Source organism: Snodgrassella sp. W8158, from assembly GCF_016100435.1.
Taxonomy (GTDB): Bacteria; Pseudomonadota; Gammaproteobacteria; order Burkholderiales; family Neisseriaceae; genus Snodgrassella; species Snodgrassella alvi.
The window spans coordinates 691,686-922,371 of the sequence record NZ_JACFSM010000001.1 but is presented as its reverse complement, the minus strand read 5'-3'; the positions used below and the strand labels follow the sequence as shown (position 1 = coordinate 922,371).

Annotated in this window: 213 protein-coding genes, 1 tRNA gene and 1 other RNA gene (2 of these 215 only partly in view); 132 read left to right on the top strand and 83 right to left on the bottom strand. The window is 42.2% G+C overall.

Features of this window, described 5'->3' with window-relative positions; translation table 11 throughout:
• The 8 genes from H3V11_RS04095 to H3V11_RS04060 all read right to left on the bottom strand — a co-directional run.
• Nucleotides 1-603, bottom strand: the 5' portion of a protein-coding gene (locus H3V11_RS04095; RefSeq protein ID WP_084548580.1) for a glycosyltransferase. It extends 219 nt beyond the left edge of the window; 603 of the gene's 822 nt are visible here — the first part of the coding sequence; the start codon lies at nucleotides 601-603; its stop codon lies off the left edge, out of view.
• A gap of 150 nt (nucleotides 604-753) precedes the next feature.
• Nucleotides 754-1,839 (bottom strand): stealth family protein, encoded by a 1,086-nt coding sequence (locus H3V11_RS04090; protein ID WP_198223641.1) that lies wholly within the window; start codon nucleotides 1,837-1,839, stop codon nucleotides 754-756.
• Nucleotides 1,836-2,591 carry a glycosyltransferase family 32 protein gene (locus H3V11_RS04085; RefSeq protein ID WP_198223640.1) on the bottom strand — a complete coding sequence of 252 codons (756 nt, stop codon included), beginning with the start codon at nucleotides 2,589-2,591 and terminating at the stop codon, nucleotides 1,836-1,838. Before H3V11_RS04085 ends, H3V11_RS04090 begins: the two co-directional genes overlap by 4 nt.
• On the bottom strand, nucleotides 2,588-4,063 hold the full coding sequence (locus H3V11_RS04080; protein ID WP_198223639.1) for a lipopolysaccharide biosynthesis protein: 1,476 nt from the start codon (nucleotides 4,061-4,063) through the stop codon (nucleotides 2,588-2,590). The genes H3V11_RS04085 and H3V11_RS04080 overlap by 4 nt, the downstream gene beginning before the upstream one ends.
• 26 nt (nucleotides 4,064-4,089) lie before the next feature.
• Nucleotides 4,090-4,899 carry a hypothetical protein gene (locus H3V11_RS04075; protein WP_198211330.1) on the bottom strand — a complete coding sequence of 270 codons (810 nt, stop codon included), beginning with the start codon at nucleotides 4,897-4,899 and terminating at the stop codon, nucleotides 4,090-4,092.
• The gene (locus tag H3V11_RS04070) at nucleotides 4,896-6,623 is read right to left on the bottom strand and encodes a biotin--[acetyl-CoA-carboxylase] ligase (RefSeq protein ID WP_198223638.1); all 1,728 of its coding nucleotides are present in this window, start codon (nucleotides 6,621-6,623) and stop codon (nucleotides 4,896-4,898) included. Before H3V11_RS04070 ends, H3V11_RS04075 begins: the two co-directional genes overlap by 4 nt.
• 162 nt (nucleotides 6,624-6,785) lie before the next feature.
• Nucleotides 6,786-7,865, bottom strand: a complete 1,080-nt coding sequence (gene apbC / locus H3V11_RS04065) for an iron-sulfur cluster carrier protein ApbC (protein ID WP_198223637.1) — start codon at nucleotides 7,863-7,865, stop codon at nucleotides 6,786-6,788.
• 87 nt (nucleotides 7,866-7,952) lie between these two features.
• Nucleotides 7,953-8,477, bottom strand: a complete 525-nt coding sequence (locus H3V11_RS04060) for a hypothetical protein (RefSeq protein WP_174830767.1) — start codon at nucleotides 8,475-8,477, stop codon at nucleotides 7,953-7,955.
• Between the two features lie 670 nt (nucleotides 8,478-9,147).
• Here H3V11_RS04060 and H3V11_RS04055 point away from each other — a divergent pair.
• The 4 genes from H3V11_RS04055 to bfr (H3V11_RS04040) all read left to right on the top strand — a co-directional run bounded on the left by H3V11_RS04055 (nucleotide 9,148) and on the right by bfr (H3V11_RS04040) (nucleotide 13,593).
• Nucleotides 9,148-10,548: an OmpP1/FadL family transporter gene (locus H3V11_RS04055; protein WP_174830766.1), complete on the top strand. Its 1,401-nt coding sequence runs from the start codon at nucleotides 9,148-9,150 to the stop codon at nucleotides 10,546-10,548.
• A 187-nt stretch (nucleotides 10,549-10,735) separates the two neighbouring features.
• Nucleotides 10,736-11,629 (top strand): SDR family oxidoreductase, encoded by an 894-nt coding sequence (locus H3V11_RS04050; RefSeq protein WP_084551662.1) that lies wholly within the window; start codon nucleotides 10,736-10,738, stop codon nucleotides 11,627-11,629.
• Nucleotides 11,630-12,644: 1,015 nt separating this feature from the next.
• On the top strand, nucleotides 12,645-13,109 hold the full coding sequence (gene bfr / locus H3V11_RS04045) for a bacterioferritin (protein WP_025331758.1): 465 nt from the start codon (nucleotides 12,645-12,647) through the stop codon (nucleotides 13,107-13,109).
• A gap of 10 nt (nucleotides 13,110-13,119) precedes the next feature.
• Entirely contained in the window at nucleotides 13,120-13,593 is a 474-nt protein-coding gene (gene bfr, locus H3V11_RS04040; protein ID WP_041880283.1) for a bacterioferritin, read from the top strand.
• 70 nt (nucleotides 13,594-13,663) lie between these two features.
• On the opposite strand, the gene cysG is transcribed toward bfr (H3V11_RS04040), so the two are convergent.
• Nucleotides 13,664-15,076 (bottom strand): siroheme synthase CysG, encoded by a 1,413-nt coding sequence (gene cysG, locus H3V11_RS04035; protein WP_198223695.1) that lies wholly within the window; start codon nucleotides 15,074-15,076, stop codon nucleotides 13,664-13,666.
• A 253-nt stretch (nucleotides 15,077-15,329) separates the two neighbouring features.
• Here cysG and H3V11_RS04030 point away from each other — a divergent pair, with 253 nt between their 5' ends.
• From H3V11_RS04030 to H3V11_RS04010, 5 genes are all read left to right on the top strand, one after another.
• Complete coding sequence (locus H3V11_RS04030) at nucleotides 15,330-16,058, top strand: phosphoadenylyl-sulfate reductase (protein ID WP_025331755.1); 729 nt, start codon at nucleotides 15,330-15,332, stop codon at nucleotides 16,056-16,058.
• Nucleotides 16,059-16,114: 56 nt separating this feature from the next.
• On the top strand, nucleotides 16,115-17,029 hold the full coding sequence (gene cysD, locus H3V11_RS04025) for a sulfate adenylyltransferase subunit CysD (protein WP_078475255.1): 915 nt from the start codon (nucleotides 16,115-16,117) through the stop codon (nucleotides 17,027-17,029).
• Nucleotides 17,029-17,631 (top strand): alpha/beta hydrolase, encoded by a 603-nt coding sequence (locus H3V11_RS04020; protein ID WP_078475207.1) that lies wholly within the window; start codon nucleotides 17,029-17,031, stop codon nucleotides 17,629-17,631. Before cysD ends, H3V11_RS04020 begins: the two co-directional genes overlap by 1 nt.
• A 7-nt stretch (nucleotides 17,632-17,638) precedes the next feature.
• Nucleotides 17,639-18,934, top strand: coding sequence for a sulfate adenylyltransferase subunit 1 (locus tag H3V11_RS04015; RefSeq protein ID WP_078475206.1), 1,296 nt, complete (start codon nucleotides 17,639-17,641; stop codon nucleotides 18,932-18,934).
• A gap of 511 nt (nucleotides 18,935-19,445) precedes the next feature.
• Nucleotides 19,446-20,108: an XRE family transcriptional regulator gene (locus H3V11_RS04010; protein ID WP_078475205.1), complete on the top strand. Its 663-nt coding sequence runs from the start codon at nucleotides 19,446-19,448 to the stop codon at nucleotides 20,106-20,108.
• A gap of 227 nt (nucleotides 20,109-20,335) precedes the next feature.
• Here H3V11_RS04010 and tehB read toward each other — a convergent pair whose 3' ends face one another.
• A complete protein-coding gene (tehB, locus tag H3V11_RS04005) occupies nucleotides 20,336-21,196 on the bottom strand; it encodes an SAM-dependent methyltransferase TehB (RefSeq protein ID WP_078475254.1) in 861 nt (286 codons plus the stop codon).
• Between the two features lie 682 nt (nucleotides 21,197-21,878).
• On the opposite strand from tehB, the gene H3V11_RS04000 reads away from it, so the two are divergent.
• From H3V11_RS04000 to H3V11_RS03985, 4 genes are all read left to right on the top strand, one after another.
• A complete protein-coding gene (locus tag H3V11_RS04000; RefSeq protein WP_025331749.1) occupies nucleotides 21,879-22,856 on the top strand; it encodes an L-lactate dehydrogenase in 978 nt (325 codons plus the stop codon).
• 192 nt (nucleotides 22,857-23,048) lie between these two features.
• On the top strand, nucleotides 23,049-24,833 hold the full coding sequence (locus H3V11_RS03995; RefSeq protein ID WP_198223636.1) for an assimilatory sulfite reductase (NADPH) flavoprotein subunit: 1,785 nt from the start codon (nucleotides 23,049-23,051) through the stop codon (nucleotides 24,831-24,833).
• A 90-nt stretch (nucleotides 24,834-24,923) separates the two neighbouring features.
• Nucleotides 24,924-26,051: an acyltransferase gene (locus H3V11_RS03990; protein ID WP_198223635.1), complete on the top strand. Its 1,128-nt coding sequence runs from the start codon at nucleotides 24,924-24,926 to the stop codon at nucleotides 26,049-26,051.
• A 168-nt stretch (nucleotides 26,052-26,219) separates the two neighbouring features.
• Nucleotides 26,220-27,362, top strand: a complete 1,143-nt coding sequence (locus H3V11_RS03985) for an acyltransferase (RefSeq protein ID WP_198223634.1) — start codon at nucleotides 26,220-26,222, stop codon at nucleotides 27,360-27,362.
• A 173-nt stretch (nucleotides 27,363-27,535) separates the two neighbouring features.
• Here the strand turns inward: H3V11_RS03985 and H3V11_RS03980 are convergent, their stop codons facing one another.
• From H3V11_RS03980 to H3V11_RS03970, 3 genes are all read right to left on the bottom strand, one after another.
• Nucleotides 27,536-28,846 carry an MFS transporter gene (locus tag H3V11_RS03980; RefSeq protein WP_110414730.1) on the bottom strand — a complete coding sequence of 437 codons (1,311 nt, stop codon included), beginning with the start codon at nucleotides 28,844-28,846 and terminating at the stop codon, nucleotides 27,536-27,538.
• Nucleotides 28,847-29,343: 497 nt separating this feature from the next.
• On the bottom strand, nucleotides 29,344-29,604 hold the full coding sequence (locus tag H3V11_RS03975; RefSeq protein WP_174830756.1) for a hypothetical protein: 261 nt from the start codon (nucleotides 29,602-29,604) through the stop codon (nucleotides 29,344-29,346).
• A gap of 709 nt (nucleotides 29,605-30,313) precedes the next feature.
• The gene (locus H3V11_RS03970; RefSeq protein ID WP_198223633.1) at nucleotides 30,314-31,051 is read right to left on the bottom strand and encodes a LysR family transcriptional regulator; all 738 of its coding nucleotides are present in this window, start codon (nucleotides 31,049-31,051) and stop codon (nucleotides 30,314-30,316) included.
• 110 nt (nucleotides 31,052-31,161) lie between these two features.
• On the opposite strand from H3V11_RS03970, the gene H3V11_RS03965 reads away from it, so the two are divergent.
• The gene (locus H3V11_RS03965; RefSeq protein WP_198223632.1) at nucleotides 31,162-31,704 is read left to right on the top strand and encodes a DUF4865 family protein; all 543 of its coding nucleotides are present in this window, start codon (nucleotides 31,162-31,164) and stop codon (nucleotides 31,702-31,704) included.
• 162 nt (nucleotides 31,705-31,866) lie between these two features.
• Here the strand turns inward: H3V11_RS03965 and rnpB are convergent.
• An RNA gene (rnpB, locus tag H3V11_RS03960) (RNase P RNA component class A) lies at nucleotides 31,867-32,227 on the bottom strand.
• A 143-nt stretch (nucleotides 32,228-32,370) separates the two neighbouring features.
• Between rnpB and H3V11_RS03955 the strand changes: the two genes are divergently transcribed.
• From H3V11_RS03955 to H3V11_RS03945, 3 genes are all read left to right on the top strand, one after another.
• Nucleotides 32,371-34,212, top strand: a complete 1,842-nt coding sequence (locus H3V11_RS03955) for an ABC transporter ATP-binding protein (RefSeq protein ID WP_037393778.1) — start codon at nucleotides 32,371-32,373, stop codon at nucleotides 34,210-34,212.
• 103 nt (nucleotides 34,213-34,315) lie between these two features.
• Nucleotides 34,316-36,016, top strand: coding sequence for a D-lactate dehydrogenase (dld, locus tag H3V11_RS03950; RefSeq protein ID WP_100115734.1), 1,701 nt, complete (start codon nucleotides 34,316-34,318; stop codon nucleotides 36,014-36,016).
• Between the two features lie 246 nt (nucleotides 36,017-36,262).
• Nucleotides 36,263-37,252 carry an aldo/keto reductase gene (locus H3V11_RS03945; protein WP_084586768.1) on the top strand — a complete coding sequence of 330 codons (990 nt, stop codon included), beginning with the start codon at nucleotides 36,263-36,265 and terminating at the stop codon, nucleotides 37,250-37,252.
• Between the two features lie 35 nt (nucleotides 37,253-37,287).
• On the opposite strand, the gene H3V11_RS03940 is transcribed toward H3V11_RS03945, so the two are convergent.
• The gene (locus H3V11_RS03940; protein WP_078475196.1) at nucleotides 37,288-38,181 is read right to left on the bottom strand and encodes a LysR family transcriptional regulator; all 894 of its coding nucleotides are present in this window, start codon (nucleotides 38,179-38,181) and stop codon (nucleotides 37,288-37,290) included.
• Nucleotides 38,182-38,526: 345 nt separating this feature from the next.
• On the opposite strand from H3V11_RS03940, the gene mgtE reads away from it, so the two are divergent.
• Together mgtE and prmC are read left to right on the top strand one after the other, a co-directional pair.
• Entirely contained in the window at nucleotides 38,527-39,960 is a 1,434-nt protein-coding gene (mgtE, locus tag H3V11_RS03935) for a magnesium transporter (RefSeq protein ID WP_025331738.1), read from the top strand.
• 39 nt (nucleotides 39,961-39,999) lie between these two features.
• Entirely contained in the window at nucleotides 40,000-40,812 is an 813-nt protein-coding gene (gene prmC / locus H3V11_RS03930; RefSeq protein ID WP_370524665.1) for a peptide chain release factor N(5)-glutamine methyltransferase, read from the top strand.
• 158 nt (nucleotides 40,813-40,970) lie between these two features.
• Here the strand turns inward: prmC and H3V11_RS03925 are convergent, their stop codons facing one another.
• The 3 genes from H3V11_RS03925 to H3V11_RS03915 form a co-directional block, all read right to left on the bottom strand.
• Entirely contained in the window at nucleotides 40,971-41,627 is a 657-nt protein-coding gene (locus tag H3V11_RS03925) for a site-2 protease family protein (RefSeq protein WP_025331736.1), read from the bottom strand.
• 65 nt (nucleotides 41,628-41,692) lie between these two features.
• Complete coding sequence (locus H3V11_RS03920) at nucleotides 41,693-42,313, bottom strand: L-threonylcarbamoyladenylate synthase (RefSeq protein ID WP_025331735.1); 621 nt, start codon at nucleotides 42,311-42,313, stop codon at nucleotides 41,693-41,695.
• Between the two features lie 174 nt (nucleotides 42,314-42,487).
• Nucleotides 42,488-42,634: a hypothetical protein gene (locus H3V11_RS03915; protein WP_198210111.1), complete on the bottom strand. Its 147-nt coding sequence runs from the start codon at nucleotides 42,632-42,634 to the stop codon at nucleotides 42,488-42,490.
• 482 nt (nucleotides 42,635-43,116) lie between these two features.
• On the opposite strand from H3V11_RS03915, the gene H3V11_RS03910 reads away from it, so the two are divergent.
• The 5 genes from H3V11_RS03910 to H3V11_RS03890 all read left to right on the top strand — a co-directional run bounded on the left by H3V11_RS03910 (nucleotide 43,117) and on the right by H3V11_RS03890 (nucleotide 47,534).
• Complete coding sequence (locus tag H3V11_RS03910; RefSeq protein ID WP_025331733.1) at nucleotides 43,117-44,253, top strand: RNA ligase RtcB family protein; 1,137 nt, start codon at nucleotides 43,117-43,119, stop codon at nucleotides 44,251-44,253.
• Nucleotides 44,253-44,861, top strand: coding sequence for a peptide chain release factor H (prfH, locus tag H3V11_RS03905; RefSeq protein ID WP_100126081.1), 609 nt, complete (start codon nucleotides 44,253-44,255; stop codon nucleotides 44,859-44,861). Before H3V11_RS03910 ends, prfH begins: the two co-directional genes overlap by 1 nt.
• 173 nt (nucleotides 44,862-45,034) lie before the next feature.
• Nucleotides 45,035-45,670, top strand: a complete 636-nt coding sequence (locus H3V11_RS03900) for a hypothetical protein (protein ID WP_078475192.1) — start codon at nucleotides 45,035-45,037, stop codon at nucleotides 45,668-45,670.
• 510 nt (nucleotides 45,671-46,180) lie between these two features.
• Complete coding sequence (locus H3V11_RS03895; protein ID WP_025331730.1) at nucleotides 46,181-46,831, top strand: DUF421 domain-containing protein; 651 nt, start codon at nucleotides 46,181-46,183, stop codon at nucleotides 46,829-46,831.
• A 202-nt stretch (nucleotides 46,832-47,033) separates the two neighbouring features.
• Nucleotides 47,034-47,534: a GNAT family N-acetyltransferase gene (locus H3V11_RS03890; RefSeq protein ID WP_144363187.1), complete on the top strand. Its 501-nt coding sequence runs from the start codon at nucleotides 47,034-47,036 to the stop codon at nucleotides 47,532-47,534.
• A 359-nt stretch (nucleotides 47,535-47,893) separates the two neighbouring features.
• Here the strand turns inward: H3V11_RS03890 and H3V11_RS03885 are convergent, their stop codons facing one another.
• The 3 genes from H3V11_RS03885 to mutS form a co-directional block, all read right to left on the bottom strand.
• Nucleotides 47,894-48,586, bottom strand: a complete 693-nt coding sequence (locus tag H3V11_RS03885; RefSeq protein WP_084586028.1) for a DUF2461 domain-containing protein — start codon at nucleotides 48,584-48,586, stop codon at nucleotides 47,894-47,896.
• A gap of 697 nt (nucleotides 48,587-49,283) precedes the next feature.
• A tRNA-Met gene (locus H3V11_RS03880) sits at nucleotides 49,284-49,360 on the bottom strand.
• A gap of 70 nt (nucleotides 49,361-49,430) precedes the next feature.
• The gene (gene mutS, locus H3V11_RS03875) at nucleotides 49,431-52,043 is read right to left on the bottom strand and encodes a DNA mismatch repair protein MutS (protein WP_198223631.1); all 2,613 of its coding nucleotides are present in this window, start codon (nucleotides 52,041-52,043) and stop codon (nucleotides 49,431-49,433) included.
• Nucleotides 52,044-52,237: 194 nt separating this feature from the next.
• On the opposite strand from mutS, the gene H3V11_RS03870 reads away from it, so the two are divergent.
• From H3V11_RS03870 to rpoH, 10 genes are all read left to right on the top strand, one after another.
• Nucleotides 52,238-53,566, top strand: a complete 1,329-nt coding sequence (locus H3V11_RS03870) for a murein transglycosylase A (protein ID WP_198223630.1) — start codon at nucleotides 52,238-52,240, stop codon at nucleotides 53,564-53,566.
• A 140-nt stretch (nucleotides 53,567-53,706) separates the two neighbouring features.
• On the top strand, nucleotides 53,707-55,161 hold the full coding sequence (locus tag H3V11_RS03865) for a hypothetical protein (protein WP_198223629.1): 1,455 nt from the start codon (nucleotides 53,707-53,709) through the stop codon (nucleotides 55,159-55,161).
• Complete coding sequence (locus H3V11_RS03860) at nucleotides 55,158-56,306, top strand: hypothetical protein (RefSeq protein ID WP_198223628.1); 1,149 nt, start codon at nucleotides 55,158-55,160, stop codon at nucleotides 56,304-56,306. The genes H3V11_RS03865 and H3V11_RS03860 overlap by 4 nt, the downstream gene beginning before the upstream one ends.
• Before the next feature lie 20 nt (nucleotides 56,307-56,326).
• Entirely contained in the window at nucleotides 56,327-56,863 is a 537-nt protein-coding gene (locus H3V11_RS03855; protein WP_078475435.1) for an ATP/GTP-binding protein, read from the top strand.
• 5 nt (nucleotides 56,864-56,868) lie between these two features.
• Nucleotides 56,869-57,528: a peptidase M23 gene (locus H3V11_RS03850; RefSeq protein WP_078475436.1), complete on the top strand. Its 660-nt coding sequence runs from the start codon at nucleotides 56,869-56,871 to the stop codon at nucleotides 57,526-57,528.
• Nucleotides 57,529-57,549: 21 nt separating this feature from the next.
• On the top strand, nucleotides 57,550-57,915 hold the full coding sequence (locus H3V11_RS03845) for a roadblock/LC7 domain-containing protein (protein WP_025331721.1): 366 nt from the start codon (nucleotides 57,550-57,552) through the stop codon (nucleotides 57,913-57,915).
• A 587-nt stretch (nucleotides 57,916-58,502) separates the two neighbouring features.
• Nucleotides 58,503-59,018, top strand: a complete 516-nt coding sequence (ybeY, locus tag H3V11_RS03840; RefSeq protein ID WP_084550932.1) for an rRNA maturation RNase YbeY — start codon at nucleotides 58,503-58,505, stop codon at nucleotides 59,016-59,018.
• A gap of 2 nt (nucleotides 59,019-59,020) precedes the next feature.
• Nucleotides 59,021-59,857: an HlyC/CorC family transporter gene (locus H3V11_RS03835; RefSeq protein WP_025331717.1), complete on the top strand. Its 837-nt coding sequence runs from the start codon at nucleotides 59,021-59,023 to the stop codon at nucleotides 59,855-59,857.
• A gap of 273 nt (nucleotides 59,858-60,130) precedes the next feature.
• The gene (lnt, locus tag H3V11_RS03830) at nucleotides 60,131-61,651 is read left to right on the top strand and encodes an apolipoprotein N-acyltransferase (protein WP_198223693.1); all 1,521 of its coding nucleotides are present in this window, start codon (nucleotides 60,131-60,133) and stop codon (nucleotides 61,649-61,651) included.
• A 229-nt stretch (nucleotides 61,652-61,880) separates the two neighbouring features.
• Complete coding sequence (rpoH, locus tag H3V11_RS03825; RefSeq protein ID WP_198223627.1) at nucleotides 61,881-62,726, top strand: RNA polymerase sigma factor RpoH; 846 nt, start codon at nucleotides 61,881-61,883, stop codon at nucleotides 62,724-62,726.
• Nucleotides 62,727-62,891: 165 nt separating this feature from the next.
• Here the strand turns inward: rpoH and H3V11_RS03820 are convergent, their stop codons facing one another.
• Nucleotides 62,892-63,734, bottom strand: a complete 843-nt coding sequence (locus H3V11_RS03820; protein WP_198223626.1) for a DUF3579 domain-containing protein — start codon at nucleotides 63,732-63,734, stop codon at nucleotides 62,892-62,894.
• Nucleotides 63,735-64,270: 536 nt separating this feature from the next.
• On the opposite strand from H3V11_RS03820, the gene H3V11_RS03815 reads away from it, so the two are divergent.
• Nucleotides 64,271-64,609, top strand: coding sequence for a P-II family nitrogen regulator (locus H3V11_RS03815; RefSeq protein WP_198210123.1), 339 nt, complete (start codon nucleotides 64,271-64,273; stop codon nucleotides 64,607-64,609).
• A 30-nt stretch (nucleotides 64,610-64,639) separates the two neighbouring features.
• Nucleotides 64,640-65,965, top strand: a complete 1,326-nt coding sequence (locus tag H3V11_RS03810; RefSeq protein ID WP_370570168.1) for an ammonium transporter — start codon at nucleotides 64,640-64,642, stop codon at nucleotides 65,963-65,965.
• Between the two features lie 105 nt (nucleotides 65,966-66,070).
• Here H3V11_RS03810 and H3V11_RS03805 read toward each other — a convergent pair whose 3' ends face one another.
• From H3V11_RS03805 to orn, 3 genes are read right to left on the bottom strand one after another with little or no spacing between them, the layout of a single operon-like run.
• The gene (locus H3V11_RS03805) at nucleotides 66,071-66,544 is read right to left on the bottom strand and encodes a CinA family protein (RefSeq protein ID WP_025331711.1); all 474 of its coding nucleotides are present in this window, start codon (nucleotides 66,542-66,544) and stop codon (nucleotides 66,071-66,073) included.
• On the bottom strand, nucleotides 66,525-68,186 hold the full coding sequence (gene pgi, locus H3V11_RS03800) for a glucose-6-phosphate isomerase (RefSeq protein WP_198223625.1): 1,662 nt from the start codon (nucleotides 68,184-68,186) through the stop codon (nucleotides 66,525-66,527). Before pgi ends, H3V11_RS03805 begins: the two co-directional genes overlap by 20 nt.
• Nucleotides 68,187-68,231: 45 nt before the next feature.
• On the bottom strand, nucleotides 68,232-68,780 hold the full coding sequence (gene orn, locus H3V11_RS03795) for an oligoribonuclease (RefSeq protein ID WP_078475446.1): 549 nt from the start codon (nucleotides 68,778-68,780) through the stop codon (nucleotides 68,232-68,234).
• A gap of 336 nt (nucleotides 68,781-69,116) precedes the next feature.
• On the opposite strand from orn, the gene H3V11_RS03790 reads away from it, so the two are divergent.
• From H3V11_RS03790 to H3V11_RS03580, 43 genes are all read left to right on the top strand, one after another.
• The gene (locus H3V11_RS03790) at nucleotides 69,117-70,403 is read left to right on the top strand and encodes a M48 family metallopeptidase (protein WP_110414716.1); all 1,287 of its coding nucleotides are present in this window, start codon (nucleotides 69,117-69,119) and stop codon (nucleotides 70,401-70,403) included.
• A 2-nt stretch (nucleotides 70,404-70,405) separates the two neighbouring features.
• Entirely contained in the window at nucleotides 70,406-71,290 is an 885-nt protein-coding gene (gene rsgA / locus H3V11_RS03785) for a ribosome small subunit-dependent GTPase A (RefSeq protein ID WP_198223624.1), read from the top strand.
• 228 nt (nucleotides 71,291-71,518) lie between these two features.
• Nucleotides 71,519-72,163: a 50S ribosomal protein L3 gene (gene rplC / locus H3V11_RS03780; protein WP_037394597.1), complete on the top strand. Its 645-nt coding sequence runs from the start codon at nucleotides 71,519-71,521 to the stop codon at nucleotides 72,161-72,163.
• A complete protein-coding gene (gene rplD, locus H3V11_RS03775; RefSeq protein ID WP_025331819.1) occupies nucleotides 72,163-72,783 on the top strand; it encodes a 50S ribosomal protein L4 in 621 nt (206 codons plus the stop codon). The genes rplC and rplD overlap by 1 nt, the downstream gene beginning before the upstream one ends.
• Nucleotides 72,780-73,094, top strand: a complete 315-nt coding sequence (gene rplW, locus H3V11_RS03770; RefSeq protein WP_025331706.1) for a 50S ribosomal protein L23 — start codon at nucleotides 72,780-72,782, stop codon at nucleotides 73,092-73,094. The genes rplD and rplW overlap by 4 nt, the downstream gene beginning before the upstream one ends.
• A gap of 5 nt (nucleotides 73,095-73,099) precedes the next feature.
• Entirely contained in the window at nucleotides 73,100-73,936 is an 837-nt protein-coding gene (gene rplB / locus H3V11_RS03765; protein ID WP_037394606.1) for a 50S ribosomal protein L2, read from the top strand.
• A gap of 5 nt (nucleotides 73,937-73,941) precedes the next feature.
• The gene (gene rpsS / locus H3V11_RS03760; protein ID WP_025331704.1) at nucleotides 73,942-74,217 is read left to right on the top strand and encodes a 30S ribosomal protein S19; all 276 of its coding nucleotides are present in this window, start codon (nucleotides 73,942-73,944) and stop codon (nucleotides 74,215-74,217) included.
• 10 nt (nucleotides 74,218-74,227) lie between these two features.
• Nucleotides 74,228-74,557, top strand: coding sequence for a 50S ribosomal protein L22 (gene rplV, locus H3V11_RS03755; RefSeq protein WP_037394611.1), 330 nt, complete (start codon nucleotides 74,228-74,230; stop codon nucleotides 74,555-74,557).
• 9 nt (nucleotides 74,558-74,566) lie between these two features.
• On the top strand, nucleotides 74,567-75,271 hold the full coding sequence (gene rpsC, locus H3V11_RS03750; protein WP_037394614.1) for a 30S ribosomal protein S3: 705 nt from the start codon (nucleotides 74,567-74,569) through the stop codon (nucleotides 75,269-75,271).
• On the top strand, nucleotides 75,255-75,671 hold the full coding sequence (gene rplP, locus H3V11_RS03745; RefSeq protein ID WP_037394618.1) for a 50S ribosomal protein L16: 417 nt from the start codon (nucleotides 75,255-75,257) through the stop codon (nucleotides 75,669-75,671). Before rpsC ends, rplP begins: the two co-directional genes overlap by 17 nt.
• A complete protein-coding gene (gene rpmC, locus H3V11_RS03740) occupies nucleotides 75,671-75,862 on the top strand; it encodes a 50S ribosomal protein L29 (RefSeq protein WP_025331702.1) in 192 nt (63 codons plus the stop codon). The genes rplP and rpmC overlap by 1 nt, the downstream gene beginning before the upstream one ends.
• Nucleotides 75,862-76,125 (top strand): 30S ribosomal protein S17, encoded by a 264-nt coding sequence (rpsQ, locus tag H3V11_RS03735; RefSeq protein ID WP_025331701.1) that lies wholly within the window; start codon nucleotides 75,862-75,864, stop codon nucleotides 76,123-76,125. Before rpmC ends, rpsQ begins: the two co-directional genes overlap by 1 nt.
• Before the next feature lie 232 nt (nucleotides 76,126-76,357).
• Nucleotides 76,358-76,726: a 50S ribosomal protein L14 gene (gene rplN / locus H3V11_RS03730; RefSeq protein ID WP_025331700.1), complete on the top strand. Its 369-nt coding sequence runs from the start codon at nucleotides 76,358-76,360 to the stop codon at nucleotides 76,724-76,726.
• Between the two features lie 11 nt (nucleotides 76,727-76,737).
• Nucleotides 76,738-77,061, top strand: a complete 324-nt coding sequence (rplX, locus tag H3V11_RS03725; RefSeq protein WP_025331699.1) for a 50S ribosomal protein L24 — start codon at nucleotides 76,738-76,740, stop codon at nucleotides 77,059-77,061.
• A 10-nt stretch (nucleotides 77,062-77,071) separates the two neighbouring features.
• Nucleotides 77,072-77,611, top strand: a complete 540-nt coding sequence (gene rplE, locus H3V11_RS03720) for a 50S ribosomal protein L5 (protein WP_025331698.1) — start codon at nucleotides 77,072-77,074, stop codon at nucleotides 77,609-77,611.
• 2 nt (nucleotides 77,612-77,613) lie between these two features.
• The gene (gene rpsN / locus H3V11_RS03715; protein WP_025331697.1) at nucleotides 77,614-77,919 is read left to right on the top strand and encodes a 30S ribosomal protein S14; all 306 of its coding nucleotides are present in this window, start codon (nucleotides 77,614-77,616) and stop codon (nucleotides 77,917-77,919) included.
• Between the two features lie 14 nt (nucleotides 77,920-77,933).
• Nucleotides 77,934-78,326, top strand: coding sequence for a 30S ribosomal protein S8 (gene rpsH / locus H3V11_RS03710; RefSeq protein WP_084564662.1), 393 nt, complete (start codon nucleotides 77,934-77,936; stop codon nucleotides 78,324-78,326).
• Nucleotides 78,327-78,335: 9 nt separating this feature from the next.
• On the top strand, nucleotides 78,336-78,869 hold the full coding sequence (gene rplF, locus H3V11_RS03705) for a 50S ribosomal protein L6 (protein WP_025331695.1): 534 nt from the start codon (nucleotides 78,336-78,338) through the stop codon (nucleotides 78,867-78,869).
• Nucleotides 78,870-78,882: 13 nt separating this feature from the next.
• A complete protein-coding gene (rplR, locus tag H3V11_RS03700; RefSeq protein ID WP_025331694.1) occupies nucleotides 78,883-79,236 on the top strand; it encodes a 50S ribosomal protein L18 in 354 nt (117 codons plus the stop codon).
• A gap of 19 nt (nucleotides 79,237-79,255) precedes the next feature.
• Nucleotides 79,256-79,774 (top strand): 30S ribosomal protein S5, encoded by a 519-nt coding sequence (rpsE, locus tag H3V11_RS03695; protein WP_025331693.1) that lies wholly within the window; start codon nucleotides 79,256-79,258, stop codon nucleotides 79,772-79,774.
• Nucleotides 79,767-79,952: a 50S ribosomal protein L30 gene (gene rpmD / locus H3V11_RS03690; protein ID WP_025331692.1), complete on the top strand. Its 186-nt coding sequence runs from the start codon at nucleotides 79,767-79,769 to the stop codon at nucleotides 79,950-79,952. The genes rpsE and rpmD overlap by 8 nt, the downstream gene beginning before the upstream one ends.
• 1 nt (nucleotide 79,953) lies before the next feature.
• The gene (gene rplO / locus H3V11_RS03685; protein ID WP_025331691.1) at nucleotides 79,954-80,388 is read left to right on the top strand and encodes a 50S ribosomal protein L15; all 435 of its coding nucleotides are present in this window, start codon (nucleotides 79,954-79,956) and stop codon (nucleotides 80,386-80,388) included.
• A 13-nt stretch (nucleotides 80,389-80,401) separates the two neighbouring features.
• Nucleotides 80,402-81,718 (top strand): preprotein translocase subunit SecY, encoded by a 1,317-nt coding sequence (gene secY / locus H3V11_RS03680; protein WP_198223623.1) that lies wholly within the window; start codon nucleotides 80,402-80,404, stop codon nucleotides 81,716-81,718.
• A gap of 5 nt (nucleotides 81,719-81,723) precedes the next feature.
• On the top strand, nucleotides 81,724-81,942 hold the full coding sequence (gene infA, locus H3V11_RS03675) for a translation initiation factor IF-1 (protein ID WP_003684714.1): 219 nt from the start codon (nucleotides 81,724-81,726) through the stop codon (nucleotides 81,940-81,942).
• A gap of 18 nt (nucleotides 81,943-81,960) precedes the next feature.
• On the top strand, nucleotides 81,961-82,074 hold the full coding sequence (gene rpmJ / locus H3V11_RS03670; RefSeq protein WP_003697674.1) for a 50S ribosomal protein L36: 114 nt from the start codon (nucleotides 81,961-81,963) through the stop codon (nucleotides 82,072-82,074).
• 56 nt (nucleotides 82,075-82,130) lie between these two features.
• Entirely contained in the window at nucleotides 82,131-82,493 is a 363-nt protein-coding gene (rpsM, locus tag H3V11_RS03665) for a 30S ribosomal protein S13 (protein WP_025331689.1), read from the top strand.
• Nucleotides 82,494-82,509: 16 nt separating this feature from the next.
• The gene (rpsK, locus tag H3V11_RS03660) at nucleotides 82,510-82,902 is read left to right on the top strand and encodes a 30S ribosomal protein S11 (protein ID WP_025331688.1); all 393 of its coding nucleotides are present in this window, start codon (nucleotides 82,510-82,512) and stop codon (nucleotides 82,900-82,902) included.
• A gap of 15 nt (nucleotides 82,903-82,917) precedes the next feature.
• Entirely contained in the window at nucleotides 82,918-83,538 is a 621-nt protein-coding gene (gene rpsD / locus H3V11_RS03655) for a 30S ribosomal protein S4 (protein WP_025331687.1), read from the top strand.
• Between the two features lie 24 nt (nucleotides 83,539-83,562).
• Nucleotides 83,563-84,549 (top strand): DNA-directed RNA polymerase subunit alpha, encoded by a 987-nt coding sequence (gene rpoA / locus H3V11_RS03650; protein WP_025331686.1) that lies wholly within the window; start codon nucleotides 83,563-83,565, stop codon nucleotides 84,547-84,549.
• Nucleotides 84,550-84,567: 18 nt separating this feature from the next.
• Nucleotides 84,568-84,951: a 50S ribosomal protein L17 gene (gene rplQ / locus H3V11_RS03645; protein ID WP_025331685.1), complete on the top strand. Its 384-nt coding sequence runs from the start codon at nucleotides 84,568-84,570 to the stop codon at nucleotides 84,949-84,951.
• A 448-nt stretch (nucleotides 84,952-85,399) separates the two neighbouring features.
• On the top strand, nucleotides 85,400-85,786 hold the full coding sequence (locus tag H3V11_RS03640; protein WP_025331684.1) for a hypothetical protein: 387 nt from the start codon (nucleotides 85,400-85,402) through the stop codon (nucleotides 85,784-85,786).
• 14 nt (nucleotides 85,787-85,800) lie between these two features.
• Entirely contained in the window at nucleotides 85,801-87,129 is a 1,329-nt protein-coding gene (gene miaB / locus H3V11_RS03635; protein WP_198223622.1) for a tRNA (N6-isopentenyl adenosine(37)-C2)-methylthiotransferase MiaB, read from the top strand.
• A 205-nt stretch (nucleotides 87,130-87,334) separates the two neighbouring features.
• On the top strand, nucleotides 87,335-88,648 hold the full coding sequence (locus tag H3V11_RS03630) for an NCS2 family permease (RefSeq protein ID WP_041880047.1): 1,314 nt from the start codon (nucleotides 87,335-87,337) through the stop codon (nucleotides 88,646-88,648).
• A gap of 125 nt (nucleotides 88,649-88,773) precedes the next feature.
• The gene (locus tag H3V11_RS03625) at nucleotides 88,774-89,337 is read left to right on the top strand and encodes a carbonic anhydrase (RefSeq protein WP_025331681.1); all 564 of its coding nucleotides are present in this window, start codon (nucleotides 88,774-88,776) and stop codon (nucleotides 89,335-89,337) included.
• Nucleotides 89,334-89,969 (top strand): nicotinate-nucleotide adenylyltransferase, encoded by a 636-nt coding sequence (gene nadD, locus H3V11_RS03620; protein WP_198223621.1) that lies wholly within the window; start codon nucleotides 89,334-89,336, stop codon nucleotides 89,967-89,969. The genes H3V11_RS03625 and nadD overlap by 4 nt, the downstream gene beginning before the upstream one ends.
• A gap of 62 nt (nucleotides 89,970-90,031) precedes the next feature.
• Complete coding sequence (rsfS, locus tag H3V11_RS03615) at nucleotides 90,032-90,421, top strand: ribosome silencing factor (protein WP_025331679.1); 390 nt, start codon at nucleotides 90,032-90,034, stop codon at nucleotides 90,419-90,421.
• A 32-nt stretch (nucleotides 90,422-90,453) separates the two neighbouring features.
• A complete protein-coding gene (rlmH, locus tag H3V11_RS03610) occupies nucleotides 90,454-90,924 on the top strand; it encodes a 23S rRNA (pseudouridine(1915)-N(3))-methyltransferase RlmH (RefSeq protein ID WP_198223620.1) in 471 nt (156 codons plus the stop codon).
• A 206-nt stretch (nucleotides 90,925-91,130) separates the two neighbouring features.
• Nucleotides 91,131-93,008: a 1-deoxy-D-xylulose-5-phosphate synthase gene (dxs, locus tag H3V11_RS03605; RefSeq protein WP_198223619.1), complete on the top strand. Its 1,878-nt coding sequence runs from the start codon at nucleotides 91,131-91,133 to the stop codon at nucleotides 93,006-93,008.
• Between the two features lie 603 nt (nucleotides 93,009-93,611).
• Nucleotides 93,612-94,616, top strand: a complete 1,005-nt coding sequence (gene dusB / locus H3V11_RS03600; protein WP_084550959.1) for a tRNA dihydrouridine synthase DusB — start codon at nucleotides 93,612-93,614, stop codon at nucleotides 94,614-94,616.
• A gap of 43 nt (nucleotides 94,617-94,659) precedes the next feature.
• The gene (locus tag H3V11_RS03595; protein WP_037394816.1) at nucleotides 94,660-94,896 is read left to right on the top strand and encodes a Fis family transcriptional regulator; all 237 of its coding nucleotides are present in this window, start codon (nucleotides 94,660-94,662) and stop codon (nucleotides 94,894-94,896) included.
• A 32-nt stretch (nucleotides 94,897-94,928) separates the two neighbouring features.
• A complete protein-coding gene (purH, locus tag H3V11_RS03590) occupies nucleotides 94,929-96,503 on the top strand; it encodes a bifunctional phosphoribosylaminoimidazolecarboxamide formyltransferase/IMP cyclohydrolase (RefSeq protein WP_025331675.1) in 1,575 nt (524 codons plus the stop codon).
• Nucleotides 96,504-96,536: 33 nt separating this feature from the next.
• Nucleotides 96,537-97,343 carry a sulfite exporter TauE/SafE family protein gene (locus H3V11_RS03585; protein WP_025331674.1) on the top strand — a complete coding sequence of 269 codons (807 nt, stop codon included), beginning with the start codon at nucleotides 96,537-96,539 and terminating at the stop codon, nucleotides 97,341-97,343.
• 25 nt (nucleotides 97,344-97,368) lie between these two features.
• Nucleotides 97,369-98,004, top strand: a complete 636-nt coding sequence (locus tag H3V11_RS03580) for an MBL fold metallo-hydrolase (RefSeq protein ID WP_096765812.1) — start codon at nucleotides 97,369-97,371, stop codon at nucleotides 98,002-98,004.
• A 195-nt stretch (nucleotides 98,005-98,199) separates the two neighbouring features.
• Here the strand turns inward: H3V11_RS03580 and H3V11_RS03575 are convergent, their stop codons facing one another.
• Both H3V11_RS03575 and rmuC read right to left on the bottom strand, forming a co-directional pair.
• Entirely contained in the window at nucleotides 98,200-99,486 is a 1,287-nt protein-coding gene (locus H3V11_RS03575) for an AmpG family muropeptide MFS transporter (RefSeq protein WP_232335742.1), read from the bottom strand.
• Between the two features lie 198 nt (nucleotides 99,487-99,684).
• The gene (rmuC, locus tag H3V11_RS03570) at nucleotides 99,685-101,265 is read right to left on the bottom strand and encodes a DNA recombination protein RmuC (protein ID WP_370570166.1); all 1,581 of its coding nucleotides are present in this window, start codon (nucleotides 101,263-101,265) and stop codon (nucleotides 99,685-99,687) included.
• A 429-nt stretch (nucleotides 101,266-101,694) separates the two neighbouring features.
• Between rmuC and H3V11_RS12040 the strand changes: the two genes are divergently transcribed.
• The 3 genes from H3V11_RS12040 (at nucleotide 101,695) to H3V11_RS03555 (ending at nucleotide 104,081) form a co-directional block, all read left to right on the top strand.
• Nucleotides 101,695-101,904, top strand: coding sequence for a rhamnan synthesis F family protein (locus tag H3V11_RS12040; RefSeq protein ID WP_143558009.1), 210 nt, complete (start codon nucleotides 101,695-101,697; stop codon nucleotides 101,902-101,904).
• A gap of 90 nt (nucleotides 101,905-101,994) precedes the next feature.
• Nucleotides 101,995-102,405 (top strand): rhamnan synthesis F family protein, encoded by a 411-nt coding sequence (locus H3V11_RS03560; protein ID WP_370570165.1) that lies wholly within the window; start codon nucleotides 101,995-101,997, stop codon nucleotides 102,403-102,405.
• Nucleotides 102,406-102,434: 29 nt separating this feature from the next.
• Nucleotides 102,435-104,081 (top strand): HAD-IA family hydrolase, encoded by a 1,647-nt coding sequence (locus H3V11_RS03555; protein WP_198223616.1) that lies wholly within the window; start codon nucleotides 102,435-102,437, stop codon nucleotides 104,079-104,081.
• A gap of 110 nt (nucleotides 104,082-104,191) precedes the next feature.
• Here the strand turns inward: H3V11_RS03555 and rfbC are convergent, their stop codons facing one another.
• The 3 genes from rfbC to rfbB form a co-directional block, all read right to left on the bottom strand.
• Complete coding sequence (gene rfbC / locus H3V11_RS03550; protein WP_198223615.1) at nucleotides 104,192-104,770, bottom strand: dTDP-4-dehydrorhamnose 3,5-epimerase; 579 nt, start codon at nucleotides 104,768-104,770, stop codon at nucleotides 104,192-104,194.
• A gap of 2 nt (nucleotides 104,771-104,772) precedes the next feature.
• A complete protein-coding gene (gene rfbA / locus H3V11_RS03545) occupies nucleotides 104,773-105,663 on the bottom strand; it encodes a glucose-1-phosphate thymidylyltransferase RfbA (protein ID WP_198223614.1) in 891 nt (296 codons plus the stop codon).
• Nucleotides 105,664-105,729: 66 nt separating this feature from the next.
• Entirely contained in the window at nucleotides 105,730-106,821 is a 1,092-nt protein-coding gene (gene rfbB, locus H3V11_RS03540; protein ID WP_370570171.1) for a dTDP-glucose 4,6-dehydratase, read from the bottom strand.
• A 191-nt stretch (nucleotides 106,822-107,012) separates the two neighbouring features.
• Between rfbB and H3V11_RS03535 the strand changes: the two genes are divergently transcribed.
• Nucleotides 107,013-108,062, top strand: a complete 1,050-nt coding sequence (locus tag H3V11_RS03535; RefSeq protein WP_025331666.1) for a hypothetical protein — start codon at nucleotides 107,013-107,015, stop codon at nucleotides 108,060-108,062.
• A gap of 166 nt (nucleotides 108,063-108,228) precedes the next feature.
• Here the strand turns inward: H3V11_RS03535 and H3V11_RS03530 are convergent, their stop codons facing one another.
• The 4 genes from H3V11_RS03530 to H3V11_RS03515 all read right to left on the bottom strand — a co-directional run bounded on the left by H3V11_RS03530 (nucleotide 108,229) and on the right by H3V11_RS03515 (nucleotide 110,767).
• The gene (locus tag H3V11_RS03530; protein ID WP_025331665.1) at nucleotides 108,229-108,558 is read right to left on the bottom strand and encodes a hypothetical protein; all 330 of its coding nucleotides are present in this window, start codon (nucleotides 108,556-108,558) and stop codon (nucleotides 108,229-108,231) included.
• A gap of 216 nt (nucleotides 108,559-108,774) precedes the next feature.
• On the bottom strand, nucleotides 108,775-109,038 hold the full coding sequence (locus H3V11_RS03525) for a glycosyltransferase (protein ID WP_025331664.1): 264 nt from the start codon (nucleotides 109,036-109,038) through the stop codon (nucleotides 108,775-108,777).
• Between the two features lie 91 nt (nucleotides 109,039-109,129).
• A complete protein-coding gene (locus H3V11_RS03520) occupies nucleotides 109,130-109,342 on the bottom strand; it encodes a hypothetical protein (protein ID WP_025331663.1) in 213 nt (70 codons plus the stop codon).
• A 420-nt stretch (nucleotides 109,343-109,762) separates the two neighbouring features.
• On the bottom strand, nucleotides 109,763-110,767 hold the full coding sequence (locus H3V11_RS03515; protein ID WP_198223612.1) for a hypothetical protein: 1,005 nt from the start codon (nucleotides 110,765-110,767) through the stop codon (nucleotides 109,763-109,765).
• A gap of 492 nt (nucleotides 110,768-111,259) precedes the next feature.
• On the opposite strand from H3V11_RS03515, the gene msbA reads away from it, so the two are divergent.
• Nucleotides 111,260-113,047: a lipid A export permease/ATP-binding protein MsbA gene (gene msbA / locus H3V11_RS03510; RefSeq protein ID WP_037394684.1), complete on the top strand. Its 1,788-nt coding sequence runs from the start codon at nucleotides 111,260-111,262 to the stop codon at nucleotides 113,045-113,047.
• Between the two features lie 397 nt (nucleotides 113,048-113,444).
• Here msbA and H3V11_RS03505 read toward each other — a convergent pair whose 3' ends face one another.
• Nucleotides 113,445-114,281, bottom strand: coding sequence for a hypothetical protein (locus H3V11_RS03505; protein WP_198223611.1), 837 nt, complete (start codon nucleotides 114,279-114,281; stop codon nucleotides 113,445-113,447).
• A 436-nt stretch (nucleotides 114,282-114,717) separates the two neighbouring features.
• Between H3V11_RS03505 and H3V11_RS03500 the strand changes: the two genes are divergently transcribed.
• Genes H3V11_RS03500 through H3V11_RS03485 form a run of 4 tightly spaced genes read left to right on the top strand, consistent with a single transcriptional unit; the run spans nucleotide 114,718 to nucleotide 118,248 of the window.
• On the top strand, nucleotides 114,718-115,569 hold the full coding sequence (locus tag H3V11_RS03500) for a glycosyltransferase family 25 protein (protein WP_198223610.1): 852 nt from the start codon (nucleotides 114,718-114,720) through the stop codon (nucleotides 115,567-115,569).
• Nucleotides 115,570-115,601: 32 nt separating this feature from the next.
• Nucleotides 115,602-116,390 (top strand): putative nucleotide-diphospho-sugar transferase, encoded by a 789-nt coding sequence (locus tag H3V11_RS03495; protein WP_198186540.1) that lies wholly within the window; start codon nucleotides 115,602-115,604, stop codon nucleotides 116,388-116,390.
• Between the two features lie 27 nt (nucleotides 116,391-116,417).
• On the top strand, nucleotides 116,418-117,221 hold the full coding sequence (locus tag H3V11_RS03490) for a glycosyltransferase family 25 protein (RefSeq protein ID WP_198223609.1): 804 nt from the start codon (nucleotides 116,418-116,420) through the stop codon (nucleotides 117,219-117,221).
• Between the two features lie 4 nt (nucleotides 117,222-117,225).
• Nucleotides 117,226-118,248 carry a glycosyltransferase family 2 protein gene (locus H3V11_RS03485; RefSeq protein ID WP_198223608.1) on the top strand — a complete coding sequence of 341 codons (1,023 nt, stop codon included), beginning with the start codon at nucleotides 117,226-117,228 and terminating at the stop codon, nucleotides 118,246-118,248.
• Between the two features lie 11 nt (nucleotides 118,249-118,259).
• On the opposite strand, the gene H3V11_RS03480 is transcribed toward H3V11_RS03485, so the two are convergent.
• Complete coding sequence (locus H3V11_RS03480; RefSeq protein ID WP_025331655.1) at nucleotides 118,260-118,832, bottom strand: hypothetical protein; 573 nt, start codon at nucleotides 118,830-118,832, stop codon at nucleotides 118,260-118,262.
• A gap of 10 nt (nucleotides 118,833-118,842) precedes the next feature.
• Nucleotides 118,843-119,589 carry a hypothetical protein gene (locus H3V11_RS03475; RefSeq protein ID WP_198186543.1) on the bottom strand — a complete coding sequence of 249 codons (747 nt, stop codon included), beginning with the start codon at nucleotides 119,587-119,589 and terminating at the stop codon, nucleotides 118,843-118,845.
• 343 nt (nucleotides 119,590-119,932) lie between these two features.
• On the opposite strand from H3V11_RS03475, the gene sstT reads away from it, so the two are divergent.
• The 3 genes from sstT to H3V11_RS03460 all read left to right on the top strand — a co-directional run bounded on the left by sstT (nucleotide 119,933) and on the right by H3V11_RS03460 (nucleotide 123,383).
• Nucleotides 119,933-121,168: a serine/threonine transporter SstT gene (sstT, locus tag H3V11_RS03470; protein WP_041880555.1), complete on the top strand. Its 1,236-nt coding sequence runs from the start codon at nucleotides 119,933-119,935 to the stop codon at nucleotides 121,166-121,168.
• A 131-nt stretch (nucleotides 121,169-121,299) separates the two neighbouring features.
• On the top strand, nucleotides 121,300-122,295 hold the full coding sequence (locus tag H3V11_RS03465) for an LLM class flavin-dependent oxidoreductase (protein ID WP_232335741.1): 996 nt from the start codon (nucleotides 121,300-121,302) through the stop codon (nucleotides 122,293-122,295).
• Between the two features lie 191 nt (nucleotides 122,296-122,486).
• Complete coding sequence (locus H3V11_RS03460) at nucleotides 122,487-123,383, top strand: glycosyl transferase (RefSeq protein ID WP_084586922.1); 897 nt, start codon at nucleotides 122,487-122,489, stop codon at nucleotides 123,381-123,383.
• Nucleotides 123,384-123,497: 114 nt separating this feature from the next.
• Here H3V11_RS03460 and H3V11_RS03455 read toward each other — a convergent pair whose 3' ends face one another.
• The gene (locus H3V11_RS03455; protein WP_198223690.1) at nucleotides 123,498-125,678 is read right to left on the bottom strand and encodes a primosomal protein N'; all 2,181 of its coding nucleotides are present in this window, start codon (nucleotides 125,676-125,678) and stop codon (nucleotides 123,498-123,500) included.
• A gap of 253 nt (nucleotides 125,679-125,931) precedes the next feature.
• On the opposite strand from H3V11_RS03455, the gene pyrB reads away from it, so the two are divergent.
• Both pyrB and pyrI read left to right on the top strand, forming a co-directional pair.
• Entirely contained in the window at nucleotides 125,932-126,873 is a 942-nt protein-coding gene (gene pyrB / locus H3V11_RS03450) for an aspartate carbamoyltransferase (protein ID WP_084554665.1), read from the top strand.
• Between the two features lie 6 nt (nucleotides 126,874-126,879).
• Nucleotides 126,880-127,338, top strand: coding sequence for an aspartate carbamoyltransferase regulatory subunit (pyrI, locus tag H3V11_RS03445; protein ID WP_041880568.1), 459 nt, complete (start codon nucleotides 126,880-126,882; stop codon nucleotides 127,336-127,338).
• Between the two features lie 24 nt (nucleotides 127,339-127,362).
• Here the strand turns inward: pyrI and fghA are convergent, their stop codons facing one another.
• The 6 genes from fghA to H3V11_RS03415 all read right to left on the bottom strand — a co-directional run bounded on the left by fghA (nucleotide 127,363) and on the right by H3V11_RS03415 (nucleotide 132,888).
• The gene (gene fghA / locus H3V11_RS03440) at nucleotides 127,363-128,196 is read right to left on the bottom strand and encodes an S-formylglutathione hydrolase (RefSeq protein ID WP_198223689.1); all 834 of its coding nucleotides are present in this window, start codon (nucleotides 128,194-128,196) and stop codon (nucleotides 127,363-127,365) included.
• 90 nt (nucleotides 128,197-128,286) lie between these two features.
• On the bottom strand, nucleotides 128,287-129,396 hold the full coding sequence (locus tag H3V11_RS03435) for an S-(hydroxymethyl)glutathione dehydrogenase/class III alcohol dehydrogenase (protein ID WP_198223607.1): 1,110 nt from the start codon (nucleotides 129,394-129,396) through the stop codon (nucleotides 128,287-128,289).
• Between the two features lie 435 nt (nucleotides 129,397-129,831).
• A complete protein-coding gene (locus H3V11_RS03430; RefSeq protein ID WP_198223606.1) occupies nucleotides 129,832-131,079 on the bottom strand; it encodes a condensation domain-containing protein in 1,248 nt (415 codons plus the stop codon).
• Between the two features lie 581 nt (nucleotides 131,080-131,660).
• Nucleotides 131,661-132,497 carry a PHP domain-containing protein gene (locus tag H3V11_RS03425; protein ID WP_078475479.1) on the bottom strand — a complete coding sequence of 279 codons (837 nt, stop codon included), beginning with the start codon at nucleotides 132,495-132,497 and terminating at the stop codon, nucleotides 131,661-131,663.
• Nucleotides 132,494-132,667, bottom strand: a complete 174-nt coding sequence (locus H3V11_RS03420; RefSeq protein ID WP_198223605.1) for an oxidoreductase-like domain-containing protein — start codon at nucleotides 132,665-132,667, stop codon at nucleotides 132,494-132,496. The genes H3V11_RS03425 and H3V11_RS03420 overlap by 4 nt, the downstream gene beginning before the upstream one ends.
• Complete coding sequence (locus tag H3V11_RS03415) at nucleotides 132,664-132,888, bottom strand: RNA-binding S4 domain-containing protein (RefSeq protein WP_037474876.1); 225 nt, start codon at nucleotides 132,886-132,888, stop codon at nucleotides 132,664-132,666. The genes H3V11_RS03420 and H3V11_RS03415 overlap by 4 nt, the downstream gene beginning before the upstream one ends.
• A gap of 129 nt (nucleotides 132,889-133,017) precedes the next feature.
• Between H3V11_RS03415 and argE the strand changes: the two genes are divergently transcribed.
• Both argE and H3V11_RS03405 read left to right on the top strand, forming a co-directional pair.
• A complete protein-coding gene (argE, locus tag H3V11_RS03410; RefSeq protein ID WP_078475482.1) occupies nucleotides 133,018-134,184 on the top strand; it encodes an acetylornithine deacetylase in 1,167 nt (388 codons plus the stop codon).
• 72 nt (nucleotides 134,185-134,256) lie between these two features.
• Nucleotides 134,257-134,655, top strand: coding sequence for a cytochrome b562 (locus H3V11_RS03405; RefSeq protein ID WP_198218720.1), 399 nt, complete (start codon nucleotides 134,257-134,259; stop codon nucleotides 134,653-134,655).
• 301 nt (nucleotides 134,656-134,956) lie between these two features.
• Here H3V11_RS03405 and H3V11_RS03400 read toward each other — a convergent pair whose 3' ends face one another.
• The 5 genes from H3V11_RS03400 to recQ all read right to left on the bottom strand — a co-directional run bounded on the left by H3V11_RS03400 (nucleotide 134,957) and on the right by recQ (nucleotide 142,247).
• Nucleotides 134,957-135,187: a hypothetical protein gene (locus tag H3V11_RS03400; RefSeq protein ID WP_174830725.1), complete on the bottom strand. Its 231-nt coding sequence runs from the start codon at nucleotides 135,185-135,187 to the stop codon at nucleotides 134,957-134,959.
• Nucleotides 135,188-135,970: 783 nt separating this feature from the next.
• Nucleotides 135,971-136,528 carry a hypoxanthine-guanine phosphoribosyltransferase gene (locus tag H3V11_RS03395; RefSeq protein WP_174830780.1) on the bottom strand — a complete coding sequence of 186 codons (558 nt, stop codon included), beginning with the start codon at nucleotides 136,526-136,528 and terminating at the stop codon, nucleotides 135,971-135,973.
• Between the two features lie 381 nt (nucleotides 136,529-136,909).
• On the bottom strand, nucleotides 136,910-137,380 hold the full coding sequence (gene nrdG / locus H3V11_RS03390) for an anaerobic ribonucleoside-triphosphate reductase-activating protein (protein WP_198223604.1): 471 nt from the start codon (nucleotides 137,378-137,380) through the stop codon (nucleotides 136,910-136,912).
• Between the two features lie 2 nt (nucleotides 137,381-137,382).
• Nucleotides 137,383-139,524 (bottom strand): anaerobic ribonucleoside-triphosphate reductase, encoded by a 2,142-nt coding sequence (gene nrdD, locus H3V11_RS03385; RefSeq protein ID WP_198210174.1) that lies wholly within the window; start codon nucleotides 139,522-139,524, stop codon nucleotides 137,383-137,385.
• A 932-nt stretch (nucleotides 139,525-140,456) separates the two neighbouring features.
• Nucleotides 140,457-142,247: a DNA helicase RecQ gene (gene recQ, locus H3V11_RS03380; protein ID WP_198223603.1), complete on the bottom strand. Its 1,791-nt coding sequence runs from the start codon at nucleotides 142,245-142,247 to the stop codon at nucleotides 140,457-140,459.
• 93 nt (nucleotides 142,248-142,340) lie between these two features.
• On the opposite strand from recQ, the gene H3V11_RS03375 reads away from it, so the two are divergent.
• The 15 genes from H3V11_RS03375 (at nucleotide 142,341) to H3V11_RS03305 (ending at nucleotide 154,597) form a co-directional block, all read left to right on the top strand.
• Complete coding sequence (locus H3V11_RS03375; RefSeq protein WP_198223602.1) at nucleotides 142,341-142,778, top strand: surface-adhesin E family protein; 438 nt, start codon at nucleotides 142,341-142,343, stop codon at nucleotides 142,776-142,778.
• 40 nt (nucleotides 142,779-142,818) lie between these two features.
• Complete coding sequence (locus H3V11_RS03370) at nucleotides 142,819-143,142, top strand: hypothetical protein (RefSeq protein WP_084548188.1); 324 nt, start codon at nucleotides 142,819-142,821, stop codon at nucleotides 143,140-143,142.
• A gap of 148 nt (nucleotides 143,143-143,290) precedes the next feature.
• Entirely contained in the window at nucleotides 143,291-145,183 is a 1,893-nt protein-coding gene (gene mnmG / locus H3V11_RS03365) for a tRNA uridine-5-carboxymethylaminomethyl(34) synthesis enzyme MnmG (RefSeq protein ID WP_084586239.1), read from the top strand.
• Complete coding sequence (gene rsmG, locus H3V11_RS03360; protein WP_078475489.1) at nucleotides 145,176-145,811, top strand: 16S rRNA (guanine(527)-N(7))-methyltransferase RsmG; 636 nt, start codon at nucleotides 145,176-145,178, stop codon at nucleotides 145,809-145,811. The genes mnmG and rsmG overlap by 8 nt, the downstream gene beginning before the upstream one ends.
• Entirely contained in the window at nucleotides 145,808-146,578 is a 771-nt protein-coding gene (locus H3V11_RS03355; RefSeq protein ID WP_025331630.1) for a ParA family protein, read from the top strand. Before rsmG ends, H3V11_RS03355 begins: the two co-directional genes overlap by 4 nt.
• 87 nt (nucleotides 146,579-146,665) lie before the next feature.
• Nucleotides 146,666-147,520, top strand: a complete 855-nt coding sequence (locus H3V11_RS03350; protein WP_084586238.1) for a ParB/RepB/Spo0J family partition protein — start codon at nucleotides 146,666-146,668, stop codon at nucleotides 147,518-147,520.
• Nucleotides 147,521-147,726: 206 nt separating this feature from the next.
• Nucleotides 147,727-148,059 (top strand): ATP synthase subunit I, encoded by a 333-nt coding sequence (locus H3V11_RS03345; protein ID WP_171991531.1) that lies wholly within the window; start codon nucleotides 147,727-147,729, stop codon nucleotides 148,057-148,059.
• Nucleotides 148,056-148,916, top strand: a complete 861-nt coding sequence (gene atpB / locus H3V11_RS03340) for a F0F1 ATP synthase subunit A (RefSeq protein WP_084586237.1) — start codon at nucleotides 148,056-148,058, stop codon at nucleotides 148,914-148,916. Before H3V11_RS03345 ends, atpB begins: the two co-directional genes overlap by 4 nt.
• Nucleotides 148,917-148,971: 55 nt before the next feature.
• The gene (gene atpE, locus H3V11_RS03335) at nucleotides 148,972-149,202 is read left to right on the top strand and encodes a F0F1 ATP synthase subunit C (protein WP_078475492.1); all 231 of its coding nucleotides are present in this window, start codon (nucleotides 148,972-148,974) and stop codon (nucleotides 149,200-149,202) included.
• Between the two features lie 64 nt (nucleotides 149,203-149,266).
• A complete protein-coding gene (locus H3V11_RS03330) occupies nucleotides 149,267-149,737 on the top strand; it encodes a F0F1 ATP synthase subunit B (protein ID WP_078475493.1) in 471 nt (156 codons plus the stop codon).
• A 4-nt stretch (nucleotides 149,738-149,741) separates the two neighbouring features.
• Nucleotides 149,742-150,278: a F0F1 ATP synthase subunit delta gene (locus H3V11_RS03325; protein ID WP_078475494.1), complete on the top strand. Its 537-nt coding sequence runs from the start codon at nucleotides 149,742-149,744 to the stop codon at nucleotides 150,276-150,278.
• A gap of 10 nt (nucleotides 150,279-150,288) precedes the next feature.
• Nucleotides 150,289-151,833 (top strand): F0F1 ATP synthase subunit alpha, encoded by a 1,545-nt coding sequence (gene atpA, locus H3V11_RS03320; protein WP_025331624.1) that lies wholly within the window; start codon nucleotides 150,289-150,291, stop codon nucleotides 151,831-151,833.
• Nucleotides 151,834-151,857: 24 nt separating this feature from the next.
• Nucleotides 151,858-152,733, top strand: a complete 876-nt coding sequence (gene atpG, locus H3V11_RS03315; RefSeq protein ID WP_025331623.1) for a F0F1 ATP synthase subunit gamma — start codon at nucleotides 151,858-151,860, stop codon at nucleotides 152,731-152,733.
• Between the two features lie 33 nt (nucleotides 152,734-152,766).
• Complete coding sequence (atpD, locus tag H3V11_RS03310; protein WP_025331622.1) at nucleotides 152,767-154,164, top strand: F0F1 ATP synthase subunit beta; 1,398 nt, start codon at nucleotides 152,767-152,769, stop codon at nucleotides 154,162-154,164.
• Between the two features lie 10 nt (nucleotides 154,165-154,174).
• Nucleotides 154,175-154,597, top strand: a complete 423-nt coding sequence (locus H3V11_RS03305) for a F0F1 ATP synthase subunit epsilon (RefSeq protein WP_041881260.1) — start codon at nucleotides 154,175-154,177, stop codon at nucleotides 154,595-154,597.
• 322 nt (nucleotides 154,598-154,919) lie between these two features.
• Here H3V11_RS03305 and H3V11_RS03300 read toward each other — a convergent pair whose 3' ends face one another.
• The 4 genes from H3V11_RS03300 to H3V11_RS03285 all read right to left on the bottom strand — a co-directional run bounded on the left by H3V11_RS03300 (nucleotide 154,920) and on the right by H3V11_RS03285 (nucleotide 158,729).
• The gene (locus H3V11_RS03300) at nucleotides 154,920-155,663 is read right to left on the bottom strand and encodes an SDR family oxidoreductase (protein ID WP_084565262.1); all 744 of its coding nucleotides are present in this window, start codon (nucleotides 155,661-155,663) and stop codon (nucleotides 154,920-154,922) included.
• Between the two features lie 149 nt (nucleotides 155,664-155,812).
• Nucleotides 155,813-156,139, bottom strand: a complete 327-nt coding sequence (locus tag H3V11_RS03295) for a carboxymuconolactone decarboxylase family protein (protein WP_198223601.1) — start codon at nucleotides 156,137-156,139, stop codon at nucleotides 155,813-155,815.
• 30 nt (nucleotides 156,140-156,169) lie between these two features.
• Nucleotides 156,170-156,568, bottom strand: coding sequence for a cupin domain-containing protein (locus H3V11_RS03290; protein WP_198223600.1), 399 nt, complete (start codon nucleotides 156,566-156,568; stop codon nucleotides 156,170-156,172).
• Between the two features lie 592 nt (nucleotides 156,569-157,160).
• A complete protein-coding gene (locus tag H3V11_RS03285) occupies nucleotides 157,161-158,729 on the bottom strand; it encodes a hypothetical protein (protein ID WP_198223599.1) in 1,569 nt (522 codons plus the stop codon).
• A 363-nt stretch (nucleotides 158,730-159,092) separates the two neighbouring features.
• On the opposite strand from H3V11_RS03285, the gene H3V11_RS03280 reads away from it, so the two are divergent.
• From H3V11_RS03280 to H3V11_RS03270, 3 genes are all read left to right on the top strand, one after another.
• Nucleotides 159,093-159,521, top strand: coding sequence for a MerR family transcriptional regulator (locus H3V11_RS03280; protein WP_198223598.1), 429 nt, complete (start codon nucleotides 159,093-159,095; stop codon nucleotides 159,519-159,521).
• 124 nt (nucleotides 159,522-159,645) lie between these two features.
• Complete coding sequence (locus H3V11_RS03275; RefSeq protein WP_174830779.1) at nucleotides 159,646-160,158, top strand: NAD(P)H-dependent oxidoreductase; 513 nt, start codon at nucleotides 159,646-159,648, stop codon at nucleotides 160,156-160,158.
• A gap of 112 nt (nucleotides 160,159-160,270) precedes the next feature.
• Nucleotides 160,271-160,678: a GNAT family N-acetyltransferase gene (locus H3V11_RS03270; protein ID WP_084551381.1), complete on the top strand. Its 408-nt coding sequence runs from the start codon at nucleotides 160,271-160,273 to the stop codon at nucleotides 160,676-160,678.
• A gap of 269 nt (nucleotides 160,679-160,947) precedes the next feature.
• On the opposite strand, the gene H3V11_RS03265 is transcribed toward H3V11_RS03270, so the two are convergent.
• The 3 genes from H3V11_RS03265 to gyrA all read right to left on the bottom strand — a co-directional run bounded on the left by H3V11_RS03265 (nucleotide 160,948) and on the right by gyrA (nucleotide 164,800).
• Nucleotides 160,948-161,589, bottom strand: a complete 642-nt coding sequence (locus H3V11_RS03265) for a rhodanese-like domain-containing protein (protein ID WP_084551382.1) — start codon at nucleotides 161,587-161,589, stop codon at nucleotides 160,948-160,950.
• A 243-nt stretch (nucleotides 161,590-161,832) separates the two neighbouring features.
• Nucleotides 161,833-162,030 carry a (2Fe-2S)-binding protein gene (locus tag H3V11_RS03260; RefSeq protein ID WP_078475503.1) on the bottom strand — a complete coding sequence of 66 codons (198 nt, stop codon included), beginning with the start codon at nucleotides 162,028-162,030 and terminating at the stop codon, nucleotides 161,833-161,835.
• A 166-nt stretch (nucleotides 162,031-162,196) separates the two neighbouring features.
• Nucleotides 162,197-164,800 (bottom strand): DNA gyrase subunit A, encoded by a 2,604-nt coding sequence (gene gyrA / locus H3V11_RS03255; protein WP_084551383.1) that lies wholly within the window; start codon nucleotides 164,798-164,800, stop codon nucleotides 162,197-162,199.
• A 420-nt stretch (nucleotides 164,801-165,220) separates the two neighbouring features.
• Here gyrA and earP point away from each other — a divergent pair, with 420 nt between their 5' ends.
• The 5 genes from earP (at nucleotide 165,221) to H3V11_RS03230 (ending at nucleotide 170,296) form a co-directional block, all read left to right on the top strand.
• A complete protein-coding gene (earP, locus tag H3V11_RS03250; protein WP_232335739.1) occupies nucleotides 165,221-166,417 on the top strand; it encodes an elongation factor P maturation arginine rhamnosyltransferase EarP in 1,197 nt (398 codons plus the stop codon).
• 43 nt (nucleotides 166,418-166,460) lie between these two features.
• Nucleotides 166,461-167,021, top strand: a complete 561-nt coding sequence (gene efp, locus H3V11_RS03245; protein ID WP_025331610.1) for an elongation factor P — start codon at nucleotides 166,461-166,463, stop codon at nucleotides 167,019-167,021.
• A 139-nt stretch (nucleotides 167,022-167,160) separates the two neighbouring features.
• Nucleotides 167,161-168,546, top strand: a complete 1,386-nt coding sequence (locus tag H3V11_RS03240) for an MATE family efflux transporter (protein ID WP_025331609.1) — start codon at nucleotides 167,161-167,163, stop codon at nucleotides 168,544-168,546.
• On the top strand, nucleotides 168,543-169,592 hold the full coding sequence (murB, locus tag H3V11_RS03235) for a UDP-N-acetylmuramate dehydrogenase (RefSeq protein WP_198223597.1): 1,050 nt from the start codon (nucleotides 168,543-168,545) through the stop codon (nucleotides 169,590-169,592). Before H3V11_RS03240 ends, murB begins: the two co-directional genes overlap by 4 nt.
• A 50-nt stretch (nucleotides 169,593-169,642) precedes the next feature.
• Nucleotides 169,643-170,296, top strand: a complete 654-nt coding sequence (locus H3V11_RS03230; RefSeq protein ID WP_096765862.1) for a TetR/AcrR family transcriptional regulator — start codon at nucleotides 169,643-169,645, stop codon at nucleotides 170,294-170,296.
• Between the two features lie 262 nt (nucleotides 170,297-170,558).
• Here the strand turns inward: H3V11_RS03230 and H3V11_RS03225 are convergent, their stop codons facing one another.
• A complete protein-coding gene (locus tag H3V11_RS03225) occupies nucleotides 170,559-171,575 on the bottom strand; it encodes an MBL fold metallo-hydrolase (protein WP_198223596.1) in 1,017 nt (338 codons plus the stop codon).
• Between the two features lie 258 nt (nucleotides 171,576-171,833).
• On the opposite strand from H3V11_RS03225, the gene H3V11_RS03220 reads away from it, so the two are divergent.
• Entirely contained in the window at nucleotides 171,834-173,249 is a 1,416-nt protein-coding gene (locus tag H3V11_RS03220; protein WP_198223595.1) for a hypothetical protein, read from the top strand.
• Nucleotides 173,250-173,440: 191 nt separating this feature from the next.
• Here the strand turns inward: H3V11_RS03220 and H3V11_RS03215 are convergent, their stop codons facing one another.
• A complete protein-coding gene (locus H3V11_RS03215; RefSeq protein WP_157784930.1) occupies nucleotides 173,441-174,259 on the bottom strand; it encodes a PQQ-binding-like beta-propeller repeat protein in 819 nt (272 codons plus the stop codon).
• 733 nt (nucleotides 174,260-174,992) lie between these two features.
• On the opposite strand from H3V11_RS03215, the gene pta reads away from it, so the two are divergent.
• The gene (pta, locus tag H3V11_RS03210) at nucleotides 174,993-176,690 is read left to right on the top strand and encodes a phosphate acetyltransferase (protein WP_198223594.1); all 1,698 of its coding nucleotides are present in this window, start codon (nucleotides 174,993-174,995) and stop codon (nucleotides 176,688-176,690) included.
• Between the two features lie 812 nt (nucleotides 176,691-177,502).
• Here the strand turns inward: pta and H3V11_RS03205 are convergent.
• Complete coding sequence (locus tag H3V11_RS03205) at nucleotides 177,503-177,775, bottom strand: DUF3079 domain-containing protein (protein ID WP_025331601.1); 273 nt, start codon at nucleotides 177,773-177,775, stop codon at nucleotides 177,503-177,505.
• Between the two features lie 169 nt (nucleotides 177,776-177,944).
• Here H3V11_RS03205 and H3V11_RS03200 point away from each other — a divergent pair, with 169 nt between their 5' ends.
• The 3 genes from H3V11_RS03200 to H3V11_RS03190 all read left to right on the top strand — a co-directional run bounded on the left by H3V11_RS03200 (nucleotide 177,945) and on the right by H3V11_RS03190 (nucleotide 180,147).
• Complete coding sequence (locus H3V11_RS03200; RefSeq protein WP_198223593.1) at nucleotides 177,945-179,060, top strand: FAD-dependent oxidoreductase; 1,116 nt, start codon at nucleotides 177,945-177,947, stop codon at nucleotides 179,058-179,060.
• Nucleotides 179,060-179,254, top strand: a complete 195-nt coding sequence (gene thiS, locus H3V11_RS03195) for a sulfur carrier protein ThiS (protein ID WP_025331599.1) — start codon at nucleotides 179,060-179,062, stop codon at nucleotides 179,252-179,254. The genes H3V11_RS03200 and thiS overlap by 1 nt, the downstream gene beginning before the upstream one ends.
• Before the next feature lie 365 nt (nucleotides 179,255-179,619).
• The gene (locus tag H3V11_RS03190) at nucleotides 179,620-180,147 is read left to right on the top strand and encodes a DUF1440 domain-containing protein (protein ID WP_198223592.1); all 528 of its coding nucleotides are present in this window, start codon (nucleotides 179,620-179,622) and stop codon (nucleotides 180,145-180,147) included.
• Nucleotides 180,148-180,345: 198 nt separating this feature from the next.
• On the opposite strand, the gene H3V11_RS03185 is transcribed toward H3V11_RS03190, so the two are convergent.
• Both H3V11_RS03185 and H3V11_RS03180 read right to left on the bottom strand, forming a co-directional pair.
• Nucleotides 180,346-180,993, bottom strand: a complete 648-nt coding sequence (locus tag H3V11_RS03185; RefSeq protein ID WP_198223591.1) for a peroxiredoxin-like family protein — start codon at nucleotides 180,991-180,993, stop codon at nucleotides 180,346-180,348.
• Nucleotides 180,980-181,486: a MarR family winged helix-turn-helix transcriptional regulator gene (locus H3V11_RS03180; protein ID WP_025331596.1), complete on the bottom strand. Its 507-nt coding sequence runs from the start codon at nucleotides 181,484-181,486 to the stop codon at nucleotides 180,980-180,982. Before H3V11_RS03180 ends, H3V11_RS03185 begins: the two co-directional genes overlap by 14 nt.
• A 536-nt stretch (nucleotides 181,487-182,022) precedes the next feature.
• Here H3V11_RS03180 and H3V11_RS03175 point away from each other — a divergent pair.
• Nucleotides 182,023-182,808 (top strand): thiazole synthase, encoded by a 786-nt coding sequence (locus H3V11_RS03175; RefSeq protein WP_198223590.1) that lies wholly within the window; start codon nucleotides 182,023-182,025, stop codon nucleotides 182,806-182,808.
• 242 nt (nucleotides 182,809-183,050) lie between these two features.
• On the opposite strand, the gene H3V11_RS03170 is transcribed toward H3V11_RS03175, so the two are convergent.
• Nucleotides 183,051-184,451: an amino acid permease gene (locus H3V11_RS03170; RefSeq protein ID WP_198223589.1), complete on the bottom strand. Its 1,401-nt coding sequence runs from the start codon at nucleotides 184,449-184,451 to the stop codon at nucleotides 183,051-183,053.
• 336 nt (nucleotides 184,452-184,787) lie between these two features.
• Between H3V11_RS03170 and H3V11_RS03165 the strand changes: the two genes are divergently transcribed.
• Together H3V11_RS03165 and pepN are read left to right on the top strand one after the other, a co-directional pair.
• Nucleotides 184,788-186,071, top strand: a complete 1,284-nt coding sequence (locus H3V11_RS03165) for an MFS transporter (RefSeq protein WP_174830702.1) — start codon at nucleotides 184,788-184,790, stop codon at nucleotides 186,069-186,071.
• 157 nt (nucleotides 186,072-186,228) lie between these two features.
• Entirely contained in the window at nucleotides 186,229-188,874 is a 2,646-nt protein-coding gene (gene pepN, locus H3V11_RS03160) for an aminopeptidase N (protein WP_198223687.1), read from the top strand.
• A 129-nt stretch (nucleotides 188,875-189,003) separates the two neighbouring features.
• On the opposite strand, the gene efeB is transcribed toward pepN, so the two are convergent.
• The 9 genes from efeB to H3V11_RS03115 form a co-directional block, all read right to left on the bottom strand.
• Entirely contained in the window at nucleotides 189,004-190,293 is a 1,290-nt protein-coding gene (gene efeB / locus H3V11_RS03155) for an iron uptake transporter deferrochelatase/peroxidase subunit (RefSeq protein ID WP_198223588.1), read from the bottom strand.
• A 10-nt stretch (nucleotides 190,294-190,303) separates the two neighbouring features.
• Nucleotides 190,304-191,197 (bottom strand): EfeM/EfeO family lipoprotein, encoded by an 894-nt coding sequence (locus tag H3V11_RS03150; protein ID WP_198223587.1) that lies wholly within the window; start codon nucleotides 191,195-191,197, stop codon nucleotides 190,304-190,306.
• The gene (locus H3V11_RS03145; RefSeq protein ID WP_198223586.1) at nucleotides 191,184-192,002 is read right to left on the bottom strand and encodes an FTR1 family protein; all 819 of its coding nucleotides are present in this window, start codon (nucleotides 192,000-192,002) and stop codon (nucleotides 191,184-191,186) included. The genes H3V11_RS03150 and H3V11_RS03145 overlap by 14 nt, the downstream gene beginning before the upstream one ends.
• A gap of 377 nt (nucleotides 192,003-192,379) precedes the next feature.
• Entirely contained in the window at nucleotides 192,380-193,210 is an 831-nt protein-coding gene (locus H3V11_RS03140; RefSeq protein ID WP_198223585.1) for an FTR1 family protein, read from the bottom strand.
• 14 nt (nucleotides 193,211-193,224) lie between these two features.
• Complete coding sequence (locus tag H3V11_RS03135) at nucleotides 193,225-193,560, bottom strand: cupredoxin domain-containing protein (protein ID WP_198223584.1); 336 nt, start codon at nucleotides 193,558-193,560, stop codon at nucleotides 193,225-193,227.
• A 107-nt stretch (nucleotides 193,561-193,667) separates the two neighbouring features.
• Nucleotides 193,668-194,213, bottom strand: coding sequence for an iron transporter (locus tag H3V11_RS03130; protein ID WP_025331586.1), 546 nt, complete (start codon nucleotides 194,211-194,213; stop codon nucleotides 193,668-193,670).
• Nucleotides 194,214-194,800: 587 nt separating this feature from the next.
• A complete protein-coding gene (locus H3V11_RS03125; RefSeq protein WP_025331585.1) occupies nucleotides 194,801-195,157 on the bottom strand; it encodes a hypothetical protein in 357 nt (118 codons plus the stop codon).
• A gap of 978 nt (nucleotides 195,158-196,135) precedes the next feature.
• Nucleotides 196,136-205,441 (bottom strand): ESPR-type extended signal peptide-containing protein, encoded by a 9,306-nt coding sequence (locus H3V11_RS03120; protein ID WP_198223583.1) that lies wholly within the window; start codon nucleotides 205,439-205,441, stop codon nucleotides 196,136-196,138.
• A gap of 1,521 nt (nucleotides 205,442-206,962) precedes the next feature.
• Nucleotides 206,963-207,880, bottom strand: coding sequence for a DMT family transporter (locus H3V11_RS03115; RefSeq protein ID WP_198223582.1), 918 nt, complete (start codon nucleotides 207,878-207,880; stop codon nucleotides 206,963-206,965).
• A gap of 629 nt (nucleotides 207,881-208,509) precedes the next feature.
• Between H3V11_RS03115 and H3V11_RS03110 the strand changes: the two genes are divergently transcribed.
• The 3 genes from H3V11_RS03110 to H3V11_RS03100 all read left to right on the top strand — a co-directional run bounded on the left by H3V11_RS03110 (nucleotide 208,510) and on the right by H3V11_RS03100 (nucleotide 209,871).
• Nucleotides 208,510-209,058 (top strand): DUF2975 domain-containing protein, encoded by a 549-nt coding sequence (locus H3V11_RS03110; protein ID WP_198223581.1) that lies wholly within the window; start codon nucleotides 208,510-208,512, stop codon nucleotides 209,056-209,058.
• A 12-nt stretch (nucleotides 209,059-209,070) separates the two neighbouring features.
• Entirely contained in the window at nucleotides 209,071-209,298 is a 228-nt protein-coding gene (locus H3V11_RS03105) for a helix-turn-helix domain-containing protein (RefSeq protein WP_370524065.1), read from the top strand.
• A 102-nt stretch (nucleotides 209,299-209,400) separates the two neighbouring features.
• On the top strand, nucleotides 209,401-209,871 hold the full coding sequence (locus tag H3V11_RS03100) for a hypothetical protein (protein WP_198223580.1): 471 nt from the start codon (nucleotides 209,401-209,403) through the stop codon (nucleotides 209,869-209,871).
• A 40-nt stretch (nucleotides 209,872-209,911) separates the two neighbouring features.
• Here H3V11_RS03100 and H3V11_RS03095 read toward each other — a convergent pair whose 3' ends face one another.
• The 7 genes from H3V11_RS03095 to H3V11_RS03065 all read right to left on the bottom strand — a co-directional run bounded on the left by H3V11_RS03095 (nucleotide 209,912) and on the right by H3V11_RS03065 (nucleotide 218,646).
• Nucleotides 209,912-210,679, bottom strand: a complete 768-nt coding sequence (locus H3V11_RS03095) for an SDR family oxidoreductase (RefSeq protein ID WP_198223579.1) — start codon at nucleotides 210,677-210,679, stop codon at nucleotides 209,912-209,914.
• A 20-nt stretch (nucleotides 210,680-210,699) separates the two neighbouring features.
• A complete protein-coding gene (locus H3V11_RS03090; RefSeq protein WP_198223578.1) occupies nucleotides 210,700-211,863 on the bottom strand; it encodes an isochorismate synthase MenF in 1,164 nt (387 codons plus the stop codon).
• A 164-nt stretch (nucleotides 211,864-212,027) separates the two neighbouring features.
• Nucleotides 212,028-212,816, bottom strand: a complete 789-nt coding sequence (locus H3V11_RS03085) for a 4'-phosphopantetheinyl transferase (RefSeq protein ID WP_198223577.1) — start codon at nucleotides 212,814-212,816, stop codon at nucleotides 212,028-212,030.
• Between the two features lie 63 nt (nucleotides 212,817-212,879).
• Complete coding sequence (locus tag H3V11_RS03080; protein ID WP_198223576.1) at nucleotides 212,880-214,472, bottom strand: ABC transporter ATP-binding protein; 1,593 nt, start codon at nucleotides 214,470-214,472, stop codon at nucleotides 212,880-212,882.
• Nucleotides 214,469-216,070 carry an ABC transporter ATP-binding protein gene (locus H3V11_RS03075; RefSeq protein WP_198223575.1) on the bottom strand — a complete coding sequence of 534 codons (1,602 nt, stop codon included), beginning with the start codon at nucleotides 216,068-216,070 and terminating at the stop codon, nucleotides 214,469-214,471. The genes H3V11_RS03080 and H3V11_RS03075 overlap by 4 nt, the downstream gene beginning before the upstream one ends.
• A 54-nt stretch (nucleotides 216,071-216,124) precedes the next feature.
• The gene (locus H3V11_RS03070) at nucleotides 216,125-217,000 is read right to left on the bottom strand and encodes an isochorismatase family protein (protein ID WP_198223574.1); all 876 of its coding nucleotides are present in this window, start codon (nucleotides 216,998-217,000) and stop codon (nucleotides 216,125-216,127) included.
• A gap of 32 nt (nucleotides 217,001-217,032) precedes the next feature.
• The gene (locus H3V11_RS03065; protein ID WP_198223573.1) at nucleotides 217,033-218,646 is read right to left on the bottom strand and encodes a (2,3-dihydroxybenzoyl)adenylate synthase; all 1,614 of its coding nucleotides are present in this window, start codon (nucleotides 218,644-218,646) and stop codon (nucleotides 217,033-217,035) included.
• A 222-nt stretch (nucleotides 218,647-218,868) separates the two neighbouring features.
• Here H3V11_RS03065 and H3V11_RS03060 point away from each other — a divergent pair, with 222 nt between their 5' ends.
• Together H3V11_RS03060 and basC are read left to right on the top strand one after the other, a co-directional pair.
• Nucleotides 218,869-221,733 (top strand): condensation domain-containing protein, encoded by a 2,865-nt coding sequence (locus H3V11_RS03060; RefSeq protein ID WP_198223572.1) that lies wholly within the window; start codon nucleotides 218,869-218,871, stop codon nucleotides 221,731-221,733.
• A 61-nt stretch (nucleotides 221,734-221,794) separates the two neighbouring features.
• On the top strand, nucleotides 221,795-223,111 hold the full coding sequence (basC, locus tag H3V11_RS03055; protein WP_198223571.1) for a putative histamine N-monooxygenase: 1,317 nt from the start codon (nucleotides 221,795-221,797) through the stop codon (nucleotides 223,109-223,111).
• Nucleotides 223,112-223,168: 57 nt separating this feature from the next.
• Here the strand turns inward: basC and H3V11_RS03050 are convergent, their stop codons facing one another.
• The 5 genes from H3V11_RS03050 to H3V11_RS03030 form a co-directional block, all read right to left on the bottom strand.
• Nucleotides 223,169-225,433 carry a TonB-dependent siderophore receptor gene (locus H3V11_RS03050; protein WP_198223570.1) on the bottom strand — a complete coding sequence of 755 codons (2,265 nt, stop codon included), beginning with the start codon at nucleotides 225,431-225,433 and terminating at the stop codon, nucleotides 223,169-223,171.
• Nucleotides 225,434-225,545: 112 nt separating this feature from the next.
• A complete protein-coding gene (locus tag H3V11_RS03045; RefSeq protein WP_110414650.1) occupies nucleotides 225,546-226,532 on the bottom strand; it encodes a siderophore ABC transporter substrate-binding protein in 987 nt (328 codons plus the stop codon).
• Entirely contained in the window at nucleotides 226,529-227,305 is a 777-nt protein-coding gene (locus H3V11_RS03040; RefSeq protein ID WP_198223569.1) for an ABC transporter ATP-binding protein, read from the bottom strand. The genes H3V11_RS03045 and H3V11_RS03040 overlap by 4 nt, the downstream gene beginning before the upstream one ends.
• A complete protein-coding gene (locus tag H3V11_RS03035; protein WP_198223568.1) occupies nucleotides 227,302-228,249 on the bottom strand; it encodes an iron chelate uptake ABC transporter family permease subunit in 948 nt (315 codons plus the stop codon). The genes H3V11_RS03040 and H3V11_RS03035 overlap by 4 nt, the downstream gene beginning before the upstream one ends.
• Nucleotides 228,246-229,187: an ABC transporter permease gene (locus tag H3V11_RS03030; RefSeq protein WP_198207205.1), complete on the bottom strand. Its 942-nt coding sequence runs from the start codon at nucleotides 229,185-229,187 to the stop codon at nucleotides 228,246-228,248. The genes H3V11_RS03035 and H3V11_RS03030 overlap by 4 nt, the downstream gene beginning before the upstream one ends.
• A 430-nt stretch (nucleotides 229,188-229,617) precedes the next feature.
• On the opposite strand from H3V11_RS03030, the gene H3V11_RS03025 reads away from it, so the two are divergent.
• Nucleotides 229,618-230,686, top strand: partial view of a condensation domain-containing protein gene (locus H3V11_RS03025; protein ID WP_198223567.1) — the 5' portion only. Its footprint extends 1,031 nt past the window's final position; 1,069 of the gene's 2,100 nt are visible here — the first part of the coding sequence; the start codon lies at nucleotides 229,618-229,620; its stop codon lies beyond the right edge, outside the window.

Sequence of the window (230,686 nt, the reverse complement as noted above, 5' to 3'; positions counted from 1 at the left end):
CGGCAGGTTTGCTGCCTGATAGCCGGCCGCCAGCAGGCGCAGCCACAGGTTGTAATCTTCCATCCACTGGTGATGCTGATAGCCGCCTACGGCCTGTACTGCACTTTTACGGTAGGCCGCAGCCATGTGATTAATCGGGTTGCGCCACTGAGCATAATGGCGGATAGCACTGTCTGTAAGAGGTACCTGTCTGACTGTGCCGCTTAGTTCCGGGGTTGTGCTGAATTCAGCTATCTGCCCGCTGAACAGGGCGATATCGGGGTTTTCCAGGATATATGCCCACTGGTATTCAAACCGTCCGGGTGCGCAGATGTCGTCAGTATCCATGCGCATGATCCATTCATGCCGGCAATGTTCCAGTCCGGCATTAAGGGCATGTCCGAGACCGACGTGTTGCGGCAGGGGGACGATTTTCAGAGGCAGCCGGGTCTGATAGCTGTTCAGTACGCTATGCAGTTCAGTACCTACGGCACCATCCAGTACCATGATGATTTCGTCGGCCTGTATGCTCTGCGTACACAGGCTTTCCAGACAGGCGCTGAGCCAGTCGGGATGTTCCTGTGCATATAAGGAAAGCAGAACGGAAAAAGGGCGCGTTTTCATGGTTGTGGCAGTGATGGATGCCTATGCTAATAGTTTGTCAAGATTTGTTTATTATATCGCAACAATGCAGGCAGGTGCCTCTCAGATGACGACGGGTGCAGGTTTATGCTGTTACATCAAAGATAGTTGCTGTTTTTTTTACATTTATATCTATTTATACTGTGATGATGGCTGCTGGCTGTTTTGTTCAAATGAGGCCGGATCGGGCAGGTAGTGCTCGTAAAATGCACTTTGAGCAGCGTGCAGTTGTGCCAGTTCGGTACTGTTGTTGCTGGTGCAGGTATCGTTGAGACAGACAAAACGGATTTCCGGGTGGTGATGCAGATAATGGATAGCGTTATTCAGTTCGGTGATGTTGCTGATGTTGCGCACGAAGCCGTCGTTATGTTTTTGGGGTATGAATGCACCACTGGCCAGTTGCCAGTAGCGATTAAGGTAGATGGTGAGGTCGTTACCGGCGCGGAAGCGGTTTGCGGTACTGGCAAGTATTTCCGGTTCGAAGTGCTGATAAACCTGTTGCAGGGTACTGCGGGTGTAAGGCTGGGGCAGATGCCAGTGAGCAAACCAGAAATAATGGCGGTAAAGGTATTTGAGCAGGAAATTGCTGAATTTTTCACGCAAACTGTAGCTATGGGCAAATAATTGCTGTTTATTCAGTGAGGCCGGCTGATACAGGCGGTTAATCAGGGCAATATTGTTATTCAGTGCATCTACCCAGCTGTTGCGGCCGCGCAGACGGCGAAACAGGCTGCCGCGCTTTAGCCAGCCATGACAGAGAAAGTCTACCGGCAGCCCGTGCTGAAACAGCCGCTCACGCGGGACAGGACGCAGAATGACGGTGTCGTCGTTAAGGTAAACAAATTGTTCACTCAGGTCTTTAAGGTTAACCAGATTCATTTCGATAGCTGAGGAATTGAATACTGGCAGATTCTGCGGGCGGATAAACAGTTGCCGGTGGCTGACAATTTCGATTTTCGGATGGCTGGTTTTCAGCCATGACGGTTGCTGATCAGCAGTTATCAGATAAATTTTGTGATACCACGGGCAGTTTTTTTCAATGGAGCGCAGTACATAACGCAGGGTGCCGAAATCCTGATAACGGTTATTACTGGTCGCGTCACTGTGTCCCTGATGCTGTGGCTGATAGTGGTTTTTTGCAGCCAGCCAGTCCGGATCGCTGTTGTCTACCCATGGCAGAACAAAATCAATCGGGGTATTGTCAGTACTGGTGTTCATCGGTTTTTCCGTTTGAGCAGCGCGATCAGTTTCTGGCTGTTACGGGCGCCAAGTGTAGTACGCAGAGTGTTCAGGATTCTGCGTTTGAGCCGGTTGATGCCTTTACTGTCATTAAGCCATGTACCGTCGTAGTGATGAATGCAGACAGTATTAGCAGTACGGTTCAGTTCATGGGTATAGGCATTTTTGGCCATGAAGTAATCACTTGGATAAACGCAGACATAGCCGGGAACTTCCTGTCGCTGATCGTTAAGGATAATTCCGTGCTTTTGGTATATTTGTTTAAATAACTGGTTGATGGTAATAAGCTGCTGCGGATTGAATTCAAGATTCTGATACTGTTGCCAGATATCCTGCATAAGAATGCTGCCGGCTTCACAGCCCATTACGCCGGCCTGAGGGTTACAGGTAAGCTCGCGGGTATAGGGATTCATGCCCTGTTCGAAACCGGTGAAGCAGTGATGGTGCAGAAACGGGTCGAATGAGGCAATCATCTGCACATCGGTATCCAGATAGATGCCGCCATGCTGATAAAGTGCCTGAATACGGCAGACATCGGCTACAAAGGCATATTTTCCGGCAGCATAGGCTGAACGGGTGTAAGCGTTAGCCTGATAGTCAAAATTGTGTTCGTTCCACAGCTGAATTTGGTAATCGGGCAGAAACTGGCGCCAGCTGGCAATATATTGTCGGGTGGCGGCAGGCAGTGGCTGAGGTCCGAACCAGCAATAGTGAATCAGTTTGGGTATCATTGGGCAGGCCGGCGATAAATCAGAATTAACAGGATGCCAAAGGGTATGGCGGTGCTCAGACCGGTAATAAAGCCAAGTTTAATCCAATCGATAAAGGTATGTACACTGATGCTGTTTACCGGATGCCAGCCAATAGTGAGGATAATGGCGATGGTAGCAAAAACTGTCAGCCACAGCAGATAGGCACGGGTGCAGGGCAGGGACAGAATGTGTTTGCTGGTGTAATGTACCATTTCACTGCTGCGGTAAAGAAATGATATCAGTGCTGCAAGCAAAATCCCGGCACTGCCCCATATCTGTATAAAACATACTGAGCAGGTAATGTTCAGAGCAGCTTCGATCAATGCCTGTGGTTTAGTGTCTTTGTAGCGACCGGCTGCCATGATCATGGTCATACTCGGAATACGGCTGTTTTCAATAATGCCTACCAGTAAAAACAGGGCAGCCAGCATGGGCTGATGGTAGTTGGCATCGGTCATATTACGGGTATAAAGCTGAATAAAGGGCGCCAGCAACAGGCCAGTGCATGTATAGACCCAGCCCAGAAAGCACATAAAGAGACGATTATAGCGGCAGAAATTCTGACGGGTGCGCTGGATATCTGTGGTAAGGCTATGACCAAAAATAGCCTGCATGCCTTGTGAGAGTGATTGCAAGGCCATTTTGATGGCGCCGAAAATCAACGCATAAACGGCGTAGATGCTGGCGTCTTTCAGGGACAGGAAAAAAGTAATCAGTACCAGCGGTGAGCTGAATATCAGCAGACCGGTTAGCTGATGGGTTAGGGCATCCCATGTTTGTTGCAGCTTATACGCGTTATGTTTGTCGTAATGCTGGTTCAGATTGTGATAGTGGTGTTTTACATAGTGACGGTACAACAGAAATTTACTTGCCTGTATCAGGGTAGAGATAAACTGAACAGTCAGAATACTATAGCCGTTACGGATCAGCCAGTAGCATACGACGATGTTAACGAAGATGCTGCCTGCCTGAATGGCGGAGATGATATAGGTTTTCTGGTCGGCAGTAAGTAAGGCACGGTAGCTGCCGAAAAAGAAAAAATCCAGAATATTCACGGCACCCATTATCAGTACCATGTAAAAGGTAAGGCTGGCACTGATTTCGGTGTGGGTAAGCCAGGCAAACAGGATAGCCAGTATCAGTAATGCGACGGCAAACAGCCAGCCGGAGATGCGGTAAAAGTGATGGGCGGCTGCGAGAATGCGGTTACGCAGCTGGTTATCCTGTGCAGTCAGCGCCTGATAAAGGGCTACGACGGCAGCTGCACCGATGCCAGCCTCCAGTAAAGTCAGGTAGGCAATAAACTGTTTGATAGAGGCCAGCATACCGTTGGTTGCTGAACCATAGGTTACAACAATTAACGGCGGCAGGATGAATCCGCCCAGTGCAGTTATCAGTTGCAGCAGCAGATTAGCGGATATGTTTTTCAGGATAACTGCACGGGTACTCATGAATATTTAAGCGGATAGGTGCCGGCTTAATGACATTTACCACTACGCTGCATCCGGCCGTAACGACCGGTAATGGCGTTGATGTCCTGCATAGCTGAGTTGTCTACACCACTGAATACAACGCGCATTTTGGCAATGCTGGTAGCGGAACCGCCGGATGACTGGCTGTCACTGTCGCTGCTACCGCCCAATGTGGTGATAAAGGCGTCACTGAATCCCTGCATTTTGGCTCGCGCCATCAGGCCTTCTGCATCTTCACGGCGGTTAAATACGCCAAGGCTGACTTTACCCTGATTAACACCGTAGTCAAATCCCTGTTCCTGCAGACGGGCACGTATACTGCTGTCATTACCGGAAGAGAGGGCAACCATGTAGCGGGTAGGAGCAGCTGTCTGACGGGTTTTGGCCGGAGCGCTGACCTGTTCTATAAAGCGGCTGGTGGTAAACGGCCAGTGAGTAAGCAGGCCTTTGATACGATGAAAATCGTCTTCCGGCAGGGTAACAGTGGCAGTACAGGTATTGGCCGGAGCAGCAGGCTGTTTGTCAGTGTTGTCGGAAGCATTAGTAGTAGCGGCAGTAGTTGTTTTGGGCGCAGCAGTGGTTTCTGTTTTGCTGGCAGCTTTAGCCGCTGTTGTATTGCTGCTGGCAACAGTTTCAGTTTCTGTTGCCTGCCGTACACTGATATCCGGACTGGCTGGTGCAATAGCTTCTGTTTCAGGGCTGGCGGCACTGGCTGCAGCAGGTGCACCAGAATTACTATGTACCAGTTTCCCTGCTATCATGCTGCCAAAAACAATGATATTGAGTGCTACCAAAATTGCAAACAGCCATTTCATGCGTATTCAACCCAGTTTAGTAAACCGTAAATCACTAAATTATCCACAATTTCAATGCGGTTGTCTAAGACAAATGTATTAGGGAGTGCCTGAGCCACTTTATTGGCACCACCGCCGGTAATAATAATGTCGACAGGTTTGCCGGCACCGATTTTCTGTTGCAGGCGCGCATGCATCAGCACAATAGCCCCGCAGACTGCGTCCATAATGCCGCTGGCCATGGCATTCGGAGTGGTGGTGGCAAAAGCGTATGGTTTGCCCAGCGGCCGGTTAAGGTTAGCAGTGCGCCGCGATAATGCCTCTTTCATTAAATAAAAACCCGGCAGGATACTGCCACCAAGATAATGGTTGGTGTCGGTAAGGGCATCTACTGTGACAGCTGTACCACAGCTGACTACAACACAGGCCTGACGGCTGTAGCGCCGGCTGCCGATGAGATTAAACCAGCGGTCGGCACCATGTTCGGCCGGATTGCGGTAATGATTAGAGATGCCGAGTGCTTCCGGCATGGAAGGCAGCCACTGTACTGGCAGTGGCAGAATACCAGCGATTTGCTGCTGGCGGGCTTCTCCACAGACAGCACAGCCGATAATGCGCTGTACGCCGGCCCCTTGTCTGGTCCAGTCCTGTATCAGGGGCTTCAGGTCGTAGTAGGCTGCTTTGCCATAACCCAGTATGCAGCCGTTTTCTACCCATGCCCATTTGAGTTTGCTGTTGCCGGCATCCAGTAACAGATAGCGTTTTCTGTTATTGGCTTGTACCTGATTCTGTGCAGTCCCCGGGCGCAGGCTGATTTCACCGGTGACGAAACTGCGTTCTCCGTCGGCAGTTTGCAGCAATAAAGCCCCCGATGCTGCAATCCCGTTAACGGTACCTTCGGCAATGGTCTTGCCGTTGGCCAAGAGATGGACTATTTGTCCCTGATCCCGATGCAGCTGGTTGTAATCATTAAGAAACGATTCTAGCCCGGTCTGGTCAAACAGAGGCAGATATTGTGCCAGTTTGGCCAGAACACCCTGAAAAATCTGTGTTACCTGTGCATGTGGCAGAAGAGACAGAATAGCTGCGGCTGTGCCTACCTGATCGGGCAGACTGAAATTGATGCCGATACCGATAACAGCAGTGGTCTGATTCTGTTGCGCTATGGTTTCAATCAGGATGCCGCCAAGTTTGTTTTTATCCAGCATCAGATCATTCGGCCATTTAATTTGTGCCGTTACACCGAGTTCGCGTAAAGTTTGTGCGACAGCCAGCGCTACTACCAGCGCCAGACCGCCAAGCTCTGCCTGAGGCCGCTTAAATGACCAGCTCAGGCTGAACATAAGGCAGTCACCGATACGGTTTTGCCATGATTTGCCCTGACGTCCGCGTCCGGCAGTCTGCTCATAAGCCAGACAGATTTGCGGCGCTGTATTTACCGGTGCATAGCGCAATTGCTCCAGCAGGACGCTGTTGGTCGATGTGGTCTGCTCCAGCAGCTGCGGATTAAACCCGTACTGACGGGCACTGGTATTGAAGATGTGTTCCGGTATTAATGCCAGAGTTTTAGTTAGCTGCCAGACACCATTGCGCTGACGCAGCAGATTCTGGATATGGGCAGGCATATCCTGCCATGCTGCATTGAGCTGCGGTATTTTTTTATTCAGAATGCCTGCCAGTGTCTGGACTTCATGTGCCAGACCATCGGCAAGCAAGGCCAGTAACGGCCAAAACGGTGTGTTCATAAAATGGCATCACCAAGGGTGTCATTGGTTACAACAGGTTAAATTCAATTTGCTGTGTCTGACGGCTGCGCCGGATGCAGACAGGCTGTTAAAACGGCCGTGCAGTCACAACCGTTGTTAATATTATCGCATGGTTCGGTAAATGTATTTGGCTGTGCAGGTTTATTCGACCACAATTTTGGGGAAACGCCGGCTATAGTCTTTACCCTGATCTGCCAGTGCCTGCACCAGCTGCCATGCAGCCTGTTCATACAAGCCGGCTATTTGCGGCTGCTGCTCTGCCAGTATGCCGGCGGTACCGTTATCCATGGCCTCACGTACAGCCATTGTTAACGGTAGCTGACCCAGCAGGGGAACACCGAGTTTATCAGCAAGCTGTTTACCGCCATTCTGTCCGAAAATAGATTCGGTATGGCCGCAGTTAGAGCAGATATGCACCGACATGTTTTCAAGTACGCCGAAAATGGGAATATTGACTTTCTGGAACATATTGACTGCTTTGCGCGCATCAATCAGTGCTATATCCTGCGGTGTGGTCACTACAACCGCACCGGTAACCGGAATTTTCTGTGCCAGTGTCAGCTGGATATCGCCTGTACCGGGGGGTAAGTCGATAATCAGATAATCGACATCATCCCACTGGCTCTGAAACAGAAGCTGCTGTAAAGCCTGACTAACCATCGGGCCGCGCCAGATAACTGCCTGATCAGTATCAACCAGAAAACCAACGGACATCACCTGAATTTCACCGGCAGCCATGACCGGAATCAGCTTATCTTGATACTGACGCGGTTCAAGGCCGGCGACACCGAGCATGGTAGGCTGGCTGGGGCCGTAAATATCAGCATCAAGGACGCCGACACGAGCACCCATGCGGCTCAGGGCAATTGCCAGATTAGCACTGGTAGTCGATTTGCCCACACCGCCTTTACCTGAGGCAACCGCAATAATATTTTTGACGCCGGCAATGGTTTGCACACCGGGCTGCACTTTATGTTTGCCTATCGCCAGTTGTACCTGAACAAATAATGGTGTGTCACCGAATTCAGTGGTAATGGCCTGATCAATACGCTGTTGCAGTTCGTCAATCAGATGGGCAACCGGATAGGGAAAAGTAAGATCCAGATGAATGCCGTCACTGGCGACGGTAACATTACTCAGGGCTTTTTCACTGCCCAGTGTACGGTTACTGTCCGGAATAGATATTGTGTTAAGTAAGGCGGTAATGGATTGTGTGTTCATACAAATTAAGTCCGCAACTGTATTTCCGGCGCATATTTTACCCTATTTGGTCTGCAGCCAGTATTTGCTTAAGACGGTAGTGAATAATCAGGTTGGTGGCTGGGTGTTTTCAGATTCAGCAGAGCTGCCGGAGCCAGCTTTGCTGTGCTGCTGCCGGCTGCGGATCCAGAGTAAACGCAGACACAGAGGGGCAGGATAAAGTAACAGTATGGAAACGATGAGGTAATGCAGATTATGCCAGTCTATAACCAGCTGTCCATGTGCAAGTGACCATAATGCCCATGACCATTGCCACCATGCAGGTAAACTAAATGCCAGTACAATCAGCAGCGCAGCTGTTCTGAGCAATGTCAGAGGCCATATCTGCTGTTGCTGTACTGCGCGGTTTAACTGTAGCAGTGTACGAAAAGCCAGGCTGAGAATGAATACCATACCGCCGTTGGCGATTACCTGTAACCAGCTAAAGGCAATGTCTGGTGATACCGGTAAACTGTTGCGTGGTACTGGCGTCTGTTCCATTGAAATACTGGCAACAATATTCAGTATGAAACTGTAAATCAGATCCAGCCATAACAGTAATAGTGGCCAGGTACGTTTCAAACGTTGAAACATTGTTATGCAGCCGTGGAAATCAATAATACGACAGTGTAACCACTGGCACTGGTCACTGTAAATGGCTGGTAGCCGGATATTTTTGCTAATAAATGCTGAAACTGCTATATAAAAAATAATTAATAATTGCAAAATCGGGCAAATATTGATGGCGGAATAATGAAGCGCTAGTGTGAGGCACTGCGAAATGCCCGGTATTCATTTTCAGGTAATCATTAGTTATCTGTTTATCTGTGGTTTGCTTACCAGCCAGAAATAATGGTCAGTCATGTATAAGCAAACTGAACATGATATCGGGCAAATATGTTTCAAATTCATTCTGAATAATACAATTTTGTTGTTATTTAATTTATTATGCATTTAGTTCTCTTGTTTGTCTGACCGGTTTTAATCTGTGCATATCTCTGATATCGGTAATATTATATCTTTGAAAAATAATAATTTTTATTTGCATTTTTTATGCAATTTGAATGAAAATTACTTGTATTCAATTATAAAAAATTTAATCTATTTGAATAATTGTAAAGATTATCTATCAGCATTATTTATCTTTTTAAGTTAGAATAAACACTCAAATTTTGCTAATTTGAAATTTTACTGAATATTTTTATTTATTTTCTGACCTTTAATTAAGGTCTTTTTTTATTTTATGCGTTTGAGAAAAAACACAATGACAAGACATTTGCCAGTTGTGATGAAAATAAGTGCGGTGTTAATCAGTACTGCGGTAGTTGTTTCTCCTGTATATGCTTCAGGATATCATTTGGGATTACAGTCGGTAACAGCTGTTGGAACCGGTAATGCAGCTGCTGCTGAAGCGGCCGATGCGGCAACAATTGTCAATAATCCTGCCGGATTGACGTATCTGGATGGCACCCAGCTTGATACTAATCTGTTTGTGATTAAGCCCGATATTAAATACAGTAATGCCCGTGGGACATTTTCAGACGGTGCGGCTGTACAGGGACCTGAGCATGGCAATATTGCCAATACTGCGCAATTGGTGCCGCAGCTGTATTTTTCCCATCGCCTGAACGACAGATGGGGTATGGGACTTGGGGTATATATTCCGTATGCGGCCAGAACCAATGACAGTTCTGATTCAGTATTGCGCTATAACGTAAATAAAACCAACGTAAAGGCATTGAATATTAATCCGGCTGTTGCCTATAAAATTAATGACAGACATTCACTGGGTGTGGGGCTGATTGCGCAATACCTGCATGCAGAAGTACAGAAATATGCGGATTTTACGCCGGTAGGCAGTGCACAGTCGGGAATACCGCAATCTGTATTACATCAGAAAGCTCCGGGCGCATTTGATGCACGCGCAACAGTCAAGGGTAATGACTGGGGCTATGGTTTTAATGCCGGCTGGTTATGGGACATTAATGATGATGTCCGGGTAGGTGTGAGCTATCGTTCGAAGATTAATCAGCATTTGCACGGTACTGCGCGCTGGAAACCTATGGGCAAATTTGCAGAAAACTATGCCCCGCTGTTTGAGCAGTTTGGCTTTAAGGCTCTGGAAGGTGCACAGGTACAGATTACTACGCCGGAAGTAGTATCTGTACACGGTATGTGGAAGGTCAATCCGCAGTGGAATGTTTTCAGCAATGTGAGCTGGACGCGTTCTTCACGTCTGCATGCTCTGGATATTAAATTTGAGAATGATAAGGCAATTGATCCGGTACATGGTGCTACTTCGAATACCACTCATATTGCCACAAACTGGCGTGATACTTATGCGGTTGGCTTGGGTGCTTCCTATCAGCAGAATCCGCATTTGCAGTGGCGTTTCGGCGTGAATTATGACCAGTCGCCAGTACGCAGTGCTTCTTCGCGTCTGTCTACTATTCCTGATGGTAACCGCTGGCTGTTTGGTGCCGGATTTAAGTATGATGTGGATAAAAAGAATACGGTAGCGGTATCGTATGCTTATCTGCATATTCAGCATACACATATGAATCAGCAGGATGAAGGAACACATGTATCAAGCAATGTGCGCGGTGAAGCTGATTATCGTTCGAATGCGCATATTGCCGGTGTTTCGTATACTTACCGGTTCTGAAATCTGTCCGGATGGCTGCTTGATGTCATTGTTTGATTATTGTTTTTTTAAGCCATTGAGATTAATAAACTTTAACTAGAATATTGACATAAATTACAGATACTTTTCTTTGTTGTGTACTAATCTGTCGTATGATGGTTCAGCTGTTCCATTTTGGATAAAGCATTGTTAAACAAGGAGATGTATTATGAAGCATCAAGAAGGTTTACAAGATCCAAGAACCAAGTACTACCATCAGGATTTTTCTAAACAGCATCAGCCTGCACCAGGCTTGCAGAGCAGAATGGATCCGGTGCCGGATTGCGGTGAAAGAAGCTATGAAGGTCATGGTCGTTTGCACGGCCGTAAAATTCTGGTAACTGGTGCCGATTCAGGTATTGGTCGTGCTGCTGCTATCGCTTATGCACGCGAAGGTGCCGATCTGGCCATTAATTATTTGCCAGCTGAAGAAGAGGATGCCAAACAGGTTGCTGCTCTGGCACAGGAAGCCGGCCGTAAGGTGGTGTGCATACCCGGTGATTTGAGTGACGAGCATTTTTGCAAACAGCTGGTTGAAAAAGCTCATACTGAGCTGGGCGGCCTTGATGGTTTGACTTTAGTGGCTGGTAAACAGACTGCGGTAGAGCGTTTCTGTGATATCAGCACTGAACAGTTGAAAAAGACTTTTGAAGTGAATATTTTTTCCCTGTTCTGGGTGATTCAGGCTGCTATGCCGCACTTGCCAGCCGGTGCCACTATTGTGACGACCAGCTCTGTACAGGCATATCAGCCTAGCCCGAATCTGGTCGACTATGCCACTACTAAAGCCGGAATTGTGGCTTTTACTCAGGCGTTGGCTAAACAGGTTGCCGCCAAAGGTATCCGGGTTAATTCTGTGGCTCCCGGCCCAATCTGGACTGCACTGGAAATTACCGGTGGTCAGCCTCCTGAAGCTATTCCGAAATTCGGTCAGAGTGAATCAGTACTTGGTCGTGCCGGACAGCCTGCCGAACTAGCATCTACCTATGTTTTCTTAATGTCTGAAGAATCCAGCTATGTGACAGCACAGGTATACGGAGTAACTGGTGGTATTGTGCTGTAAGCCAGTACTTTAAACCGTAATCTGTATTAATCCGTACCGAAATTTTTTTCCGCTCTGATTATTTATCAGCCGGAGAGCTTAAATTCCGGTATGGATTTTTTGTTAATTACAGACGGATTTTCTGCTTTCTTCTGACCAGCCAGTATTTATTTGACAGACTATAGTCATCATTTTCAAAAGTCATCCGGTATGATTCTTGTATTCTGGTCAGGAGTATTACCCTGTATCTGTAAATAACTACTAATTGACTGTATTAGCCTTGTATTAAACAAATTGCTTCAATATTGAAGTTTCGGACATTGCCTATCTTTCAGGTAAACTATTTTATTTTCATAAATTTTGATACTAAGCAGTATTTATTTTATTGGTATATTCTGCTCCGATAATAAATGCGAATAGTTATGTTTTACATGGATAACTAACTGATAAAATTATGGGTATGTAGCTGTAAAAATAAAAATAAATAGTGAAAATAAGTTAAATTTTATAAATATTTTATAAATTAAATGGCTATTTCAGGTTGTTTACAACAGCTTAATAGATGGTGATAACTATTATTGTTATAAAGCTATGTTTTTATTTAATATTTTGCTAAATTGAGAATATTTTATCAAATTATTATGAAAATTAGTTTTATTTAGATTAAAAATAGTTATTTAATTTAATGTTATGATAACCCTGAATGGTTGTATTGATGATTGTGCAGAATTTATTGCTTTGTTAATACAACTATTTAGAGGGGAGTCGGGTTGCGGGCTAGTGATAGTCTGCAACCCAAGACTGTAAAGATATTATTTTAGAATATTTTTCCCCGTATAAATGACTGCGCGATGTCAGTGCATCGTCTAATCTGCTGATGATACCGGCAACGATAAATTAATAAATAAAATTCTATGAATGACGTTCAGGCTATGACGGCAAATGAGTCAGGGCGGTTTGTTGACGACTGTTTAGTGATTGAGCATGCCTGTCTGGACGAATTAGCAGAAGAGTTTTGAGTAAAAAGGAAACAGACATGGAAGGCAAAAAAGTTGTACTGGATTGTTTAAACCGGTTACTGGCAGGAGAGCTGGCCGCACGTGACCAGTATTTTGCGCATTCACGCATGTATGAAGATATGGGCTATATGAAGCTTTTTCAGCGTATAGACCATGAGATGCAGGAAGAAACCGATCATGCTCACCAGTTTATTCACCGTATTCTGATGCTCAATGGCAAACCGGAAATGGTACCGGATGCAATTAATGTCGGTACTGATGTGATTAGTATGCTTGAAAATGATCTGGCAACAGAACTTTGTGTACGCCAGAATCTGAAAGATGCAATTAAGCTGTGTGAGCAGGAACAGGACTATGTCACCCGGCAGTTTCTGGTGACACAGCTGAAAGATACTGAAGAAGACCATGCCCACTGGCTGGAGCAACAGTTACGCCAGATTGAAATAATGGGTTTGCCGAATTATCTGCAAAGCCAGCTGTAAGGAGAAAGATATGCAGGGTGATCGTCTGGCCTTACAGGCATTGAATAAAAATCTGGGTCTGCTGCTGGTATCTATCAATCAGTATTTTTTACATGCACGGATATTACGTAACTGGGGTTTTGCCGAACTGGGTGAGGCATTATACAAACATTCGATTCGCGATATGAAAAGTGCGGATGCACTGATTGAACGTATTCTGCTGCTGGAAGGACTGCCAAATTTACAGGAATACGGCAAAATTCTGGTTGGCGAAAATATCATCGAAATTCTGCAATGTGACCAGCAGGCAGAACAGGCAAAACATGTGGCACTGGCTGATGCCATTGCAGTATGTGAAAACCAGCTGGATTTTGTCTCCCGTGATTTGCTTGAACAGCAAAAAGCGGTAAATGAAGAGTATCTGGACTGGCTGGGAACACAGCTAGACCTGATTGAAGAAGTTGGTCTGGCTAATTATGCCCAGACCGCAGCGCAGGCAGACTGATACTTGCCTGAATGAAAAAACAACACGTTTGCGAACGTGTTGTTTTTTCAGCCGGAGAAATGATTAATTTCTATGCAGCAGCTTCACTGGCAACAGATTGGTTATCCATCTGTTTAAACCATGCCAGTTGCTCCCGTAACTGTACTACTTCACCGATAACCATCAGAGCTGGTGTATCAGCCTGTTGAGCCAGATCGGCCAGCTGATGCAGTCTGCCGGTTAAGACACTCTGGCTGGACATTGTACCATGAGAGATAATCGCAACCGGTGTATCGGCAGCACGTCCGTGGTTAATGAGTTGTCTGCTGATTTCAGCCGCTTTCAGCGTACCCATGTAAATAACCAGTGTCTGCCGGTTACGGGCGAGTGTCTGCCAGCCATAAGGCTGGTCGGCCAGCTGCTGATGGCCGGTAATAAATAATACACTCTGAGCATAATCACGATGGGTTAGCGGAATACCGGCATAGGCAGTTGCTCCCAGACCGGCACTGATACCCGGAATAATCCGAAACGGAATCTCAGCAGCCTGCAATATGGCACATTCTTCTCCGCCACGACCGAATATAAACGGATCACCGCCTTTCAGACGCACAACGCGTTTTCCCTGCTGCGCCCACTGTACCAGTAATTCATTGGTTTGCTGTTGCTGTACCTGATGGTGTCCGCAACGTTTGCCTACACTGATTTTTAATGCATCACGCCTGACCAGATCCAGTACTTCTGCTGAAACCAGTGCATCATATAACACCACATCTGCTGTCTGTATCGCCTGTAAAGCATGCAGGGTCAGCAGACCGGCATCGCCCGGGCCGGCTCCGACCAGAGTAACTTCGCCCTGTGGCAAAGGCTGATGCTGTGTCAATTGTTGTTGCAGCAGTGTTTCTGCTGCAAATTCATCACCACGGGCAATATGCTGGTTAAAACGACTGTGTTCAAACAGATATTCCCAGAAACGCCTGCGTTCGCTCATGTTGTGCAGTGTGGCTTTGACTCGTTTGCGCCAGCGTCCGGCCATCGCCGCTGCCCGTCCGATAGAAAAGGGCAGTAATAATTCGATTTGCTGACGAATCAGCCGCGCTAGCACAGGTGCATGACCACTGCTGCTTACCGCTACCTGTATCGGATTGCGGTCAATCAGTGCCGGTACAATAAATGAGCAGCAATCAGGCTGGTCTACGCAGTTGCAGAAAGTGGCTGCTGCTTCGGCTGCCTGAAAAATACGCCGGTTAAGCGCATGATCGCTGGTTGCGGCAATCACCAGAAAAATACCGTTTAATAAATCAGGGCTGAATTCGGTACTTATATGTTCAGCCTGTTGCCGGTCAAACCATTCTTTAAATCTGGCTGTAGTCTGCTGTGCGACGACCAGCAGATGCGCACCTGCCTCTAATAAAGCACCGGCTTTGCGTTCGGCTACGTGGCCGCCACCCACCAGTAATACCTTACGCTGGTGTAGTTGGGTAAAAATCGGGTAGTGATTCATGCTGACTTGTCGTTGTTGTTTATACGCTATCTTATAAGCGCCGGTGCCCGGATGAAAAAGAAGCATTTTTTCTAACCAAAGCGTTGGCAGTTATATCTGTAACAGCAGCATCAGTGACCGGAAGTTTGGTTATAAAGAAAGAAATTTTTATTCTTTCCTCCATGCCGGCTGCACTTGTTACTATTTGTGCTATTCAGACAGTAATCCGGTTAAACAATTACTGTCATTAATAATTTGTGCATTCAGGATAGTGATAACCATGTTGCGTCCCCGTTTGTGGACTCCTCCGCATGATGCGGCTGCCACCGGCCGCCTGCCAGCTCTGACAACCGAGCTGACAACACGCTTGCAGCAGATTGCACAGCAGCATCACCATGTTAAATTTGCTTCCAGTCTGGCGGTTGAAGACATGGTCATTACTGATGTGATTGCCCGCGAACAGCTGCCTATTGAAGTATTTACGCTTAATACTGGTGCATTGAACAGTGAAACACTGAGCTTGCTCGGGGCAGTGCGTCAGCACTGGGGTATTCATATTGCGGAATACCGGCCAGATGAACACGCTGTTAATGCATATATCGCCACTCACGGCAAACTGGCTTTTTATGACAGTGTTGCACTGAGGCGTGAATGCTGTCATATCCGCAAAATCGAACCGCTTGGTCGTGCTCTGAGTCAGGCTGATGCCTGGATAACCGGACAAAGGCGTGAGCAGTCGGCAACACGTACGGCTCTGGCTCTGGCAGAACAGGATCAGGTGCACGGCATGGCTAAATATAATCCTCTGGCTGAATGGCTGGAAACTGAAATATGGGCATATGCCCGGCAGCAGCAGTTACCGGTTAATGCCCTTTATCAGCAAGGTTATCCCAGTATCGGCTGTGAACCCTGTACCCGCCCAGTAAAAGCAGGTGAAGACATTCGTGCCGGACGCTGGTGGTGGGAAAGTCAGGACAGTAAAGAATGTGGTTTACATAAATAAGCTGAAATCAACTCAGGGTTGCAGACAGAATGGTCTGTGCCCGTAACGGGAATATCATGAGTATTCAAGACAAACATCTGGACTGGCTGGAAGCTGAATCTATTTATATTATCCGCGAAGTAGTGGCCGAAGCACGCAATCCGGCATTACTGTTTTCCGGCGGCAAGGATTCAGTGGTGCTGCTGTCTCTGGCTGTAAAGGCTTTTCAGATTCCGGGGCACAGCCTGCAACTGCCATTGACACTGGTGCATATAGATACCGGACACAACTATCCGGAAGTTATTGCTTTCCGTGATGAAGTCGTACGCCGCCTTGGTGCACGTCTGGTTGTCGGCAGCGTAGAAGAGTCGATTCGCCGCGGCAGTGTTACTCTGCGCCGGGCTACTGATTCACGGAATGCCGCACAGGCCGTCACTCTGCTGGAAACAATTGAAGCCAATGGTTTTGATGCATTAATGGGCGGCGCCAGACGGGATGAGGAAAAAGCCCGGGCTAAAGAACGGATTTTTTCTTTTCGGGATGAATTTGGTCAGTGGGATCCGAAAAACCAGCGTCCCGAATTATGGGATTTGTACAATACACGTCTGCATCCGGGTGAAAATATGCGGGTTTTTCCGATTTCCAACTGGACAGAACTGGATATCTGGCAATATATCGCGCGTGAACAGCTTGCTTTGCCGGAGATTTACTATGCACATCAGCGAGAAGTCGTTGAGCGCAACGATATGCTGGTACCGGTAACAGAGCTGACACCGAAAAAAGAAGGTGAAGTCAGTATTGTGCGCAGTGTGCGTTTCCGGACTGTCGGCGATATTTCCTGTACCTGTCCGGTAGCCAGCACAGCCAGTACAGCAGCAGAAATTATTGCTGAAACCGCACAAACCACGATTTCCGAACGTAATGCTACCCGTATGGATGATCAGGTATCGGAAGCAGCGATGGAAGAGCGCAAGAAAGCAGGTTATTTCTGATGACAGAAAAACAAACGGTATTACCGGCCAGAATATTTATTGTGCATGGTTTTCAGAGCAGTCCGCAGGATAACTGGTTCGACTGGCTGGCTGCACAGATCCGGACAACCGGTGCAGAAGTAACCGTACCACTTATGCCTCAGCCGGATTATCCGCAGGCAGCGCAATGGCAGCAGACACTGGATAAGCTTATCGGGCAGCCGGATGAACAGACTTTTCTGATTGGTCATAGTCTTGGCGTTATTACACTGCTGCAATTTCTCAGCCGGCATAAACCTGCACGGCTGGGCGGTCTGATTCTGGTTGCCGGATTTGCCGCACACCTGCCCAGGCTACAAATACTGGATGGTTATATCGATGCCAGTCAGCCGGATTTTGCAGTATTGCAGCAAATCAGTATGCCGGTTCACAGCATTATTTCAACTAACGACCCATATGTTCCCGAAGCAGCCAGTAACGATATTGCCCATGCCTTGCATAGCAGTATTCAGTATATCCCTGATGGCGGCCATCTGATGGCAGAAGACGGCTTCAGAAAACTGGAACCTGCCCGGGACAGCCTGCAACAGATGCTGGCACAGGCGGCAACCTTAAAAAAGTGAGACACCGATGAGTACTGATTCTGTATTGCGTTTTATTACTGCCGGCAGCGTAGATGATGGTAAATCCACGCTGATAGGACGACTGCTGTTTGACAGTCAGTCCTTACTGGCTGATCAGGTTGCTTCGCTGTATCACGGCAAGCACAAACGTACCGCCGACGGCATTCCTGATTTTGCTCAGCTAACTGACGGACTTGCCGCTGAGCGTGAACAGGGTATTACTATAGATGTAGCCTATCGTTATTTTGCCACGCCGGCGCGTAAATTTATTATTGCTGATACGCCGGGACATGAGCAGTACACACGCAATATGGTTACAGGTGCATCTACTGCTGATGCAGCCATTATTCTTATAGATGCCACCCGTCTGGATTACACTGAACATACACCAGCCTTACTGCCGCAAACCCGCCGCCATAGCGCGATTCTGAAACTGCTGGGTACGCCGCATATTATTGTGGCAGTAAACAAACTGGATTTACTGGATTACAGTGAAGATAAATTTAATGCCATTAAGCGTGCTTATGCTGAACTGGCTATTGCTCTGGATTTGCACAATATCAGCTACGTACCCATATCAGCTTTGAATGGTGACAATATAGTGACTGCCAGTGCGCATATGCCATGGTATCAGGGACAGCCTCTGTTGCCTTTGCTGGAAAGCCTGCCCGCTGCCAATCGCAGCAGCCAGTTACTGTCTGCTCCTGCATTATTCCCTGTTCAGCGGGTTGCCCGGCTGGATGGCAGCAGCGCAGATGATTTTCGCGGTTATCAGGGACGTCTGGAACAAGGTACCCTGAAAGTGGGCGACCGTATACGTATTGAACCGGCAGGGCAGACCAGTGCCATAGCGGCCATTTATACGCCTGATGGTCAGGTGGAGCAGGCACAGTCAGGAGCTGTGCTGACTGTGGTACTGGCAGATGATGTTGATGTTTCCCGGGGCGACAGTCTGGTGGCAGCAGATAGTGCATTACAGCCAGTGAAAACCATCAGTGCTTCCGTGTGCTGGTTCGACAGCAAACCCTTAAACTCAGCCCGCCGCTACTGGTTCAAGCATACTACTCAGACGGTATACGCCAAAATCAGACAGGTTGATTATCTGCTGGATGTTCAAAGCCTGAACCATCGCGAAGACAGCGACAGCCTGCAGCTGAACGATATTGGCCGTGTACAGCTTAGTATTCAGAAACCCGTGGTAGCAACGACTTATGAGGATAATCCCGCTGCCGGAGCCTTTATTCTGATTGATGAAGCCACCAACCATACTGTTGCAGCCGGTATGATTGTTTCTGTTGCTTAAAACCGCATTCAATAATAGTTAATCTATTGAAAATAAGCAGACAGAATTAATATTCTGTCTGTCTGTCTGGTACCAGCCTGATACTCAGGCTGGTATTGTTTTGGCATATATTAACTTGTAGATAATATTTATTAAATTTATTCGTCGTTTCAAATTATTTATCCGGCAAAATTCAGATATATTTAATATCTAATAGGTAAATATCTGATGCTTTGAATGCAAACATACAATGTCAGAATAAGATTTATATCAAACTTTTGTGTAAAAAATATGTAAAAATGACGTTAAACTGAAAGTTTAAAAAGTCAAATTGTTAATGTAATATGATATTAATTAAAGTTTATGATGAATTATCATATTAATATTATTGGATAATTTATATAGGGTAAATAATATTAACTTTTTTTGGATAAATTTCCATATTTTATATATTAAAAATGATTATTCGTATAAACAAAACATAACACGATTTACGTTAACATCATTCTGTATTTGAGTCAGGAGATAACTGATGTTAAGCGATCGGATTAAACAGGCGCGTAAGCATGTGGCTCTGTCACAGCAACAGGTGGCTGATAGAATGGGGGTTTCTAAAACTGCCGTATTTAAATGGGAGAATGGTCATTACGAACCGAAAAATCTGGATATACTGGCCAATATACTGGGTGTCAGTTTATCCTGGTTACGTGAAGGCCGTGGTAGCCCTTTTCCGGCAACAACCACAACATTGGCTGCAGAAGTAAATATTATTGCAGAAAATCAGGATCAAACGCTTGTTCCATTTTATTCTTCAATAGAACAGGCCGGCAGTGTGCAGTCAAACCAACTGCATATTCAGCACGGTAAAGGAATCAGTTTAAGAACTGAGCTTCTGGAGCGTAAAAAAATCAATCCGCAAATGGTGGTGTGCTTTTCGGTAAATGATAATAGTATGGAACCTATTATTCCTTACGGTACTATTTTTGCAGTAGATTTAAACCGCACCAATATTATTGATGGTAATTTATATCTGATTAAACAAAATCACCAGTATCGCATCAGGAAACTATATTCAATGCCCTACGAAGAAGTACGTTTGCATGCTTTTAATACAAAGGAATATAGTGATGTCTGTATACCAGCTAATCACATTATTATCATTGGCCGGATATTTTATTACGCTGTAGAGTTGTAATTGGTGTCATTATCATGTTATTTTTTAATTAAGCTGGATACTTTTAATTCAGTAAATTGTTTACTAATGCTCTGCTGGTTTCAAGGGAAACAGATCTGACTGTTTTCAAATAAGTATTACTTAGTCTGAAACTGGCATTATCGCTTTTTAATCTTAATATAGTTATTATTGAATTTTCTATTTAACCATTGCATGTTTTCAATTGTACTAAACTACATCCTGAGATATTACTTTTTTTGTGCCAGTAAAGTGGTAAATCGCAGTTTTATTCGATTACCATCACTATCGGTTTTATGCAGTTCACCAACATCTTCATTGTATTTCAGAATATTCCAGTCCTGATAATAATTACGCAATTCATTCTCTTTAAAAGTAAACGAAAACCCGACTGTACAAGGGAAATCGTCAGTGGACATCGCACTGACAATTAAATTATATCCCCCCGGTTTTGTTATCATTTGCATATTACGAATAATATCGGGAATTCTGTCTGCCTGTAGAAACATCATTACCACTGTTGAAATAATTAAATCGTAATTACCTGTTAAATCAGCCTGATTTATATCATATACAAATGCGTTGATATGAGATAAATGTTCATTAACAATAATGCTTTGTAAATTATTAATGCTCACCTCTGATTTATCAACCGAATCAACATCAAAACCCAGTAGCTGTAAATAGAGTGAGTTACGACCGGAACCACAACCTAAATCCAAAACTTTCCCTGCCGAAATGAACTGACTAACTGCCAGTACTTCAGAGTGCGTTCTGGTCATTTGATATTTTTTCTGAGTGTAATCTTCCGGCAGACAATAAAAAGCCAGCTGGCATTGCAAATCATCCGATACCTGAGCTATCCTGTGCCATTGCTGCGGTAAAATCAAAGGTGGTTGTTGCTGAGTATTGAAAACATGCTCAGAAATGATGTCTCCCTGTTCAGTTAATATATCGAAATTCACATAACCTTTAATAATATTTAATTTTGCCCAGGTACCTGTTTGTGTATTATGCTGTTCACGAAACTGTTTCGGTAAGGTTTGTGCATTCCAGACTGGTAACGTTTTATAGCAAATTAAATTTTTCATCACATCACTATTAATAAAATAACTTATTGATACCATAGTATATGGCTTTTTTTATTAGTTAAAGAGATGACTCAAAATTAATTTAATTGGCTATTGTTACCTTACAGATAACATAGCATCTTTATCTTTAAAATAACCCGTATTTATATTCCGAATATCAAGAATAAATCTTCCTTTGATCATAAAAATAGATATTTATTCAATTTACCTTTAATGCAAAATTTTATGATGCCTCTAGCCTGGTATTCGCAAGGCCATAATTTATTCTATTTTAGAATGGCGATAACATTAAGAGAAAAAGGCAGATTATAAATACAATAAATGAATATTTGACATAGTTCTTACGAGTAGTAATTCGAAACCACTTTTTATAACTAACTATATCAATAATCAATAAAGTCTATAAATAAAGATCAATATTTTGGTTTTTAGTCAGGTATAAAATAGAATTTGCCAGCGTAAAGATATTATTCAAAATTAAATATAATTATGTTAAATTCACGAAAATATCAATATAACTGGCAAAAAATATACATAAAATTATATTTATAGGTCTAATATACCAAAATTTGTAATGAATAATGAATATAAATAAATAAAAAATATGGCATATGGTAATCTGTTACAATTTATGCATAAATTCACATAGTTTTGTATTTATCCATAGAAACGAGGTTGATTTATGTTACAGCCTACTAATGCCAAAAATCACCAGAAAATTGTTCTGGTCGGCGCCGGTGCAGTTGGTTCCACTTTTGCCTATGCTGCTACCCTGCAAGGTATCGGTCAGGAACTGGTTATCGTCGATGTTGCCCGGGATAAGGCGCATGGTGATGCTAAAGATATTGCTGATGCATTACTGTTTACTTATCCGAAAAACATTTATGCCGGTGATTACAGTGATGCTGCTGATGCTGATATCGTAGTCATTACTGCCGGTGCTGCTCAAAAACCCGGTGAATCACGTCTGGATTTGGTTAATCGTAATCTGCATATCATTAAAAGCATTGTCACTCACATAGTAGAGTCTGGCTTTAACGGTATCTTTCTGGTGGCTTCGAATCCGGTTGACATTCTGACTTATGCTACATGGAAAATTTCCGGTTTTCCGGCAGAACGGGTAATCGGTTCCGGTACATCTTTGGATTCCGCCCGTTTGTGTAAATATGTAGGGTATTTACTGAATGTCGATCCGCGCACAGTAAGCGGATATATTCTGGGTGAACACGGAGACACCGAGTTTCCGGCCTGGTCTCACCTGAGTGTAGGCGGGCTGACCATAGAAGAATGGATTAAAGGTGACCCGCGCTTTACCGAAGCAGATCTGGATATTATTGCTGATCGTGTGGTCAATGCCGCTTACGATATTATTCGCCTTAAAGGTGCTACTTACTATGGTGTCGGTGCTGCTCTGGCACGTATCTGCCGCGCATTATTGGATGATGAAAATACCATTTTACCTGTTTCTGCTTATTTGAACGGTCAGTATGGTGTTAATGATATGTATATTGGTACACCGGCAGTGTTAGACCGGCATGGTATACGTCAGGTAATTGAAATTCCGCTGAATGAAAAAGAGCAGGGTTTAATGCGTGCTTCAGCCAGCCATCTGGATGAAGTGATGCGTAAATCTTTTCCGGAAATCGGTATTAAACGCTAATCCGGACAGTCTGGAGGCAAGCCAGACCATCCGATTCAAGGCAATCCGAAGGGTTGCCTTTTTATATATTCTTACTGCTTCTATCTAAATAAGCGTCATTTCTTTCTCAAAAAACTTTGTGCTTGCTAGTATGGCTGACTATCTATTGCAGTCTGAAAATTACATTAATCATAACTTTATCGAGCACAAGCTATGAGCATACCTATTTCCCCTGAATTGCTGCAATCGCTTGCCAGCCTTTCACCAACACAACTTGCCTGGCTGTCCGGCTATGCATGGGCAAACAGTCAGCAGCAAAATACGGTTTTTCCGGCAGCGTTGCCGGTATCCGGTGTTGCAGAACCGGTTGCAGCACGCAAAGTACTGGTTTTATCCGCTTCACAAACTGGTAACGCACGTCGTGTGGCAGAAAGCCTGCAACTGAAACTTGAAGCTGCCGGTATTAATGCAGCTTTAATCGCCAGCGGCGACTATAAAATCAAGCAGCTCTCCAATGAAGATATTCTTTTGCTGGTAACGTCAACACAGGGCGAAGGCGAACCCCCGGAAGAAGCTTTACCACTATATAAATATCTGTTTGGTAAAAAAGCACCGGCTCTTAATCAGCTTCACTTTGCGGTACTCGGACTGGGAGACAGCAGTTATCCGCAATTTTGTCAGTGTGCTAAGGATTTTGATAATCAACTAGCTCATCTGGGTGCGCAGCGCCTGGCTGAACGGACAGACTGTGATGTCGACTATCAGGGCAGTGCCGCAGCATGGCAGGATAAAATTATTGCTCTTATCAGTGAGCTGAATAACACTAATAGCGCAAGTATAAGTAATGAGGTTCAGCAAAGTGTAGTCGCTGCACAAACTGCGGTATTTACCAAAGCAGCACCATTCAGTGCCACCTTAAGTTTGCGCCAGCGGATCACCACACCTGAAGCCAACAAAGATGTCGAACACATCGAAATCGATTTAACCGGTTCCGGTATCCGTTATCAGCCCGGGGATGCTCTGGGCGTGTTTTATCAGAATGCAGCCACACTGGTAGAAGAAATTCTGCAGCATACTCAGGTAGACAGGGATGCACTGGTTCGACTGGCTGACGGACGTGAAATAAGTATCGGAGAAGCTTTACAGAATGAGCTGGATATCACTCAGAATACACCTGCTCTGGTGCAAAACTATGCCCGGCAGATACAAAATGCCGAACTGGATGAAATTGTGGCTGACAATACAGCCCTGAAGCAGTTTATTGCCACTACTGCGCCAGTCAGTGTGCTGGCAGCCTATCCGCATTTAATTGATGCACAGGCATTACATGATTTATTTCGTCCGCTTACACCGCGCCTGTATTCAATTGCTTCAAGTCAGGATGAGGTTGGCGAGGAAGTTCATCTGACCGTGGGTGTGGTGCGTTTTATTCAGCGTGAACGGCAATATACAGGAGGTGCGTCCGGTTTTCTCGGTGAACGTTTGCCGGAAGGGGAAGCAGTACGCGTATTTATTGAAGAAAATCACCGTTTCCGCTTACCTGAAGATGGTAATACCGCCATTATCATGATTGGTGCCGGTACAGGTATTGCACCGTTTCGCGCATTCATGCAACAGCGTGATGCCAATGGTGACGCAGGTGAAAACTGGCTGTTTTTCGGTAATCAGAAATTTACTGATGATTTTCTTTATCAGGCCGAATGGCTGCAATACCGCAAAAGCGGTTTACTGACACGTTACGATTTTGCCTGGAGCCGTCAGGAAAACGAAAAGGTTTATGTACAGCATAAATTGCGGGAGCGTGCACAGGATATCTGGGAATGGTTACAGCGCGGAGCGCATATTTATGTTTGCGGCGATGCCGGCAAAATGGCTCGTGACGTTGAGCAGGCACTGCTGGATATTGTTACTGGGCAGGGTAAACTCAGCTTTGAAGATGCTGATGAATATCTAAGCGAGCTGCGTCAGCAGCAACGCTATCAGCGTGACGTATACTAACAGCAGGCCTGATTCTTAAAACCGGATTCACAGATACCGTAAAAAAACATTAATATCAGGTTGTGTTTACTACTGATTGTTAATATTTTTATGCTTTTTTCATACCAAATGTTTGGCTGGATGCTGGGATTATTAATACTGTGCTGGGCAATATTTCGAACCAAACTGTTTGCATTTATGGATAATCCCGGTAGCCGGCGGATAGAGCGACTGGATGGTCTGCGCTTTATATTAGCTTTCAGTGTAGCCATGCATCATTATGTTTACAGCTATTATTATTTGCACGGCCAGCCATGGACACCGGCCGTATTTGTCCATAATCTGCTCAATCTGCGTCTTGGTGCATTCGCTGTTACATTGTTTTTCATGCTTTCAGGTTATCTGTTTGCGTATTCTGGCCCCGTTTCGTGGATACAGTTTTATCAGAAGCGTCTGCTGCGCATTGCACCGGTATTTTGTTTATCTTCTGCCTGCTGTATATTACTTGCACTGTATTTTCAAAGACATACACTGATTACACGTGATATGCTGCTTAATCTGTATTACTGGTTTGATGCCGGTATTACTGGCATTAAACCAGGATTATTCGGTATGCAGGACGCCCGATTGATTAATGCAGGTGTATATTGGACGCTATACTGGGAATGGGCATTTTATTTTTCCCTGCCACTGATATGTATTCTGCGCCCGAAAACCGGTTTACTGCCTCTGGCAATAATCGTAATATTTATTGCCGTTTATCTGATTGCCCCATTTAATCAGCAAAAAGCTTACTTTATTGCCTGTTTTGCCATAGGCGCACTGGCCAGAATATTGTCAGAAACTGTACAGATATCTAAAAAATTCTGTGATATCGGTATCGTGCTGTTACTGGTACTGATTTTTTGTATTACTAATGGTAACTATAACATTAATTTTTTACCACTGTTTGCAATGCTGTTTGGTCTGATTGCGCTCGGTGGCGATATATTCGGGCTGTTACGGCTAAAAGCTTTTATACGGCTCGGTGATGCCAGCTACAGTATTTATTTATTACATGGTATTGGCTGGTTCTGTATGAATAAAATTATTCAAATAAATGAAATTCATCTGGAGAAAACAGGCTATACCTTGCTTGCTACCGTGGTATTTATTACCTTAATGCTGATATGTACATTAAGCTATCTTTTTATTGAGCAACCCTTTATGCAATTAAGTCAGCAAAAGCGGTATACCTAAAATAAAGTAGTGTTTTGTTTTGAATTTATTTAGTAAAAAAGCATTTATTATTCATATATATAAAGAACATTAGAAATAAAAAGTTTAATTTTGAACAAATTTTATATGTTAAAATTGGTTTATTATAAAAAATATTTAAAAAACAAATTTTAATTTGAAGAATTATAAATGCTAATTCAATATAAATTCATTTTATGGATGTTTGGGCTGATATTGCTTATAGGACTATTATTTGGTTCAAGACTTTTTAGTTTTATGGATGAGAACAGTCAAGTTAACAGAGTAAAGCATTTAGACGGATTAAGATTCTTTTTAGCATTTATAGTTGCACTATTTCACTATCTTCTTTGTTATTTCTATTTTCATGGACAGGCGTGGTCAGATGAAATAAATCGTCCTAACTATCCAATTGTTATGAATATGGGTGGTCTTGGGGTGGCCATATTTTTTATGATTTCCGGTTTTCTGTTTGCCTGTACACAGCCTACTTCATGGATAATGTTTTATCAGAAGCGTTTTTTTCGCATTGCACCTGTTTTTTATCTTTCATCTATATTCTGCATTATTTTTGCTTTTTTTATCCAGAAAAATAATATTAATACTGATCAATTGTTCAATACTTTTTATTATTGGTTTGATGCAGGTATTACCGGTAATAAACCGCCTTTATTTGGTTTGGAAAATTCTAATTTGATCAATGCTGGAGTCACATGGACATTATTCTGGGAGTGGGGATTTTATTTTTCGTTACCCGTTATTTGTATATTACGCAATAAAATAGGTTTATTAAAATTAAGTTTAACAATATTAGTTATCTGTACATATTTTATTTCTCAATATAATCAAAATTATGCAGTATATATTGCATATTTTGCTATTGGAGCTTTGGCAAGAAAATTACCTGAAAAAATTCAAATACCCAAATACATTTGTGATATTGGAATAATATTAACAGTCGTATTTATGCTTGCAGTTGCAGATAGAATTTACAATATTGTTTATTTGCCGGTAATGGCTTTGCTATTTATCTTCATCACTATGGGTGGTGATCTTTTTGGCTTATTAAAACTGAGAGGATTCGTACGTCTGGGAGATGCCAGCTATAGTATTTATCTACTTCATGGTTTAGCCTGGTATGGTATGAATAAATATATTGCCGTACAAAATCTTGTTTTGAATCGCACACAATACACATTAGTATCTACAGCAGTATTGTTGATTTTATTGACTATCTGTACCCTGACTTTTCAGTATATTGAAAAACCATTTATTGCTTTAGGCCGGCGTAAATTTTCATGGCTGAAAGAATAAATGTTCAAACAAATTTTTCTATAGTGCGACAAATGGTTGTATCACTTTCAGAAAACTAATGCTTAGTACAGATACAGATAATTCAGGATTTAATACCACCATAATTCTGCCCGGAACAATTCAGTGATCCGGGCAGTATGGTTTATGCGATACATTGCTTGCTTTGCAAATAGTTATTTATCCGGCTGATCCTGAGTATCAGTATTCTGCAAAGTTTCATGAATATGCTGTTCTGCACTTTGGGCATCATACGGAGTGTCAGTAGCATTATTGTTGCGCGGGTCAAGCTCGGCAGTCATCGGTCCAACATTACCGGATACCGGTACATAAACACTGCGTTCTGAAACAGGGACAGCCGGCTGCATATACGCATATACTGCCAGAATGGTTGCGATAATGGCGTATACACTATAGAAGCCGAAATGATTGAACAGCTGCATAACTGAACCCAGAATCAGTGGTGCCACCAGTGAGCCCAAACCATAAACAAACAGCAGACAGCGATTTACTTCCACTGTATTCATATTGGCAGGTAAAACATCATTGGCGCGTGCCAGTCCCAGTGCATACATCGGAAAGCCGCTACAACCTATAGCCAGTGCAATCACGCACTGAGCCCAGATATTACCCGGCAACACCAATAACAACAGCATGCCACTGATTGCTGCTACCGCAGCCACACAGGCACAGCCGAAAATAGTACGCGGGCGCCCGAATTTATTTGACAGCCAGGCAATAAATAATTGGATGGTAAACCCTCCAATCATTGCAGAACCCAGAAACAGAGATACTTCAGGCAAACTGTAGCCCAGTTTCAGCATAAATACCGAGCCCATGGTGAAAAAGCCATTAATAAAAATCCCTGCCATAAAACAGGCTATCCATGCCAGTGGGACGATAGAAAAGACATGCGGCAGACTGATACGTTCACGTTTAGGAATTTCCGGTTGCTGCATACGGGTCAGCCCTACCGGTAACGTGGCGGCAATCACCAGAATAGCAGCCAGTGTAAAAATGTTATTACTGGTCATATTCAGGCTTAGCAGCAGAACGCTGGTTGCTGACGACATATAATATACTACTTCGTACAGAGCCAGAATCTTGGCGCGGTTCTGAGGAACGCTGCGTGCTGTAAACCAGCTTTCCACTACCATTAATAAACTGTAGTGACAAAAACCCAGTACTGCACGCAAAATCCCCCACATCCACAACTGTTCTACCATCAGATGAGCGAGAGCGGCAATAGCAAACAATGCACCAAATACGCTGAAGCTGCGGATATGTCCTACGCGTGAAATAATCCGGTGAGAAACAATAGCAGAAATCGTACCACCAATAAAAAAGGCAGCATTCAGCACACCGATGGTAATATTGCTGACTCCCATTTGGGTCAGCTTTACTCCGGCTGAATTCAGAAAAAGCCCGTAACCGGAAAATAGAAAAAAAATAGAACCATATAAAGACAAAAACTGGCGCGTGTGCATGCTGATACCGATAATTAAACAATAGCCAAGCCTGACATAAAACTACTGTTAATGTAAAGTCTGTTACTGAACGGACAAATAATTAAATTATATCTACATTGATTATTCAGGTTTTGCAAAATACTCCTTCTGAGTTGATGCAGCCTGAGATATAACAGTATTTAGTAGTGATTATCCGGCATGAAATTTTCTCTGGCGATGTAAAATAAACAACCAAAATTTTCACTTCATCTGAATAAATTTTATTCGGATAAAGAGATTAAACACAATTAGCAGTACAAATTGCAGGTATAAAACTGTCTGTATATTTTAAATCTGTTTATATTTCAGGCTAAGGATTGAGAATATTCAATCTGCCCCATCTGGTATTGTTTATCCCATCATTCCCTTTGGGATTAATTATTAAACGTGATAGTAACTAGCATTAATCCTAAAAGACCAGTTATCCGATCTTATTCATTATAGTTATTCATATTTAAATTATTTAATAATCAGTGCTAAGACAAATCTTCAAGACGCGGAGAAATGATAAGCAGATAAATGATAAAGCGTAAAGATTGGTCGTCCAGATCATGCTCCTGTTTGTACAAAACATCATTGAACACATAGGAACATGATTTTACCTTGCCACTGGATCCAGCTGGCCATGACGTTTTATGTACGGATTCACATACTTTATTACGCTCGAAGTCGCTAAGCACAAAATCAGGATCAAATGCCTGACTAACAAGCTGAATAGATTGCTGACATTTATTCATATCGGCTGATTTATTATTCGAGGATTGGTCACAGTTAAGTTTAAGTTGTGTTATCAACTCATCCCAGCTGTTTCTATGCATTGTGAGGTTGATATGAGGTGCAAGGTCATATTCAGATAGAGACTCCTCGCTTTTTTTAATAGGTTTCAGATTATATCGATATTGTATATTTAAAGTATTGAATTTTTCTATAAAATCAGATGCTTTAATTTTATAGACGGGTGGGTAGTACACAGATAGTGCTAATGCTGAGTAAGAGATTAGCTGACAGATAATGAAAATAGTAGCTATAAAGATTTTTTGCATTTGGCTATCTCTGGTTTGAAAAAGTAAGAATTCAATAGTTATCCGGCATTAGGCGTTACTGGAGAATATAAGAATGTAAATATCTGTTTTATTTTATAGATATTATGTTATTTCTATAAAAAATAGAATGATATAAATCAAAATTTAAGAATTTTGACTGGTGATATTATCAATCCAATCGGGATAAATATCAGGCCATAACCTTGTACCTGTTTAGATAATTTCTGCGCCTATTTAGTGGTAATTTTATCGGTAAGGCACTATTCAGATGTGCGGACATGCAGGCTGTAGTAGTAAAAATCCATACAGACGTATTCAGTTCACAGCAGATGGTTTATTAACAGACTTAACCGGTTAATAATGGTTCGGGTAGTGATAGTAAACTTGATATGATATAAATTTTTTAAACTGATTGATGCTGATAACAAAAATAGTTAATCGGATACTGATGAGTATCAAGTGGTGTAAGTTTATCCTGCGCAAAGAATACGGGTAATAGTGCTATTGCCTGCCCTTTTTCAACAAGATTTAACAGCTGGCTGAGAGAATCAATGGTAATAATATTAGTCAGTTGCGGATATATTGCTAAAGTTTTGGCACGTAAGGGACAATCTGCATCGTTGTTAATCAGGACAGGTAGATGCTGATTAGTAGTAACTTTGGAACTTTTTAAAAAGGCAACAGGTAAATATCCGGTTTCTGTTAAATCATAATCTTTATGCTTAAATTCTTTAAAAGTAATAACCTTATCATAATTGTGCTGATTAATTTCATTTTCTATTTCACAGGTTTTTTTAATAACAATATCTGTTGATTCTATTTGATATTCAGTCTTTTCAATAACAATAAACTGAAACAGAAGTTCTGAAATTAATAATAAAGGTTTAACAGATTTAAATGATAATTTTATTTGTGCAAATTTTTCCAGTGTTGAATTGCTAAAAGCATAAAACTGATGGCCTTGTGCTGTTGGTTTCATTCCATCAAAACTACGGATAAAAAGCGTTGCCCGTAATTCATGTTCCATCTTTTTCAGATGTGCGGTCAGATTAGATTGTGAATAGCCTAAAATTTTTGCTGCTTTATTAAGACTTTTAACGTCATAAACTGTTTTAAAAATCAATAGTCCTTTGAAATCCATATGTTGTATATGCCTATCATTTTTTCTGATAACTCAATCGCAGATTAGAATTATTCAAAATTTAATTAAATTTATAAACTGAATTACATCGTTTAAAGCGGGAATTCAGTATGCAGGCTATGCAATATAAAATTAGTTTACCAGCCGATTATGATATGAATATTATCAAAGATCGTATTCAAGATAATGGTTTTAAAACAGATGGCTTTGAAGATTTATTATTTAAGGCTTATATAATTGCTGATAAAAAGAGTGGCAACACAGGCAATGGATATTGTCCTCTTTATCTTTGGAAACAAACCAAAGGAATGAACAAATTTATTTTCGAGGGCTATTTTGACAATATTATTAATTCTTTTGGCTGGCAAAAAATCAATATTGGTATTACAGCAGAAGTGGAATTGACAAATGATTTCTCACAAAGCCGGTATGTATCAGAAGAAAATTTTTCTATAGCAGAACAAGTACGGTTAAGAGATTTTTCTTTTCAAAGTGCTGAGTATAAAAATAAAACTGGTAAAGTGATTATTTATAATCCTGATAAATGGCGTTATGCCGCATTTACTTTTTTTAAAGACAAACCAGCCATAAATAATCAGAATCTGTATCAGATTCTCCATCTTTCGCTTGATGCAGGGCATGGTCAAAAATAAATTAATCAGATTGTTCAATGAATGATAACAATAGATAACTAACTTGTTTTTACTTTATGTTTTTCTTTGATATCCGGTGCCATAGAAATGCTGAAAAATCAATGAGTACAAGAGAGCCGGAAAAACGGTTACAACTGTGTGAATAACAATTATGCTGAGGGGCACATCAGACAACCGATAAGCCGGGTTCTGTCTTGGACAGTCATTCATCTGGGCGGCACATTACTGTGCCGCTCTAGCAACCTACCCGAATGCTCGGCGAGCAGCGTCAGTGCATTCTGTTTGGTCTTGCTCCGAATGGGGTTTAGCCTGCTACACGTTGTTACCAACGGCACGGTGCGCTCTTACCGCACCATTTCACCCTTACCTGTGCTGTGGTTTCCCACAGCCATCGGCGGTTATGCTTTCTGTTCCACTTTCCGTCGCCTCACGACGCCCGGCTGTTAGCCGGCATTCTGCTCTGTGGAGCCCGGACTTTCCTCCATGCATGTATATTATGCACAGCGACTGTCTGGTATGCTGATGTGCCTGCAGGATTCTAACACAAACCACTGATAGCTGATTTATATTTCAGATTATGTATAATGATTTGTCTTATTATTTTTCTGGCTGCCGTATTTGCTGGTACAGCCGCTATGGCTCACCTATGCAGAAAGCCCGCGCAATATGTTACTGAACCGATTTTTTAGCTGGTTTGAAAACCGCATTGATACTTATCCGGATACGCTTCCGCAACCGCCGAAAAAAGGTGTGTTGCCGTTTATCTGGAGTTGTCTGGAAGGAGCACGCCCCTGGCTGCTGCTGATGGTTATCATGACCATAGGTACCGGTATTCTGGAAGCACTGGTATTTCGTTTCCTTGGTACGGTAATCGACTGGCTTGGTGCTTATTCACCAGACAGGTTATGGCCGGAAAAAGGACATGAACTGCTGCTGATGGCTGCTGTGCTGATATTCAGTATTATTTGGTCATTTCTTTCTTCCAATGTACAGTTTCAGACTCTTCAGGGTGCCTTTCCGATGCGCCTGCGCTGGAATTTCCACCGCCTGATGCTCGGGCAGAGTATGGGTTTTTATCAGGATGAATTTGCTGGCAGGGTTTCTGCCAAGGTAATGCAAACCGCGCTTGCGGTACGTGATACGGTAATGTCTGTGGCCAATATGCTGGTTTATGTGCTGGTTTATTTTGTTACCAGCGGGGTAATACTTGCCGGTATGGACAGCTGGTTATTGCTGCCTTTTATTCTGTGGATAGTGCTGTTTGTCATGGTACTCAGATTTCTGATTCCAAGGCTGTCTAAAACTGCTCAAAGGCAGGCAGATGCCCGCAGTCTGATGACCGGTCGTATTACTGATGCCTACACCAATATTGCTACGGTGAAGCTGTTTTCACACAGTGCGCGTGAAGCCGCCTATGCCAAAGCATCAATGCAGGAATTTCTGGTAACCGTGAATGCGCAGATGCGTCTGGCAACCCTGCTGGATAGTCTGAGTACCATGATTAATACTTTACTGGTAGTCGGTTCTGCCGGCCTGGGTATCTGGCTGTGGATGCAGGGGCAGGTGGGTGTCGGTGCTATTGCCACAGCAACAGCCATGGCCTCACGGATTAATGGTCTTTCACGCTGGGTTATGTGGGAAAGTGCGCGTCTGTTTGAAAATATCGGTACGGTTGAAGATGGTATGAAGATACTATCCCGTCCGCATGCTATTGTTGATAAACCTAAGGCACTGCCGTTAACAGTTAATCAGGGTGCGATTGATTTTGAGCATGTAAACTTTTCTTACAGTGAGGATAAACCGCTGCTGCGCGATTTTAATCTGCATATCCGCGCAGGTGAAAAAGTGGGTCTGGTCGGACGCAGCGGCGCCGGTAAAACTACACTGACCAATCTGCTGCTGCGTTTTTATGATGTACAGGGCGGGCGTATTCTGATTGACGGGCAGGATATCCGCGATGTAACGCAGGACAGTCTGCGTGCAGCACTGGGGCTGGTGACACAGGATACTTCTCTGCTGCACCGTTCGGTACGTGACAATATAGTTTACGGGCGTCCGGATGCCTCTGATGAAGAAATGATACGGGCAGCACAGCAGGCAGCAGCGGATGGTTTCATTCCGTCACTGGAAGACTCTAAAGCAAGACATGGATATGATGCACATGTGGGTGAGCGCGGTGTGAAGCTGTCTGGCGGACAGCGCCAGCGGATTGCCATAGCCCGTGTAATTCTGAAAGATGCGCCGATTCTGCTGCTGGATGAAGCCACCAGTGCTCTGGATTCAGAAGTAGAGGCCGCCATTCAGGAAAATCTTACCCGGTTAATGCAGGGCAAAACGGTTGTGGCAATTGCGCACCGGCTGTCTACGATTGCCGCAATGGATCGACTGATTGTGATGGATAAAGGACAGATAGTTGAGCAGGGCACACACAGTGAGCTGCTGGCGAAAAATGGTGTTTATGCTATGCTGTGGCAACGGCAGAGCGGTGGTTTTTTGCCTGAAGCCTGATATACATCAGATATGTTAAAAATCTTTCCGTTAATATATAACTGTTCTAAAATGGTTTGTATTAATTAGGAATAAGTCACTACATAATAAAGGGAGAAGCAGTATGGGTATTAATACACATACCGACCTCGTTCACACATTACAGGGAATTGTCGGGCATGAATATACTCTGACTGATCCCGCACGTACTCTGCCTTACCGTCAGGGTATTCGTTTCGGAGTTGGTGATGCGCTGGCTGTTGTGATACCGGGTACACTGGTGGAACAGTGGCGGGTGTTAAAAGCCTGTGTTGAAGCGGATGTGATAGTCATCACTCAGTCTGCCAATACCGGTCTGACAGGTGGTTCGACACCGGATGGTAATGATTATGATCGCCCGATTGTCATTGTCAGCACACGCCGGCTGGATGGTATTCAGGTGATTGAAAATGGCGAACAGGTAGTCTGTCTGCCCGGGAGCACACTGTTCCGTCTGGAAAAAGAGCTGAAACAATATCAGCGTGGTCCGCATTCGGTTATCGGTTCATCCTGTATTGGTGCCTCCGTGATGGGCGGAGTATGTAACAATTCAGGCGGTGCGCTGATTCAGCGCGGTCCGGCTTATACTCAGATGGCAGTGTTTGCTCAACTGGATGAAAACGGTCAGTTGCATCTGGTAAATCATCTTGGTATCGAACTGGGCGATGAACCGGAAACTATTTTACAGAATCTGCAAAATCATAAATACAGCGATCAGGATATCAAACATGATGCCGGTATGGGACATGACCACGAATACCGCAACCATGTACGCGAAATAGATGCAGATACGCCGGCACGTTTTAATGCCGATCCGGCACGGCATTATGAAGCTTCCGGCAGCGCCGGACGTCTGATGGTCTTTGCTGTTCGTCTGGATACTTTCCCGCTGGAGAAAAAATCTGCGGTTTTCTATATCGGCAGTAATGATACCCACGAGCTGGATGATATTCGCCGCCATATTCTCAGCAAGTTTAAAAATCTGCCGGTTTCCGGTGAGTACATGCACCGTGAGGCTTTTGATATTGCTGCGGCATATGGTAAAGATACTTTTGTTGCCATTCAGAAATTCGGTACGGATGCCATGCCGCGTCTGTTTGCCTTTAAGAATTTTGTTGATCGTATCATGGCAAAAATTCCGTTTTTTCCGAAGAATTTTTCTGACCATTTTGCGGTATTTATGTGTAAATTTCTGCCGCAGCATTTACCTCAGTCCATTCGTGATTACCGCGACCGTTACGAACACCATCTGATTCTGAAAATGGCTGATGACGGTATTGAGGAAGCAGAAGCATTTCTGAATACTTTTTTCCAGCAGAAAACCGGTAGTTATTTCCGCTGTAATGAAAAAGAGGCCGAAGCGGCAATGCTGCATCGTTTTGCCGCAGCCGGCGCAGCGACTACCTATCGTAATGTGCATAGCGATACGGTAGAAAATATTGTTGCACTGGATGTGGCTTTACGGCGTAATGACAGCGAATGGTTTGAAACCCTGCCTGACAGTATTAATCAGCATTTCATCCATAAAATGTATTATGGCCACTTTTTCTGTCATGTTTTCCATCAGGATTATATTGCCCGTAAAGGTACCGATTGCAACAAAGTTGAAGATGAGATGCTGGTACTGCTTGATCAGCGTGGAGCCCAGTATCCGGCTGAGCACAATGTCGGTCACTTGTATCATGCCAAACCGGCTTTAAAGCAATTCTACCGGCAGCTGGATCCTACCAATAGCTTTAATCCGGGTATTGGTAAAACTTCAAAGAAAAAATACTGGGCTGATTAAGCTGACAAATAAATCAGTATTTTCTGAAAATCATTGCTGATAAAGGTATTTGGAAAAGATAGTATTTACGTCTGAAGTATACCGCTGAGCGCCTGCTGATTTGTCAGGCGTTTTTTTTTGACTGATGAAAAGGCAAGTTGATTATTTATGAATAGTATTAATTAACCTTAGTAATTCAGACCTCTTAATCCTGTTGCCTGCAAAGACTATGCTGTTTCTGCGATTAATCACAAAAGGAATAGTACGATGCAACAACGTTATTTAGGCAGTAGCCGTCTGGCCGTTTCTGCTTTGGGGCTGGGATGTATGGGGCTGAGTTTCGGATATGGTGCGGCAACAGAAACCGGAAAAGCCATTGAGCTGATTCGTTCTGCTGTGGCACAAGGTGTGACTTTTTTTGATACGGCAGAAGTCTATGGTCCTTATCTGAACGAAGAATTAGTCGGTGAGGCTTTGAAACCTTACCGGCAACAGGTAGTGATTGCCACTAAGTTTGGTTTTACGTTTGGTGATGATAATAAACAGCAGAATTTAGACAGCCGTCCGGAGCATATTCGTCAGGCAGTCGAGGGTTCATTGCGGCGGCTGCAAACAGATGTGATTGATTTATTGTATCAGCATCGGGTCGACCCTGATGTACCGATTGAAGATGTTGCCGGTACGGTTAAGGATTTGATTGCTGAGGGAAAGGTAAAACATTTTGGTTTGTCTGAAGCCGGTGCTGCTACCATTCGCCGGGCTCATGCAGTACAGCCTCTGACTGCGTTGCAAAGTGAGTATTCAATGTGGTGGCGCGAGCCGGAAAAAGAAATTTTGCCATTGCTGCAGGAGCTGGGAATAGGTCTGGTACCGTTCAGCCCGCTGGGTAAAGGCTTTTTAACCGGTACCATTAATTCATCTACTGTATTTACCGCCGATGATTTCCGCCGGCGTGTACCGCGCTTTACTCCTGAAGCACTGGCAGCAAATGAAAAACTGAACACTCTGATCAATAAACTGGCTCAGGCTCATCAGGTTACTCCGGCTCAGATTGCGCTGGCATGGCTGCTGGCACAAAAACCATGGATTGTTCCGATTCCGGGCACTACCAGACCAGACAGACTTCAGGAAAATCTGGCTGCGGCCGACATTCAGCTAACTGCCAGTGATGTTGCTGAAATTAATCAGGCTCTGGAGCGTGTTTCTATTGTGGGTGAGCGTTATCCTGCTGACCTGCAGGCACGTGTAGGGCGTTAATCAGGAAAGAATAAGGGAGACTCATATGGTTTCCCTTATTCAACTAGTCGTAAAGCATCAATCATCATAGCAAAGGCACGGGGGTGCTGTTTGCGGCTGGGATAGTAGAGGTAATAGCCCGGAAAAGCAGGACACCATTCTTTCAGTACTTGTACCAGCTGACCGGATGCCACCAGTGCTGTGACCATATCCTCGGGCACGTAGCCAATACCAAAACCAGATAACACGGCGTCTATGCGCTCAGGCAACTGATTGAAAGTGAGTTGTCCGTTTACTTTAATACGCAGTGGTTTGCCGTCTTTTTCAAACTCCCACTGGTAAAGTGCATTGGCACTGGGTAAGCGTACATTGATACACTGATGATGCTGTAAATCATATGGGGTGGCCGGTATAGCGTGAGTCTTGAAATAATCTGCTGATGCCACAACGGCCAGACGTATTTCAGAGCTCAGTTTAATGGCTACCATGTCTTGTTCGAGGCTCTCTCCAAGGCGTACTCCGGCATCAAAACCATCCTGCACGATATCTACAAAATGGTTATCGATAAATAACTCAACATTAATTTTCGGATGTTCTTTCAGAAATGGTTTCAGTTTCGGCCAGAGTACCGTATTTGCCGCATGTTCACTAACAGACAGCCGAATATTGCCGCTGGCTGTACCATTTTGTTCAACCAGATTCTGTAATGTAAATTCAAGCTCATTTAATCGTGGTTCCAGATAAGCAATTATCTGTTCACCTATATCAGTAGGCGCCACACTGCGCGTTGTCCGGGTCAGTAAACGTGTTTGCAGTTTTTGCTCCAGAACTTTAATCGCGTGGCTGAGCGCAGACTGTGTCATTCCCAGTTTACGGGCTGCTCTGGTAAAACTTCGCTCTTTGGCTATTGTCAGTAAATATTGAAATTCATTGAAATTTTCTCTGAGCATGTTGCTATTCCCCCTGCTGAGTTTAATCATAATTTGCAGCAGTAATGTAATTTATACATTAAAACAATGTGGTGTCATCAGCAACCTTATTCTGTGACAGAGAATATATAAACCTTACCGTGAAATACACTGATTATGCAGCTTAGCAATTTAGTTTGTGGTGATAAACGCAAAGAAGGAGAGGCGCGAACAGGTAAAATCCGTGTACAATATTATTAAAGACAGCCTGCTCAAGCAGGCTTTAATTTATCATAACAGGCAAAATGCTGTTTTATCAGGATATACTGCTGGCATTGCAGCGGTAACATTCCGGTTTGGATGTGCAACACACAGGATAACAATACAATGGATAGCCATAGCAATCTCAGCGAACTGGAACGCCTGCATCTGGATACCGATCACATATGTGAGCTGGTTGCTATTCTTTTGCCGGTTGCCGAGCATATCCATTCGCATACTCAGTCATACCTGCAAACACCGGAGCAGGAACAGGCACTGACTGAACTGATTGCTGCTCTGCACGAGCTGCATCCTGCCGATATGGCTACCCTGCTGGAGTCGCTGCCGCTACAGGAACGTATGCTGGTGTGGAAGCTGGCTACACCTACTGAAGATGGTGAGGTATTACTGGAGGTTTCTGATCCAGTACGTGAAACCCTGATTGAAAGCATGGCGCAGCAGGAACTGCTGGCCGCTGTGGATAATCTGGATGCAGACGAACTGGCCGAGCTGGCTCCGGATTTGCCCAAAGAAGTTGTTTATGAAGCCATCAGCAGCCGTGATGAAGAAGAGCGGGCACAAATTACTGCGGCAATGTCATTTGAAGACAATCAGGTTGGCGCACTGATGGATTTTGAGCTGGTAAGTATTCGGGCTGATGTAACCTGTGAGGTGGTATTGCGTTATTTACGCCGTTTTGAACGTTTGCCCGACCATACCGATAAAATCTTTGTAGTCGATAATTACGATGTTCTGCAAGGCGTTTTACCCATACGCAGTCTGCTGGTTGCCGATCCGGATTTACTGGTCTCGACAGTTATGGCCGATGATGTGGTTACCTTCCGTCCTGAAGACGATGCTGAAGAAGCAGCAGCGGCATTTGAGCGCTATGATCTGGTCACTGCACCAGTAGTAGACAGTAACCGCAAACTGATCGGACGTATTACCGTTGATGAAATGGTGGATGTGATTCGTGAAGAATCAGAAACCGATATGCTGAATATGGCCGGTTTACGTGAAGAGGAAGACCTGTTTGCGCCGGTAGTGGATTCAGTAAAAAACCGCTGGATATGGCTGGCTGTCAATTTGTGTACGGCTTTTGTTGCCAGCCGTGTAATTGGTATGTTTGAAAACTCAATTGAAAAAATTGTTGCGCTGGCAACACTGATGCCGATTGTGGCCGGTATTGGCGGTAATTCCGGTAATCAGACCATTACCATGATTGTGCGCGCCATGACCTCCGGACAAATCAGTAACAGTCAGGCATGGCGGTTACTGCGCAAAGAAGAGGGTGTTGCTCTTGTAAATGGTATTATCTGGGGTTCTGTGATGGGGCTTGTTTCCTATTTCCTGTATCACAGCGTAGGTATTGGTCTGGTTATGGTGGCTGCAATGACACTGAATCTGTTACTGGCTGCCACGGTCGGCGTACTGATACCGGTAATTATGCAAAAATCCGGCCGCGATCCGGCACTTGGCAGCAGTGTGCTGATTACTGCTGTTACAGATTCCGGCGGCTTTTTTATTTTTCTCGGTCTGGCTACCCTGTTTTTGTTATAAACCTGTCTTAAAGAATAGATAATGAATACAGATACGCCAATCACTCTTGATAGCTGGTTACACAACTGCGGTTTGCCGCGACTGGAAGCACGAATGCTGCTTCAGCAGGTACTGGATATCAGTCATGGCTATATTATCGCCCATGGTCAGCAGCTAATCAGCAGCAGAGATCAGACCAGACTGAATCAACTGGCACAACGGCGGCTGGCTGGTGAGCCATTGGCCTATCTGCTCGGATGGCGTGAATTTTACAGCAGGCGTTTTCAAGTTACAGAAGCTGTACTGATTCCGCGTCCGGAAACGGAACATCTCGTAGAAGCGGTTTTAGCACATTTACCTGAGCACGGAGTTGTGTGGGATTTAGGTACAGGCAGCGGAGCCATTGCGATTACCGTAGCCTGTGAACGTCCTGATGCACAGGTATGGGCAGCTGATATCAGTGCAGAAGCACTGGCAGTTGCGCGTACCAATGCTGCTGCCCTGCAGGCAGACGTATCTTTCGGACAAGGTTCATGGTATCAGGCGCAGCCGCAGCCTGCAGTTAACAGTGTGGACGTAATTGTATCCAATCCTCCTTATATTGCCGTACATGATCAACACTTGCAGCAGGGGGATTTGCGCTTTGAACCACAGCATGCGCTCACCGATAATTACAACGGTCTGACTGCATTTCAAACCATTATTACCGGCGCTGCACATTTTCTGCGTCCTGATGGCTGGTTATTACTGGAACATGGCTTTGATCAGGGAGAAGCAGTTCGCACAATGTTAGCGCAGAATAATTTCAGTCAGATTTACACACAGCCTGATCTGGCAGGTCTGGAAAGAGTAACACTAGGACAGAGAAAATAATTTCCTGGTAAATCAATGAGCCAATCATTTATTCACCAGAATTAATTTTAAATTGATGTAATCAATATAATTCGGCAAGAATATAAAAATATTCTTGCCGAATTAAATATTTCAATAGAATTTTGAATAATGAAAACTACATCTGATCTCAGAAGAGATTAATCACTGAAGATATCAATTATTGATGACATCAGCGATACAATAATATCGGTAAACGGCCACAAAATAGTCGACATTATGCCACTTACAATCAAAAGCAGAATAATCCATGTTCCATATGGTTCGAGTTTACGGTATTCCATCGAAGCTTTTGGTGACAGAAAACTGTCAACAAAACGTGCACCCGGTTGCGGAGGAATCGGCAGGAGACTGAAAAAGCAGAACATAGCATTAACATAGATACCTATTATTCCCATCATTGCCATTGGTTCCTCAAAATATTCCGGCACCCACTGACTGATAATCACAACAATGGTCCAGCACAGACATAAGAGCAGGTTAGCCAGAGGGCTGGCAATGGCTACCAGACGCTCTCCCTGACGTCTGTTTTTAAAATTTCGCGGGTCAATTGGTACTGGTTTGGCCCAGCCAACCATGAGAAAGCCTGACAAAAGAATCATAGTTGCCAGCGGGATAATAATTGTTCCGACAATATCAATGTATTTAGCCGGATTCAGACTCAGCCGACCCATCGTTTCAGCTGTACGGTCACCGCAAAAGCGCGCCACATAACCACAAACTGCTTCCGGGAGCGTAAGCCCAAGCAGAATCGGCAAGATTGCCAGAAGTAAGAAAGCCAGATCAAATTTCTGCAAAGTAAAATCCTTAAAATACAAATAGAAAATTCTGTATCAAAACAGTTATGATACCAGTGAAAATTTTACAAACCAAATAGTGCAGCATCCCCTTTACCCTGCCGTATCAGCGTAATATCCTCGGTCATATCAATGACGGTTGTAGGTTCAGTACCGCACCAGCCACCGTCTATCACCAGATCTACTTCATGTTCAAGCTGATCCCGGATATCATAAGGGTCAGTTAACGGTTCATCATCATGAGGCAGCATCAGTGTACATGACAGCATCGGTTCATTCAGATTCTGCAATAAAGCCAGAGCTATACGATTGTCCGGAACACGTAAACCGATGGTTTTGCGTTTAGGGTGAAGAGTACGTGCTGGTACTTCTTTGGTGGCCTGCAAAATAAATGTATAACTTCCGGGCGTTGCTGCTTTGAGTAGCCGGAACTGGCTATTATCTACACGCGCATAAACGCCCAGCTGGCTAAGATCATGACACATCAGAGTTAGATGATGTTTCTGATCAATGCCGCGTATACGTAAAATTCGCTCCATTGCCTGTTTATTGCCCGGCAAGCAGCCCAGTGCATAGCAGGAATCCGTCGGATAAACAATCACTCCGCCACCACGAACAATATCTGCTGCCTGATTAATCAGTCGTTCCTGAGGATCAGTGGGATGGATAGCAAAAAACTGTGCCATAAAAAATTCCTCATTTTGTATTTATCAATCTAACCAGTTATTGTAAACATAAGCCTGCCACACCAACAGAGAATAATATGTCCGACTAACTATTTATTTAGAAGTATTACCGGCAGTAAACAGCCAGCACATATTCAGACAGGTATCAGCACAAATAGAAAATTGCTGAAAAATTCAGCATTCAGCCTGAAATTCTCTACCAGTGCCGGTAAACTGTCTTATCAGAGCACATGATTTCTGTCCGTTATCAATATGTTGCGGCGTTACTGTTCCATTTCTGCCTGAGTTACTGCCACTATAAATATCGTTAATCCCCGTCATTATGCTTCTACTGCCGTTCCACTGACGGGCAGCAGTTCTGGAAGTTTTAACCCGGCGCAGATTTTTAAATTAATGCAGGAAACGTGGTTACCGATTAATATCAGAGTATGAATTATTATTAATGATTAATTTAATTGAAAATAATTGTGTCAAAAGTACCGGATTAGTGTATTAGTGGTGAAATAACTACAAAACACTAATTATAATCAGCTCATTGACATAAAAATCGCTGATTATTTTTGACTACCTGTAAAACCTGATTTACAGTACGCCACTCTGTCAAATTATCAACATTGCAACGGAAAGGAATAATTATGTTTGTACTACCTATCCCTTGCAGGTCAATCCAGGGCTGATTACATCCTGATCCTTGGCTACGGCCTGCCAATTTATTACTCAGCATGCAAATCCTGTTCATTTATGATGAACATGGCTGACTATTGCTTGCTTATTACCAAATAAAATAATTGGAATGGATCAGAATGGGCAATTCTATTCAGCAGCTGGCGGACAATATTACCCTGATTACATCACCAGAACTCTGGTTAGAGGGCGAAGCCATCCGGCAGCTAGAGACAACTGCAAAACTTCCCGATATTAAATACGTTGCCGGTATGCCGGATTTACATCCCGGCCGTGGTTATCCGGTAGGTGCAGCTTTTTTTACTACTCAGTATCTTTATCCGGCACTGATTGGCGGGGATATTGGCTGCGGAATGGCATTATGGCAAACCACAGTTAAAATCCGGGCAATGAATCAGGCTAAGCTGATTAAGCGTCTGGATAATATTGACCAGCCGCTATCAATCACAGAATGTACAGCTTTATGGCCGGAAATTCTGCCATTAAATAATCATACATATGCTTCAGGAACCATTGGCAGCGGTAACCATTTTGCAGAACTGCAAATGCTGGAGACAGTTTATGCACCGGAAATTATCCGGGAGGCCGGACTGGATAAACAGCACCTGCAACTGATGGTACATAGTGGTTCACGCGGGCTGGGCGGCATGATTCTGGATAAACATACCCGCCAGTACGGACATCAGGGATTAATCGCCGATAGTCCTGCCGGTAAAGAATATCTGATGCAACACAATCTGGCTCTGGATTATGCACAGCAGAACCGCGAGCTGATTGGCAGACGTATTCTGGCTAACCTGCGTGAGCAGGGGCAAAAACTGCTGGATATCAGCCATAACTTTATAGAACCGGTAACAATCAATAAGGAGTATGGCTGGTTGCACCGAAAAGGTGCTGCGCCTGCCAACAGGGGATTAGTGATTATTCCTGGTTCACGTGGTGATTTCAGCTATCTGGTACAACCACTGGATACCGTTTCCTCACTATATTCACTGGCACACGGTGCAGGGCGTAAATGGCAGCGCTCTGCCTGTAAGGGCAGGCTGGCAGAACGCTATACAGCAGAACAGTTAACCCGTACAGCACATGGCAGCAGAGTAATCTGCTGTGATCGTGAACTGTTATATGAAGAAGCCCCTCAGGCATATAAATCAATTGAAAGTGTAATCGCAGCCATGGTTCAGGCTCAGCTAATCAGACCGGTAGCACGCCTTAAACCAGTAATTACTTATAAAGTTCAGACGGAGAAGAAATAATGCAACTTTTGCAATTATCTGCTGCTTACGGACCGGCTGAATGTTGTCTCGCCGTTGTCAAAGCATTAGCACGTTTACAATATGAAGCAAAACAGAAACAGGTTGAAGTACAAGTTCTGGAACAGGAACCGGCTAAACACGGGCTGCATTCGGTACTGGTGAGCTTAGAAGGTACTCAGGCCAGCGCACTGGCTGATATGTGGCAGGGTACTATTCAATGGATTTGTATCAGCCCTTATCGTCCGCAGCACAAACGAAAAAACTGGTTTATCGGAGCAAGTTGTTTTAATCCAGTTGTTCAGCAGTACTCTGATGAAATTGTGTTTGAAACCATGCGTTCATCCGGAGCAGGCGGACAGCACGTTAATAAAACAGAATCAGCTGTCAGAGCAACACATACAGCCAGCGGTATTAGTGTTAAAGTGCAATCAGAGCGCAGCCAGCATGCTAATAAAAAACTAGCTGTACTGTTGCTCCAGCATAAGCTGTTACAGCAGGAACAGCGATTGCAGGCAAGAAATAAGGCGGTTCATCATAAACACCATCATCAGATAGTCCGTGGCAATCCGGTACGAATATTTACTGGCATGGATTTTAAAGCTTTGTAGTAGTAAGCAGGCAACCTGATATCTTCATAGTTGCCTGTTTTATTTTCAACATTAATCTACCGAGTATCCGTTTAGAATAAATTTACAAAAAAAGTGAATATTGACATATATCATATAAATAAATCTGGTTTTTGATAAAATAAATTAATTTACATAATTAATTAAATGTCATAATGAAAAAATATATATTAGAGCCTTATGTTGCTTTCGATCCTGATACGGCAACATATTTATTTACCAAGAATATTAAATTAGAAGAAAATCAATCACCGGCGCCTCAAATATCCCGGGAGATATTTAAAATATATTTTCCTAAAAAAATTTTTTTTAGCGGCGTAATTATTTATATCATCGATATTGCATGTTTTTATTTGCAAAAATTTTTTTTAGAGGAAAATGCAATACCTAGAACAGTTATAGAATCTATTCAGATACTCGTGATTATATTTTTACTGATATCTATAGCACAAATTGTCGGAATAATTCGTGAAATCAGAAGGTTAAAAAAATTATACCAAGAAATTAACTGGCCTGCTGAATATCATTATGTGTTTTTTGAAGAAGGAATCTTAATCAAATCTGTTGACATGGAAGGTATTTTTTATTGGGATGATTTTATGAGTATTATTTTAACGTCGAATACATTAGCGTTTAATTTATGCCCGGCCGGAACCCAAAAAGGCAATATATTTATCAAACACTATCCGCGTTTACATAATTTCTATCTTTTTACTGATATAGATGAGCAAATAAAAACATTAATTACTTCAATAAGTCAAAGATATAAAAAATTAGTTGTATTTAGATAGCATTTGTTACATTAACAGATAATGAAAACTTTTCCGTAAATTCTTAGCTGCTTTAATGCGATGATAGCTATTGATAATCTTATCAGTGCCGTTATATAACCTGATGCGGGTAACTAAATCTGGTTTTCTCCGCATCAGAATTCAAATTTTTAAAACCTTCGTCTGAAAATATCTGGCAAGAACGATAAAAATATAACTAAAATAATCCAGCCAAAAACAATATTGCCTTATCAAGACCAAATTTCAACCAAAAGCATTATTAATTAATTACATAATTTTAAACAAATTAAACATTGAAATTTACCTTAAAATTACAATATAAACTATTGATAATAAATATATATTTTATTATTGTGTTTCTAATATTATAAATATTAATTACTTTAGGATATTGAGCGATATTCAGAATAATATCTTTTATTGATTTCATGATACATTTATTTATTAAAATCAATAATTTATGTTTATTTATCTGAAGCTGCGGTTATTATTGTTTAAAAGGAACCGTTAATGAATCCCATCTATCTCAATATCATTTTCAAAATGCTGGTCGCATTTTGTATTCTGTTAGTGTACATCAACTTATCCGGTAAAGGGTCTCTGGCGCCCATTTCTGCTATTGATCAGGTAGGTAACGTGGTTTTAGGGGCAATTATTGGCGGTCCGCTATATAATCCGTCCATAAGTATTACCCTACTTATGAGTGCTTCCATTTTTTGGGCAGGATTATTGTTACTGGTACGTTACACCACATTTAAGCGCAATATTGCTAAAGATTTTGTTGACGGTACCTCTATACGCTTAATGGAAAATGGAATCGTACTTTCACAGAATTTTCGTAAAGCAAAACTGTCTATCCGTGATTTTATTATGTTACTGCATCAGCGTGGCTACAACAGTCTGGAAGCGCTCAGTGATGTCTGGTTTGAATATAATGGTCAGATGACCGTAGTAAAAAAAGGTGATCCCTCCATGGCCGTTGTTGTAGTAGAAAATGGAGTAGTGAATTACCCAAGTTTAAAATCTCTGGGGCATGACGAAAAATGGCTGGAAAATGAGCTGAACCGGTTAGGAGAAAAACTGGATGATGTTTTTCTGGCAGAAGTGCATGATAATAAGCTTTGGGTTTATCCGGATGTGCAAAAAAGTAGCGGAAACTAGTTTGATTAAACTTAGTTTGTAAATTTTATGCCATTTATCATGTGGCATCGTATTAAGATAAAAAGTTTTTCTGATTCTTAGCTGGCTGTTACCGGCAGCAATACCCGGTATTTTGCAGTGATAATGAATTTCTCAGCAAATATGCGATAACATATCAATGTTGGTGATAATAAAGTGCAAAGTCTTGCTGGAACGAATCATAATGAAAATAGAAAACAAGTTGGGTAATGCTGCATCTGAAATCGAAGTAAAACCATACTCTCCACTCTATGCCAATGAAATATGCGATTTGTTTCATTCGACTATTCATGCTATTGATACTGATATTTATAGCAAAGCAGAGCAAGAAGCATGGTGCCCAACACCACCAGATTATCAGATGTGGTTAAAACGTTTAGATAACACTCAGCCTTGGATGGCTATCTTTGGCTCACGCCTTGCGGGGTTTATAGAACTTAAAGATGATGGTTACATAGACTGTTTTTACGTGCATCCTGACTTTCAAAAGCGTGGCATAGCCAGAAAACTCTATGACCATGTGCTTAACTTGGCCCACCAGAAAAAGCTTTCACAATTAAGTGTAGATGCTTCAAAAGTGGCCATGCCAATTTTCAAAAAATGGGGTTTTATAATAAAGCAGGCTAACAAAATATCCAGAGAAAATCAGGTACTGATAAATTACCATATGTATAAACCACTTTGATTTTTATTGAGACCTCTGTTAAGTAGAAAACTTTATAAAGATAGCAGAAAATGAAATACACATCTGGTTTACCTATAATGAAGAAATAAATCCCGAATTTGCTTTGACCAACTATGTCCAATTTTTGAATTATCAGGAATTGGAGCAGTGGCAAAAATTATTCTTTAACAAGTATAAATACCAATATTGGGTAACCCGAATGTTAGTGCGTGATGTTCTGAGCAGATATCTACAAGGTATTCCAGCCGAAAATATAGAATTCAAAACTAATAATTATAAGAAGCCCTATAGCTATATTGTTTCAGAAATTAAAAGGTATACGGGAAATAATAAAAATCATTTTATATTGATGAGAATATTTATAACTTGGAAATATTCTTAATGAATTCTACATCCATTAAAAAATCATAAAGTGGTAATAATTGTTTAAAGCCTTGGGTCAGTTTATTTGGTAAATCCCTGTCAAGTATATCTTCGATATGATGACTGGTTGCCATTACAGCAATACTTTTCCGGTTGTACCATGTTGCAATCTTTTTATCCTGCTCTTTAATTAAAGGACGTTTATAACTATCACCAACAAGCTCAAACGGTTTCTTCACACACCTCATCACTTTTAAAAACACTTCCGGTTTATTCAGTATTTCTTCACGGAAAATATCCATGGTTTGTTTGGGTGCACAATAATAACCAAGCCCATATCGATAAGTATCGGGACTAATTTCAAAAAAATAGGCAGGTGCCACTTTCCAGTCGCGGCTTGGACGTTTGAATGTCAGCCATAAACGGCTGCGATAAAGAGATTTATCTTTTGAGAAACGGGTATCACGATGAATACGTGATATCGTTTTACCAATAGCCGGGCGAGTTTCAAATTCTTTGTCGATTTTCAACATTTCAGGGGTTAACTGTTCAACCAGTGCCCGAAATGGCTGTATCAATTCATGGTCATAAATTGAACGATGCTCATCAAACCACGGCTTACTATTATTAATCCGGATATCTTGTAAAAAATTGAGTCCAGCCTGCGTAAATCCGTTGAATTTATACATTAATCACCCTTTAAATATTCCAGAAAACGCACGGGATTTTCGGATTACTTACTTCATTTTTATCTTACCTAAGTAATTAGAGTTAATCCAGTATTCAGGCAGAGTAAATAAACTGGTTGAAAATTAATTTTTTAATGTAATTTCTGATTACCGAGCTCATCAGAACATAACATTGCTGTTTACATTCCAGTCTTTCCGTGTCGAGTCTCATATAATTAATCTAAAGTTTTACGGATATCTGATATTAATCATGGAAGCTTTGAACCGATAACCAATATTACTGAGACTTTGAAAGATTTAATAAATATATATACCGTGCAGTGATGCATGTGAAAATAATATTGTTAACTTTACAGGTTAATATGTGATTGATATGTCTAATTAAGATATTTTTCGATATCTGAAAATATTCTCAGTACGGAAAGATTTTGCATATCTTTTCTGCCTTTTTATGCTTAAAGCTATTAAACCTGCATCCTTGATATTGTTGCTTTACATTTTATTAGTCAGATATTGAATCTAGTTGTATCAATCAGCTTGTTGTGAAATGGATAATTAAGATAAATCGCAAAGAATGATAAAAAATAAGTAAATCGGCAATCGAAAACCAGAAATATCTATTTTTAAATTAATGAAATGATGTTCAGAGAATGGATAAAGCAAAATGTCCTGTTTAAAACAGGACATTTTAGGAATCTGGATGCGGGGGCAGGATTCGAACCTACGACCTTCGGGTTATGAGCCCGACGAGCTACCGTGCTGCTCCACCCCGCGTCTGGTAAGGGAGTCATTATACGGATAATCAGCCTTATGTCAACTAAAAAACCGATTTTCTATGCATCTTTTATGATGACTGATGATTTTGCCAGCAGTTCACCAGATCATAAATAGCAGCCAGTGCTGCTCTAGGTGTCAGTTCATCAGGCTTTAATGCATTTAGCTGAGCGCATAAATCAGCAGGAATTGCCGATATAGCAACATGATTAATATCTGTATCCATCATGGTTTCTTCTTCGCTGTCTGCTGCCTGAGCCTGAAACATATCCAGTTGCGGCTGCTCGGAAGCTGCATGCTGTTCAAGTGTTTGTAAATGGCGGTAAGCGGCATTTAGTGCTCGCGCCGGCAGTCCGGCCAGTTTCGCTACTGCTATCCCATAACTTTTACTTGCCGGGCCGGATTCAATATGATGCAGAAAAACAATATCCTGTCCTTGTTCCAAAGCCGCAAGATGCATATTGAATGCGTGTGCATGCTGCTCAGGTAAGCGGGTTAACTCAAAATAATGGGTAGCAAAAAGAGTATAACTGCGATTTCTTTGCAGTAAATGTTCTGCAATGGCCTGCGCCAGAGCCAGACCATCAAAGGTAGATGTGCCACGGCCAACTTCATCCATTAATACCAGCGATTGTTCTGTTGCATGATGCAGAATATAAGCCGTTTCCGACATTTCTACCATAAAGGTAGAGCGATTACCTGCCAGATCATCCGAAGCACCAATACGGGTAAATATTTGGTCAAATTCTCCCAATGTACAGCTGTCTGCAGGTACCGGAGCACCAATATGCGCGAGTAACACAATTAAGGCTACTTGTCGCATATAAGTAGATTTACCCCCCATATTCGGGCCGGTTAAAAGCATCAGGCGCCGTTTTTCATCAAGACGCGTATCATTGGCAGTAAACTGTTTAACTTGCGCAGCCACTACCGGATGACGGCCATTTTTAATCTGTAAGCATGGATAGTTTACCAATTCCGGAAAACAGTAATGTTCGGTACATGCATATCTGGCCAGTGTATTTAATACATCCAGACTGGCTGCCGCACGGGCACAGCGCTGTAATACCGGCAGTTCACTTTGTAATTGCAGCAACAGCTTGTCATATATCTGTTTTTCCCGTTCCAGTGCATTTTGCTGTGCACTTAATACTTTTTCTTCGAAATCTTTTAATTCAGGCGTGATATAACGTTCTGCATTTTTCAGAGTCTGGCGTCGCTGATAGTCTGCCGGAGCCTGTTCAGACTGTACCTTGCTCAATTCAATATAAAAACCATGCACACGGTTAAATTCAACTTTCAAACTGGATAAACCTGTGCGTTCCCGTTCCCGGTTTTCCAATTGCAGTAAAAACTCATCTGCATGATTCTGTAAACGGCGTAATTCATCCAGTTCCGCATCAAAGCCATCATTAATCACCCCACCGTCGCGCAACCATATCGACGGTTCAGGCATAATCGCCATATTTAACTGCTCGGCAATAGGTGCGGCAGGTGGAAACTGTTCCAGCAGAGTTTGTATCAGGCTGCTACTCTGGCCGGATTCTTCTAAACGAAATTCTGCCAGAATAGTCAAACTATCCCGTAAAGCAGATAAATCACGAGGGCGGGCACTGCCAATAGCAATTCGTGCGGCAATACGTTCAATATCAGCTACCTGATTTAGCATGGATGTTACCTGTGCCTGCTGAGAGGCTAAATCTGTAACTGCCTGTTGCCGGGCTATAATTTGCTGACGCTGACGCAATGGCTGATGTAACCATTGTGCCAGCAGACGGCTGCCCATATGAGTTGCACACTGGTCTAAAATAGAAAATAGTGTCGGTGCTTTTAAACCGCTTAAAGTCTGAGTTAATTCTAGATTGCGGCGGGTTGCCGCATCCATACCAATATAAGCAGATTCCTGTTCCAGTGACAGGCTGTCTAAATGTTTAGGTAACTGCATTTGAGTTTGCTGTACATAGTTCAGCAAAGCACCCGCAGCACCGATTGCTGCATCATGCACTCCCTGTTGTAAACCGAAAGCACGTAAATCCTGACTGCCAAAATAACGCTCAATCATACGGGCACCGGTATCAGCAGCAAATTGCCATGCGTGTAACCGGGTTAGTTGCCGGTCATAGCCACTAAGATTCAATTTTTCCTGAGTCTGATCAGAAAGCAGTATTTCTGCAGCCTGCAAACGTGCCAGCTCATTAGGCAATGCTTCAGGAGTAATGATTTTGCATCTGAATTCTCCGCTTTGCAGCGAAAGCCACGCTATGCCAAGCTGTTTTTTCAATAAAGAAACGGCCGCAATACGGTTGGTCTCTTTATCTTCAAGTAATGCCGTATCAGTCACCGTACCCGGTGTAACAATACGTACAACCTGCCGTTCTACCGGTCCCTTATTTGCCCCCACTTCACCCGTTTGTTCACAAATAGCTACACTTTTACCCAGTTTTACCAGCTTTGCCAGATATTGTTCGGCTGCATGATAAGGTACACCGGCCATTCTGACCGGTTCTCCGCTAATCTGTCCGCGAGTAGTCAGCGTTATATCCAGCAGACGGGCTGCTTCAACGGCATCTTCCAGAAACAGTTCATAGAAATCGCCCATCCGGTAAAACAGTAATTTGTCCTGATGTTCAGCCTTAATAGACAGGTATTGCGTCATCATCGGTGTGAGGGCGGGTTTACTCATAATGTGGAGAATATTTGAATTGATTAAAAAAACGCTATTGTAACAGAGTGTTTACATTCAGTTTATACAACGCCAAATATCACTGCCTAAAATCAGTTATTCAGTAGTTCATTGTTTAAAAGCGTGACGGACTGTCATAATGATGTAAAAATAGAGTTTATATTATCTGTATCGATCTCAATTCCTATTAAAAAATGTCAAAAATCTTGCCATCAAAGAAATTCAGCCTAATTCGCTGCTGGATACTGTGCTTCTGTGTTTTATTTCTGAGTGCCTGTCCTCATGTCCGTAAACCTACAGATAAAATTCTTCCAGGCGAAACCGGTTCAGTAACACCGGGTAAACCGTTACCCCTGAATTATGTCTTTACTCCGGGGAAAGCTGGTGTCAGTTATCGGGTTGTTTCTTATCAGGAATTGCCACAATGGCCGATTCAGTCGTTTGTTGAAAGTCTGGATGCATTCAAAACCAGTTGCATCAAACTACAAATGCAGCCAGCCTGGCAGCCAGTATGTCAGCAGGCAGCACGCACATCCAGACATAATCAGCATGCCAGAGTATTTTTTGAAACTTATTTCACGCCATGGGAAGTCAGCCAGAACGGACAGCTGGCCGGTACTGTAACCGGCTACTATGAACCAATGCTGCCTGGCGATACCAGACAGACTGCACAGGCGCGCTTTCCTATTTATGGTATTCCCAGCGATTTTATCGTCGTTCCGCTAAATGCCGGACAGCGTCAGGGTGTTGTACGTATCCGACTTACCGGAGCAAATAGCGGCGTCATTACACCTAACGGAGATTACACTGCTAATCTGGCTTCCTTTCCCCTGAATGAGAAAACACGGTCACTAAAAGGCCGCATCAGTGGTAACCAATTGATTCCGTATTACACCCGTGCCCAGATTAATGCAGGTGCACTTAATGGCAAAGCCCCTGTTCTGGGTTATGCTAATGATCCGGTAGAATTATTTTTTCTACATGTACAGGGGTCAGGGCAGTTAAGAACGCCTGACGGCCGGATGCTGCGCCTCAGTTTTGCCGATAAAAATGACTACCCTTATGTATCAATTGGAAAATATATGGCTAACAAAGGTTATCTGCCACTTGCACAAACTTCAATGCAGGGTATTAAAGCCTGGTTACAGCAACATCCGCAGCAATTGGCTGAAGTCTTAGGGCAAAATCCAAGCTATGTCTTTTTTCGCGCATCTGCAGAGCCGGCCAGCGGACCAACCGGTGCATTGGGTGTACCCCTTACCAAAGGATATTCTGCTGCTGTCGACAGCCACTTTATGAATCTGGGTGCCCCTTTATTTGTTGCTACTACCCATCCCGCTAATGGTTTTGGTTTAAACCGGTTAATGATGGCGCAGGATACCGGCAGTGCCATTAACGGTGCAGTAAGAGTAGATTATTTCTGGGGTTATGGCGATGAAGCCGGTGCTTTGGCGGGTAAAATGAAATACCCCGGATACGTCTGGCAACTATTACCTAACGGAATGTTGCCCCAGGTTAAATAAAAATCTGGCGAACAAATGCAAGCTAAGGTAAAATAGTTACAGTATTGACAATTGTATGTGAAGCGTTACCGTAAATGAAAAACATGCATTTAACCATGCGCTCATGCATCTGGCAACTAATTATAAAAGGGATGTAAATTATGGAATTATATTTACCTATTGCCCTTTTGGTTATCTTGCTGGCTGTATTGCTCGTGCTGAAAAAGCGGCAGAAAGCGGCAGGACAAGGCAAAAGTAAAAGTTCGGTCCGCAAAAAGCAATCCGCATCTAAACAAAATAAAAAGACAGGTAAACAGGCTGCTGAAGCCCAGAATACATCCGAGAATGAGGATGTTTCAGCTTCTCTGGAGGATGAGGATTGGGACTGGCAGTTAACCACCAGTCCGGATAAATCCACGGTTTCTGTCGCTACTGTAGATCATCTTACTGAATATAAAGTTTATAAACAGTTTGGTTATTTTCAGAAAGCAGCTGATTCACTCGGTGCATATCTGGAGCAGAATATTGCCCAGCAGAGTCCTGCAATGGCAAATACTCTGGTCAATGAACTGGCTGCATTATGCTTAGATGCCAAAAATTCAGATAAACTTGCTGAAGTAATTGATCAATATCGTAATTATTTCCAGCGGCCTGAATTAGAAAATCTGATTCGCCAAGGACTTGCACTTGATGAAAATCATCTGGGTCTGCGCGTGCTTGCAGAAGATTTGCTGCAATGGGATGTCAAGGAAACAGAAAAAGAAGTAGGCATCAATCAGGATAAAAAACCTGAAGATGTCCGACCTGAAGCAGAATCCTCTGCTAATAAACAGAATGCTGAGGAGCAGCCGCACGAACTGCTGGTAGAAGGTAATCTAGGTAACTTTAAAATTCGCGGTGATGAGCGTGATGTTCTGCTGAGTTTTTCCAAACCCGAAAACAGTTACGTGTTGCTGAAAGAACAGTTGCCCTATGATGCAGCCATTCGCTGTCTAAATAAAGCAATTAAAACATCCAGAAAACCAGCAGGTATGATTATTGATGCTCTGGTGCTGGATTACAGACATAATAATATCAATGTGTTTGCACAGCATTTATGGCGTTTGTATTATACTTTGGGCCAATACGGTAATGTCGTAAAAGAACGTATGCTGGGTTGGGGATACAGTCTGGGTGACCATCCAATGTTTGAAAAGCTGGAGACTAAGCCTAGCGAAACGATATTGCGTGATATTGGCGTGACTCAGGGTTATCTGCCTGTGAACAGCAGTGCCCTTAAAGCTAAACGCCTGTCATTGGTTGATAAAGCATCTTCAGAGAATGACGTGGCTGAAACGCCGGCAGATCATGTATTGCGTGATGTGGAATCGTTGCTTACCTTTGGTCAGTTTGATGAAGCAATGGATTTATTAGAAAAATCAGTCCTGCTTTATCCACAAGAGTCTCAGCTTTACATTACTTTATTTGACTTATATGAACGTGCAGAAGAATGGTCACGTCTGGAAAAAATGTTACAGGTAATTCGTGCTGAAATTCAGACGCCACCTGAAGAAGTTGTACTTGCTATGAGTCAATTATTGAAACGTATTAACCACGGTGGTGTGCAAAATCAATGATGAACAATTCAATACCCAAAGTAAAAACTGCCTATGTTTTGCTCGTCAATGTGGATGATCGCCAGACAGCCATGTTGCGCATGGCATTTAAGATGTACAATAGTGTAAATTACCAGTTAGTTCAGCCTGAAGATAATTTACAGCCCGAACTGGTTTTGGTTGATGGTGATGCTGACGACGGCGAAGAGCTCTGGCATAAGGCAAAAAAGAAATTTCCTGATGCTGTGGTAGTCTTTTTTGGTCGTAATGCACCATCTTTTACAGCACCTTACCTGATGAAACCTATCCGATTCGATACGCTGTTTCAGCATCTGCGTAATTTGCAGCAGGGGAACGGGGTCTGGCTTGCTGATAAAGCAGCTGCACAAAAAGAATCAGTTAGTGAAAAAATTGAATCAAATGCTGAACATAAGGCAGACAAAGTTGCTGAGCATGCACATCAGTCGGTAACTGTAGTACGCTTTCATACTCAGGGAACCTTACTGGGTATGGTACAAAAGCTTGCTCAGCAAACTGAAGATACAGCAATTCTGTTTAATAATAAGCCTGTATTAATTGTATTTCCCAGCATTGAAAGAGTATTACTGGCAGCTGAAAGTGATTTTTTGCAACAATTGTGTATGCAAACTGATGCAGAATGGCAGACTAAAACTGTACCTGCATCCGCATCAACAGCACAGTTGCATGATAAAGCTAAGCTAACCTTACAATCCTGTATTTGGCAGTTATCAATCTGGACAGCACGCGGTCGTCTGATTGAGCCTATTACGCCGGATACAGTGATCAGACTGAAAGCATGGCCAAATATGACTCGTCTGGCTTATTTGCCTGAAGCTATGCGTCTGTCAGCTTTTTTGGTGCGTACGCCTGTGGCACTGAATACTTTATATAAGTTATTACCAGTTTCTTTAGAAGATGTTTTAAACTATATAGCAGCTACATATTCAATTGGTGCCCTGATTATTGAGCAGCAGTTGACTCCTCCTGCTACACAACAGGAGAAAGAAATGGTTCTGACAAGAAAAGCACCACAAGCTGCTAAACCAGCAAGTGGTACACAAGAGGCAGAATATGATGAGAGCGATAAAGACAAGCCGAAAGGTGGTTTACTGGCACGTTTGATGGGTCGCTTGCGTGGCAATTAATACCTAAGCAGGGAGTAATCATGGTTGAAAATAAAATTATATTTACCGGCCCGGTTGGGGTGGGAAAAACGACTGCCATTGCTGCATTATCGGATGATCCTCCGGTACAGACTGATGCCAGTGCGTCGGATATGACACAGGATAGAAAAGGTCATACTACTGTAGCCATGGATTATGGTGTTATTCGGCTTGATGAACATACAAAAGTTCATTTATATGGTACACCTGGTCAAGAACGTTTTGACTTCATGTGGAGTATTTTAAGTAAGGGGAGTATGGGTTTAATTCTGCTGCTGGATAATACCCGCCAGAATCCATTAAAAGATTTGAAATTTTTTCTTACCTCTTTTCATGATTTACTGGATGAGGCTCCGGTTGTCGTTGGTGTAACTAAAATGGATATCAATCCTCAGCCGGGCGTGGATGTTTATCAGCAGTATTTGGCGCAGCATAAACTTAATGTACCTGTTTTTGAGGTAGATGCCCGTAATGAAGATGATGTAAAACAACTGGTTACTGCTATGCTGTACTCAATTGATCCAGGTTTAGAAGGGTAGTTAGTATGGAATCTACATTACAGCTACATCATGATTTGTATCCTAAAGTGATGCCAGCCGGTGCATTTTATGCGGTATCCAGCCCCAACCAGAGTGCCAGTCGTATGTTGCTGGCCAATATTCTGCAGGCGGATATTAATGCGAAGTTAACCGAAGAGCGTTTGAAACGATGGGCTGAAACAGATGATGTTCACACAGCGTTGAATTTGTTATATCGCTTACAACGTCTGGAATTCTTATACGGAGAGGCTAAACCCAGTTCTCAGCTGGTTAAAGTTACCTCTGATGAATTTGAAAACATTCTGGGGCAGCTATCAGACAGCCATAAAGCACTGTTGGTAGATCAGGATGGTTTTTATTTTGCTAATGTCGGTTTTAATCATGAAACTGCCGAAGAGGTAGCTAATCTGGCTAGTGAGGCTACACGCCTGACAGAAAAACACAGTTTACTGATTAAAAATAACCTTAATATCTACAACAACGCTATCGGGATATGTGATCCTGCCGGTCAGAGTGAATTAACATTCTTTCCTCTGTATATAGGCAATACCAAAAATATTTTGGTAACAGCAGGATTGCCGCTACTAAATGGTGAAGCTTTTGTCACGATGGTACGTGGTTTGTACGTATTGGCGGGTGAAGACATTCATGTGGTAAATGAATAACATCAATAGAAAGACATCAAGATGCAAGAACAATTACTGGTTTCGGTATTAAGTGATTTAAACAGCTCTTCGGCTGATATTACCGCATCTGCTGTAATTTCCTCCGATGGTCTGCCGGTAGCAACCTTGTTACCGAATGGTGTTGATCCAGACCGCGTTGGTGCAATGGCAGCAGCTTTGCTTGCTTTGGGAAACCGTACCTCCCGTGAGTTACAATGTGATGAACTGGAGCAGGTTATGGTTAAGGGTAAGCATGGTTATATTCTGCTAATTCAGGCTGGTGAGACCAATGTGCTGGCTGTAACTGCTAACGAAGGCGCTAAGCTTGGTCTCATTTTATTGGATGCCCGCCGCGCAGCACGTAGTATTGTAGATATTTTACGCTAAATTATCATATATAATGAAAGCCCTGTTTTCATATATTTAAGCAGGGTGAGTAATTTTATATCAAAGAGGTAAATTGATAAGTAGCTTAGAATAGCAGTATATTTTAAATTATTTAAAGCAATCAATTTACCAGATGTCTTTTGCCATAAGTATATTCATATTTGAATAAAAGATTGAATTTACTTATGGATTTTGTTTATTGGCGAAAGAAATAGTCTTAATTATTCATTAATCAGCTATATCTATTAGTGAAATGTCAAAATATTGTTTTTTTAAAGCCTAGTATTCATTAACTACTGAAATAATAAATATCTTAATCTTAAAATAATAACTAAATTATTTTTAAAAACACTGAATAAAAAATTTTAGAAAAGAATTCCAATAGATCATTCCTACAATTGTATATAAATAATACTATGCACTAACACAGGATAAATAAATTCTTATTGGTCAGATTTTTAATACGAATAGTAGTAATTAGAATGAAATATCAGATTTTTAAGGTAATTAAAACGAAATAGGAGTAGTTAGTGCATTTATCAGTAGCACTTGCTAAAATATATCCATTAGGATCCAAAATAAATTAGATGAAAATTGCCAAAAAAAAGCCGGTTTTACAGCATTTGAATCAAATATTCAGTTTAAATGTCGATAATCGCAGTAATGCCAGCCTTGTTCCGACTTATAGACAGTGGCGGCAATGGATATGGCAAACGTGTAAGAATAGTTATAACCGAGCCAATATTGCCATATTACTATGTAATGAAGATGCGGCATGCCAATTTAATCATAATTATCGAAACAAAAATTATGCAACTAACGTTCTGAGTTTTGCACTCAATGAAGGTGAGAGTATGTATTTACCTAACTGCTCAGAACTCAATGGTGATCTGGTTTTTTGTCCGCAGGTGATAGAAAAAGAAGCAGCTGATCAGCATAAATCAGTAATAGCGCATTATGCTCATCTTACTGTCCATGGTGTTTTACACCTGATGGGCTATGATCATATTGATGATGATGAAGCAGAAATTATGGAAGCGCTTGAAATTCGTATTCTGCATCAGTTAGGATATACCAATCCCTATATACAGGATGAATATTGATTATGGACGAAAGTTCATCGAAACCCGGATTTTTTGAGCGACTGGTTAATCGTATATCTGGAGAGACGCCGGATACTGAAGAAGACGTACTGCAAACCTTGCGGGAAGCCCATGAACGACAGGTTTTTGATGCAGATACCTTACAATGTCTGGAAAATGTACTGGACTTCGCTGATCTGGAAGTACGCGACGCGATGATAACGCGCAGCCAGATGGATGTGATTAAGATTGATGATTCATTAGACAAAATTATTACTTATATCATTGATACTGCTCATTCTCGTTTTCCGGTAATTGGTGAGGATAAAGATGAAATTCTGGGTATCCTGCATGCAAAAGATTTACTCAAATACTGGAATAAAACAGAGCATTTTCAGCTAGAGCAAATATTACGTCCTGCTGTATTTGTTCCGGAGGGTAAATCACTGAATACATTGCTGAAAGAATTCCGTGAGCAACGTAATCATATGGCTATTGTTGTTGATGAATATGGCGGTACTTCCGGACTGGTGACATTTGAAGATGTAATAGAGCCTATCATTGGTGATATCGAAGATGAATTTGATGAAGATGATAGTGCTGATAATATTTTTGCAGTGTCTGCTGAGCGGTTTCGCGTTAATGCGGTGACAGAAATAGAAGATATCAATGCATTCTTCGGTACTGATTATTCTGATGAAGAAGTAGACACTATTGGTGGTCTGGTTATTCAGGAAATAGGCCACATGCCAGTACGAGGTGAAAAAATTACCATTGGTAAATTAAACTTCACAATAGCCCGGGCTGATGCACGGCGCTTACAGACACTAATGGTAACTGTTAAACATGATGTAGATTAGTATACTTAATGCGTTTGCGCATTGAAAATTTTTTATTTACATTGTTTTAACTACAGAAACATAGAGATAGCTTATCAATCCGTATTTTATAGAAGGCAATATTTATGGTAATTAATCATATATTGTATTGAAAATATATTATTAAAATATAATGAATATTGATGTTTGCCATTAATGGCTAATGTAATTATTAAATTTTAATTTAGCTGTCTAAAAGCTGCGGAGATTTATGTGACTGCTCAACCGGAGATAGCTGCACAACATTCTTCTGCTATGAAGTGTCATGCTATTTTAGCTAAAGCATGGGTGTACTGGCTGTTATTATTCATATCTGCGGTTCTGGTACCATTTACCTTTGCTCCTTATTATCATTATTGGTTATTACCAGTTTTACTGGCGGTATTGCTGATTTTGCAGAGTGTACGGCCACAATGGCGTATCAGGACAGCCTATCTGTGGGCATTAACTGCATATACATCATTACTCTACTGGATAGATATTGCTTTACATGATATTGCCGGATTAGCGCAAATTTGGGCCTGGCCGCTGACATTGATATTACCTGCTTATTTGGCTATTTATCCTGCTATAGTATTCTGGTTACTGGGTAAATTCAGGTTTTCAGGCACTATTTGTCATACTATTGTATTGCCTTTGTTATGGTGTCTGGCTGAATTTGTCCGTGAACGTGCACTAACAGGTTTTGGCTGGGGCATCTGGGGTTATAGCCAAATAGCAGATTCGGCTCTGGCCGGTTATGCACCAGTGGGTGGTATTTTTCTGGTTACACTGGTTACTGTAGCCAGTGGTGCCTGGCTGGCTGAGTTGGTACTGGCAAAAAGCTGGAGAGTAAAGATTAGCTGTGGTGTTGCATTAATAAGTGTATGGTTGCTTGGAGCAATATTATTACAGTTTCACTTTACACAGTCAGATGGCACTCATGCCAGGATTGCTCTGGCACAAGGCAATATTCCGCAGTCATTCAAATGGGATGAGCGGTCATTACAGCCAACATTACAACGTTATTTTGATCAGATAGCCAGTACCCATGCAGATATTGTTATTTTGCCAGAAACAGCGATTCCGGTAATGCGTCAGGATATGCCTGCTGAACTATTAGATGAATTTACTCAGCTTGCGCGCAGCCATGGTTCTGCACTCGCCGTGGGTATTCCGCAATATACGGCAGATGGAACCGGTTATCAAAATGCAGTGATTAATTTTACAGCTACTCCTGTAACAGCCGGATTGCCTTTCTATGCAAAAAATCATCTGGTTCCGTTTGGTGAGTATATTCCTTTTCCGGCTTTACTGGGCTGGCTGTATAGTAAGATGGACATGCCACTGGTCGGTTTTTCTGGTGGTGGCATAGGACAAATGCCTTTACAACTGGCTAATCAGCGTATTGCATTTAATATTTGTTATGAAGATGGTTTCGGAGATGAACTAATTGCTACAGCCAAACAGGCGAGTTTACTGGCAAATGTAAGCAATATGGCCTGGTATGGAAAGTCACATGCTATGCAGCAGCAATTACAGCAATCTCAGGCACGTGCATTAGAAACAGGGCGCTATATGGTTCGTGCAACCAATACAGGAATGACTGCAATTATTAATCCTAAAGGGAAAGTTGTGGCACAACTCAAACCTGATACTGCATCTGTATTAGAAGGTGAAATATCCGGTTATAAAGGTAGTACACCCTATATGCGACTCGGAAGCAGCTGGCCTTTGGCTTTGATCAGTCTGTTTTTACTGTTAATACTAGGTATTTATGGACATTATCGCCATTGAATAAACCAAACTAATGTGTATAATGATAAATTTATACAATCATAATTTTGAATATACATTATTTTTCCTATAATGAACAAATCATAAATAGTAATTGAAGTACAGTAATATTTTAATTACAATGATAAATTATTAACTCAGTTATTAATTGTTTTCCTGCAATAAACAATGTGTTATTGTAGGGAGCGAAAAATAATTAAATAGCTGGGCACACAGAGAAAGGACAGGCATGAATACCGCTTTTGCATTACCCGTGCTGACCGGGCATGGTAGTTTGGAGCAATACATTCATACCGTAAACAATATTCCTATGCTTTCTCCTGAGGAAGAACAGGATTTGGCGGTACGCCAGACCGAAGGGGATTTAGAGGCTGCAAAAAAACTGATTTTGTCCCACTTGCGTGTAGTCGTTTCTATCGCTCGTGGTTATGATGGTTATGGTCTGAATCAGGCTGATTTGATTCAAGAAGGCAATATTGGTTTGATGAAAGCGGTAAAACGCTTTCAGCCAAGTCGTGGCGTACGTTTATTTTCGTTTGCGGTACATTGGATTAAAGCTGAAATACACGAATTTATTTTACGTAACTGGCGTTTGGTACGTGTAGCTACTACTAAACCACAGCGTAAATTATTCTTCAATTTACGCAGTATGCGCAAATCTATGGCTGCGTTAAGTAACAAAGAAGCACAGTCGATTGCTGATGATTTAGGTGTGAAACTTTCTGAAGTTCTGGAAATGGAACAGCGGATGACAGGTAAGGATATGTCGCTGCTGGCAGAAAATGATGATGATAATTTTGCACCGATAGACTGGCTGACTGACAGTACTACAGAACCAACACAAGTACTGGCGCAGCAGGCGCATTATACTCTGCAGACCGAAGGTTTGCAGAATGCACTGGCTAAACTGGATGATCGCAGCCGGCATATTGTTGAAAGTCGCTGGCTGGCAGATGATGGTGGATTAACCTTGCATGACCTGGCTGGTGAATATGGTGTATCTGCAGAACGTATCCGCCAGATTGAAGCCAAAGCTATGCAGAAATTGCGTGGCTATCTTTCTGAAAAAGAATGAGATTTATATCGTGCTATTCAGAAATATGAAAATAAATTCAATCTGATTTGTGTATTTTAAAAACAAATTAACTGAAGATAAATTTGCTATCTTAATAGCTGATATGTGGATAAAAAATACAGGATATGAAATATCCTGTATTTTTATATGTTATGAAGATGTTATTTAATCAATTTTTTGGCTGAATTTATGGCTGCATAATGTAAAACCGTTTTTCAGATATAAATGATGCATATTGCTACTATCCGAAGATACATTTGAATCAGCATGAATACTGCTACAGTGTTCATTTATTGCAATTGTCTTCAATGTTTCGAAAATCTGGCTAACCTGCTCATCAGCTATGGGTAAATGAAGGCTGGCTAAATCATCAATATGTATATGGCGCCCAGAAGCAAAGTTAGTCACAATTCGAAAGCCACAAACGGTCACGGCATTCTGTTTACCTTCTTCAAATATCCCCAAAAGACGATAACCTTCGGTCTGCTGAATTTTGACCAGATCCTGAAACTGAGCTATATCACGAATATTGGGATGTAACAGATGCAAAGCTGCAAAAGCAGAACTAATCTCTGCAGGAGTCAGTTCACGTAATTGATTAACCGGAACCTGTGGTTCTGTTTCTATTTCTGTTTGAATTGTATTTAATTGTGTTTGTGCTGTTTCTGCATTTTGCTGAGATACAGCATCGGTGAGTGTAATTTGTTTATGCTCCTGTTCTTCTAATAAGGCTTTGCAATCCAGAATACGTAAATTGTTGTCACGGGCAAAATCCATCAGGAAATTAAAAGCAGTAGCGCTGATCTGCTCCAATTTTCGATCTACAGCAACACAGCGGATATTGTCTACCAGAATCGGACGAACCCATTGATGATAAGACAGACGATGTCCCTGATCAAAAGAGGACAATATTCCGCATAAACGCTCAGCCCAGTCACTGGGACGAAAACGTTTATTATTATTAGTCATACCCTGGATAACGATTTCATACGGATTGCAAATTAGCATGTTGACCTCTTGATAGAAACATGAAGTTTCAATAATGCATATATTTATTTTTACTGTCGTGATTAATTATACCTGATACGGCATATTTAATGTATGTCACATGTGTGTGTTTTCTATTGAAATTATTTATGCAAAAAGAATAATAAATGTAATTTTATTTCATCTGCTACTTTTATTCTGTCAGATATAATTTCTGATAAAGATATCATCTGGACTTGTTATGTAATTAAATCTATTGAGCTGATTAGTTTATATGCAGAATTGAAATATAAATGGTTTATATAACTATTTTAATTGTTCTATAGGCTATATCGACCAGATTGATTATGACATTTGTCTGATGGATTCATTAGCAAAAGATAAGATAAATACCCCAGTAATTTTGATACATCTTTGCAGATTTAAAATAAAGATGTATGGTGTAATTAAAATTTTTGCTTGCTGCAAATTACAGAATTAACAAATTGGATTTGATGAATGTCATTAAGACTGTCTTGATGAGCAACATTCAAAAATTCAGAAAAGAGGAGAGTTATATGAAAAAAGTTACAGCGATGATTAAACCATTCAAGCTGGATGATGTACGTGAAGCACTGGCTGAAATAGGTGTGCAAGGAATGACTGTCAGTGAGGTAAAAGGTTTTGGCAGGCAAAAAGGACATACTGAAATCTATCGGGGTGCAGAATATGAAGTCGATTTCTTACCTAAAATTAAAATAGAAATTGTACTCGTAGATGATCTGGTAGAGCGGGCTGTTGAAGCGATAATGACATGTGCCAGTACAGGTAAAGTGGGTGATGGCAAAATTTTTGTTTCATCGGTTGAGCAGGTGGTGAGAATACGTACAGGTGAGTCCGGATCGGATGCTGTATAAATAATCTGAATAATTATTAAGGGAAATACAATGAAGTTGATTGATAAATGTGTAGTAATGACAGCTCTGTTATTACCATTGCCGCTACTGGCTGCTGATTTATCCGGATGGTGGCGACCGCTGTCAGAGATAAATGCAGGTAATACAGCATGGGTAATGACTTCTGCCGTACTGGTTTTGCTGATGACTGTTCCGGGGCTGGCATTGTTTTATGGCGGAATGGTACGAAAAAAAAATGTATTGGGTACTATGATGCACAGCTTTGTCGTTGCCGCTCTGGTGAGTGTGCTGTGGATGATAATAGGCTATTCGTTGGCTTTTACCCCGGGTAATTCATTTATTGGTGGTTTGGATAGGTTTATGCTTGGCGGTATGGGGCTGGATAAAACCAGAGAAATGACTACTATTGTTAATGGAGATGGTACTGTTCCTGAGTCAGTATTCATGTTTTTTCAAATGACCTTCGCCATTATATCTACGGCTATTGTGACAGGTGCTTTTGCCGAACGTCTGAAATTTTCAGCCTTATTGTTATTTTCCGGTTTTTGGGTTACTTGTGTTTATGCGCCGGTATGTCACTGGGTCTGGGGCGGGGGCTTTATGAGTGATACACAAACTCCGGTTCTGGATTTTGCCGGCGGAACGGTTGTGCACATTAATGCCGGTGTTGCCGGACTGGTAGCTGCACTGGTGATTGGTAAACGTCTGGGGTACGGTAAAGATGTAATGGCACCACATAATATGGTACTTACTCTAACCGGTGCTGCGATGTTATGGGTTGGCTGGTTTGGCTTTAATGCCGGTTCAGCTGGTGCTGCGGATGCTTCTGCCGGTATGGCTATGGCTGTGACTCAGATAGCAGCAGCTTCAGCAGCATTAACATGGATGTTATGTGAAAAACTGGCAGGACATAAACCTTCGGCATTGGGTATGGCTTCTGGTGCAGTGTCCGGTCTGGTAGGCATTACACCTGCTGCGGGGTTTGTCGGTCCGCAGGCTGCATTGGTAATCGGAGTATTGACGGCTGTTGCTGCCTATTTTGCCGCAGTGTATTTAAAACGCAGATTTGGTTATGATGATTCGCTTGATGCTTTTGGTATTCATGGCTTTGGCGGTATCGTTGGTTCAATTTTAACTGGTTTGCTATTCAGTAATGCCATTTTTGGCGGTGAGGCGACTATAGGTAGTCAACTGATGGCTCAGATTAAAGATGTGGCTATTACAATTGTATACAGCGCAATTATGACTTATCTGATTCTTAAAATTGTGGCAATTGTATGTCGCGGTTTACGTATTGATCATGATTCAGAACGCGAAGGTATGGATGTGAGTATCCATGGTGAACGTATTGAATAAGTATGGTTGATTCTCAATTCTGTTTGAAATGAAAAACTGACCGGCTGTGAAAAACCGGTCAGTTTTATTTTATCTGCTGGATTCTGATAACGTATACAGTCTGATTTAACGGTATAAATATTGACGTAAAAAACGCAAAGCATATTCCACAGCCTGAGTGCGGATTGTATCTCTGTTACCGTTAAACTGATAATTTTTAGCCCAGATACGCTGTTTGGTTGCCAGCCCGAACCATACTGTACCAACTGGTTTTTCGGCACTTCCTCCGGTTGGTCCGGCAATACCGGAAATCGAAATAGCATAATTTGCTTTCGAATTAATCAGAGCACCCAGTGCCATTTCGCGTACACATTCCTCACTAACAGCTCCATAATGGCGCAAAGTTGTTTCGTTAACATTAAGTAACTGTTTTTTTGCCTGATTGCTATAAGTGACATAGCCCATATTAAACCAATTGGAACTACCCGGCAGGCGAGTTAGTTCTGCTGCCAACAAGCCCCCGGTACATGATTCGGCACAGGTTACCGTATGTCCCAGTTCATCCAGTTTGGTGGTAATGTCAATTAAGGTTTGTGTCATGATGATGTTTTCTGAAATAGTCAATGAGGCCGTTAGTTGAAGCATCATGGTGTAGCGAATCATTAGTACTTAATTCCGGTTCAATATTTTTAGCCAGAACTTTTCCGTACTCTACACCCCACTGATCGAATGAATTAATTCCCCAGATTACACCCTGTACAAATACTTTATGTTCATACATGGCCAGCAGCATACCCAGATTAAACGGGTTAATTTCATCTATTAAGAGAGTATTAGATGGCTGATTACCCGGAAATACTTTTTGCGGAGCCATAATATCGCGTGATTTGTTATCCAGATCAATTAATTCGGCATAAGCTTCCGCCAGTGTTTTACCACGCATCAGTGCTTCAGTTTGAGCAAAGGCATTAGCAACAAGAACTTTATGCTGGGTACTGACATGATAAAAACTGTTAACTGGAACAATAAAATCGGAAGAAATCAGTCGTGGTCCCTGATGCAGTAATTGAAAAAAAGCATGCTGGCAGTTAACACCTTCCTCACCCCAGATTATCGGACCAGTATCAAAGTCCAGCCGTTCTCCATAACGGCTTACCTGTTTTCCATTACTTTCCATGTCCAGCTGCTGCAAGTGCGCAGCCAGACGGCGCAGTCCGTGGTCATAAGGAATGATTGCATGGCTGGTTGTGGTATAAAAGGTGTGATACCACAATCCGATCAGTCCGAGTAAAACCGGAATATTATGTCTTAGCGGTGCATGAAAAAAATGTTCATCCATCGCTCTGCCGCCAGCAAGAAAATCCTGAAAATTTTCTTTACCAATGGCGCAAATAACTGATAATCCAATAGTTGACCAAACAGAGTAGCGACCGCCTACCCAGTCAAACATGGAGAATGTATGATCCGAAGTGATACCAAAAGTTTGTGCTTTATCAACAGCACTGGTTATAGCTATAAAATGGCGGCTGATATCAGCTTCACTCATTCCCTGTTGTAAAAACCAGTTACGTGCGGTTTGTGCATTCAGCAAAGTCTCAGGTGTGGTGAAAGATTTGCTGGCAATGATAAAAATGGTTGTGGCCGGATTAACTTTATTCAATACCTGAATCAGGTTGGCGCCGTCAACATTGGCAACATAATGAATATTCAGACCAGTTTGCTGAAACGGACGTAAGGCCAGTGTCACCATTTCTGGACCAAGATGAGATCCGCCAATACCTATATTAATAATATCCGTAATACGATCATTACCAGCTCCGGTATATTCACCATTGCGCACTGATTCGGCAAAGTGGTAGGCTCGTTCCAGTTCCCGATGGATATCCGGTACGATATTATGATCATCAACATACACTTCAGCATGCGGCGGTAGCCTGAGTGCTGTATGTAATACGGCACGATTTTCACTGACATTAATTTTATCACCGCGGCGCATTTTGTCAGTCCAGCCACGTACGTCTGCGGTATTGGCCAGTTCAATCAATAATGCAAGCGTATCTTCAGTAATACGGTTTTTGCTATAATCCAGTAACAGACCATTTAATTGTTCATGCATTTGCGCAAAACGATCCGGCTGCTGACGAAATAAATCGCGCATATGCAAGAAACGGGTACTGCGCTGATGCTGATGCAATTGTGCCCAAATGGCTGTCTGATTAATAGGACAGGACGGATTGATCATAACCGGAATTAATTTCAGCAAAGATAAATAGGGCAGTATACAAAATCAGCTAGGTATTGTTAAGAAGTGTTCGCGATAATAAGCCATTTCCTCAATGCTTTCCTTAATATCATCCAGAGCCTGATGCGCACCTTTTTTACTGATGCCTTTGACAATGGCAGGATTCCAGCGTCTGGCCAATTCTTTAAGAGTAGAAACATCCAGATTGCGGTAATGGAAGTAAGCTTCCAGTCGCGGCATGTAGCGCACCATAAAGCGGCGATCCTGATGAATGGAATTGCCACACATTGGTGAGGCTTTTTCCGGTATCCACTCACTGATAAAAGCCAGCAATTTTTCTTCAGCCTCAGCTTCTGTTAACGTGGAAGCTTTTACTTTATCTACCAGACCAGTACGGGTATGCGTAGTGGTATTCCATTTATCCATATGATCGATAATGCTGTCTGGCTGATGAATTACCAGTACTTCAGACTGTGCGAGTATATTCAGGTCACTATCGGTAATGATCATGGCAACCTCTATAATACGGTCTGTATCCGGATTTAATCCGGTCATTTCCATATCCAGCCACGCAAGATTTTTAGCGTTTTGCATATCTTAATCTTGATTAATAATAAAATATGATTTTAGCTTCTTTCTGATAAGGCTGATAGGTTAAGCTGATTTTTTTACCTATATCTGGAGCTAAAATCAGGCAAAAGTAATAGTTTTAGGAGAACAGACTGAATTTCAATTATTCTAATTGAATAGATTTTATGTAATGTTGTAAGTAGTTTTGGATATTATCACAAGATAACATACAGTAATAAATATATTATTCAGTTAAATAATCATGTTAATTTTAAATAAAAGGATGTTTGTTCAGACACTTTTTAGCCAGTAACAGATAAACTCCGTTAAAATGATTATTTTCAGGTACAAAGTATTTTTATGGTGTTTTATCTTTCTGCCCAAACAATTTATATATTGTTTTTATTATTTTTCATCTGCAGCATATGTGGTCAGTTATATCTTTCGGTTCGCCAAAGTAAAGCTGTACTGGCACATCGTAGCTATGTTCCAGCGGCTTTTGTGCAAAGTGTGTCTCTGGCAGAGCATCAGAAAGCAGCGGATTATACTTTGGCCAAGCAGCGTCTGGCTCGTTATGAAATTCTGTTTCAGGCATTATTATTGCTAATATTCACACTTGGTGGCGGTCTTGATCTATTAGCGCATTTGAGTCAGAAATGGGTGCAGCACGATATTGCACAGGGAATTGTGCTTATTGGTCTGTTTGCTTTGGTTAATATGATTCTTGGCTGGCCGATCGCCTGGTACCGCAGTTTTTGTCTGGAGGCAAAATTTGGCTTTAACAAAATGACCATGGCTACTTTTATTGCTGATCAGTTTAAAGGTAGTCTTTTAGCTATTATTGTTGGCTTGCCCTTACTATATATTATTCTGTGGCTGATGCGGATTCTGATTGCAGCACACTGGTTTGGTGGCGCATGGTGGCTGGCTGTATGGCTGGTATGGGTCAGTTTTTCCTTGTTGCTGATGTGGGCTTTTCCAAAGTGGATTGCGCCGCTTTTCAATAAATTTGAACCGTTGAAAGATGATGCATTGCGAACCCGGATTGAAAACTTGTTACAGCGTACTGGTTTTCAGAGTGATGGTATTTTTGTAATGGATGGCTCCAGACGCAGTGGGCACGGTAATGCTTATTTTACCGGTCTGGGGAAACATAAGCGCATTGTATTTTTTGATACCTTGCTAAAAGATATGCAGATTAGTGAGGTTGAGGCTGTGCTGGCTCATGAGTTAGGTCATTTTGCTCACAAACATGTATTCAAACAAATGATTGTTACTTTTATACTGGCTCTGATTGTTTTTGCTGTTTTGGGCTGGCTATTACCTCAGACTGGTTTTTATACTGGTCTGGGTGTGCATGAAGTCAGTCATGCTATGGCTTTATTATTATTTATGCTGGTGCTGCCCGTATTTACTTTTCCGTTTTCACCATTGTCGAGTGTTTTGTCCCGTAAAAATGAATTTGAAGCAGACCGTTTTGCAGCAAAATATGCAAATGCCGATGATCTGATTCATGCTTTAACTAAACTTTATCGTACTAATGCCTCCAGTCTGGTTAGCGATATATGGTATTCGCGGTTTTATGATTCACATCCGGGAGCACGGGAACGTATTGCGGCATTACAAACAGCCGTAAAGGCAGACTGAGAATGGCGCAGCCTGCGAATGAATTATTAACAGCACAGATTATTACCAGTTTCGGGCGCCGCTTCATGGTGCGCACACATGCGGGTAAAACTTATGAAGCCACTACGCGAAAGAAAAGAGTTGATTTTGCTTGTGGTGATGAAGTCCATATTAGTCATATCAATCAGCAGCAGGCTGTAATTGAGGATTATTTACCCCGGCGCAGCCTGCTTTACCGGCAGGATGCTACGCGCAGTAAACTCATTGCGGCCAATGTTACCCTTATGCTAATCGTACTGGCTGCTGTACCGACTCCCAGTGAATTATTATTGCAGCGTGCATTACTGGCTGCAGAGGCTGAGGATATACCGCCACTGATTGTATTAAATAAGGCAGATTTACCACAAAATAAGCTTTGGCTCGAAAAATTGGCGTTTTATCAGAGTCTGGGTTATCAGGTAATCAATATTAGTGCCTTATATAATGTGGCTGAGCTGCGCCGGTATTTGCAGGAAGAGCGGGCAATCCTGTTAGGTCAGTCAGGTATGGGTAAATCAACTTTAACCAATGCATTACTGGGTAATGAACAGGCAAGGGTAGGTGATATCTCAGCGGCACTGGATTCAGGCCGTCACACCACGACTCATGCGCAATTATATGATCTGGATGCACACAGTCAGCTTATTGATTCGCCCGGATTGCAGGCATTTGGCTTACATCATTTGTTAGTTAGTAATCTGCTGCATTATTTCCCTGATATGCGTCAGTATATCGGAGAGTGCCGCTTTCATAATTGTACTCATCGTCAGGAACCGGGCTGTGCACTGAAACAGGCTGCGGCAGACGGGAAACTGAAGCCTGAGCGGCTTCAGTTTTTGCAAAGTATTACTGATGAATTAATCAGATAATATTTATATTCAGGCAGAGTAAAAATACCCGAAATCCAGACTAATAGTCATGTATAAGGCATAAACGTTGTTTTTTATCTAAAAATCCGTGCTTTACTTGCATAAAAAATTGATTCATGCAGAGTAAACATGGTATTATCGTCATCTTGCCGATTTTACGTCGGCAAGATTCTTTATTTGTGCGAGGCCAATCAATCGTAATTGGTCCCTTTATAAAAGGAAATAACTATGACTTTAGGTCTGGTTGGGCGCAAAGTAGGCATGACGCGCGTGTTCGATGAGAACGGCGCATCAGTTCCGGTAACTGTACTGGATATGTCTGCCAATCGCGTCACTCAACTCAAATCCGAAGCTACTGACGGCTACACTGCCGTACAGGTAACTTTTGGTCAGAAAAAAGCCAATCGCGTAAGCAAGGCACAGGCAGGTCATTTTGCCAAGGCAGGTGTTGAAGCCGGCCGTGGCTTGGTTGAATTTGCTGTTTCTGAAGAAAAACTGGCTGAATTGTCTGCCGGTGCTGAAATCAATGTCGGCATTTTTGCAGCAGGTCAGTTAATTGATGTCACTGGTACCAGTAAAGGTAAAGGCTTTTCTGGCACCATCAAACGTCACAATTTTGGTTCTCAGCGTGCTTCTCACGGTAACTCACGCTCTCATCGTGTGCCTGGTTCAACCGGTATGGCACAGGATCCGGGTCGCGTATTCCGTGGCAAACGTATGGCCGGACAGTACGGTAACGTTAAGTCCACCATTCAGAATCTGGAAATCGTACGCGTAGACACCGAACGTCAGTTATTGCTGGTAAAAGGTGCGGTGCCCGGTGCGGTTAACAGCGACGTTGTCGTGCGTCCGAGCGTGAAGGTAGGTGCGTAATGGAACTGAAATTAATTGATGCTCAGGGTCAGGTTGCAGGTGCAGTTGCTGCGTCTGACGCATTGTTTGCACGTGAATACAATGAAGATCTGGTTCACCAGCTGGTTACAGCTTTTCTGGCCAATGCCCGTTCCGGTAACCGTTCACAGTTAACCCGTGCCGAAGTAAAACACTCCACTAAAAAACCATGGCGTCAGAAAGGAACCGGCCGTGCTCGTTCCGGTATGACATCTTCTCCGCTGTGGCGCAGTGGTGGTCGTGCGTTCCCGAATAAACCAGATGAAAACTTTACCCAGAAAGTAAATCGTAAGATGTACCGTGCGGGTATGGCAGCCATTCTGTCTCAGCTGGTACGCGATGAACGCCTGTTTGTTATTGATGAACTGTCTGCTGCTACTCCTAAAACCAAAGCATTTGCTGAACAGGTTAAAAATCTGGGTATGGAGCAGGTATTGTTCATTACCAAACAGCTGGATGAAAACGTTTACTTGTCTAGCCGCAACCTGCCTAATGTACTGGTTCTGGAAGCACAGCAAACTGATCCGTACAATCTGTTACGCTTTAAGAAAGTGGTGCTTACCAAAGCAGCAGTTGCACAACTTGAGGAGCAATGGGTATGAATCAACAACGTTTAATGCAAGTGCTCTTGGCTCCTGTTGTTTCCGAAAAAAGCAACATGCTGGCTGAAAAACGCAACCAGATGACGTTTAGAGTATTGCCGAATGCCACTAAACCTGAAATTAAGGCAGCAGTGGAACTATTATTTAATGTGAAAGTGGATTCTGTAGCCACAACCATCATTAAAGGCAAAAACAAACGTTTTGGCCGTACCATCGGTAAGCGCAGCGATGTTAAGAAAGCTTATGTCAGCCTGGCGGCTGGACAGGAGCTGGATATTGAATCTGCTGCCGCTTCTGCAGATAAGGAATAAGCACTATGGCTATTGTTAAAATGAAGCCGACTTCTGCTGGCCGTCGCGGAATGGTACGCGTGGTTGCGGAAGGCTTGCATAAAGGTGCACCCTATGCACCATTATTAGAAAAACAGTCTTCAACTGCCGGTCGTAATCACGGCGGACGCATTACAACCCGTCATAAAGGTGGTGGTCACAAACACCATTACCGTATTGTTGACTTTAAACGTAATGATAAAGACGGTATCGCTGCTAAAGTAGAACGTATTGAGTACGATCCGAACCGTACCGCTCATATTGCGTTATTGTGTTTTGCAGATGGTGAACGCCGTTACATTATTGCGCCGCGTAATGTTCAGGTAGGTGCCGTATTGGTTTCCGGTTCTGAAGCTGCAATTAAAGCTGGTAATAATCTGCCAATCCGCAATATTCCGGTAGGTACAACTCTTCATTGTATCGAAATGAAACCGGGTAAAGGTGCACAGATTGCTCGTTCAGCCGGTGCATCTGCTGTATTGCTGGCAAAAGAAGGCGTATATGCACAGCTGCGTCTGCGTTCAGGTGAAGTACGTAAAATTCATGTTGACTGCCGTGCCACCATTGGTGAAGTAGGCAATGAAGAACAAAGCCTGCAAAAATTGGGTAAAGCCGGTGCTAAACGCTGGCGTGGTATTCGTCCGACCGTACGCGGTGTTGTGATGAACCCGGTTGACCACCCGCATGGTGGTGGTGAAGGTCGTACAGGTGAAGCTCGTGAACCGGTTAGCCCATGGGGTACACCGACTAAAGGCTATCGTACTCGTCGTAATAAACGCACGAACAATATGATTGTTCGCCGCCGTTACTCAAATAAAGGTTAACTGATATGGCTCGTTCATTAAAAAAAGGCCCATATGTCGACCTGCATTTACTGAAAAAGGTCGATGCGGCTCGTGCTAATAACGACAAACGCCCGATTAAAACCTGGTCACGTCGTTCCACTATTCTGCCTGATTTTATCGGTCTGACCATTGCTGTACACAACGGACGTACCCACGTGCCGGTATTTATCAGCGATAATATGGTTGGTCATAAGTTGGGTGAATTCTCATTGACCCGTACCTTCAAAGGCCATTTGGCTGATAAGAAGGCTAAAAAATAAGGGATAAAACATGAGAGTTAGTGCACAACACAAAAATGCCCGTATTTCAGCACAAAAAGCTCGTCTGGTAGCTGACTTGGTACGTGGCAAAGATATTGCCCAAGCGTTGAACATTTTGACATTCAGCCCGAAAAAGGGTGCTGAACTGATTAAAAAGGTACTGGAATCTGCAGTAGCCAATGCCGAACACAACGAAGGTGCTGATATCGATGAACTGAAAGTGGTTACTATTTATATCGACAAAGGTCCGAGTCTGAAACGTTTTCAGGCACGTGCTAAAGGTCGTGGTAACCGCATCGAAAAACAAACTTGTCACATCAACGTGATTGTAGGCAACTAAGGAAAAGCGATGGGACAAAAAATTAACCCTACAGGCTTTCGCCTGGCAGTGAATAAAGATTGGTCTTCCAAGTGGTTTGCCAAAAGCGGCGACTTTTCCAAAGTGCTGAAAGAAGATATTGACGTACGTCATTTTTTACGCAAACGTCTTGCAAATGCTTCTGTAGGTCGCGTGGTAATTGAACGCCCGGCAAAATCTGCACGTATTACCATTTACAGTGCCCGTCCTGGTATTGTAATCGGTAAAAAAGGTGAAGATATTGAAGTATTAAAACGTGATTTGCAGAAAATCATGGGCGTACCGGTGCATGTAAACATCGAAGAAATCCGTAAACCGGAAATCGATGCGCAAATTATTGCGGACAATATTGCCGGACAACTGGAAAAACGCGTTATGTTCCGTCGTGCCATGAAACGTGCTATGCAGAATGCTATGCGTGTTGGCGCCAAAGGCATCAAAATTATGTCTTCAGGTCGTCTGAACGGTATCGAAATTGCGCGTACCGAATGGTATCGTGAAGGTCGTGTGCCTTTACATACCCTGCGTGCCAATGTTGACTACGCTACCAGCGAAGCCAAAACTACATATGGCATTATCGGTATCAAAGTTTGGGTTTACAAAGGTGAACTGACGCCGGGTGAAATTCAGGCTAAGCCGGAACAGGACAAGAAACACAGCAGAAAGGCAGGTGGTCGAAATGCTGCAGCCAACTAGAATGAAATACCGCAAACAGCAAAAAGGCCGCAACACCGGTATTGCTACTCGTGGCAATAAAGTTAGCTTTGGTGATTTTGGTCTGAAAGCTGTGGGTCGCGGTCGTTTGACTGCACGCCAGATTGAGGCAGCACGTCGTGCAATGACCCGTCATATTAAACGTGGCGGTCGTATCTGGATTCGCGTATTCCCGGATAAACCTATTACTGAAAAACCAATTCAGGTTCGTATGGGTGGCGGTAAAGGTAATGTGGAATATTACATTGCTGAAATCCAGCCGGGCAAAATGCTCTACGAAATGGACGGTGTTGATGAAACATTGGCTCGTCAGGCTTTTGAACTGGCTGCAGCCAAATTGCCGATTCAGACTGTATTTGTTAAACGCCAGGTAGGTCAATAATGAAAACCAGTGAATTGAAAGACAAATCTGTTGAGCAGTTAAACGAAGAACTGGTTGGTCTGTTGAAAGCGCAGTTTGGTTTGCGTATGCAGCACGCCACCGGCCAGCTGGGTAAAAACAGTGAGCTGAAAAAAGTGCGTCGTAATATTGCTCGTGTAAAAACCATTTTGCATCAGAAGGATGGTGAATAATGACTGAAGCTAAAAACGTACGTACTTTGCAGGGCAAAGTCGTGAGCGACAAAATGGATAAAACTGTAACAGTATTGGTGGAACGTAAAGTGAAACACCCGCTGTATGGTAAAGTAATCCGTCGTTCTACTAAAATCCATGCGCACGATGAGCAAAACCAATACGGTATTGGTGACGTTGTTGTCATTTCCGAAGGTCGCCCGTTGTCAAAAACCAAAAGCTGGGTTGTAACTGAGCTGATTGAGAAAGCACGTAATGTGTAATTAACACAACAATGTGCTGCAATTAGGGAACGAAGTCTTGCGACAATCAGATATTGTCTGTAAACTTCGTTCCTTAACTTTCAGTTTCTTGAAAGTCTCCGGCAGTCGCCGGAACTCTCCCTTCGGGACCCAAGACTGGTTTACTAGAACCGTTAATGGTTTCAGACAGCTATTGAGTGGTAACAGGCTGACTGAAAGCGGTAAATTAAGTTGGATTTTTAAAGGTAATAACATGATTCAAATGCAGACCATCTTAGATGTGGCTGACAACTCTGGTGCGCGCCGCGTAATGTGCATCAAAGTATTAGGTGGATCTAAGCGTCGCTACGCATCTGTAGGCGACATTATTAAAGTGGCCGTAAAAGACGCAGCTCCCCGTGGTCGCGTTAAAAAGGGCGATGTATATAACGCTGTGGTAGTGCGTACAGCTAAAGGTGTACGTCGTAATGACGGAGCACTGATCAAATTTGATAACAATGCAGCCGTGCTGTTGAATACCAAACTGGAACCAATTGGTACCCGTATTTTTGGCCCGGTAACCCGTGAGCTACGTACTGAGCGATTCATGAAAATCGTTTCATTGGCTCCTGAAGTACTGTAAGTGAGGTTGCAATGAAAAAGATTAAAACTGGTGATCAGGTGATCATTATTGCCGGTAAAGATAAGGGCAAACAGGGTAAAGTAGTGCGTGTTTTGGGTGATAAAGTGATTGTTGACGGCGTAAATCGTGTTAAACGTCACCAGAAACCTAACCCCATGCGTGGGATTGAAGGTGGTGTAATCACCAAAGATGCGCCATTGGCTATTTCCAATGTGGCGATTTTCAATCCGGAAACCCAAAAAGCTGACCGCGTAGGTATCAAAGTAGAAACTGTAGACGGCAAAGTAGTGCGTACCCGTGTATATAAATCTACCGGTGCCGCCGTGGGAGCTTAAGGAGTAATCAATGGCTCGTTTAAAAGACTTTTATAACACTACTGTTGTTCCTGAGTTGACCAAACAGTTCGGTTACAAATCTATCATGGAAGTACCGCGTATTGAAAAAATTACCCTCAACATGGGTGTTGGTGAAGCGGTTGCCGATAAAAAAGTAATGGAACATGCAGTTGGTGATCTGGAAAAAATTGCTGGTCAGAAACCAGTAGTAACTGTAGCACGCAAGTCAATTGCAGGCTTTAAAATCCGTGATAATTACCCGATTGGCTGCAAAGTAACTTTGCGCCGTGATCGTATGTATGAATTTCTGGATCGTCTGATTGCAATCGCTTTGCCGCGTGTACGTGACTTCCGCGGTGTAAATGGTAAATCATTCGACGGTCGTGGTAATTACAACATGGGCGTGCGTGAACAAATTATTTTCCCGGAAATTGAATACGATAAAATTGATGCTTTGCGTGGTTTGAATATTACTATTACCACTACTGCCAAAACTGACGCAGAAGCCAAAGCACTGCTGTCTCTGTTCAAATTTCCGTTTAAGGGTTAATTATGGCTAAGAAAGCACTTATTAATCGTGAGCTGAAGCGTGAAGCTTTGGCAAAAAAATATGCTGCAAAGCGTGAAGCCATTTTCGCCATCATCAATGATGCTAACGCGACTGATGAAGAACATTTTCAGGCACGTCTGAAACTGCAGGCTATTCCGCGTAATGCTGCTCCGATTCGTCAACGTCGTCGCTGCGCTTTGACCGGTCGTCCGCGTGGTAATTTCCGTAAATTCGGCTTGGCCCGTACCAAAATCCGTGAAATCGCCATGCGTGGTGAAATTCCGGGTGTCATCAAAGCCAGCTGGTAATAGGAGTATAAAATATGAGTATGCATGATCCTATTTCCGATATGTTGACCCGTATTCGCAACGCTCAGCGTGCGAATAAAGTCTCTGTAAGTATGCCTTCTTCAAAACTGAAAGTAGCAATTGCCAAAGTTTTGAAAGAAGAAGGCTACGTAGAAGATTTCGCCGTATCTACTGAAACCAAGGCGACATTGGAAATACAATTGAAATACTATGCAGGTCAGCCGGTAATAGAGCGCATTCAGCGCGTATCACGTCCTGGTTTGCGTGTGTATAAAGGTTCCAACGACATTCCTTCTGTAATGAATGGTTTGGGCGTTGTGATTGTGAGCACTTCTAAAGGCGTAATGACTGACCGTAAAGCCCGTGCCAATGGTATTGGCGGTGAGTTATTGTGCGTAGTTGCCTAAGGAGAAAACATGTCTCGAATTGCAAAACATCCGGTAGTGGTTCCGGCTGGCGTTGACGTTAAGTTTTCTCCAGAGGCTATCATTGTTAAAGGTAAAAACGGCGAATTGTCTCTGCATCAGCACGCTGAAGTGAATGTAGCATTGAATGATGGTCAGCTGGTTGTTACCGCCAATGATAACAGTACAAAAGCAAATGCTTTATCCGGTACAGTTCGTGCTTTATTGCACAATATGGTTGTGGGCGTGAGCAATGGTTTTGAGAAAAAGCTGCAACTGATTGGTGTGGGTTATCGCGCTCAGGCTCAGGGTAAAGTATTGAATCTTTCTTTAGGTTACTCTCATCCGATTAACTACGAATTGCCTGAAGGTATTACTGCTACTACTCCTTCTGCTACCGAAGTAATCATTGCCGGTGCAGATAAACAGGTAGTAGGGCAGGTGGCCGCTGAAATTCGTGGATTCCGTCCGCCGGAACCTTATAAAGGTAAAGGTGTACGTTATGCTGATGAGCGTGTCGTTATTAAAGAAACCAAGAAAAAATAATTGAGGCTCACTGATGGATAAAAATGTAGCAAGACTGCGTCGAGCACGTAAAACCCGTGCCAAAATTGCAGCCCTGAACAAAGTGAGATTGTGCGTTTTCCGCACCAATAATCACATTTATGCCCAGGTTATTAGCGCTGAAGGTGACCGAGTACTGGCTCAGGCCTCTACTCTTGAGGCTGATGTTCGTGCCAGCATTAAATATGGTAGCAATGTAGATGCTGCTGTTGTAGTTGGCAAACGCATTGCTGAAAAAGCCAAAGCGGCCGGCATTGATGCAGTGGCTTTTGACCGTTCTGGTTTTCAATACCATGGTCGCGTTAAAGCCTTGGCTGAGGCAGCCCGTGAAAACGGTTTGAGCTTCTAATAAACTGGAGACCAGAAATATGGCAAAACACGAAACTGAAGAACGCGGTGACGGCCTGATTGAAAAAATGGTTGCCGTAAACCGTGTGACCAAAGTGGTTAAGGGTGGCCGCATTATGGCCTTCTCGGCTTTAACCGTAGTAGGTGATGGCGATGGTCGCATTGGTATGGGCAAAGGTAAATCTAAAGAAGTACCTGTGGCTGTACAGAAAGCTATGGATCAAGCCCGCCGCAATATGATCAAAGTGCCTTTAAATGGACGTACCATTCATCACGAAGTAATTGGTCGCCATGGTGCAACACGTGTATTCATGCAACCGGCCAAAGAAGGTAATGGTGTGAAAGCTGGTGGTCCAATGCGTTTGGTATTTGATGCAATGGGTATTCATAATATCTCTGCTAAAGTACATGGTTCAACCAATCCATACAACATTGTTCGCGCAACTCTGGACGGATTGTCTAAACTGTATACGCCGGCTGAGATTGCTGCTAAACGTGGCCTGACCGTAGAAGAAATTTTAGGAGCAGATCATGAGTGAGCAAAAAACCATACGCATTACACTGGTTAAAAGTCTGATTGGCACTATTGCTGCTCATCGTGCCTGCGCACGCGGTTTAGGCTTACGTCACCGCGAGCATACTGTTGAAGTGCTTGATACCCCCGAAAATCGTGGCATGATCAACAAAATCAGCTACCTTTTGAAAGTGGAGAAGTAACATGCTTTTGAATACCATTCAACCTGCTGAAGGTGCTAAACACGCGGCTCGCCGTGTAGGTCGTGGCATTGGCAGCGGTTTAGGCAAAACTTGTGGCCGAGGCCATAAGGGTCAGAAAAGCCGTAAAGGTGGTTATCATAAAGTCGGTTTCGAAGGCGGTCAGATGCCTTTGCAACGCCGTCTGCCGAAACGCGGTTTTAAATCTCTGACTGCTAATCTGAATGCAGAAGTGCGTTTAGATGAACTGGCTAAAATTGCAGTTGATGAAATTGATGTTTTAGTTCTGAAACAGGCAGGACTGGTGCCTGCTACTGCTCTGAATGTTAAAATTATTGCATCAGGCAGTATTGATAAGGCGGTAACTTTAAATGGTATTAAGGCCACCAAAGGTGCGCAACAGGCCATTGAAGCTGCCGGTGGTAAAGTAGCAGAATAAGGCAAGGACTCAAGTGGCTAATCCGCAATCCGCAACAGGACTTTCAAAGTTCGGTGATTTGAAAAATCGTCTGTTATTTTTACTTGGTGCGTTGGTTGTATTCCGCATCGGTTCACATATTCCAGTGCCCGGTGTGGATGGTGCTGCTTTGACCAAATTGTATGAAAGTGCCGGCGGAGGCATATTAAGTATGCTTAATATGTTTTCCGGCGGTTCTCTGCAACGGTTCAGTATTTTTGCAATAGGTGTGATGCCCTATATTTCAGCCTCAATTATTATTCAGCTTGCTTCTGAAATTATTCCTTCATTGAAGGCTTTAAAAAAAGAAGGTGAGGCGGGGCGCCGTACTTTGACCAAATATACCCGTTACGGTACTGTTTTGCTGGCCACTTTGCAAAGCTTTGGTGCTGCTGCATTTGTTTACCAGCAAAATGTAGTAGTTTCCGGTCAGATTGAGTTTTATTTCTCGACTATGGTTTGTCTGGTTACAGGAACCATGTTTCTGATGTGGCTGGGTGAACAAATTACTGAACGTGGTATAGGTAATGGTATTTCGCTGATTATTACCGCCGGTATTGCAGCCAGTCTGCCTGCCGGTATTGGTCGTTTGCTGACATTAACCAGTCAGGGATCAATTAGTTATCTGATGGCTGTTGCACTGATTGTTGGTGCGCTGACATTGATATATGCTGTTGTATATATTGAAAGTGCACAACGTAAAGTACCTGTGCAATATGCCAAACGTCAGGTAGGTAATCGTATTATGCAGGCGCAAAACTCTCATCTGCCGTTCAAACTGAATATGGCTGGGGTTATTCCGCCAATTTTTGCATCCAGTATTATTTTGTTTCCTTCTACTCTGTTAAGCTGGTTTGGTTCGGCAAATCCGGATAGTTGGTTACAGAAACTGGCTACATTATTGCAGCATGGTCAGCCTGTTTATATTTTGTTATTTGCAGCTACTATTATCTTCTTTTGTTATTTCTATACGGCTTTGGTGTTCAGTCCAAGGGAAATGGCAGAAAATCTGAAGAAAAGTGGTGCTTTCGTTCCAGGTATCCGGCCTGGTGAGCAAACCAGTCGTTATCTGGAGAAAGTTGTATTGCGTTTGACCTTTTGGGGCGCAATTTATATTGCTATCGTGTGCCTGATTCCGGAAGTGCTGACTTCTGCGATGAATGTACCTTTCTACCTAGGTGGCACCTCACTACTTATTCTGGTGGTGGTGACCATGGATTTTAAAACGCAAATCGCTTCTTACGTAATGAGCAGTCAGTATGAACATCTGATGAAGCGTTCTGCGATGAAATCATTATCATCACGTCGTTAAGTATTATGGCTAAAGAAGATACCATACAAATGCAGGGTGAAATTCTTGAAACCCTGCCCAACGCAACTTTTAAAGTTAAACTTGAAAACGATCATGTCGTTTTAGGTCATATCTCCGGAAAAATGCGCATGCATTACATTCGTATTTCACCCGGTGATAAAGTGACTGTGGAATTGACTCCGTACGATTTGACTCGTGCCCGCATCGTTTTCCGCGCCCGCTAAGAGTAGAAAGGAAATAATATGCGCGTTCAGCCATCGGTAAAGAAAATTTGCCGTAATTGTAAAATCATTCGTCGTAATCGTGTCGTACGCGTGATTTGTACTGACCCTCGTCATAAACAACGCCAAGGCTAATGGATAACCATAAGTCTTTGTGTTATAGTGACAGACTTTTGCCCTAAGGAAAAAATATGGCTCGTATTGCAGGGGTAAATATCCCTAACAATGCCCATATCGTAATTGGCCTTCAGGCTATTTATGGTATTGGTTCGTCTCGCGCTAAACTGGTTTGCGAAGCTGCCGGCGTTGTGCCGAGCACTAAAGTAAAAGATTTAGACGAGACTCAGCTTGATGCTTTGCGTGAACAGATTGCCAAATACCATGTGGAAGGTGATCTGCGCCGTGAAGTAACCATGAATATCAAACGTTTGATGGACATGGGCTGTTATCGTGGTCTGCGTCATCGTCGTGGTTTACCGTGCCGTGGTCAGCGTACCCGTACCAATGCGCGTACGCGTAAAGGTCCGCGTAAAGCGATCGCAGGCAAGAAATAATTGATAAGGAATAATAATGGCTAAAGCAAACACAGCTCGTGTGCGCAAGAAAGTACGTAAATCCGTAAGTGAAGGTATTGTGCATGTACATGCATCTTTCAATAATACCATCATTACTATCACTGACCGTCAGGGCAATGCATTATCTTGGGCTACCTCTGGCGGTGCTGGTTTTAAAGGTTCACGTAAGAGCACACCATTTGCCGCTCAGGTTGCGGCAGAAGCAGCTGGTAAAGTTGCCCAAGAGTATGGCGTAAAAAATCTGGAAGTTCGCATTAAAGGGCCGGGTCCTGGTCGCGAATCTTCTGTGCGTGCGCTCAACGCTCTTGGTTTCAAGATTACCAGTATTACAGACGTTACTCCATTGCCACACAATGGTTGTCGGCCACCTAAAAAACGTCGTATCTAACAGGAGTATTTGAGTATGGCACGTTATACCGGCCCGAAATGTAAATTAGCCCGTCGTGAGGGCACAGATCTGTTTCTGAAGAGTGCACGTCGCTCTCTGGATTCAAAATGTAAACTTGACTCTGCTCCCGGCCAGCATGGCGCAAAAAAACCGCGTTTGTCCGGCTATGGTCTGCAATTACGTGAAAAACAGAAAATCCGCCGTATTTACGGTGTGTTAGAACGTCAGTTCCGCCGTTATTTTGCTGAAGCAGCCCGTCGTAAAGGTTCGACTGGTGAATTGCTGCTTCAGTTGTTGGAATCTCGTTTAGACAACGTGGTATACCGTATGGGGTTTGGCTCTACTCGTGCTGAAGCCCGTCAGTTGGTATCTCACAAAGCCATTACTGTGAACGGTCAGGTTGTAAACATCCCTTCTTTTCAAGTGAAAGCTGGTGATGTGGTTGCTGTTCGCGAAAAAGCCAAAAAACAGGTGCGAATTCAGGAAGCATTCAGTCTTGCCAGCCAGATCGGTTTACCAAGCTGGGTTTCTGTTGAAGAAGGCAAGCTGGAAGGTGTTTTCAAAAACATGCCAGATCGCACTGAATTGAGTGGCGATATTAATGAACAGCTGGTGGTAGAGTTTTACTCTAAATAAAGCTGGTTAAGTGAGGACAGTTAAATGCAAAACACATCCGAATTCTTGAAGCCACGTCAAATTGACGTTGACACCTTGTCTGCTACCCGTGCCAAAGTGTCTATGGAGCCTTTTGAACGTGGTTTCGGCCATACCTTGGGTAATGCTTTGCGTCGTATCTTACTGTCATCAATGAATGGTTATGCGTCGACAGAAGTAACGATTGAAGGCGTATTGCATGAATATTCTACACTTGACAGCGTTCAGGAGGATGTTGTTGATATTCTGCTGAACCTGAAAGGTGTAGTATTTAAAGTGCATGGCCGCACAGAAGTAACTTTAAGTTTGAAAAAATCAGGTGCTGGTGTTGTTACCGCAGCTGATATTGAGTTACCTCATGATGTCGAAATTGTTAACCCTGATCATGTTATCTGCCACCTGTCTGAAGGTGGTAGTATCAATATGGAAATTAAGGTTGAACAAGGCAGAGGTTATGAATCTGTGTCAGGTCGTCGTAATAAAGACGACCACAAACGTATCGGCGCTATTCAACTAGATGCAAGCTTTTCGCCTATCAGTCGTGTCAGCTTTGAAGTAGAACCTGCTCGTGTTGAGCAGCGTACTGATTTAGATCGTCTGGTTTTAGATATTGAAACCAACGGTGCTATTGACCCTGAAGAAGCAGTTCGCAATGCGGCCTGTATTTTGATTGATCAAATGTCAATTTTTGCAGATTTACAGGGTACTCCAGTTACCGTGGTAGAAGAGAAAGAACCACCGATTGATCCGATTCTGCTTCGTCCAGTTGATGATCTGGAGTTGACCGTTCGTTCAGCAAACTGCTTGAAAGCTGAAGATATTTACTATATTGGCGATTTGATTCAACGCACAGAGACTGAATTGTTGAAAACCCCGAATCTGGGTAGAAAATCTCTGAACGAAATCAAGGAAGTCCTGGCTTCCAAAGGATTGACGTTGGGTTCAAAACTGGAAGCCTGGCCGCCGGCCAGTCTGGAAAAGCCACAAGTTTGATGATTAAAGGATAATGACATGCGTCATCGTAATGGTAACCGCAAATTAAATCGCACCAGCAGTCATCGCGCTGCTATGTTGCGTAATATGGCCAATTCTTTATTGACTCACGAAACAATTGTAACTACTTTGCCGAAAGCAAAAGAGTTGCGTCGTGTAGCTGAACCATTGATTACTTTAGGTAAAAAGCCTTCACTGGCTAATCATCGTTTAGCTTTTAATCGTACACGTGATCGTGATGTTGTTGTTAAATTATTCAATGAGTTAGGCCCGCGCTTTGCTAATCGGAATGGTGGCTATCTGCGCATATTGAAGTATGGCTTCCGTAAAGGCGATAATGCTCCGCTGGCTCTGGTTGAGTTGGTTGAGAAAGCACCTGAATCTGAAGCTGTAGCTGAGTAATCAGGCTTCACGAACAAGCCAGCCATTAGGCTGGCTTGTTTCATTTTGATTTTTTGCTTTATGGTTTTGTGAATAGTTTGAAAATGTATATTTATTTAGTTGTCGTGATGTAGTAATTCAGTATATATCTATAAATTTTAATAGGTACGATTCACTACTTTTTTCATCATTGAGTAAGTTTGGTTTTTTGTTATGATGCCGAAAATATAGTTATTTTAGGAATTAATCAATACACAAATAAAAAGCTGATTTTTGAACCGAATTTAAACTACTTGTTTAGTGTAAGTTTATTACCGTAATTCTATTTAAATACATTTGTTTGATTTAATAAGTTTGTATTTACTGTTTTAGCTTTTCAGAATTCGTTTTTCTTAAAAAGCTGCTGTTTATCTCTCTTCTGCGTATAATTATTGACGCTTAGCTGACTATTGTTATTTAAGGAGAAATCATGAAATATTTACGTTTAGTATTGTTGAGCCTGATTTTTTTATCCTCTTCATTAGTATGGGCAGGTCGTGTTTTACCTAATGATATTCATATAGTTGTATTGAAACAAGCAGAAGGACAGCAGGTTGTATTAGGAACGGCAAAAAAAGCATGGTTACGTACGTTAAGTTTGGGCTTAGTTAAAGGTAATAAAACATTTCAATTAAGCAGGGGAGTACGTATACATGATACAAATAATCGTTTTGTTACGTATAACAATTTGTACAAATTTAAGAATGCAACGATAGCAGTGCGGGTTGACAGAGCAAATCAGATTCAGGAAATCTGGGTACTGACTGATGAAGAGCAGGACGCATTAGTGAGACCCAATAATCCGCAGGTTGAATAATTATTGTAGGTGTTATGAAAAAAGTATTTATACGAACCTTTGGTTGTCAGATGAATGAATACGACAGTGAAAAAATGCTGTCTGTCCTGGCAGAAGGGCAACCTTTAGAACGAACTGACAGGGCTGAAGATGCAGATATTATTCTTTTTAATACCTGTTCGGTTCGGGAAAAGGCTCAGGAAAAAGTATTTTCAGATTTGGGTCGTATCCGACCTTTGAAAGTTAAAAATCCGGATTTAATTATCGGTGTCGGTGGTTGTGTGGCTTCACAAGAAGGTGAGGCAATTATTCAGCGCGCACCTTATGTGGATGTGGTTTTCGGTCCTCAGACTTTGCATCGTTTACCACAAATGATTCTTGATAAGGAAACCAGTGGTCTGTCACAGGTAGATATTTCTTTTCCGGAAATAGAAAAATTTGATCATTTACCGCCTGCACGTGTTGAAGGTGGAGCAGCGTTCGTATCTATTATGGAAGGCTGTTCCAAATATTGCAGTTTTTGTGTTGTACCCTACACGCGCGGAGAGGAATTTTCACGTCCACTTGACGATGTGCTTACTGAAATTGCCGGTCTGGCACAACAGGGTGTCAAAGAAATTAATCTGCTGGGACAAAACGTAAACGCCTATCGCGGCGATATGGGTGATGGTGAAATCTGTGATTTCGCAACGTTGCTGCGCATAGTGCATGAGATACCCGGTATTGAACGCATGCGCTTTACGACTAGCCACCCGCGTGAATTTTCTGATGCAATCATTGAGTGTTATCGTGATTTACCTAAGCTGGTATCACATTTGCATCTTCCGGTACAGTCTGGTTCCGACCGTGTTTTAATGGCAATGAAACGTGGCTATACAGCCTTAGAGTATAAACATATTATCCGTAAGTTGCGGGCTATCCGGCCGGATTTATGTTTAAGTTCAGACTTTATTGTTGGCTTTCCGGGAGAAACTGAGCGTGAGTTTGAGCAAACTCTGAAGTTAGTACAAGACCTGGCTTTTGATTTAAGCTTTGTATTTATCTATAGTCCGCGTCCGGGAACACCGGCAGCAAATTTACCGGATGATACTCCTCATGCTGAAAAAGTACGTCGTCTGGAAGCATTAAATACAGTGATTGAAGCTGAGACAGCGCGTATTAATCAATCTATGCTTGGCAGTGTACAGCGCTGTCTTGTAGAAGGTGTGTCTAAAAAAGATCCTGATCAGTTACAGGCGCGTACAGCAAATAACCGGGTAGTTAATTTTACAGGGCATCCTCGTCTGATTAATCAGATGGTAGAGCTGGAAATCACTCAGGCACATACTTTTTCTTTACGCGGAAAAATGGTTTTAGCCGATTAAGTGATTAATCTTTCTAATAAGGGGAAACGCTGCATTAATCCATTTATCTGGATACCGGAACATGTACATTAATACAGTATAAAGGCTGTGCTTGTTGTCGGAATGTGATGCTATATTTATTTGTTTTTTCGTCTGGTTATCAATAAACATTTATTAATGATAACCGGTTTTGTCTGGCCTTTGTTCGGTATTAAAAGGAATTGGCATGAGCCCAGCGGGTACTTCTTTTCTGGATCGTTTTTTTAAAATTAAAGAAAGTGGCAGCAGTGTGCGCACTGAGGTGTTAGCCGGTCTGACTACTTTTTTGGCAATGAGCTATATTCTGGTAGTTAATCCTTCTATTCTTAAGGATGCCGGAATGGATTTTGGTGCGGTATTTGTGGCTACCTGTATTTCTTCAGCTTTTGCCTGCATGATGATGGGATTGGTAGCCAATTATCCGATCGCCCTCGCGCCCGGTATGGGACTGAATGCTTATTTTACTTATGCTGTTGTAAAAGGTATGGGTATATCATGGCAGGTAGCACTGGGTGCAGTTTTTGTTTCCGGTATTGTTTTTATTATCTTAAGCCTGTTTAAGGTGCGCGAAGCGATTGTTAATTCACTACCGAATTCTCTCAAGTATTCTATTGGCGGCGGTATTGGTTTATTTCTGGCTCTGGTTGCGCTCAAAAGTGCCGAAGTAGTGGTATCTAATCCGAACACTCTGGTCAGCCTGGGTGATATTCATTCTCCTCAGGTGCTGTTGACGATCGTGGGCTTTTGTTTCATAGTTACTTTGGAGCATTTCCGCATACGTGGCGGAATTATTATCGGTATTTTGGCAATTACGGCTATTGCTTCAGTAGCAGGTCTTAATGAGTTTAAGGGAATATTTGCGCCGGTTCCCTCTCTGGCTCCTACCTTTTTACAGCTGGATTTTCATGATTTATTTAGCATGAGTCTGGTTAGCGTTATTTTTGTGTTTTTCTTTGTGGATTTATTTGACAGTACCGGTGTTCTGATTGGTGTTGCCGGACGTGCCGGTTTGTTGGTGGATGGCAAATTACCACGGGTAAAAAAAGCGTTGCTGGCCGATTCAACGGCAATTGTAGTCGGTGCCGGGCTGGGTACTTCTTCTACTACTGCTTATGTAGAGTCGGCAGCCGGAGCAGCTGCAGGCGGCCGTACAGGTCTGACAGCAGTGGTGGTTGGTCTTCTGATGCTGGCCAGTTTGTGGTTTTCCAAGCTTGCTGCCAGTGTGCCGGCATATGCAACTGCGCCTGCTTTGTTATATGTGGGTGTACTGATGATGCGCAGTATGATGGAAATTGACTGGAAAGATGTATCTGAAGCTGCACCTGCATTTTTTACACTGATTTTTATGCCTTTCGCTTATTCAATTGCAGATGGTATTGCAATGGGTTTTATTAGTTATGCACTAATTAAACTGTTCTGTGGCAGAGTTAAAGAAGTTTCTTATATGGTGTGGATTATTGCTGTACTATGGGCTTTTAAATTGCTCTGGTTAGGTGCATAGACAGTTCGGTTTGTTAACAGGCAGCCGTTGGGCTGCCTGAATATTTTATGGTTTTTGTTCTTCGGGCTGATGTATCAATGTAATAAGATTCATGTAACGATTAAATAAATGCAGAGGGAGAAATTATGTCTTTAATCGATGAAATTATGGACTTTAATCAAAGATTTGTTGATGCAGAAGAGTATGAGCAATTTTTTACAGATAAATATCCGGAAAAAAATCTGGCGATTGTTTCCTGTATGGACGCACGGATTCTGGATTTATTACCCCGTGCTCTGGGGTTGAAGAATGGAGATGCTAAGGTAATTCGTAACGCCGGTGCTTTAGTCACCCATCCCTGGGGTTCCGTGATGCGTTCATTACTAGTGGCTGTATTTGAAATGAATGTAACTGAAATTATGGTGATCGGGCATTATGATTGCGGCATGCAGGAATTACATGTGCCTGATATGCTTGACAGAATGCGCGCCCGGGGGATCAGCGATGAGCGCCTTGAAATTCTGGAAAATGCCGGCGTAGATTTCCATAAATGGTTAACTGATTTTGATTGTGTGGAAGATGCTATTATGCATTCGGTGAATATGATACGTAAACATCCTCTGATGCCCAGTGAGATTAGGGTACATGGTCTGGTTATTCATCCGATTACCGGTAAGCTGAATATTGTGGTTAACGGAAATAAAGTATGAAACGTATCGGTTTGTTCGGCGGTACTTTTGATCCCCTGCATAATGGGCATATTCATATTGCACAGGGTTTTGCCGATGAGTTAATGCTGGATAATGTTATTTTTATTCCGGCTGGTGATCCGTATCATAAACCGACAGTTATCTGTACACCGGCACTACAACGTCTTGCTATGGTGGAAAGGGCAATTAGTACAGACAAACGTTTTAGTGTGTCTGATTGCGATGTACTACGTAATGGACCTACATATACTATTGATACAGTATCTCTGTTTCGTCAGGTATTTCCGCAGACTCAGTTATGGTGGTTGCTGGGAATGGATTCATTGTTGCAATTACCTCACTGGCATCGCTATCAGGCTCTGCTACAAAGTGTGAATCTGGCAATTGCTCAGCGCGGTCAACAGAGATTAACCGATTTGCCGGAATCATTGCAGCAATGGTTGCCAGATGCACTGGCTAAAAATATGACGGTACCGGATGGTAGTGATGGCGGACGTGCAGTTTTATTACAAACATCATTTTTACCAGTCAGCTCAACTGATATTCGTGCAAAATGGTCATCAGGTCATCATGATGATGTTCCGGAGACTGTGGCTGAATACATCGACCATGAAGGTCTTTATCAGGCATAATTTATATTTATAGAGTATTTCTAAGCTGGAAATGCTTTTAACATAATAGGGTATTTTACTATATGGATGAAAATCTTATCGCTCAATGGGAAAATATGGTAGCCGTTAGCGTTAATGCACTTGAAGATATTAAAGGAAAAGATATTATTGTGCTGGATACTTCAGCACAAACTTCGCTGTTTTCACGCATGATTATTGCCAGTGGTGACAGTACACGTCAGGTAAAGGCTCTGGCCAACAATGTGGCTGTCGATTTGAAAGAGGCTGGTTATGAAATTATCAGCACTGAAGGTCTTGATAGCGGTGAATGGGCATTGGTTGATGCTGGTGATCTGGTTGTGCATGTTATGCAGCCAGCAGTACGCGATTATTATGATATTGAAGCTTTGTGGGGTGGTGAAAAACCTTCCTTTCATGCAGGGGCAGCTAAGCCATGGCAGGCTGCAGATTGATTTGTGCCGGATACTAATTTTACTGGAATTGAATGAATATTACTGTGCTGGCGGTAGGAACGAAAATGCCGCAATGGGTAGATTATGCTGTGACCGATTACAGTAAAAGATTTGGTCGTGAAATTCAGTTTCAGCTTAAAGAAATCAAGCCGGAAAAGCGTGGTTCCGGAACGAGTACAGCGCAGGCAATGGCTGCAGAAGAGGCGCGTATTGTTGCAGCCATTCCTGCGCATAGTTATCTAATAGTTCTGGATGAGCGCGGAAAAGCCCCTACTTCGATGGAACTCGCTAACTGGTTAAAAAAATGGCAGCATCAGGGTGATAATCTGTGTTTTGTTATTGGTGGTGCCGATGGTATGACTGATGGTTTAAAACAGCGAGCGAATTTGTTATTGCGGCTCTCCAGTCTTACTTTACCTCATGGTATGGTGCGGGTATTGCTGACAGAGCAGCTTTATCGTGCACAGTCGATTCTGCATAATCATCCATATCATCGTGAGTAATTCAATAGTGTGGATTGGTAATTTAAGATTGAATTGTTTTGATTGACTGAAATTATTTGGATGAATCCGGATAAAAATAATTTTTCGTCATATAATGAAATACCCCCGTGCAGGGGGTATGCTGGTATATAATTACTCTGCATTTACTTGGCAGGTATTTGATCTGTCACCCGGATTAATAAATTAATAATAAGTAAAGTCTGATCATGAATCCTACACCACTGCTTGATACCATTGATTTACCGCAGGATGTTCGTCGTTTACAAAAAACACAGTTACCTGAGCTGGTCAATGAATTGCGCGCCTATTTACTTGAATCAGTAAGTAAAACAGGAGGACACTTTGCCAGTAATCTCGGGGCAGTTGAGTTAACTGTTGCTTTGCATTATGTATATCAGACGCCATATGACCATCTGATTTGGGATGTAGGGCATCAGAGTTATCCTCATAAAATTCTTACCGGACGTAAGCAACGCATGAATACAATGCGTCAATGCGGAGGTCTGGCCGGGTTTCCTAAACGCAGCGAGTCTGAATACGATGTGTTTGGCGTCGGTCATTCCTCTACTTCGATTGGTGCTGCTCTGGGTATGGCTGTTGCTGATAAATTACAGCATAAAACCAATCGTAGTGTGGCTATTATTGGTGACGGGGCAATGACGGCGGGACAGGCATTTGAAGCGTTGAATAATGCCGGGGATATGGACATTGATTTGTTGGTTATTCTCAACGATAACGAAATGTCTATTTCACCCAATGTGGGAGCTTTACCTAAATATTTGGCGAAAAATCCTTTGCATGATGTAAAAGACTTAGTGAAATCTATCAAGCACAAATCAGAAAAAGTGCTGAGTCTGGTTCCGGGTGCTCTGGATGTGGCTCAGCGGGTAGAAAATAAAATTAAGGGGCTGATTGAAGAAAGCACTAGCTCTGAAACTTTATCATTATTTGATAATTTTGGATTTACCTATTCCGGTCCGGTTGACGGGCATGATGTGATTCAGCTGGTAGATGTATTGCAGGAAATGCGCAGCCGTAAAGGGCCGCAATTGTTGCATATTATTACTAAAAAAGGGCATGGCTATAAACTGGCAGAAAATGATCCGGTTGCATTTCATGCTGTCAGTGCATTTGATCCTCAGCAGGGTTTGCATTCATCTGACGGGGCTGCTAAACCCACTTATACACAGATTTTTAGTCAGTGGATAATCGATCAGGCCGCGGCAGACAATAAATTACTGGCCATTACTCCGGCAATGCGTGAAGGCAGTGGTCTGGTAGAGTTTGAGAAGCTTTACCCTGAACGTTATTTTGATGTTGGTATTGCAGAACAGCATGCGGTTACTTTTGCTGCCGGACTTGCCTGTGAGCAGATGAAGCCGGTTGTAGCAATTTATTCAACTTTTCTGCAACGTGCTTACGATCAGCTGATTCATGATGTGGCATTACAGAATTTGCCGGTTTTGTTTGCTATTGATCGCGGCGGAATTGTTGGTGCAGATGGTCCGACACATGCGGGTGTCTATGATTTAAGCTATTTGCGCTGCGTACCCAATCTGGTAATTGCTGTTCCTAGTGATGAACGTGAATGCCGTTTACTATTATCAAGCTGTTATCAGCTTAATCAGCCGGCGGCTGTGCGTTATCCGCGTGGTACAGGTACCGGTATCGAAGCGGGATCAGATTTGGCTACAGTGGCAATTGGTAAGGGAGTAGTACGCCGCAAAGGAAGTAAAATTGCTTTGGTAGCGTTTGGTAGTATGGTACAACCGGCACTGACTGTAGCTAATGCTATTGATGCTACAGTAGCAGATATGCGTTTTGTCAAACCACTGGATACAGAGTTATTAGTACAGCTGGCAGCAGAACATGATTATATAGTTACGCTTGAAGAAAACAGTAAAATTGGCGGTGCAGGAAGTGCTGTGCTTGAAGCGCTAGTACAGCATAATCTGACTAAACCCGTTTTGACACTCGGAATTCCTGATATTGTTACTGAACATGGTGATACAGCACGATTGTTAGCGCAAATGGGATTAAGTGCAGAAAAAATTCAGCAACAAATTCTACAATGGATAGAATAATTATTATCTGAATAGTATCCGGCAGCTTAATAGAGTTTTTATCTTAATAAAACTTTATTAAGCTGCTCTTAGTATGATGGACTGTATTTGTAGCTTTCATTATCTTCCTACCACCTAACTGTAACTAAAATCATTTAACTTCACACAAATAAAATAAATACTGCCAGCAAGCTTTAAAATCACTTTAAATATCACCAGTAATTTGCTTGTGGTTATTTGACCAACAAGTCGACAGGCTGTTTTATATCTTCTTATCCAAGTGCTGACATTTTGAAATAGTCGCTTTATTGCAGCAGAGATAAATATAAGCAGATAGCATAAAATTTATTATATTCTGGCCTGTTAGTCAGTATTTTACTCGTAATCGATTAATCAGTATTTAACCGATGCAGCAAATATCTATTTCGGACATCTGAAAGCAAATTGCAGAAAACAAACTGGGCTAAAGTATTAGCGGGCTAAAACTATTTTATATTTAATAAATAATTTTTTTAAATTAATCAATGAACTATTTTAATAATATTATTTATATTTGGAGTGAGTGCCTAAAAAATGTACAATATTTAGATATTTATTCTTCTTTCTCCGTTTGATTTAGCAATTATGCAAATTGGTTGTTATCAGCTTGCTACTCCGTTTGCCTTAGCTCCGATGGCAGGTATAACTGATAAACCTTTCCGTCAGTTATGCCGTGAATTTGGTGCAGGCTGGGCTGTAAGTGAAATGATTACCAGTGATCCTTATTTACAGAAAACTCGTAAGACTTTGCAGCGGGCAGACTACGACGGTGAAAGCGGGGTCAGGGTAGTACAGATTGCGGGTAGTGATCCGCAGCAGCTGGCCGAGGCTGCCTGCTATAATGTAGCCCGTGGTGCTGAAGTAATTGATATTAATATGGGCTGCCCGGCAAAAAAAGTATGTAATGTATTGGCTGGCAGTGCTCTATTACAAAATGAATCGCTGGTTAAGGCTATTTTGCAAACCGTTGTCGGTGCAGTTGATGTTCCGGTAACGCTGAAAACCCGTCTGGGATGGGATGACGATCATCGTAATATTTTAACCATTGCGCAAATAGCTGAACAGGCAGGAATTGCTGCTCTTGCTATCCACGGCCGAACACGAACGCAAATGTACCGGGGAACGGCAAGTTATGATCTGATTACACAAGTACGACAGAAGATAAACCTGCCATTATGGGTTAACGGTGATATTACCAGCCCGCAAAAAGCGATTGATATAAAACAACAAACCGGTGCCGATGGTGTGATGATCGGGCGCGCTGCACAGGGACAGCCATGGTTGTTCCGCGATTTGGTACATTACTATAAGCATGGTTGTTTACCGCAGGCACTGACCATAGCGGAGCATGCACAGATTATAGTCAATCATGTTTCTGCTATACATGATTTTTACGGGATATTTACGGGAGTGCGCATTGCCCGTAAACATATTGGCTGGTATGTGTCCGGTCTACCGGAAGGTGAAATTTTTCGCAGACAGGTGAATACGACAGATGATGCGCAAATACAGTTGCAGCTGGTTAATGATTTTCTGGACAGGCAAGTAGCACAATTAACAGAATGGCCATGTGATTACCGTGAGCAATAAGCAGTTTGCCCTGAGTTATATAAGGAAAATGTAAATGAGTGAAATGCCTAAAGTTAGTATCGCTCAATGTATAGAGGCAAATGTACGTCAATATTTTGCTGATCTTGATGGTGAAACACCTTGTGCAGTATATGATATGGTATTACAGCAAATGGAACTACCGCTATTACGTTGTGTAATGGACGTATGTGATAACAATCAGACACGTGCAGCACAAATTCTTGGTTTGAACCGCAATACTTTACGTAAAAAATTAATCCAACATCATCTGCTGGATTAAATCAGTAATATTCGCATATTAAGGGAGAAATCATGGCTGTAATCAAACGGGCACTGCTGAGTGTATCAGACAAAACAGGTGTAATTGAATTTGCGCATCAGCTGGCACAACTGGGGGTTGAATTACTGTCAACCGGCGGCACAGCCAGTTTACTGGCTGATGCCGGTATTGCTGTCACTGAAGTGGCAGACTATACGGGTTTTCCGGAAATGCTGGACGGACGGGTTAAAACATTACATCCGAAAATTCATGGCGGTATTCTGGGACGGCGTGACTGTCCTGAGCATGTAGCACAAATGGCAGAGCATGATATTGGAACCATTGATCTGGTTTGTGTAAATTTGTATCCATTTGCGGCAACAGTAGCTAAACCTGACTGCACACTGGAAGATGCTATTGAAAACATTGATATTGGTGGTCCGACAATGGTGCGTTCTGCAGCCAAAAACTGGCGGGATGTAGCCATTGTTACAGATTATCATGATTATGAAGCCGTTATTGCCGAAATACAGCAGCTTGGCAGTTTATCCGCGCAAACGCGTTTTAATCTGGCACGAAAAGCTTTTGCCCATACAGCTCAATATGACGGCATGATCACTAATTACCTGACTCGTATTAACGATCAAAATCTGTCTGGAAAGCCGCAATTACACACTTTTCCTCAGCAATATAACCAGAACTGGTTGAAAGTGCAGGATTTACGCTATGGAGAAAATCCTCATCAGCAGGCAGCATTTTATCGTGATGTGAAGCCGGCTGCCGGTAGTCTGGCTAATTATCAGCAATTGCAAGGCAAAGAATTATCGTATAACAATATTGCTGATGCCGATGCAGCGTGGGAGGCTGTTAAATCTTTTACTCAGCCAGCCTGTGTTATCGTTAAGCATGCTAACCCTTGCGGAGTAGCAGTTGCAGCGGATACGTTAACTGCTTACCGTCTGGCATTTGCTACCGATACAACCAGTGCATTTGGCGGTATTATCGCGTTTAACCGTGAGGTAGATGCAGCAACAGTAGAAGCAGTTACCGGTCAGTTTCTTGAGGTATTAATGGCACCCGGATTTACTGCAGAGGCAAAAACCATTATTGCTGCTAAAAAAAATGTACGTGTGCTTGAAATTCCCTTGTCAGCCGGAGCCAATCAGTTTGAATTAAAGCGTGTTGGCGGTGGTCTGCTGGTACAGACACCGGATAATCATCAGATCGAAAAAGCACAATTGCAGGTAGTCACATTACGTTCACCGACTGAACAGGAAATGCATGATTTACTGTTTGTATGGAAAGTGGCGAAATACGTAAAATCGAATGCAATTGTTTTTGGCAAAGACGGTCAAACCTACGGTATCGGGGCCGGTCAGATGAGCAGAGTTGATTCAACCAGAATCGCTGCCCGTAAGGCACAGGATGCAGGTTTTGAACTGGCAGGTGCCTGTGCTGCCTCAGATGCATTTTTTCCTTTCAGAGATGGTGTAGATGTAATTGCTGCGCAGGGTATTAAAGCCATTATTCAGCCTGGCGGTTCTGTACGGGATGAAGAGGTGATTAATGCAGCTAATGAGCATGGTATAGCAATGGTCGTAACCGGAGTACGCCACTTTCGCCATTAATATACAGTATTAGTGCAGCAAAAAAAATAATCTATGGAACTGCTTGCTTATTTAATAATCGGTGCGGTAGCCGGCTTTGCTGCTGGTCTGTTCGGAGTAGGTGGCGGTTTAATCGTTGTTCCTATACTCTATATAGTCTTTATGCATGCGGGCTATGGTGAGACTGTCACCATGCATCTTGCGCTTGGCACATCCCTGGCCACTATTATGGTTACGTCAGTCAGTTCCATGCTGGCTCATAATAAAAATCATGCAGTGCTCTGGCCGGTGGTAGGACGGTTAACTCCTGGACTTGTATTTGGCTCATTCGCAGGTGCGGCTATTGCCGATGCTTTATCCGGTCAGAAATTGCAACTGGTTATCGGTATTTTTACTTTGTTTGTTGGCATCAATATGCTTCACAGTGCCAGGGTAAAATCCAGCAGACAGAACAGGCCGTTAATTAATCCACGCTGGCACTGGTGTGCAGGTGTTGTTATTGGCCTGGCATCTGCTTTATTTGGTATCGGAGGCGGAAGTTTAACAGTGCCTTATCTGAATCGAAGCGGAATAACAATGCAGCAGGCAGTAGGATCCTCCGCTGCATGTGGTTTGCCGATTGCGATTGCCGGAGCTTTAGGCTTTATATTCTTTGGAACGCATGAACACATTGATATAGCTCATACCATTGGTTATGTTCATATTTACGCATTTATTGGTATAAGTATTATGAGCTTTATCACTGCCAGACAGGGTGCTAAAGTAGCTCATCGGCTTTCACCGACAATGCTGAAGCAATGTTTTGCCTGTTTACTATTATTCATGAGTATATATTTTTTAAGCAAAGCACTATTCTTATAAATTTGTAGCAAAATAAGAGAAAATAATGGCTTTACAAATTCAAGTGATACCAGTAACACCATTTCAACAAAATGCAGCATTGCTTTGGGATGATGTCAGCAGGGAAGCAGTACTAACTGATGTTGGCGGAGAGGCTGAACGTTTATTATCAGCAGTCAGCCAGCACCAGCTTAAACTGCAGGCTATCTGGTTAACACATGGACATCTTGATCATGCCAGTGGTGTAGCCGATTTAACTGAGCAGCAAAGTGTTCCCGTGCTGGGGCCGCATCAGTCTGATGATTATTGGTTGCAGGCATTGCCTGAAATTACCGCTAATTACGGTTTTCCGGTTAGTAAACCACTTACTCCCACACGCTGGTTGGAAGATGGCGATGAATTATCCGTTGGTGAACATAAATTTATTGTTTATCACATACCCGGTCATACGCCCGGTCATGTTGTGTTTTACAGTCAGGCAAATAACCTGTTGATTGCCGGTGATGTTTTATTCCGTGAATCTATCGGCCGTACTGATTTCCCGGGCGGAAATCATGCGGATTTAATTCATGGGATTCAAAGTAAACTACTAACTTTGCCTGATAGTACTCGAGTTTTGCCGGGGCATGGTCCTATGACTACTATCGGTCATGAGAAACTGCATAATCCATATTTACGTTAATCAGGTTTGCATTTAACTGACAAAGTATTCAAATTTATCCTGCAAAACCTGATTATTGAAGCTTTAATGCAAATATTTAGAATTATGTATTCTGAATTGAACCAGATCATTCTGTTTGCCAATTGGCTTTTGAATTAGGCACAAACTAAGTTCTGATAATCTCTTTTTAGTTTAATTATATGTACAAGTGCAGTACTAAGTATCTGTTACGTTTTTATTCCATGGCGCAACTTTTATTAATAGCAGCATACCGGGGAATGCCAGAAAAAAGCATAACCAGAAAAAATTGACATAGCCCAGCCAGTTAATCAGATAACCGGTTGTTGCATTAAATAAAGTTCTTGGTACTGCCGCCAGACTGGTAAACAATGCCAGTTGTGTGGCAGTAAAGGCAGGGTTGGTTTCACGTGCCATATAAGCCACAAAAGCAGCCGTACCCAAACCCACACCAATTGCTTCAACGCCAATAACGGTTGCCAGCATTAACTGCTGCTTTAAACTGATTACGGCAAAAGGTCCCTGACTTGCCAGCCAGACAAATCCCAATATAGAAAAAACCTGTACCAGTCCGAATAGCCATAAAGCACGATTAATACCTAATTTAATCATCCAGATCCCGCCCAAAATACCAGCAATAATTGTTGGCCACAAGCCGGCATTTTTAGCAATCAGACCGATATCTATTTTACTGAAGCCCATATCTAAATAAAAAGGTGTAGCCAGCGCAGTAGCCATACTGTCACCCAGTTTATACAAAAAAATAAAACACAGTATCAGCAAAGCATTTTTAATACCTTTACGATTAAAAAATTCATTAAAAGGAGCAATAACTGTCTGATTAAAAGATTTGTGAGTAATTACAGGAAGTTTGGGTTCTTGTGTCAGAAAGAAGGTCATAAATAGACCAGGAAGCATAAATAGTGCGGTAATGGCGAATACTGTCGACCATGGATGTGTCTCAGCCAGAATCAATGATAAAGAGCCCGGTATAATTGAGGCAATACGATAGGCATAAACATGAATTGCATTACCTAATCCTAACTCATTATCCTGCAATATTTCACGCCGGAAAGCATCCAAAACAATATCCTGACTGGCCGCAAAAAAGGCTACGAACACAGATAGAATTTTTATAGTTGTCATATTCTGATTAGGATTAAGCCCGATGTAGCCGAGTAAAGTCAGTAATAATGCAATTTGTGTGATAAACATCCAGCCACGCCGTCTACCCAGCCATGGTAATTTAACTAAATCCATCAATGGTGACCATAAGAATTTCCAGGTAAAAGGCAGACCGATAATGGAAAATGAAGCAATAGTTGCCAAATCTATATGTTCACTATGTAACCATGCCGGAATCAGATTAATCAGAAAATAATAGGGCAAACCAGAGCTGAAACCTGTAAATATACATATCAGCATATGTCGGCTAAAAATTCTGCGTAATAATGAAACAGATGATTGAGAGTCAGTTTGAGTCATTCGGATACAACCCAGCAGCAAATGATATATGCCTGAAAGACTACATAAATATTAATTATTTATGTAATTGGCAAGATGGTTAAAATTACTGTCTGTTAACAGCTCTTGTAAGTTGGTTTATAATTTAAATTACTGATATACATTTAAACAAAATCATATTTAAATCATCAATACATTAAAATAAATGGCGAACTTTTTTCAAAGTGAATCAGGAATAGACAGAGTTAGTTCTTCCTCGTCGTCTTCTGAGATTTGATAATGTTCTGGTAAAATTTTACCGCTTTGTACACCTAATTGACGTAATTTATTGGCTTTACTTACCAGATTACCACGTCCGTTTACTAATTGCCCCATTGCTTTCTGAAATTGTCCCTGAGCCTGATCCAGATTTTTACCTACACCTTCAAGCGTATTCACAAAACCAACAAATTTGTCATATAGTTTGCCGCCTTCTTTGGCTATAGCCAAAGCATTCTGGTTTTGCTGTTCATTACGCCAGATATGCGCAATTGTACGTAATGTCGCCAGTAAGGTGCTGGGTCCGACCAGCATAATCCGTTTCTGAAAACAATCATCAAAAAGCTGATTATCCTGTTGCAAGGCAAGTAAGTATGCCGGTTCAACCGGAATAAACATGAACACAAAATCCAGTGTATTTAACCCGTCAATTTCATCATAGCTTTTAGCTGAAAGATCCTTAATATGCTGGCGTACCGACTGAATATGGGCTGCCAGTGCTTTGGTCGCAGAACCGGGATCTGTTGCCTGAGTATAGCGTACATAAGCAGTTAACGAAGTTTTTGCATCAATAACGATCTGTTTATTCTCCGGTAAATTCACCAGAACATCCGGTTGCAGCCGGCGCTGCCGGCCATCCTCATCAATAACAGTAGAGGATGCCTGTAAAACATATTCACGCCCCTTATGTAAACCTGAATTTTCCAGCACTTTTTCCAGAATCATTTCGCCCCAGTTACCCTGATTTTTATTCTGGGTACCAGTTAATGCATCTGTAAGTGCTTTAGCATCATTGTGCAGCTGCGCATTTAACTGCTGTAAATGTTTCAGTTCAGTTTCAAGAGTAGTGCGCTCTTTAGCTTCTTTTTCATAAGTATTTTGTACAAGCTGACTAAATCCCTGCATACGTTCATGTAAGGGAGTTAATAACTGATTAAGACTGGTTTGATTCTGTTCACTGAAACGTTTACTTTTTTCTTCAAGTATATCATTGGCCAGTGATTTAAACTGATCAGTCAGACTAACACGGGCTTCATTAAGCAAAGTCAGCTTTTCATCATAAGTTTCACGTTCATGCTTTAATTGTGTAGCTAGACGACTATTTTCCACACGCACATGATTTAATTCTTCCTGTACCTTTAGAAACTCTTCTTCACGCAAATGCCACTCCTCACTACGTAACTGCCAGTCTTGTAGTTGCTGTTCTGCTGCTGCCAGTTGGGTAGAAACAGATCGGCACTGTTGCTGTTCCCGCTCTAAAGCACTCTGAATATCGGTTAATTGAGCATTAACAGCTTCGGCTGCACTTAAACGTTTATGTACGATTTGTAATTCTTGGCGGCAATTACAAAGCTCAGCATTATAATTCTGATTGATTTGGTGTAGATTATTTACTTCTGCCTGAATACGACTTAGCTCATTTTGGGCTTCAGATAAGAGAATATCCCCGGCCTGGCGTTCCTGTAATAACTTTTGGCGTGAAAATAGATATAATATACAAATGATTAAGATAAATAAAAATATCAAAATTAGCCAAGTCATAATGGTCATGATTTATTAAAATTTATAGCAAACAACAGTGTTAAATAATAGCATTTATTTAACACTGACATCGAATAATTCAGTGTTGTAATGTGAAGATTAGACTAAACCTATTGATGAGCTACTGAAAAATAGTTATGTGAATATTGAATTCGTATATTCTATTTATATTAAGTATATTTAAAATGTTAAAAACATATAAAATAATAAAATTTATAAGTAGTATCAAAATAATCGATATTTATTAATGAATTCTGAATTTGGTTTTATTTTTTGCAGATATCTGTATTTAATATGCTGAAATAATAAAAAGATATCATAAAACACAAATTTATTTCCAATAATCATAAATATATGTATACCCTTATTTCAACGTATTAGGTTGTTAATATGTTGCAGATAATAAATTTTTTATTTATTGTCTTGTAAATAAAAAATTTTTCACATAAAATTTTCTTATATAAAAATAAATTAAAAATTGCATATGAAATTAAAATAAAAATAGTTCTAAATCGTGGTCGTGACATCGTGCCAATGTTTGCAGAGTTTGGTCAGCAATTAAAGCAGTATGATTATCTGGCATATTTACACAGTAAGAAATCGATATATAACAAAGGGGTAAAATTTATTCATTATTAATAGAAAATAATAATTTAGGTATAATTTATCCACAAATTTATCATCTGCTACCTTATTTTGCTTGTACTTGGTTAGCAAATAAAAGCCAGGGTGCAAAAGTTATTAACTCGTATGCAATTACCAATGATAAATGGTTATTTCAATTATCCGGTTGGCTCAATGTTTTGGGCTAAAACGAATGCATTAGTGCCTTTATTTGATCTCAATTTGAAATGGGAAGATTTTTCAGAAGAACGAGGACAAACAGATGGAACATCGGCACATGCACTTGAAAGATTGCTAGGCATTGTACCTTCTTTAACTGGTTATAGCTCACTAATTATTCAGGATTTAAAGTATCCTTCCTGGTCATCCTTCCGAATTGATACCCAATACCTGACACGAGATATACAATTTTATAAATCAAGAATTAACCAAGAGAAAGTAATAGTAGTTGCTTTTGATATATTTGATACCTTATTGGTAAGGCCACTTTTAAATCCTGAACACACAAAAAAATAATATCCCAGTATCTTGATGATGAATGCAGAGTGATTTTTAAAAAATATCGGGTAGTTGCAGAAACTCAGGCCAGAAGTAGTAAAGGTAAGGATATTTCATTAAATGAAATATATGTCCAGTTTAAAAATTTATCACAACTTACAGATAATCAGGTTCAGCAAATACAAAAAATTGAGGAAAGAGTTGAACTGGCTTCAGTCAGTCCTCGTTATAACGTAATTGAATTAATGCAATTTGTTAAAAATATAGGGAAAAAAGTTATTTTAGTTAGCGATATGTTTTTATCAAGGGAAATAGTTGAGAGGATGTTATCCCAGCATGGAATTACTGAATGGCATAATTTATATTTATCTTCAGAAACCGGAGTTCGAAAGGATACTGGAGAGCTATATAAGTACATGTTAAACAAAGAGGATATCACTGGTCGCGAAGTAGTGATGATTGGTGACAATGAACGTTCGGATATACAATTGCCTACGGATGAATTTGGAATAAAATGTATTCATATTCTGAGGGCTGCGGATTTGGCATGTGCACTGCCTGACTATTTTAAAATTATAAAAAGCGATTTAAATCAAGATAATATTAATAATGAATTAACAATAGGCTTATTAGTCAGAAAAAATTTAAACAATATATATGGGTATAATAACTCATCAGAAAAATTCAAATTATTTAGCTCAAATCCTTATCAGTTAGGTTATAACGTATTAGGGCCTGTAGTGAGTGCCTTTTGTCAATGGCTGATTGAGCAAGCCCAAATAGATCATATTAATGAATTATATTTTTTAGCCAGAGAAGGTAAGCTTGTTAAACAAATTTATGATTTGTGGAGTTCACCTCAAAAAAATACTCCTCAAAGCCATTATCTGCAAGTTTCTCGTAGATGTGTAACAGTACCGGCTATTAATTCTTTTGAGGATATTATTGATATTGCAGAGAAAAACTACTGTGAAAATAGTATTCAAAATTATTTGATTGAGCGATTTGGCTTAATTCTGGATGCTGAACGTTGGAAAAATATATATCAAAAAAATTTATGGGATAAGGATAAAAAATTAATTATAAAACAAAAACAAATTGATCATATAAAGCCTTTATTAGAATACCTGCAAACAGATATTTTAAGTCTGGCACAAACTGAAAAACAACCTTTAATGACATATCTGAAAAAATCCGGTCTCTTTTCAAGTAAAAGTTCTGCAGTTGTAGATGTAGGGTATTCCGGGACAATTCAACAAGCATTAAATAAACTATCGATGCAGCCAATTCATGGTTATTACTTTGCAACAATTATCCCAAATATGGAAGGATTAACAAAAGATATTAAGATAAAAGGCTGTTATGTAAATAATTTAGCAAATCTGTATCCTGATTCTCAAATTTTTGCCCGAAGTTTTGAGTTAGAAAAATTATTAAGTGCTGATGATACTCAAATTATAAAATATTGCATTAATGATGATATGCTAAAAGGAGAGTTTAAAAATTTGTCCGATAGAGAACTGGCAACCCGGCCAATAAGAAATGCTTTACAACAAGGTGCTATAGATTTTGTGAAGGATGCGGTCAATCTTCGTAAAAATCTTTACTTTGATTTTAAATCTTCTTTGTTTATCGCCGACTCTTTATATAAAGACTTTTGTTTAACTTTAAGAATTAAAAAAATAAAGTTTTAGAAAATTTAATTCTGGATGACGATTATTGTGGCAGAGGTTTGGTTAGTTGATACGATTAGTATTGAATTAAGAAAAAATAAAAGGATTAATGATTTAATCCTTTTATTTGCTTAAAATAAATCGATTTTGTTATCTATCAGTTTCTTAAAATTTGGAGCATTATTGTCTTTTTCTGTTTGATTTATTGACATATCGTTTTCAATCGGCCAATTAATAGCTAGATCTGTATCATTCCATAACAGGTTGCGTTCGCATTCTTTAGAATAATAATTGGTGGTTTTATATAAGAATTGAGTATTATCTTCTAAGGCAATGAAACCATGTGCAAATCCAGCGGGTATCCAGAATTGCCGAAGATTGTTTTCAGATAGCTCGACTCCCACCCATTGACCAAAAGTTGGAGATGATGTCCGTATATCTACAGCGACATCCCATGCTTTTCCACTGACTACTCTTACAAGTTTTCCTTGAGCATATGGATTTATCTGATAATGCAATCCACGGATTACGCCCCTATGTGAAATTGAGTGATTATCTTGTACAAAGTTTACAATTGATTGATTATATGACGATAGAATGGAATTAAAAGTTGTCTGGTTAAAACTTTCCATAAACCAACCACGATTGTCTGCAAAAACTCTGGGTTCTAAAATCAGCAGATCTTTAATCTTAGTCTCAATCACATTCATATTCAGGCTTTCCTAGAAAATTCACTATATAGTTTTAATAGATATTGACCATAATCTGTCTTTTGAAAAAGTTTGCCGCGTTTATACAATTGATCTAAATCTATCCAGCTATTATTAAAAGCAATTTCTTCAAGACATGCTATTTTTAAACCCTGTCTTTTTTCAATTGTCTGAACAAAACAGCTGGCTTCAATCAATGAATCATGTGTACCAGTATCCAACCAGGCAAAGCCACGCCCGAGTATTTCAACATTTAATAATTTCTTATTTAAATAAGCATTGTTAATATCGGTTATTTCAAGTTCACCTCTGGGTGAAGGGCGAATACTTTTGGCTATCTCAATAACTTCATTATCATAAAAATATAACCCTGTAATCGCATAATTTGATTTTGCTTCATTCGGTTTTTCTTCTATGGAAAGTGCTTTTCCATTGGTGTCAAATTCGACTACACCGAATCTCTCAGGGTCATTAACATAATAACCGAATACGGTAGCACCTTTTTCTTGTTGTGCTGCCTTTTGTAATTGTGTACCGAAACTTTGCCCGTAAAAAATGTTATCACCCAGGATAAGTGTGACATTATCTTTGCCAATAAATTCTGCTCCAAGAATAAAAGCTTGTGCCAATCCGTCAGGAGATGGTTGTACTTTATAAGATAAATCAATTCCTAAATCTCTGCCGTCACCTAACATTTTTTTAAAATTAGGTAAATCTGCAGGAGTTGAAATAATCATGATTTCTCGTATCCCGGCCAGCATAAGTACAGAAAGGGGATAGTAAATCATCGGTTTATCATAAATGGGTAATAACTGTTTTGATACGCCTAAAGTAATAGGATAAAGTCTGGTTCCGGATCCGCCAGCCAGTATAATACCCTTTCGTTTAACCATTTTTTGTTCCTTGATTATTAATTCAATTAGAATTTAATTTTAAATAAATATTTGATTTATCATGTTTTATTGCGGGTGGTATTGTTGTTGTATCCATTTCTGATATTCTCCGGTCAGAATATGATTTACCCAATCCTGATTGTTTAAATACCATAATACGGTTTTGCGTAAACCTGATTGAAAATTTTCTTCTGGTTCCCAGCCAAGTTCTTGTTTAATCTTATTCGCATCAATAGCATAACGTACATCATGTCCGGGACGATCTGGAACAAATGTGATTAAATCTTTGTAGGATTTTATCCCAAGTGTTTTATTGGGTGCCAGTTCATTTAGAAGAGTACATATATTTTTTACGACATCAATATTTTTCTGTTCATTATGCCCTCCAATATTATAGGTACTGCCTGCTTCGGCCTTTGTGACAACCTGATATAAAGCTCTGGCGTGATCTTCAACATACAGCCAGTCCCGGATTTGTTCACCATTTCCGTATACAGGCAGTTTTTTTCCTTGTAAAGCATTAAGAATAGTTAATGGAATTAATTTCTCCGGGAAATGGTAAGGTCCATAATTATTCGAGCAATTTGTAATAATAACAGGCAGTCCATAAGTACGATGCCAGGCACGAACCAGATGGTCTGAACTTGCCTTACTGGCTGAATATGGTGAACTTGGAGCGTATGGAGTAGATTCTGTAAATAATTCTGAACTTAAATCACTAAGATCACCATATACTTCATCAGTTGATATGTGATGGAAGCGAAATAGATGTTGTTTTTCTTCAGGCAAATTTTCCCAGTAAAGACGACTTATTTCCAAAAGTTGAAATGTGCCTACAATATTAGTCTGAATAAATTCTGCTGAGCTGGATATTGAACGATCAACATGTGATTCTGCTGCCAGATGCATTACTATGTCTGGCTGAAATTGCTTAAATAATTGTGTTATAAGTGCTTGATCATTAATATCTGCCTGACAAAAATGATAACGTGAATTATTTGCAATGGTGGCTAATGATTCTAAGTTACCGGCATAGGTTAATTTGTCAACATTCAAAATTTTATGGTCAGTTTCATTGATCAGATATCTAATAACTGCTGACCCAATAAATCCTGCTCCTCCAGTGATAAGAATATTCATAAAATTACATTCAAAAATTGGTAAAATGTAATATTTTATAATATAAACTATATTAAGATATAAAAAATTTAAAGTAATATGGAAAAAATTTATTTAATTTAAATTTGAATTATTTTTGTTTAACAAGCAATATAGTTGGTCTAAATATTGTCTAAATTTATATTGTATAATGGTTCCGTAAAATTTGTATGGGAGATAAGGTATATTTTATGACAAAAACAATTATTCTGGGTATGCCTAAAAGCCGTAATATTTACTTACAAATCAAAAAAAATCTGGAATTTTACGGATTTGAGGTATTGTACATAGATAACTACCCAGAATATATCAAGCATTTTCATTATCAGAGTTTTAAAGATTATTTGTATAATCTGGTGCAAAAGCTTTTTTTTAGAAATTATTCATATAAAACAAAGTTAAAAGAAAAATTACTTTTATCAAATGCTGAGCAAGCGTTAAATAAAAGAAATTATGAATATGCTATTATTATACGTCCTGATTTGTATCCAATAAGCTTATTAAATTTGATGAAAGCACATACAAAAAACGAATTTATTGCTTATCAGTGGGATGGAATGAGACGTATGCCTTGTACAAAAGAAACAATAAATTTATTTGATAAATTTTATGTATTTGATAGCTATGATATAGTAGATAATAATTATCAAAACCATAAATTGGAAGGAATAACCAATTTTTATTTTGATATGAACAAACCGCAACCGATAAAGCATAAAGGAACAATAGCATATTTTGTAGGAACACATGTTTCCGAACGTGTTGCTGACATTGAATATTGTGCAGCAGAGTTAATTGAAAACGGTATTCAGCTAAAGTTTATTATCCCTACGAGTAATCAGGATAAGATTAATCAATACCATTGCTCTGATTATTTTATCTTTGGTGCCGAAAATGAAATTGATTTTTCTCAAAATATAGAAATGTTAAACGAAATAGATATTATTGTCGATTTCGTTAATCCACTTCATAATGGTTTATCTTTTCGGATTTTTGAAGCTTTGTATTACCAGAAAAAATTAATTACTAATAATGTTAATGTATCTAACTACGATTTTTATCATCCTGATAATATTCTTATCTGGCATAAAGATGATCTTTCACAAAAAATTAAAGAGTTTTTATCTAAACCCTTTAGACCGATAGATGATGAAATTGTAAAAAAATATAGTTTTGGTAATTGGATAAAGAATATTCTAAATTTATCCCCATATGATAAAATACGCTTGCCTTTTCAATAAATTAAAATTGAACCATTTAGAAAATATATATGTAGTATTAGATTAATTTTAAATTTTATGTCTCCATTTTTTATGTACCGCTGTAGTTTTGCTGCCAGCCTCTTTAAGGGAAATGATTTTCTTCGTAAAGAATAAACATTTCTTTGGATATTGACGATTTTATGATCTAATTTATCGATTTTTTGTGATAATAAGTTATATTTTTCATATTATCATTTAACAGTATATGTAAAATACTATAATTTCCCTGATTTTCTAAAATAGATTGACGAACAAAAGAATTTCTAAATTCAACATGATATTTTTGGTGTCTATCTATTGCTGCGATAACCGAATTCCCATAATTATTACTGTGATTTGGTCTAAGATAATAATAGGCTAAAATCTTATTTAATGTTTTTATTTCACCAGCTTTAAACAATCGTAATATGTAATCCCAATCTCCCAAAACGGGTAAGTTTTTGTTGAATTCACCAATTTGTTTAGCAACGCTCATTCTAATAAGTAAGCATACCGGAGGAGATACATTATTTTTTTATTAAAGTTGTAATATCAACCTGATCATGTCTGTTAGGCCATCGCATTGTACCAAGTTGAATGGATTTATCTTCCTGAATTTCTTCATTAATGATAATACAATTTGTTAATACAGCAACAGCTTGTTGTTCTGAATTGAGATAGGCAACAGTTTCTTTAAAAAAAAATCAGGGTGCTAGGCGTCATCGTGTATGACTAAATATTCTTCATTAGCAATATTTAGACCGCAGTTAGATGCTGCTTCCATTCCTAAGGAATAATTGTTATGTATTACGGTAATTTTATGGTTTAAATCTATAAAATTCAGATCAATTAATTGATTAACGGAGCTGGTATCACCTCCGTCATTAACCAGATATAAATGCCAGTTTGTATAGCTTTGTTGAATAACACTTTCCAATGCCCGAGCTAATAATACAGGGCGATTTTTGGTCCGCATGATGATTGCTACTGAATTATTATGTTTTATATTGTTTAGTTGTATATCAGACCAACTTTTAATTGAGTATAGATTTTCGTTAATAGTTATATTAATTCATCAAATAATTCTTAATTAATTCAGGATATTTATCAAAAAATTTAGTTGCTATTCTATAAATTTCAGGTTTTATCTTGTTCTTATTAGCTTTCCAATGTCCTATAACGCCACATGGCCAACCGCCTAAAGTGAGTAATTGTGTAACATCTTTTTTCTCTGCAGGAATTTCCTGTGGTATGAGATAGTATGATGTTTTATGGCACATTTAATGTGCAGTGATTGATTTCGCCTAAATATTGTTGTTTATTTCGGTTCGCTGTAATACACACTTGTAAAATAGCTGTTGTTGCAACAGAAGTAGTAATCCATTCAGTACCAATTCCAAAAACATTATTGTTATAAATCCAATTTGTAATGGTTTGAATCGTATTTTGTTGAAATAAATTATTGTTCTTTATATTGTTACTATAAGTTATTTTTTTATAAATTTAAACCCGGATACATATATGTATATTGTAAATTAAATTTCATTTAAATAATTGATTTTAATAAAAATTAAAGAGAATATTTATTTAAAATATTATTGTATTTAATTTCCGTTCGGAATTTTAAAGACTGTCACTTGCAAAATTTATCTGGTGTTACAAATTTCAGACTAAATTCTGAATGAGTCTATATATTTTAATTATGAATTTATACCTAAAATATTTTCTATCCAGTTTTTAAAACTGTATTTCGCAACTATATCCGGATTTATAGGACTATATGGTTTCATAAGAAAGTTATTTATCTCTCCTAAATTTTTATCGTCCCAAATGAATATATTATTCGGATGATAAAAATCATAATATTGAATGTGTTTGTTGGTGGTGATTATTTTTTTTTTGTAGTAAAGTGCTTCAAAATGGCGGAACGATAAACCGTTATGATCTGCAATAACAAAATCTACCAAGATATCCGCTGTTGAGACATTTTTTAAGTTATCTTGATAAGATAGGCGATTTTTTTTACCAAAAGTAAGATATTTTGATTTATAACATTTAATATCACTTTTTTTGCTCGTGGGTATTATAAATTTAATACGGACTCCATTTTCCGCAAGTTTTTCGGCACATTGCTCTATCATGGCAACGCGACTTTTCTGATGGTCACCAATATAGTAAGCTTCTAACTTATCATTTTGGACATAATCCGGCTTTATAACATCAAAATAGAAATTAGTAGTACTGTACAGTTGATGGTTTTGGTAGTCAGCGTTATTTAAATCGGTATGATCAAAAATAAAAAACCGATCAAATAAATGAATAATATTTTTTACTGGAAAGCGTTTTAGTCCATCCCATTGATAGCCAATAAATCTTTTTTTAGTATGCTTTTTTAATAAAGCCAATACCTTTGGCGGATAGATATCTGGCCGGATAACTAAGGCATAGTCATAAAGATTATCTGCCAGAAGTTGTTTTGCTTTATGAAAACTTTGTTTTTCTCGTAGAGTTTTTTTATATGTCTTACTCTGGGTGATATTTTTGTGCAGAAAGTGATATACACGTTCCCAAATACTGTTATATTTGAATTTCAGTACACTATCTAATCGTAAAACTTGATATCCGTGAAATTGAAGGTTTTTTTCAATTAATTCAACTATACCATTGCTTGGTGGCATAGCTAATATGATGGTTTTACGAGTCATGAATAAAAACTGATTTAGATGTTGATAACAATTAAAACTGCTGAATGTAAAGAATTGGATTTATCCAATCAATATACAGAATAAGTTTATATTTTAATTCAAATTTAAATATCATATGTGTTTTGATTATTCTTTTAGAGTAAAAATATATACAATATTTATCAACAAATTGTTTTAAATAAACTGTATTTGTTAGCAATATGTAAATTAAATTCGGTAAGATCAGTGCTTAGTTTGTCTCAACTGATTTAAATTTCATTGATTTGGTAGTGGATTTTTGTACTGGAGAGAATTTTTATCAGGTATTTTATTCAGATTGTTTTCGATTTGATAGAATACAAGTTGTATGTGATTTTAGAAGTTGATAATTGGTATAGGTTTAGATTGGCAGTTTGCTGAATTTAATGGATTTATGCCGTTTATGATGAGATACCGACAGGTAATTTCATCGACACTGTGTTTTGTTTTGTATTTGATTGTTCTGGGAAGCGAATGAAAAAAAGTAAAAAGGCTGATGCTTTTTCACCGCATAATCTTTATAAGAGATTATTTCCGTATATGCGCGGGCTGGTAAAGTATTTTTTTATTTCTGTATTGGCAATGGTTGTCGTAGGTGTGACAGGTCCCCTTTTTGCTTATTTGTTAAAGCCGATCATTGATAATGGTTTCGTTGACAAAAATATCGAAGCTATGAAATGGGTACCATTTGAAATCATCGGTTTGTTCATTTTTCGTGGGGTTGCCAACTATATAAATGAATATACCAGTGCTTATATTTCTAATCAGATGGTCCAGGTAATTCAGCGTGATCTGTTTGCAAAAATGATGATGTTACCTGTGAGTTACTATCAGGAAAACAGCCGCGGGCGCATGATGTCGCGCATTACCAATGACGCTAAAGGAATAACGGCTGCCGGTTTTGATGTGATCACTGTCTTTGCCAAAGATGGTGTGACCGTTTTGGGACTTCTGATTTGGTTGTTTTATCTTGACTGGCAATTAACACTGATCACTTTTGTTACCATTCCATTAATTGCCTGGTGTGTAAGGGTTATTAATAAGCGTATTCGCCGATTAGTTACTAAAAGTCAGAATGATCTTGGTCAGGTCATGCAAATTTTGTCTGAATCAATTGATGGTACAAGGGTTGTACGCATTTATGGTGGTGAACAGTATGAACAGAGTCGTCTGGAAAAAACCAATAAGGCTCTGCGTAGTCTTGCTGTAAGACGTCAGTCGTATACGTCTATTGGCAGTGCAGTAACACAACTGTTAATTGCCACATCGTTATCAATTATTTTATATGTTGCTGCTAAAAGAGCCAGTCATGCAGGCTTTACTGCCGGTGATTTTATGTCTTTTCTGTCAGCTATGCTGATGATGTTTGATCCGTTAAAACGGATTACCAATATGTCCAGTGTTTTGCAGGCCGGACTGATGGCTGCAGATAGTGTATTTCACTTTCTGGATGAACCAGAAGAAAAAAATCAGGGAAAAAAGCAGCTGACTGCTCCTATTGGAGATATTGTTTTTCAGAATGTAACATTGCGTTATCAGCATGCGGATAAAAATGCGATAGATCATTTAAACCTGACAATTAAACAGGGTAGTGTGGTTGCGTTAGTAGGGGAGTCTGGTTGCGGTAAAACTTCTACAGTAAATCTTATCCCGCGATTTTACGATACGACCAGCGGACATGTAAGTATAGGTGGTATAAATGTTGATGATTTTGAATTGAAAAATCTTCGTTCCAAAATGGCATTAGTTAGTCAGGATGTTGTTTTATTTAATGATACTATTGCGAATAATATTGCTTATGGTTCGCCACATGCTACAGAGGCAGATATTATTCAGGCTGCGAAAGCTGCTAATGCCTGGTCATTTATCAGTAATATGCCTGAAGGCTTAAAAACTGAAGTGGGTGATCAGGGGATGAAGCTGTCCGGAGGTCAGCGACAGCGTTTGGCAATTGCACGGGCATTGTTAAAAGATGCGCCTATTTTAATTCTTGATGAGGCAACTAGTGCTTTGGATACTGAATCAGAACGATTAGTGCAGTCTGCTCTGGAAACACTAATGAAAAACCGGACCACAATTGTGATCGCGCATCGCTTGTCGACTATTGAAAATGCCGATAATATTGTGGTGATGCATCAGGGGAAAATTGTCGAGCAGGGTAAGCATGCAGACTTACTGGCAAAAAATGGACGTTATGCATTCTTACATCGGATGCAGTTTGGTGAAAACCGCAATTCAGCTGAAGATAAATCATTAAATTAACAGATTTAAGAATGTTTAAAATTGCCTATATTGTTTTTTATTTATTGGTTTATATGTTTGAAAAGTAGCAGAAATATTATATTTTCAGTACTTTATTCATAATAAATTTATAAATAGATTGCTAACCGGATACTATGATTGTAGAAATAATGGTATCCGGTATTAAATTTAAATGCATTAATTTCATTCAATTTGATTAATATCTAAAGCAAAAAGATTTACTCATATTCAGTATGATATAAATTTGTTGTACGATAATTCTCTTAATATTCAATTTTGCAGAGTAAGTTCCGTTGGTTTATTTTTGCTGAAGCAGATGTGGTGTAATTGAATGTGCTGTAGTTAGTATTTTTTAAATACAAATTTGAGCCTACAGCATTTTTTTAGAATATTTCAATTATATAACGGATATTTTCTGGAATGGCTGTCTGTTTAAAATATTGTTTATCCAGTTTGCAAAACTGTATTTTTTTATAATATCCGGATTGATGCTGACAAATGGTCTGGCCAGAAAGCTCTCTATTTTCTGTAAATCATCCGCATTCTTCCATATAAAAATGTTATCTGGATGATAAAAATCAAGATTTTTGATTTGTGGGTTATTGGTAATTAATTTCTTTTGGTAATATAACGCTTCAAATGTACGAAATGATAAACCATGATGAACTGGATTAACGATATCAATGAGTATATCTGCATTGTTGATATGCTTTAAATTGTCATCGAAGGTAATATTTTCAGGGATAAAATGAATTTCTTTGCAAGAATATAGTCCGGCTTTGCTAGCTTCAGACGGGCGAAATTTTATATTAAAATCTAGATTTATCCCGTATTTAATTAATGCATTTGCACAGGCTTCTATAGCGGTAATGCGACTATCTACATGTAGTCCGACGAAATAGGCAATGGTTCCGGTATGTGATACAGGTTGTGGCTGATACATATCAAAATAGAAATTACTGATTCCATTTAGCCGGTATTGCTGGTATTCCTCATTATGCAGATCTTCAGAATCGAATACATAAAAACGATCAAATAAGTTTATTGTCGGCTTTGTTTTAGGAAATCGTCTGATTCCATTCCACTGATAAGCAACAAAATCGTTTTTTGTATGAATTTTTAGCAGTTGTAAGGCCTCTATAGGAAATAAGTCTGGGCGTATAACCAAAGTATAGTCGTAATGATTGTTGTCTAATAGGTTTTTAATATTTGCCAGTAATTTCTGATTGTACATTTGTTCTTTCAGATATGCTTTGTATGAACAATCTGAAAGAAAAATTTTTCGGGCTGTATGAATCAGGTGCGATTTCAGGTTAGGATAATAAAAACTGGAATCAACTTGCTTCTTCAATTCCTCTGAAGTGCTGTTTATAAAGATAACTTTAAAATTATGGTATTCTAAATGCTTTTGAATGGCAGCAGCGAAGTCACTATAGCTTGACATTGCCAGAATGATAGTTGGTTGCGACATTGTTAACTTAATTTTATGAAATCTGGTATTCTCGATAACTGTAAAGTTGAAATAGTGTAACTATTATCAGATCAGATAGCTATTTTAGCAGTTTATACCGGTGAGTGTATCAGGATACTGGATTTATCTATGAATGGCAGACATATTTTAGCTATAATTTATAGATAATTTATGACTAAAGTATGTGCAGGGCTAATCAATGCTCAAAACTTTTTTAATTAATCTTGAACGCCGTCCGGATAGATTAATGTTTGTTAAACAACAACTGGAAAATCTGAATATTGCTTTTGAAAGGGTAAATGCAGTTGATGGCAATTGTTTAACTGATGAGCAAAAAGCCTTTTTTAACCAGAAAAGATTTGCACTGGAATGTAAACGTAAGGCCGTTAATGGAGAAATTGGTTGTGCCTTATCCCATCAGACGGTATGGCAGAAAATGGTAGATGAAAATATACCCTATGCTCTGATTCTGGAAGATGATGTACAGCTTAAACCTGAACTGCTTTCTTTGCTGGCTGATGAAAAAAATTTTCAGTCTTTTGATTTTTTAAATCTGACTTTAAAAAGACCTTTTTACGATATTGATGTTGCGGCAGTTAATTCTTGTATTGCGCAGAAACAGTTTGTCCGGCCGCGATTCTGGCAATTGGTAAGGCGCAGATTATGGCGCTTTATGGAAAGTAAAGCTATTGTCCGGTGGAAAATTTTTCGTTTACATATGCTCTGTAATCATATGATTGCCTGTGAGTGTGATATCGCTCCGTCATTGGCATGTTGTTATATTGTATCTTTGCAGGGAGCTAAAAATATGCTGCAGGCAAGTAAAAATCTCTTTTATCCTATTGATAAGGTTTGGCATTATAGTGGTGGCCGGTTAAAAGAGGCTTTTTTGGTTGAGCCGCTGGCATTTCAGAATCTGGATTCAGATATTCCTCATCGTGTGCGTTTTAAACTTACTTTGGGACAAAAAATTAAAAGATTTTTTCTTAAGGGGCGGCATTGGCGGCGTCATTTTGATGTTGTGAAAATGTATGGATGGACACGTTTATAATAAATGTATGTTAATCACTGAGAATAATACTAATGGTTAAACTGGGCAGAGAATATGCATGGCGAGCCAAGAATCGTAAAGTTGTGGTTCCGCTGGCACGGGTTGTTACTGATGAGATGAAAGCATCAGCAGATGATGCTGTAACAGTTGTAGCCTATCATACAGATGATGAATTTTATACGCATGAAGCCAAACGTATGTGTGCTTCTGCTGAACGTTTGGGTATCAGGGTTAAGACAACTACTATTTCTAGTCAGGGTGGGTGGGAAGCCAATACATCGTTTAAAGCAGCTTATTTGCTTCGTGAACGTGATATAGTCAGCGGACCGATGCTGTATGTGGATGTTGATGCGGTTTTTCATGTTTCTCCGTTAAAATATCTTGCCAGTCTGGATTGTGATATTGCAGTGTATTATGATTTAGGAGATGGTCATTTAGTATCTGCAACTCTTTTTTTCCAGGACACTGAGGCTGCAAGACACTTGCTAGCCGAATGGAACCGGCAGTGTATAGCACATCCGGAAATCTGGGATCAGGAGGTTTTACAATCTGTCATTGCTGCTGATCAGGCATCTGACAATCCTCGTTATAAAGTTTTTCATTTGCCTGTTGGCTTTTGCTGGATATTTGATCGTGAAGACAATCTGCGTGCACCTAAACAGCAGGTTTATATCGAACAGTTACAGGCGGCCCGTGTGGTTCATGAAAATCTGAGAACCAGCGGGAAGCTGTTTTCAATACGGAAAAGTAAAGTACAGCGTCGCATGGATCGGATACGAGAAATTGAGGATGTTCTGTTTCAGCAAAAATCTGATGATTAATTATAATATCTGTGGTGATACAAACAGATGATTTCTGCTCTTGTAATTAATCTGGATCATTCAGTTGAGCGATTGGAATTTCAGCGCAAACAACTGATTCATTTGCAAATACCTATGCAGCGCCTGTCTGCTGTTAATAGTTCAGATATTCTTGGTGAACAATATGAACAATTAGCAAATGGCTGGGAGCGTAAATTGCGTACGGCTGAGGTAGCCTGTTTTTTAAGCCATAAAGCTGCATGGCGATATGTACTTAATACCGATAAACCCTGGTTAATTCTTGAAGATGATGCTCTATTATCGCGTAAAACAGCAGATATTCTTGCTGCGTTAATTCCTCTGGCAAATGAGGTTGATTATGTGAATCTGGAAACGCGCCATCGACGTAAATGGATAAGTAAAAAGGCTTTTAATTTAATTGATGGTTATGAGTTACGCCGGTTATATCAGGATCGGACAGGTGCCGCCGCATATGTTTTATTCCCTTCCGGGGCACGGAAGCTGTTAAACAGAGCTGAATATTCGGCACCGGCGCTTGCTGATGCATTTTTGTGTCGTTCATATGATTTGAATGCCAGACAAGTGTATCCGGCCGCTGCAATTCAACTGGATCAGTGTATTAATTATGGTCTGGAGCATACAGAATCTTTTGTTTCTACTATCACTCCTGAGAATAATCTGAAACCTCATGCAAACGATATTTATAGTAACGTATGCTTTAAATATCGTCGTCTGGCAGCACAAATTCGTATGGGATGGAGACAATTGTCTGTGCTGCGGTGTGCGCAACGTATGCTGGTGCCAATAATAAAAAGTGATTTTGAGGAATAGTTGTGTGGATGGAGTAAAAAATAATTATGCAGGTACAGATAAGGTAGATTTAAGTATTCTGATTCCTGTATTTAATGTTGAATCATATCTTTCCGGATTGCTGGATGCTTTATTTCCGGATTTGACTGCTTTAACTGAAGTTATATTTTATGATGATTGTTCACCTGATAATTCACTTAGTGTGATTCGCAAATATCAGCAGAGTTATCCGCATGTGAATATTCGTGTACTGTGCGGAAAGAAAAATCTGGGTATTACTCAGGTTCGCCAGTGTCTGTTACAGGCCAGTCATGCTGAATATGTCTGGTTTATTGATTCAGATGATTTGATTGAACCGCAAGCGGTACGGCAGATAAGGAATATTCTGGGTGAGTATCGTCCGGATGTAGTACTGTTTGATTATGATGTATTTTTTGATGGTAGCGGTAAAGTTAAATATCATGAACATTTATCTGTTACTCCTGTAAATACATTATTGCATCAGAATAACGGTGAGTTATACCGCCTTGCAATTATGGATGGTAAACATTATTTCTGGAATAAAGTTTTCCGGCGTACTTTGGTAACAGATTCGTGTGATTTCACTATACCTGCCTATGAAGATATTGCGAATACTCCGATTATTCTGAATCAATGTCAGACTTACTTTTATTATCCGCAAACTTTAGTACATTATCGTATCTGGCCGGATTCGATTGTGCAGAAAATGAGTCTGAAACAGGTATATGGTATCAGGGCTTATCTGAAACAGGCTGAATATGCTGATAAAGTGGTCGATGATAAAAAGTGCTGTGCTTATTTATTATATAAAGCTCATCTTTATTATTTCAGATTGTGTCGTAAACTCAGAAAAATGAATCTTCCGGAAATGGAAAAAGCTGATATTTTGCTTTTGGCTAAAGAGCTATATGCACAAAAACAGTTATCGACTTGCGCAACTGTTTCGTTATTAGTACGTACGGGTATGTGGGACAAGGCGGCTAAACTGATAGTGAAATCAGGTTTAGCCCGATTCTCATGCAGGTAAATATTTTCTGTTCAGATTGCAGTTATTTTACCTTCGGTAATCCACTTATAAATTAGTTTTTTTTCATCATCCCAGTTATGCCCCGTCCAGCCTTCACTGGTGAAATTATGTATATAAATTTGTTTTTCCGGATAATGCTGACAAATGTAATCAATGGCCAGTAAACCAGTGCTTGGTTGGCGAAAACCCAGTGTATTGGCACAGTGCTGATAAGTATCTGTAGGTATCGTGTTTATTTGGTATTGATCCAGATGAGAGTGTTTAATCCATTTAGGAAAACGCCATATATATTTTATTCGTTTATGTAAAGGAATATTCTGATATCGTCCCAGACAAATATCTTTTGTGGTATATCGGAAAAATATTTGTGTGTCAGGTTTAAAAAACTGATGGTCAATATTCAGATGTCTGATTTGTGTGTAGCCATTGGCAATAAATACCCAGTCGGCCATAAGTGTACAGTTTGGATTGGGGGTGTTAAAGCGGACTACGATATCGTCTTCATGAATTAATCCGGCAATAGAATTTTGTTCGTCAGCATTGCCAATGATGAAGAATTTACTGTGTGCTTGTACGATTTTCATAATAGTAATTTTATTGCCAATAATTTTTTAACCATGGAGCCGGTAAAACTTTACGGTACCATTTTCCTCCACCTCCTCTGATGGCATCCGGAGGATTAACTTCGCCGTGAAAGATGATAATTTTGCCGTAATCCGGCTTTTCCGGTGGCTGCCATAGCGCATAAGGCATTTTTTTTAATATGTCATATTTATAGCTCAGACACCAGTTTTCAGGCCAGTAACTTAGTTTATGATTTTCGCGCACATACCATGATAAAAATGCCTGTTCATGACGAAATTGCTGACGAATAGTCTGGAAATGCTCGCGAAAATAGTTCATTAAATCTGGTAATGCACCAATCTGAAATCGGTATACTGAGCTATTGCCGACTTTTCGCCACGGCTTTTTCCAGTCACGAATAATCCATACTTCGTCCTGACGGCTGGAAGGATGTGTGAAGAAGCAGTCTATGTTATCGATTATGACTATGTCTATGTCAAGAAATAAAGCTGTACCGTGTAAACCATATAAATCTGCACTGAATGTTGTCAGTTTGTTCCAGCCACGTTCAGGCAGACCCTGAGGCAGATCAAGAGGTATCAGCGGATAACACTGAACAGCCGGATTGATGCCTTTAGCATCATCTGTCAGGCAAATCATGGTAAATGGTAGCGTTAAGTGGCGTTGCACCATGTTATAGAGGCGGTTGATGTATTCAGCATCATATTTTTGCCCCCATTTCATGCATAGTATGTAGTTTTGTGAAGCTGTGTCCATGGCATATTTTGTCTGGGCGGTTACTGGTGTGGGAGTATAGCATTTTAGATTTTTGTATAGTTTGATTCCATTGATTAAGAATAATAAATTGCTGATTGATTTTAACTGTTTTTCGCGATTTTATTGATTATTCGCTGTTTGTGTTCGTTTTAATGCTAAACTTATTATCTGCTAGGTAAACTGAAATGGTTTTCTGTTAAGGTTTAATGGTGTTGAAAAGACGGATTAAAACAGATTTTCTGATGAGAGATAATTTGCTGCTCACGGATTTATTGTCAGTTCTGATGATATTTTGTATCTGTTTTTAAATGTGTTTGAATCCGGCGATAACCAAGGATTGTGAATGAAGAAGCTTTTATGGGTATTATTTAAGAGTAATCTGATTGTACGTATGCTGATATGTATGATTATCGGCGCGTTTATTGCGGCGTTTTTACCGCAGTACGGGGTGAAACTGGAATTTCTGGGTAAGGTATTTATTCAGGCTTTACGTGCAGCTGCTCCGATACTGGTTTTTGTATTAGTCATATCTTCTATTGTTAATAATAAATTTGATAATGTTTCCAGTATTAAGTCAGTAGCCTGGTTATATGCTGTTACTGTTCTGATTTCTGCTGTACTGGCTTCTACGGTAAGTTTTTTATATCCGCTACAGCTGGTAATGGATGTACCGCCGATATCTGAAAAACCGCCGGAAGGTGTGGCAGAAATTCTTATGAATATTGTGCTCAAGTTTGTGGATAATCCGGTTGATGCACTGGCAACCGGTAATTTTCTGAGTATTCTGGCATGGTCAACAGCATTGGGTATTGCATTACGCCAGAGTAGTGAGGCAACGAAATCGGTGATTAAAAACTGGTCAGATGCCACTATCTGGGTGGTTCGCCTTGTTGTGGCAATTGCTCCTTATGGTGTACTTGGTTTGGTTGCTTCTCACTTTACGAGTGATGGTTTGGCTAAGCTGAAGAATTATCTTGAGCTGATTGGTGTATTACTGGGTCTGATGGTGTTTGTGGCACTGGTAATTAATCCGCTGATTGTATTTTTGAATTTTCGTAAAAATCCATATCCGCTGGTGTTTACCTGTTTGCGTTATAGTGGAATCACAGCGTTTTTTACCCGTAGTTCAGCAGCAAATATTCCGGTAAATATCCGTCTGGCTCAGCGTATGCAATTGCCGGAAGAAATTTATTCGCTGTCTATTCCTCTGGGTGTGACAATGAGTATGAATGGAGCAGCTATCACGATTACGACGATGACGATGGCTACTGTGCATACTTTAGGTCTGGATGTGAGCTTTATTCAGACATTGTTGCTGAGTATTCTGGCAACGGTATGTGCTCTTGGTGCTTCCGGTGTGCCCGGCGGTTCGCTGCTACTGATTCCGGTAGCATGCAGTATGTTTGGTATTGATCCGGCTATATCCGCTCAGGTGGTAGCAATCGGGTTCGTTATCAGTGAAATTCAGGACTCAGCTGAAACAGTTTTGAATTCTTCTAGCGATATGCTGTTTACCTCTGTGGTGTCACTCAAACAGCAGGGAAGAGATCCGAGTAAAATTGAGTTACTGCCGGAATAAGCCTGTATCATGATTGTGTATAGGCCGCTGTATAATTTATGCAGCGGTTTTTTATACGCGGGCAGAGTATTCGTTTTCTGCGCATAGGACGAATTTAATTTATATCTGTTTTTCTTCAATGTGAGGAATTTATGGCTATTCCTGTTTCTATACTGAATCTGGTACCACGTCGGGATAAAGGTACTGCGGCGGCGGCTATACAGGATATGTTGCGTCTGGCACAGGCTGCTGAACAGTCAGGTTTTGTGCGTTACTGGATCGCAGAACATCATAATATGCCGATGGTTATCAGCTCTGCCACTCAGGTATTAATTGGTCATACACTGGCTCATACCCACAAGATAAGGGTAGGCAGCGGCGGAGTAATGCTGCCTAATCACAGTCCGTTAATGGTTGCAGAACAGTATGGCACTTTAGCAACCATTTATCCGCACCGGCTTGATTTGGGACTGGGGCGTGCACCCGGTACTGACAGGGTAACAGCTGCAGCTTTGCGTCGGCATTTAAATGATGTTTCATTACAGTTTGCTGATGATGTGGTGCAGTTGCAACGTTATCTGGGCGATGAGAATTGTCAGGGAATAGTAAAGGCCTATCCGGGTATTGGTACACATATTCCGCTCTATATACTGGGCTCCAGTACGGATAGTGCTTATCTGGCGGCCAAAATGGGACTGCCATACGTTTTTGCTGCACATTTTGCACCGCGTTTTCTGGAAGAGGCCGCAGCGATTTACCGGGAACGTTTTCAGCCTTCTGCTCAGCTAAGTAAGCCCTTTTTTATGCTGTGTTTAAATGTTGTTGCCGCGGCAACGGATGAAGAGGCTCGTTACCTGCAAACTACGCAGTTTCAATCGGTATTGGGACTGGTTCGCAATAGCTGGGCGCCGTTACAGCCACCAGTACCTCATATGCACGGTTTATGGACTGCTGAGGAGGAAACTTATGTGCGTAACTTTACTGCCTGCACATTACTGGGTGCTCCTGATACTATTCGTCAGCAGCTGGAGGAATATCGCCTGCGCTTACAGCCGGATGAAGTAATGGCTGTGAGTTATATTTATGATATGGATAAATTACTTGAGTCTTATTATATTTTTAAGAGTGTGGCAGATATTGTCGGCTAATCTGTTAACTTGCCCATATTAAAACGAATTAATACCTGATAATAGGTATCTACCGGTCTGATATTTATAAATTTGATTGGAATTATTTGTTTCATATCAAATATTACTTGATTAATATTATCATTTTTACTGGTATTTTTGCGGTAAGATTACAATTATCTTTATAACGTAAGCAAATCGGGAGTATATGCATGAGCAACGATGTAATTAAGGTCTTTGTGGGTTGTGACCCGAATAACTGTGATCTGGAACAGATGATGGTGGTGGATTACAGCATCCATAAACATACATCGCGGCCAGTGGAAATTATCTGGATGCAGTTAAGTCATGACCCGGAAAGCCCCTGGTACTCTGATCCGCAGTCTGGTGCCGGCTGGCATACTGAAAAATGGGCAACACCGTTTTCAGGTTTCCGCTGGGGTATTCCTGCTGCCTGCAATTATGAAGGCCGGGCTATTTATATGGATGCAGATATGATTATTCTGGCTGATTTAGCCGAACTTTGGGAGCATCCTATTGAAGGTGAAGCAATTGTTGCTGCCAAGGAAGTGCATGATCATGCCAAGGGCAAACGCTTTACCCGCTTGTGTACTTGTGTCTGGGATTGTGCGAAAGCTAAAGCTAAATTGCCGGAACAGGCTACGCTGCGTGCTGACCCTGATTCGCATAAGAAAATGATGGCTAAGTTTAAAGAGCATCCTGAATGGGTACAGGCTTATACAGCTGCATGGAATTGTGTCGATGGTGAAGGTATGCCGATCGAGCAGATGAAAATTTTGCATTATTCGGATATGGGTACCCAATTTAGCCATAAGTATTCAATCCCGCGTTTGTCTGCAGCTGGTCAGAAACATTGGTTTGATAGCGATATTCTGCCTCATCCGCGTAAAGACCTGGTTGAGCTGTTTGACCAGTACTATCAGGAAGCTCTGGATGCCGGCTATAAGCTGGAAAATTATGCTGTGGAACCTTTTGGTGCTTTCCCTAAGGAATCTCAAGTAGGTTATGATGGCAATGAAGTTACCCGCCAGAAAAAACAAAAACCATTACTTTCACGTGTTTGGCATAGTCTGCGTGGGCGCGAATAAGTTATCAGTTAAATCTGATTACTGGTCATCTGCCAATCTGGCTGATGACCAGTTTTTGTTACAGATAGGGTAAAAATGAATGAATGTATGCTTATAATTCGAATGGCATCATAATTACATTTCCAGCGGATCTACATCGATCAGCCAGCGTGTGTGTGGGCTGGTTTTTTCCAGATGCAATAGCCAGCTTTGCCATATTGTAATGCTGTGATGTAATTCGCGCCGGTTATGACTTTCCAGAAAGACCTGTGCCCGTTCATAACCGGCCAGCCGTGCCATTAACATTGGTACTGGTCCGAAAATACTGACACTGGGCGGTAAAGATTGTTGCTGTCTGATACCCTGTAATGCCTGTCGCAGGAGTTCTTGTGCTTCACGCATGGTTCTGGCGTCAGCACGAATAGCTGCCATATAGCTGAAAGGTGGCATGCCCAGTTCCTGTCTTTCCGTCAGTTCTGCTGTTGCAAAGGTAACATAATTTTGTGCAGCCAATGCCTGATAAACTTTGTGTTCGGGTTGTCTGGTTTGTACCCAGACTTCGCCACTGCATTCTGCTCTGCCGGCACGGCCGCTTACTTGCATCAATTCGGCAAACAAGCGTTCTGGTGCGCGAAAGTCCGCACTGTAAAGACTGTTATCTGCATTTAAAACAACAACCAGATTTAATTGCGGAAAATCATGACCTTTGGCCAGCATCTGGGTGCCGATCAGAATATCTACCTGCCGGTTAATGATTTTACTGTAAATATCTGACCAATCCTGCCGGTGGGCGGTGCTGTCGCGGTCTACCCGCAGAATACGTGCCTTAGGTAACAGATATTGCAGGTTTTCTTCAATGCGTTGTGTTCCTTGTCCGACAGCCGTTAAATCCTGATTACCGCATTCTGGGCAACAATGTGGAATACGCTGGTGAAAATCACAGTGATGACAGCGCAGCTGACCGGCATGCTGATGTAAAACCATCTTGGCCGAGCAGTTAGGGCAGCCGAAAGTATGCCCGCAGGCGGCGCAGAATAAAGCCGGAGCAAAGCCGCGACGGTTCAGATAGACCATACTTAAGCCACCATTGGCAAAATTGGTCTGTAATTTTTGTTTGATAATATCGCTCAAACCATTATCCAGTGGTAACCGGCGAATATCTACCAGATGAATTTGCGGTAATTGAGCACTGATATGGGCGCGTTCGCTTAATTGCAGTAGTTGATAATCTTTTTGCTGGGCTTTATACCAGCTTTCCAGAGATGGAGTGGCACTGCCCAGTACAATAGGACATCCTGCCTGCTGCGCACGCCACACAGCCAGATCCCGTGCCTGATAACGCAGTTCGCTTTCCTGCTTAAATGAGTAATCATGTTCTTCATCGACTACAATTAATCCCAGATTATGCATGGGAGTGAAAACAGCCAGTCGGGTGCCAATGATTAAAGCTGCCTGTCCGAGTGCCGCCTGAAGATAATTAGCTGTCCGTTGTCCGGCAGCAGTCTGACTGTGCAGCAGAGCAGTAATAGTATGTGGAAATCGCTGGCGCACACGCTGCAATAATTGCGGAGTCAGATTGATTTCGGGCAGCAGAAATAAAACCTGTTTGCCCTGCTGCAATATTTTGGCCATGATGTCGAAATAAACTTCTGTTTTGCCGCTGCCTGTAATGCCATATAACAGAAACGGAGCAAATTGGCCGAATTTATTCTGTACTGTTGTACTGGCAAGCAGTTGTTGCTGATTAAGCTGATACCGGCTTTCCGGAATGCTGCCGCAGGCCGGAACTGAAGTAGTCTGTATCCAGCCTTGCAGTTGCCACTGATTAAGATAATGTGCAGCCTGAGAATGTATGGTCTTAAGTTGTTGTAATGTAGCAGATGTTGTTTGCAGATGTTGCCATAATGCATTTTGTTTGTGAAAGCGTGCCGGTGGAGGAGGCTGTTCACGCCCCAGAGCATTTAACGTGTAAATCACTTCCGGTCGGGGTAGTTGCACGACTTCAGGCTGACGCAGTCCTTTTGGCAACGCCGCCATTACTGCCTGCCCGAGAGGATAGTGATAATAGCGGGCAGTAAAACTGAGTAATGTGCGCCAGTCTTCAGGCAATTGCCAGTCATCAGAAAGCACTGATTCTATTGGTCGTATTTTGCTGATATCAATTTCCGGTTCTACATTACTTTCCCATACTATGGCGGCCACCAGACGTTTGCGGAAGCGTACTGCTACCCGTGTACCGGCGGGCAGGGCTGTGGTATGGGCATAGGTAAGCAGTGAATACAGGGGCACATTCAGTGCCAGTTGATGGTAAATCAATGTAAGCAGAAATAAAAAAGGCAATGAAATGCTGATTGTAACTCAATTTGGTCAGCTTTTATCATTGCGCTGTTTATGCGATAATTTATATTAATTTATTATTACGGGGATAATAGCGTGATGCAGATACTGGCAGCAGATGTTCAAGATTGTCTGGAACAGGTATTACATCAGTACAGCTAATTTCCGTAAGATTTTACCCGTTTGAAGACGGGTTTTTTTGTGCCTATTGATAAATGCTGAAGGTTAAATTATGGCTAATCCGCTGTATCGGCAACATTTCATTTCTATTAATGATTTATCTACTGCGCAGTTGGAATTTTTGCTGGCGCTCGCTTTACAGTTAAAACAGCAGCCTCAGGCTGATTTATTAGACGGACGTTTAATTGGTTCGTGTTTTTTTGAACCGTCTACACGAACCCGTTTGTCATTTGAAACTGCTATCCAGCGGCTGGGCGGTAAGGTTATTGGTTTTGCTGATGGTGCCAATACCAGTGCCAAGAAGGGAGAAACGCTTGCTGATACCGCCAGAATTATCAGTAATTATGCAGATGCAATTGTAATGCGTCATCCGAAAGATGGTGCAGCCCGGGTAGTCAGTGAGTTTGCCCGGGTGCCTGTTATCAATGCAGGAGACGGTACGAATCAGCACCCGTCGCAGACATTGCTGGATTTAGTCACCATTTATGAAACGCAGGGGCATTTACAGAATCTTAAAATTGCTTTAGTTGGTGATTTGAAATACGGCCGTACTGTACATTCACTGGCGCAGGCTCTCAGTCGCTGGGGGTGTGAATTTATTTTTGTGTCTCCGCCAACTCTGGCAATGCCTGCTTATATCTGTGAGCAGCTGGATGATAATGGCGTACATTACCGGACTTCTGGCAGTCTCGAAGAAGCATTGGCCTGGGCAGATATTCTGTATATGACGCGTATTCAGCGTGAGCGGTTCGATGAACAGGAGTTTGCCAGAATTAGTGGTCATTTTAATTTGTGTGCGGCTATGCTCGGGCAGGCTAAACCGAATATGCGTATTTTGCATCCTTTACCGCGTGTGGATGAAATCCATGCAGATGTCGATGACAGTATTCATGCTTATTATTTTCAGCAGGCCAATAATGGTATGTATGCGCGGCAGGCTATTCTGGCGGCGATTCTGAATGAACATATTGATATAGTTGTAGCAAAAGGATAAACAATGATGAATCAGACCAGACTGAGTGTTGAGGCAATAAAAGATGGTACTGTGATTGATCACATCCCGGTAGGGCAGGGGCTGACTATTTTGCGCCAGTTTAAATTGCTGCATTCCGGTGATGCGGTTACGGTAGGGTTTAATCTGAGCAGTCAATCCACCGGCAGCAAGGATATTATTAAAATTTCCGGTCAGTATCTTGATGATGCTGCGGCTAACCGCTTGGCTTTGTTCGCGCCGCAGGCTACAGTTAATGATATTGAAAATTTTCGGGTAGTACGCAAACGTACACTGACTTTGCCGGAAAGTATCAGTGAAGTGTTTCGTTGTCCGAACAGCAATTGTGCCAGCCATGGAGAACCGGTAAAGAGCCATTTTTCTGTTCGGGTGAGTCATGGCGAAACCCGTTTATGCTGTCATTACTGCGAAAAAACGTTTGCGCGCGAATCCGTGATTGAAGCTTAGCTGTTAATTTACCGGTCTGGTGATTTATAGTCCGAATGCTTCGGCATGAAAGCTGATGTGGCTTTCTATAAATGTACTGACAAAATAATAGCTGTGATCATAGTTTTCACGCAGCTGATACCGAATGTTAATGCCTTTGGCTTTGGCTGCCTGAACGAAATCCTGTGGATTTAATTGCTCAGGATAGTATTCATCCACGCTTCCCTGATCGATAAGAACTGGTAATGAAAACGGATACCGGCTGATCAGTTCAGTACTGTCATATGCAGCCCAGTCTTGCTGATTGGCTCCCAGATAGGTTGAGAATGCTGTCTGACCCCATGCTCCGGCTACCGGATGGGCGATAGGAGCAAATGCCGATACAGCAACGTAGCGCTGAGGGTTTTTCAGGGCAATCATCAGCGCACCATGACCGCCCATACTGTGGCCGCATAAACTACGCTGTTCATTAACCGAAAAATGTTTTTCGATAAGTTCGGGCAGTTCTGTGACCACATAATCATACATCTGGTAATGCTGAGCCCACGGCTGCTGGGTAGCATTAAGATAAAAACCGGCACCCTGTCCCAGATTGTAAACATCAGCATCAGCTACATCAGTACCGCGCGGACTGGTATCCGGCATAACCAGAACAATACCCCATTCAGCAGCAAAACGCTGTGCACCACTTTTCACCGAAAAATTTTCATCAGTACAGGTGAGCCCGCCCAGACAATACAGCACAGGCAGCCGGTAACCTTGTAAGGCACGTGACGGAAGATAGACAGAAAATGTCATGTCACATTGATTGTAGTGACTGTAATGCCGGTAACGTCGTTGTTCGCCGTTAAACAGTTTATGAGTGGTCAGCAGAGTAATTTCAGCCATTTTAAAGGATCCGTATTGAGTTTATAACATGATGAAATACCGGCAATTACATTAATAATGTGTATGCACATACGCATATTATTAATAATAAATGACTGTACGAATAGATTCGCCGGTATGCATCAGCTCGAATGCCTGATTAATATCAGTCAGCGGCAATGTATGAGTAATAAATGGTGTCAACTCGATTTTACCCTGCATGGCTTCTTCCACCATCTGCGGCAGTTGTGAGCGTCCTTTAACCCCACCGAAAGCAGATCCTTTCCATACTCGCCCGGTAACCAGCTGAAAAGGGCGTGTGGCTATTTCCTGACTGGCACCGGCGACACCGATAATGATGCTTTGTCCCCAGCCCCGATGAGCGCATTCCAAAGCAGCACGCATCACTTCTACATTACCGATACACTCAAAACTATGATCTACGCCCCATTCAGTCAGACCAATAATTATCTGTTGTATCGGTTCCTGATAATCGTTCGGATTAATACATTCTGTGGCACCAAAATGTCTGGCAAGGGCAAACTTAGCCGGATTGGTATCAATAGCAATAATTCGTCCGGCTCCGGCCTGTCGTGCACCCTGTACTACAGCCAGCCCGATACCACCCAGCCCGAACACGGCAACAGTATCACCTGCTTGTACTTTAGCAGTATTGTGTACTGCACCAATACCGGTAGTCACTCCGCAGCCTAGCAGACAAACCTGATCATGTCTGGCTTCAGGATTGATTTTAGCCAGAGATACCTCTGCCACGACGGTATATTCGCTGAAAGTTGAACATCCCATATAATGGTAAATGGGTTTTCCCTGATAGGAAAAACGTGTTGTGCCGTCAGGCATTAGCCCCTTACCCTGTGTTGCTCTTACTGCGGTACACAGGTTTGTTTTACCCGAACGGCAAAACAAACACTTTCCGCATTCAGCGGTATACAAGGGAATAACATGATCACCGGGTTTGACAGAAGTGACGCCTTCACCGACTTCCACCACAATACCGGCACCTTCGTGCCCCAGAATAACCGGAAATACACCTTCAGGATCATCGCCCGACAAAGTAAATGCATCAGTATGGCAAACACCGGTATGGGTAATTTTTACCAGTACTTCACCAGCCTTGGGCGGAGCAACGTCTACTTCAACAATTTGTAATGCTTCTCCCGGAGCAAAGGCAACTGCGGCACGAGATTTCATACTCTATCCTCTGAATTAATAAGCACATGTATTCGGCTAACATAACGGGATTGCAGCAATAAATCAATTGTCAGATTCTTAATTGCCAGTCTGGTAGTCTGAATATGAGACCAGAAAAGCTGTGCAGAATAAATATTCTGAGTATAAAAATCTGATTTATATTGATATTTTAATGAATTTTATTTGTATGTCAGTATGGATAGTATATTTGTATGTATAAATAAAATTATTAACCGGAAAGCGCCACTATCAAACTTAATCTATCGATAGTGGCGCTGACTGATGTGCAAGCATAAAAATCAGCCCGAAATGCCTGGTTTCCTCATTAGAAAATGCTGATAGCGTACTCATTATCTTTAAAACAAGGATTTTTCAAGCCAAATGCAGCAATTGCAGCTATATTTTGAGCATTTAATTTATTGATTTTTTAAATGCTCAATACTCTTTTATGGCGAAATTTGTTAGCTGTCTGGCAATTCTTTCCATCAACTGGCTGATAATTTTACGTTGTAATATTTTGGTGTAATAAGAAAGGCAAAGTATCAGGCAGCCATTAAGAAAAGCCAGATGAAAGGTGGCAGTCAGCGTGCCGCTGTTCATATTGGCTCCGGTACGAAAGTTATGCAGCTTGAAGTTTGGCGGTACGGTTATTTTGTTAATCCGGCCATTATTGGTATAGATAAAAACCAAATCTTTTTGCAGATTTTGTAACGTTATCGGTGACAGCATTTTATTTGCTGCAACTGTTGCTTTGGCATCCAGAATATCTTGTTTAATTTGCTGTGCACTGGTGTAAATATCTCCGGAAATGGTGGTTATTGCCTGCTGAATTAAGCAGGTAAAGCTGTCTTCTATGTTGAGTATAGGATGACAGTTAATCGCAGTTAATATGGGAAATGAATCCAGCTTAAAAAAATCTGTATTGGTCTGCTGAATCAGGGCAGTCAATAATGAATTCATGGTCAGATTATGTCTGCTTGCTATAGAGCTTAATTTTTTAACAGTTTCTGCTTCAATTATGGCCGTATAGCTTGCTGTTTGGATTTCTCTGGCAGGATTACTCCACATTTTTACAGCTTGTTGATAATCAGAATAACTGTGTCCTGTTTTATTTGCAGAACTAAAACCTGAATTTTCCGGGGATATATTTCGGTCAATAGTTTTATCAGAAAAATTTTGTGCAGACAGACGTAATATTTCAGAAAAAATCTTCAGACCGGCTGTGGCGTCTGCAATGACGTGAGCCAGTGTCAGTATCAGTAAGTGGCGATTAAAATTATCCTGACTCAGCATGGTCAATCTGCATAATTGCTGATGGATATCTAACGGATCATTTACCTCTCTTTCCAGTAATTCATCAAAACAGCGGACATCATTTGAGGGTAATTCCGGTACGGTAATGACGGTGAATATTATGGGAAAAGATAAAGAGGATTTAACCAGATGCCATTGACTTTCCTGTAGAAGAATTTTGGAGGCCAGTGCCTCATATTGCTTTTGAATGATTTGTAAAGCCTGCTCTACTCTGCTCGGTTCCAGTTTACCTTCAACCTCCAGAATTAAAGTAAATTGTGTTGTTCCTGAAAAATTAGTATGCAAATTTGCCATACCACTTTCCAGTCTGTTCAGGGGGCGGATAAAGTTTAACGCCTCTGATTGAATATCAGAGATCTGAGTGCTCATTTTTATTTCCTTTATATTGACTTGAATAAGTTCAGAAAAGCGATTAATAATTTTTTGTTAAAAGAGAAATCGATAGGAAAACACAAATTTAAAATAAGGTAAGTCTAATACTGTTATTTTATTTATTTTTAAATATTATTTTATTTTATAGATAATTTGCTATTAAAGTATTGTATATGTAGATATATTTTACATTTTATTGGAATGGTAATGCTCATTAAGCAACACTATTAGTAATATATAAATAAAATAAATTTATCTGTAATAGGCCAATTATTTATTAATATTAATAGCGAAGTAAGCACGCATATCTGGTAAGTAATAAGACTGTACGGTTTTTCAGCAAAATTGATAGACATTTTAATATTATTTTTTTAGCGGATTTCCGTATATATTTTACTTTCCCGGTCATACTGGCTATTACTGTACAGGCAATAAAAATTTGATTTACTGTTTAATTCTTATTATCTGAATTTTTATATGATTTTGGCATATTATAATCAAACATTTTGTGATTGGTTTATGACTGAAACAAACTTGAAATACCTTGTTTGATTTAAAATCTATCAGAGATAATGCGGTTAATCAGCTAAATGATCCCACACTGGTTTACAGATAGGTGGTAGTTCAGGACAGCAGCCGAGCAGGCCACCACCAAAATCACCATCACGATGAAAATCACTGCCACAGCTGGCTAAAAAATCGAATTGTTGTGCCAGTAAGGCATAGTTCAGTCTATCGTTCAGATTAGAACGCCCACTATGCACTTCAATCGCTTCGCCACCACAAGCCTTAAAATCACTGAACAGATTGCGACGTGCAGTAGCAGACAGCTCATAGCGCATTGGATGTGCAATAACCGCAATCCCGCCGGCATGCCGGATAGCGGTAACAACCTCAGCCAGTTCTGCCCAGTGATGTTTAACACTACAGGATTTACCGTCACCCAGATATTTACGAAATGCATCAGCTTTTTTATTCACATGGCCGGACTGGACTAAAAAATCAGCAATATGCGTACGTGTTACCATATCTATATTCGTAGCAAGTGCCAGTGTACCTTCATAAGCATCACTAATTCCTTTTTTAGCCAGCTTATCGGCAATGGCCTGTAAACGCTGTAAACGGCCGCTGCGAAGACGTCCGAGTAAAGTTTGTAATACTTCATCTTCCGGAGATATATTCAGACCGACAATATGTATAGTACGTCCGCGCCAGCTTACTGAGATTTCCACCCCGTTAATCAAAGTGATTCCTGACTGCTTGGCCTGTGCATGCGCGGCGGCCAGACCGCCAGTATGGTCATGGTCTGTTAATGCCAGCAATCTGCAACCATTAGCAGAAGCACGCAGGACAACTTCGGCCGGCGTCAGTGCGCCATCAGAAACCGTGGAATGACAATGTAAATCAATACTCATGAGCTTTTTTCGTTATTAGAAGATAATGTGGACAACTGTGCCTGCATCACTTCATATGCAGCTTTTTCGCGGTAATAAATTTGCCAGACACAGGCATCGCCACAGTCACTATTGCAGCATTCCCAGTCTTCCGGTGGTACTGGCGGAGTTAATAATTCCAGTGCGCTCATAACTCACTATTAATGACATTGATTTCACTGTCACCCAACCGGATACTGTCTCCGGCAATAATTTTCGCAGTTTTACGGGTTTCCGGTTGCTGATTGCGCAGTACTTTACCTTCGGCAATCAATTGTTTGGCTCTGCCGCCACTTTCTGCCAGCCCGGCCAGTTTAAGCAGATCACATAGTGCAACATGCGGATGTCCGGCTAAGTCAAATTGCTGTTTCATCTGTTATACCTTTCCATAAATAGCTATTGTAGCTATTATCAGCGTCGAAGAGGATTTTGTTTTATGTATTGGTTACGCTAAAGGCATAAATTATGCTATGGTTTAACCAGAGTTAACCGGAGATTTGCCGTGGATACACTTAGCTGGTTATGTCAGCTGATTGCTTTTGATACCACCAGCCGTCAGAGTAATCTGGCCTTGATTAATTATGTGGCCGATTATCTAGAGAGCCGTAAACTGTCGCCATGGCTGGCACATAATGAAAAGGGGGATAAAGCCAATCTGTTTGTCACTATCCCGGCTGCTGATGGCAGTATTTCTGGCGGGATAGTACTTTCTGGTCATACTGATGTTGTGCCGGTAGACGGGCAAAAATGGTTATCAGACCCGTTTGCAGCAAATATACGCGATGGTCGCGTATATGGTCGTGGCAGTAGTGACATGAAAGGTTTTATTGCCAGCGTACTGGCTGCGGTTCCGGACATGCAGAAGACAAAGCTGAAAGTCCCATTACATATTGCTTTGTCTTTTGATGAAGAAGTCGGCTGTCTCGGTGCACCGGTGATGCTGGCTGAGCTGGAAAAAAGAGGTTTGCAGCCGCAATCCTGTATTGTTGGTGAACCTACATCCATGCAAATGGTAGTAGCCCACAAAGGGATCCATACTTTCTGTTGTGAAGTACACGGTAAAAATGCTCACTCTTCGCTCACACCTGATGGTGTGAATGCAATTGAATATGCAGCCCGTCTGATTGTGTTTATCAACCAGCTGGCTCAGCAATTACAACAGCGGGCTGATTTGGATCATGCTTTTGATGTCCCGTTTGCTACTGTTTCAACCGGCCTGATTCGTGGCGGTACTGCTATTAATATTGTGCCGGATTATTGTACCTTTGAATTTGATTATCGTAATTTGCCGCATATGACGGTAGAAGAGCTGACTGAACCGATTCGGCAATATATTGCAACGACCCTTTTACCCGCTATGCAGGCAGTGGTACCGGAAGCATCAATTAAGCTAACCCATAATGTACAGGTACCTGCTTTAAATGACGCAAATAATCAGCAGCTGCATGCATTGATTACTCAACTAGTGGATAATAAACAACAAGCCAAAGTGGCCTATGCGACTGAAGGCGGCCAGTTTCAGAATAGCGGTATCAATACTGTTGTATGTGGTCCCGGTAGTATTACAGTGGCTCATAAGGCTGATGAATATATAGAACTGGAGCAGCTTGAACGCTGTGATCACTTTTTACGCAAACTGATTCAGGTGCAAAGCTTATCATTTACTTGATACGGTATTATCAAACTCTGCGCTGTTTTATATATAAAATGTTTAGGATTAACTGAAGAACAGGAAAATCAGATGGCAACCAAAAAATTTCTCTCTGCAGGGATATTGTTATTATCACTGATATTATCAGTGATGACTGTTCAGGCGAATGGCGTAAACGTTTATATGAGTGCTATTAATATGAGTTATGCGCGTTTTAATTCAGCGCAAACAGTCGCAGATGCCAGTAAAGCTCTGGCCAGTATGCGGGCTGCTGCCGTGGCCGCTAAAGCAAAAAAACCTTCCGGTCTGGAAAATGCTGCACCGAATAATTCAAAATTGAGAGCATACTATGCTGAGATGGATAAATTGATTGCAGAAATTGATAAAACCAATAATCTGGTTAAAGCGGGAAAAATGGTACAGGCTAAGGCAGAAGGTAAGAAAATATTGCAATTACGTGATGAAGGGCATAAAGCGATGAGGCAATAAAAGATACTAGGGCGGTATAGCAGTAAAAACGATAGTCCAGAATGCAAAAAGCCTGGTTCCGCCCCTTAAAAAGCTAAAGAACCAGGAAACATAGACAAATAAACTAACTGATAGATAATGACCGGAATCAATGAGTCTGTACGGACATTATCTTAAATTTTTCAGGCAATCCTTTTTTTGCAACATTTCTTTATCCCCTTTCTACAATCAGATAATTGTAGCTATTAATACAAAAAATATACTAAATGCAATAAATATAATATATTATAAAAACTAACTATCTCATTACTGATTATAATACTCAATTAACTTTGCTGTCAGGCTTGGCTGAGTAAATAATTACTTTTTTAGGGCGTTTCAGTTTATATCTGATAAATAAGCGTATATCAGAACCAAAGGTGTTGTTTTCACGCAAATTAATATGACAAAACTCTGGTAAAACCTGCTTATTGGTAATTGGAGCCATCGCTGGCGGAAACAGGCGTAACATATACGCTTCCAAATGGCGGCTTTCCGCCACAAAAATAGTCATAAACACTGCCTTTCCTGATTATTCTAATCAAACCGCTATGCGCTTCCAGACGCATCTGGCGGCAGAAGAATGGCAAGGCTGGAAGACCGTTAATCAGAACCGGCAGGCATAAAGCCTCCCTGCCATTGTCTACCATCGAAAAGGTATGCCAATGACTCGGTAAACAGAATATGAAAAAACCATAATGAAAAATATTAATGGTTTATCTGTCTGATAAAACAGCCTTCCAGAGCTGACCGTACTATTTAATACGGTATAGACATCATACTGGCGAGTAATTAAATTTGTCAAGAATGTGTTAATTAAATAATATAATCAGTAGTTAATGTAATATTTTATCTTTTTATTGTAATCATTAAAAAAACTATTTAATAAAATATAACATATTATTTTTTATATATATTTAGTATATATATTCTATGTATGCTGATATATTATGATATTAACATTTTTATTAGTGCTGTATGGCTGTTATTTGAATTTGAACATGAATTAGCTTAATCCCGCATTAATTCTTTATTTTTTATAAAAAATATATTTTAAAGCAGATTTGAAACAGTTTGCTGTCTTTCAAAAATGATTATTTAACGCAGTAGATATATTAATGATTTAGATACAGTTTTAATGCTATAGCTTTGAGTGAACCGTGATTTTATTAATGATAATAATGGAATTAAATTTGATTATGCTATACGTATTTCAAAACCGGAAAATCTAAGAATGAGCAAGTAGCCACAGTGTAGATAACCATGGCCTGCATATAATAGATACTGTTATTGACAATTACTCAGCCAGAGCATAAATTTCGTCCAGATTACGCCATTTACCTTCAGCATCCATGCCATACCCGAAAACATAACGATTGGGAACATCCAGTCCGACAAAATCAGCCATAATGGGTTTTTCTTTGCCTATCAGTTTGTTGGCAAAAACAGCTGTAGAACAGCTGGCTGCACCCATTTCCAGTATCTGTTTTTTTACGGCTGCCAGTGTATGCCCCTCATCCAAAATATCATCCAGTACCAGAATGTGGCGTCCGGCTACCGCATTCTGCGGGGCACGCAGCCACTGATAATTACCACCTTTAAGCTTATCACCATAGCGGGAAATATGGATGTAATCAAAATCCAGCGGAAAACGCAGTAATGGCAGTAATTTTCCGGTGAAAACAACTGCACCACCCATCACCGGTAATACCAGCGGGTATTTATCACTTAATGCTGCAGTGATGTCCGCAGCCATTTGCTCCAGCCTGGTTTCACAGGTTCTGCGGTCAAACAATAAATCTGCTTTATCCAGCATTGCCTGAGTTTCGGCGCGTCTGTCAGTTACATCAATTATGCTCATTGGTATTGTCCATGTGTATCCGGGTAAATAAAACCGTATGTCACTATTAACTGACCACCAATATGCTCAGAATAGATGCAGGTAGTGTTGTCTACGGTTTAATTGAGTAAATTTGTGCTGCTCTGGTGATTTGGCAGCACTAAGACGAATATATTTTGATTGTTTAAACCAGAATATTAAAGGTAAATTATCCCAGAATTTTACTTGCAATACGCGAATTTTATGCTATTCCGGCCATTTCGGGCAGTCTGAGAACATGCGAGTAAAATAACTGGCTGGTTTATTAGAAAAATTTTCTGACGGCAAGAAATAAAGAAACACCATTGCTGTTATGCAGAATTAATCTGTTAACTACAATGGTGTCAAATGGTTGAATTATACCGGATGCAGGTAATGAATCTGCTGGTTACTGCTGCCGCGCCAGACTAGCGCCGGATCTTTCAGTTCCTGTATGAATTTACCGTCGATAAGGGTGTTGATTTCATTTACAATCTGCATTTGCGCCGGTGATAATTCTGCCAGTGTGTAGCCTGTCCATAACCAGATGTCTTTATGTTCGGTTTCCTGCCGTACCCGTCTGACCAGTTTCAGGATAGCATTCAGGTTATGCGGGTGCAGCGGATCTCCGCCGGTGAGCGACAGCCCCTGACGCACAATACGTTTGTCGTTAAGGTCGCTGATAATCAGCTCTTCCATCTGCTGGTCAAATGGTTTACCGGAATCTGTCCGCCATGTGGTGGCGTTATAGCAGCCCGGGCATTTGTGCTCACAGCCGGCTACGAACAGCGTACAGCGGGTTCCGGGACCGTTGACAACATCAACCGGATAATACTGATGATAATTCATACTTACAGTGCACCACATTGCTGACCAAGGTGTTTGACCCGTCGTTTAACTTCTTCCTGTTTGCCGGCATTAAACGGGCGGGAATCCGGACTGCCCAGATAACCGCATACACGTCTGGTAACGGATACCCGTGCAGGATCATGATTGCCGCATTTCGGGCAGACAAAACCTTTGCTGGTACAGGAAAATTCACCGCTGAATCCACAGTCGTAGCATTCATCGATCGGTGTATTCGTTCCGTAATAGGGAACGTAACGGTAGCTGTAGTCCCACACGTCCTCTAATGCTTTAAGATTGTGCTGTAAATTCGGATATTCCCCGTAGCAGATAAAACCGCCACTGGCCATTTTCGGATAGGGTGCTTCAAAATCGATTTTATCGTAAGGATTAACCTTTTTCTCAACATCCAGATGGAAGCTGTTGGTATAGTAACCTTTATCGGTCACACCATCGATAACCCCGAATTCGGCAGTATCAAGCCGGCAGAAGCGATCACACAGGTTTTCACTGGGTGTGCTGTACAGGCTGAAACCATAACCGGTTTCGGCTTTCCAGCGGTCGGCAGTGTCACGCAGTTTTTGTACGATAGCAATGGCTTTCTCGCGCAGGGTTTCGCTATCAAAAACATGTTTTTCGGTACCATACAGGGCATTAATGGTTTCGTGCAGACCGATATAACCCAGTGAAATTGAGGCGCGGCCGTTTTTGAATATTTGAGCTACTGAATCATCAGCATTCAGACGTACCCCGCAGGCACCCTCCATATACAGAATCGGAGCTACTCTTGCTTTGACATTTTCAAAACGGGCAATGCGTGTCATCAGTGCTTTGCGGCACAGTTGCAGACGTTCATCCAGTAACTGCCAGAAACGTGTTTCATCATATCTGGCTTCTATGGCGATACGGGGCAGATTCAGGCTGATAACTCCCAGATTGTTTCGTCCTTCATGGATTTGCTCCCCGTTTTCTTCATAGACACCAAGGAAGCTGCGGCAGCCCATCGGGGTTTTGAAGGAACCGGTAACAGCGACAACCTGATCATAGTTAAGAATATCTGGATACATACGTTTGGAAGCACATTCCAGAGCCAGCTGTTTAATGTCGTAGTTAATATCACCGGCTTTGTGGTTAATACCATCTCTAATGCTGAATACCAGTTTGGGAAAAACGGCTGTTTTGCCATTTTTACCAAGGCCTGCGAGGCGATTGCGTAAAATAGCAGTTTGTATCAGCCGGCTTTCCCAGCTTGTACCCAGACCAAAGCCAAAGGTTACAAAAGGAGTCTGACCATTAGCCGTATGCAGGGTATTAACTTCATATTCCAGTGACTGAAAGGCGTCATAACACTCTTTTTCAGTACGTGCACGTGCATACTCGTTTGCATTGGCAATCTGCCATTCAGTTGCAACTGCCAGATGTTTGTTGTAGCTGGCACGAACAAAGGGAGCCAGTACTTCATCAATTCGGTTGATGGTGCTGCCGCCATAAATATGGCTGGCTACCTGCGCAATGATCTGTGCGGTTACCGCAGTGGCAGTGGCAATTGATTTCGGCTGCTCGATTTCGGCATTACCCATTTTAAAACCGTTAGTCAGCATGCCTTTCAGGTCAATCAGCATGCAGTTAAACATTGGGAAAAAAGGTGCATAATCCAGATCATGGTAATGGATTTCACCCCGTTCATGTGCCAGTACCACATCGCGTGGAAGTAGGTGCTGTTGAGCGTAGTGTTTGGCGACAATGCCGGCCAGTAAATCGCGCTGTGTCGGAATAACTTTACTGTCTTTGTTGGCGTTTTCATTGAGCAGACTAAAGTTGGTTTGTTCAACCAAACCCTGAATTTCACGATTTAGACGACTGCGTGATTCACGTGCCACATCGCGGGAATGGCGATATTCAATATACGCCCTGGCCAGTTCCTTGTACTGTCCGGCCATTAATTGGTCTTCAACAGCCTGCTGGATATCATGAATATCAATGTACTCACGCTCGACAAGATGACCGGCCACACTTTCTGCCACCTGATGGCAATAATCGATATCGTTAATCTGTACTGCTTTGGCTGCTTGTTGTATGGCTTCTTTGATGCGGGCTGTATCAAAAGGTACGTGACAACCATCTCTTTTAATTACAATGGGTTTCATGCTGATTATCCTTCTGCCGCCTGTAATAACCGGCAGCAGTTACTGCATTGTTATTAAATAATAACAATTTGTCTGATCACAGTGCTTATATGTAAAAATACTATATTTAGTGTTTAAATGCTGTTGTTGCGCTTTTTTTTACTATATATGGGATTTGTATGATGAATAAAGCAGCATTTTTCACATTTATTTGATATAGCGCATCATTCATGGTTGACATGGCTATTTATTATAGATAAATCATTGGCTTATATTATTGAAAACAAAGTGTAAAAAATGGTCATTTCTTGCCTGCAACTGAAATGCTGATGTCTGTAACCAGCTCGTCTGAAATTTCTGTTAGAAGGTAACATGTCTGAATTAGATAATTTTATTTTCAGTAATATGCTTATTGTCATTATCTGATGATTGCTATGCAAGTAGCCTAAGTTAAGGCTGATGGGGATACTTATAATTGACAACCGGGTAAACAGTACAGTTTGCCATCGGTAATGATAGCGAATCTATATAACAGATAAATTTGAGCATAATAGGTGTCTGATAAAGGCAGGAATACCTATCAGTCGAAATTGAGCTGCTATGCTTTTATAAATGTGCAGACAGGTGATGGCTGTAAAAACGCATACAGCCAAACTAATCAGATGGATGGGTAAATGAACCCTAGAATAGATGCGATAAATTACCAAAAACAGATAAAAATAATAATCAGATAATGGCAGGATACCAGCTGCAGAATGCCCGTATTACCGGACATTCTCATGCACATAAAGTAGGTAAAATCAGGTGTTATTCTGCCGATAATCACCTGTTATGAAAAACTATTTGCTGTATCGGTATAAAGGCAGAATCATGACCGGATAAGTAAAGATAAAAGTTATAAAAACTGAGGAAATAAATGATTTATGAGCAGAATAGCAGAGACGTTCTGACTATTATTGCGCCCATTTGCGACACAGGGCCAGAATATCTGCACCGAAATTTCTGATTTTACTTTCACCTAATCCATAAATATGGTTTAAATCAGCCAGTGTGGCCGGCGGATGCCGGACTAAATCCTGTAATGTCCGGTCGGCAAAAATGGTATAGGCTGGTACATTGTTTTTGCTGGCGCGTTCTTTACGCCAGTTGCGCAGCGTTTGCCACAGACGTTCTTCGCGTTCAGTACGCAGCCAGGTATCAGTATTGCGATTGTTGCGGGTTTTATCATGCTTCAATGGTCGCAGCCAGACCTGTTGCTGGTTTTTTAATACTGCCCGTGCCTGCTCAGTAAGCTGTAATGCCTGATTGGCTATATCAACATTCAGATACCCTGACGCAACGCATTGCCGTACCACTGTACGCCACTCTTTAACTGTTAATTCACTGCCTATACCGAAAGTAGATAAATGCTGGTGTCCGCAGCGTATTACCAAGTCTGATTCGCGACCGCGTAAAACATCAATCACATGTCCGGTAGCAAAACGCTGTTTTACCCGATACACGCACGAAAGTAATTTTTGTGCCAGTACAGTGCCGTCAAATCTGCTGGGCGGGTCAGTGCAGTTGTCGCAATGTCCGCAGGACTCACCTTCCTCTCCGAAATAGCGCAGCAAGAGCCGGCGGCGGCAGTCTGCAGTCTCACAAAAGGCCAGCATGGCATCGAGTTTTTGTAAATCAATGCGTTTTTGCGCTTCATCGCGCTCAGCAAGCTCAATCCGTTCGCGCAATAGTACCCAGTCATTCAGGCCATAACACAGCCAGCTGGTGGCAGGCAGGCCGTCACGGCCGGCACGCCCTGATTCCTGATAAAAATGTTCAATGCTGGCAGGCATATCAAGATGGGCAACAAAACGTACATCCGGTTTATCTATACCCATACCAAATGCTACTGTTGCTACGATAATAATGCCATCTTCCTGTGTGAAGCGGCGCTGATTTCGGCTGCGTATTTCCCAGTCCAGTCCGGCATGATAGGGCAGGGCAGTCAGACCGTTTTCGCTTAGAAAAGCAGCAATATCTTCCACACGCTTGCGTGACAGACAATACACAATACCATTCTCTCCGGACATCTGGCTGCGGATGAATTGTAATAACTGTTTCTTACCGTTGTTTTTTTCAATAACCTGATAGTCAATATTCGGGCGGTTAAAGCTGGAAACAAATAATCGTGCGTCTGTTAAATCCAGATAGTGCTGAATATCTGCTCTGGTGGCATTATCTGCTGTGGCAGTAAGGGCAATACGCGGAATACTAGCAAATTCGTCTGCCAGAATGCTCAGTTGCTGATATTCAGGGCGAAAATCATGTCCCCACTGGCTGACACAATGAGCCTCATCAATCGCAAACAGGCTAATACGGGTATTGTGTAAAAACTGTAAAAAACGCGGCATCACCAGACGTTCCGGTGCTACATATAATAGCTTCAGATGCTCAGCCGCGATTTCATCAGCAATGCGCTGTATCTCTTCACTACTCGTGCCTCCGTGTACACAGGCGGCAGAAATACCATTGACATTCAGAGCTGTAACCTGATCCTGCATCAGTGCGATCAGTGGTGAAATCACAATAGCGACACCATCGCGCATTAATGCCGGAATTTGATAACATAAAGACTTGCCCGCGCCGGTAGGCATCAGTACCAGTGCATTATGACCGCTGGCTACTGTATCGATAATTTCTGCCTGTTGTCCGCGAAATTCCGGATAGCCGAAAACATCGTGTAAAATTTGCTCGGCATGGGTCACAAAACACCTGTTACATTTAATCTGAAACGGGTATTGTACTGCAATTTACCTTTATTTCCGACAGTTACCTGATGGCTGTTGCAAGGAATTAGCATGAAAATCATTTATTTCCGTCACCTGATAACCAGTTTGGCTGTTTGTGCTATTCTGGCTGCATGTACTACCACCAATGTTCCGAAAGCCAGCGGCAACTGGGTTGAGCTTGGTGTATCCGCCAGTGGTAATATCCAGTATGCGCTTGATAGCGGCAGTATTAAACGCCAGGGTAATCTGGTTACTTTCCGCGATCGCAAAACCGTTATCGACCCTAAACAGCAGTATTACAGTAATACACCGGCTTATAAAACCGCACTGAGTACAACACAGATTGACTGTAGTCGTAAAATATTCCGGGTACTTGATGTAGAGTTGCTGGATGCGCATGGCGAACTGATCCGTCAGGATCATTTTGGCGAAACAGACTTGCGCCCGATGGGTATTACCAGTGGTTCAGCTTCCGAACAGCAATATCAGCATGTATGTGCACATTAATTCTAATTAAGATTAATTCTGATTAAGAAAGTTAGCAGGCATGAAAGTAAAATATAACTTGTGGTTGATTTTAGGTCTGGCGGTTACGGCATGGGCAGAATCTCCTGCCGATGTTGAATTACTCAGTGCTCAGAAAGCTTATCAGGCAGCACTGTCAGCACAAAGTGCCAGCCAGAGTAAAGCATTGCAATTGCAAACTCAGTTGCAATCAGCGCAGTTACAGCTGAAAAATGCACAGGATAATGTTACTCGTCTGCAAAATGATTTTAATCAGGCTGATGTTCAGCGCCAGCAGGCTGATGCTGCATTACAGGCAGCCGGTACCAGACTGGATGCCGCATGGCAGGGTGTGCACGGCCGTTAAAACAGACAGACTGCAATAACTGCCGGGGTGAAAAATCACTTTGCATTTTTACATGCCTGACAAATGGCAACAGCTCGCGTAAAATAGCACTATTTTGCTCAGGCATTGTTTCTTGAAAAAACAATGCTATGGAATCAACTGTTGTCAAATGAATTATCCGATTGAATACGATGTAATTGTGGTGGGCGGCGGACATGCCGGTACAGAGGCGGCTTTGGCCGCTGCGCGTATGGGTGCGCAAACATTATTACTTACCCACAATATCGAAACTCTGGGACAAATGTCGTGTAATCCGTCTATTGGCGGCATCGGCAAAGGTCATCTGGTGCGCGAACTGGATGCACTGGGCGGGGCAATGGCACTGGCTGCTGATTACGGAGGTATTCAATTTCGTCGCCTGAATGCATCAAAAGGACCCGCAGTACGTGCAACACGGGCACAGGCCGACCGCATTCTGTATAAAGCAGCTATCCGTTCCATGCTGGAGAATCAGCCGAACCTGCAATTATTTCAGCAGCAGGTAGAAGATATTGTTGTGGAACATGGCTGTGCTGTCGGGGTAATGACGGCAATGGGTGTTATATTCCGTAGTCGTGTAGTGGTGCTGACGGCAGGTACCTTTCTGGCTGGTAAAATTCACATTGGTCTGGAAAACTATGCCGGTGGCCGTGCCGGTGATCCGGCAGCCCAGCGTTTATCAGGCTGCCTGAAAGAGCTGAATTTACCGCAGGGACGTCTGAAAACCGGTACTCCGCCAAGAATTGATGGACGCAGTATTGATTTCAGCCAGCTTAAAGAACAGCCGGGCGACAATCCGGCACCAGTATTTTCAGTACGTGGCAGCCGGGAGATACATCCGCAGCAGATTTCCTGCTGGATTACTCATACTAATAGTCATACCCACGATATTATCCGTAGCGGTTTCGACCGCAGCCCGATGTTTACCGGTAAAATTGAGGGAGTCGGTCCACGTTACTGTCCTTCTATAGAAGATAAAATCAATCGTTTTGCCGATAAAGAAAGCCATCAGATTTTTCTGGAACCTGAAGGGCTGAAAACACACGAATATTATCCGAATGGTATTTCTACCAGTCTGCCGTTTGATATTCAGTTAAAGCTGGTGCATTCAATGCCCGGATTGCAGAACGCACATATTCTGCGCCCCGGTTATGCCATTGAATATGATTACTTTGATCCGCGTAATCTCAAGGCCAGTCTCGAAACCAAAAATATAGCCGGACTGTTTTTTGCCGGACAGATTAACGGTACTACCGGCTATGAAGAAGCCGCCGCTCAGGGCTTACTTGCCGGAGCCAATGCTGTATTATATCTGCGTGAAGCAGAACCACTGATATTGCAACGAGATCAGGCTTATTTAGGTGTACTGGTGGATGATCTGATTACTAAAGGCGTTACTGAGCCGTACCGCATGTTTACCAGTCGTGCCGAATACCGTCTGCAATTGCGTGAAGATAATGCTGATATGCGTCTGACCGGTCTGGGGCGAGCTGTTGGTCTGGTCAATGATGCGCAATGGCAAATATTTCAGCGAAAACAGGAAGCAGTTGAGCGCGAACTGCAACGCATGAGCCACACATGGTATACACCATTGAATCTGCCACTGAGTGATCAGCAGCGGGTGCTGGGTCAGCCACTGAGTAAAGAATCCAGTTTGCTGGATATGCTGCGCCGGCCTAATGTCAGCTATGCTGACTTAATGACTTTACCTAATGCGCAGCAAGAAGTACTTGAAGCCGATGCGGCTGAGCAGGTAGAAATTCAGGCCAAATATCAGGGTTATATTGAGCGGCAAAATGAAGAAATCAGCCACCGTCAGAATCTGGAAAAACTAAAATTACCGGCCAGCATTGATTACACGCTGGTAAAAGGCCTTTCCGCAGAGGTACAACAAAAACTGAATCAATTTCGTCCCGAAACAGTTGGACAGGCTTCACGTATATCCGGTATCACTCCGGCGGCAGTCGCATTACTGATGGTGCATCTGAAACGGGGTTTTGAGGGAGCAAAAAAATATGAATGACATGAAAACCATGTTGCAACAAGGTTTGCAGCAGATGAATATCGAACTGACTGTTCCGCAGCAATTACAATTACTGGCCTTTATAGAGCTGTTGAAAAAATGGAATAGTACCTACAATCTGACTGCACTGCGCAATGATCAGGATGTTATCAGTCATCATATTCTCGACAGTCTCACTCTTTTGCCTTATGTAGAGCATGCAAGAGGCCTGATTGACGTAGGCAGCGGCGGTGGTATGCCGGGCATACCCGTAGCTATAGCGCGTCCTGATTTGGCTGTCGCCCTGCTTGATGCTAACAGCAAAAAAACATCATTCCTGCAACAGGCAGTAATCGAGCTGGGCTTAAGTAATGTGCAGGTTATAACGGCACGGGTAGAAGCCATGGTTGGTGAGCAGTTCGATGTCATTACCAGCAGGGCTTTTGCTGAATTGAATGATTTTGTTACCATCACTAAACAGCTGATGGCAAAAGGCGGTTACTGGGCGGCTATGAAGGGAGTTTATCCCTATGAAGAAATTGAACGGTTACCTGAAAATACAGAACTGATCCGGGTAGATAAACTCAGCGTACCGCATCTGGATGCAGAGCGGCATATGGTTCTGGTACGCAAGAAAGAAAGTGCATGAGTGCGCATATTATTGCAGTAGCCAACCAGAAAGGCGGGGTAGGTAAAACTACAACCGTAGTTAATCTGGCCGCTTCGTTGGTGGAAAAAAAGTCCAGAGTCCTGATAGTTGATCTCGACCCTCAGGGTAATGCCACGACTGGTAGTGGCATTAATAAAGCCAATGTAACCAGCGGAGTTTATGCTGTGTTGCTTGGTAATGAAACTATTCAGCAGGCCATTACTTCTGCTCAGCATGGCGGTTTTGATGTTTTGCCTGCTAATCGTGCTCTGGCAGGTGCTGAGGTGGAGCTGGTGCAGGAGTTGGCGCGGGAAATGCGCCTGAAAAATGCACTGGCACAGGTGGCAGATCAGTACGATTACATTATCATTGACTGCCCGCCGACACTGACTTTATTAACCATTAACGGTCTGGTTGCAGCACAGCACATTATTGTACCCATGTTGTGTGAGTATTATGCACTGGAAGGTATTTCCGATCTGATTGCCACCGTGCGCAAAATCCGCCAGGCCATCAATCCGCAACTGGATATTTTAGGTATTGTCCGTACCCTGTACGACCCGCGCAGTTTGCTGGCTAAACAGGTGGACGAACAGCTGGGTACCCACTTTCCCGATAAGCTGTTCAGTACACCGATTCCGCGTAATATACGTCTGGCAGAAGCACCAAGCCATGGCATGCCGGCCTTGCAATATGATCCTCGTGCCACTGGTACCAGAGCCTATCTGGCACTTGCTGATGAGGTATTGCTGCGTACCAGCAAATAAGCAGTTAATAAGCATAAATTAAATGTATTTATGTAATAACAGCCTTTGCCACAATGTGGTGTTAATCCGGAAATTAAAGAGCGATACATGGTAAAAGCAAAAGGTTTGGGTGCAGGACTGGATGCCCTGCTTGGTTCCGGTAGCGATATTACCGGAGGGGATCGTTTAACAACAGTAGCAGTTACAGATATTATTCCCGGGCGTTATCAGCCTCGAACCCAGATTGATGATGAAGGGTTACAGGAACTGGCTGATTCAATTCGTGCTCAGGGCGTTATTCAGCCAGTAATCGTACGTGAAATGGGGCTACATCAGTACGAACTTATCGCTGGTGAGCGTCGCTGGCGTGCTGCTCAGCTTGCCGGGTTGCAGGAAATACCCGTAGTCATCAAAAGTATTACCGATGAAGCTGCGCTGGCCATGGGACTGATTGAAAATATCCAGCGGCAGAACCTGAATCCTATCGAAGAAGCCCGGGGGTTGAAGCGTCTGGTAGATGAATTCGGTCTTACACATGATACAGTAGCCAAAGCAGTTGGACGTAGCCGCAGCAGTATTTCTAACAGTCTCCGTTTACTTAATCTTCCTCAACCGGTTCAGGACCTGATGTATGGCCGTCAGCTGGAAATGGGACATGCCAGAGCTTTATTAACTTTGCCGGTTATCCAGCAAATTGACCTGGCACAGAAAGCAGTACAAAATGGCTGGTCAGTACGGGAAGTTGAGCGTCGCTGTCAGCAAATTCAGGCTAAACCGGAGGCTGCCAAACGCCATCCGGCAGAAAAAAGCAGTGAAGTTCAACAAATAGAAGCGGCGCTTGAGCAGCGTTTTTCTGTGCCTGTGCAGGTACAAAGTAAAAATCAGCGCAGCGGCCGGATTATTCTACAGTTTGATAATCCGGAAACTTTAAGTCATTTATTACAGAAATTAGGACTAGAATAATTCCTGCAAACAGAAATTAACTGTGGCAAAATTGTTTAGTTGGGTTATCAGTTTAAGCAATATTGTAGAAATATATAGAAAAATTAATTAATTAGGTGTAGTTAATTTAACAAAATTTCACAAAATTACTTGACGATATTGTATTAGTTGATTATATTATTGCAGCTTACCGAAGTGTTTTTCAGGGTAACAGAATGAAGTGGATCATGTTTTGGCAAACAGTCATGTTGTTTGCCGCAGTTTGCGTGTCCGCATGGTTGTGGAATTATTCTGCTATCTGGTCAGCAGTATTAGGTGGGCTGAGTTACCTGATACCTACATTACTGGCGATATTAACTATTATTGCTGCAAAAAAATTACCGGCGCTATTACCTGCAACACTGTTAATGGCCGAGATTAGCAAAATTCTGATGATATGCCTGATGATGTTATTGGTGTATTTATGCTATTCCGCTGTTAACTGGTTTGCTTTCCTGACAGGACTAATACTGGTCAGTCAGGCTGGATTGTTCACATTTAGAAAAAGATTGTTATTATGAGCGGCACAGAGATGACTCCGGGCGAATATATTAGCCATCATTTAATTAATTACACCCAGAAATCACCAGATTATCAGACAAATCTGGTTGATTTCTCATTTCTTGATCTGGATACACTATTCTTTTCCATTCTGACCGGTGTAATCGCTTCTGCTATCTTGTTTATAGCAGCAAAACGTATGAAAGCAGACGTGCCAACCCGTTTTCAGGCTGCAATTGAATTGCTGATTGAATTCGTTGACAGTGCCTGCAAGGATATGATTCATAACGAGAAATCTCGTAAGATTATTGCTCCTCTGGGGCTGACTGTATTCATGTGGATTCTCTTCATGAATATCATGGATTTATTGCCAGTAGATTTACTGCCATGGGCATGGCAGCATGCTACCGGTGATCATCATGCCTATTTGCGTGTAGTACCTACTGCCGATCTGAATGCAACCATGGCCATGGCGATTTCAGTCTTGTTTTTATGTTTTGTTTATAATATTAAAATCAAGGGACTGGGTGGCTGGATTCATGAATTATTCAGTGTGCCGTTCGGTAACAAAGTTTGGTTGTTTATCCCAAACTTTCTGATGAATATTATTGAGTTTTTCTCCAAAACCCTTTCACATGGTATGCGACTGTTCGGTAATATGTATGCCGGTGAAATTCTGTTTATGGTTATTGCCTTAATGGGTGGTGCATGGGGTGTGTCCGGTGCCGCCGGTGTCAGTGATGTTATGCTGTTTATCCTGCAGATTATTGCAGGTCTGGCATGGGCTATATTCCATATTCTGGTAATCGCCCTGCAGGCCTATCTCTTTATGGTACTGACTTTTGTTTATCTGGGTCAGGCTCACGATTCCCATTAAGGGTCAGTTTATTTGTTGTAGTATTCTCTTTTTTTATATTTAAGGAGTTAAGTAAATGGGTGGTTTAATCGCTATCGCTTGTGGTCTGATGATTGGTATTTCTGCAATGGGTGCCTCTATCGGTATTGGTATGCTGGGTGCAAAATACATGGAATCTTCTGCCCGTCAGCCTGAATTAATGGGCTCATTGCTGGGTAAATTCTTCATTATCATGGGTATGATTGATGCTACGTTCATTATCTCCCTGGGCGTATCATTCTTATACTTTATCAAAATTGGTGGCTGATAAACTTGGATTTGCTGGTTGTTAACTGTTTTAATTAATAAACACAAATTCTAAAGGTTTAATCGTGAATATCAATGCAACCCTAATCGCACAAGTACTCGTTTTTATCATGTTTGTGCTATTTACGATGAAATTCGTATGGCCACCCATTGTCAAAGTACTTGATGCCCGTGCCGACAAAATTGCCGAAGGTTTGGCTGCTGCCGAACGCGGGAAAAACGATTTTGCTCAGGCGGAAAAACGCGTTGCTGATATCTTAGCCGAGGGTCGCAGTCAGGTCTCCGAAATGGTGGCCAATGCAGAAAAGCGTGCCGCGCAGATTGTTGAAGATGCCAAAACGCAGGCATCAGAAGAAGCTGCCCGTATCATGGCTCAGGCAAAAGCTGATGTTGAGCAGGAAGCCAACAGAGCCCGTGAAGCATTGCGTCAACAGGTGGCTGATTTGGTTGTTAAAGGTGCCGAATCTATCCTGCGCAGCGAAGTTAATCCTTCACGTCACGCTGATTTACTAGCGAACCTGAAACAGGAGCTGTAATCCCATGGCTGAGTTCGCAACCATAGCCAGACCATATGCAAAGGCATTATTCAGTCTGGCACAAGAACAGAATCAAATTGAGTCTTGGTTGGACGAACTGAAAACACTGGCTGAAATTATTCTGCAACCTAAAGTGCAGTTACTGATTGACGAGCCGGAATGCGAATACACAGAAAAGGCAAAACAAATCCTGTCATTAGTGGATTTTACGCCGGCTGATGAATTAAAAAATTTCATCTTTCTGTTAGCGCAGAACAAACGCTTAACAGTTTTGCCAGAAATTTATACGTTATTCCAAGACTATGCTTTGTCCCTAAACGACATAAAAGAGGCCACTGTATATACGGCTTATCCCATTGACGAACAACAATTTACACAAGTCGTTTTAGATATGGAAGCCCATTTCAAAAGCCGGTTGAAAGCGCGTCAGGTGGTTGCCCCGGAATTGATTGGTGGCGTAAAAGTAGAAGTTGGTGACCAAGTATTGGATTTGTCGGTGCAAGGCAGATTAAACAGCCTGCATACGGCATTGATGAATTAGGAGAGTTTTCATGCAGCTTAATCCTGCTGAAATTAGCGATTTGATTAAAGCTAAAATCGCAAACCTGAACGTTGATTCAGAATTACGTACCCGCGGTACTGTAATGTCTGTAACTGACGGGATTGTGCGCGTTCACGGCTTATCAGACGTGATGCAAGGTGAAATGCTCGAGTTTCCCGGCAATACATTTGGTCTCGCCATGAACCTGGAGCGCGATTCTGTAGGTGCCGTGATTCTGGGTGAATCAGAACATATTAAGGAAGGTGACGAAGTTACCTGTACCGGCCGAATTCTGGAAGTACCGGTTGGCCGTGAACTGATTGGTCGCGTAGTTGATGCACTTGGCCGCCCGATCGATGGCAAAGGTCCGATTAATACTACACACACTGCTCCGGTAGAAAAAATTGCTCCCGGGGTGATTGCACGTCAGTCTGTAGATCAGCCAATGCAAACCGGTTTGAAAGCCATTGACTCAATGGTACCGATTGGTCGTGGTCAGCGTGAGCTGATTATTGGTGACCGTCAGACTGGTAAAACAGCCGTGGCACTTGATGCCATTGTTAATCAGAAAGATACCGGTGTTATCTGTATCTATGTTGCTATCGGTCAGAAAGCTTCTTCCATTGCCAGTGTAGTACGTAAACTGGAAGAACATGGTGCCATGGATCACACCATCATTATTGCTGCCACTGCATCAGAAGCAGCTGCACTGCAATATATTGCGCCATATGCCGGTTGCAGTATGGGTGAATATTTCCGTGATAACGGTGAAGATGCGCTGATTGTATACGATGACCTGTCTAAACAGGCTGTGGCGTATCGTCAGATTTCCCTGCTTTTGCGTCGTCCGCCAGGCCGTGAGGCTTATCCGGGTGATGTATTCTATCTGCATTCACGTCTGCTGGAACGTGCTTCCCGCATTAATGCACATGAGGTAGAAGAACTGACCAAAGGTGCCGTTAAAGGTAAAACCGGTTCTCTGACTGCTTTGCCAATTATTGAAACTCAGGCCGGTGACGTATCTGCATTCGTACCTACTAATGTAATTTCGATTACAGACGGTCAGATATTCCTGGAAACAGACCTGTTTAACTCTGGTATTCGTCCTGCTATCAATGCCGGTATTTCAGTATCCCGTGTAGGTGGTGCAGCACAGACTAAAGTCATTAAAAAGCTGGGCGGCGGTATTCGTCTGGCACTGGCACAGTACCGTGAACTGGCTGCATTCTCGCAGTTTGCTTCTGATCTGGATGAAGCTACCCGTAAACAGCTGCGTCATGGTGAAGTTGTGACGGAACTGATGAAACAGAAGCAGTTCAGTACACTGAGCACAGGTGAAATGGCGCTGACACTGTGGGCGATTAATAACGGCTCTTATGATGATGTGCCGGTATCAAAAGCATTGGCCTTTGAAGCAGAATTTTTAAGCTATGTGCGTACCCAGTGTCCGAATGTGTTACAGGACATTGATACAACCGGCGCTTTGAGCGATGATAATGCCAAAGCATTGGACAACGCCATGAAGACCTTCAAATCGTCTTACAGCTTTGCGTAAGCGTGTTATTGAAAGGAGTCTGAAATGGCAGTAGGAAAAGAGATTCTCACCAGAATTCGCAGTGTTCAGAATACTCAAAAGATCACTAAAGCGATGCAGATGGTGTCAACCTCTAAAATGCGGAAGACTCAGGAACGGATGCGTCAGGCGCGTCCGTATGCCGATAAAATTCGTCTGGTGATGAGCCATCTGGCACAAACCCATTCTACTCATAATGTACCTTTATTGCGCAGTAATAATGACAGCAAGCGTGTTGGCTTTATTGTTATTACCACAGATAAAGGCTTGTGCGGCGGATTGAATGCAAATATTTTAAAAGCATTCTTTCATAAGGTGCAGGAATGTGAGCAGAATGGTCTGGATGCAGAGATTGTGTGTCTGGGCGGTAAAGGGCTGGCAGCCTGTAACCGTGTGGGTCTGAATGTCATTGCCAGTGCTGTGGGTTTGGGTGATACACCCAAAGTAGCTACATTATTAGGTCCGTTAACGGAAATTTTCCAGCGCTATGCCGAAGGTAAACTGGATGCTATTTATCTGGTTTATGCCGGTTTTATCAATACTATGCGTCAGGAAGCACGTCTGGAAACCCTGTTGCCGATTGGTCAGAATGTTCTGGATGAAGTATCTGAAAGCAAAGAGTTCGGCTGGGAATATGTATACGAACCATCACCACAGCAGGTGCTGGAATTTTTAGTCCGCCGTTATTTAGAGTCTGTGGTTTATCAGGCCTTATCTGAAAATATGGCTGCCGAACAGGCTGCACGTATGGTAGCGATGAAAGCTGCTACTGATAATGCAAGTAATGCCATTAAAGAATTGCGTCTGATATATAACAAATCGCGTCAGGCAGCGATTACCACAGAGTTGTCAGAAATTGTGGCCGGTGCTGCTGCTGTTTAAGCAGAACAGGTCAAATAAACTTAGGATGCGATAATGAGCCAAGGCAAAATCGTACAAATCATTGGTGCGGTAGTGGACGTTGAATTTCCGCATGATACTATCCCCAATGTGTATGACGCTCTTAAACTGGTTGATACTGATTTAACTCTGGAAGTTGAACAGTTACTGGGTGATGGTATTGTACGTACCATTCCGATGGGTACTTCCGATGGTCTGAAACGCGGTATGGCCGTAATCAATACCGGTGCTCCGATTACCGTACCGGTAGGCACAGCTACTCTGGGCCGGATTATGGACGTTTTGGGTCACCCGGTAGATGAGGCAGGTGAAATCAAAACCGATACTACCCGTTCTATTCATCAGCAGGCACCGAAATTTGATGAACTTTCCAGCTCTACTGAATTGCTGGAAACCGGCATCAAGGTGATTGATTTGCTGTGCCCGTTTGCTAAAGGCGGTAAAGTTGGTCTGTTCGGTGGTGCAGGTGTGGGTAAAACCGTCAACATGATGGAACTGATTAATAATATTGCTAAAGCACACAGTGGTTTGTCTGTGTTTGCCGGCGTTGGTGAACGTACCCGTGAAGGTAACGACTTTTATCACGAGATGAAAGATTCCAACGTACTGGATAAAGTAGCGATGGTATATGGTCAGATGAATGAGCCACCGGGTAACCGTCTGCGTGTGGCATTAACCGGGCTGACCATGGCGGAATATTTCCGTGATGAAAAAGATGAAAATGGTAAAGGTCGCGATGTATTGCTGTTCATCGATAACATTTACCGTTACACACTAGCCGGTACTGAAGTATCTGCATTATTAGGACGTATGCCATCTGCTGTGGGTTATCAGCCGACACTGGCTGAAGAGATGGGACGCTTACAGGAGCGTATTGCTTCCACTAAAACTGGTTCTATCACGTCTATTCAGGCCGTATATGTACCTGCGGATGACTTGACTGACCCGTCTCCGGCTACTACTTTTGCCCACTTGGATGCTACAGTCGTGCTGAGCCGTGATATTGCCTCTTTAGGTATTTATCCTGCTGTAGATCCGCTGGATTCCACTTCCCGTCAGCTTGATCCTGCTGTAATCGGTCAGGAACATTATGATGTTGCACGCGGTGTACAGACTACTCTGCAAAAATACAAAGAATTGAACGATATTATTGCAATTCTGGGTATGGATGAATTGTCTGATGAAGACAAGCTGACTGTAAACCGTGCGCGTAAAATTCAGCGCTTTTTGTCACAGCCTTTCCACGTAGCGGAAGTATTTACCGGTGCGCCGGGTAAATATGTATCTCTGCGTGATACTATTGCCGGCTTTAAGGCTATTCTGAGCGGTGAATATGATCACTTGCCAGAACAGGCTTTCTACATGGTAGGCAATATCGAAGAAGCTGCTGAAAAAGCGAAAACCCTAAACTAAGGAGCACTTGATGAGTACCATGCAAGTGGAAGTGGTGAGTAATGAAGAAAGCATCTACTCCGGAGAAGCAAGTTTTGTAGTTGTGCCTACTCTGGAAGGTGAGCTTGGTATTTATCCTCGCCATGAACCCATTATGAGCCTGGTGCGTCCTGGTGCCTTGCGTTTGACAGTGCCTGGCCAGAAAGAAGAAATTCTGGTAGCCGTATCAGGTGGTGTCCTGGAAGTACAGCCGGATAAGCTTACGCTGTTGGCGGACGTGGCCGTTCGCAGTGAAGAAATGGATCAGCAGCGTGCCGAAGAGGCTAAAAAAGCAGCAGAATCAGGTATACATGAAGCCAAAGATGATGTTTCTCTGGTAAAAGCACATGTGGCTTTAGCTGCGGCAATTGCCCAACTGAAAACGCTGGACTACTTGCGCACGCATCGAAAATAAACAACTTTGATGGCGATTAATCTATAACTATCTGATTGCCTGACTGAGATGTTGAAAAGCCCAGACAATTTGTCTGGGCTTTTTATATCTGTACAGATTCAATGGAATGTTATCAACAATGAATTCATTAGATATATATCATTTAGTTGTTTAATGGTATTTGAATATGCTGGACATTTTATTGTATACAGGAAACTATGTTATATATGAAAAAAGCATATAGATGATCGTGATTCACTCCGTATCAGCAAACGTAATAATAGTGTAATATCGGCTCAAATAGATGGATATTACACTCTTGTTGGTAAATCACATTCAACTTCTATGCTTGTTTAGTCGGATAAATAGTTAATTCACTAATATTGGTATCTTCAGGTTGTTCAATAGCAAAATTTACTACGCGCGCAATGGCGTCAGGGCTGATGCCTACCTGTTTATAGAGTTCAGTCATACTTTGTAAAACAGCAGTATCGGTAATGCTTTGTAAAAGCTCGGTATTGATTGCAGCCGGATATAGGGTAGTGGTGCGAATATTGGTTTGTTCGGTTGCACTTTCCTGCCGGATCACTTCCATCAGATTGCGTACAGCAAATTTGGTGGCTCCATAAACACCACAACCCATAAAGCTTTTGATACCGGCTATAGAAGAGGTGGTAATAATATGTCCGGATTTTTGTTTAGTAAAAATCGGCATCACTGCAGCTATACCGTTTAGCACACCTTTCAGATTAATATCAATCATGTCATTCCACTGTTGAGTTTGAACGGCACTGATTGGTGAGTTAGGCATGATTCCGGCGTTATTGAATATCACATCAACGCCCTGAAAATGTTTTTGTGCCAGTTCGACCAGTGTCTGCAGTTGTTCCGGTTGGCGCACATCTGTAACCTGATAAACTGCCTGACCGCCAGATTGAGTAATTTCCTGTTGCAATAATTGCAGTTGCTGTTCACGGCGTGCTGCCAGAACAACTTTAGCTCCGTTCCGAGCCAGTAAGCGGGCTGTTGCCGCACCAATACCGGATGATGCACCGGTAATAATAACAACCTTATTCTGAACACTCATATTTATTCCTTTGCAGATTGTAAAATTGAACATTACCGGCAGAAAATTTAATAAACCGGCATTTACTGTCTTCAAACAAATCAGAATAGTTTGCAAATAAGTCTATAATCTGACAATTAATTTGTTTGATATGATGATTATTGCACAGATTACTTTTTAGTATCGTGATATATTTCTTTAGCCAGATTAAATGCTGACCATGCTTTGGGCCAGCCAATATAAAAAGCCAGATGAGTGATAATCTCAACGATTTCAGTTTCAGTAATACCGTTTTGTCGTCCGATGTTTAAATGCGCCCGTAACTGCTCAAAGTTACCGGCACTGATCAGTGCGGCAATAGTAATCATGCTGCGCTGATGTGCCGGTAATTGTTGTTCGCGAGACCACACCTCTCCAAAAAGTACTTCATCATTAAAATGTGCAAACAAGGGGGCAAAATCACCTAATAAATCATGGCCTGCTGTCTGTTTTTTCATGGTTTTCTCCTATAGATTAAAAAAGATAAGTTAAAGATTGTTGTAATCACTGCTGTCTACCGGTTTCAGCCATTCACTTTGACCTTTAGTAATGGCTATATGGCTGAACCAGCTGTCTTTAGTGGCACCATGCCAGTGTTTGACTCCGGCATGAATGACTACCGAATCCCCGGGATTTAACAGTCGCGCTGGTTTATCTGCTTCCTGATACCAGCCTTGTCCTGCTGTAACAAGCAGAATCTGATAGCCATGCAGATGTTTGTGCCAGTGATTATGGCAGCCCGGCTCAAAAGTAACATTGCTAACATCGACATCTATTTGTTCATCGATAGCGGCTAAATTAGATAAATAGCTTTGGCCGATAAAATATTGTGCATAATTAATATTAATCTTGCCTTGCGGAAAGATCTGTTTGAATGCTGTAGACATGGCTTACTCCTGTTGTTATCAGTATTTGAGTATAAAACTTAAAGTTAACTTTAACTCAAGAGTTATTTTGTATTGAACCAGAACCATCAACTTTAGATATAGTTTTAATTATGCAAAGATTAAAGTTATAAGATTGTAGATTTAGTTTTAGAAGTATAGCAGTTGTTTGAAGAAATCTGTCTTCATCGTAGATATGATGAAAAATATGCTATTTAAATATATTTAGTGCCTCGAATTTCTTATTCTTTGTATTATTACTTTTTGCCAGCATATCGAAAAGTTTTAGTAGTCTGGTTGGGTTGGCTTCCGATTCCGCTTATTATTAAATGGAAGAGTCAAAAGAGAAGCCGGATTATCAATTAATAAGTATTTAGCAAACGGATGAACATATATAAAACCCACATCATAATCACTACTTGGTAAAGGAAATCACTAAGTGAGGCTGCCAGATTCGCAGGCAAAATAATTTTGATATTATTTTGCTGCTCTAATGCAGTCAGTTCTGTTTAATACGGTTTTGCCTATGTAATAAACATCACTATTAATTAATTTTATAAAGATTGTTTTAATAATAAGGCTATTAATCATTGTTTTAGGTTAATAACGTGATAATTCTGTGTTTAATTTTTTCATCAGGTTCAATAATTTCCAGTTCTTGAATTGCGGTTTTAATTCTTTCTGACCAAAATGACCGATCCCATGCCTCTATAGTATTTAATGCTATATTGCGGTTTAGTATTACTGGGCTATTCAAGCCGATTAATATTAAGTCTTCTCCAACACCGGGAAAATGATTGAGTTCTTGTAAAATCAAATCTAATAAATTATGTGTGTCAATTTCTGTTTCATATTCATGGATTAATGCAGGGCCTGTTGCGATTTTAGCAAAATCATATTGTTGATTAGCTAATTGAATAACTTGCTTTATTCTCGGTAATGAATCACTTAGTAGTAAATAAGGCCACTGATCGCTATGATAATTTTTTTGATGTTCAAAACGTGCTTCCCATGCATCAAAGCCATATTGTGTATAAAGGTTTGCAGCTAGCTGAAATTGTTGCGTATCATTAGTTGTCAGCGTATTTTTAATCAAGTCTAACCATTTATCCTGCTTAATAACCTCATTTGCTTTGTTGATTATTTGATTTTTGATTTGCGTATCCCAGTTAGGATAATAATCGTTTACTTTATTAACCACAAAATCGTGTAATAACCAAACGGTTCGTAATATTTTCAGATCCGTTAAATTTGGTAGATTGAGTAAATGGGTTAAATAATTTAGACATACTTTAGCACCAGCAGCATAGTTATGCATATCCTGAGTGGGTCCGCCGTTTATCAGCGCTTCAATAATTTCACTTATGGAGCTGATTAATTCACTATCAATGGTTTTATGCGCTAGAGCTTTAGCTAATTCACCTGACATTGCACAGGTGTAAGCAAGATATTCATTCATCAAACTATTTCGATAGCCGGATCTTAGTAACCAGTCTTTTGTTGATGATGATAAGGGATATGTTACTAACCGATGAATGATATGGATACGCCCCCAACCATCAATTTTTTTTGCTAATGTCAGCAAGGCATTTTCAATATCGGTTTCAGATGATAGTGTATTTTGTAATGCGCCAGCAGAATATAATGAAAATTCTTCATGCATACCAAATAACAAAAATAATTCTGTTTGTTCGGTAGTAAAACATCCTAATATGGCAATACTGAATTTAATGATTTCACGATCCGGACTATTAAGTGCTAACCAATAAATAAATTCGTATAATTTATCAAAATCAATAATGAGTTTGGGTATTTCCTTAGTTAAATCTTCAATATAACTTAAGGTCCGTTCTGTTTGGACCAGGGTGTAAAGTGTTTCAATATCGGATTGATTAGGTTGCGCAGTTATTTTGGTGAGTAATGCTAAAATTTTTTCTACACAACTTTGTTCTGCAGAGGCACTATGATAATTTGTAATTCCATCCCTCATTCTTGCTGCCGGTTTTATTTTTCTACTATCTAAGGAGTGATCAGGCAGAATTTTGGCCGTTTCGGGAAGTTTATCCGCGTTTTGATAAGGAAGTAAAAACTGATAAATACTGGTTTTATGGTTATCCCATACCAATGGAAAGTGTTGGCAATTAATATTATTCAGGTATTCCATTATTTTTCAGATTTTTAATATTTTAGAGTTTTATGTATGGTGTTAATCTCTGGTAAAAATTAAGTACGGTTACCAGTACTGTCTGATTTTGCTGTGGTGGTTTGATTATACCTTAGCAATATATTAAGCATATGCTTTCCTGTATTATTATCTGAATATCTATTTTAAATTATATTTTTTATTCATTATCAAAGTCTTATTGCTATTTTTATACAGATTGATTCTTTATTTTACGCATTAAAAGGGTTAGGCAGGCAAGTTATTGCTCAGTCTGTTTGTTTTGCCTGATTTGCTATTACTTAGTTTTTAATATGAAATGATATTTTAAGTTGTTTGAGCTTTATTTTAGTGATGGGAATAAGAATGACAGAGTCACAACAATACAGTATCCGTGCTTTTGCGGATATATTCGGATTAACGCCGGCAACTGTCCGGTATTATGAAAGTCTTGGGCTGATTTCTCCGCAGCGCTCTGTCAATCAGCATCGTTTCTATACCGAAAAGGACGTTGACTGGATGCGTTTTATTTTGCATCTGAAAAATACCGGTATGAGTATGGAACAGCTTCAGCAGTATGTGTTGCTGCGCAGTCAGGGGGATATAACTATTACTGAGCGGCTGGAGTTGTTGTTACAGACTCGTGATAATTTTTTGCAACAGCAGGCAAAACTGCAAAAACATCTGCAGATTTTGAATGACAAGATTGAATGGTATCAGCGACGGCAGCAGGGTCTTTTATCTGAACAGGTGAGTTTTGCTGAATATTTAATCAGCAACGGCCATAGTCTGTAATGCTGTGCTCTGTCGTCTGGTTAAAGTGCAGGCTGTACTGTAAACTTAAGTTCGGATATGTTCGGATAAGCTAATTTTTATTTATATTTAGTAATCAAACAACCAAGGGGAATAAAATGAAAAAATACTGATTATTGTAGCGCATTCTGATATTGAACATTCTTTAGTCAATAAACGCTGGATTGAAGAAGTAAAAAAATTTCCGGTGCATGAGCTGTATCAGTCTTATCCGGACGGTAAGATTAATGTGGAGAAAGAGCAGGCTTTGGTAGAGGCACATGGTAGTCTGATCTGGCAATTTCCGGTTTACTGGTTTAACTGCCCGCCACTAATGAAACAGTGGTTTGATGATGTTTTAACCTACGGATGGGCATATGGTTCCCGCGGGACTCAGCTTAAAGATCGAGAAATCGGTCTGGCTGTTTCTATGGGAAGTTCGGAACAGGATTATCGGGCACCTAATGATTTAACAGCAGTTCTGCGTCCGTTTGAAATGACTTTACATTATGTTAAAGCAGATTATCAGGGTGCATTTTCTTTGTTTGGCGCTAATACAGATGTTTCATTAGTAACAAATACCCCGCAGGCAATCAATCAAAGTGCTGCTGATTATATTAAGTTTCTAAACACATTTTAAAGTATGCTGAACCTTGAACAGGGTTATTAGTTGGTTTCATCTGTACAAATTAGTTTTTTGCTGTATCTATATGTGAAGTTAATACTTTGTTCGTTTACTGGAGGTATTATGTATGAATAATATTGCTTACCGTTGTAATATCAAACCCGAACTCGAAGAAACGCTGAATCTTTACCGAAACTGCAGTCTGGGGGAACGGCGTCCGATTACGGATAAATCCCGTTTTCAGTCTATGCTGAATAATGCAAATTTAATTATTACAGCATGGGACGGACAGAAGTTGGTAGGTATTGCGCGCTGTTTAACTGATTTTGTTTATATTACTTATCTGGCTGATTTGGCTGTTGATGAGCGCTATCAAAAGCAGGGTATTGGTAAGCAGTTGATTCGGGAAATTCAGAAAAATACTGGAGAGAATGCCGGAATTGTTTTAATTGCTGCCCCACAGGCTGTCGACTATTATGGTCATATCGGTTTTACTGCTCATACATCTGCATGGGTTTTAAAGAAACCGTTATGATAGTAAATACAGTTCGTTGCTATTGATTATTCTTTTGTCGTGCCGGGTGCCGGACAGGCAGGTTTGGCCGATAATCACAAAATAAGTGCAGGGCTATGATGGCGGATTCCTGTTTTGCTCCTGAAGGTGATATTGGTATTTGCCTGCAAGTTAATAACTTAGTATGGTTTCAATCAACAGAGAGAAAAAAGTAAGTACGGTCATCTATTCTGACTACTCATGTGAATAGTCAGAATAGATGGGTTTAATGATTTGTGCGGATAAATGATTTATTTAACTTCGCTACCTTCAAATTTTAATCTTTTATCGTTAACAGAAACGAGATCTCCTAATTCGTAAACATTACGATAGCCATATCCGTATAGATTGATAAAGGTAGGTATATTAAGGGCTAAACTGATCTTATTACGATAAGATGGCAGTCCGTTCAGGTCTTTTGGTGTTACTGCCATTTTACTGGCAAAGTTTTCCTGGTCATCTATAAAATTATTATTGCAATAAATGAGAATGGTTGTATTTTTATCTGGAATTAATCTGTATAGGCTAATCTGATTATAGTCGGAGAAATTCAGATGAATAGCCCCTTTCAAATGTTTTCTGTCATACATTTCTTTAGATCTGGAGTCCAAAATAATGGTTTTTGAATTTTTGGATTTGGCCAAAAATTGGTTTAAAGGAAGAAGTCTTTTAGCTCTGTATTGTTTTACTTCTTCGGCTAATTTCATGTAACCATCAAAATCAATTTTGCTGCTGACTGATTTATCCTGAGCTATAAAATAATTCGATAAACGATCAACTTCAGCTTTATTAACTCTGGTAGTGGTTTTTGCAGTAGCAGGTAATGCTAATGTAATTAATATCGCTAAGCTTGATGTAAGAAAATAGTGTTTTATCAGATTATTCTTTTTCATTTATTGCTCCCTTTAAGTAAAAAACAAAACATTGAACATAATAAACAAACCAAAAGGCTTATGTGTTCTTATATGCCTGTTTGTTGATTTATGTAAAATATATGGTTTTGTTGATTCGGGTAGCGCAACTAATTATAAGTAAGTTATCTATATTTAGTTAAAAGATAAAAATATGAAATGTTTGATAAATAAAGAATGCAGTAAAGAAAATAACGGTTAATTATTCGTATGAGTATCAAATTTTTATGTGTTATCCGCTTTGGTGCAATTAATCTGACGATCCTGATGGCAGGACAGGAATGAGCTGGCTAAATCAGCACAGCAGCCACAACAAGTGGCTACACCAAGCTGAGCCTGTAAATCAGTGAGACTTGAGGCGCCGGCAGCAACAGTTTCTTTTATCTGGCGATCGGTAATGGCATTGCACAGACAAACGTACATGTTTTGTCCTTTGTGTGTGTTTGGTTTCTTTTGTAGGTAAAGATGATAGTGGATTTCATTATTATTATCAAGTAGTGGATTTATGCTGTCTGAAAGCTGATTATGTTTATACCGGTAAAAATAAAGCCGACTGGGAAAGTCGGCTTTATGCTTTTAAATGTCGGAATTAAGCTTCTGGTGTATCCAGTATATCTACTTCGTTATCGCTGTTTTCTTCTGCTTCAGCAATACGTTCCAGACTGACCAGTTTTTCGCCTTCATCCAGATTAATCAGTTTAACACCGGCAGCAGCACGCCCGGTGGAACGGATCTGATCGACTTTGGTACGAATCAGTACACCGCCACTGGTAATCAGCATCAGGTCGTCGCTGTCGGCTACGAGTGTAGCGGCTACCAGGTCACCATTACGTTCACCGGTATCGATGGCAATTACGCCCTGAGTACCACGGCCGGAACGACGGTAGTCATCAACAGCAGTACGTTTACCAAAGCCGTTGGCTGTGGCGGTCAGTACCAGTTTGTCGCTATCTTCTTCAGCATCATAGGCCAGCAGGCTGATTACCTGGTTATTTTCAGCCAGTTTCATGCCGCGTACACCGCGGGCACTGCGTCCCATCGGACGAACATTGTCTTCACTGAAACGGACTGCTTTACCACCATTGGAAAACAACATGATGTCGTGTTTACCGGCAGTTTTAACCGCACCAATCAGATGGTCACCTTCATCCAGTCCGAGGGCGATAATGCCAGCTGAGCGCGGACGTGAAAAATCGATTAGTGATGTTTTCTTGACGATACCCTGTTCGGTACACATAAAGACGTATTCATTTTCGCTGAATTCACGTACCGGCAGAATGGTGTTAATTTTTTCACCTTCTTCAAGCTGAATCAGGTTGTTAACCGGCCGCCCACGGCTGTTGCGGCCGCCTTCAGGCAGTTTGTATACTTTAATCCAGTGGCATTTACCCAGACTGGTGAAACACAGCAGGTAGTCGTGTGTGTTGGCGATAAACAGAGTTTCAATAAAGTCTTCATCTTTGGTGGCAGTTGCCTGTTTACCGCGACCGCCACGCCGTTGTGCCTGATAGTCATCTGCCTGCTGGGTTTTGATATAGCCGCCGTGAGTCAATGTAACCACCATGTCACGTTTCGGTATCAGGTCTTCATCGGCAATGTCGCCACCAAAAGTGTTGATTTCGCTGCGACGTTCATCCCCGAATTGTTGCTGGATGGCGGTCAGCTCATCATGAATAATCTGGTTGATACGAGCCGGTTTGGCAAGAATATCAAGTAAGTCGACAATATTATCAAGGATAGTTTTGTATTCATCGACAATTTTATCCTGTTCCAAACCGGTAAGACGTTGCAGGCGCATTTCGAGAATGGCCTGAGCCTGTGCGTCGGAGAGGAAATAGCCGTCAGCACTCAGACCGGTATTTTCCGGTAAATTCTGAGGCTTGATCAATTTTGCATCAATATCGCTACGTACGAGCATGTTTTTAACCAGATCAGGACGCCATGCCCGTGAGGTTAAAGCGATTTTGGCTTCTGAAGGGGTAGGAGACGATTTAATCAGGGCAATGATTTCATCGACATTAGACAGAGCTACTGCCAGACCTTCGAGCAAGTGTCCGCGTTCACGTGCTTTACGCAGATTAAACATGGTACGCCGGGTAACAACTTCGCGACGGTGACGCAGAAATTCATTCAGAATCTGTTTCAGGTTCAGCAGGCGCGGCTGACCGTCTACCAGAGCCACCATATTGATGCCGAAACTGTCCTGAAGCTGAGTTAATTTATATAGCTGATTAAGAACAACTTCGCTATTTTCATTGCGTTTGAGCTCAATAACCACACGCATGCCGGATCTGTCCGACTCGTCGCGCAGGTCTGAAATACCTTCGAGAATTTTATTGCGTACCAGTTCGCCGATTTTTTCGACTAGTCTGGCTTTATTTACCTGATACGGAATTTCATCAATGATGATTGCTTCGCGTTCATCATGATGCCCGATAGGTTCGATATGGGTTTTACCACGAATAATGACGCGACCGCGACCGGTACGATAACCTTCACGCACGCCTGAAAGTCCGTAAATAATACCGCCAGTCGGAAAATCCGGGGCAGGAATCAGATCGATAAGCTCGTCAATACTGAGGTTTTCATTAGCCAGCAGAGCTTTGGCACCGCCTATTACTTCGTTAATATTGTGCGGCGGAATGTTGGTAGCCATACCGACGGCAATACCGGAAGAACCATTAATCAGTAATGTCGGAATACGTGTTGGCAATACCGCCGGCTCTTGTTCTTTGCCGTCATAATTCGGGACAAAGTCAACAGTTTCCTGTTCGATATCAGCCATTAGCTCATGCGCAATTCTTGTCATGCGGATTTCGGTGTACCGCATAGCCGCTGCACTGTCGCCATCAACGGAACCGAAATTACCCTGTCCGTCGACCAGCAGATAACGCATGGAGAAATCCTGCGCCAGACGTACGATAGTATCGTAAACTGCTGTATCGCCGTGCGGATGGTATTTACCAATAACATCGCCGACAATGCGCGCAGATTTTTTGTAAGGCCGGTTCCAGTCGTTATTCGCTTCGTTCATTGCATACAGCACACGACGATGAACCGGTTTCAGCCCATCGCGTACATCAGGAAGGGCTCGTCCTACAATCACGCTCATGGCGTAATCCAGATAGGAACTGCGCATTTCATCTTCAAGTGATACTGCTATGGTTTCTTTGGCAAAAAGTGCATCAGACATAATGGCTTTACTACTTTAGAGAGCATGGTTTATTTTACCATAATGGTGATTAGTTTCTGATTATTTTTCATGACGCAGATGATCTGGCATAAAAAACCTTGTTGTTAAAGGGGTTAAAGATATGCCCACAATATTTGTGGATAAATCTGTGGAAAATGAAAGATGAGCGTGCATAATTGCCTATAAATCAAGACTTGGATGTGCTTGCTTAAAAAATAAGCCTTAAAATAAAATTGTTTAAAAACAAATATATATAAAAATAAGTTGCATGTGTGCAGCTATTTTTGCTTTTTATAGGGTTCAGTATGCGTTGCTTAATTCATGTGGATAAAATCAGTTTGTCAAGTCTGTTTTATGGTTGACAAAAGGATAAATGGTGAGAATGTGTGAGTAAGTTGTGCTGTCTGTAAGGAAATTTTAATGCATGTTTTAAATTTACCTGAAACTATGCTGTCGGATGAGTCTATGGCAGAGGCATGGGTATTTGTACGGGTAATTGATAATTATGGTGATGCAGGCGTAGGCTGGCGGCTAAGCTGTCTGCTGGCTGAATATCTGCACATGCATGTGCGTTTGTGGATTGATGATACTGATGCACTTAATAAGCTAGTGCCGGCACCGGAAAAACAGGCACGGATTACTATCGAAGCATGGCAGGGCGATGCCATGATGCAGCAACAGCTGTCTGCTGCTGCCGATCCGGTATTGGTAATAGAAACGTTTGGTTGTGAGCTCCCGCCTCAGGTATTGGAAAGAATGAGGCAGTGCCGGCCATTGTGGTTGAACTGGGAGTATCTGACCGCCGAAGACTGGGCAGTTGGTTTACATGCTATGTCATCGTTGCAGCCTAATGGTCTGGAAAAGTATTTCTGGTTTATGGGTATTGATGCGGACAGTGGCGGTTTGTTACGGGAACCGGATTATCTGGCTGAGCGGGAAAAATTCAGACAACAGCCGCAACTTCAGCAGGCATTCAGGCTGGAATATGGTTTGCCGTTACAGTATACAGGGCAGTTATGGCTGGTATTTGCTTATACTTCCGGTCAGTGGGCACAATGGATGGCTATGTGGCAGCAGGCGGATACGCCGGTAACGTTGTGGCTCGCCGGCGGACAGGTCATTGAAAGTTTACGTGCGGCAAAATTAATTGCACCGGAGGAGCTGCAGCAGGAAGGGGATAGCTGTGAGCTGGGGAATGTGACGCTGGTACGTATTCCGTTTGTACCACAGGCGGCCTTTGACCGTTTGCTGTGGCTGGCAGATGCGGCTATTGTGCGCGGTGAAGACAGTTTTGTCCGGGCATTATGGGCAGGATTACCGTTTTTCTGGCATATTTACCGTCAGGATGATGATGTCCATCTGCAAAAGCTGCATTCATTCTGGTTTAAGGCGATGCAAGGCTGGCCGGCAGAGCTCAGACAGGCGTTTACTGTTTTGTCGGATGATCTGAACGGTGCAGGGGCTGTGAGTTCGTTAAAACGTGAACAGGCTTGGCAGTATTTGTGCGCGCATTGGCAAAGTTGGGTAAAATCAGCCGCTGCGTGGTCAGAAATGCTGCATAGGCAGGACAATGCGCTGGAAAAACTAGCCAGATTCAGCCATCTTCCGCTAAAATAATATACTTATTATTTGCTGAACATTTTTGGAAGTTAGATTAAAGATGAAAACCGCACAAGAATTGCGCCCGGGTAATGTATTTATGGTGGGCAATGATCCGATGGTGGTGCAGAAGTCCGAATACAATAAATCCGGTCGTAATGCTGCCGTGGTAAAAATGAAACTGAAAAACCTGCTGACTGGTGCTGCTACAGAAACGGTTTATAAAGCCGATGAAAAATTTGATGTGGTAGTGCTGGATCGCAAACAGTGCACTTACAGCTATTTTGCTGATCCGATGTATGTTTTCATGGATGATGAATTCAATCAGTATGAAGTGGAAGCAGAAAACATCGGCGATGCCATCAAGTTTATTGTAGACGGCATGGAAGAAAAATGCGAAGTAACGTTCTATGACGGCCGCGCTATTTCTGTAGAACTGCCTACTATTATCGTGCGTGAAGTGGAATATACTGAACCGGCAGTAAAAGGTGACACTTCTGGCAAAGTAATGAAAAATGCACGTTTGGTAGGTGGTGCCGAGATTCAGGTAGCTGCTTATATTGAAAATGGCGATAAAGTGGAAATTGATTCACGTACTTTTGAATTCCGTAAACGCGCTTAACTGATTTTCTTGCTGGCAGGCTGTCTGAATGATTTCAGGCAGCCTGTTTTATTGTTGGCATAGCAGCAGTAAACTGCCTGATGAATGTGATGATCTACGGTATTTTGTTGTTTGTATTGTTTAATTTTGTAGGTGAAACATGTTGTTTGAACTGAATCAGCACGGCCGGGGCGAGTTGCTGGCTGAATGTCGCAGATTGCTGCGGCTGGCGTTGCCGATTCTTATTGCACAGGTAGCGCAGGTAGGTGTAGGTGTAGTCGATACTGTAATGGCCGGTCATGCCAGTGCCAACGACCTGGCCGGTGTGGCTCTGGGTTCGAATGTATTTATTACGCTGTATATTACTTTTCTGGGAGTGATGACGGCATTACAGCCAATACTGGCACAGTTATACGGTGCCGGTAAAACAACGGAAATCGGAGAGCAGGGACGGCAGGGAATATGGTTCGGACTGTTTCTCGGTGTTCTGGGTATGCTGTTGCTGTGGGCAATGATTATACCAATGCAGCACTGGCTGAATATGGGTGCATATGTGGATGCAGTATTTGGTCAGTTTGTATTCTATATTGCACTGGGTATGCCGGCAGCGATGATTCACCGGGCATTTTATGCTTTTGCCTCTTCTTTAAACCGCCCCAAACCTATTATGGTGGTGAGTCTGATTGCACTATTGCTGAATATTCCGCTTAATTATATTTTTGTTTACGGAAAATTCGGGATGCCGCAGATGGGAGGAGCCGGCTGTGGTCTGGCCTCAGCTATCTGTTTCTGGCTGAATGCCATTGCACTAGGCATATATATTATACGGCAGCGGTATTTTGCCCCTTTTGCTCTGTTTGCGCGCTTTGAGTGGCCGCGCTGGCGTACACAGGCTTCTTTGTTGCGTCTGGGTATTCCGATCGGAATGTCGTTTTTTCTGGAAGTGAGCCTGTTTACTTTTATTAGTTTGCTGATTGCCCGTTTCGGGGTCACTCAGGTGGCAGCGCAACAGGTAGTAATCAGTATTACTTCTTTAATTTATATGTTGCCGCAAAGTGTGGGCATTGCGCTGGCTGTATGTGTGGGTCAGGCAGTCGGAGCACGTAACTGGCAGCGTGCCCGCTTTGTTTCCGGAGTAGGTTTATGTATGGGTCTGCTTGGTGCCTGCTTTACCGGGATCATGCTGCTCTTGTTCCGGCATTTCTGGGTAGGCTTATATACAGCTGATCAGGAAGTGATTTTATTGGGCGGTACGCTGTTGATTTTTGCAGCAGTTTTCCAGTTGTCTGATGCTACACAGACAATTGCTTCCTATGCCTTGCGCGGCTATAAGCTGACTAAGATTCCAATGGTGATTCATGCATTCAGTTTCTGGGGGCTGGGTCTGGGTTTCGGCTGTCTGTTTGGTTTGTATTTCGGTATGGCGCTTTATGGTTTCTGGCTGGCTCTGGTGCTGGCATTGACAGGTGCGGCTGTGGCACTGGTGTGGTATCTGCACCGGAAAAGTGAAAAATTTATGCTGACAGATGCAGAAGGCAAATCATGATAAATGTGATTGAACATGCAGATTTACAACCGCTAAATACTTTTGCTCTGCCGGTGCGGGCACGCTGGCTGGTCACATTAACGAATACTGAACAGTTGCCGGATATTCTGGCACTGCCTCAGTTTGAACGGCAAAGTGTGCTGTGGCTGGGTGGCGGGAGTAATATTCTGTTTTGTGCGGATTATCCGGCACTGGTGGTGCGTATGGCCAATCGTGGTATCAGGCTGGTGACGGATGATGGTGTACAGGTTATCGTAGAAGCTGCGGCTGGTGAAAACTGGCATGAATTTGTTCAGTATACGCTGGAACAGGGCTGGTGCGGCCTGGAAAATCTGAGTCTGATTCCGGGTACAGTAGGGGCGGCACCCGTACAGAATATCGGCGCTTATGGTGTTGAAGTACAATCCTGTATTGAGGCTGTACAATGTTTTGATCTTGAAAGTCAGCAACTGTGCTGGCTCAGCCGGAATGAATGCAGCTTTGCTTACCGGGACAGTGTATTTAAGCATGAACGGCAAGGGCGTTATGTCATTGTGGCGGTACGGTTTGTATTATCCCGCAGTTTTACACCACAACTGCATTATGGTGATTTAGCTCAGGTGGCCACAGAGCTGGCACAGGGACAAGCCCTAACCGCCAGTATCGTTGCACAGGCAGTGTGTCGTATCCGCCGGCAGAAGCTGCCTGATCCGCGAGTGCTTGGCAGTGCCGGTAGTTTTTTTAAAAATCCTGTTGTGGCGGCTGAACTGGCAGAAAGTCTATTAAAACAATATCCGGCTTTGCCGCATTATCCACTGCCTGACGGGCAGGTAAAGCTGGCAGCAGGCTGGATGATAGACCAGTGCGGCCTGAAAGGTTATCAGCTTGGCGGTGCGGCAGTTCATGAACAGCAGGCTTTGGTGTTGGTTAATAAAAAACAGGCCAGCGCGGCCGATGTAGTTGCTCTGGCTGAATATGTTCGTAACTGTGTAGCACAGCATTTTCAGGTATTGCTCGAACCGGAACCGGTCTGGCTGCCGGAAGTTTTGCCGCATGCGGCTGGTTAAGAGAATATCTGTATGCTTTGCCCGGTGATAAACTGCATAATCAGAAAGAAATTAATATGGTGAAAGAATCACGCCCCAATACGTATAACCGCATTATTGATGCCAGTCTGAAACTGTTTAATGAAGAGGGTGAACGCAACATCAGCACTAATCATATTGCATCTTTTCTGGGCATCAGTCCGGGCAATCTTTATTATCATTTTCGTAATAAAGATGAAATTATTATGCAGTTATTCAAGCGCTACAGTGAGAAATTGCTGTGTTATCTGCAGCAGGTCAGTCCGCCACAGGACACAGAAGCGATTAAGAACTATATGCTTGGTGTTTATGATGTAATGTGGCAATACCGTTTTTTATTCAGTGATTTAAATGCAATGCTTTCACGCAGTGCCGAATTATTGGGTGAACACAATAATTTCACCCGGGTTCGTGTATCACCGTTACTGCAAAATCTCTTGCAGCAATTGACTGATATTGGTTTTATACAAACAGACGAAGTTGCCCGCAAGGAAATGGCGGTGAATATCTGGCTGATTACCAAATATTGGTGTGATTATGACAGTGCTTTGTATGAACGCAAACTGACTGAAGCTTCTAAATTTCGTGGTACTCACCAGACTCTGACTCTGTTACGACCTTATGTTGCCCCTGCCTACCGAGAAGAATTCAGTCGCATGATGAATGATTTGCGTAATCAGGTGTGAAAATAAAAATAATTAAAAGTGGTTTAGCTTAAACAGAATTTTTAATGCGATAGTTTTTATCAGTATTCATTTGTTCAAGTTAAGAAACTATACTATTTCTGCACGCTTATTTATAAAGTTGCACTGATTACTACGGCAATCAATTGGTTAGTCCGTATTTCAGGTGTAGCAGACTGAAATTTAAATAAAATTAAGATAATATTTTTTATTTTACAATCTGTGAGTTCCGTTCAGAACGATATGCTGGGGATGAAATTTCTTATTATTGTTTAATTAAATCAGGAGTGGGACGGCTGGCTCCCATTTTTATACTTTCAAAACGGCTGTTGTCCAGTTGCTGTTGTGCACAGGCCTGAGCTAGTAGTTGTGGTGGTTCATCTATGGGTTCATCTGCCAGTTCAAATGCACCCCAGTGCATGCCAACTGCCTGACGGCATTGTAGTATTTGAAAAATTGTTACTGCCTGATAAGGATCTATGTGCTGATTATGCATAAACCAGCGGGGTGCATAAGCTCCTGTCTGGATTGCAGCCATGTCTATCGGGGCAAATCGCTCGGCAATCTGCCGGAACATAATCTCGCTGAAACCTGTATCTCCGCTGAAATAGGTAGTACTTCCCGCGGCCGTCTGCATTATCCAGCCACACCACAGAGTATGATTACGGTCGAAAATGCCGCGCTGGCTCCAGTGATGTGCCGGTACAGCATGAAACCGGATATCTTTAATCGTCACCTGTTCCCACCAGTCCAGTTCAATGACATTACGTACGCCCATACGTTCCAGTTTATTTTTCAAACCTAGGGGAACAACGGCAGTGATGGACGGAAAACGTTCGGCTAACTGGCGGATACTTGCCTTATCCAGATGATCGTAATGGTTGTGTGACAATGCGATAACATCCACTGAAGGCAGTTGGGCAATACTGGCTGCAGGCTGAGTACGGCGTTTGGGGCCGGCAAATGTTACTGGTGATACCCGCTGTGAAAATACCGGATCGGTAATAATGGTACATTGCTGTAAACGTATGAGCAGTGTGGCATGGTTGATCCACCATAGCCGGTTGCCGCTCAGTGTAAAGTCCGGTTGCTGATACCAGTCGCTCGCAAAACGCTCATATCCGTTTTGCGGTGGCTTAGGCAAATGATGGATATGCCTTTCCCAGTTCCAGCGACAGACTTCCAGGGGTTTGATGACTGTAGGTTCCAGATTGCAGAAACCATAAGGTGTATGATGACTTTTAGCCGGATTGTAATATGGGTTTCTTTTCTTAAATAGCATTATCTGTTGTCTTTAGCTGATACAGCTACAGCAATATATTATCAGTTTAAATGTTTTAATGCTGTTTGCAGTTTCTATTTTAACTTAATTATCAATCATTCGGGTTGGATATATCGAAATTGTGACGGTGGGATGATGTTATGCACAGAAGGAAATCAAGATAAAAGTAAAGGCATTTGTCTGTTTTGTTAAGGAGTGTTAATATGCGCCTTTTGTATTTAATCATGCGCTTGTTTTCGCGCCTCTGGAGATCGATAAATGAAAAAAATTTTACTGGTCTTTTTATGTCTGTTGTTGGCAAGCTGTACATTACCGGTTAAACCGGAGGACAAGTTCAAAACCGGTGATTATGTAGGTGGAGTGAAAGTTCTGGCTAATAATTTCAACGCTAAGGCTAAGAAGCTTGAGCAAAAGAATAAGCCATGGAAAGACAAGGATATTCTGTATTTGCAGGTTACCGTTGGCGGTCTGGTGGAAATGGCGCAGAAAAACATTCAGCAGGCTGCCGTTTCTGATTATGAATTACGGATTAAAAGCTATCAGCTGTTACTGACGATAAAAACCGAGCTGGAAGATAAAAGTTACAGCCCTTATCTTGAAAAGTATTTAAGTCTGTATACAGTAGACGGTCTGAAAGAATCTCTGGCTATACAGTTCTATCAGCAGGCTAATGCAATTGTTGCTGCAAACAGTGCTGATTATTTGCGCAAGGCCAAATTATACCGGCAAGGCTATGAATATTTTAATTATAAGGATATTAAAAAGCGCGCTGAAGATAATCAGAACATGTATTATAAAACTGCTGCTCAGGAATATTACACCGAAGCACAGGCTAATGTCAGAGACAAAAATTATAAACAGGCAGCGGATAATTTCCGCAAAGCTTATGATGTGTATCTGCCTTTGGGCAATTATAAGGACAGCGCCAAATTAGCCGCTATTTATGAAAAAAAATGGCGTACTGCTGAAGCGGAAAGTCACTATCAGGAAGCGCAGGGTATTGTGCGCAAAGCAAGACTTCTGAGTGAATACCGGCAGGCAGCGGCTTTGTTCCGTGCAGCCAGTGATGTGTACAGTCCTTATGGTAACACCTATAAAGATTCTACCAGACAGGCTGGTGTATATGAACGTAAAGGACAGGTACAGATATATATCTACGGGAATGAATTTCTGACTTACCAGATAAGTGTAGTGCTGCAAAAAAGCTATGTCAGCTTTGTAACCAGCCCGAGCGCGGCTAATCTGGTGATTGATGTAAGTATGACCCGCAATCATTTTCAGCAGTATAAGGAAAATATTGAGACGGATGATAAATATGAAAATCTGAAAGTGGGCACGAAAAAAGTTGCTGATGAAAATGGCAATATGGTTGATCAGTCTATTTATGAAGATTTTTATTTCAAACAATATAGTGTGAAGACAATTAATGAAGCGGTGATGAATGCTGAGGTGCACACAAGCGGATTGTATGAATTAAACCGCAGCTACAGTGGGAAAAGTACTTCATCACAAACCTATTACTGGTTTGACGGACATGTTCCCAGAAAATATACGGCATATACAAAAGGTACATTGCTTAGTCGTGATGAGCAGTTAGATGAGGCACGTACTAATCTTTGGTCTCATATGCGCGGAGACATTGCTGAAATGAGCAGAGCACTGGCAAATCTATAGTTGTTTAAAAACTATTTTATTTGTCAGATAGCCGGAAATACATATGTAACAATTCTGTGATCAGGAAATTTCCGGATCGGTATCTGATGATTAAAAGATGCTTATGTAAAAACAAAACCTGAATGAAAGCCATTCAGGTTTTGTTTTAGAAACTGGTTTGAACAGTTATTGAAACTAATGTCTGGTTTGAACTATTTAGGATTAAAAGCATAAACAGTGCCATCCTGCCATGTACCTATGTAATAGCGATTATTATGTAAGGCCAATGCTACTGCTCCCGGTAAAGAGGTAACTAATTTACGTACAGTCCCGGTTTTAATATCAACTGTGCGTACCATATCAGCGCCATTATCAATCACGGCAACCACATTTGGCGAAACGGTGACAATACCTACTCCCGGCCGGTTGAAGTCTTTGCCCAGCTCTGTTTGCTGACCATTCGGGCGGATTAAGGTCAGGCGACCACTATACTGGGAAACAACCAAACTGTTATCCGGTAACTGTGTTACACCAACCGGAGTGGATAGACCGCGTGCAATAATTTCCTTGCGACGGTTGTTTAAATCAAGAGACACAATTTCTCCGGTGGAGCGGTTGGTAATCAGTAAATTTCCCGAATTGGAAAAAGCAATACCTGTCGGAGTATGGTAGCCATCAGAAATTTTTTCAGCTTTGCCGTCAGCAGTTATTTTGAGAATATAGTCATCACTGTATGATGATACGTAAATATTATCCTCTGCATCAATTACAATACCGGCAGGAGAAGAAATATTGGAATAAATAGTTTTACGCTCACCGTCCGCAGTTATTTTAGTAATTGAATTGCCAGACCAGTTGGTAACATACATGGCATTTGAGCTATCAAAAGCAATACCGGTGGGCGCACTAAAAGAAGTTGCTACAGTGGTTAATCCGGCAGTATTATCTGCTGATGTTTTGGATGCAGCTGCTCTGGTAGTATTATTTGCTGACGTATTGGATGCAGTTGCTCGGGTTGTTGAGCTGACCATATCGCTCCTTCCGTATAGATATAAAGTACATAAAGTAAAACAAGCAAAAGCAATGGAATATAAAGAGATTTTTTTCATCATGAGTACCCGCTAAAAGCTAAAGAAAATGTGAACACCATAACACTCAGAATAGCTGAGAAATTGCTAATGGCCATTATTCATGCTTAAGCTTACTAAGCAAAAATTGCTTAGCTTTTGTTTCTGCAATGCTATGGCTTACTTAAAGCGAAAGCCGGTATAGCTATTTTCTGGGCAAGAGTCAGAAATAAATGATTCATAATTTGCCATCATCATTCTCTGAAATTTAAATGCCCGAATAATGCATGAATAAAGCCTGTCAAAAGCGTATATAAAAAACAGAAAATACAGAAATACGAAATTAGCGATATAAAATAAATATCAAAGGCGAAACTCAGCAATAGCAAAAATAAACATATACAGTTATTTGACAGATTTGGATGATTTTATTAGTTCAAGCTAATGTTTTTTATAATAATTTTTGAGTAAAAATTAGTAATGCTGTGCTGATGCTGCTGCCTGATTCAGGCAGGAAATAATTGAGCAGATAATGACTTATGACTTGGTTAGTGGTTGCAATATCCGGCCGGCTTATGTTTTTTCATGCAAAAGTTGATGTAACTTATAATATAGCGCAGCGAAGTAAATTATAATCGTTAGCGATAAGATAAGTGCAGTATTTGCTGCTAGTGTAATTTAAATGAAAGGGATGTTTATGTCACAATTTTTGCTGGTGCCGACAGGAACTCAGACAAATATAACTGCTGTAGGTTTGGGCGTGGCGCAGGTATTTGTACAAACAGGTCATGTGCCTTTGTACTTTAAACCAATTGCTGAAGATGTGGCTAAGGATAATACATCTGAACTTGTACAGGCTGTCTTGAATCAGAAATTACCGGTACCGCAGTCGCTGAGCAATCTGGATGAACGTGTATATCAGGGACAGGCAGATGATGTAGTAGAAGAATTTGTTGCTGCTTTCCACGAGATGGACGAAATTAAACACGATGTGGTTGTTATTGAAGGTGCAATACCTGAAGCAGGCCGTACATATCTGCCAGCACAGAATGTGAAAATTGCGGCTGCACTGAATGCTCGGGTAATTCTGGTAGCAGCAGTGGCTGGTCAGACAGCAGCGGCGGTGGCTGCGCAATTACAACTGACTTTGCATGATTATGCACACGGACATACTGAAATCAGTGGATTTATTTTAACTGCGGATGCACAGAATGTACCGTCTGCCGGTTTTGCGGCGGATGTTCAGGCTGAACTGGCTAAACATGGTAAGCAGCTGGAATGTATCGGTCTGGTTACTGTACCGGCAGATGTACAGGTTGCACAGGCACAGGAAGCTGCTAAAGCGGTAGCGGCACAATTAAATGCAGACGTGCTGGGTAGCGAACTGGCGAAACCTGTAGCAACACATCTGGCACCGGCAGCGTTTCGCTATCAGATGATGGCACGTGCCCGTGCGGCGAATAAACGCATTGTTCTGCCTGAAGGCAATGAACCGCGTACTATTGCTGCGGCTGCAATTTGTGAGAATAAAGGTATCGCCCGTTGTGTGCTGCTGGCCAAAAAAGCAGAAGTGGAAGCAGTGGCTCAGTCTAAAGGCATTACTTTGCCTGCATCTCTGGAAATTATTGATCCTGACAGTATCCGTGAACGTTATATTGCTCCAATGGTCGAACTGAGAAAGAGCAAGGGTCTGACTCCGGAACAGGCTGCTGAACAGTTACAGGATACGGTAGTTCTGGGCACAATGATGCTGGCTACCGGTGATGTAGACGGTCTGGTATCCGGTGCTGTACATACAACAGCCAATACTATTCGTCCGGCTTTGCAGCTGATTAAAACTGCGCCGGGGGCCAGTCTGGTATCCAGTGTATTCTTTATGCTGATGCCGGATCAGGTTCTGGTATATGGTGACTGTGCTGTTAATCCGAATCCTACAGCCGAACAGCTGGCTGATATTGCTATTCAGTCTGCCGATTCTGCTAAAGCATTCGGTATTGAACCCAAAGTAGCAATGATTTCATATTCTACTGGCTCATCCGGCAGTGGTCCTGATGTTGAGACTGTTACCGCAGCGACCAAACTGGCACAGCAAAAACGTCCTGATTTACATATTGACGGTCCTTTACAATATGATGCTGCCAGCGTACCAAGTGTGGGCAAACAGAAAGCACCGGACAGCAAAGTAGCCGGTCAGGCAACTGTATTTGTATTCCCTGATCTGAATACGGGTAACACTACATATAAAGCAGTACAGCGCAGTGCACATGTGCTGAGTGTCGGTCCGATGTTGCAGGGGCTGAATAAACCGGTAAATGATTTGTCACGCGGTGCCCTGATTGAAGATATTGTGTATACCATTGCACTGACGGCAATTCAGGCAGTACAGATGAACTAGGCAAGATATTACAAGCCCGCAGGCATTGTAATTTTGTTATACAGCAGACAGATGATAGTAATATCATTTGTCTGTTTTTAATTTTTGGTAATAACTTTTAATAAATCTATTCTTTTGAGAAATATTATTTCTAATTTTAGTTATAAAAAGGTAGATTGTTGTCTTTTGGTGCTATATATTTACAAACTATTGTCAAAATTGAATTCATAAATTACAGTCTATTACACAGACGATGATCTGAAAAAAGCCAAGAATACAGAGGCATAATTTAAAAATAGAGGAAATATTACGGTATTAAATACTCGCCTGCAGATATTTGCAGGCGTTTTATTTTTATCTGCTGTTATTTTGATCTAAAAACCATTTCTGTGCACACATGCCGGCTAGGTTGCTGCCCGCTGCTGTTCACTATTTGCAATATTGTTTCAGGTATTGGTTTATCTGAAAGAATCTACTATTTTAAATAAATTATATACAGGTTTGGAATTTTACCAGAATACAGTTTTTATACTGTAATATCATCTTCAGAATCATTTCTATTGTGTATTGCACAGCCACTATTTTCTGAAATATGGATAGCGTGGTAATTTTTCCGGTCTGTTTTCAATCTTGTATCTGGTTTGAAAATATATCAATATGATTTTTAATCATAAATTTAGTTTAATGGTCAGTCCGGTTCATGCTGAATTAACTTAGCTTGATGTGCACCTTATGCTGCTGTGTTTCAAATTTATGAGCTGGATTAAAGAAATTGTTTTTTTGCGACATGGGTTCTGACAGGGAAGTGTATTTGCTGTTACATTAGGGACAGCTTACTTTTTTAACGCCAGTTTGATATGCGGTTTATGTGGTTTCTCTTCCGGTAAAGAGGGTTTACCGGCGGCGGCAATTTGTGCGCGCTGTGCTTCTGAAAGCAAGCCGGACCAGTCTCCGTCCAGATACCATTGCTCGCCGAAATCTTCGCAGGGATGCGGAATACGGATGCAACCATTACCACATTGCAAATCATCAGCACGACAATATTTATCACAACCCCAGCAGATTCGTTCGGGATGTTTCGGGTGTAACGGAAAAACCTTGGCCATGATGATGCATACTTGTGACGATTGATATGAAGTTATACCTGCTAAGATAGTTTTATTCAAGGAACGGTTAAATGAAAACCGTGTAATATTTTGTCTGGATGAGGTGCAGATGGTACCGGATGCAGACTGAAATTGAATACAGATTCTAGTCAACAAAAATGGGTGCACGATGAAACAATATGATGTTGCAGTGCTGGGAGGCGGTTTATTGGGACGTCTGACTGCCTGGTTATTGGTAGAGCAGGGTTGTAAAGTAATATTATTTAATGCCGGTAAACGTAATGGTGAAGGTGCTGCTGCTTTTGCAGCGGCAGCTATGCTGGCACCTACAGCTGAAGCAGTAGAAGCAACGCCGCTTGTGGTACAACTGGGTTATACCAGTCTGCCCGTCTGGCGCCAGTGGGTGGATTCGTTTCCGACTCCGGTATTCATGCAGCAAAATGGTTCATTGATTGTATGGCATCCGCAGGATCGTGCCTTAGCAAAGCAATTTACTAATCACTTGCAGCGTGCCCATCAGGATAACAGCGTCTGGCAGATGTGGGATAAACAGGCAATCAGTGAGCATGAACCACAGCTGGCCGGTCGTTTTAAGCAGGGATTGTTTTTACCGACCGAGGGGCAGCTGGATAATCGCCAGACATTACTGGCTCTGGCCGATGTGCTCGAGCAAAAGCAGGTTAGCTGTCACTGGGAGCAGAGCAGTGATCTGGCTGAATGTGCCGGTCTGGCTCACTGGACGCTGGATTGCCGCGGCTATGGCGGCAAAAGTAACTGGAATAGCCATGGTCAGAGCCGTCTGCGCGGGGTACGGGGAGAGGTGCTGCGGGTTTATGCGCCTGATATTGAGCTTAATCGTCCGGTACGGATATTGCATCCGCGCTATCCTATTTATATTGCACCCAAACAGAATAAGTTGTTTGTTATCGGTGCTACACAGATTGAAAGTGAAGATGACAGTAATCTGAGTGTGCGCAGCGGTTTGGAGCTGATGTCTGCTTTGCATACTGTTCATTCGGCATTCGGTGAAGCAAGGATTCTGGAAAGTATGGCTGAACTGCGCCCGACACTTAATCACGAAAGCCCGGAAATACGTTATGATAAGCAAAATCATGTAGTGGCTGTAAATGGTCTGTTCCGGCACGGTTTTATGATTTCGCCGGCAGTAAGTATTGCAACAGTACGGGTATTACAGGCCTTAATGCAGCAGCAATCCATTCCGGATGCTCCGGCACGCTATCATATTGATGTTTTACCGGAAAATGACAATGGAGAAACAGATTAATGGATATTAGTGTTAATGATGATGTAATTGATTTTAATGGTAATACTGTGGCTGATCTATTGGAGCAGCTGATGCCGGAATCACCATTTGCGGTTTCGGTAAATACTTGTTTTATATCTAAAAAACAATATTCTGTTTATCAGTTGCAGCCGCAGGATAAAGTGGATATTGTCAGACCGGTAGTGGGCGGGTAGTACCCGCTGGTAGTTAAGTTTTATTTTGAAAACCCTGTTTGATACAGGGTTTTTGCTTATCTGGCAACAGCCAGTTTATACCTGCCGGGAAGAATAATTTACTTTGTTTATCTATAAATGAATTGGTGATTTGAGCAGTGAAAATTCGATGAGAGGTATATGGATTTTCCGGTATACAAAATCAGTATATTGCTGATTAAACAGCCATTCAGATTTTTAAACAGTTATTTATGCTCTGCTGGAGAGATATTCGGAGGGTAAATTTACTTGATTTAGCATTAAATATGCATTTACACTTGCGACCCCAATTTTGGGTTAATTAATAGAAAAAAAAGTAATCATTATTACATTAAGAGGAAATAATTATGTCTAATCTGTTTACTCGCACACAACCATCCAGTCGCAATTACGGTGTAGCCTTTTTTGCCGGTATTATGGGCGGTCTGGTTTCTGCATTTGTGAAATCAGGTACGGAAGGAATAATGCCGCCACGAACCCCGGATCGTATAGCACCGCCCATTCAGATGATTCAGGATATGGGTATTGATATTCACAGCATGGTTTACATCTATTCAGATCAGGTAGTGAACTGGGGTGGTAGTACCATACATATTCTGTTTTCAATTGTATGGGCTATTATTTACTGTATGGCTGCTGAAATTTTTCCTAAAGTTAAATTATGGCAGGGTCTGGCTTTTGGTATTGGTGTAACCATTCTGTTTCACGGTATTATGCTGCCGGTGCTGAATTTATCTCCGGCACCATGGAATCTGCCGTTTGATGAATTGTTTTCTGAACTTGTTGGTACGCTATTATGGATGTGGACAATTGAAATCTTCCGCCGCGATCTGCGTAACCGCCTGACCGAAAAACCGGATCCGGAGTTTCAGTAAAACTCATCTGATTTATGCATGATGTACCGGCTTATATGCTTAAGACCGGATACGATGCCCGTGTATATCTGTAACAATCGGGAAAATATTATTTAGCCGCTATTCCTGATGATACAGACATGCACGGGCATTATGTTAAGCACTTCAGCCTGCTGGCTTTGGTGCTTTGTGATGGATGAAATCATGATGATGGCAGGCTTAATCTTTTTTCAGTGCTTTGATTAGTTCCGAAGTGTCAGCTCTTTCCATGTAATTGACATTGATATAGGAAAAGATAACTTTTTTATTTTGGTCGATAATATAAGTGGCTGGTATGGGCAGCTGATAACTGTCATCGCCATTAAAATTAGGCAGATTTGCACCTAAGTTTTTGTATAAATTTCTGACATTCTCAGGTAAGGTAAATACCAGACCGTACTGTTTGGCTATCTGATTACCCGTATCCGATAAAATAGTCAGATTAATATTGTGTTCCTGTATTAATTGAGCGCTGATATCAGGTTTTTGCGGAGAAATAGCGATAAAGTGAACGTCTTGAGTATCAAGGATTAATTTCAGATTTTGGTTAAAGTGTTCTAATTCTTTAACACAAAACGGACACCAGCTGCCCCGGAAAAAACTGAGAATGACTGGTTTTGTCTCCAGCAATTTATAGAGTTCGATTTTTTGATTATTTGTCGCTACCAGAGAAAAATCTGGTGCGGTATCTCCGCTTTTTATGGCATGGCAATCTAAATTCTGCGTAAGCATTTCTGATAATGAATTTCCCATTACATTCAATACTTCTGCAGGTAACTGGGTAAACATTTCTTGCTGTATTGATTTTAGCTCTTCAATTATTTTCATTATGACTTTCCTGTTGTGAAACGTTTTGATGAATTTGTTGCAGAATTTTTTTAAATATCGTTAATTCTTCAGCAGATAAATTTTGGGTTATTTTTTCTATCCACTGGCTGTGCTGATGCAGAATTTCTTTAACCAGTTTAGTGCCGGTATCAGTTAATGAGACGAGGGAAATTCTTTTATCCTGACTGGCAGTTCTTTTTGAAATCAGTTTTTCATTAACTAGTGAGCTGATTAGTGTTGTTGTTGATGCTTTGGTTATGCCTAATAATTTAGCAATTTCTTGTAATGACAGCTCAGGATATTCTTTTAACAATACTAAAATAATCAGCCTGCTTTCAGATAAATGAAATTGCTGCAGACGTTTGGCGCATTCAATATCAATAGTGTTTGCAACGGATAATAGAGTAAAGCATGTCTTAATTTTATCCAGATCTGCAATTTTTTCTTTTTCCAGAACGTTACAAAAGGATAAATAACGGTTTTCAAGTTGCATACGGTTATTTCTATAAATTAGTTAGTGACCTTACTATTTGTTAATTATAGTATAGACCAGGAAAATTATTGTCAATAATTTCAGAATTGTATTGTTATGGTAAATTGATATGAATGGCTGTATTTGCTGTTTTCCGGATGTTTGTAGTAATTAAGAATTTATTTGTTTTCTTGGATATTTCTGAAATTCTTGCTTCATGGCTAGGATAAACTCAATTGTCGTAACTATGTCGGCGGAAAAAATAGCTGCAAATGTTTTCATTTATTAGGGCTGATATTTATTATGACATTTATTACACGGGGTTTTTGTTTCCTATCATGATAAAAGCTATATGTGCGGTGCTTTGATATTTGAAATAAAAATATTAATTATGATAATTATATATATGCACCGAGTAATAGTAACAAATGTTGTTTTAAGTGAAAATAAGTGAAAAGTTATTGTTTTTGTTATAAAGTATAAATGCTTTGTGCAGTTTGCCTTTATCGCTTGTAGTTGGAAGATTTTTATTTTTTATGTTAACGGGGGAAGTGAATATGGCTTTACAACTTTATGATGAAGAGTTTAATAGTCGTTTGTTGTTAGGCACTGCTGCTTATCCCACTCTTGAAATACTGCGTACGGCAGTAAGGAAAGCGCAGCCGGCCATGATTACGGTTGCTTTACGCCGTCAGAGCGCAACTTCGGCTGAGCATGGGCAGGGTATATGGGGATTGTTGCAGGAGCTGGCTGTACCGATTCTTCCTAATACCGCCGGTTGTCTGAGTGTAGAAGAGGCGGTAACAACTGCGCAGATGGCTCGCGAGGTATTTGAAACAGACTGGATCAAGCTTGAACTGATTGGTGATGATGATACCTTGCAGCCGGATGTATTTCAGCTGGTGCGTGCAGCCGAAATCCTGATTAAAGAGGGTTTCAAGGTACTGCCATATTGTACTGAAGATTTGATTGCCTGCCGTCGCTTGCTGGATGCCGGTTGTCAGGCACTGATGCCATGGGCTGCACCGATTGGTACCGGTCTGGGACCGGTACATGAATATGCTTTGCATGTCCTGCGTGAACGCTTACCGGATATTCCTCTGCTTGTCGATGCAGGGCTAGGCTTACCTTCGCATGCGGCAAAAGTAATGGAGTGGGGTTTTGACGGGGTATTGCTGAATACCGCGGTTTCACGTAGTGGCTTGCCGGTGATGATGGCAGAAGCGTTTGCACTGGCTGTTAATGCAGGAAGAATGGCTTATGAAGCGGATCCGGTAGTACCGAGAGACAATGCACAAGCCTCTACACCTCAGGTCGGACAGCCTTTCTGGCACTATGCTTAACTATGTTTTCATTTGTCACTGAATACTGAGTTTGTGTGAAATGGCTTAGCGGTTATTGCTTAACGGCTTCCCGATAAGGAAAGTTATCCCCCAATAACATATTGAATTGAAGAGCAGCAAACTGATTAAGATTAGTATTCAATAAAAGACCTAAAGCGTATATACGCTTTAGGTCTTTTATTAATTATTCTGTCCTGTTTAATTGATGCAGATAGTAATTAAACAGGACAGATTTTTGGGTATTAATGATTCAGATGGTCTGTATCGGTATAGGTAATGCGTTTTTTCAGTTGCTGACGATACAAAGGCAGGAACATGGTCAGCAGAATAAACCACACTGGTGTGGCGACCAGACCGGTAAGCGTATCTTTATCCTGACTGAACAGGTATAGGACAAAAACGAAAAATATCAGAGTGGCATAACACATGGGTATACCCAGAGGCATTTTGTAAACTGAGCGCGCATGCGCTTCAGGATAAAGCTGGCGATAGCGCAGATAGGTAATCAGAATGACTGCCCATACAAAAATAAAGCAAATACTGGATACGGTGGTGACAATCGTAAATACTTTCATCACGTCGCCTTCCGCATAAAGCAGACCAACACCAATCAGCAGCAGAGCACAAGAATATAACAGACCGTTTTGCGGTACCCCGCTGGCGGACAGCCGTGCAAAAGCTTTCGGGCCAACGCCGTTTTTCGACAGGCCGTACAGCATACGGCCGGTAGAATACATACCGCTGTTGGCGGAAGACAGTGCAGAGGTGAGTACAACAAAATTAATAATAGTGGCCGCAGCACTGATGCCAATCAGGGTAAACATATTGACGAACGGGCTGCGGTCGGGAGCGACCATATTCCACGGGGTAACCGTCATAATAATGGTTAGTGCCAGTACGTAGAAAATAATGACACGCACCGGTATTTTATTAATGGCAGCCGGCAGGGTGGTATTTGGATCATCTGTTTCGGCTGAAGCGGTACCGACCAGCTCAATGCCGACAAAAGCAAAGATAGCAATCTGAAATGCGGCAAAAAAACCTGACCAGCCATGAGGCATCCAACCGCCGTAAGACCATAAATTGCTGATTTTAGCCTGAATGCCGCTGGGGCTGGTAAAGCCGGTTAGTAATAAATAGCCGCCACAGCCGATAAGTGCGAGAATCGCCAGAATTTTAATCAGGGCAAACCAGAATTCCAGTTCGCCGAAGAGTTTGACCGATAACAGATTCAGCGCCAGCAGGATGGCAATGCAGATAATGCCGGGCAGCCATAATGGCACTTCCGGCCACCAGAACTGAGTATAACCGGTAATCGCTACAATATCTGCCATACCAATCACTACCCAGCAAAACCAGTATGACCAGCCGACATAATAACCTACAGTCGGATTCAGGATATCGGTAGTGAAATCGACAAAAGATTTGTAATGCAGATTGTGCAGCAGTAATTCACCCATGGCACGCATCACAAAAAACAGAAATGCGCCGATGATTATATAGGTAAACAACACAGATGGTCCGGCCAGGCTGATCGTACGGCCTGAACCCATAAACAGACCGGTGCCGATTGCGCCACCAATAGCAATCAATTGTAAATGTCGGTTTTTCAGTGTGCGTTTTAACTCAGGTGGTCGGCTCATGGTGTATCCTTTACAGACTGGAAAACAAAAATAGAAAACATGGTTTTATTTTTAGAAGTGTATACGTTGATATAAAGTTAATTATGATAAATATATATGCTGCTAACCACAGACTGGTTCATCACTATGCTTATATACATTTATTGATATAAGCATTTTACCGGTACATACCGGTTCGAGTTTGTAATACTTTATCACAGTTTATTGTTGTTGCCGGCAATATCTGAATATAGTTGTTGAGAATGAGAGGCTGTTGTATTAAGGTAGTGGTGTTACCGGTTTTAGACCGGTATAAAAAGACATAATAACAGATAAATAAGGAAGGAGAGCTTGTCCATGCGCGCAATCCGGACCGGATTAGTGGTGGGCTATGGTTTTATTGTGATGTTTATCAGCACAGCCATAAAAGGGGTTTATCAGGTTTATTTTACCAGTCTGGTAGATCATTATGCTGTGAGTATTGAAACAATGGCTCTGGTTGGTGGTTTTTTTGGCCTTGCGCAAGGTATTTACTCAGCATTAGTCGGTAAGCTGTGTGACCGTTGTGGTGCTGGTCATGTTCTGTTATCGGGAATGCTGGCAGCTGCCTGCGCATTTTTGCTGTTTTCCTCTAATAATAATTTCATGACTTTTGTGCTGGGGTTTCTGCTGCTGGCTGCATATGCGGTTGCTGCCCTGACTTTTGTACCGGTCAGTATTCTGATTGACAGATATGTGATACCTGAGCGGCGCCAGTTTGCGTATGTGCTGGCCACTAACGGTATCGCTGCCGGTCTGATGATATTGTCTCCTCTGTGGATTTATCTGGACGGGTTTATCTCATGGCCGATGCTTTGTGCTATTCTGGCCGGTGTATTTGCCTGTCTGGCTATTGTTCCGGCATTGCTGAACTGGATGGAAGGTATCTGGGTGCCTGAAAAAGTAGCAGTGCAGTCAGCAAATATATCATCTAAGCCTAAGCCGGTCAGCCCGAATATTACCGCACCTTTACCCCGTTACTGGTATCTGGACCGTCGGTTTGTGCTGTCTGCCTTAGCTTTTTCCGGCTGCGGTACGTCAATGATTTTTATTGATGTACATTATGTTCCGGCAATACAGGAAATATTAAGCCAGAATGAAACCGCCAATCTGTTTACCGGTACTTCACTGAGTCTGCTGGGGCTGGCAGAAGCCGTGGGCAGTGTACTGATTGGTTATCTGGTGGCTAAAAAAGTATCTCTGCCTTTATTGCTGTGTCTGCTGTATATCGTGCGTTGTATAACGCTCATGGCACTGGCTCTGTGGCCGGAACCAATGATGGTACCGCTGTTCGGGATTTTTTTCGGAATAACTTATATGGGAACCGTCATTATTATATCCCGTCTGGCCGGTTCTATTTTTGGTTATCGGTATAAAGGCTTTATTTTTGGTGCATTTTTTCTGATTCATCAGATTAGCGGTTTATTAACCGCCTGGCTTGGTGGTTTGCTGCGGGTATATTGCGGTAGTTATTTTCCGGTTATCTGTTTTGTTGCCGTATGGATGGCATTATCAGCAGCTGCCTCTTTATTGTTATCTATGCTGAAAAAAAATGGTGGTTCTGGTAACGGTGGTCGTTATCAGGTTAAATATGAACAATAATTGCCAATTCTGCTATTAATAGCCGGCAGGAATTGAGAACGGCGAACATGGCCGTATTTAAAGATAATTATGTTGCCGGACAGGGCAGTGATGAGGTTGATTGTATTGATGGCAGTCGTACAATAACCGAAACAGATTTGAATAAAGAGTGTTAATGATGAGTGAAGAAAAAGTGGTTCATTATCTTAAAGATTATCAGGCACCGGATTTTGCGGTGGCAGATATTAATCTGACTTTTACTCTGGAGGAAGCTTATACCACAGTAATCAATCGTATGACTGTTGTACCAAAGCAGACGCAAAAACCTTGTGTGCTTGATGGCAGTGCGGAACTATTGCAGATTGTTTTAGATGGTAAATCCTTATATCCGCATGAGTATGCTGTGGCAGATGAAAAGCTGATTATTCATACGGTACCGGAAAGACAGTTTGTACTGGAAATCACGACCAGACTGTATCCGGCACAAAATAAAACGCTGATGGGTTTATATGAATCCGGTGATAATCTGTATACCCAGAATGAGCCGGAGGGCTTCCGTAAAATTACTTATTACTTTGACCGTCCGGATGTCATGAGCCAGTTTACCACCACCATTATTGGTGACAAAGAACAGTATCCGGTTATGCTGTCTAACGGTAATCTGATTGATAGTGGTGAGCTGGATAATGGTCGTCACTGGGTATGCTGGCGTGACCCGTTTGCCAAGCCAAGCTATCTGTTTGCTCTGGTAGCAGGCAAGCTGGCGGTGCTCGAAGGCAGTTTTACTACCTGTAGCGGTAAAGAAGTGGCGCTGAAATTTTATACCCGTCCGGAAGACCGTGCTAAGGCAGGTTTTGCTCTGGAGTCGCTGAAGCATGCCATGCAGTGGGATGAAGAGCGCTTTAATCTGGAATATGATTTAAATATTTTTATGGTGGTGGCTGTTGGTGATTTTAATATGGGCGCCATGGAAAATAAGGGCCTGAATATTTTCAACACCAAATATGTGCTTGCCAGCAGTGATACAGCTACAGATGCTGATTTTGAGGCGATAGAGGGTGTAATCGGGCATGAGTATTTCCACAACTGGACAGGTAACCGGGTCACTTGCCGGGACTGGTTTCAGTTGTCGCTGAAAGAGGGGCTGACCGTTTTTCGTGATCAGGAATTTTCAGCCGACCGGGCCAGCAGGGCTGTACGCCGTATTCATAATGTCAGGGTATTGCGCAGTATGCAGTTTGCGGAAGATGCCGGTCCGATGGCACATCCGGTACGACCGGCTTCATACGAGGAAATGAATAATTTCTATACACTGACTGTGTATGAAAAAGGTGCCGAAGTGGTACGTATGTACCATACTCTTCTCGGTGAAGCCGGTTTTCAGAAAGGAATGCAGCTTTATTTCCAGCGGCATGACGGACAGGCTGTTACCTGTGACGATTTTCGTGCGGCTATGGCCGATGCCAATGGTGTTAATCTGGAACAGTTTGCGTTGTGGTACAGTCAGGCCGGTACACCGCAGGTTAAAGCATGTGGTGAATATGATGCGGAAAAACGTACATTTAGTCTGCATTTGCAGCAATCTATTCCGCCCACACCGGATATGAATGAAAAACAGCCAATGGTGATTCCGGTAAAAGCCGGTTTAATCGGTAAAGATGGCTCACCAGTTTCGTTCCGGCTGGATAACAGTGAATCTGTGGTTGAGGAAGCGGTACTGGTATTTAATCAGGCTGAGCAGACTTTTGTCTTTAATGATGTAACACAAGAAGTCATACCGTCATTATTGCGCGGATTCAGTGCTCCGGTGAGACTGGAGTATCCCTATAGTGATGCTGATTTAATGCTGTTACTGGCACATGATAGTGATTCTTTTGCCCGCTGGGAAGCAGCACAAACTCTGTACCGGCGTGCCATTACGGCAAATCTGGCTGCGCTTGAAGCCGGTCAGCCTGTACCACATCATGCTGCGCTGGCTCAGGCCATTACGGCGGCACTGAATGCTGATATTGATCCGGCGTATAAGGCAGTGTTGTTGCAAGTACCGGCTGAAGCAGAATTGTGGGAAGATGCTCAGAGTATTAATCCCGAGCTGTATGTCCGTGCACGTCAGGCACTGTTGCAGGATCTGGCATGCAGTATGGAGGATACGCTGACACACTGGCGTCAGTGGGCTGATGAGCAGGAGCAGAACAGCAAACATGCTGCCCCGCAGGAATACCATCCTGATCTGGCCGGTATTCGCAGCCTGCGCAATACTTTACTGCAATGGGGCGTACAGGCCAGAGCAGAATTATTGCAAAGCATTGCTGCCGAGTATCCGCAGCGGGCGACCAATATGACGCATGAATTCGGAATGCTTCTGGCCATTAATCATTTGGCTGATACAAAGCGTAATGAGTTATTAGACCAGTTTGCTCAGCGCCATGCTCATGATGATTTAGTCATGGATAAGTATTTTACTCTGATAGGCAGCAGCCAGCGTACGGATGCTCTGCAACAGGTGCAGGCAGCATTGCAGAACCGCGCTTTCAGCTTAGAAAATCCGAATAAGGTACGTTCTTTACTGGGTAGCTTTAGCCGTAATATTCAGCACTTTCATGCAGCCGATGGCAGTGGTTACCGTTTTATTGCTGAGCATATATTGCACATTGACGGATTTAATCCGCAGGTGGCTTCTCGTCTGGTACAGGCATTTAATCTGTACGGTCGGCTGGAACCGCACCGCAAAGCCTTGATGGCCGAGCAGTTACAGCGGATTCAAAAACATGACGGGCTGTCCAAAGATAGCCGTGAAATTGTAGATAAAATATTAGGTGGCTGAGGAATTGCTGATTTATTTAGTGATAAGCCAGATAAATGAAAGCACTACAGTTGATGCTGTAGTGCTTTTTTATTTCAGTATTTTATTTTTTAAGCCTTATAAACTTAAAAATATCTGTCTTGGTACTGTTTATCCTTCAAGCAGCAATCTGCCCAGATAGTCATTTTCTTTGGCCATTCCCGGTAAAACAAAGAAAAATCCGCCGCCGAATGGTTTGATATAACGTTCCATCGGTTCGCCATTCAGGCGGTTTTGGGTATCAATAAAACCTTTTTTCAGGTCATTCTGATAGGCAACAAAAATCAGACCCATATCAAGTTGACCGTTGGGTAATACACCCAGAGAATAACTGAAACTGCGCCGGCGCAGTTTGGCTACATGCCGTTCAGGAATACGTGGTTCTGCACGGCGCATGTGTGAATCAAACAGAATGCGGTCGCCATGAGGGTCGCTGTTCATTTTCGGATCATCCATTTCATGCTGCATACCAATGGGTGCTCCGCTGGTTTTGTAACGGCCAAAATCATTTTCCTGATCTTCGAGCGGGGTTCTGTCCCAGAATTCGAGATTGAAGCGAATCAGACGGATTGCCTGATAACTGCCGCCCAGACACCATGCCGGTTCCTGGTTGTTCTTGGTTACCCATACCAGTTCATCCATCAGTTTGCTATCGCTAATGGAGCCATTACCGGTACCGTCTTTAAAACCAAACAGATTAATAGCGGTAGTGTGATTGTCGATATCTCTGGCTGGTAGAAATCCGTCCATTTTCCATACCGGCACCATATACTGATTACAATGACTAATCAGATCGCGCAGGGCATAAATGACACTTTCGCGGCTGTTGGCGCAGAACTGGATTGATAAATCTCCGCCGCACCATGCTTTTTCCAGCCGGTCGTTGGGAAAGCGGGGCATAGGAATCAGTTTTTTGGGTTTGAGCTGAGACAGACCAAAACGCTGGTCAAACAGGCTGGCACCCACGGCCAGGGTAATTGTCAGTGAGTCGGGAGACAGATTATGACCAAGCAGCCCGGATTCTGCCGGAGGAAGCTGGTCATTTTTTCCTGCTGTGAGTGTTTGTGGTCTGGTGAGATAGGCAATACGTTGTGAAATCCGCTGGAATAACTGTTGCAGCTCTTTTTTGTTTTTTACAGTAACGTTGAAGACAACAAAGATAGCTTCTTTGGTGTCGGGGGTGATTACGCCGGCCTGATGGCTACCCCAGTAATCAACGGCCTGATTGTAATCATGAGTACAGTTGCCGGCCGCATTGGCTGCTTTGACGGCGCCAAGACTGGCGATACCCAGCCCTCCGGCCAGCAGCATTTTCATGCTATTGCGTCGCGTAGTGCTGGCCGGATTGTCTTCAGGCGAGGCAGCTGAGACAGGCTGATGTCTGAAGGTGTTTTTAGACATAACTTAAACCTTAATGAGGATATTTATAATAAACACGTATACTTAGTTGCGCCCTAAGCTGGGCCAGCCGTGCTGTCTGCGTACTTAGTAAGGAGTACAGGATATCGTGATCTGTCTGACTGAGCCGGCTGAAACTTTGGAATTGGTTCTGGGGCAGTTGATAATGCTGCAGAATGGCAAAAATCTGCTGGTAACCATGATTCAGTGCTTTACGCTGCTCTGCTGGAATAAAGCTCTGCAGATGCTGCATGATTTGTGCTGAACCGGTTACATTGGCATGGATATCGGCCAGATCACTGTGGCTATACTGATTTTCTTTGCCGGCAAGTTTGGTTTGCAGAATCATTTCCAGAAAGTCGGATGCTGACTGAACTACTTTGGCAATATCCAGATCATCGGCTGCTACACGTTTTTGTAAATCAATAATTTCATATTGCAGATTGCTGTTTTCTGCCTGTGCCTGCTGTAGGTCTTTGAGTTTAAATAAATCATATTCTAAACGGTGAAAACCGCTGAAATTCGGATCATCGGTACCTTGCAGATAATAATCAGCGCGCGAGTTAATATTCTGGTCGGCATTACCAAACAGTTTAACGATAACCCGTACTTGTTCGTAACTCTGATGGGCACGGATATAATTTTGTTGCGCCTGTTGCAGCTGTCCGTTTTTGCAGGCATTCTCAATCGCATTAAGATATTGCTGAGTGGTTTTTAGTTGCAGTACAACTTCCTGCTGATAATTACGAATTGCTGACTGGTATTTTTCCGGAGTGGGAATATCCCCTTTTGCGACTACAGCATTAGAATCATTGATAATTGGTGCCCGTAAACCATGTGCTACAGCAATGGCAGGCACCAGTAAAGAGCAAATAATAAATAGTGTACAGAACTTATTCTGTGTCATTTAAAATTTTCCTTAAGAAGAGCTGTATGGCGATTAATAGCAGAATACTAATAAATGAAATGATGCTAAACCATACAGGCGGCGAATTATAGGCAGAAATTAAGTCAGGAAAGCTGTCGGACAGAAAGCTATTGTCAATAAAATGTGAGATTTTCACTGCCGGCCACATCATAATATCAGGAAGGGGTTCATTGTGTGCCGACAGATATACACCTGCTTTGACATATGGGGGGAAATTCAGAACTAACATTATAATACTGGTTATGATAAGGTATTTTTTCAACTGCATGCGGCGGCTGATTACAACAAATGGATAAAATGTCAGGGCAGATACTGCAATGCCGAGAATGACCGCAAGGCATAAATTAGTATAATTAGAATTATTCAGCTGCTTCATTTGGTCGGACAACAATAAGATAACTTCATTGCCTGCACAGGCAATGGTAAGCGCTGCTATGAACATGGCTGCTGTCCATGAACGTGCCATCTGCTGAGCTTTTATCTGTTCCTGTGCTGATCCCATGCTCAGGATATAGTCAAACATCAAAAACACTACTAAAAATGTCAGTAAAGTAATCAATAGCAATATGCTCATCATAAGCATTTTTTGATTTTTATCGGGAATATATCTGAACACACCACCGATAATTGCTGCCAGGAACAGTACACCAAGTATCAAGCCGCTAAACAGATGGCGCATTCCGCTTTTGCTGTCCGGATTATGCTTAATCCATGAGTAAATAATGCCGACAACAATCAGTGTTACAAAGCATTCACGCCAGACAATAAAAAAGGTTTGTTCCATTCTATATCTCGTTTTATTTTAAAATTAATTGATTAAAGACCTGTTCCGATTGAAATTTATACAGGGTTTTTCAGTGCAATGGTAGCAACTGATGAAGCATTGCACCGATTACTTTTTATTGTGACAGAAGGGGGACAAACGTGATATATCTTTTGTTCGTATTCACCATATTGCAGCAAGTAATAGATATGGTTGATAAGGGTGTTAAGTGCTGGGGCATGATTTTCAGCCTGAGCTAGTTATCAGTAATGCTAGAGAAGGATAAGGCTGTATAAAAACACTCAAATCATGATTGAATGGTGCCGGTAAATCATATGCTGAAGAAATAACCGGCACATGCCCAAAGTAAGTAAATCAGATATGTAGCAGGTTTTGCCTTATTTGGATTTTTTCCTTAAAAACAATATAGCCATTAATAACCAGAATACACCAAAAGTAATGACGCTAATCCACATTGGCTGGGAGCGGTAGGCAAACAGTGAGGAAGCAAAACTGCCAATCAGACCGCTATCGTCAATAAAATGTGATGTATCCCATGCCGGGCTAATGAGGAAATCAGGAATTGATACATCATGCTCCAGCAGCATATTGGTACCGTCTTCAACAGCTCTCAGCAATAATGAAATGGCCAGAAATAACAGGACAATACCGGTTATGGTAAAAAACTTTTTCCATTGGATGAAGCGGCTGGTTAGAATAAAAGCATAAAATGTCAGGGCAGATACTGCTATGCCGATAAGTACGGCGAGACAGAAACTGAAGTAATTTTGACTGTTCAGCTGCATAATCTGGCCGGACAGAAATACGACAATTTCACTGCCTTCACGGGCAATGGCAATGGCTATAATAAACAGAGCTCCCCACCATGAATTGCGGGCTACCTGTTGTGCCATTTCCTGTTCCAAGGATGATTTCATATTTCGGGCGTGTTTGTTCATCCAGTACACCATCTGCACAATCAGTATGCAGGCAACAGCAGACATGCCCATCATAAACATGGTTTGATGATCATCGGTAAGCGCTTTGAATACGCCGTTGATGATTAATGCCAGTATGACAGAAATCAGTACGCCAAGCCCGACACCGCCAAACAAATAACGCATACCATGACTACTGTCAGGATTACGTTTAATCCATGCATAAATAATGCCGACAACCAGTAATGCTTCGAAACATTCACGCCAGACGACAAAAATTGTTTGTCCCATTGTATTTCCTGCTTTTATTTTACTATTAACTGCCCTTTGGGCTTATTCAGATGAAAGTCATCGAAAAAGATATAGGTACCGGGTTTTTTCGGGGCGATGACGACCACTGATGAAGCACCCGGGGCGAGTACTTTTTCTTTGACCAGCTGGGTACTTTCAAACTCGACGGGACCTTTGCCAATATTGGTAACCTTAATGCGAATAATTTTGTTGGCCGGTGCATTGAGGGTCAGGGGAATCAGATCACCATCTTTCATTTTCAGTTCCAGAGTGACTTTATCGTCAGCAATGGCTGAAAATGAAAATATAAGACTGCATAAACCCAATAAGATAAGAAGAAATTTTTTCATAACAGATATTCTTACAGTGAAAGGTGTTGTGGCAGTAATAATGTAATAAGGGATTATTCAGCCAGTTGAAGCTAGAATAATCCCTGATCACAGCCAGCTAAATGCGATTAATAGCTGCCTTTGCGGCCTACACCGGCATAATCAAAATCCCAGCTGACTTCAAATGGTTTGAACCATGGAGCTACGCCGGTTTCTTTGTCAATATGGCGAGCCATCTGGTTGGCTGTTGGTGGGGAGATACGGTAGGTAACACGATATTTGCCCAGACCATTCAGTTTGATGTTGTCACCATAGTGGGGACCATCATTGGCAACCATAGACATGAATTTACCTGAATGTTCGAATTTGCCTTTAGTCAGTTTGGTAATGGAGTATTCTATATTCAGATTGGGAATCCAGTCTCCTTCGGCAAAGCCGTTAGGATTACCTTCTGTTGCATGAATATCGGCTTCCATGTGCACGTCGGATTTGCTGGCCGGCAAATGCATATTACTGTGATCCATGCCATCAGTGTCCATAGTAATAGGCGGCAGATATACACCGGAAATTTCCATTCCGTTTTTAATAATAGGTTTGCCCATGGGGTATTCCTGAGCAAAGGCTGCCATTGATACAAGAGCGGCACTGGCGATAGCAATTTTTTGTAACAGCATTTTATAATTTCCCTATTTTATTCATATTGAGACAAATTGAATCAGATATGACTGCATATCAATTGATAAGGATTATCAATATACTCCTTTTACCAATGTTAGAAAATAATTAAATTATGTTTTTTACTGGTGTTTATTGTTATTTATTGTGGTGCAAATAACAGTAATTTTTTGAGGTTGTCCGTAAAAGTGTCTTATAAATAACAAATCTAAATTGACAATTGAATATATCCTTTATTAATAAATATATAGATTAAAAAAGCTGAAAACGCCGGCTGGAAATGGTTTCAGCTGTTATCAATCTTAATCTGGTCGTTACCAACCGGAAAACTGATGGAGGAATTTCTAAATTATTTGCTGTTATGGTGTAGGCAAACTATTGATATATAAGTTAAGTAATGTTAAATTAAGCTTGTGGTTGTGATAGCGCTGGTTATGGAAATGATCAGCCGGAACAGATTCCGGATAGTACTTTAATTGGTATGTGTTAGTTTGAAGCAGAAAACTGTTCGGGCTGGTTTGGTGGTATGAATAAACAGTTATCGAAAATAGTCGCCTATGGTGAAATTACTATAAGCAGAAAATGATTAGGTTCTGTGTACTGCCTGCCATATTTGTTGTGCTATGGGTTCTATCCCTTGCCAGAGCAGGGGTTCCCAGTTATGCTGTTTGCAGAATGAAAATACCAGGGTTTCGGCACTGATGATGCTGTTACAGGGCTTGAAAACCAGCAACCCGCTATCCTGCCAGTCTGAGTCGGCTTTGATGATATAGGGTGACAGGATATAGGCTGTATATTCGGTAATTTCCTCTGGTTCGTTATGCCATTGGCTGCCGAGTGATGTAGTTTGTTGTATATAATAAAGTGCAAAGGGGTATTGCAGTTGTAGATTGTCGTGCAATGCTGTGGATAGCGCATTCTTGTCAGGCGCAAGAAGTTTCATTGTTTATTCTCCCTTTGTATTTTATGCTGAATGAGTAATTGTATGAAGTATGTAGTATATCTGTGTATCAGGACGACACCTGATTGTCAGTAGTTTTTGGACAAACAGGTTAGATTGTGGTTTCTGAAAGGGGAGATTTGCTTTGTAGATGTTCATATCATTGCCCTTCTCTTTAATCATGAGACCGCAAGTGTGCTGTTAAACACAGATGGCGGCAGACAAATGGCAGGGTTGACAGACCGACAAAGAGTATACCGGTAGGCGTAAAGCCTCCCTGCCACTGTCCACCATGAAAAAAAGCGGTGGCAATGGGTTTTTACAGACCAACGCTACTTTTTTGGTAAGTAGCAAAAAGTCTGCCTCTTTGTTCAGCCTGTCAAAGCTGGTTACGCTATTGAACGTAACGTCTTTATCTTGCCGCTAAAGCAGGGAACTGTCAATTATTGACTCATATATATGTATGAGTTATCTGATATGCATTTTCATTCCGGGTAAAAATGGTTTGTTTATCCGGATTATTAAGTCTGTTTTATGACTGAAAAGCCAGTTTTTATTTTTTTGGCATGTATTGCCGGCTGTTATGTATTTTGCATATTTTTATGATAAATGCGAGATTAAGCAGACGATTGTGTAATTACTTATTGTATACAGGACAGAATATCTTTAACTGTAGCCATATTCGCTGAACAGGCTGTGATGACTATTGAATAATATAAATGGATAATAAACAGAAACCGGCTGCATATTCTTCGATTTAGTGTATTTGCAATATTTTTTGTTTAATGGTTAACAGTTTTATTTTTAAAGTGTTGTTTTATTGGTATTAGAAGCGAATTGATATAACTAAAAAAACTGGTATTTCATCATTCAGTCTTTAGTATCAGGATAATGTAATTTCTCAATGCTTTTATTTGTTATTTTCAGCAAAAAATCGGGCATACACTGGTATGCCCGATTTTGAAGCTATTTATCTGATGATTACCACTTATAGCCTATACCTGCATTAAAGCCGGTTTCACGTCCGGTAGTGGAGACACCTGCACCCCATGAGAACTTACCGGTATTGTTTGTGGCTTTGTAGTTAATACCAACTGCAGCATAACCATGATATGAACCCATGCCTACACCTACTGTCTGTTCACCGGCATTTAACTGCGGCAGATAAGCACCAGACAGTGCCATGGCCAGAGCAGTACCGGAATAGGCACGCCGTTCTACACGATGTACGCGGTCGTTAACATCATTGACATAGCGGTTGATATTTTCCATGCGGGCATTAACACCTTTCAGCTGTGCCACATTGACTGCATCAGTGTCAGCAGTACCTGCAGCGACACCTGTAATCTGACGGTAAACACCATTGGCGGCGTCACCCACAGACACAGCGGCCTGAGTGCTGGTGGTTGCCTGAATGGCTCTTGCCTGTTGTGCTGTGGCACTAACCGGAATGTAGCCATTAATACCTGCTGCCGTATTGGCCACAGAGTTGGCACCCAGCGCAATTCCGCCATTCTGAGTAACGCTGGCATGATTACCAATAGCTACGCCGTTTTCTGCACTGGCTGCTGCTTGTGAACCAATAGCTACAGCAGCCTTACCACTGGCAGCTGCTGCACCGCCTACAGCAATAGCATCACTTCCGCTTGCTGAAGCCACAGCCTGAGTGGAATTAACTTTTGCATATTTGCTGCCGCCGTTATACAGATTGTTAATGGCATCGCCTACATTATTGGCTGTTACCGCAGTACCATCAGCATTGCTGGTTGTATAGCTTGGTGCAGTGAAACCACCTGTGCCGGCTCTGGTGAGCGGGTTGTAGCTGGCATTACCGCCCAGGCTGGCTGCTACTGCAGACAGGGCATCAGCTGTTGAAGCAGACAGTTTCTGGGTATCCGAAATAGCCTGATTGGCTTTTTCAGTTGCTTCATTGATCGCAGAAGCATTACCGCCACCACTGTTTTGTGCCAGCTTGGTATCCACTGAGCTGGAAAGACTTTGTAAATCCTGTTTCCATTCATTTTTCATTTGCCACAGCTGGCTGCCATTCACTGCCTCTGTTGAATTCTGGCCTGTATCACCAGAAGCAACATTGGTAATTTTCTGGGCAGTGCCGGAGCCATGGCTGGCATCGTAAGCTGAACCGTTCCATTGCAGGGCATTAAGCTGTAATGAGCTCAATGTTGTGGATATTCCTGCCGGTATGGTGCCGGAAGCAAGGTGAAGCTGATCCTGCAGGCTGGACAGACTGGTTGAGGTGGAAGTGGACAGCGAATAGAGCTGACGACCATTTACTGCCTGATTAGACGTTGCGTCTACTCGTCCGTCTGCAACTCCACTAATGGTTCTTTCGTTGCTTGCTTCACGAGTCAGCTGATTTGAGAAGGCTGTTGTACCATCGTCAAAATGCACTGAGTTCTTCTGCAATTCGTCAATCAAACGTTTTGAGGTCTTAATATCATCCTGAGCAGTTTTAATATCATCCTGAGCAGCTTTGATATCTTTGTTCATCGTTTCTATCGTTGTCCTGCTCTCAGTAACTACCTGATCAACTGAGCTTGATACACTGCTAATGATGGAAGACGAAATACTGTATAACTGTCCGGCATTGACTGCATCAGTAGAACCGTCTGCCAGCTGACCGGCAGCCACGTTGGTAATCTTCTGGGCAGCGCCGGAACCATGGCTGGCATCATAAGCATTACCATTCCATTGCAGTGCGTCGCGTTGCAGATTACTGATGTTATTCACCGCAGAACTCAGACTACTAGACAAAGTAGAGACATTACTGTTGGTAGTAGAAAGTCCGGTATTGTTACCGGCAGTCACAGTGGAAAGACTGTTAATCATTGAGGTGGACAGATTATACAGCTGGTCACCGTTAACAGCATCGGTAGAGCCACTGCTAAGTGTACCGTTGGCCACGTTAGTAATCTTCTGGGCAGCGCCGGAGCCATGGCTGGCGTCATAAGCATTACCATTCCATTGCAGCGCATCGCGTTGCAGATTACTGATATTATTCACCGCAGAACTCAGACTACTAGACAAAGTAGAGACATTACTGTTGGTAGTAGAGAGTCCGGTATTGTTACCGGCAGTTACAGTGGAAAGACTGCTGCTCAGTGAGGTGGACAGATTATACAGCTGGCTGCCATTAACGGCATCGGTAGAACTATTGCTCACTGTACCGTTTGCTACATTGGTAATCTTCTGGGCAGTGCCGGAACCATGGCTGGCATCATAAGCATTACCATTCCAACCCAGTGCATCGCGTCGCAGGTCACTGATGCTGGTGTTAACCTCTGCTAAGCTGGTCGACAGCGTAGCTGTTGCGCCGGAAACTGTATCCAGACGGTCAATAGCACCATTCAGTCTGCCAGTCAGATTACCTACAGAGGAGGAAACGGTGTTGAGTTTATCATTGGTGGTAAACAGCTGACCGCCTGTTACTGCCTCATTTGAACCCAGTTCAATTTTTCCGCCTGTAATATTGGTGATTTTTTTGTAGTTTGCATCATAATTTTCACCATTTATTTGCAGGGCATTCTGATCCAGAGTATTGATTCTATCTGTAGCAGAAGACAAATTATCGGAAATTCTGGAAGTGGATTCAGCAATACTGTTAATCCGCGTATTGGTCTTATTCAGGCTATCATTCAGATTCGCCACTGTAGAGCTTAAGCTGCCTACCCTCGAATTAGTCTGATTTAGCTGACTGCCATTGACTGCATCGGTGGAATCCGGGGCTAAATCAGCTTCGGCTACGCGGGTGATTTTCTGCGCCATAGTAGAACCATGGCCGGCATCGTAGGCAGATCCATTCCATTGCAGAGTATTGTCCTGCAGTCTGGTTACAGCAGCAGTTACTGAATTTACCGAAGTGGATACAGCATTAATACTAGAATTTGTAGTATATAGCTGGCTGCCATTCACTACATCTGATGAATCAGGTGCCAGTGAACCGTTTGCAACATTGGTAATTCGATACCGGGCATTGGTAACACCATGGCTGGCATCATAATAACTGTTGCCATTCTCTTCCTGTACCCATTGCAAGCTGTCTTTTTCCAGTTTGTTTACTGTATCGTTCACTTTGTGTACTGAGCTGGAAACGATACTCAGATTGGAATTAGTAGTAGATAACTGGCTGCCATTTACAGCATCGGTAGAGTTATACGTCAGATCACCGTTAGCTACATTGGTAATCTTCTGAGCCTGACTGGTACCATGGCTGGCATCATAGGCACCAAAGCCATCGGTATTGGTTTTCCATTGCAGCGCATCAGACTGTAAAGTAGCAATATTGCTGTTTGCTGTACTGATATTACCATTGATATTGGTCAGATCACCGGCACGGCTTACAACAGTAGACAGTGAGCTGAAGCTGGTAGCAGAAGAGGTGGATAACTGATAGAGCTGACCGGCATTGACTGCATCAGTAGAACCGTCTGCCAGCTGACCGGCAGCCACATTGGTAATTTTCTGTGCCTGACTGGTACCATGACTGGCATCGTAAAAGCCGCCGTTACCATTGACATTCTTTTTCCATTGCAGCGCATCAGACTGTAAAGCAGCGATATTGCTGTTTGCTGTACTGATATTACCATTGATATTGGTTAGATCACCGGCACGGCTTACAACAGTAGACAGTGAGCTGAAGCTGGTAGAAGAAGAGGTGGATAACTGATAGAGCTGACCGGCATTAACTGCATCAGTAGAACCGTCTGCCAGCTGACCGGCAGCCACATTAGTAATCTTCTGCGCCTGAGTGGTGCCATGGCTGGCATCATAGGCACCAGTACCATCGGTGTTCTTTTTCCATTGCAGCGCATCAGACTGTAAAGCAGAAACATTGCTGCTTACCGTATTCAGTTTACCGGTGGTGTTTAGAGCAGCGGTAGATAAAGAAGTGATACCGGAAGCAGAAGAGGTGGATACCTGATAAAGCTGGCTGGCATTAACTGCATCTGTAGAACCGTCTTCCATCAGACCGGCAGCCACATTAGTAATCTTCTGCGCCTGAGTGGTACCATGGCTGGCATCATAGGCACCAGAACCATCGGTATTGTTTTTCCATTGCAGCGCATCAGACTGTAAATCAGCAACAGAGCTGCTTAGTGTACTGATACTACCATTGATATTGGTCAGATCACCGGCACGGCTTACAACAGTAGACAGTGAGCTGAAGTTGGTAGCAGAAGAGGTGGATAACTGATAAAGCTGACTGGCATTAACCGCATCAGTAGAGCCGTCTTCCAGCTGACCGGCAGCCACATTAGTAATCTTCTGCGCCTGAGTGGTGCCATGGCTGGCATCATAAACACCTGATCCATCGGTATTTTTTTTCCATTGCAGGGCATCAGCCATTAGCTGAGTAACATTATTAGTGATGTTGGTAACATTACCTGTATTGGCCACCGCTGCGTTCAGATTACTCAGACTGGTTGAAGTGGTTGTAGACAAGCTGTAGAGCTGAGCGGCATTAACCGCATCAGTAGAATGCTCATCCAGTACACCGGCCGCTAAATTACTGATTTTCTGAGGACTGGATGTTCCATGGCTGGCATCGTAAAAACCAGAACCATCAGCATTTCCATGCCATTGCAACGCATTACTGAGCAGAGAGCTAACTTGAGTATTCAGAACATAAACATTGCTGGCAACAGTAGAAATATTACCAGTAGTAGCTACCGCTTCATTCAGATTACTCAGGCTGGTCGAAGTGATTGTAGACAAGCTGTAGAGCTGAGCGGCATTGACTGCATCAGTAGAATGCTCATCCAGTACACCGGCTGCTACATTGCTGATTTTCTGCGGACTACTTGTTGCGTGGCTAGCATCATAAAAGCCTGAGCCATCAGCATTACTTTTCCATTGCAGCGCGCCACCGAGCAGAGTACTTACCTGGTCATTTAAAACATTGACATTATGAGAGATATTGGCAATATTACCAGTAGTGGCTACTGCCTCATTCAAATTACTCAGACTGGTTGAAGTCGTTGTGGATAAGCTGTAGAGCTGGGCAGCATTGACCGCATCAGTAGAATGTTCATTAACCTGACCGGCGGCAATATTGGTGATTCTCTGCGCACGGTTGGTTCCGTGACTGGCATCGTAAAAACCGGAACCATCTGCATTTCCATGCCATTGCAGAGCATCAATAACCAAATCATTCACTTTAGTAGTTAATGTACTGATATTACTGTTAACATTCGTCAGATCACCAGCACGATTTAAAGTGGATGATAATGTACTCAGTCCGGTAGATGAAGAAGTAGATAGCTGATAAAACTGAGCAGCATTGACTGCCTCAGTAGAGTATTCATCTATATGACCGGCAGCAATATTGGTGATTTTCTGCGCACGATTAGTTCCGTGACTGGCATCATAAGCTCCGCTACCGTCTACATTACTTTTCCACTGCAATGCATCAGATTTTAAAGTTGAGACATCGTTGCTTACCGTATTCAGTTTACCGGTAGTGCTTAGAGCAACAGTGGATAAAGAAGTGATACCGGAAGCAGAAGAAGTAGATACCTGATAAAGCTGACCGGCATTAATCGCATCAGTAGAATTTTCATTTATCAGACCAGCAGCTACATTGGTAATCTTCTGCGCCTGATTGGTACCATGGCTGGCATCATAGGCACCAGAGCCGTTGGTATTCTTTTTCCATTGCAGCGCATCAGACTGTAATTCAGCAACAGAACTGCTCAGTGTACTGATATTACCATTTACATTGGCTATATCACTGACACGGCTCACAGCGGTAGACAATGAGTTAAAGCTGGTAGAAGAAGAGGTGGATAAATGGTAGAGCTGACTGGCATTAACCGCATCAGTAGAATTGTCTGCCAGCTGGCCGGCAGCTACATTGGTAATTTTCTGTGCCTGATTAGTGCCATGACTGGCATCATAAAAGCCGCCGATACCATTAACATTATTTTTCCATTGCAGCGCATCAGACTGCAAAGCAGAAACATTGTTGCTTACCGTATTCAGTTTACCGGTGGTGTTTAGAGCAGCGGTAGATAAAGAAGTGATACCGGAAGCAGAAGAGGTGGATACCTGATAAAGCTGGCTGGCATTAACTGCATCAGTAGAACTGTCTGCCAGCTGACCGGCAGCCACATTAGTAATCTTCTGCGCCTGATTAGTACCATGGCTGGCATCATAGGCACCAGAGCCATCGGCATTGTTTTTCCATTGCAGCGCATCAGACTGCAAAGCAGAAACATTGCTGCTTACCGTATTTAGTTTGCCGGTAGTGCTAAGAGCAGCGGTAGATAAAGAAGTGATACCGGAAGCAGAAGAGGTGGATACCTGATAAAGCTGACCGGCATTAACCGCATCAGTAGAACCATTTATCAGCTGACCGTCTGCCACATTGGTAATTTTCTGCGCCTGATTGGTACCATGGCTGGCATCATAGGCACCGGAACCATCGGTATTCTTTTTCCATTGCAGCGCATCAGATTTTAAATCAGCAACAGAGCTGCTCAGTGTACTGATATTACCATTCACATTGGCCATATCACTGACACGGCTCACAGCGGTAGATAAAGAAGTGATACCGGAAGCAGAAGAGGTGGATACCTGATAAAGCTGACCGGCATTGACCGCATCAGTAGAATTGTCTGCCAGCTGACCGGCAGCTACATTGGTAATTTTCTGTGCCTGATTAGTACCATGGCTGGCATCATAAAAGCCGCCGATACCATTGACATTATTTTTCCATTGCAGTGCATCAGACTGCAAAGCAGAAACATTGCTGCTTACCGTATTTAGTTTACCGGTGGTGTTTAGAGCAGCGGTAGATAAAGAAGTGATACCGGAAGCAGAAGAGGTGGATACCTGATAAAGCTGGCTGGCATTGACTGCATCAGTAGAATCGTCTGCCAACTGACCGGCAGCCACATTAGTAATCTTCTGAGCCTGATTAGTACCATGGCTGGCATCATAGGCACCGGAACCATCGGCATTGTTTTTCCATTGCAGCGCATCAGACTGTAAAGTAGAAACATTGCTGCTTACCGTATTCAGCTTACCGGTAGTGCTAAGAGCAACAGTGGATAAAGAAGTGATACCACTAGCAGAAGAAGTAGATACCTGATAAAGCTGACCGGCATTAACCGCATCAGTAGAACCATTTATCATCTGACCGTCTGCCACATTGGTAATCTTCTGTGCCTGATTAGTACCATGGCTAGCATCATAGGCACCGGAACCATCGGCATTGTTTTTCCATTGCAGCGCATCAGACTGCAAAGCAGAAACATTGCTGCTTACCGTATTCAGTTTACCGGTAGTGCTAAGAGCAACAGTAGATAAAGAAGTGATACCACTAGCAGAAGAAGTAGATACCTGATAAAGCTGGCTGGCATTAACTGCATCAGTAGAACCGTCTTCCACCAGACCGGCAGCCACATTAGTAATCTTCTGCGCCTGATTAGTACCATGGCTGGCATCATAGGCACCAGACCCATCGGCATTGTTTTTCCATTGCAGTGCATCAGACTGCAAAGCAGAAACATTGCTGTTCAGTGTGCTGATATTACTATTAACATTGCTCATATCACCGACTTTGCTTACAGCAGTAGACAACGAGCTTAAACCAGTGGTTGTAACACTGGCCAGATTTTTCATCTGTGCCACATTCACCGCATCGGTATCGTTTGTACCTGCTGCCAGACCGGTTAACTGACGGGTTATTCCGCTGCCTGCATTACCAATAGCAACAGCACCTGCGGTGCTGGTCCAGGTCGGATTATTCGCAGCAGAATTTGTACCAGTAGGGTCAAAGCCGGTTTTTCCTTTCTCAATATCGGCAACTGATCCGCTGCCCAGAGCGACACCTGTGTCTACAATAGTCGTAGCATTGGTACCTATTGCAATACCACTGGCATTGCTAACGCTGACAGAATTACCAATAGCAATTGCATCAGTAGCATTGGCACCTGTACTTGTGTTATTACCAATAATTAAGCCACGATCGGCATTAACCGTGTTATCATTGCCCAGAATCAGGCCACGAGTGGCCGTGACGGTATTATCATTACCAAAAACCAAATCTTTGGCTGAACTAACAGTATTATCATTACCAAAAACCAAATCTTTGGCTGAACTAACAGTATTGTTATTACCAACAATACGGATATTATTTACGCCTTCAGTTGTACCGCTAATGGTATTTTTATTACCGAAAACACCAGAATCATCAACAGCAATTGTGCCGTTTTCGTTACCAAGAGAATAAGTGTTGTTACCGGTAATATTGGTTGGGTTGCTCTGGGCTGCAATTATTTCACCATCCTTGAAAATGGCATTGCTTTGTACACCGCCGATTGCCCCGGATTTACGCCCGCTGACCTGATTACCCGCGCCAATACTGATACTCTGATCGCCAACTGCCTGTGCTGCATTACCGACTGCCACACTGCTGTTACCGGATGCAGTTGCACCGGCACCCAAAGCAACCGCTGCATCTTTATTTGCAGCACTGCTTAAACCAACTGCTACGCTGCCGGTACCATTTGAAGAAGCCATAGAGCCCAGAGCCACACTGGAAATACCAGTTGCCTGAGAGCTTATACCAAAGGCAATTGATGCAGCGCCGGAAGCCAGAGATGCTACGCCGAAAGCCATTGCTCCGCCCGCAGTTGCAGTTGCGTTAGCTCCGAATGCAGTGGAATAATTCCCGGTAGCGTAAGAACCGCAGCCATAGGCAAAAGAATAAATACCATAAGCTACAGGCATTGCATTGTTATCACCGCCGGTAGGGGCGGCCTGATAACCGGTTCCGCCATCGGTCTTACCTTCATCACTCCATGCTTCTGCTTTGTTAGAAGTTACGCTTCCGTATGGATGACTGGTTCCAAACGCAGTATTTCTAATGAAACGTAAGTATTCATCTTTTGCTGTAATGCCGTCTGAAACGGTTCTGCGACCATTAACTCTGTCTGCACCACAATGGTCGTCATCACCCGAGAATACCATGCTACCATGGCCGCCATATTGATAGCCGCCACCAGGCCAAACTGTACCGCTGTTATTGCCGCCGACAATTGCCGCATTAGCTGCATATACTGGAGCAATTGCCTGCCATTCTAAAATCAGCGCTGTGATTGTTACACTAACAATTTTTTTCAGTCCTAGCTTATTAATAATTTTTTTAACTATTGATTGTTCACAAACAGTATTTGATTTGGTTTTACTATTCGCCAGCTCTGATGCGGCTACCCATGTTTGGGTATTTTCATTCCAGACATTCCGATAAACCTTGTTCATAGGTTTTCTCCTGATTGATTAAAGTTACAAAACCAACAATCCAACCCCCTGTACTACAATTTGAATCTGCTTACCCAGCTGTAAAATATCTGCTTATCTTGACGGCTGTATCAGCAGATAACCGACTCAGGAAATAATCTTCCGGAATAAACAATGACAAAGGTTTACCCAGCGTTAAATCCAATTAATGAAAAAGATTACGCTTGAAAAATAAAAGCTTATAAATTCTTAATTATTTATTATCAATATTTTCAGAATAGATAAGTGATTAACTTAATCTTGTAACTTTTTAATACAAAGGTATGAGCAAACTGAATAATTAATATTAAATATATAGAATTAACATGAAAAAATATAAATGTACTTATTTATAATTAACTTTAAATGTAAGAATTTAATGTAAAAATTAAAATAAAGAATAAAAATGAGAGAGAAACAGTGAACAATGCCATTTTGTGGCTGTGAATGATAGAAAAAGAAATATTTGATATTTGCAAATTATTTAAAACGGATATTAAAGATAAAAAATAATTTGGATTTAAGAAAATTTAAATCCAAATCAGCAGAGATGAGAAAGTAAGACGAACAAATTAGCCGGCTAAATCATAAATTTTCATATCGCACTTTTTATCTAGTTCTAAAAATTAGTAAACAAATTGATCATCAATTTTATAACCTGACTTTTCATACAGAGCTCTGGCTTTGAGATTATCGATTGATGTGCATAATGGAATGCCGTCATAGGCAGAATTACTAGCGAAGTTTCTTAGTTTTCCATTAATGGGTGGCAACACCGCATCTTCTGTGGCTTTTTATAATATATAAGTCATTCAAAATGATAGTGAGTGATATAACTAAAGAAGAATATGAAAAATATAACTGTATAAAACCATATGCTGTTTTATTGTCGTAGGCTAGAAAAATGATTGAATCATTGTTTTTCAATCTTTCTTTAATGAATTATTTTGATTCAGAATGACAATCCTTAATACCATAAAATTCTCGATATTCAGAGAAAAGTTATGATATATCATCAAATTCGTTTAATGTTCCTTGTAGTATATTAAATGAGGTATCCATACGTTTATCAATATCATAATGCTATTTAGATAATTAGTATTATGATATTAAACCGCTCCATTTGGTTCAATATCTTATTTGTAATAGCATATTAATATCATAAAAGTGTAACTTTTCAGATTTCTTCAGAACGAATTTTAATTCTGGCGGGAGAAATCTATTAAATTTGTACATTGCAAATCAAAATTAATTTATATATTAGAATGAATCAACGGGTTTAGTTTTTTGGCTAAATTAATTCTATTATAGATTGCTTTTTTATCTTTAAAGAAAATTAGTTTTCAGGGTGATAAATAAAAGTGAATGCTATAAAACATCAATAAAAAAATATATTAAAAGTGGAATTATGAATAGTGTATTTTCTGCCAGGGTATCAGCATTGCAGATTTTTTGATTAAAGATATGATAACTAACAAAAGAGTGATTACCTTTTGCTGATCTTTATTCTTTTAAAAAATAAGTTTCTAATAAACCCAATACATTATTAATCAGCATAATACCGATAATAATTAACAGAGCACCGAGGAAAAAAGCATAGTCAGGTAATTCAGACAGAATCAGCCAGCCCATCAGCATGGCAAATATTGGCTCAGCTAATTCAGTTACCTGAACCTGAGCAGCGGATAAATAACCAAGTGCTTTGGTAGTACAGTAAAATCCCAGAATAGTAGGTAAAATGGCCAAAGCTATCAGCCCTGCGACGGGTTGCCAGTGAAAATCAAAAGGGTTTTGCCGGAAGGTTGCTAAATAGGGTATAGCCAGATAGATCAGACCAAACAATAATAAAAATCTGGTCAGATAAATACCACCATGTAAACCGAATTTCTTAACCAATACACTAAACAACCCGTAACCGGCTCCTGCGGCACTGGCAAATATCAATAACAATAATGAGGCCTGTCCAGACCATGAAATAACGCTAATGCCGGCGATTGCAACAGCAACACCGGAAACGGCTGATATTTTAATTTTTTCATTTAATAATAAGCAGCCGAAAACTAGTGCAGCTATCGTAGCGGAAGCCATGAGTATCACGACTACATTCGCCGCACTGCCATGCCCGTAAGCGATTGTTTCAAAGAAAAACAAAGTAAATATTCCAAACAGAGCACACAGACCAATATGCATCCAGATTTTTATATTATTATCTGATACAGGGGCAACTATCTGAATTTGCCGGGCAAATGGAGTACGTATCAAAAGTAGTGAAACAAAAACCAAAGCCAGAAACGTTTTATAAAACGCTATTTCATAAGGATTCAATCCACTGGCCATCAGTAATTTACTGATAATACCTATAGAACCATTTAGTGCGGCTGCTGATAGTGCAAATAAAATTCCGGCTAAAGCTTTAGGCATTATGGACTTTCTCCGATAAATCTTTCCACATGGCAGATTTCGAATATGCTGACTAAACTCAGAATCAGGTTCCGATCATTCATTCAAACATGTAGCTATCTGACACGATAATTAAATAATCATATGCTAAAGCCAATATTCTATACTGTTTAACAAGTCTGTTTTTATAGTTTTAAGAATTCTTGATTGCCCGTCCCATCTCTCGGTTTCTGAATTTGTATTTACTGAATAGAAGTCAGAGCAGAAATATTTTTACTGGTTTTAATTATGCTAAATAAATATATTTATTATCGCCGGTGCTGATTATTTTTATAACATTTGATGATGTAACCGACCACTTAAATGATTGTTTTATTCTGTACCGGTTTAATGGTTATTTGAAGATTAATTCTGTATCAGCAGGGAACAGGTTTAGTTCACTATATATAAAAGCCGGCTATTGTCTTATCTGGTTGATGAATAATTATAATTATTAATTTTATATAATAAATTATTATCGTTTTATTTTAATTTTTTATTTTTAAATTTACATTTACATGATATTGTATGCCTGGTTTTTATATTTTTTATAAAAAGGTATTAAACATGAACACTGTAATGCTTGAAACACATTCCCGATTAAACCGTTATTGCAAATTAATGTCTCAGTTAACCCTGATTCCTATATTCTGTATCGGTATCGGCATGGTATCTCCTTTATTATTTTATTTTTTGATATTCATAATATCGGACTGAATTCCGGCGGATATTCATTTTTTATTACTCATAGTATGGGTGATGGTAATGCTGATATTGATATATCCAGACTTTCTTTATGGCAGGCAGTTTCTGCTACCTTAATTGATACCATAATCATTGCGATTCTGGTTTATGGTTTCGTTCAGCTCAGATTACTGTTTCTAAGCTACAGTAAAGCAGATTATTTTTCTGTGAAATCAGCAAATTACTGTTATGCCTTTGGTAAAGATTTGGTGATTTGGGAGGTTTTACAATTGCTCTCAGAGCCTCTGCTATCGTTTATCTTAACGCTTAATAATCATTTTCCGGATCGGTATATTTCGATATCATTTGAAAGTAGTGATTTAATTCTGTTATTCCCTTCTATCAGTATTATGATTATCGGTCAGATACTAAAAAAAGCATGCCAGATTGCAGAAGAAAATAAGCAGTTTATTTAACAGGAGTTTAATGTGCCGATTAGAATAAATTTAGATGTTATGCTTGCTAAACGGAAAGTGAAATCAAAAGAGCTGGCTGCTGCTATTGGTATTACCGAGCAAAACTTATCTTTGCTTAAACAGGGAAAAGTAAAAGGTATCAGGCTGGCTACGCTGGAGGCAATCTGTCAGTATCTGGATTCGCAGCCGGCTGATATATTGGAATATATTAAAGATAATCACCCGGAAACGACATTGTAACCGTTATCATGTCGTTTCATTAGCGCATTACCATATTTTACCCATAAGAAAAACTAAAATAAAAATCGTATTTTATCTGTTTTCTTTAGATAAGGAGTGATTATGCTTGATATTGATTGGGAACCTGTAGATAGGAAATTAATAGATGAAAATAATTTGAAATTTCCTAGGTTCTATAGAAATAAGAAAACTGAGAAAATTCATTTATTTCTTAATAAAAATGAAGGTGTAATATTTGAACAAAAGATCTGCAGTTCTAAACCAAAGCTATATCACTTTGAAATAATTGGTCACAGGAATGATTTATCGGAATGTACAGAGGAGGAACTCTGGCAACCTATTGATGTCTGTTTATACAATAGCCTAGATTTTAATGGTCAAGTAGTTATAGAACTCCCAGGTTCACTAGGAATTGTTACAGATAATACTTGGTTTTTAGTTTTAGTATCTAAATACAACCCTAAGTTAAGGAAGTTAAATTCTATGGAGAAAATTTTCACATGGAATTATGTGAAGCTAAACATTAGTCATACTGATGGAATCTCTATAGTTGAATATCAAAAAAAACTATAGATTTTAAGAAAATCTACAATCCGGAGAACATAAAAGCGAATCAGATGCCCAGTGTTGCCCCGCCATCTACAACAATTTCCTGCATAGTGATCTGTGCGGCTTCTTCAGAGAGCAGGAAAGAAACGGTATTGGCGATATCTGCCGGCTGAGCCAGTTTTCTGAGAGGAATGCCAAGACGATATTGTGTTAAGTCACCATCCAGTATGCCGGCCGGTGGTTCGTTGTCGGTCCATAATTGTTGTTGCATCGCTGTGAGGGTAGAGCCCGGTGAAACGATATTAACCCGGACATACGGGGCAACTTCCAGAGCAAGATTGCGGCAGAAATGACTGAGTGCTGCTTTGGTGGTGGCATATAAACCCATCTCCGTGCGCGCCATGCGGGCACTGTTAGAGCTGACGGTAACAATACAGCCTTGTCGCTGCTGCCGGAAATGTGCGGCTAAATGCTGGCTGATGAATATGGGCGCCAGCAGATTAACATTCAGGCTGGTTTGCCATTGTGCTTTAGTGGCACTCAGTAATGGTGTAAGGATTAATACTCCGGCCACATTAACCAGACCGGTTATATTGTATTGATTAATCAGTGTATTGAGTAATATACGGGTTTCTTCGAAAGCAGTGATATCCTGACTAATGCTTGTCCAGTAAGTCTGATACTGGGCTTCAATCATCTGTTGTACCGGCCAGCTCGGCGAATAGGGCTGTTTATCGATTCCGATAACATGATAGTGCTGTTCGAGCAGTTTAGTAACAATCGCAGCCCCTATACCCTGGGCTGCACCGGTAACGATAATGGCTTGCTGCATGGTTGTTTCTCCAGATAATGTTACTGTTGCTGAAATACATTGAGCATAGTTTGCATTTTGGCTTCGGTTTCAAACCATTCTGCTGCTGCGTCTGAGCCTGCAACGATGCCTGCTCCGGCATACAGGCGGATAATATTGTGATTCAGTAAGCCGTTGCGGATAGTAACGACCCATTCTCCGTTCCCGCTGGCATCCATCCAGCCATTCAGTCCGCTGTAGTAATGACGGTTATAGCCTTCATGATTGAGAATAAAGTCTCTGGCGATATCCGTTGGTGTGCCGCAAACGGCCGGTGTGGGATGCAGATGAAGTGCCAGATTAAGTGCATCGGGCGCATCGGCTTTCAGTTGCCCCTGAAAGATTGATGACAGATGAAACATGGTTGATGTAGTTAAAATTTCGGGTATTTCTGATGCCTGATACGCTGAGCAATAGCTGCTGAGCTTGTGCCGGATATTATCGATAACCAGCTGATGTTCATACCTGTCTTTGGCCGACTGATAAAGTTCTGTCTGAGTCTGGCTGTTGTGTTCCGGAATGGCAGGACGCGGTCGGGAGCCGGCCAGCGGGTTACTGCGTACCTGTTGCTGCTGGCGCGATAGCAGTAATTCCGGGCTGGCACCAAAAATGTACTGGTCTTCTTCTACAGGAATCATAAATTTATAGGCATCAGGATTTTGCCGGATAAGGATATTCAGTAAATCATCCGGGCTGTACTGCCGGGCAAATTCAAATTCTGTTGCCTGTGACAGCACAATTTTTTGCATCTGTTTATCCGCCATAGCGCTTAAAGCCGTTTGAACACTGTGTTCGAATGCCTGCCGCTCAACCAATGATTTTTTGCGGATAAGTGAGTTTGCAGTTTTGCCTGCTGAAGCAGTATTGTGCTCAAAGTGAGCTGGTGAAGTTTGATTAAATTCACTGTAAAAATTTAAGGTACCGTTTTTTCTGGTATCAAATGGAATAGCAGCAATAAGAATGGGATTGGCATATCCCTGTGCTTTGATGTGATTAAAACAGTCGGCAATCTGCTGATTGCAGGATTCGGACTGATTAACCGGCATGTGTATTTTATGGATAAGATGTCTGGCACTGATGTGATGCTGTCTGGTTGCAAAACAGGCAAACTGATCCTGAGATTGAATAGGAGAGCGGGAAACAACGCTTGATTCTGTAATCGTCATTTTATTACCTGTAGACAGATGCGGGTTGTATGTAATGAAAAGTATAGATAAATCAGGCTATGTAAGTTTGTTGATATTAGTGCAAATAGTAATCATTATCAATTAAATATAATAAAAATACAGAAAAATTTTCTCTTCTGTGCAAAATTCAGCCACAAGCTGTTTCAGATATATGCAATGGTTATTATTTTTTCTTTTGTGCAATGGAAATAAACTTCTGCTGTTTGCGGATTTGCATGGGTAAGCGGTGAATCAATCAGGAAATTCAGGTATGAATGACGATACGACCGGAAAGCTATATCAGTAAAATTAATCAGTTTCTGATATTGATGAAACCATGCTTTGATAATGCTTTCTTTAGCTGAAAAAAGCAGCAGCGCCATCAGCGGCAGGTCAGTACCGTGTTCGGTTATATAGCGTAATTCGGCCGCCCGGAGAAACAGGCTCAGAGTGGATTTATGCTCATTCATAATACTCTGATGCTGCCGGTATTCAATATCGATACCCAGATAGCGGTGTGTCGGCTGTTTTTTCTGTACGCAGGCAATAGCCAGACATTGGCGCTGATTGCTGGTGTGGCTCAGACTTCCCTGTAAGGATTCAGGAAAAAGCGGCTGTCCCTGTGAGCCTGTTTTCAGATTAAAGTTGCTGTAATCATACTGTAATAATGCATATTTTGCCGCCAGCCGGCCGGCTATAAATTCTGTCTGGCGTTTGTGCCGGCTTTGTCTGATGTTGTCCGGCAGAAAGATGTTATGTATCTGACCAATTTTATGCAAAACCGCTGTGTCGGCTAATGGCATGCATATCTGGTGAATGGTGTTATCGCCGATGCTGATTGTGTGATGACTGAATAATGCATGCGAATCATTCACCGGCAATAGCAATTTTCTGCTGCCGGCAGAAGTGTTTTGCCGGCAGTCTGTTCTGCCCGGGTCTGATATAAATGACATGCATAGCCTGTATTTTAAGATATGGCGCTAATCAGTAGTATTTGCCTGAATCATATCTGGTGTTTATGTAATATTCGGCGATAAATCCAGAGTCAGGGTAGGCTGCCACGGAGCCGCACTGCGATGCGACACAAAAATCAGGGTGCAGGACTGGCTGAGTATAGTATCAATCAGTTGTTGTTCCGTACTTTCATCCAGTGCTGATGTGGCTTCATCCAGAATCAGTATCGGCGCATGCTTGATAAGAGCACGGGCAATGGCTACGCGCTGCTGTTCGCCGCCGGATAGGGCAGAGCCCTGCTGGCCGACATGTTGGTGAATGCCTTCATCCGTCCGGTCGATAACTGTTCCCAGCATACATTGTTTGGCAATAGCTTCGATTTCAGCGTCACTGGCATCAAAACGGCCGATGCGGATATTGTCTGCCAGAGTGCCGGTAAAAATAATCGGGTTCTGAGCGACATAAGCCATATTGTCTGTCAGTGTCTGATAAGACAGTTGAGGCAGCGGAATGCCGTCTAATTTGATTTCACCCATAGCCGGATCATCAAAGCGCAGGCATAGTTGCAGCAAGGTACTTTTGCCACTGCCGCTAACACCGGCAACGTGTAAGCGCGCACCTTCGGGGATATCCTGATTAATGGTTGTCGAGCCGGTGATACAGTTCAGATTATGCAGAGATAACTGTGCATGCTTCGGGGTGCGCGTTTCTTCTGTTTCAGGCAGTACCGGCGGATGGGTAAGTTGCTGAAAGTGGCGCAGTGAGCTGATTAAATCATTAATGCTCAGACCGGCAGTAGCCAGTGCACTTAATGGTGCGCCGGCGCGCCCCATCAGTAATAATACAGCCAGTATCAGGTATTCATCGTTCTGAGCGGATAAAATACAATAAACCGCCATACCTGCCATGGGCAGCACATTAGCTAAAGTAGCTATCAGCGTTGCACTGGCTGCACTGCAGTTAATTTTGCTTAGCAGGTTTTCCTGAGTGCTCCAGCGCTGCTGGATAGTATCCAGCGCATGAGCCGATCCTGCGGCTGTACGCAGCAGAGTAAGGTGTTCAACCAGTTCAATGGTTGCCGTGGTGCTGTCCAGTTCGGTCTGATGGCGTTGTGCATCAGTTTTATTTAAAGCATATTGTGCCCATACTTGTAATAGTAAGGACAGCAATATCATCGCCAGTGCAGCTAACATGATGCCTGTACCGGCAACAAAGGCCAGCCCGATACAGATAAACAGGGGCAGACAGGGCGCATGTAAAAACGTCTGCAACTGATGTGCCGGAATGCTCATGAAATTCGGAATTTCCTGTCCGGCAGTTTTACTGATAACCGCACGGCGCTGGTCATTAAACCAGGATAATTTAGCGCTGGACAGAGAACGCCCCAGTGCGGCAAATAAATCTCCGGCCAGACGTACGCCGGTAAGAAAGCCGTTACGGGTAACCAGTACTGTAATCACTATGGCAATAGCAGCACTAATCACTACCCACAGTGGCGACTGCTGATTTACTATAGCCAGAGCCAGTATGGTGTAAGCACATGCTTCCAGTACGGCAACCAGTATCCAGCCGATGCTGACAGCAATCAGGCGGGGTCTGGTGGCGGCCGGTATGGTTTCAAAAAGGGAGTGTTTGTTGCCGGCTGCTGTATTCATGCCTCGCTCCTTAATGCTTCCAGTACCAGTTTTGCATCGGCTTTATCGGCCAGAGCCGGCTGGTGAGTAACAATGATAATGGTTTTAGGCGCCGTATGAGCCAGTTCCTGCAAAGCCTGAAATATTTCCCGGGCATTCTGATCATCCAGCGCACTGGTAGGCTCATCCATTAAGATAATTTCTGCCTGAGTGAGAAAAGCCCGTGCAATGCAGATACGCTGTTTTTCTCCGCCGGACAGGGTACGGGCAGGTGTTGATAAATCCAGATTCAGATTGGCTCTGGCCAGAGCCTGCTGCATGACTTCATCGCTGGCATCAGGAGCAGTTAAGGCCAGATTGGCACGAATCGTATTGTCTAAAACATCATATCCTTGCGGAATAAACAGAATCAGCCGGTGGCGGGTGTCGTCATGTAATGCAGACAGATCGGTCTTACCCAGTTGAACAGTTCCGGATGTCAATGGTATGTATCCGGCTAATGCATTGAGTAAAGTGGTTTTACCTGCCCCGCTGGGGCCGGTAATAGCAGTAATGGCACCGGCGGGAAATGTGAAGCTGAGTTTGCGTAAAACCGGCTGTTCTTCCTGAGAAAAAATTGCATCATGCATAGATAATACTGCCGGCTCCGGCAGATGATTTATGGTTCCGGCCGGTAATAAGGGCTGATGTAAAAATTCGGTCAGACGTTTGGCAGCAGCGCGTCCGGCTCTGATGTAATCAATACCATGCCCGAGACGTAATGCTGGTGTCACAATGGCCAGACTGAATAACAGGGTGGCAGCCAGAGTAGTGGTGTCCTGTGTATAACTGACCCAGTAGCCAATGGCAAATGTTGCTACTGCCTGTAACATAGCAGTGGCTATGGCTGCCGGTGTGGCTGCCTTGGCTACCCAGTGCACCATATTGCGGGTAAATTTTTCAGTTGCTTCTGTATAGGCAGTTAATGCGCTGGAATGCTGCCCGTAAATACGATAAACCGGAATCCCGCGTACATATTCATCGGCCTTATTAATAATATCCAGCATTACCTGCATGCGTGCGGTACCGTCACGCCGGGTCATGCGCGGTATGATGATGAGATAATAAACCGAAGCAATCAGTCCGGGTAATAATACCCATATTGCCGATATGCCGATAAAATAAACAAGGATACCGATGGATAAAAGCGGAATAACCGTGAATACGGCAATCTCACCGGGTAAATGCGCCAGCATATGATGCAAACTGGCAACATCATCGGTTAGCAGCTGTTTAAGTGTCTGCTCATTCTGTTTAGCCAGTATATTGGACGGCAGGCGGATTAAATGCTGTGCCACTGTCCGGCGTAAAGCCGCCGCAAAGCGGCTTTCTGCCTGATGTGCCAGCCATGAGGACAAGGCCGTAAACAAAGCGGCCAGCAGCCAGCTGACCAGTGCATAATTCAGCCAGCGCCAGCTCATGTTATCGATAAATTTAATGATAAACCACAGCCCTGCCAGCATAGCGATACCGGCAATTACGGCGGCAAGTGTACCGCTTATCAGCCCGGGCAGGGCTACCCGCCACTGATGTGCCAGAGCGGGCGGTATGCTCTTGCCGGATAGATTTAAGTCAGTCATGTTTTATGTTCCCAAAGCTGTATGCAGCGTCCGGCTAATTATTTGCAGCCAATTCTAGGCTGAAACAGTTTTATTTTGTTTTTCAATGAGTTGCCACCAGTTGTTTAGTGAAGGCTGCTGACCCAGTACATCATAGCCAATATTGATGTCATACTGTTTCAGTTCAGCGGCAAACTGCATAATGCGTAAAGAATCCAGACCGTAGAGAATCAGGTTTTCTTCGGGGTTAATGGTTTCTTCCGGTATTTCCAGTAATGTCTGAACTTTTTGTGTCAGCCATGCACGAGTAAGACTATTTGTTGACGGCAACAATGCCTCTGTAGTGGTGACCTGCCCGCAACAGCCGGCAACATAATTCAGTGCTTGCTGGTGTTGCTCCGCTGAGAAGTCAGCCAATGCATCAGCTACAAAAAATACCTGAATATCCTGCATAAATGCTTCGGCAGCGGTAAGCATACAGCCGATATGCGCATAAACACCACCGATAATCAGCTGATCACGCTGCCAGTTATGCATGTGTGCCAGTAAATCTGAACGCTGAAAAGCGCTATAACGCCATTTGGTCAGTATGGTATCTTCCGGACGTGGTGTCAGAGCATCAACTATTTTCTGCTCTTCAACAGGTGCGGTAGTAATACCCGTACCCCACATATCATTCAGCAGCGCCCGTTGCTGAGGATGCTGCTGATGCGGCTGGGCGGTATACACCACGGGAATCTGTTGCTGAGCCGCCCGGCTGCGCAAACTTTGCAGATTCTTTATCATTGTCCGGATGAGTGTGCTGTCCTGCTGATAAAAATTCAGAAAATAATTCTGCATGTCATGAATTAATAATACAGAGCGCGCAGCATCAGCTTCCCAGTCGGTTTTATTTTGCGGGATTTGTGCCAGAACAGGCATCGGATAATCAGCGATTTGTTTGATAGTCATGCTGTCTCTCGTTTCTCATTCTGATAATTATTTCAGGCAGGATTTTGCTGAAAGGTTTCACGTAAGCGTTTTTTATCGGTTTTGCCGACGGCAGTAAGCGGCAGGCTATCAATAATGCATACCTGATCAGGCAGTTTGTAATGAGCAATACCCAGATTGAGCAGATGGCGTTTCAGGCTCAGAGCAGTTAAGTGCTGATTCTGTGACACAATAAATGCACAGCTCTTTTCACCAAAACGTTCATCCGTAATAGCCACCAGTGCGGCTTCGGTAACATCAGGATGGGTAATCATCAGTTTTTCAATTTCTTCAGCAGCAATTTTTTCGCCACCGCGGTTAATCTGATCTTTAACCCGTCCCACCACTTTCAAATATCCGTTGCTGTTACGCTGTACCAAATCACCTGAATAATAAAAACCTTCTGTATCGAAAGCCTGTGCATTGTGCTCAGGGCTCTGGTAGTAACCGCGAAAGGTATAGGGACCGCGTGTTTTCAGCATACCTGTTTCTCCGGCAGGCACTTCTTCACCGTTTTCATCCACCACTTTTACTTCATCATCCGGGCTGATAGGACGCCCCTGAGTGGTGACAATAAGCTCTTCGCTGTCATCCAGCCGCGTATAGTTCACCAGTCCTTCCGCCATCCCGAATACTTGCTGCAACTGACAGCCGAAAACATTTAATACCTGTCGTGCCACTGATTCCGGGAAACTGGCACCGCCTACCTGAATTAATTGTAGTGAGTGCAGCTTTTCCAGTTGCTCAGGTGCCTGCTGTAACCACATAGATACGGCACTGGGTACAAGTGAAGCCATGGTCACCTGATGCTGTTCAATCAGGCTGAAACAACTCAGCGGTTCAGGGCTTGCCGCCATTACCACACAACCGCCGGCATGAAATACACCCAGAGCGCCGGGTGAGCTCAGCATATAATTATGTGCTGCCGGCATGGCACAGAGTAATCGGGTATGCTGATTCAGAGCGCAGATTTCGGCGCTGGCACGCACGCTGTAATCATAATCATTGTGCGTACGCGGAATGAGTTTCGGCGTACCGGTACTGCCGCCGGAAAGCTGGAAAAAAGCCACTTCATCTGCCGGCGTAGCAGCATAATGGCTGATATCAGAATGCGTAGTGGTATACCAGTCTGGCAGGCTTTCATCATCAGCAAAGGCATTGAGCATTAGAGTTAAAGCCGGCGCCAGCTGTAAAGCAGTCAGTTCAGTCAGAAAATCATTTCCGCTGAATACTTCATGATGGCGTGAAGCCACCAGCAGCCGGGGTTTAATCTGGCTGAAAAAACTCTTTAATTCATGCTGACGATGATTAAACAGTGCATTCAAAGGCACAATACCGGCTTTCAGCAGAGCAAAAAAGACAATATAAAATTCGGCAATATTAGGTAGTTGCACCAGTGCAGTATCACCTATGCCAAAGCCCTGTGCGCTCAGTCGGGCTGCCAGATTATCGGAAAGCTGATTTAACTGCGCATAACTGAAATGCCGTTCACCACAGATAATGGCAGTTGACTGCGGAAACTGTCTGGCAGTTTGTGTCAGAACGCGGCTTAACGGCTGATCCAGCCAGTAACCTTTCTGGCGGTATTTCCGGGCTAAATCTTCAGGCCAGTGTGTATAGCTAATCATCTTATCAGCCTTTTTTCTATCTGTTGAACCAGCTGAATCAGACAAAAAATATTGATTAATCAAAACAAATTGAATCATCCAACATTTTTCTGATGGTCTGTTCAGGGTTGCTAATTACGGTTTGCTGTAGTGATAAGTTTTAGTTAAATGAAACTAGTAATCATTTTCATTTAACTGTATCATCGTCAAAAATCGTAAATTTGTCAACAGAGTAAAGAAATAATGTGTGAACTTACTCCAATGCAGTCTGCATGCTGGTTTGGGCGTGTGCATGACGCCATGCTCGGTGGTGTAGCTGCGCATCTGTATACCGAATTCAATGGCACTCAGCTGGATTCAGACAAACTCAGACAGGCAATTGAATGTCTGTACCGGCGGCATGAACTGTTACGTTTGCAACTGAATGCCGAAGGTGAAGTAAGAATCAGAGATACGCTGCCGCAAAATGTATTGGAAATAGATAATTTTTTACATTTATCCGAGGCGCAGCAGCAACAGAAACTTGAAGACAAGCGCAGGCAATGGACACATCAGCAACTCAGTCTGGATGAAGGACAGACAGTGCGTTTTTCTGTCAGCCTTCTGGGTAATCAGGTTTTCCGCCTGCATATAGATGCCGATATGATTGCCGTTGATCCTTCCAGCTTCCGGATTCTGATGGAGGATCTGGCTCAGTTTTACGCAGACAGTACCGTCTGTCTGCCTTCACCGCCATCTTTTTATGACTGGCGCAACAGGATTCAGCAGGATCTGTACCAACGCCAGCAGCAACAGCGTGCCCGCCAGTGGTGGCTGTCACGCATGGATACTATCGCACCTGCGCCTGCTTTACCTTTAAAGCAACCAACCCCGGCCGGCGCACAGAGCACACGCTTAAGTGCAATTATCGGTGCAGAGCAGGCATTGCTGTTACGCCGGTTTGCCCGTCAGCAGCGGTTAACCTTTTCTGCTCTGATACTGGGGTTGTTTGCCTATACATTGGGCAAGGTCACCCATGATCGTGCTTACCGGCTTAATGTGCCGTTTTTCTGGCGGGAACCGCTTTTGCCTCATATTGACCGAACCATTGGTGATTTTGCTGATCTGGTGCTGTTAAATGTTGATATGACTGAAACGCCTGATCTGGAAACTTTTTGCCGGCGTCTGGCGACTGAATGGCGGCAATGTCTGGATCACCGGCAATTCAGTGGTGTCAATGTAATGCGGCGTTTGTCGCGTTATCATGCTACGCCGCAAATCGCACCGGTAGTATTTACTGCCGCAGTCGATTTACCTGAAAAAAATCTGTTCTCATCCAGGGTACATAAATATTTTGGCAGTATGGACTGGTGTATTTCACAGGGGCCGCAGGTGGCACTGGATGCACAGTTTGTGCAGCTAAATAATGATTTACTCATTAACTGGGATATTCGTCTGGATGCATTAGCCGATACATGGGTAAACGGACTGTTTGAACGTTTTCTGACTCTGCTGAATACATTGATTACGAAGCCGGAATATTTTTCACGCCCGTTAACTGAATTGAATCAGTACCTGAATATTACGGAACCTGATGAAAAAGCCACCCCTTTAAACTCTCTGCAAAAATCCTATTTGTCCGGCCGAAGTACTGCTTTTGCGCTTGGCGGTGTGGCGATGCAGGAATTTCGCGAATATGCCGGAACCCTGGATTTACCCGCATTCAGGCAGCGTCTGGCTGATATGGTACAGCATCATGCCAGCTTAAGAACCTGTATTGATGTCAGGCGTTGTGTACAGTGGGTAAATCCGCAGGTAATTATTAATTTAACTGAAATCAATCTGTGTGGAGAAGAGTCGGCAGCAGCTACCGAAAAAATTGACAGTTTTCGCCGGCGTTATCAGCAGGAAATATTTGATTTACAGGAATCGCCGTGGGATATCACACTTTTTCAGTTATCCGCACAACAGTTTATTGTCTTTGCGCGCTTTGATGCGCTGATTCTCGACGGACGCTCTATTGCAGCGCTGATGTGTGAGTTATTCACGGATACGGAGCTGAAAGAGGCGCCACTGCTGTCTGAAAACAGGCAGCAACCGGATAGTCAGACTTATAACACAGCACTTGCCTACTGGCAGGCACAGTTGCAGTCTGTTACGAGCATTCCGCAATTACCCTGGAAACAACCTTTAGCGACACTGGAAACCTCACCCTATCAGCGACAAAGTGCCGTATTGCCTGCACAGATATTCGATAAATTATGTCAGTCAGGTTTACGACAGGGACTCTTTAAAAATTCCTTATTGATGGCGTTGATTCTGGCGGTATTAAATCGCTGGCAGCAGACACCCGGCCTGCTGTCGGCAGCGGTACCGGTTTTGCCGCTGTATGAGGGTGAATTCTCCAATCAATCCACTTTTGTTGTGGTCTGCTGGTCATCTGCAACCGGATTTATCGAACAGGCGGCTAAGTTACAAAAGGATATGCTGGACGGTTTGCAGCATCTGGCCTTTTCCGGTGTGGACTTGGCAAGATTACTATTTGAGCAGCATGGCGAAGCACCGGTTTTACCAATCGTTATTACTAATGGATTATCGTGGCCGGTATTACTGGCGGGTAGCGCAGTTCATTATGTTAACGGGCTAACTCAGACACCACAGGTAGCGATAGATATTCGCTTCATGCTCAGTGATGACGGTGCATTGCTGTTTAATATTGATTTTGCACAGGCTGCCATTGATGCAGCCATCATTCACGATTTTCTCGCAGTTCTGGTCAGCGTCTGTCAGCAACTGGCTGATCAGGGTCTGGAAAATATTGATTCTGTATTAAATCAGACATTATCCAGTATCACAATCAATCCGAATGGGCAGTGTGCTGATGCAGTTATCCGCCAAAGAGAACAATTAGAACATATTTACCGCGATACGCTGAATATCGAACAAACAATAGTTATTGAACATACCCGGCCATTCAGCCAGCTCGGATTACGCCCTGCGCATGTAAAAGAAATTACCAGCCGGATAAATCACAGTTTCAGACTGACTCTGAATCCGCGCCAGTTAATCGGCTGCCGCAATATGAAGGAAGTAGAACAACTGATCCGGGCAGAAATGGATTCAGTATAAAAGCATTACATGTTGTAAATATTTAAATATTTAACTTTTTGTACATAGGGACGGAATAAACATGGATATAAAGCAAACGGATTTGGCAGGTATTGGGATTGGTCCTTTTAATCTGGGGCTGGCGGCATTATTATCTGGTCATTCAGAAGTCAATGCTGTATTTCTGGATAAAACGCCTACTTTTCACTGGCATGCCGGCTTATTATTGCCTGGTACCACATTGCAGGTACCTTTTCTGGCTGATCTGGTTACCATGGCTGATCCGTGTCATCCCTTAAGTTATCTTAATTACCTGTGTCAGCAGGGGCGTCTGTATCAGTTTTATTACTATGACCGTTTTCTGATTCCGCGTCAGGAATATGATGATTATTGCCGCTGGGCAGTACGCCAGTTGCCATCCTGTCATTTCGATGCCTGTGTCAAGACAGTAAGTTATGATTATCGTCAGGAAAGATTTATTCTCGAAAGTGAATCTGCAGCCGGAGACAGACAGATTTTTTCCAGTAAAGATATTGCTGTCGGTGTGGGTACCCAACCTTACCATCCTGAGTGGCTGAAAAACACCAGCCACCCGCTGATACAGCATTCAGCGCAATTTACCTATATGCAGAAACAATTGCAGGAATGTAAACAGGTTACCGTGGTCGGGGCAGGGCAAAGTGCTGCTGAATGTGTGCTGGCCCTTTATCGCGCATTACAGCCGGAACAAATCCGGGCAGGCGCGTCAATCCGCTGGATTACCCGTTCTGCCGGTTTTCATCCGATGGAGTTTTCCAAACTGGGGCAGGAGTGCTTTACTCCGGTATATATGCATTATTTCCAGACACTGACACCGCAGAAACGGCGTGAAGTCAGTGCCGGTCAGGGGCAGCTTTATAAAGGGATCAGCTTTGCCACCATTGGCGATATTTATGATTTATTGTACGAACGAACCATTGCCGGTGCACCGGCAGGGCTGACACTGTTTTCTAATTGTGACGTGCAGTCGGTAGAAATACTGCCTTCCGGCGTAATTAATATGACCTGTCTGCATACCCAGCTTAATCAGCAACAAACCATTCAGACAGATGCAATTATGGCAGCCACCGGCTACCATCATCAGTGGCCGCAATGGTTTGAAGAGCTGAAAGGCAGTGTTCTGCAAACTGATGAGCGCAATGACTATCTGGTTAATGAAGACTTTACCGCTGTACGCTGTGATAGCGGTAAAGGGCGGATTTTTATTCAGAATGCCGAAATCGCCAAGCAGGGGGTTGGTTCCCCTGATCTGGGTATGGGCGCAACCAGAAATGGTGTGATTATTAATCAGCTTCTGGGCAGGCAATATTACCGGGTACCGGAATACTCGGCCTTTCAGCAATATGGGTTACCGCAATAAACTGCTGCTTATAAAAAATCGCCCGAAAGGGCGATTTTTTAACAGGCCGGAAATTTTTTAAAAATCATACGAACCGGATAAAAGGAAAGTTCTCGGTGCACCTAAAGACAGATTGGACAGGCGCGGCATGCCCCAATATGCTTTGTTGGTTACGTTCTTCACTTCTGCGCGCAACGTAAACGGATGGCCGGATACTTTGGCATTGTAGCGGGCACCAATATCAAATACAGTATGGCCGGGTACCGATAAACTGTTTTCCTGATTCAGATATTGTTTGGATACAGCCGTAGCATTGGCAGAAAGAGTAACAATGCCGGCTGCGGCTTTAATATCCCACTCCGCACCCAGCTTACCCTGTACTTTAGCCACACCCGTAGCGATATTTCCTTCATTGGCATGATTTGCCAGTTTAGTCAGCTCCGGTTTAATGTAGCTGGCACCGCCTATCAGACGTACTGTCTCAATCGGCGAGGCTATAAACGTCCATTCAATACCGCGGTTGCGCTGCTGACCGCCGGATGTAAACTCATTGGTTCTCAGATCAGTATAACTATTGGGTTTTTTAATTTCAAATATGCTTAAAGAATTAACCAGATTGCCGTAATCCCATTTTACTCCCAGCTCAGTCTGCTTGGTTTTATACGGAGCAAACACCTTGGGATAATTAGCTGCTGTAATGGGGGCTGAATTACCCTTGGTCAAACCCTCAATATAATTGCCGTAAAGTGATACATGATCTGTGGCTTTAAACAGAATAGCCACGCCCGGAGTCAATGCGTGTTTTTTGTATTCAGTTAAAACAGGTTTACCCATCAGGCTCAGATTATCACTTTTGACTTCCTGATAGCGCAGACCTAAAGTCAGCTGCAGTTTATCATCCATGAACGACATAATATCGGCCATCCCATAGCTTCTGAGCTGCAGTGAGCTTCTGGAAATTGGCGGAACATCAAAGGGTACAGACTTACCCCATGTCGGATCATACATATTGGTTATCCATGTAGCCCATGGAATACTTCTGACACCAAAATCATGCTGATTATGCTTGTAGTAAGTAGTATTAACTACCCATTGATGATTTACCGGACCAGTATCAAACTGACCTTTAAAGCCCACATCTGCTGATTTCTTGTCCAGATCAAATGCCAGCTGCGCCATTATGGTCTGAATGGTGCCTTTGTTATCCAGTAAATTGGCTGAAGTAGCACCATTGTATTTATAATTGGTTTTACTGCGCCCGAAAGCCGCATAAGCAGTAATATTGTTTGTAATATCAAATTCACCGCGCATCATGGCTCCGCGGTCTTTATTGCTGACATATGACCAGTCGGGGTTAATCAGTGTTTTCGGATTCGGCGGAGTGGGTACCTTTACATTTTTACCCAGATTAATACCGCGAACTACTCCGTCCACTTTGTCATTGGCCATATAGATATCGGCAGAAACCCGTGCACGGTTGCCGCGCCAGTCCAACCCGACTGAACCGAGCTGGGTTTTCAAGTCCTGTTTTCTTACAGGGCCGGAGCCATCCTGATAAACCCCGTTAACCCGGATCCCGAACTGTTTGTTCTGTCCGAACCGGCGGCTGGCATCAATGGTGCCGCCCCATTGTGAATCAGACATATAGGTAGGCGTTATCCGCAGCAATGGTTCATTACCTGCGCGCTTGGATACCAGATTAACCGTGCCGGCAACAGAACCGGCAGGCGGCATACCGTTTAACAGTGCGGATGGTCCTTTCAATACCTCAATGCGTGAAAACATTGCCGGCGGTGTGCGGTAATAGGGGGCAATACCAAATAAACCGTTCATCGACATATCGTTGGTGTCAGACTGAAAGCCGCGGATATAGTAATTTTCACTCCAGCCGCCGATAGCACCATTGGTAAATACTGAAGGGTCGGTAGCGGCAATGACATCAGTGACATTTCTTGCCTGAGAATCCTCAACGAATTTATTGGTATAGCTAACGGTATTAAATGGCGTTTCCATCGCAGTTTTATTGCCAAGAAAACCAAGACGGCTGTCTTTAGCCACAAAACCGCCGGAGTAAGTTGTTTTTCCGCCTGCTTCCACCACCACATCAGCCAGAACAGCTTCACCAGTGGATTGAGTATTCTCGGTAGCTGTTTTTTTCACTGCAGGTTTGGCTTTATCATCAGCCGGTTTCGCATATATAACCGGAGTGTAAAGCAGCATGGCGCTGGCAATACTCAATATCAGCGCTTTGGGTGAGGAAGTGAACGGATGCAGAAAATTTTTGCTTCGGTGTCTGACCGCAGGCAAAGCCTCTTGCCTGCGGTGATGTGCGTGTTTACCCATAGATTTCTCCTTGTTAACTAAACTCACGCAATACATTTAACGGATGGATTTATTGGTAGGGTCTGGTTTTCTTATTTATACAGCTTATTATTCTGCTGTAATTAAAACAAAGTTATTGATAGCCTTTCATCACATCCTGCATAAGCAGTCGCATCGAAGTAGGGCTGGCTCCGGTGGTATACCATGCATCGGCATCCACAAAGACTACCCGGTTGTTTTTCCATGCTTTGGTAGCGCGTAATAACGGATTAGTTACCTGTGCAGCGCTAATCACCGGCTGATGCTCCATAACTGAGGTACGGTCAATAATGTACAGAATGTCCGGATCAGCCCGTTTAATAAATTCACTGGAAATCGGCTGTCCGTGCAGGCTGGTGCTGAGATCATTACTGGCCGGTTTGACACCCAGATCACTGAAAACGAAGCCATAGCGTGAATCCACCCCATAATTACTGAAAGAGCCATTGTTATAGAGTACTACCAGCGCTTTTTCCGGCCGGTCTTTAGTCACGGCACGAACTTTACTGACTTCCGTATCCAGCTCCGCAACCTTGGTGCGGGCTAAATCTTCACGGTTAAAAATTTTACCCAGAGTCAGCAGATGATTTTTAATGGTATCCAGATGCCCGTGTTCGCTGTTATTGAAGTTGATTTCATAATAGAGCGTAGGTGCAATCTGCGTCAGTTCCTGATAATGGTCTTTCTGAATCGGAGTCATTAAAATCAAATCAGGTTTCAGAGTATGGATACGTTCCATATTCGGCTGCACAATGCCACCTAAATCGGCAATATCATCATGATTCTGTTTGTATTTATCCAGAAAATGCGGAATAAAATCCTTGGGCATTCCGGCAACAGGCACATTTAACTGATCCAGAAAGTCCACTTCATTCATATCCATTGCGGCTACATGCTGCGGAATGTGATCAATTGTAGTCGTACCAAGCTGATGCTTGATAATAAGCGGCTCACTACGCTTCTGTACCGCAGACGAAGACGCAGAAACCGGCTTTTTATCACAGCCGGATATGGTCACCATTGTTGCTACTGCAATCAGACCCAGCAGACTGACAGCACATTTTTTGAGTTTCCCGTTCATATTTTACCTTTCGACTTTTGAAAATACTGACAGACATAACCATGTTTATTGTGACTAATTTCAAAATCCAGCTCATACAGTTCACTCAGGCGTTCTTCAGTAATGACTTCCTGAGCAGGACCGCTGAAACTTAACTGTCCCTGTTTTAATGCGACAATATAATCTGAATAATTTGCAGTAAAATTAATATCATGCACCACCATAATGACAGTTTTCCGCTGCTCTTCACTCAGACGCCGGATTGCTGCCATAATTTGTACTGCATGATTCATATCCAGATTGTTTAAAGGTTCATCCAGCAGCAAAATCTTGGTTTCCTGAGCAATAGTCATCGCCAGAAAAGCCATTTGCCGCAGCCCGCCGCTTAATTCATCTATATACGCATCACGCAGGGCACTGAGCCCCAGAAAATCGATTGCCTCGTCCATAACCTGATGGTCTCTGGCAGAGAGTACCCCGTGCCCGTAGGGAAAACGGCCAAAAGACACCAGCTCCTTAACCGTCAGCCGCAAACCGAAATAAGGAGATTGCCGTAGCGTCGCGACCAGACGGGCATAATCAGCAATGCGGAAGCCGGCAATATCCTGCTTATCAAACAGAATATTGCCTTTAGTCGGCGAAAGCAGTCGTGCCAGAATCATCAGCAGAGTGGATTTCCCTGCACCATTGGGCCCGATCAGCGCAATCACCTGCTGCATCGGCAGCTCCAGATTAATATTGTTCAGCACCGGCCGATGACCATATACTTTGGAAATATTCTGAATAGAAATCATGCCATTCCTCGATGACGGACAATAAGCAGCAGAAAATACACCCCGCAAATCAGATTAATTAAAATACTGACTGTCGTTTTATAATTAAACACATGCTCCACCAGAATCTGAGCAATCAGAAACACCGCAATAGCTACCGCACTGGCAAATAACAGAATCCGTTTGTGCTGATAATGGCCGGCGAAGGCATAAGCCATATTGGCAATAAATACCCCCATAAAGGCAGTCGGACCAACCAGACTGGTCGAAACAGCGACCAGTACAGCAATCAGACCGAATCCCCAGCGCACATAACGGGCATAATCGACACCAAGCGAAACAGACTGTTCCTCTCCCAGAGCCATCACATCCAGAGTAGTCAGATACGGATATCCCACCAGTCCTACAGCCAGCATGGCGACAAAAGCATATAAAAGCGTCTGCGTTTCGGAATTATTAAAAGATGCATAATTAATTCCTTGAAAAACAGAAAATTCGCCCGGGCTGATTTTGAGCACAATAAACTGCGTTAATGTGGTGATAACCATGGTCAGCACCATACCGAATAAAAGCAATAACCACAGACTGTGGCGTGCACGCGGCAGCAGATAATGATGAATAAGCCACGAATAAAACAGCATTAATCCGACTGAAGCAAAAAAATTTCCGTTCAGACCCAGCAGCCCCAGACTGCTTTGTCCCAGAAAGAACAGCAGCAAGACCTGCCAGAACAGATATACAGCCTCATAACCCATAATTGCCGGAGTCAGAATCCTGTTAGTTACCAGCGTCTGAAACACTACAGACGAAACCGCAATACAAATACCTGCCAGCAAAATAGTAGCCAGACGCAGTAATCGCTTGGGCAGCACATATTCAAAATCAAGACCGGAATCAAACAGCATAAAAAATACCGCCAGTCCGGCAATACCGGCGCAAAGCAGCCAGAATTTGCGATTCATCATCGTAGCCCCCGTAAAATCAGCAGCAAAAAGACAATGCCGCCAACCGCACCGGCAGTAAGGCCAATAGGTATTTCAAAGGGGTAGATCAGCAAACGGCCGGTAATATCACATCCCAGCAGCAGGCATGCCCCGCCCAGCGCAACAACGGGTAAAGTTCTGGCTAAATGTTCACCATATTTAATTGCCACCAGATTCGGAATCACCAGACCAATAAAAGGAATAGAACCAACCGTAATCACCGTAGCCGCAACAGTAACTGATACCAGCATCAATCCAATAGCTACAGTCGTTTTATAGCTTACGCCAAGACTGGCAGCCATCTGCTGCCCCATACCCACTACAGTAAACCGGTTGGCAAATACATAACTCAGAATAATTACCGGCACAAGCACATACAGCAATTCATAATGCCCCTGCACCACACGGGAGAAATCACCCAGCAGCCAGCCCTGAACATTTTGTAAAAGATTATTTTTATAGGCATAAAACTCAGCCGCAGCACTTAAAACACAGCCATACATCAGCCCGATTACCGGAATCAGCACAATCTGCTGAAAGCGGATTCTGGCAATAATCCAGATGTAAATCAGTCCGGCAACAAAGCAGAACAGCAGAGCTGCCAGCATCTTACTCAGCACACCGGCAGAGGGAAGCAGTACCAGCGAAACCAGAATGCCGAGTTTGGCTGCATCCAGCCCGCCGGCTGTTTCCGGCTCCACAAATTTATTACGGACAATATGTTGCAGAATCACACCACCGATAGAAAGCCCCATACCTGTCAGCACAATCGCAATCAGACGGGGAAAGCGGCTGGCTTTGACAGTTAACCAGTCAGCATCAGAACCGGACAGCAGACCTGTCCATGAAACCGGATCAGTGCCTACCAGCAAAGACACAATACATAAAACAATAAATACACTGATCAGAATACGGTACATCAGTGATATATCCTGCTACAGCAATGACTGATTACAGCCGTTGTCACAAAGTCATCACCATATAAAACCGTAAGCCGGTAAGTTAAATTTTGCTCCGGCATCAGCTGATACAGACTCAGCATTGATTCTCCTCAGGAAGTGCTTTTTATGTCGATCCGCTGCTTATGCTGCTGTTTTACGGCATAAATCAAAACATTAAATAAAATTAGAAACAATTAAAGTTGATGAAAATGAAAATCAATTGTATTATCATTTTAAATGTATTGTAAAGTATTATTAATAAAAATAAAAATTTTGACTCTGATAAGCAGAGCAGACAGATAGCACAAATCTCTTCCGATGTTAATTTAAGTTAACTGGTTAAATAATTATTACCAGAATGAGTGAAGACAGTCATGAATAACTGATACGGCAAGAGAGGATTAATAATATGTTAACATTAAATACAGATTCTGCTCCTTCTATCGCAAATGAGCACGAAGAATTTATCTGGATGCAGCAATTGCAGGAACCGGAGCAGGTGAAATATCAACTAGCGGTGTGGCAGGTAAACCCATATCCGGATTTAACCATACTGCATAAAAGCATTGTGCATTTACTGGAAATCCATACAGACTTAAATGTTCGCTATCAATTTACCGATGACGGAGATTTATATAAATATCCCGATGCTGATTTCTCAGCTTGTATCCAAACAGAGCAAATACAGGAAAAACAGCTTATTACCCTTCTGGCGCAACTAATGCAGCAATCATGGCAGCCGGAAACAACACCCCCCTTTCTGGTTACAGTAATCAGCACAGAAAACAAAGTTTTTCTGGCTTTGCGTTTACATCCGATACTGGCTCAGCAATTTACTCTGGATGATTTAATTCAGGAAATTCAAGCCACTTACACCAGCAATACCGGAGCACCGCATCAGCTCGAATTATTGCCTTTAGATTTAACTGTACTGAATATACCGGCAACACCGGCTCAGCCTGCAAATACAGAATCGCTGCCAGACATCATACTGGCAGAATTCAGAAATACACTGGCAGAGCCCGATATGACTGCTGACGATGATTTTTTTGATTTTGGCGGACATTCACTACTGGCAACACGGGTGATAGGTAATTTACAAAAAAATCATGGTATTAAATTGAATTTTAATGATTTTTTTAAATCGCCTACAGCAGGCGCACTGGCAAAAATTGCCCGTCAGCAGCAGCCGGCAGTATCTTCAGCCGAAGTACAGCCGGATCAGAGTGCGCCATTAACACTGGCACAGGATTTTCTATGGCAGGCATACAGTGCCTTTGATTTCAGCCCTATTTACAATTTACCGTTTGCCATCGAATTTCAGCAGCCAGTCAATGAAGAAATCCTGCATCAGGCATTTAATGATTTAATCATACGCCATATCGGCTTGCGTACCCTGTTTAAAACCGATAAACAGCAAACCAGACAATATACAGTTCCCGTAGCCGAACTTAACCAGTATAAATGGTTCTGGGCGG

Bases quoted from the DNA above. Each gene is read 5' to 3' on its own strand.
- H3V11_RS03965 (WP_198223632.1), top strand. From the start codon at position 31,162: ATGCAGGCTATGCAATATAAAATTAGTTTACCAGCCGATTATGATATG.
- H3V11_RS03150 (WP_198223587.1), bottom strand. From the start codon at position 191,197: ATGACACAGAATAAGTTCTGTACACTATTTATTATTTGCTCTTTACTG.
- rplQ (WP_025331685.1), top strand. From the start codon at position 84,568: ATGCGTCATCGTAATGGTAACCGCAAATTAAATCGCACCAGCAGTCAT.
- H3V11_RS03595 (WP_037394816.1), top strand. From the start codon at position 94,660: ATGCCTAAAGTTAGTATCGCTCAATGTATAGAGGCAAATGTACGTCAA.
- rplR (WP_025331694.1), top strand. From the start codon at position 78,883: ATGGATAAAAATGTAGCAAGACTGCGTCGAGCACGTAAAACCCGTGCC.
- H3V11_RS03870 (WP_198223630.1), top strand. From the start codon at position 52,238: ATGTCAAAAATCTTGCCATCAAAGAAATTCAGCCTAATTCGCTGCTGG.
- rfbA (WP_198223614.1), bottom strand. From the start codon at position 105,663: ATGGTTAAACGAAAGGGTATTATACTGGCTGGCGGATCCGGAACCAGA.
- H3V11_RS03955 (WP_037393778.1), top strand. From the start codon at position 32,371: ATGTTACTGAACCGATTTTTTAGCTGGTTTGAAAACCGCATTGATACT.
- H3V11_RS04075 (WP_198211330.1), bottom strand. From the start codon at position 4,899: ATGAAATGGCTGTTTGCAATTTTGGTAGCACTCAATATCATTGTTTTT.
- H3V11_RS03260 (WP_078475503.1), bottom strand. From the start codon at position 162,030: ATGTACGTTTGTCTGTGCAATGCCATTACCGATCGCCAGATAAAAGAA.
- H3V11_RS03350 (WP_084586238.1), top strand. From the start codon at position 146,666: ATGGTAAAAGCAAAAGGTTTGGGTGCAGGACTGGATGCCCTGCTTGGT.
- rsmG (WP_078475489.1), top strand. From the start codon at position 145,176: ATGAATGACATGAAAACCATGTTGCAACAAGGTTTGCAGCAGATGAAT.
- apbC (WP_198223637.1), bottom strand. From the start codon at position 7,865: ATGAACACACAATCCATTACCGCCTTACTTAACACAATATCTATTCCG.
- H3V11_RS03505 (WP_198223611.1), bottom strand. From the start codon at position 114,281: ATGTACAATCAGAAATTACTGGCAAATATTAAAAACCTATTAGACAAC.
- H3V11_RS03990 (WP_198223635.1), top strand. From the start codon at position 24,924: ATGCTTTTTTCATACCAAATGTTTGGCTGGATGCTGGGATTATTAATA.
- H3V11_RS03850 (WP_078475436.1), top strand. From the start codon at position 56,869: ATGGAATCTACATTACAGCTACATCATGATTTGTATCCTAAAGTGATG.
- H3V11_RS04015 (WP_078475206.1), top strand. From the start codon at position 17,639: ATGAGTACTGATTCTGTATTGCGTTTTATTACTGCCGGCAGCGTAGAT.
- rplP (WP_037394618.1), top strand. From the start codon at position 75,255: ATGCTGCAGCCAACTAGAATGAAATACCGCAAACAGCAAAAAGGCCGC.
- H3V11_RS03815 (WP_198210123.1), top strand. From the start codon at position 64,271: ATGAAAAAAGTTACAGCGATGATTAAACCATTCAAGCTGGATGATGTA.
- dusB (WP_084550959.1), top strand. From the start codon at position 93,612: ATGCAAATTGGTTGTTATCAGCTTGCTACTCCGTTTGCCTTAGCTCCG.
- rpoH (WP_198223627.1), top strand. From the start codon at position 61,881: ATGAATACCGCTTTTGCATTACCCGTGCTGACCGGGCATGGTAGTTTG.
- cysG (WP_198223695.1), bottom strand. From the start codon at position 15,076: ATGAATCACTACCCGATTTTTACCCAACTACACCAGCGTAAGGTATTA.
- H3V11_RS03890 (WP_144363187.1), top strand. From the start codon at position 47,034: ATGAAAATAGAAAACAAGTTGGGTAATGCTGCATCTGAAATCGAAGTA.
- H3V11_RS03325 (WP_078475494.1), top strand. From the start codon at position 149,742: ATGGCTGAGTTCGCAACCATAGCCAGACCATATGCAAAGGCATTATTC.
- rpsM (WP_025331689.1), top strand. From the start codon at position 82,131: ATGGCTCGTATTGCAGGGGTAAATATCCCTAACAATGCCCATATCGTA.
- H3V11_RS03030 (WP_198207205.1), bottom strand. From the start codon at position 229,187: ATGTACCGTATTCTGATCAGTGTATTTATTGTTTTATGTATTGTGTCT.
- rplC (WP_037394597.1), top strand. From the start codon at position 71,519: ATGACTTTAGGTCTGGTTGGGCGCAAAGTAGGCATGACGCGCGTGTTC.
- rplD (WP_025331819.1), top strand. From the start codon at position 72,163: ATGGAACTGAAATTAATTGATGCTCAGGGTCAGGTTGCAGGTGCAGTT.
- H3V11_RS03370 (WP_084548188.1), top strand. From the start codon at position 142,819: ATGAAAGTAAAATATAACTTGTGGTTGATTTTAGGTCTGGCGGTTACG.
- rpsQ (WP_025331701.1), top strand. From the start codon at position 75,862: ATGACTGAAGCTAAAAACGTACGTACTTTGCAGGGCAAAGTCGTGAGC.
- gyrA (WP_084551383.1), bottom strand. From the start codon at position 164,800: ATGTCTGATGCACTTTTTGCCAAAGAAACCATAGCAGTATCACTTGAA.
- H3V11_RS03790 (WP_110414716.1), top strand. From the start codon at position 69,117: ATGGTGTTTTATCTTTCTGCCCAAACAATTTATATATTGTTTTTATTA.
- H3V11_RS03270 (WP_084551381.1), top strand. From the start codon at position 160,271: ATGAATAATATTGCTTACCGTTGTAATATCAAACCCGAACTCGAAGAA.
- H3V11_RS03995 (WP_198223636.1), top strand. From the start codon at position 23,049: ATGAGCATACCTATTTCCCCTGAATTGCTGCAATCGCTTGCCAGCCTT.
- rplV (WP_037394611.1), top strand. From the start codon at position 74,228: ATGAGAGTTAGTGCACAACACAAAAATGCCCGTATTTCAGCACAAAAA.
- H3V11_RS03190 (WP_198223592.1), top strand. From the start codon at position 179,620: ATGTCTAATCTGTTTACTCGCACACAACCATCCAGTCGCAATTACGGT.
- H3V11_RS03075 (WP_198223575.1), bottom strand. From the start codon at position 216,070: ATGACTGACTTAAATCTATCCGGCAAGAGCATACCGCCCGCTCTGGCA.
- rpoA (WP_025331686.1), top strand. From the start codon at position 83,563: ATGCAAAACACATCCGAATTCTTGAAGCCACGTCAAATTGACGTTGAC.
- H3V11_RS03845 (WP_025331721.1), top strand. From the start codon at position 57,550: ATGCAAGAACAATTACTGGTTTCGGTATTAAGTGATTTAAACAGCTCT.
- H3V11_RS03070 (WP_198223574.1), bottom strand. From the start codon at position 217,000: ATGACTATCAAACAAATCGCTGATTATCCGATGCCTGTTCTGGCACAA.
- H3V11_RS03435 (WP_198223607.1), bottom strand. From the start codon at position 129,396: ATGAAATCTCGTGCCGCAGTTGCCTTTGCTCCGGGAGAAGCATTACAA.
- lnt (WP_198223693.1), top strand. From the start codon at position 60,131: ATGAAGTGTCATGCTATTTTAGCTAAAGCATGGGTGTACTGGCTGTTA.
- H3V11_RS03820 (WP_198223626.1), bottom strand. From the start codon at position 63,734: ATGCTAATTTGCAATCCGTATGAAATCGTTATCCAGGGTATGACTAAT.
- H3V11_RS03420 (WP_198223605.1), bottom strand. From the start codon at position 132,667: ATGAGCGCACTGGAATTATTAACTCCGCCAGTACCACCGGAAGACTGG.
- ybeY (WP_084550932.1), top strand. From the start codon at position 58,503: ATGAAAATTGCCAAAAAAAAGCCGGTTTTACAGCATTTGAATCAAATA.
- H3V11_RS03290 (WP_198223600.1), bottom strand. From the start codon at position 156,568: ATGTCTACAGCATTCAAACAGATCTTTCCGCAAGGCAAGATTAATATT.
- H3V11_RS03855 (WP_078475435.1), top strand. From the start codon at position 56,327: ATGGTTGAAAATAAAATTATATTTACCGGCCCGGTTGGGGTGGGAAAA.
- H3V11_RS03460 (WP_084586922.1), top strand. From the start codon at position 122,487: ATGAGCAACGATGTAATTAAGGTCTTTGTGGGTTGTGACCCGAATAAC.
- rpsH (WP_084564662.1), top strand. From the start codon at position 77,934: ATGAGTATGCATGATCCTATTTCCGATATGTTGACCCGTATTCGCAAC.
- efeB (WP_198223588.1), bottom strand. From the start codon at position 190,293: ATGTCTAAAAACACCTTCAGACATCAGCCTGTCTCAGCTGCCTCGCCT.
- H3V11_RS03425 (WP_078475479.1), bottom strand. From the start codon at position 132,497: ATGAGTATTGATTTACATTGTCATTCCACGGTTTCTGATGGCGCACTG.
- infA (WP_003684714.1), top strand. From the start codon at position 81,724: ATGGCTAAAGAAGATACCATACAAATGCAGGGTGAAATTCTTGAAACC.
- H3V11_RS04000 (WP_025331749.1), top strand. From the start codon at position 21,879: ATGTTACAGCCTACTAATGCCAAAAATCACCAGAAAATTGTTCTGGTC.
- H3V11_RS03185 (WP_198223591.1), bottom strand. From the start codon at position 180,993: ATGAAAATAATTGAAGAGCTAAAATCAATACAGCAAGAAATGTTTACC.
- tehB (WP_078475254.1), bottom strand. From the start codon at position 21,196: ATGAAAAATTTAATTTGCTATAAAACGTTACCAGTCTGGAATGCACAA.
- H3V11_RS03475 (WP_198186543.1), bottom strand. From the start codon at position 119,589: ATGGACACAGCTTCACAAAACTACATACTATGCATGAAATGGGGGCAA.
- H3V11_RS03500 (WP_198223610.1), top strand. From the start codon at position 114,718: ATGCTCAAAACTTTTTTAATTAATCTTGAACGCCGTCCGGATAGATTA.
- H3V11_RS03215 (WP_157784930.1), bottom strand. From the start codon at position 174,259: ATGGTCAGCTCAACAACCCGAGCAACTGCATCCAATACGTCAGCAAAT.
- H3V11_RS03580 (WP_096765812.1), top strand. From the start codon at position 97,369: ATGGCTTTACAAATTCAAGTGATACCAGTAACACCATTTCAACAAAAT.
- H3V11_RS04010 (WP_078475205.1), top strand. From the start codon at position 19,446: ATGTTAAGCGATCGGATTAAACAGGCGCGTAAGCATGTGGCTCTGTCA.
- rplB (WP_037394606.1), top strand. From the start codon at position 73,100: ATGGCTATTGTTAAAATGAAGCCGACTTCTGCTGGCCGTCGCGGAATG.
- H3V11_RS03630 (WP_041880047.1), top strand. From the start codon at position 87,335: ATGAGCCCAGCGGGTACTTCTTTTCTGGATCGTTTTTTTAAAATTAAA.
- H3V11_RS03130 (WP_025331586.1), bottom strand. From the start codon at position 194,213: ATGCTGTTACAAAAAATTGCTATCGCCAGTGCCGCTCTTGTATCAATG.
- H3V11_RS03300 (WP_084565262.1), bottom strand. From the start codon at position 155,663: ATGAGTGTTCAGAATAAGGTTGTTATTATTACCGGTGCATCATCCGGT.
- rfbC (WP_198223615.1), bottom strand. From the start codon at position 104,770: ATGAATGTGATTGAGACTAAGATTAAAGATCTGCTGATTTTAGAACCC.
- H3V11_RS03035 (WP_198223568.1), bottom strand. From the start codon at position 228,249: ATGATGAATCGCAAATTCTGGCTGCTTTGCGCCGGTATTGCCGGACTG.
- rpsS (WP_025331704.1), top strand. From the start codon at position 73,942: ATGGCTCGTTCATTAAAAAAAGGCCCATATGTCGACCTGCATTTACTG.
- H3V11_RS04090 (WP_198223641.1), bottom strand. From the start codon at position 1,839: ATGAACACCAGTACTGACAATACCCCGATTGATTTTGTTCTGCCATGG.
- H3V11_RS03535 (WP_025331666.1), top strand. From the start codon at position 107,013: ATGACAAAAACAATTATTCTGGGTATGCCTAAAAGCCGTAATATTTAC.
- miaB (WP_198223622.1), top strand. From the start codon at position 85,801: ATGAAAAAAGTATTTATACGAACCTTTGGTTGTCAGATGAATGAATAC.
- rpmC (WP_025331702.1), top strand. From the start codon at position 75,671: ATGAAAACCAGTGAATTGAAAGACAAATCTGTTGAGCAGTTAAACGAA.
- efp (WP_025331610.1), top strand. From the start codon at position 166,461: ATGAAAACCGCACAAGAATTGCGCCCGGGTAATGTATTTATGGTGGGC.
- cysD (WP_078475255.1), top strand. From the start codon at position 16,115: ATGAGTATTCAAGACAAACATCTGGACTGGCTGGAAGCTGAATCTATT.
- rplN (WP_025331700.1), top strand. From the start codon at position 76,358: ATGATTCAAATGCAGACCATCTTAGATGTGGCTGACAACTCTGGTGCG.
- H3V11_RS03415 (WP_037474876.1), bottom strand. From the start codon at position 132,888: ATGAAACAGCAATTTGACTTAGCCGGACATCCGCATGTTGCACTATGT.
- H3V11_RS03180 (WP_025331596.1), bottom strand. From the start codon at position 181,486: ATGCAACTTGAAAACCGTTATTTATCCTTTTGTAACGTTCTGGAAAAA.
- rplW (WP_025331706.1), top strand. From the start codon at position 72,780: ATGAATCAACAACGTTTAATGCAAGTGCTCTTGGCTCCTGTTGTTTCC.
- H3V11_RS03835 (WP_025331717.1), top strand. From the start codon at position 59,021: ATGGACGAAAGTTCATCGAAACCCGGATTTTTTGAGCGACTGGTTAAT.
- rpsK (WP_025331688.1), top strand. From the start codon at position 82,510: ATGGCTAAAGCAAACACAGCTCGTGTGCGCAAGAAAGTACGTAAATCC.
- pgi (WP_198223625.1), bottom strand. From the start codon at position 68,186: ATGATCAATCCGTCCTGTCCTATTAATCAGACAGCCATTTGGGCACAA.
- rplF (WP_025331695.1), top strand. From the start codon at position 78,336: ATGTCTCGAATTGCAAAACATCCGGTAGTGGTTCCGGCTGGCGTTGAC.
- H3V11_RS03495 (WP_198186540.1), top strand. From the start codon at position 115,602: ATGGTTAAACTGGGCAGAGAATATGCATGGCGAGCCAAGAATCGTAAA.
- bfr (WP_041880283.1), top strand. From the start codon at position 13,120: ATGCAGGGTGATCGTCTGGCCTTACAGGCATTGAATAAAAATCTGGGT.
- basC (WP_198223571.1), top strand. From the start codon at position 221,795: ATGGATATAAAGCAAACGGATTTGGCAGGTATTGGGATTGGTCCTTTT.
- H3V11_RS03530 (WP_025331665.1), bottom strand. From the start codon at position 108,558: ATGAGCGTTGCTAAACAAATTGGTGAATTCAACAAAAACTTACCCGTT.
- H3V11_RS03240 (WP_025331609.1), top strand. From the start codon at position 167,161: ATGTTGTTTGAACTGAATCAGCACGGCCGGGGCGAGTTGCTGGCTGAA.
- atpG (WP_025331623.1), top strand. From the start codon at position 151,858: ATGGCAGTAGGAAAAGAGATTCTCACCAGAATTCGCAGTGTTCAGAAT.
- pepN (WP_198223687.1), top strand. From the start codon at position 186,229: ATGAGTGAAGAAAAAGTGGTTCATTATCTTAAAGATTATCAGGCACCG.
- H3V11_RS03400 (WP_174830725.1), bottom strand. From the start codon at position 135,187: ATGACTATTTTTGTGGCGGAAAGCCGCCATTTGGAAGCGTATATGTTA.
- thiS (WP_025331599.1), top strand. From the start codon at position 179,060: ATGGATATTAGTGTTAATGATGATGTAATTGATTTTAATGGTAATACT.
- mnmG (WP_084586239.1), top strand. From the start codon at position 143,291: ATGAATTATCCGATTGAATACGATGTAATTGTGGTGGGCGGCGGACAT.
- H3V11_RS03145 (WP_198223586.1), bottom strand. From the start codon at position 192,002: ATGGAACAAACCTTTTTTATTGTCTGGCGTGAATGCTTTGTAACACTG.
- H3V11_RS03520 (WP_025331663.1), bottom strand. From the start codon at position 109,342: ATGTGCCATAAAACATCATACTATCTCATACCACAGGAAATTCCTGCA.
- H3V11_RS03345 (WP_171991531.1), top strand. From the start codon at position 147,727: ATGTTTTGGCAAACAGTCATGTTGTTTGCCGCAGTTTGCGTGTCCGCA.
- H3V11_RS03170 (WP_198223589.1), bottom strand. From the start codon at position 184,451: ATGAGCCGACCACCTGAGTTAAAACGCACACTGAAAAACCGACATTTA.
- H3V11_RS03910 (WP_025331733.1), top strand. From the start codon at position 43,117: ATGGGCAATTCTATTCAGCAGCTGGCGGACAATATTACCCTGATTACA.
- rpsD (WP_025331687.1), top strand. From the start codon at position 82,918: ATGGCACGTTATACCGGCCCGAAATGTAAATTAGCCCGTCGTGAGGGC.
- H3V11_RS03640 (WP_025331684.1), top strand. From the start codon at position 85,400: ATGAAATATTTACGTTTAGTATTGTTGAGCCTGATTTTTTTATCCTCT.
- msbA (WP_037394684.1), top strand. From the start codon at position 111,260: ATGAAAAAAAGTAAAAAGGCTGATGCTTTTTCACCGCATAATCTTTAT.
- atpA (WP_025331624.1), top strand. From the start codon at position 150,289: ATGCAGCTTAATCCTGCTGAAATTAGCGATTTGATTAAAGCTAAAATC.
- H3V11_RS03480 (WP_025331655.1), bottom strand. From the start codon at position 118,832: ATGAAAATCGTACAAGCACACAGTAAATTCTTCATCATTGGCAATGCT.
- H3V11_RS03080 (WP_198223576.1), bottom strand. From the start codon at position 214,472: ATGAATACAGCAGCCGGCAACAAACACTCCCTTTTTGAAACCATACCG.
- H3V11_RS03050 (WP_198223570.1), bottom strand. From the start codon at position 225,433: ATGGGTAAACACGCACATCACCGCAGGCAAGAGGCTTTGCCTGCGGTC.
- H3V11_RS03865 (WP_198223629.1), top strand. From the start codon at position 53,707: ATGGAATTATATTTACCTATTGCCCTTTTGGTTATCTTGCTGGCTGTA.
- H3V11_RS03430 (WP_198223606.1), bottom strand. From the start codon at position 131,079: ATGAGCACTCAGATCTCTGATATTCAATCAGAGGCGTTAAACTTTATC.
- H3V11_RS03970 (WP_198223633.1), bottom strand. From the start codon at position 31,051: ATGGATTTCAAAGGACTATTGATTTTTAAAACAGTTTATGACGTTAAA.
- rpmD (WP_025331692.1), top strand. From the start codon at position 79,767: ATGAGTGAGCAAAAAACCATACGCATTACACTGGTTAAAAGTCTGATT.
- H3V11_RS04055 (WP_174830766.1), top strand. From the start codon at position 9,148: ATGACAAGACATTTGCCAGTTGTGATGAAAATAAGTGCGGTGTTAATC.
- bfr (WP_025331758.1), top strand. From the start codon at position 12,645: ATGGAAGGCAAAAAAGTTGTACTGGATTGTTTAAACCGGTTACTGGCA.
- H3V11_RS03085 (WP_198223577.1), bottom strand. From the start codon at position 212,816: ATGTCATTTATATCAGACCCGGGCAGAACAGACTGCCGGCAAAACACT.
- H3V11_RS04070 (WP_198223638.1), bottom strand. From the start codon at position 6,623: ATGAACACACCGTTTTGGCCGTTACTGGCCTTGCTTGCCGATGGTCTG.
- H3V11_RS03355 (WP_025331630.1), top strand. From the start codon at position 145,808: ATGAGTGCGCATATTATTGCAGTAGCCAACCAGAAAGGCGGGGTAGGT.
- H3V11_RS03375 (WP_198223602.1), top strand. From the start codon at position 142,341: ATGAAAATCATTTATTTCCGTCACCTGATAACCAGTTTGGCTGTTTGT.
- H3V11_RS03900 (WP_078475192.1), top strand. From the start codon at position 45,035: ATGAAAAAATATATATTAGAGCCTTATGTTGCTTTCGATCCTGATACG.
- H3V11_RS03100 (WP_198223580.1), top strand. From the start codon at position 209,401: ATGCTTGATATTGATTGGGAACCTGTAGATAGGAAATTAATAGATGAA.
- pyrI (WP_041880568.1), top strand. From the start codon at position 126,880: ATGAATCAGACCAGACTGAGTGTTGAGGCAATAAAAGATGGTACTGTG.
- H3V11_RS03585 (WP_025331674.1), top strand. From the start codon at position 96,537: ATGGAACTGCTTGCTTATTTAATAATCGGTGCGGTAGCCGGCTTTGCT.
- rplE (WP_025331698.1), top strand. From the start codon at position 77,072: ATGGCTCGTTTAAAAGACTTTTATAACACTACTGTTGTTCCTGAGTTG.
- H3V11_RS03575 (WP_232335742.1), bottom strand. From the start codon at position 99,486: ATGACTCAAACTGACTCTCAATCATCTGTTTCATTATTACGCAGAATT.
- dxs (WP_198223619.1), top strand. From the start codon at position 91,131: ATGAATCCTACACCACTGCTTGATACCATTGATTTACCGCAGGATGTT.
- rplO (WP_025331691.1), top strand. From the start codon at position 79,954: ATGCTTTTGAATACCATTCAACCTGCTGAAGGTGCTAAACACGCGGCT.
- H3V11_RS04020 (WP_078475207.1), top strand. From the start codon at position 17,029: ATGACAGAAAAACAAACGGTATTACCGGCCAGAATATTTATTGTGCAT.
- H3V11_RS03295 (WP_198223601.1), bottom strand. From the start codon at position 156,139: ATGAAAAAACAGACAGCAGGCCATGATTTATTAGGTGATTTTGCCCCC.
- H3V11_RS03140 (WP_198223585.1), bottom strand. From the start codon at position 193,210: ATGGGACAAACAATTTTTGTCGTCTGGCGTGAATGTTTCGAAGCATTA.
- H3V11_RS04080 (WP_198223639.1), bottom strand. From the start codon at position 4,063: ATGAGTACCCGTGCAGTTATCCTGAAAAACATATCCGCTAATCTGCTG.
- atpE (WP_078475492.1), top strand. From the start codon at position 148,972: ATGGGTGGTTTAATCGCTATCGCTTGTGGTCTGATGATTGGTATTTCT.
- H3V11_RS03265 (WP_084551382.1), bottom strand. From the start codon at position 161,589: ATGAAAAAGAATAATCTGATAAAACACTATTTTCTTACATCAAGCTTA.
- H3V11_RS03280 (WP_198223598.1), top strand. From the start codon at position 159,093: ATGACAGAGTCACAACAATACAGTATCCGTGCTTTTGCGGATATATTC.
- atpB (WP_084586237.1), top strand. From the start codon at position 148,056: ATGAGCGGCACAGAGATGACTCCGGGCGAATATATTAGCCATCATTTA.
- earP (WP_232335739.1), top strand. From the start codon at position 165,221: ATGCATGTTTTAAATTTACCTGAAACTATGCTGTCGGATGAGTCTATG.
- H3V11_RS03200 (WP_198223593.1), top strand. From the start codon at position 177,945: ATGAAACAATATGATGTTGCAGTGCTGGGAGGCGGTTTATTGGGACGT.
- H3V11_RS03915 (WP_198210111.1), bottom strand. From the start codon at position 42,634: ATGACGGGGATTAACGATATTTATAGTGGCAGTAACTCAGGCAGAAAT.
- H3V11_RS03225 (WP_198223596.1), bottom strand. From the start codon at position 171,575: ATGCTATTTAAGAAAAGAAACCCATATTACAATCCGGCTAAAAGTCAT.
- H3V11_RS03305 (WP_041881260.1), top strand. From the start codon at position 154,175: ATGAGTACCATGCAAGTGGAAGTGGTGAGTAATGAAGAAAGCATCTAC.
- H3V11_RS03285 (WP_198223599.1), bottom strand. From the start codon at position 158,729: ATGGAATACCTGAATAATATTAATTGCCAACACTTTCCATTGGTATGG.
- H3V11_RS03165 (WP_174830702.1), top strand. From the start codon at position 184,788: ATGCGCGCAATCCGGACCGGATTAGTGGTGGGCTATGGTTTTATTGTG.
- H3V11_RS03465 (WP_232335741.1), top strand. From the start codon at position 121,300: ATGGCTATTCCTGTTTCTATACTGAATCTGGTACCACGTCGGGATAAA.
- H3V11_RS03895 (WP_025331730.1), top strand. From the start codon at position 46,181: ATGAATCCCATCTATCTCAATATCATTTTCAAAATGCTGGTCGCATTT.
- rmuC (WP_370570166.1), bottom strand. From the start codon at position 101,265: ATGACTTGGCTAATTTTGATATTTTTATTTATCTTAATCATTTGTATA.
- H3V11_RS03060 (WP_198223572.1), top strand. From the start codon at position 218,869: ATGTGTGAACTTACTCCAATGCAGTCTGCATGCTGGTTTGGGCGTGTG.
- H3V11_RS03040 (WP_198223569.1), bottom strand. From the start codon at position 227,305: ATGATTTCTATTCAGAATATTTCCAAAGTATATGGTCATCGGCCGGTG.
- murB (WP_198223597.1), top strand. From the start codon at position 168,543: ATGATAAATGTGATTGAACATGCAGATTTACAACCGCTAAATACTTTT.
- dld (WP_100115734.1), top strand. From the start codon at position 34,316: ATGGGTATTAATACACATACCGACCTCGTTCACACATTACAGGGAATT.
- H3V11_RS03205 (WP_025331601.1), bottom strand. From the start codon at position 177,775: ATGGCCAAGGTTTTTCCGTTACACCCGAAACATCCCGAACGAATCTGC.
- H3V11_RS03525 (WP_025331664.1), bottom strand. From the start codon at position 109,038: ATGCGGACCAAAAATCGCCCTGTATTATTAGCTCGGGCATTGGAAAGT.
- H3V11_RS03920 (WP_025331735.1), bottom strand. From the start codon at position 42,313: ATGGCACAGTTTTTTGCTATCCATCCCACTGATCCTCAGGAACGACTG.
- H3V11_RS03095 (WP_198223579.1), bottom strand. From the start codon at position 210,679: ATGCAGCAAGCCATTATCGTTACCGGTGCAGCCCAGGGTATAGGGGCT.
- mutS (WP_198223631.1), bottom strand. From the start codon at position 52,043: ATGAGTAAACCCGCCCTCACACCGATGATGACGCAATACCTGTCTATT.
- pta (WP_198223594.1), top strand. From the start codon at position 174,993: ATGTCACAATTTTTGCTGGTGCCGACAGGAACTCAGACAAATATAACT.
- H3V11_RS03945 (WP_084586768.1), top strand. From the start codon at position 36,263: ATGCAACAACGTTATTTAGGCAGTAGCCGTCTGGCCGTTTCTGCTTTG.
- H3V11_RS04060 (WP_174830767.1), bottom strand. From the start codon at position 8,477: ATGTTTCAACGTTTGAAACGTACCTGGCCACTATTACTGTTATGGCTG.
- H3V11_RS03175 (WP_198223590.1), top strand. From the start codon at position 182,023: ATGGCTTTACAACTTTATGATGAAGAGTTTAATAGTCGTTTGTTGTTA.
- H3V11_RS03125 (WP_025331585.1), bottom strand. From the start codon at position 195,157: ATGAAACTTCTTGCGCCTGACAAGAATGCGCTATCCACAGCATTGCAC.
- orn (WP_078475446.1), bottom strand. From the start codon at position 68,780: ATGCAAAACGCTAAAAATCTTGCGTGGCTGGATATGGAAATGACCGGA.
- H3V11_RS03045 (WP_110414650.1), bottom strand. From the start codon at position 226,532: ATGAACGGGAAACTCAAAAAATGTGCTGTCAGTCTGCTGGGTCTGATT.
- mgtE (WP_025331738.1), top strand. From the start codon at position 38,527: ATGGATAGCCATAGCAATCTCAGCGAACTGGAACGCCTGCATCTGGAT.
- prfH (WP_100126081.1), top strand. From the start codon at position 44,253: ATGCAACTTTTGCAATTATCTGCTGCTTACGGACCGGCTGAATGTTGT.
- rpsN (WP_025331697.1), top strand. From the start codon at position 77,614: ATGGCTAAGAAAGCACTTATTAATCGTGAGCTGAAGCGTGAAGCTTTG.
- H3V11_RS03115 (WP_198223582.1), bottom strand. From the start codon at position 207,880: ATGCCTAAAGCTTTAGCCGGAATTTTATTTGCACTATCAGCAGCCGCA.
- rlmH (WP_198223620.1), top strand. From the start codon at position 90,454: ATGAATATTACTGTGCTGGCGGTAGGAACGAAAATGCCGCAATGGGTA.
- nrdG (WP_198223604.1), bottom strand. From the start codon at position 137,380: ATGAATTATCATCAGTATTATCCGGTTGATGTTGTCAACGGTCCCGGA.
- nadD (WP_198223621.1), top strand. From the start codon at position 89,334: ATGAAACGTATCGGTTTGTTCGGCGGTACTTTTGATCCCCTGCATAAT.
- pyrB (WP_084554665.1), top strand. From the start codon at position 125,932: ATGGCTAATCCGCTGTATCGGCAACATTTCATTTCTATTAATGATTTA.
- rplX (WP_025331699.1), top strand. From the start codon at position 76,738: ATGAAAAAGATTAAAACTGGTGATCAGGTGATCATTATTGCCGGTAAA.
- nrdD (WP_198210174.1), bottom strand. From the start codon at position 139,524: ATGAAACCCATTGTAATTAAAAGAGATGGTTGTCACGTACCTTTTGAT.
- H3V11_RS03980 (WP_110414730.1), bottom strand. From the start codon at position 28,846: ATGCACACGCGCCAGTTTTTGTCTTTATATGGTTCTATTTTTTTTCTA.
- H3V11_RS03120 (WP_198223583.1), bottom strand. From the start codon at position 205,441: ATGAACAAGGTTTATCGGAATGTCTGGAATGAAAATACCCAAACATGG.
- H3V11_RS03975 (WP_174830756.1), bottom strand. From the start codon at position 29,604: ATGAATAAATGTCAGCAATCTATTCAGCTTGTTAGTCAGGCATTTGAT.
- H3V11_RS03940 (WP_078475196.1), bottom strand. From the start codon at position 38,181: ATGCTCAGAGAAAATTTCAATGAATTTCAATATTTACTGACAATAGCC.
- rpmJ (WP_003697674.1), top strand. From the start codon at position 81,961: ATGCGCGTTCAGCCATCGGTAAAGAAAATTTGCCGTAATTGTAAAATC.
- H3V11_RS03985 (WP_198223634.1), top strand. From the start codon at position 26,220: ATGCTAATTCAATATAAATTCATTTTATGGATGTTTGGGCTGATATTG.
- H3V11_RS03625 (WP_025331681.1), top strand. From the start codon at position 88,774: ATGTCTTTAATCGATGAAATTATGGACTTTAATCAAAGATTTGTTGAT.
- H3V11_RS03405 (WP_198218720.1), top strand. From the start codon at position 134,257: ATGGCAACCAAAAAATTTCTCTCTGCAGGGATATTGTTATTATCACTG.
- purH (WP_025331675.1), top strand. From the start codon at position 94,929: ATGGCTGTAATCAAACGGGCACTGCTGAGTGTATCAGACAAAACAGGT.
- H3V11_RS03885 (WP_084586028.1), bottom strand. From the start codon at position 48,586: ATGTATAAATTCAACGGATTTACGCAGGCTGGACTCAATTTTTTACAA.
- H3V11_RS03090 (WP_198223578.1), bottom strand. From the start codon at position 211,863: ATGACGATTACAGAATCAAGCGTTGTTTCCCGCTCTCCTATTCAATCT.
- sstT (WP_041880555.1), top strand. From the start codon at position 119,933: ATGAAGAAGCTTTTATGGGTATTATTTAAGAGTAATCTGATTGTACGT.
- rpsE (WP_025331693.1), top strand. From the start codon at position 79,256: ATGGCAAAACACGAAACTGAAGAACGCGGTGACGGCCTGATTGAAAAA.
- H3V11_RS03065 (WP_198223573.1), bottom strand. From the start codon at position 218,646: ATGATTAGCTATACACACTGGCCTGAAGATTTAGCCCGGAAATACCGC.
- rpsC (WP_037394614.1), top strand. From the start codon at position 74,567: ATGGGACAAAAAATTAACCCTACAGGCTTTCGCCTGGCAGTGAATAAA.
- H3V11_RS03490 (WP_198223609.1), top strand. From the start codon at position 116,418: ATGATTTCTGCTCTTGTAATTAATCTGGATCATTCAGTTGAGCGATTG.
- rsfS (WP_025331679.1), top strand. From the start codon at position 90,032: ATGGATGAAAATCTTATCGCTCAATGGGAAAATATGGTAGCCGTTAGC.
- H3V11_RS03860 (WP_198223628.1), top strand. From the start codon at position 55,158: ATGATGAACAATTCAATACCCAAAGTAAAAACTGCCTATGTTTTGCTC.
- H3V11_RS03515 (WP_198223612.1), bottom strand. From the start codon at position 110,767: ATGACTCGTAAAACCATCATATTAGCTATGCCACCAAGCAATGGTATA.
- H3V11_RS03810 (WP_370570168.1), top strand. From the start codon at position 64,640: ATGAAGTTGATTGATAAATGTGTAGTAATGACAGCTCTGTTATTACCA.
- rsgA (WP_198223624.1), top strand. From the start codon at position 70,406: ATGGCGCAGCCTGCGAATGAATTATTAACAGCACAGATTATTACCAGT.
- H3V11_RS03135 (WP_198223584.1), bottom strand. From the start codon at position 193,560: ATGAAAAAATTTCTTCTTATCTTATTGGGTTTATGCAGTCTTATATTT.
- H3V11_RS03805 (WP_025331711.1), bottom strand. From the start codon at position 66,544: ATGACACAAACCTTAATTGACATTACCACCAAACTGGATGAACTGGGA.
- atpD (WP_025331622.1), top strand. From the start codon at position 152,767: ATGAGCCAAGGCAAAATCGTACAAATCATTGGTGCGGTAGTGGACGTT.
- H3V11_RS04050 (WP_084551662.1), top strand. From the start codon at position 10,736: ATGAAGCATCAAGAAGGTTTACAAGATCCAAGAACCAAGTACTACCAT.
- H3V11_RS03220 (WP_198223595.1), top strand. From the start codon at position 171,834: ATGAAAAAAATTTTACTGGTCTTTTTATGTCTGTTGTTGGCAAGCTGT.
- H3V11_RS04085 (WP_198223640.1), bottom strand. From the start codon at position 2,591: ATGATACCCAAACTGATTCACTATTGCTGGTTCGGACCTCAGCCACTG.